This window comes from Vibrio sp. B183 (genome assembly GCF_000740665.1).
In the GTDB taxonomy this organism is placed as follows: Bacteria; Pseudomonadota; Gammaproteobacteria; order Enterobacterales; family Vibrionaceae; genus Vibrio; species Vibrio coralliilyticus.
This window is the reverse complement of sequence record NZ_JPQB01000005.1, coordinates 172,177-402,862: the sequence shown is the minus strand read 5'-3', so window position 1 is coordinate 402,862 and position 230,686 is coordinate 172,177. Positions and strand designations below refer to the sequence as shown.

Here is a 230,686-nt window from a genome sequence, read left to right as displayed (position 1 = left end):
CAAAGCAAATCATTATTTTGAAGGGAACGTACAGTCTTTAGCGTACGAGCAAGACGACGCACAATCTAGTGTAGGGGTAATGGCTCCTGGTGAATATACATTTGGCACGGCTGCGCCAGAGCGTATGACGGTTGTGCAGGGTAGCTTAACCGTTAAACGTGTTGGTGATGAGGATTGGGTAACTTACGCCAAAGGCGAGTCATTTAACGTAGCAGGCGACTCGTCATTCGATCTTAAAGTCACTGCAGCAACTGCTTATCTGTGCGAGTACCTTTAAAGTAAAACCAACAATCTCGTCGCGTATGTCTGTATGGCGGGCGGCGAGTAATAACATGCAAAACAAAACGCAATTCGATTTTAAAAACGCAAATCTCATCTTTAGAGGACGTATATTTCCTCTTTTCATCACATTACCGTCCAAAAATCATTTCCACATGCTTTCAAATCTTGGCAAAGACTTTGCTTGAATAAACTAATGAAAGGGTTTGAGAACAAGGCTATATGATTAAGTAGCTGCTTTATTGTTCGGAAATTCCGAAATATGGCTAAGTAATAAACAAATTTGTCAATTACACCGTTGGCTATACTTAGTTTGTGACGGAACCGATTCGAGAGGAGGTTGATGATGGCTGTAGTACCAAAACACAAAGACCCGCATGCTCGTTACGATCCCAATCAAGAGCTTACTGCAGATCAGTTGCACCGGTTTGGTAAAGTGGCGAATAAAGCGCAAGCTCGACGTGATCAAATTGCACAGCGTAGCTCTTTGTCGACAGCTGCAAGGGCAGCGAGAGAGGCTGCGATGAAACCCATTGTTGTGCCAAAGAAGGATAAACCTAATTCTGCTCGTTACGCTGCTTGGATGCTAGTCGTGATGGCTATCTGTCTATGGCTCATGTTCATGAGCCGTTAAACTTATTTATTGGGGTTACCTTCTCTGTATCAGTGCTCTTGATTGTGTTGGCTGCTCCAGCATGGTCACGTTGGTAATATCGATACTGGTTTTTTCCGTTATGTTTTGCAGCGTACATTGCTTTGTCTGCACAGCGAGTGAGCTCTGGCAGTGAATCTCCATCGGTTGGAAAGATTGCGACACCAGCGCTTACGGTGAGTTTATTAATCCTTTCTGTGCTTTGGTAGCTGTCTTCAAACAAATGACAGATGCGCTCCAGTATATTGTTAAGGTCTTTTATGCTTCGTACATCGTAAAGAAGTAAGACAAACTCATCACCAGCATAACGTGCGATTGAATAGTCGTGTTTCTGTGTCTTCCTGTCTTTAGAGCGAATATTGTTCTTTAGGCGTTTTGAGAAATGTTGTAAAACTCGATCCCCTACATCATGGCCATAGGTATCATTGATGGCCTTAAAGTTATCAATATCGAGAAACACCATTGCGGTGACCGTCTTATTGGCACGTACTTCTTCTAATTTCTCCATTGCCCAGCTCTCAAAGCTCCAACGATTCGCAAGTCCAGTGAGTTGATCGCGATAAGCGAGGTCTTCAATCCCCTCTTTATAGAGCGATTGAATATAGTTGACGACTTTGGAGTAGAAGTAAGATGAGGTATTACACAGTAAGCATAGGGCAAATAAACTGATCAGAAATCTATCTACAGAGAGCTGCAGTGGCACAGAAACTAAATCCGTAAATAGACAGGTGATCATCGTCAAAACATAGAAGCTACTACTGAACAGCAATCCATAGCGGAATTCACAGACAAAAATAACAGCCGCCATAATAGGGTAGAGCCAAAGAAGGCGATCGGAGATATGTTCGCCGAATAGTAGCAACATCATTCCTTGAAAGAGCAAAACACATGAAAGCACCAAGTCTGAAAAGTTGGCTGACTGATTAAGCCTGAGGTACCAAAGATTGGCTGAGAGCACTGCCACACACAGCATATTGAGTGTGCCAAACAGGTAGTTTTGATTGGCAATATGGATAGAGCCGTAATAGGTTAAAATGACGAGCGCAATGACAGAACAGAGGAGCACGACTTTGCATTTGCGAGCAGAGCGCATATCCGCCATTTCTTCTAAATGTTGTCCTACAAAACTCGCCATTTGATTCCTTGCCCGTAAATTCACAATCCGGCAATTAAAGTCTAGAAGAAAAAAAGGAGTCTGAATGAAGGTATTAGAAAAGGAAATTGAATGAGATCAATTAATTATATGAGTCGTATTGCTTATAAGTTGGGGCTAAATTTAAGGCACTAAATTTTGGCGCATAGGTAACTCATTGTATTTGATGGTCAAATATAATAATCGATAATAAATTGGCGTTTTTAACTCTATGATTAGTTTAGAGAAAATGGAGACCCAATGTCATTCTATATAATAAAAAAATCTATAAATGGCAGCTAAGTGCTGAATTCACTACGAAGCCAGTTGCGAAGTATCAGAACGTGTTCATTTTTAAGTTTCTCGGGCTGGCAGGCGAAGTAAAAATCCTGATGAGGGTTGAGGACTGGCTGGCCAACCTCGACGAGAGAGCCATGACTGACATCGTCTCGGATGAACTGTCGATGTGTCACAAAGACACCCAGTTTACGAATGGTCGCTTGAACCGCTTGAATTGAGGCTGAAAAGCTCAAATTATTGGCAAAAGGTGGCATAGAGAGTTGATGGTTTTCACACCATACCTGCCAGTCATATTTTCGTCTGTCGTTAGCAGCAACGATAGCGGGATACTGAGCCAATAAAGATGCTGGTGTGGTCTCGTCATTGACTAACTCAGGGCTAGCGGCCATCACCAATTCATCCCTAGCTAGTAACTCGCAGTAGTAATCAGGCCAATCGTCAGTCTTTCCATGAATGATTGCGACATCAATGCCCTCGTTTTCCATCACAAAGCTACCGATTAGGTTTGAAATGCGTATATCCAGTTGCGGCGCATACTGATTAAATCGATTGACTCGGGGAATCCACCAGTGCATTGCCAGAGAGTGGACCATATTGAGCGTCAGTCTCTGACTCTGTTGTTCGTCAATCAGATTTTGAGTGGCCGCTACAATCTGTTCTATTGCCGGGGCTACTTGTTTGTAGTACCTGCGGCCAGCTGCATTGAGAACCACTTTTCGCCCCGCTCGAATAAACAACGCCTGACCGATTTGCGTTTCGAGTGACTTGATAGCTTGGCTAACAGCAGAGTGGCTGACGCTCAGCTCATTGGCTGCCTCCGTCATACTGCCTGTTTCTGCAGCAGCAATGAAGGAGTAAATAGACTTAAGAGGTGCTAGTTTTTTCATCTGTAAGTTTTTCTTACTTAACCTGTAAATATTACTCGTTTTTTATTTCTGCTTCAGACTTCTAAACTTAGCAGCAAATAGGGAGGAGTTATGCCAAATCAGTTGTACCCAGTTTTATTCATGTTGTCTTCAACATTCAGTTTGTCACTAACCGGACTGTTTTCCAAATTTTTAAGCGAGCATTTTGATGCTAACCTGCTAAGCTTTCTGCGTTTTATCTTGCCTGCGATGGTGCTCCTTTTGATGTTTATTGGCAAAGAAGTAAGATGGCCAGACCGCAATGAACAGGTCCCTCTTTGGGTGAGAGCGCTTTGCATTGGTGCATGTCAGGTGTGCTTTATCTATGCACTACAGCATCTGACTCTCGTTGAGAGTGTTGTACTGTTTGGTACAGGGCCATTATTTATTCCAGTGTTAGAAAAGCTTATATTTTCTGTTCACTTGAGTGTCGTTAATATTGTGGGGCTTGTGACTACGTTTACCGGGGTCGTTTTGTTAGCGGGTGATGTCAGTGGCTTCAATTTCAGACCAGAACTCCTGATTGGCCTTGGAGCTGGGGTGTTTAATGCGGGGTCGCAGTTGAGCCTATACCGCATCAGCAAGAGTAGATTGAATGCGTTTGAAATCAACCTATGGACTTTCCTCTATGCTGCTGTGGTGATTACTCCGCTTTTAGCGCTGAGTTTAGTCAATAATCAAACTATGTATCAGCCTGCTGGAACTAATCCTTGGCTTATAATAGCGGTGCTTGGTGTTCTGGCGTTCCTGATCATCAATACTCAAGTATTTCGCTCAAAAGCCTACAAACTAGCAGAGTCCGGATCTCAGTTAGCACCACTCATTTTCACCAACTTATTGTTTACCGCGCTATGGCAAGTACTGTTCTACAAAGAAAGTTACAGTGTGTACCAAGTGTTAGGCCTTTCGCTAATTATCATTGCTAACGTAGCCTGCGTACTGTTACCAAAGTGGTTGAAGAAAAGTAATTTAAAAGTAGCGTAAGAAATTAAAAAATGGTTCTGAACGTGAGATTGATACGTTCACCTATTGATTGATTGGTTTTGGGTAAGCTGTGCTTCCAGTGGTGTTGCATTTCGCCGGCCATGATGAGCAAGCTACCATGGCTAAGCTCAATATCATGGTTTTTTCCTGTATGTAGGTGTTTGAGAGCAAATCGTCGTGTAGCTCCAAGGCTGAGAGAAGCGATAGTAGGGTTTTGTCCTAACTCGGGCTCATTGTCTTGATGAGCCCCCATCGAATCCTGGCCATCGCGATATAAGTTAAGCAATACTGAATTGAATCTTTGGTTGGCGACGCCTTCGCATCGAGACTTCACGGATTGCAATCTTTCCGTCATTGGCATAGCAGGCATCGTTAAGCCAGAGTAGGAATAGGATTTATCTCCGTACCAAGCTTGCAAACGTGGTTGTAGCACGCTACGTCCAAAAAGCTGTATTCGCTCTTGTGTCCAAGGTGTTTCTATTTTGAGTGAAGTCATCAGTTCGTCGGCTTCATTGGATGGAATAAAGTTGTCTAACCACAATAATCGACCATTCGGTAAGTCGATCCATCTTTGTTCATAAGGTAAGTCTTCAAACAAATCCAAAATTCACTCTCTTATCAATAATTTTATCTTTAACCGATGAAAACTCACTCAAGTTAATGTAGTTTTTATATAAGTGCTAAAACAATAGCCATAATAATAATTATATACCTCTAACGGGTTAGGAATAGAGGCATTACTACTCATCGGTCTAACAAACATGATTTTTTCGATGAGCTTTTGTGGGGGTGGAATGAAGTATCGCTTTGGCAATCGATGGTCAGTGTTCTTGCTGGCTTTTACACTTTTTTCTTTGGCAGTTGGACTTATCGAGTCTATCGATCGCAGTCAAAAGAGTTTTTTGAGAGATAGCTTGTTGGACCGCGCTAAAGAAGAGTTGTCTATTGTTCGTTCAGAGCTAGAGTCAGCTATCGTATACGACATATTCGCCGTTAACGATATATCGGCGTTAGTCGCTTCTAACCCGAGTTTCGAATATTCAGGTTGGGATTTATTGCTTCCAGCATTATGCGCAAAGCGAGCCACGTTACTATCATCGGCTTGGCGCCTGATGATGTCATCAAATACATCTACCCGTTGGAAGGCAATGAGAAAGCACTTGGGCTTGATTATCGAACAGTTCCAAGTCAGTGGCGAACGATAAAGAAAGCCCGTGAGGTTCAGGAGATCTTTATTGCTGGTCCTGTCAATTTGGTTCAGGGGGGAAGGGCGCTTGTTGCTCGCATACCTATATTTACCGATCCGCTATACAACCGTGATTACTGGGGAGTATGTAGTGTTGTAATCTCATTGGAAACCTTGTTTATCGATGCTGGTGCTGAAGAGTTTTCTTTTAAATACAATTTAGCAATGCGTGGAATAGACAGCTCGGGATTGGATGGAGAAGTTTTTTACGGCTCGCAGAGCACTTTTGATAACGCATTTGCCACCGAAACGGTCCACTTTCCATACGGCAGTTGGATAATAGCTGCTTCCACTAAGGATGATTTGCTTCGACACAGTGAGTGGTACCGAGTCCATGCAGTTCGCTTGCTAGGGTATCCAATGGTGCTGGTTCTGCTGATTGCCTTTGTCACCATTTTTCGCCTATATCAAGCTGCAGATCGACGCTCCCTTCACGATGAGCTAACGTCGTTACCTAACCGTCGTTATTTTATGTATACCCTTGAAGGTCATTTTGACGCAGTCTCTCATTCTGGAAAAGGTGAGGCATTTGCGATCCTCAATGTTGATCTTGATAAATTTAAGCAAATCAATGATACCTACGGCCACGCAGCGGGGGACAAGGTATTGATTGCGGTAGCGGAGCGAATTAAAAGCGTACTCAGGGCTTCAGATGTGGTGGCTCGCATTGGTGGGGACGAGTTCTTAATTATGCTGCCAAGGATGTCTTCTATTGAAGATGTTGATGTTCTAAACATTGAGCTACAGAAAGCCATTTGCCATACGCCGGTCATTTTTGAGCAGCACCTCATCAATATTCATGTAAGTGTTGGTTTTGCTTTGTATAGCGCAGACTTTAAAGATGTTGATGACATGCTTAAGCTCGCCGATGTCCGAATGTATGAAGAGAAACGTCGACAGGCTCAGCGTAGCGGATTGTAGTCACGAATCTTTGATTGCGTATCGGCACTTACTCTAATTTCATGCTATAGACAATACTATAAGATGATGATTTAGAGGGATAAGAATGCGAGATCTGACCCAGTGGCTAAGCGATTATGGTGAGAGTCATCAAAATCCAGTTAACCAGAAAATCCACAAAGTAGCAGTGCCGGGGATTTTCTTATCTATTGTCGGCTTAATCTGGTCAATTCCATCGATTTCGTTTTTCGGTTTTACCCTAAACTGGGTTTGGGTTGCGATGCTACCTGTCATGATTTTCTATTTTAAACTGTCGCTGAGCGTGTTTCTAATGATGCTTGGTTTTACATTGGCGTGTATTTCTTTGGTTTGGTCTTTGGAAATTCTTCAGGCGCCCGTGCTCCTTGTTTCGCTGATCTTATTTGCCGTATTGTGGATGTTGCAGTTTATTGGGCATAAAATTGAGGGTAAGAAGCCTTCATTCTTTGAAGATCTTCTTTTTCTTCTTATCGGTCCTGTCTGGGTATTTCGCCAGAAATAGCACACCCTTCTTCAACAAAACGTTTGTCTCTAACAGTTCTTCAACTGTTGGGGGCGTCGTATGTGTTTTAGATCACACTTCTTCTGCTCTTAAGGCTATCTTGCTATTAACAAAATTGAAACTTGTGACTTTTGTCATGGAAAACGTTTTCCTGTTACCGGTAACATTTGTATCAAAGTTACCGGTAACATAAAATAACAATCCGGTCTCATCCCGGGCAGCTAGACTAGGCTGCATTGGAGTACATGAAACAATCTAAGGACACCCCTACTATGAAAGCGATGACAAAACCTTTGCTTGCTGCCACTTTGACAGGACTTTTTGCGACTTCGGCCTTGGCCGCTGACTTCAAACTGAAGATTCAGTCTTCTGACCCATCTGGTGATTTGAACTTTAAAGTTCAACAAAAATGGGCAGAGCGCGTAGAGAAAATGTCGAATGGCCGAATTGACATCGACCTTCTACCAGTAGGGGCAGTGGTGAAACACACTGAAACTTTAGGCGCGATCAAAATGGGTATTCTAGATGGGCAAGTGACAGCAACTGGTTACTTCTCGGGTAAGGATCCTGCTTTTGGCCTAATTGGCAACATGGTCGGTGCATGGTCAGATACGACCCAGCTTCTGCAGTACATGAACTACGGTGGTGGTAATGAACTGATGACTGAGCTTTACGCACCATATGGTGTGAAGTTTGTTGGTGCTTCAACAACGGGCGTTGAATCCTTCATCTCGAAAAAGCCGCTCAACGGTGTCGATGATTTGAAAGGTTTGAAATTACGTGCGCCAGAAGGTTTGGTTCAGCAAGTGTTCGCCGCTGCCGGTGCAACGCCTGTAAACCTACCTGGCTCTGAAGTCTTCACTGGTTTGAGTAAAGGTGTTATTGATGCAGCGGACTATACGGTATTTTCAACCAACCAAAAAGCGGGCATGAATGATATTGCTACGCACCCAGTTCAACCGGGTTTCCACTCATTACCACTGATCGATATTTCTGTATCTCAGAAGAAATGGGACAAGATGCCTGAAGACTTACAAACTATTCTTCAAACTTCAGTCCGTGATTTTTCTTACGACATGACAACTCAATTGAAAATGGCGGATCAGGCTGCAGTGAAAGAAGCGCAAGCGAACCCATCCATCACTATCCATAATTGGTCTGACGAAGAGCGTAAGAAATTCCGTGAAATTGCTAAGTCTCAATGGAAAGTGTTTGCTGAGCGTTCACCAAATGCGAAAAAAGTGTATGACTCAGTGACAGTTTTCCTAGAAGAAAACGGCCTTCTTTAAGCTGAACATGTGTTCTAGCTTCTCTCAGGAGGGCTTAGCCCTCCTTCTTTTTGGAATTGATTGGTATGAATGACAACGTCCCACATCCACCTCAACAGCAGGATGAGCAACCGAGAAACTTTCTCGACAGAGCCATTATAAAAATCAGTAATTTGCTTAGCTGGTTATTCATCTTCACAGTATTTATCTCGTTTTATGAAGTTCTGATGCGTTATGCCTTTAACGCGCCAACGACTTGGGTTCACGAAACGGCGTCCTTCATTGGTGGTTCACTGTTTATTGTTGGAGGTATCTATGCCTTTGCTGCTAATAAGCATGTGCGAGTGGTATTAATTTACGATTCTGTGTCCGAACAGACACGTAAATACCTCAATATTGTTCACCATCTCGTGGGGCTGGCATTTGCTGGCATGCTGGCTTACGCGTCTTTTGCGATGGCGAAAGAGTCTTGGTATGCCCCGTGGGGTGAGCTTCGCCTTGAAACATCGGGTTCTGTACTGAATGCACCTTACCCAGCTTTACTCAAGGGCCTGATTTTTGTCGTCCTTTGTATTCTTGTTATCCAGTTTGTCTTACACCTCATTCAGGAAGTTATGGGGCTAAGGAAGAATAACGATGTTTGATTTATCTTCTATTGGCATCGCATGGGGTAGTGTACTCATGCTGGTGATGATGATTGCCTTGCTGCTCACAGGTATGCAGTTGGCCTTTGTCACAGGCTTTGTCGCCATTTTCTTCACTCTTTGCTGGTTTGGACCAGATGCACTGCCTTTGATCGCGAGCCGGACTTACAGTTTTGCTTCAGGTTATGTGTTCCTTGCTGTGCCTATGTTTGTTCTCATGGCTGCGCTGCTTGATCGATCAGGCATTGCCAGAGACTTGTTTGACGCGATGAAATCTGTCGGCCGTAAAGTACGCGGTGGTGTGGCTGTGCAAACCTTGCTGGTGGCGGTTCTTCTAGCCTCAATGTCAGGCGTGATTGGTGGAGAAACGGTCCTGCTTGGTATTCTTGCTCTGCCGCAGATGCTACGTCTTGGTTATGATCGAAAATTAGCGATTGGTACCACTTGTGCAGGCGGCGCACTGGGCACTATGCTTCCACCAAGTATTGTTCTGATTATCTATGGTATGACGGCGAGTGTATCAATCGGTGATTTGTTCAAGGCTTCTTTCTTACCTGCATTTATTCTTGCTGGCTGCTACATCGCTTACGTATTACTTCGCTGTAAGCTCAATCCTTCATTAGCCCCTATTCCAAGTGATGGTGATGAAGAAGATGAAAGGCAAGTTAGCTACTTCAAGGCTCTGTTTTTCCCGCTGTTGTCTGTAGCGGTTGTCCTTGGGAGCATTTACACTGGTGTCGCCTCTGTAACCGAAGCTTCTGCACTGGGCGTTGTGGGTATTATGATTTCAGCAATCATTCGCGGTGAAATGAGTATCAACATGCTCAAAGAGAGTACGATCGCGACCATGCGCACTTGCGGCATGATCATGTGGATTGGTATTGGTGCGAGCGCATTAGTTGGAATCTACAACTTAATGGGCGGTATCGACTTCGTTGAAGAAGTCATTCTTGGCCTGAGTGGCGGTAGTCCTCTCGCAACATTGTTGATCATGATGGTAGTTCTGCTGGTTCTCGGTATGTTCCTTGACTGGGTTGGCGTTGCACTGCTGACTATGCCGATTTTTGTGCCGATTATTACCAGTTTAGGGTATGACCCAGTTTGGTTTGGTGTGGTGTTCTGCCTCAATATGCAGGTTTCATTCTTATCGCCTCCGTTTGGGCCGGCAGCATTCTATCTTAAGTCCGTCGCACCAAAAGACATCAGTTTAGGGGAAATCTTCAGCTCACTGTTGCCATTTATTGGCCTGCAGATCTTCGTATTAAGCCTAGTGATTATGTTCCCAGATCTCGCTATGTGGTGGAAATAACCGCAAAGCATTTTGAATTAGTAAAGTATTGAAATTGGTATTCACAGCCTTCTGATAATTGGAAGGCTAAGGATAGTATTACCCAATGAAAGTGAAAAAAATATTAGTAATGGGCGTTTCAGGTTGTGGTAAGAGCCTGATTGGTAAAGAGATTGCCGATAAGTTGTCTCTGCCTTTTTATGATGGTGATGATTACCATCCAAAAGCCAATGTGGAGAAAATGGCGCAAGGAATTCCACTGGATGATTGCGACCGCTTAGGCTGGCTAGAAACGCTAAACCGAATTTACGTTGAGAATGATGCTGCGGTGATTGCCTGCTCTGCACTCAAACCAGCGTACAGAGATATTCTTCGTCGTAACAATCAGCAACTGGCTATCGTCTATTTGAAAGGTGACTTCGATACTATATGGTCTCGACACAAGCAACGTGCTAACCATTATTTTAATGGTGAGGCGATGCTCAAAAGTCAGTTTGAAGCCTTAGTTGAACCAAGCGACGATGAAGCTTTATTTATCGATATTGCGTCGGATGTCGATACCGTAGTGGAATCAGCGCTTATTGCGCTGAGGGAGCGAGCGTTATGAGCCAGTCAAACATTGCGATGATTGGCCTTGGTGTGATGGGTAAAAGCCTTGCGTTGAATCTACTTGACCATGGCTTTAATGTCACTGGGTTTGATATTGATGAAGCTAACCGTCAACGGGCTGCTTCGGAAGCGGATCTCGTTTCATGCATTGCCAGCAAAGGTCAATTTGTTGCGGCGTCGAATCTCTCTGAGTTACTGAAGAATTTGGAAAAACCACGTGTGATTGCCTTGTCTGTTCCAGCCGGAGAGGTTGTTGATAAGGTTATTGATGATTTACTCATTGCTGGTATCGATAGCGAAGATATTGTGATTGATACCGGTAACAGCCTTTGGACGGACTCTGAGCGCCGAGAGGCTCACTATCAAGGCAAATTGCGTTTCTTTAGTACTGCGGTTTCTGGCGGTGAAGTCGGGGCTCGAACAGGGCCGGCTCTTATGGCTAGTGGTGAGCCAGCAGCTTGGGAATATGTGCGTCCGATGTGGGAAGCGATTGCCGCCAAAGTGGATGAAAAAGGTCTGCCAGTCGGACAATTTGAACAAGGTGAATCATGTGCAGCATACCTAGGGCCTGCGGGAGCTGGGCACTACGTTAAAATGGTTCACAATGGTATTGAATACGCTGATATGCAGCTTATCTGTGAAGCGTTTCATTTCATGTCCGATGTTCTTGAGATGTCGGCTAGAGAAATCAGTGCAGTATTTTCAAGTTGGAACAAGGGTGGCCTCAATAGTTACTTGATGGAAATCAGCGCAGAGATATTGCAGACAGAAGATCCAGTAACAGGAAAACCGTTTGTTGATGTGGTGCTTGATAAAGCGGGCCAGAAGGGGACTGGTCTGTGGACGGCGGTGAACAGCCTACAAATGGGCGCTCCTGCACCGACCATTGCTCAAGCGGTATTTGCCCGAGCACAAAGTGCACAAAAGCAACTAAGAGTGAATGCGGCAGCAGTTCTGAAAACGCACACCAAACCTGCGGGTGGCTTCGACAAGCAAGCTATGCTCGATGAGCTACAGGACGCATTATACTGCGCCAAACTCGTGGTATACGCTCAGGGTTTTGACCTGCTGAAGACCACTTCTGTTGAAGAAGGCTGGAATCTAGATTTTGGTGATATCGCTAAAATTTGGCGAGCAGGGTGTATCATCCGCGCCATCTTTTTACAGGACATCACCAAGGCTTATCAAGATGAACCTGAGTTGGAACACCTTCTATTCGCTGATGTTTTTATTGAGCAAATAGCGCTGAGATCCTGTGGTTGGCGAAGCAGTGTGTCTAATGCGGCTATTCATGGCGTTCCAGTACCGGCTATCTCTTCTGCCCTGAGTTATTTCGACTCGCTCCGTCGCGGTGTTCTACCAGCGAATTTGCTTCAGGCTCAGCGAGATTACTTTGGAGCGCATACTTATTCCAGAGTGGATAAACCAGAAGATGAGAAGTTTCATTTAACCTGGAGTGAGCCAAACAAAACGCAACTCACGGTGTAAAAACAGAGCGTTCGCTGCAAAGCGAGCGCTTTTTTGTTATCTACACCAATAAATTCGTTTTGTTTTATGAGTAAAATGTTACCAGTAACATTAAGATCAGAAAGATACATCATCAATGGCCAATAAGAAAAAACGCCCTACGTTGCAAGATATTGCAGATAAAGTTGGGGTGACAAAAATGACGGTGAGTCGTTGTCTACGCGACCCTTCGCTTGTCTCTCAAGCAATACAGGAAAAGGTTAATCAGGCGGTGGAAGAGCTGGGATACATTCCCAACCGCGCACCGGACATTCTGTCCAATGCGAAGTCGAATGCTATCGGTGTGCTGGTTCCTTCCTTAACTAACCAGGTTTTTGCTGAAGTGATACGTGGTATTGAATCGGTGACCACACCAGCAGGTTACCAAACGATGATCGCACACTACGGCTACAGTGAAGAGCTTGAAGAAAAGAGCATTGCTTCTCTGCTGTCGTATAACGTCGATGCCATTATCCTCTCAGAGAATGTTCATACCGACAAGGCACGCAAGATGCTGGAAACCGCATCAATCCCTGTGGTGGAAATCATGGATTCATTCTCGCCTCGCATTGAGCAGGCTGTTGGGTTTGACAACAGGCTTGCGGCTCGTGACATGACAAAAGCCATGTTAGCGCAGGGAAGAGAGAACATTGCGTATTTTGCTGCGCGGATGGATGAGCGGACCCGACTAAAGATGGACGGTTATCAGTTGGCACTTCAAGAGCAGGGAAAAGCGCCAGTTACTCTCCAGACGGAGGAAGCTTCGTCGTTTACCTTGGGCGCTAAACTATTAGGTGAGCTTTTACAAAAGCACCCTGAGGTAGACGGTATCTTCTGTACCAATGACGATTTAGCCATTGGTGCTTTGTTTGAATGCCAGAGACGTGGAATAAAGATCCCAGAACAAATGGCGATTGTTGGATTTCATGGTCATGACATCAGTCAGGCAATGACGCCAAAACTAGCGACAGTGATTACGCCACGTGAAGAGATCGGCCAAGTTGCAGCACAGCAATTAATTCAACGCCTTAAAGGTGTTGAAAGCTGGAAAGCGAGTATTGATTTGGGATATCAAATCGAATTAGGAGAAAGCCTATAATTTGCAAAATGCATTTGTTTGATATTTGCATTTTGCAATCAAGTGCAATTTAGAAATGGATTATGCGTATGGTTTTCATGCATCTGATGCAGAAGTGAACAAAAACAATGGTTTTTATTGATAATTAAAGTTGGCACGCTTCATGCTTTAGTAGTAACGACCCTTATTAAGCCGAGGGTCACCTAGCCAACTGACGTTGTTAGTGAACCTTATTTTTGTTCACATTCATATATAGCCAATCACGATTATTGTGATTGGCTTTTTTTCTTTTAGGCCCTTACGACTCACATCAGTACATTTTCCTGACATCCGTTATAGCAGCTTGGTTTTCGAGGGCACACTGCGCCTCTGGAGCAGATCACCCTAGCGTCGGTCTGAATACCCCGCTCAATCCAGTTAATATTAAGAATCTTGGCAATCGTAGTGAACTCTCGTTGGATATGGCGAGGAATTGAAGCACTACCACCGTTATCAACACACAAAGATTTCAGTTCTTCGGCGATACTACGTGAATCACCACCTTGAGCATCGATCGCTGGGTTCAAATCGATGCCCGCGCAGAGAACCCGATTGTTGCCCGCAGGGTCTGTCATATTGACCGATTCACAGCAGTAGATTCTTGGCTCGTCACCAACATTGAGAATAGAGATTTGCGCTGAGCTGCCGTTTTGAGGCTCAGAAAGTCTTCTGAATACCGCCCAGTGCTGACATGGGTCGTTAACCTTGCGCATGTTTCCCCATGGAAGCGGGATGCCATTACCACGATAAACCGCTTTCAGCTTGTTCTGGCCATAGGCATCAAAGTAATGCCAGTGTGGATAAGGTGACACCACCGTCATTCGGCGCATTGCTACAGAAGGGGAAACCCCTGCTTTGAGGTGAACATCAATCTCGTAACCGCTACGGTCGAGCAACTGGCGGAAAGGCACCTTTGGACATAACAGAGCCCCAGCAAAAAAGCTCGATTCAAAATCTCGCCAGGCTTGTAAAATATCCTGAGAGTTTAGATCTGAGGTTGGTGCGGCTTGGTTGTGTTCTTCCCAGCTATTGGCGTGGCCAACAGACAAGACGCTCTTTAATCCCTCTTTACTATGAAGAACACAATGGCCGATGTAGACCGCCAAATCGTACTTCAGGCGAGTCGGGTATTGTTTCAGAATCTCGTTTAAATAGATAAAACCAGGCGGTTCAAAGAAAGAAGTGACAACCTGCTTTGCGCTAACTCCAAGCTCATCGACAATATCTTGTGGTGGACGCGACACCCAGCGGATGGTTAGCCCCATACTACGGGCAATATCCATCAGATCTTCAGCAGACAAATTAAGGCGTTTTAATCCGACTTCTTCTGCAGCTCGTTCTAGATCAGGAAAGTGGTTTTGGTTGCTCTCCTGATGGGCACGGATCAATAAGTGAGCAAACTGGCGGCCGGTAATACCGGTTTGAGAGAGCATTTCTGGAATAGCAATTTGTAAAATCTCGTTAGAGAAGAGGAAGCTTGGCTCAAGTGCCATTCCACTAATGCCACCTCTATTCCCTTTATCAGGTGTGATGTCGGCCTGCTCGGGTTCATCATCCAGAAACCAAGTTGGATCTTTTTGGAAGACTTCGGCGATGACCTCCAGCATATCAATACTAGGAACACGCTTTCCACGCTCAATCATTGATAGATAGGATACAGAAGGGGCGTATTCCGGATTAACTCGTATACAGCGAGCAGACAGATCTTCCATGGTTAGATGGTTGCGTTTACGTAGGTTTCGAATCTTGGTCCCTAAAAAGTGGGACTGACGAATTAGACTTTTTGACAGCATCATTTTGTAAAATTCACATTGTAAAATTTTTGTTGTGAAATTGTAGTCAAAATTTCACTAGTATACAAAGTAAGCAAAGTCACAAATCTGCAATCAGTTAAACGCAAGTTTGAAATATTTGCTCTAGGACAGAAAAGTTGTGAAATATCCGCGAGGGAAACACTATGAATATGCTTACTTTCGATAAAACAGAAATCCAAAAACAAGACAAGCCATTTATCGCTGAAGCAGTCTTCGCGGTAGAAAAGATGAATTCAAATCAAACCACCGAGAAGCAAGTAAAAGCAAAACAATTGCTAGATCGTCTATTCCCACTTGAGAGTGGTTCACATAAAGACGTTACCGCATACGTTATCGACTACCGCCATGTTATGGCGTATTTCAAAGACGGTAGCCACAGTGGTTTGAAGCACTCTAAACATTTTGTCGCTTACACGGGTGAGAAAGAAGACCCTGAATCTATCTTATTTAGAGATGGCACAGGCAGCCATGTTGAACTGACATTTGGTAATCACAAAGGAACAGGCTGTGTAGAGTTGGTTGAAATTGATGATATTCAGCTAGAGACCTGCACCATGTTTCCTCAGGAAAGCAGTGAAATTTCCGCAATGCGTCACTGGATCAGCTTGGTGAAGGGCGATGAAAAGGGTAAACCACGCGCATGTACTGAAGCAAAAGAGTATACGGCGAAGAATGGTGACGACTATGATTTGGAGTGTTGCTACACACTAAGTCGCTAATCTAACTACAATTGATTCTGTCATTAAAAGCTCCACATTATGTGGGGCTTTTATTATATCTGATGTTCTGTAAATTAATGAAATAAAAAGAAAAAATGTGACTGAAGGTCACGTGTCACTAATGATAGAAATGTGTCCGTTTTTAGGGGCATAAAATTATCATTTGTCGCTATCTGATTGTTTTGTTGATCACTTCTTGATCAAATTTTCTCGTATTCAAAATTTAATGAGTAATTCGTGTAGTTTTTTGTTGCCACTGTAAGAATTATAATTTCGTATGTAACTTGCTTGATTGTGCAGCTATCGCTCATGTTATTGGTGCGATTTATCGCAGAGACACTTCCTATTGAGTCGTTGGGGAGAAGGATTTTATACCAATAACAGGAAAGTAAAATGAAACAACGTCAAATGCTTTGGCTGATTGCCGCTGGATTAGGAGTTAGCCTACCAGTTACAGCCGCAGAGATGGTTAAAGTTGAAAACGATGCATTACTACAACAAGCACTAAAAGCTCAGTCAAACAGTGTGGTTCCGATGGAAACGGGCTTCGCTGAAGTGAAACGAGTCGTTTTGCCAAACGGTAAGGTGAAGGTTCGTTATCAGCAGACACATATGGGTCTTCCAGTATTCAACACCTCTGTGGTAGCAACTCAGACGAAAAGCAGCCAGAGTGAAGTTTACGGTGTCATGGCACAAGGAATCAGTGGTGACGTGGCAACAATCACTCCAACTCTGGACGAGAAGCAAGCTATCGCCGCAGCAAAAAGTGCATTTAAGAAGCAATCTGTGGTTGCCTCTGATGCGCCAATGGAGAACTCTAACTCGAAGCTGATGGTATGGCTGGATGACTCACAGACAGCAAAAATTGTTTACTTGGTAGACTTCTTTGTTGCGGCAGAGACACCAGAGCGCCCGTTCTACTTCATTGATGCAAACACAGGCCAAGTGCTCAAGCATTGGGATGGTCTAAACCATGCTGAAGCGACAGGTACAGGCCCTGGTGGTAACCAAAAGACAGGTCAATACAACTTCGGTACGGACTACCCGGGGTTTATTGTCGATAAATCAGGCACAACCTGTACGATGAATAACTCAGCGGTAAAAACGGTGGATTTGAATGGTGGTACTTCAGGGAGTACAGCATTCAGCTATCCGTGTAGTGACGACACCAATCACAACGACCACAAGTATGTGAATGGCGCTTATTCGCCTCTGAACGATGCACACTACTTCGGTAAAGTTGTGTTTGATATGTACCAAGACTGGATGAATACTTCACCATTAACATTCCAGCTAACCATGCGTGTTCACTATGGCAACAACTACGAAAATGCGTTCTGGAACGGTTCATCAATGACATTTGGTGATGGTCAGAACACCTTCTACCCACTGGTTGACATTAACGTGAGTGCGCACGAAGTGAGCCACGGTTTCACCGAGCAAAACTCAGGGTTGGTGTACTCCAACATGTCAGGTGGTATGAACGAAGCCTTCTCAGATATCGCGGGTGAAGCAGCGGAATTCTACATGAAAGGTTCTGTTGACTGGGTTGTTGGTGCCGACATCTTTAAGTCAGAAGGTGGTCTACGTTACTTCGATCTTCCATCAAAAGATGGCCGCTCTATCGACCATGCTTCTCAATACTACGATGGCCTGAACGTTCACTACTCAAGTGGTGTGTACAACCGTGCTTTCTACTTGTTGGCGAACAAAGCGGGTTGGGATGTGCGTAAAGGTTTCGAAATCTTTACATTGGCGAACCAACTTTACTGGACGGCAAACAGCACGTTTGACGCAGGTGCCTGTGGCGTAGCAAAAGCAGCAGCTGATATGGGTTACAACGTATCTGATGTTGAAGATGCATTCACTACAGTAGGCGTAAACGCGTCTTGTGGTACAACGCCTCCACCAACGGGTGATGTACTGGTAAAAGGTACGCCAGTGACTAACCTAGCAGGCGCACGCTCTTCTGAAACGTTCTACACGTTTACTGTCGATTCAGCGTCTAGCGTTGTGGTTTCTATCTCTGGCGGTACAGGGGATGCAGACCTATACGTAAAAGCGGGTAGCAAACCAACAACTGGTAGCTATGACTGCCGCCCTTACCGTTACGGTAACAGCGAACAGTGCAGCCTATCAGCAACACCAGGTACCACTTACCACGTGATGCTGAAAGGTTACTCTAGCTACTCTGGCGTGACACTAAGATTAGATTAATAAAACACAACATCGTAAGTGAAAGGGCTCCATCTGGAGCCCTTTGTTTTTTAGACATCCAATGGTGGCATACCATGTAAGGATGCAAGCTGCGATAGCGAGAGGTTGCTTTTCGCCAGTGAGCTGCGAGACGCTACTGTTGGCTTCACCGCGGCAGGTTTCACCGTGAATTCGTGTCCATCTAATAGGCCTTTACCGTTCTTGAGCTCATTCAGTCGGGCGTTAATGACGCCATCGGTGCTGGAGAAATCAATCTTGTAGCTACCGACGTACTCTTGAACGTATTTAGTAGAGAGGGATTTAAGTTTATCGATGTAAACCACGGCTTTATCATATTCGCCCTGAGATACGGCATCTAACTTAGGCGTTAACAATTGCGCAAACTTCATGGGATGCCCGACAAAGCCACTGCCCATCACGAGCGCGGCCACGATAGGGGTGGTCACCACCGCACTTTGGAACCACTCAGAAAACATCTTATGATCACTGACTAAGCTGCCGTTAGCGGTTCGGTTATGCCATTCTTTCTTTGCTCGTTTTAGCACTTTGTCGAGTAAGCTTCGTTGGACAAAGAAGTCCACAAGTTTAATTACACGCTCTAGAATACTGACGATAAGGCTAATGATAGAACCAATGCCAGCGGCGGTTGCTCCTGCTATTCCAGCGACGCTTAGCGCAACACTCTTGATACCACCCAGCACACCCATCGCAGAATGACGAGCCAACGCTTTGGAAATGATACTCGGATGCCCTCCTAGCAATTCAACACCACGGCCTTTGTAAATTTGCGTGATAAGATCTTTAGATTTTAAAATGGATTTTTTAACGGCAGAGTATAAGCTCGACGCATTTCTGAAGTGACTCCAAACCGGAATTAGAGTCGCTAAATTGCCTGCGTATTTACTTGTGAGCCAAGAGCCCACTTCAGCCAACCATTCTAATCCATGCGCTAAATCACCATAAACATCCCGAACTTTGTTAAGCAGGGTACGAAAGAAATCAGAAAGTAAATCTTTTATGCCGTCTTTCATCGCAGTCGTTACTTCAGCGACTTTTGAAGCGGCTTTAGAAATAGTTTTCGCGGCTTTGCTGTTCTTCAGTTTGGTTGCGGCTTCTGTATTGCTGAGCAAGCCCATAGCAGCGGTTTTGAAGTCGCTAAACGGCTCAGTCCCAACAACAAACGCACTGAAAAAGTGTGCGTTCGAAATTTTTGCAACCTTAGTGATTTCCGTACTCGCAAGCATATACATTGCACCCATTCGAGCATCGGCCATCTGAGCGACCTGTACCCCCCGTGCTGTATCAGAAGTATTGCCAAAGATTTTGTCTTTGATGAGACGCTTAAGTAGTTTGACTTGCATGGAAGCCTCCATTCAAAAATGTAGAGCGTACTAGGGGACTCAGTTATCAATACTGGGATAACAAAGAGGGAGTTCGCGTCACGTACTTTAATCGTACGAATTTAAGGTGATCAGAGAACGATCATCCCTTCATATGCGGGGTTTTTTGTCAGCACTTTGGTGACGCTGTTGTAGTGCCCGAATATCATTTCAGGGTGGATGCTATTAGCGACATTGATTTCGCATTGGTAGGCATCCACTTGATACATATCGTCCAGTTTGCGCTTGGCACTATAGTTGACATCCAAAGCCATTGGGTGGTTAGACAAGTCGATAATGTAAATGTCTTCGGCTCTCCACTCTTCCGCGAAGGTGTAGTTGTAGGTGGTTGATATACCGACACTTCCTGTGTGTCCCCGAGCTTTTCTTCCCGTAAATGTATCCCATTCAATGGCAACATCTCGCTGACGAAAACCTTGATTAAAGAAATACTCCATACCATTCTGAGCGAATCCAGAGTCTGCTCTGTAGACAATCCCTTTGTACAAACAACAGCCTGCCATCTGACTTTTGCATTCGAGTCTTCGAGCAAAATATTTGGTCGTTAAATTTTCCACCACATGTGACTCGACCATAAGTTTGTTTCGGTCTTCGTATTTTTTTCGTTTGAAGAATAGTGGCATGCGATACCTCATACAGTAAATCTAGAGAACATACATAGTTTAAAGCGATGCTTCTTACCAAAAGCCGTATGACTCGAACTTGGCTGGTAAACCTAAAATTGAACATGTGGGTTTGGCTAAAAAGTAACCCACGTAATTTTTCCTGACAAGCCTGTACATGCGTAAGTAATTTCTTACAAGTAAGCAGTGTTGGGCTCAGATAATCAGAAATTCATGGTTTGATGAGCGGCTTTTTTCAATCAAAAGAGTAAGATATAAATATGTCGTTGCTTGAATAATTACGTTGCTATCTCATACCACTTTATGGTTTCACTCTTTTATTTTTTGGTCAGACCAGGAGCGGGTTTGGAGGCATGCGATAAGCGAATGGTATACAGGCTTTGTCAGTGCAGTGGCTATCATCTGCGAGTAGGTATGACGCTATTATATTTACTGATATTTATCAAAGAGCTCAAAATAGCGTTTTGATGTTGTGAAGGCTTCTATTCTTGCCCATAACGCTTGAGCCAGATCTGGATGAGCAGAATAAAAGTCCTTTGAAAAAGCAAGATAGGAATATTGATCACTGAGCGGGAGCTTTTCTTTGATAATGCCAGTAATCGAACTATTGTCGTTAATTATCTTATCAGTAATGGATTCCAGCCCGACCCACCCATTAATTCTTCCTTTGCTCAACAGTTCTAACCCTTTGTAAGCACTGGTCGCTTCCTTAACTGCAATGCCCTGTTTTTCAAGCTTAGCGATGATAGAGTAATTTGTTGTTGCTCCTATCTTACCGTCGGTTTGATAGAGCTTACCGCCTTTACTGTATATGGTTGCGCCTTTTGGCTTATATAAGAAATAACGTTGTCTTTTTAGATATTTAAGTTTATCAACGTCACCATCTTTCATAGGGTATTCTAAAAACTCTGCTCGTGCGGTGCTAAAGCTGGCATGGAAAATAGCATCGACTCTGTTGTGTTTTGCCATTTTTAAAACTCGGCTCCAGGGTGCTCTTTTAAAAACGATATCCACCCCTATTTCACGAGAGACTAATCGCAACGTTTCAACCGTTACGCCTGGTGACTTAGCGTTAACACTACCAGCGGCTCCGACTATATAAGGCGGAAATTCTAAGTCTGAATATCCGATGATGATCTGTTTGCCATAACATTGGGTGGTTATGAAGAGTAGAGCGATGATGTAAGGAATTACCCTCATAAAAACACCATAGATTATGTGTAAAACGCGAATTGCCAAGAATGCTGTCGTCAGCGCACATTCAGGATATTGTTCTTACGAACACCATCAATTACAGCTATGATTTTAGTACTAAAGTGAAGCGATGATTATGAAAAAGATACAAATTCTATTAGTGGTCATACTTTTTATTTCGGTGACTGCTAACGCTGATGATGGCGCCATACGTTATGTCACAGAAGAGTACCCACCTTACAACTACTCTGATAACGGTAAGCTTAAAGGGATGTCCGTGGATGTGCTTGAAGCTATGTATGCAATAGCGGGAACGGACCTTGATGCCTCCCAAATCAAGATATTACCTTGGCAACGTGCGTATAAAACAGCGCAAAAGAAACCCAATTTTGCGCTGTTTTCCACGACTCGAACCATTGGTAGAGAAAATGACTTTCACTGGGTCGGGCCTATCGTCGCAACAAGTATTGTAATCCTGACGTCGTCAAATGATATAGAAGTGAATTCTTTAGCCGACTTATACTCATACAAAATTGGTGTGGTAAGGAAAGATATTGGAGAGGAAAGTTTACTTGAAATGGGTTTTCCTAAAGAAAGCTTATATGTAAGTGATGATGCGAGAAAATTAATTGAGAAGTTAAGTACCGGAGAGCTTAACTTTATTGCTTATGAGGAGAACGTTGCCCGCTGGTGGATCACACAAGCAGGCTATGAGCAGAAAGCGTTTAAATCGGTTTATAAACTTGCGGATGGCCAGCTGTATTTTTCATTCAATAGAAAAATTCAGTTAAGTAAAATTGAAACGCTACAATCTGCTTTGATGGCGTTGAAAGCGAAAGGTAGTGGGAACATGCAAAGCCAGTACCAACAGATATATAACAAGTACTTTTAAACGTTGCCTAAGGATTACTGAATTTAATAATCTTGAGTTGGTAATTCCACACAATGATCACCGCTGAAGATACCAATCGCTCCTGTCCGTTTGACGTTTTAGATGGAGAAAATAGGGGACATTCCATAGTTTTCTCCGGCCATGAATAGAAGGCCAATAGTTATCAGTAGCAAGCCACCAATAAGTTGGACATAAGCACCAGCAAGGTTCCATCCTTCACTCTTACTGCTGTTATTGACCAGATAGCGTTTCACCACATGTTTACCAGTCAATGTCATCATAGCAATCAAAGATGTAGTAAGAGCAGTGCCTGCAGCCATGAGTATGGCACTGACGACACCCATCCAATATAGCCCTGCAACATTGGCAAAAAGCAGCACCATAATTGCACCAGTACAGGGTCGTATGCCAATCGTAGTAATAATTGCTAGATATTCTCGCCAAGTGGACGCCCGATTGATGGCATCGGCTTCAGCTACATGGTTATGACCACAACCGCACGTATCGCTATGTTGGTGTATTGGCGGAGTGATGTTGCTTACAGGGCTTCTCCCAATCGGTGCAAGCTCTCCTGAGGAAGTGGCGTCGAGCGGTGTTACTGAATTCACTCGAATTTTTGGTTTACGTATCGACTTATAAATGTTTTTCAGGGCCTTGTACATGATCAACCCACCGAATAAGGCGACCAGACCAAAGCTGAATGTCACGAAAAGCGAAGCTTGCTGGTTGACTACCCGCATCGAGGCATTAAACCCCCACACTAAGACCGTCACCAAGGTAATGGCGACTATAGCCTGAAGCATGGCGGAAACAACCGTTATCATCAAGCTCGCTTTTACTTTAGTTGGGTGAGTAGCCAAGTATGTGGTCACAATTACTTTTCCATGTCCGGGGCCAAGCGAATGAAGCATGCCATACAAGAAGCTAAAGCCAATCAGGTAGCTACCAGCTATGAGCGTGTTTTCTTTCGCATCGTAGAGTAAGTCTGCAAGCTGACTATTGACCTCTCTTTGCCAGTGCGCCGTTTTTACGACCAGTGTAGGCCATGCGAGCCAGAGCTGATAAAGGCATACAGCTAATATTGCTGTGACTGCAAGGGCGACCAGCCAAGCTTGATAAGGACGTAAAGGCGTGCTTTCTTGACGCGCCGGAGTATTAATCGTCAGCGGTTTCATATTTGTACTCATGATTCATGTTTAGATGGAAGGGATGCTCACACAGTGGATTTTGACGGTCTGGGTAAACAGCTGCCCTAATGCATTATCTGGGTCTGCATCCGCTGGTAATGACATGGCATAGCTCATCTGTTCAGGAGTAGGGTTTGGTTTAATCATCTCTAAATCACACTGTCGATCCAGTTCTGGAGACAAAACCACGTCATTGGGTGATTTCCAGGCCATATCGACATAGTAACTGGGTTCGAAAATAAGTAAGCGTAGAGAATCTCGTGTCACGGGTTGGGGTTTTGAAAGAGGCAGTTCGAAGCTCAGCACGAGTTTTGACCGATTACGGGCTAGAGTCCCTTTCTGAGCGACTTTGTATTTGATAGGCGCTTCGCCATCGTAGAAATAGGTAAAGTAGTGTTCATACAGCATATTCTCTAGCACAGAGGCGGATACCTCTTGCAAAGATGACTGCTCATTTTCAGCGCTCATATCTTTCCCGTCTAACATGTAGGCGGATGTCATCGCGTCAAATGTCCACTCCATCATCAAACTTGTGATCATTCCGTTTTTGCCTTGAATATAGGTCTTCAAATCGATCCAAGAGTGAGGGTGGGCCTGTACTGAGGGAGCAATAATCAATGCGAGAAAAAGCCCGATCTTATTGCACCTACTTTCTTGCATACGATCATGGTGAGCTGAAGAGAAGCTATTTTTAGCACCAGAGATTCGTTTTATAAGGCGTATACATGGCTCGAATAAGCCGTCGATTTTGCTCATTTGTACTGTAATAATAATGATTTTGTTATGTTATAACATATGATTTCTGGTAGGCAAAAAAGTTCAATGTTAGAAATTTGTAGAGCGCTATAATCGAGGACTAAGCATACTCAGATTAGATTAAGAGTTAAGTGATTCATCTGGGAGAGTAGATGGCTTTTTCAGTCGATCAGGTTCGATGTCATTGTTGAGTAGTATTACCAGTAGCCAATCTGATTATCAAAAGTCCTCCTGATATAAAAAAGCCGCCAATCAAAAGATAGGCGGCTTCTCTAGACTGATTTTTGCTTATTGCTGAAGCTTCGATTTTGCTTCTTCGACTTTAGAGAAGTCTAACCCAAGCTCTTCAACAGCTTCTTTAATTAGCGCTGGATTTTGCATTACTTGGCCCATAAGAAGTTGTAGCTTCTCTTGTGGTAGACCAAGTTGGCTGATGGTTGCCATGGCTGCTAGAGGATTCTGTGTCAACGTCTGAAACAGTTCGTTGATTTGCTCGTCGCTGATGTTGTTCTCTTTCAACGTCTCTAGAATTGGGTTCATCAAATTACCTTTTTAACACTAAATGAAATAGAAGCTCAGTCTAACATCAAGCTAATGAAGGTTGTACTGGCACTAACTGACCTGAGTGAATTTTATTTCTTTGAAATGCGGGTTTTCTATCAAGGCTGTCATAGAAACCAAGGTTTCGGTTGGTAGCTGTGTTTCACCCGTTGCTGTGGCGATCACGATGGACTCCCTTCGATGGGCATCATAGTTGGTTGTCATTGCTTTGCCTTCAACAATCTCGCCCGACTCCGTCACCAACCGAACAGGGATATGGTAGAGACAAGCTATTTCGATGTAATCGTATTGGTTACAAGAGATCATGCTCAGTCCTTATAAAAGATGGCAAGCCAGATCGTTTCTTCATCTGGCGTGGTATAGCTGACTCTATGCTTAGTATGGGCTGGTATTTTGATATGGTCACCAGCCCTTAGCTCAACTTCCTCTCCGTCAGGGTACTGGAGTCGAGCATGGCCTGTTAGCACCACGACCCATTCATGTTCGTCTTGATCATACCAAAAATCTGGTTCGGAACTTTGCCCCTTTGAGACGATGCGCTCAAGGCGAAAAGATTGACCGGACAGGAGATCTTCAAAAACTTCTTCTGTTAGATCGTCAGGGATGGATTGTAAAAGGTTCATCGCGTTACACCGTATAATCAAACACCACAATGTCTTCAAGGATTGGCCTGAAGATTTCTTTCAAAACATCATGCTCTGGGTGGGGTAGGTAACGGTCTCGACCTGCTTCGTCAGCAAACGTCATCATAACGCAGTGGGTGTAGTGTTTGTTTTTCCCTTCTGGGCTGTCGTTGAGCCCCCATTCTACGCTATCGACACCTTCAACCTTAGTTGGCATAGATAGAAACGAATTCTTCAGCTTTTCAATCTGCTGTGGTGAAGCATTCGGTTTAAATTGAATAAGTAGAATATGTCTGATCATGATTATTCCTGAATGAGTGTGTTCTGAACGTGTTGCCAGATGGTCATCATTTCTTCACCAAAAAGGTAAAACTGAATATCCAGCTGAGCAAATTGGCTCTCTGTGCATACCGTTAGCGCAATCTCGGCGGCTTCCTGAAATGGATAACCATAAACGCCGCAAGAAATTGCTGGGAAGGCAATGCTTAGGCACTGATGAGTAAGTGCCAGCTTAAGCGATTCACGATAGGCAGATTGCAATATTTGTTCAGGATTAGCAACTTGATGATAAATAGGGCCGACAGTATGAATAACATATTTTGCTCTTAATTTACCTGAGGTGGTTATTCTTGCTTGGCCTGAAGGACAACGCACACCATCAACGGCTTCTACCTGCTGACAGGCTTTCAGGAGCTCTGAACCTGCTGCTCTATGAATTGCACCATCAACGCCTCCGCCACCCAGCATCTTTGGGTTAGCCGCATTGACGATAGCATCTACTTGAGCTCGAGTGATATCTCCGTTGATGAGTGTGATCATGACCATTACTCCAGAATATAGGCGTTGGCGATGTTGCTATAGTCACCTTTAGCGAAGGAGAGGATATTGTCAAAGGCGTGTTGAAAGTAGAGCTCATAACTGCCTTGCTCTACGTAGCCTAAGTGTGGTGTTGCAATCACGTTGGGTAAACTCAATAGAGGTTCGTTGTCTTTTGTCGCGGGCTCATAGTCAAAAACATCCACGGCGGCTTGTTTGGTTGGAGCCGTAGCCAGTGTTTGATAGAGCGCATTTGGCTCAATGAGTTCAGCCCGACTGATGTTAACCAGCAACGAATCCAACTTCATTGCGTCTAAATCTTTCTGACTGATAATGTGGCGTGTTGCATCGTTAAGCCTTAGATGCAGTGAAATTACATCGCATTGTTCAAAAAAGGTTTCTCGACTGTTTGCGGCTTGGTAACCCATCTCTATAGCATTTTGTCTGGAGGATTCACTGCCCCAGACCATCACATGCATTCCAAACACTTCAGCGTATTTAGCGATGCGTTGTCCGATTTTACCAAAGCCCCAAATGCCAAGGGTTTGTCCATTTAGTGTCCGCCCTAATGTAGGCTGTCCAGATTGTTGCCAGTGCCCTTGCTTGAACCGTTCGAGGTAAGCAGGAATATGGCGACTGGCTGCCATAATTAATGACCAACACAACTCAGACGGAGCAATAGGGGAACCAATGCCTTCGGCAACAGCCACCTGATGTTGATCGCAATCCGTTAGGTTAAGGTGATTGCTGATTTTTCCGGTCTGGCTGATGAGTTTAAGGTTTGGCAGGTTTTTAAGCAGATTGGGAGTAATGATGGTGCGTTCTCGAATCAGAACTAATACTTCAAACGGTTGAAGCTGTTCGATCAATTGATTCTCGTTTGAAGGGATGTCAGAGAAAACAGTGACCTCATGGTCATTCAGTTTTTTATAACAGTCTAAGTGACGAACTTGATCTTGATAGTCATCCAATATTGCAATACGCACAGCACAGTCCTTTTAACCAATGAGGTGCATATATTAAAAGAGATGATCGAAGAAATGTAGCGATAGTGTTAAGTCAATATTTGCGCTTTGAGCTCGACCACATTTCCTTCTGGATCATGAATATATATTGAGCGACCAAAGCCTTGAGCACCGTAGCGTTCTGTAAAGGGTTGATAGGTAAGCCCGCATTGGTCGAGATAGTTAAGCAGAGCGTTTTCTTCTAGTGGCGCGATTTGAAGGCAGAAGTGATCGACATTGCGACCATTTTGACTGGGCGTTTTACCACCCAGTTTGCCCAGCGTACTGTCGACGCAAACCAAGTCAATGATGGCGCTACCTGCGCGAAGCTGTGTTAGGCCAAGTTCTGGAAGTTCACGCTCGATAGGGCAGTGGAGAATATCTCGATAGAAGTGAAGCATACCTTTGATGTTACTCGTCCGTAGAACGATGTGATCTAATCCTTTCACTTCGATCATATTGGTGGCTCCCTAAACTCAGAATACTAAATTATACGCTAGCACAAGCATGATGATTCCGATGATTGCTTCGAGTATTTTCCATGAGCGAGCATGGCGGAAAGCTGGAATCAGGCGCTTAGCCCCATATCCAAGGCTGAAAAAGAATACAAATGAGGCACTGACAGCGCCAAGAGCAAACTGCAATTTATTCGGTTCGTATTGGGTAGAGATGGAGCCAAGCAATACGACGGTATCCAGATAGACGTGCGGATTTAGCCAAGTAAAAGCTAGGCACATCAATGCCGTTTTTAAAGCACTTTGTGTTGAATCGCCCGCAGGGTTGAGGGCGTGATTTGCCGTGTAAGCTGAATATAGGCTGCGTAGACCGTACCAGAGCAAAAACAGGCCACCGCCATAACGGGCGACTAGTTCAATCAAAGGAAATTTCGCTACGATTAAACCAAACCCTGCAACACCAGCAGAAATCAGGATGGCGTCTGAAAGCGAGCAAATCAAACAGACCAAAAACACGTGGTGCTGTTTGATTCCTTGCTTAAGGACGAACGCATTCTGCGCCCCGATGGCTAAGATTAATGAAAGGCCGAGCGTAAAACCTGCGAGAAACGTACTCATTATCGAAGTTAGAAGCTAGAGCCTGGCTGAGTCAGAAATTCAATTTCTTCGGCAGTACTTTCTCTTCCTAGAATCTCGTTTCGGTGCGGATAGCGCCCAAACCTATCGATGATGACCTTATGTTTGATCTCGAATTCGTAGTTGTTTTCCATGCCCGGTGCTTTGAATAACTCAACGGCACGCTCATGAATCAATAAAGATTCACTGTGCATAAACGGCATGTAGAGAAAAGACTGCTGTGTTGGTGAAAGCTCGACATCTTTACCTAATGCGATGGCTTCTTGTGCAAGAGCCAGTGCCAATGGGTCCTGTGCAAAAGCTTTGGGCGTATTACGATAGACATTACGTGAAAACTGGTCCAGCACAATGACTTCCGCCAGTCGACCAAGAGCGTTGGTACGCCAGCTATGAAGCTCAGATTGCGCCGCACGTTGCAATAGGTCACCAAAACGTTGCGTGATCGTATTATCTAGCTGTTCGCTACTTACAAACCAGTCTTTAGGTTCTAACTCTTCAAACCAAAAGGAAAGGACTTCTTGCGCAGTGATGGGAGTCATGGTGATATCATCCTTGTGTGTGATGGGTTATCCGTCGAATCTAATATACGAGAGTGACGGAGAAATTTAAATGTTTAATCAGAGAGTTATATTAGGGTCTGCGTAGATTCGATAACTTGTTGGTGAATCAGTTTGGCCAATAGTTCGATGCCTTGATGCCACTCCGGAGTATCTTCAAAGTTAGCGGTACTCAGACGGATACAGTGGCGAAATTGATCCGCGGTTGCAAATACAGTTCCCGGTAGGATGCTGATCTTATGCCTATTGCATTCTTTATAGAGAGCGAAGCTGTCAACCGACTCGGGCAAAGTAAGCCAAACCAAAAAAGATCCTTGCGGCTGAGATAGGTGGTAACTATTACGGAGCTCAGTATAGCGGTTTAACGCGGTTGTAAGCAGTAGGCTGAAACGACGGTTGTTTTGTTGATAGGTACGCTGCATCTTATTGATATGTTGTCGATATTTTCCTGTCGATAGAAATTCGCCTACAGCGGATTGCATCAGGTTCAAGCTGCCCATATTGTCACAAATCAGATACTTTTCGATCTCTGAACGATATTTTCCAGAAAGAATCCAACCGATTCGCAATCTGGAGTCGAGCATCTTTGACAGTGAATTTACGTAGATCACCCGATCTTGGCTATCGAGTGTTTTCAGTGGTAATACGCCACGATCAAATGCCAGTGCACCAAAAACGTCGTCTTCGATAATAGGGATATCTTTAGAAACGTTGAGTAGTTCAATTCGCCTTTCTTCAGGTATCCGTGACCCTGTTGGGTTAGTGAAATTGGGCGTTATGAGAATCACGGCGATAGGCCATTCCTGAATCGCATTTTCGAGCGCTTTAGGGTCCATACCATTGCGGGTACAACTCGAAATCTCGATCACTTTTAGACCAAGTGATTCCATCAAAAGCAGATTTCCAAAGTAACAGGGGGACTCCACGGCGACGATGTCTCCGGGTGTGGTTAGAGCGCGAAGTGCAAGACTGATTGCCTGTTGAGCTCCGTGAGTGATGGCTAGATCATTCGGATTGGCTTTGACACCAAGATCACGGCTGATTTTTGCCAACTGCTTGATGAGCCTATCATTCCCCGGGGGCAGTTGATAATGACTCGGCATGTGACTTTGCATTCTGCTATGACGACCTATTTCCGCATACAGCGATTTGATGGCGGGAGTCTTAATGTTTGGGTGAGCAGAGCCGGTCGGTAGCAACTCTTTCTCCTCTGGATAGCTGAGGATTTCTTTCGACACAGACAGCAGATCGACGGACTGAGGTGGCTGCTGGTGCAACTCCCTTGGCTGTGTCGCTTTAACTCGATAGCCTGATTTGGGTACCGCATAAATGAGCTCTTCGGCTTCCATCTCCTGATAGGCTCTAATGACGGTATTTTTGCTGACGTTCAGGTCGGCAACCAGTTGGCGGATCGATGGCAGTTTGTCTTCAGGTTGATAAATACCATTGTGAATCGCTTGTCGAATGTGGTGCTCTACTTGAACAAACTTATTGTCGGCTAATGAATCTGTACCCATTAAAAATACTCAATCTGTGTCTTTTTGATTTATCTGTCCCTTATTAAAGTAGCGCTAATTGGAGAGAAAAAGCCAGAGGAAATGACATGTTGGTGAGGTTAATCCCGTTTGTATTTGTGGTGCTTTGGGCATCGGGCTTTGTAGGAGCTAGGTTGGGTCTGCAATATGCGGAGCCAGCGACATTACTCACGATTCGCATGCTGGCCAATGTAGGGTTCTTTTTATTGCTGATTGCTTTACTGCGTCGCTCGATACCGCAAGGCAAGTTGTTTTGGCATAGCTGCGTGGTAGGAGTTTTAATTCATGGCTTTTATCTGGGTGGTACCTATATTGCGATTGATTTAGGAATGCCTGCGGGGTTGAGCTCGCTTCTGGTTGGTATTCAGCCGATATTAACCGCTATCTTATTAGTCGCTTTCAGCCGCGAACAATTCAAAGTATCGCAGTGGATAGGCTTAGCTCTGGGGTTTGTAGGTATCAGTTTAGTCTTAATTGGCAAAACTCAATGGCAAGAGGAGACGCATAAGTTTGCCGCCATCGCTCTGTGTGTGCTGTCGCTGATCGGGATCACTTTGGGGACTTTGTATCAAAAACGCTATTGCAAAGGTGCCGATATGGTTGGTAGTGCCATGGTCCAGTATCTCGCGGCAGCTTGCTTATTCCTCCCTTATGCAATGCATTTTGAAACCATGGAAGTCCAATGGACAACAGAGTTCATTCTTACGCTAACTTGGCTCGTTGTTGTGCTGTCCTGCGTTGCGATTCTGCTTCTGCTCTATATGGTGGAAAATGGTGCGTCGTCGAAAGTGGCTTCGGTTTTTTATCTCGTGCCCCCAACGACGGCAATCCAAGCATGGCTCGTATTTGGTGAGTCTTTTGATGGTCTTGGGATGCTAGGGTTTGCGCTGGCAGCGACTGCAGTCTACTTGGTGGTTAAGGCACCAAGCCGGCCGTTCATGAGGAAACGTCGTTCTAAGCTAGTAACCACTAATTCTTAATGGGTATTGGCATTGTCTGTAGGCGCATTATACTTCCCGCATTATTATTGAACCCCAAAACCAGGCGATGAGCAAAAAGCCAGATAGGATGAGCGCAATGCTTTCCATCATTCAACAAGTGAAGCAAGAGCTTCCTTTGTACGCACCAGAAACCTTTGTTTGTGGTTCAAAGGGCAATTGTGTGGGGTGCCCGAAAAAGTTACTGGAGCTGGTGGATTCTGAACTGACCTATTGGGAATCGGCGATGGGGCGAGGTATTACGCCTCAATTCGATGAAATTCGCCGCTTTGGTAAGATGTGCAATGGGGTTCGTAGGGGGTTACAGCGCAACGGCTTGGTATAAATCCGCTATTTTTCTTTAGAACTCCCGTTGTGTGGGCTAACTTTATAAAGTACTCACTAACTGGGAGTTTGTCATGAAGCGAATGTATTCTCTTCTGTCACTACTCATTGCGTTGTCTGTTTCTTTCTCTTCGGTATCTGTGGCCGGATACTCCGATGACCTTCGTGAGCTGTCATTCTTTACTGAGTCTTATCCCCCTGCCAATTATATGGAAGGCGACAAAATTACAGGTTATGCCGTGGAAATCCTCCTCGCCGCAAGTAAGATGGTCGGGGAAGAGATTGATATGTCGCAGGTGACTTTACAACCTTGGGCTCGTTCATATCGAACGGTGTTAACTCATGATAATTCGGTGTTGTTTTCTACGACACGTTCAGAACACAGAGAAACGCTGTTTAATTGGGTTGGCCCTATCGCTGATATAAAAATTGTCGTTTTGGCGCGAAAAGATGCGGACATTACAATTGAAAAGCCAATGGATATGGCCAATTACCGTATCGGGGTAATCAGAGATGATATCGGTGAGCAAACCCTGCTAGCGATGGGTTTGCCAAGGAACTCAATGCAGGAAGCCAATTACGTGACAACGTTGGCGGAGCAGCTAATGAAAAAGCGTATTGACCTTTTGGTTTACGCCCATCGCGCAGCAATTTGGTGGTCTAAGCAAGCTGAGGTCGATCCGAGTTTGTTTGAATCTGTTTATGTTGTGAGGGAAGGCCTGATCTATTACGCTTTTAACGTTGATGTTAAACCTGAAGTACTTGCTAAGCTGCAAAAGGGTGTTGATATGCTCAAGAACACCAAAGGTCAGTCTGGAAAGTCTTTATATCAGGAAATTATGGACAAATACGAGCGATAAAAAGCAGCCAAATGGCTGCTTTTGTATTTAAACTTTGGCCTTTTTAACGAAATAAGGATTATCGAATTTCTTTTGTGGCCCCAGTTCTGAAATAACCAGTCTGTTCCACAAGGCTCGGTCGAACTCACCTTTAGGGATAGAAGGGTACAAAGTCTCTTCTTCTTCACGGGCGTAGCGAAGAAACTCTTTCTTCTTGATTTGGTTGTACTTCCGTGCAACACGATTGTGCTTTGAGATCCACTCCAACTTAAAGTCGTTCAAAGCGGGCTCGGCTTCCTCAAGCGGCAGGCGAGTCAAGTAGATCCGTTTATAAGACACTTTTCGATCAAGCATGGTACGCATTGCAGTCTGTATGTACTTACCATGATTGGTGATCGAGATATCCTCTTTGTCGAATAGCGTTACGCTCCAACCTGATGGAAAGAAGTTAGGCTTACGATATTGCTTATTCCGGGTTTCAATCGCCTGATGAATGACCAGATCAGAGGTGCCATTAAATGTCTGCTGCCATTTGGCTATACGTATCTGTGTCGCAGTCGGTAAGCGATAGATATGAGTAAACTTATCTTGGTCCATATGAATACACAAATTGCTTCTAGTTATGAGAGAGCCTATTTCAAAGGTAAGAAAACAGAGTTAGGCGCTTCGAAATAGGAAATGTGGGATGAGATGCGTGCCCACAACAACGACTATCTTAGTGAATTCTTAAACAGGCTGCCACACTTTATTGGTCAATTTTTGGTAAAGAGCAGTCACGGCTTAAATATGCGTTTTAACATTTATAACTGATATGTATCAGAGTTCGTAGTCATCGACTACGCTTACTGATAAGTAGGGAAGTATAACTCTAAAGGTAAGTATGGCTGGGACGGACTTTGTGTCTCTTCTATGGTTGCTGGTTTGCACTTGTATTGCATTCTTCATGCAAGCTGGCTTTACCCTAATTGAAACAGGTTGTGTTCGCGCGAAGAATTCTGTCAATGTCGCGATGAAGAACATGGCAGATTTTCTAGTGGTTTCTGTCGTCTATGTTTTCGTCGGTTTCCATTTAGCACAGGGTAGCTCGCTTTTCTCATTCGACACTTTCCCTCTAACAAGTGAAGACTTTCCCGTTGTGATGTTTAACCTGATGTTTGTTGCGACCGCCGCGACTATTGTCTCTGGTTGTGTTGCCGAGCGAATGAGTTTTCGCGGTTATATTTATACGTCGGCTTTCATTGGTATACTGACGTACCCAGTGGTGTCCTACTGGACTTGGAACCCCAATTCTTGGCTCTACATACTTGGCTTTCAAGATTTTGCTGGAGGTGCGACGGTTCATGTTGTAGGTGGCATGATTGGTTTAGTCGGTACGATGATCATAGGGCCACGCAAAGACCGATTCATTGGCACACAGCAAGTAAATGAAATCCCCTCCTATAATCACACTCTGGTTACGATCGGCGTGTTTTTAATGGTGTTTGCTTGGCTCGGTTTTAATGGTGGGAGTTTCTACCAATTCGATGCACGTGTTCCTGTCGTTTTGTTTAACACTGTCCTTTGTGGTGCCGTGTCAGGATTTGTCACTCTGATTCTTGTCCATCGGTCCAAACACGTGCCAGTGTTTGTCACGCTCAATAGTGTTTTGGGTGGGTTAGTTATCGTGACAGCGGGCGCCAATATCTTTAATACATTTGAGGTTGCTCTGCTGGGTTTTCTGGCATCCATTACGGTGTACTACGGCGAAAGAATCCTAGTAGCACTTAAGATAGATGACCCTGTTGGTGCCATCCCAGTTCATTTGTTCTGCGGTATTTTAGGCGTTATATACACCGGCTATTCACTCAGCTTGACGCAAAATGGTGAGTTGGTCTGGGACTTGATGGTGCAAGCTGTTGGTATTCTGGTGATCTTGTTTTGGTCTGGCATTAACTCTTATGCATGTTTTCAACTATTGAAGTGTTTTCATCTCGACAGGGTGTCTCCTCAGGATGAAGAGCTTGGTTTGAATGTCACAGAGCATGGTGTCCAGATGAGTTGGCTTGAGACCCTTAGAGTGATTGAAGGCATCAGTCGAGACGGTGATTACTCAAAACGCGTGCCGGTGGAAATCGGTACGGAAGCGGGTGACGTTGCCATTTCTTTCAATCATTTAATGGATAGGCTAGAGGCCAATATCGATGTGTTACACCACGTAGCAAAAGGTAACCTTGATGATGTGGATATTGTTCCGAGTAGTGATAAAGACGTAATGGCGAACTCTCTTCATTCAATGATTGTCAGTTTACGCTCGCTGATTGATGAAGTGGAAGGCGAAATTGAAAATCAAGCCATGCAAATTGAAACCAGTGAGCACTCCATCCAAACACTCATTGAGAAATTTAAACGCACTCAAGATCAACTCATGGAAGCAGAAAAGATGTCTGCACTGACTGGGATGGTTGTGGGGGTGGCGCACGAGTTGAATACGCCGCTGGGCATCTCTGTTACGAGTCTTTCTGTTCTCAGCGAGCAGCTTGATGAAGTGGCGAAGAAGTTTTCGGAACGGACTATTACTACAGATGACCTGAACCGCTTTCTCAACGTCGCTAATGAATGTATTGAAATGATAGTGAACAATATCGAACGCTCGGTTGATTTGGTCAGTAAGCTTAAGCAAGTCAATCAGAAAATGACGACAGAAGAGCCTAAGCTGATTGATCTCAAACCCATGCTGAATGATGCCGTTTTGCATGTTAAAGATACTTTATTGCAGAAATCGATCGAGGTTGAAATCGAATGTGAAGAGACATTGCAAGCGTTCTTACCACCGATCTCGCTCCAGTGTGTGGTAGAAGAGCTTCTCAACAATAGTGCACTGCATGGCTTTGGTGAAGAGCAAGATGAAGAGCAACGCGTGATTATGGTTAATGTGCACCAATCCAGTAACCGTATTGATATTATCGTAGAGGATAATGGTGTCGGCATTGCGCCAGAAAACCAGAAAAAAATCTTTCAGCCGTTTTTTACTACCCTACGTGCAAGAGGTGGTACAGGCCTTGGCCTACATATGGTCTATAACATTTGTACACAGAAACTTGCAGGTGCGATTAATGTTCAGAGCGAAGTGAATAAAGGCACTCGCATCGCGCTTTCTCTCGATACTATGGGAGCCGCTGCGGCTCAATAACTCTACTCCCTGTTTCTCAGTTTGATTCACAACGCTTGTCAAATTACTGCCTCAAAAGCGTAAGCAGCTTGTCATTTTCCCCCGAGACACTGAGTACTGGTGACATTAGAAGCTGGTATGACAATGAGAGTAGCAATTTTTGGTAGTGGTTATGTGGGGTTGGTACAAGCCGCGGTTTTGAGTGATGCTGGGCATAATGTGTGCTGTATCGATGTCGATGAAGAACGTATTGCAAAATTGAGAAATGGTGTTGTCCCAATATACGAACCAGGACTAGAAAAGCTGGTCGCTGAAAACTCCTTTGCGGGTCGGCTCACTTTCACGACCTCCGCAGAGCATGAGCTGAATAGGTCAGACGTCATTTTTATTGCTGTCGGCACTCCTCAGGATCAAGATGGCTCTGCCGATCTCAATTATGTGCTTGCGGTAGCGTCAGAAATTGGTAAGTACATTCACGAAGACAAAGTGGTGGTGAATAAATCCACGGTACCTGTGGGAACCGCTCAAGCCGTAGAGTGTGAGATTAAGCTTCAACTGGCTCGTCGAGGATTGAACTCATTGGACGTGGCGGTATTGTCTAACCCTGAATTCCTCAAAGAGGGTACTGCAGTTACCGACTGTACTCGTCCAGACCGCATCATTGTTGGTGTAGACAAACATCATACGCACTATCAGCAACTTAAAGAGCTGATGCGTGAGCTCTATGCGCCATTCAATCGCAATCATGAAAAGTTGATCTTTATGGATGTAAAATCAGCAGAGTTAACTAAGTATGCCGCGAACAGCATGTTGGCAACTAAGATAAGCTTCATGAATGAAATGGCGAATATTGCGGAGCGCGTTGGAGCGAATATTGAAGATGTTCGTAAAGGTATTGGCAGTGATGAGCGTATTGGTTACCACTTTATCTATCCTGGTTGTGGTTATGGCGGCTCATGTTTTCCTAAAGATATTCAGGCGTTAATTAAGACCTCCGAAAGCTTCGGATACAGTAGTGAAATATTGAAGGCGGTCGAGAACGTCAACTTCTATCAAAAGCACAAGTTGTATGACCTAGTGCAAACACATTTTGGTGGTAGAGAGCAGTTGCGAAATAAGACGTTGGCATTATGGGGGTTAGCTTTTAAGCCTCGAACAGATGATATGCGTGAAGCCCCGAGTCGAGTTTTGATGGAAGCTTTATGGGATGCGGGTGCAACGGTTCAGGCTTTCGACCCAAAAGCAATGGAAGAAGCGCAGCGAATCTATGGCTCACGTTCAGACTTGCGTTTGATGGGGACGAAAGAGGCGACTCTCAGTGGTGCGGACGGGCTTATCATCTGTACAGAGTGGCAGAATTTTAAGGCGCCAGATTTTGATTTTATTAAGCAGGCTCTAAATCAGGCTGTTATCTTTGACGGTCGTAACCTGTACGAGCCGGAGCGTCTTTCTAGCCGAGGTATTCAATATTATTCTATTGGTCGCCGAATCTAGGAAGTGGAAGGGGAAGTTTTCCCCTCCTTTTTCAACTCGCTGGTTAGCCAAGAAATTCTGCCTGTTTCTCGTGTTGAACGACTTTACGCACTACGACTGTATTAGCAATCAAATCGTGCCAGCCTTGCTTCTTACCATTAAAAGCTATCCAGATAAAGCCGAGGCAAAGAGGAATAGCGCTGATGTAATATGCAAGGTAACGGATGACTGATTTAGAAAGCGTCAGCCGATGGCCTGTATCTGCATCTAATACTTCTAGTTTTAAAGCCATCTTTCCGGGTGTTGCTGAGCGGTAGACCCAGAACGCAACGGTGGCTATCAGAGGACAAATCCAGTTTAGGACTAAGTCCCAACCTCCAAGCAGAAAATCATCTGAACTCCAATAGACTTCACCATAAACCCAGTGCATTAAGGGTGTTATTAGGAGTAACAGTAGTACGGTATCGATTAGTGACGCAGCAAAACGGATCCAAAAGCCTGCGTATTCCTTTGATGTATCTTTCATTTTTACCTTCTAGCCAGTAGACCAGCCCATTTATAGATAAGCTTGATTATTTTAATAGTCATAAGTAGTAAGGGGAATGTATCAGAAGGTGAGGAAGAAGTGTTTTGTTTAAGGTGAATCTAACCGAATCATGACGTAAACCTCTCCGTCAAAACACGTTTTACGGACCGTAAAAACCGTCAAAATCGCCAAAGATAATAACGAAAAATCCGGATATATTATTTAAAATCAGATGGTTAAGTTATGATTGCTTGAGTGTGAAGTGTAATCAAAAATTTTGTGAATTTTTCCAATACTGCAAGCTTGTGTCCATAAGCTAAAAAGAGTGCTCGAAGGTGTGAAACTTTGTTGTTTTTGTGGCTAACATAATTTTTGCGAACACGGTCTGTTGGCTGAATAAGCAGTGTGTATGTATCAACCACTCGAGGTTTATTATGAACAAGCGACAAAACAAAAAACTACTCGCTTTATCTATTGCAGTAGGAGCGACATTGTCTCCTATGTCAGCGCTAGCAAGTGCTCAAGCTGGTCAGGAAATGGTGAATCCCACTGGGATGATCTTAGAAGGCTATTGGCACAATTGGTGTAATGTTGGTGGCGGAGATGGGTATAGACAAGGCTCTTCTGCATGTATCCAACTCAATGAGGTACCACGAGATTATAATGTCGTGATGGTTTCCTTCATGAAAGTGTTTGATGAAACAGAAGGACGTATACCAACATTTCGTTTAGACCCTGCTCTGGGGATGTCTGAACAAGATTTTATCAAGCAAATTGGTGAGTTAAATGCTCAGGGCCGCTCGGTGTTAATCTCTATGGGTGGCGCAAATGCGCACATCGCAATGCAATCAGGTGATGAGCAGCCTTTAGCGGAGGAAATTATTCGACTGACCGATCTCTATGGTTTTGACGGGTTGGATATCGATCTTGAGCAATCAGCGATCAGAGAGAAAGACAACGAGCAAGTTATTGTTGATACGCTTAAAATCGTCAAAGAGCATTACAGAAAGTCTGACAAGAATTTCATCATTGCTATGGCACCTGAGTTCCCCAATTTAAGGCACGCCGCAAATCAGTCTTATAAAGCTTACATAGAAAATTTAGAGGGCTATTACGACTGGATCAGCCCACAATTTTATAATCAAGCTGGCGATGGTGTGAATGGTGATTATAGCGGTGAAGCATGCAGTGGCTGGCTAGCTCAAAACAATGACGAGTGTAAGAAAGAGTTCATTTATTGGAGCTCATACAATGTTGCAAATGGTATCGACGGTTACGTGAAGATTCCGCACGATAAGCTTGTATATGGAATTCCCGCTAACAATGATGCAGCTAACAATGGATTCGTAAAAGATCCTCAAGACCTATTTGATGCGTTTGCTCAGCTAGAGGCTGAAGGACTGGGTTTACGCGGTATTATGACTTGGTCAGTCAACTGGGATCTGGGAAGAGATTCAGCGGACAAACCCTATGATCAACAGTTTGTAAACACGTATGGCCCTTTTATTCATGGTGGCGATGTTGACATGCCACCAGTGTTTTCTGGTACTCAAGATACTGAAATCTTTGTCAATACTGAGTTTGATGAAATGGCAGGTGTGACCGCATCGGATGAAGAAGATGGCGATCTAACCAGCAAAATCACTCATGAAGGGGAGGTGGATGAATCCCGAAAAGGGGTTTATACCATTATCTATCGTGTGACGGATAGCGGTAACAATACCACAACTGATTCTCGCCTTGTAACGGTCAAAGATGATGATGGGACGATTGGGTCCAAACCTGAAATTCATGGAGTGGAAGACACAACATCTGTTCTTGGCCAGTTCTTCGATACCATGCTTGGGGTATCTGCGCTAGATAGTGAAGATGGCAACATCACGGCTCAGATAACGATCGAAGGTAATGTTGATACTGCCAATATTGGCGATAACACTTTGACTTATCGTGTGGAAGACAGCGATGGTAATGAGGCGGTTGAGGTGCGCAATGTCCAAGTTATTAACGAGGCACCAGTACTTCATGGTATCAGTGATGTATCAATTACTGTGGGCGATGAATTTGATGCATTGTATGGCGTCACCGCACATGACTCGACAGATGGCGATTTAACCAGCCGAATTCTAGTCGATGGTGAGGTAAACTCAACCGAACCAGGCCGTTATGCTTTGGTCTATTCTGTTTCTGACTTCAACGGAGCAACCACCATTGAAAACAGAAATGTGACAGTGAATGAAGCGTCGGTATGTGTTATTCACGACTACCCAGACTGGCCTAGAAAGGACTGGGAAGGTGGCGAATATAATCACGCAGATAAAGGTGATTTAATGCGCTACGAAGGCGTGGTCTACGAAGCTCAATGGTACACCACAACAGTTCCTGGCAGTGATTCGAGTTGGATTGTGGCTGATGGTGATTGCCAAAGCGAAGGAAACCAAGCGCCAGACGCTATTATCAATGGCCCGGCAAATGCCATTGTGGGTTCTTCTATCACTCTAGATGGTAGTCAGTCTGTGGATCATGATGGTTCTATTTCTAACTATCAGTGGAGCTGGAATGGGGTTGTGCTCAGTGAATCGAGTTCTTCGCTAAATGTGGATTTCACACAGGGGCATTTAGGACAAAGTGTTTTCACTTTGGTCGTCGCGGACAACGAAGGCTTAACGGATTCAGTGGAACATACGGTGAATGTGACGTCTGATGATGGTGGGACTGATCCAGGTGTCTGTGAAGGCATTCCCGCTTACCAAACTTATGATCCTTCAACGGGAGAAGGCATTTACATGACGGGTGATCAGGTTGCGCATAAAGGCGATAAGTATGAAGCGCTAACCGATAACTTGTATAACATAGAGCCGGGTACCGCAGATCATTGGTGGAAGCCTTTGGGGTCTTGCGAGTAGCAAAGTTTCTCGCGACGAAATAAAGGTTCATTTATTTAGCCACTAACAGGCAGGTTGAATTCCTCTTGTTAGTGGCTTTTTCGTTGAGTGACTAAAGAATGCAATGTTTGGCGTAGCTGGTGGCTTCGTTTGCTGTCCATTCGCCTTTCGGTTTATCAGCTAAGTCCTGACACCAAGCTTCGCTACCGACCGTATTCTGAAATACACAGTGTTTGGCAAAGTCGAGCGCTCCCTGAGCATTCCATTCGCTCTTCGGTTTATCCTGCATGTTGTCACACCATTCCTGTGTGCCGATTTCTTCTTGGCATGCGCTCAGTGCTAACGCTGCGGCAAGAACGAAAACTATTCTTTTCATCGTTTCTCTCAGTTTTTTGTTTGCGCCACTATACCCAAATTTACGTCTCAAGTGTGTTATTTACGGCTGAATCAACCGCCTGCTGCGTTAAAAAACACATCAAATTTGGTGAATGATGTCACTGTTTGGGGCTGTCAAAACCATCAATTAAGGATCCGTTTCACACTCTAAAGATGAGTGACTCGCAAAACTGAAGTCAACGATTATGATTTCATCGAAACGTTTCGATGAGTTTTTTGTTAATAGCGAATGCAGTGTGAAATAGAAACTCAACGCAGTTTGAACGTGTAATCGATAGGTCGATGAAATGAAAAAAAGTACCCTGATAAACTCTGAACTTTCTTACCTCGTGGCGACACTAGGCCATACTGATGAAATCACGATATGTGATGCAGGCTTACCAATTCCCGAGCAGGTGCAACGTGTAGATCTTGCGTTGACTCACGGCGTGCCAAGCTTTTTGGAAACAGTGCGAGTGATTCTTTCAGAGTCGCAAATAGAAGGGGTGATCATCGCTGAAGAGTTTGCCTCCGTCAGTCCTGCGCATCATGAAACTCTGATTGCTGAGCTGCGTGCTGAAGAAGCGCAGACAGGAAAATCTATTTCGGTGGTTTATGTACCACATGAAGAATTCAAAACGCGCACTCAGCAAAGCCGTGCCGTAGTAAGAACGGGTGAGTGTACGCCTTACGCCAATGTAATTTTTCAAGCTGGTGTTGTGTTTTAAGCCGTTTGAGACTGAGGACCAATTATGACTCAAGCTATTCTACAACTGAGTGAGATTGAGAAAGCTTTCCCCGGCGTTAAAGCCTTGGATAAAGCGAGCCTGAACGTTTATCCCGGTAAAGTGATGGCTTTGATGGGTGAAAACGGTGCGGGCAAGTCAACGCTGATGAAAGTGTTGACGGGAATCTACAGCAAAGATTCAGGTAGCATTCATTACCAAGGCCAACCAGCAGCGTTCAATGGCCCGCGTGATTCGCAGGAAGCGGGAATCAGCATTATTCACCAAGAGCTAAACCTGATCCCTGAACTCACGATTGCAGAAAATATCTTCCTTGGCCGAGAGTTTACAGGCGCGATGGGTCGAATTCAGTGGGACAAAATGTACGCTGAAGCGGACAAATTGTTAGCAAGACTGAACGTAAAGCACAGTGCTAAACAACTGTTAGGCGAGCTCAGCCTCGGTGAACAGCAGATGGTAGAGATTGCTAAAGCACTGTCGTTTGAGTCGAAAGTCATCATTATGGATGAGCCGACCGATGCACTGACGGATACCGAAACCGAGTCTTTGTTTGCCGTGATTCGAGAATTACGTGAGCAGGGCTGCGGCATTGTTTACATCTCTCACCGTCTGAAAGAGATTTTTGAAATCTGCGATGACATCACAGTGCTTCGTGACGGAAAGTTCATTGGAGAGTGCGCAGTAGCGTCTACCGACGAAGATGGACTGATTGAGATGATGGTTGGCCGTAAGCTGGAAGAGCAATATCCACGTATTGACGTTCAACACGGTGACATCTGTCTTGAAGTGGTTGGGTTGACAGGCTCTGGCGTTCACGACGTCAGCTTTAAACTCCAGCGCGGTGAGATACTCGGTGTCTCGGGTTTGATGGGGGCTGGTCGAACTGAATTGATGAAAGTCATCTATGGTGCTCTGCCTAGTGAGCGTGGCGTAATCAATCTGAATAACAAAACCATCAACCCTGTGAGCCCACAAGATGGTCTTGCAAACGGCATTGCTTACATCTCTGAAGACCGCAAGGGTGACGGCTTAGTCTTGGGCTTGTCAGTAAAAGAGAACATGTCGCTTAGCTCTCTGGATAAATTGACCAAAGGTTGTCGAATTCAGCATAGCGATGAAGTGGTTGCCGTAGAAGACTTTATCAAGCTCTTCAACATCAAGACTCCAACTCGCGATCAGATCATTGGAAACCTATCTGGTGGTAACCAGCAGAAGGTGGCGATAGCGAAAGGCCTGATGACTAAACCTAAAGTACTGATCCTTGACGAACCCACTCGTGGTGTCGATGTCGGTGCAAAGAAAGAAATTTACCAGCTCATCAACAAATTCAAAGCCGATGGCATGAGTATCATTCTGGTCTCTTCAGAAATGCCGGAAGTGTTGGGAATGAGCGACCGTATCATTGTGATGCATGAAGGCCGCATTAGTGGTGAGTTTGATGCCAAAGACGCCGATCAGGAGAAGTTGTTGGCGTGTGCAGTAGGCAAAGAAATAAATGAGGAAGCAGCATGAGTACTAATACCATGAGCAAACCAAACGAAGCGGGCAGCAAGAAGCTGTTCAGCAAAGAGTGGCTGATTGAACAAAAGTCGCTCATTGCACTTATCTTCCTGATTGTTGTTGTATCGTTCCTTAATCCCAACTTTTTTACGGTCGATAACATTCTTAACATTCTGCGTCAGACCTCAGTAAACGCAATTATTGCGGTAGGTATGACCTTGGTTATCTTGACCGCAGGTATTGATCTGAGTGTCGGCTCGGTTCTGGCATTATGTGGTGCTTTTGCTGCCAGTTTAATCGCTTTGGAAGTGCCTGTATTGGTGGCGGTTCCAACGGCCTTGTTTGCCGGTGCTGCACTGGGTGCGATCAGCGGTATCATTATCGCCAAAGGCAAGGTACAAGCATTTATCGCAACACTGGTGACCATGACCTTGTTGCGTGGTGTTACTATGGTTTACACCGATGGCCGTCCAATTTCGACTGGCTTTACCGATACCGCTGATGCTTTCGCATGGTTTGGTACAGGTTACGCTTTGGGCATTCCGGTTCCAGTATGGTTGATGGTCATCGTTTTCGCTGCGGCCTGGTACCTACTTAACCACACGCGCTTTGGCCGCTATGTGTATGCATTAGGTGGTAATGAATCTGCGACACGCCTATCTGGCATCAACGTCGATCGCGTTAAGATTGGTGTCTACGCTATATGTGGCCTGCTGTCGGCACTGGCAGGCATCATTATCACATCTCGTCTTTCTTCTGCTCAGCCAACCGCTGGTGTGGGCTATGAACTGGATGCCATCGCAGCCGTTGTACTCGGTGGTACTAGCTTAATGGGTGGTAAAGGTCGAATCATGGGCACGTTAATCGGTGCACTCATCATCGGCTTCCTAAACAACGCTCTGAACTTGCTCGACGTTTCATCTTACTACCAGATGATTGCTAAAGCCGTGGTTATTCTGCTGGCTGTACTGGTCGACAACAAGAATAAGTAATTCAAAAAAAGGCTTGGAGGAAAGTACTCCGAGCCACCCTACACAAGGACTAAACACAATGAAAAAACTCGCAACTCTTATCTCTGCTGCACTTCTTTCATCCACCGTCTCTATTTCAGCACAGGCGCAAGATACGGTGGCTATCGTACTGTCGACGCTGAACAACCCTTTCTTCGTTACGATGAAAGATGGCGCAGAAGCAAAAGCGAAAGAGCTGGGCTATGACCTGATTGTTCTGGACTCACAAAATGACCCAAGTAAAGAGCTGTCTAACGTTGAAGACCTGACAGTACGTGGCGTAAAGGCGATTCTGATCAACCCAACAGATTCTGATGCTGTTTCAAATGCGATTCGCATGGCAAACCGCTCTGACATTCCTGTACTGACTCTAGACCGAGGTGCAAGCCGTGGTGACGTTGTAAGTCACATCGCTTCAGATAACGTAGTCGGCGGTGAAATGGCGGGTCATTTCATCATGGAAAAAGTGGGTGAAAAAGCGAAAGTTATTCAGCTAGAAGGTATTGCGGGCACGTCGGCTGCACGTGAACGTGGCGAAGGTTTCATGAACGCAGTGAAGGGTAGTGAGATGGAACTACTGGCCAGCCAGCCAGCTGATTTCGACCGCACCAAAGGCCTAAACGTAATGGAAAACTTGCTTGCTGCGAATCCAAATGTACAAGCGGTATTTGCCCAAAATGATGAGATGGCGCTCGGCGCATTGCGTGCTGTACAGGCCTCTGGTAAAGATGTGATGATCGTTGGTTTCGATGGAACCGATGATGGTATCGCTGCAGTTAACCGCGGCAAACTGGCTGCGACAGTGGCACAGCAGCCAGATCTTATCGGTTCATTAGGTATCGAAACTGCAGACAAAGTACTGAAAGGTGAGTCTGTTGAAGAGTACATCCCAGTCCCTCTGAAAGTAATCACTAAGTAATGTGAATTTTGCCCTTCTCCTCATTTTAATCTGTCGTTTCGGGGTGGAGGGCAAATAAGCTTGCGCTTTTGCGAGAGCGCAAACTTATTACTCCCGTTCCAAATTAGTAAGGTTCAATTGAACCGAGGATAACCGTATGAATAAGTTAGTGGTATTAGGTAGTGTTAACGCTGACCATGTTCTCCAAGTGCCTTCTTTTCCTCGCCCAGGCGAGACGTTGCATGGTCGCAACTATCAAGTTATCCCAGGTGGTAAAGGGGCAAACCAAGCCGTTGCGGCAGCCCGATTAAACGCAGACACAGGATTCATCGCCTGCGTTGGTGATGATGCGTTTGGTATCAATATTCGTGAAAACTTCAAAATGGACAACATCAACATTGCTGGCGTCAAAATGCAGCCAAATTGTCCGACCGGAATTGCCATGATTCAGGTAGCTGAAAGCGGTGAGAACAGTATTTGTATCTCCGCAGAGGCGAATGCGAAGTTGACTGAAGACGCGATTGAGGTTGATTTAGAGCGAATTCGTCAGGCCAACTATCTGCTTATGCAGTTGGAAACACCAATGTGTGGTATTGAAAAAGCTGCTCAAGTCGCGAAAGCGTCAAGAACTAACATCATCCTTAATCCAGCGCCAGCGCGTGAGTTATCGGATGAGCTGCTTGCTTGTATTGATGTGATTACCCCAAATGAGACTGAAGCAGAAGTGCTTACTGGTGTGACGGTAACAGATAATGAGTCAGCACAAGAAGCAGCAAATGCGCTTCACCGTAAAGGTATTGAAATCGTGTTGATTACGCTCGGAGCTAAAGGGGTATGGCTAAGTCAGAATGGACGTGGTGAACTAATCCTAGGCTTCAGAGTCGAAGCAACAGACACAACAGCTGCAGGCGATACCTTTAATGGGGCCTTGGTCACTGGTTTATTAGAAGATTTGCCTCTAGAATCTGCGATAAAGTTTGCTCATGCTGCCGCAGCCATTTCCGTAACACGCTTTGGCGCACAGACTTCAATCCCTAGTCGAGATGAAGTTGACGCTTTTCTGGAGCAACATAATTAGTCAATTATAAGGAGATAATTACATGGCTACAATGAAAGATATTGCCCGGCTCGCCGGTGTTTCCACTTCAACTGTCAGCCATGTCATTAATAAATCTCGTTATGTAAGTGAAGAAATTTCTGAGCGGGTGAACAAAGCCGCTCAGGAACTCAACTATACGCCTTCCGCGCTCGCCCGTAGCCTTAAAATTAATCGTACCAAAACCATTGGCATGTTAGTAACGACCTCTACAAACCCATTCTTTGGCGAAGTGGTTAAGGGGGTTGAACGCAGTTGCTATCAACAAGGTTATAACCTCATTCTGTGCAACACCGAAGGTGATAATGAGCGCATGCGTGAGTCAATTAACACCTTGCTGCAAAAACGCGTCGATGGCTTGATTCTCATGTGTTCTTCCTTAGAAGGCGAACGCATTGACGTGTTTGAGAAATACCCTGATATTCCGGTGGTTGTGATGGACTGGGGCCCGATGTTGTTCACCAGTGATAAGATTCAGGACAACTCATTGCGTGGTGGCTATATTGCAGCTAAGCACCTGATTGAATCAGGCCATAAGGACATCGGCTGTATTACTGGTCCGTTAGTGAAGCATCAGGCTCAGATGCGTTATGAAGGTTACAAACGCGCATTAATAGAAGCGGATTTAGAATTCAACCCAAATTGGATTATTGAATCTGACTTTGAATGTGAAGGCGGCTACGACGCTTTTAATAAGATGCACGCGAAAGGACCGCTGCCAAGTTCCATCTTTGTTTGTAACGATATGATGTCAATGGGCGTGATTAATGCTGCCAACGAAAAAGGTATTCGCGTACCTCAAGATTTATCGATCATCGGCTATGACGATATTCAAATCTCTAAATTCATGACTCCGGCACTGACAACAATCCATCAGCCCAAATACCGTTTAGGTAAGGCAGCAGTGGAAGCGTTGTTGAAAAAACTGGACGGTGGAGAGACGGAACCGCAAGTTGTCCAACTCGAGCCGACTTTAATCGAACGTAAAACGGTTCGTGCGCTCTCCTAGAACTATCGCAAGCCTTTAAGTTTCCACAGCTTTTTTAGTGCGAATTTTTAAATTAATTTTTGTGGACTAGAACTGCATATTGAGTGCCATTTACACTTTTTTTATAAGTTTGTGCTAAACCTTAAGTTAGAGAAATAGTAATAGGGGTTAGACAAGAAATGGAATTGTTTGCAGACCATCGACAGTCACAGCAACCTGCGACCAGTGAACAAGACTCAGCAGAGCGGTTGGCTTCCCCATGGAAAGTATTGTTGATTGATGACGATGAGCAAATGCATCAAGTCACTAAGCTGGCCCTTTCTGATTTTGAGTTTGAAGGTAGACATCTGGAACTGATATCCGCTTTTTCCGCAACGGAAGCTAAAGGTATTTTTCAGAATTCAGATGACATCGCTCTCGCGCTTGTTGATGTGGTTATGGAAACAGAGCACGCGGGTCTGGAGCTGGTTAAGTACGTCCGTGAAGAGCTTGGTAACAGCTTAGTCCGTCTCGTTCTGCGAACAGGGCAGGCGGGTCAGGCTCCAGAAGATACCGTCATTCGTGAATATGAAATTGATGACTACAAAGAAAAAACTGAATTAACTACGCAAAAACTCAAAACCTTACTTTATTCTATGCTTCGTTCCTATCGCGACCTTTGCCTGATTGAGCAACAAAAGAAGGGACTTAGTAAAGTGATTGAAGCTTCGGCGTATGTTCAAAACACCACCACTCTTCAGACCTATGCTACCTCCGTGCTAGAGCAATTGACCTCGCTGCTTAAGCTGGATCAGTCCGCTCTATACTGCATTGTTCAACCTCGACCAAATGGCGAAGAGTCGCGAGCCTTAACGCTTGCTGCGACTGGTGATTTTGTTGATTTCTATAGTGAGTGTGCTTTTGAAAAGCTTCCGGTAGAAGTGTCTGAGCGTTGTAAGCGTGTATTTGAAGCACAAAAGTCAGAGAAGTTTGGTGATGCCTACGTGTTGTATACGCATGATGAACAAGGCGTAGACTGTATTTTATATGTGAATGTTAAGCGTGAGCTTACAGAATTGGACATGCAGTTGCTTGAGATTTACATGCAGAACATAGGTTTAACCTTTGAAAATCTCAGCCTAATGTTGGATATTCGCGAAACTTCTAAAGAGTTGGTTTACACCCTTGCTAATGCAGTGGAAGCGCGGAGTAAAGAAACAGGTGCTCATGTTCAACGAGTCTCTTTATTCTGTGAAAAACTGGCTCTACTGTATGGTTTAAGTGAATCAGATGCATCTGTCATCAAGCACGCTTCACCATTACATGATGTAGGTAAGGTCGCGGTACCTGATTCGATCCTTCACAAACCCGGTAAGCTCAATGCGGAAGAGTGGGAGATCATGAAGAGACACGTTGATTATGGCGTGGATATTCTCAGCAAATCTAAGCGTCGCTTGATTACTGTTGCTAAGGAAATTGCCGGTTATCACCATGAAAAGTGGGACGGGACAGGCTATCCGAATGGTTTATCTGGCCTAGATATACCCGTAACGGGTCGTATTACCGCTTTAGCCGATGTGTTTGATGCACTAGGGGCAAAACGCAGCTACAAAGAGCCTTGGAGTGATGAAGACATTATGTTAGAGCTGGTTGCCCAAAAAGGTAAGCATTTCGAACCTGAATTGGTTGAGCTGCTCATCTTACATTGGGATGAGTTTATTGAAATTCGCAATTCCCTACCAGATTAATTTTCTAACGTTAGTGTTCATCTTCCATAGGTAAATTTTCTGGAAGTGTGAGTTTAAAATACACCCCTTCACCTGGTTGAGAGTTGAATTCCAGCTCTCCTTGGAGCTTTTGCTTCACTAGGTTAAACACCAAGTTAAGCCCCAATCCAGAGCCACCCAACCCGCGTTTACTAGTGTAGAAAGGTTCAAAAATCTTCTGATGCAATGAGGCGTCCACGCCACTGCCGTTATCGCGGTACTCAACGATTATTGATTCATCTACTTGGTAGAATGAGATAGTGATCTCCGCTTGAGGTTGGTTATCAAAGGCGTGGTTGATACTGTTCATAACGAGGTTAGAGATAATTTGAGTTAGCACACCTGGTAAGCTGTTCATCAAAATAGTCCGGTCACCCGCTAATCTAGGTTCAACGGGGATCTTACGAGTTTCAGGATGCAAGCTAGCTAACAGTGCCTCCAATACTTGCATAACGTTGAATTGAGAACGAGCTTCGGATACCTGATCGACGGCGGTTTGTTTGAAATCCTTCACCAATTTTGCTGCACGGCTGAGGTTATGTTCGAGCATTTGGCTGCTGTCAGACATGCGTTTCATCAGTGTCTCAAATTGTGTACTGGTTAGAGTCTGAGCTGCGAAGGCTGAGTTGAGTTCGCTGGTTACATCTCTTATTACTGAAGTTGCGGTTACGGCGATACCTAATGGTGTGTTAACTTCATGAGCAACACCTGCCACCAAACCGCCTAAGGCCGCGAGTTTTTCTGACTCAACCAACTTGTCCTGAGTTTCTTGCAGTTGTTCCATACTTTGCTTTAGGTCGAGTGTTCTTGAAGCGACCATGCGTTCCAGATTTTGGTTCAGTTCTTCAAGCTCAATTTGTGTCAGCTTCAGTTCAGTAATATTGATGGCCGTGCCTCTAAAGCCTAAAAACTGGCTATTTTCATAACGCGCTTTAGCTTGGAACAAAAGATGTAGGGTGATGCTGTTGATGGTTACACTTTCTTCGACTTGCGTGAAATCATTCCGCCTAGCAATTGCCTGATGTAGGCCTGTCGAGTCATGCAAATCTTCTATGTCAGAAAAGCTGAGGCCATTAACCGCAGTTAGGCCAAGCGTTTCTTTCATTGGTTCAGAGCAATAAATAAGCTGACCAAGATCATTGGTTTCCCACAACCAATCCGACGACACATGCGTGAAGTCTGCCAAGCGTTCTTGCTCGCTTTTAATACTGTTGTAGAGCAGAGTAATGTTGTTACTGATCTTATTAGCGCCTTCTCCCAGCCAGTCCAGTTCGTCATTTTTTTCTGTGATCCAACGAGTATGCTCCAAAACCAATGGGGGACTCGGATGACGCGGATTAAATGCTCTCAAATACTGCGCGATCTGGAAGACACGACGGTTAACACTAGCGTGAAAAATAAACAGCATCACTGAACAAACGAGTAGCGTTTTAAAAGCATTGAGAAGAAGTGTGGAAATAAACTGTTGAATCAGATAGTCATAGATTTCCTGTGCGTTTGATTCGACATAAATTGAACCAATATCTTCAGTATGACCATCTTCAGGATCGCGATAGGTAAGTAAATAAGTAGCTTTGACGACATTGCCTTTAACTTCTTTTCCTGAGTTGAAGGTGTAATTTCCAGAATGGACTTCGAGGTAGTCAATTTTAGGAAGGTTGACTAATCCATCGAGTCTTTCCTGAAGGACGACTAAATCGAAAGACCAAAGGGAAGAAGCCAACAAGCTGGCATGGACGTCGCGTATCTCAATGTGTCTTTGGTCGACATCACTAAACTCTTTTTCATAGTCCCAAGATAGCTGCAACAAAGTGGTAAGCAGTGTTACTACACTACTCAATGTCACCATGAGTAGGATGATGCGGCGACCAATTCGGCTATACAAAGGGTTATTTATGCTTTCTTCTACTTTTTTGCTGCGGCTCATAGGACTCTAAAGTCGTGTTTTTACTTGAGTATAGCCTGCACTGATTAACTTTTATAACGACCTATTCATACCAAAGATAGTTTTCAATCCTAAACTAAAGTATGAAATGTAATTTTAAGGGGGTTCTATGAGAGTACTGACGTTTTTGTTGCTACTGCATTGCAGTTTGGCCCAAGCGGAAAAAGTGCTACTTATAGAGAGCTATCATGCTGAGTATCCTTGGGATGCGAGCTACGTGAAAGGGATTGAGGAAGTATTGACCAGCACAGCGCAGCTACATCGATTTCAAATGGACACCAAACGTCTCCCTAAAGAGCAATTTGAATCAAAAGCTGATGAAGCTCTGTCGTACTATTACAGTTTGCAGCCTGACGTTGTGGTCTTAGGTGACGATAACGCGTTGAATTACATGTTACCTAGACTATATAAAGAGCCTATTTCTATTGTGTTTTTAGGGGTTAACTCCAACCCTCGTTACCTTCTGTACCAATATCGAGGCGAAGCCAAGATTACTGGCGTGTTAGAGCTCCCGCTTTATATTAAAAGTCTTGGTGATCTTAGTTTCATCCATCCAGAGCGATATTTTAAAGTCCGCGTGATGTTTGACTCAGGGGTGACTTCTAAAATTGCGGCTAAGCACATTCAACGGCAGTACGAGATGATCAAAGATAATCTCGGTATAGAAACGGAAATTTTATTATTGTCGACTCGGAGTGAATGGGAAGCGGCAATTATGGGTGCTGAAGCTGATGGTGTGGCCTTCATTATCATTGGTTTATACCATACCTTGATTGACGAAGGGGGTGAGAGTGTGCCTTCTGATCTGGTGTTGCAGTGGACTAATGAGCATTCAACGATTCCATTATTTTCTTTCTGGGATTTTTCAGTCGGCGCTGGGAAAACAAGCGGTGGAGTTGTCTTATTCGGAGAAAGCCAAGGTAAACAGGCGGGCACTCTGATCAACCGGATATTAGATGGTGAAAGAGCCGATCAAATTCCGATCACTATTGGTGAGCAGGGTCGAGCTATTTATTCGACAACAGAGATGCATCGCTGGGGATTAAAGCCTCCCTCTCATTGGCTACCTATTGATTAACACAGGATAACAAAAAGCCCCACGAGCTTGCGCTGGTGGGGCTTCTAGAATGCTAGCTAATTAAGCTTCGCTGCGACGGTCACGGCCATGACCGCGCTCGCCACGGTAGTTACCACGGTGATCGCCACCACGGTTACGATCGAAGCGACGTTCGCCATCACGACGACCACCTTCGCGTCCACCACGACCGCCTTCACGGTTACCACGGTAGCCGCCTTCGCGATTGCCGTCACGGTTACCACGGTAACCACCGTCACGACGACCACCGCCATCACGACCGCCGCCACGACGTGGTTCACGGAAATCGTTGAAGTCACATACTACGGCATCTACTTGTTTCTGACGGATGCGTAGTTTGCGTAGTTTGCTAGCCGTTTCAGAAGACATTGCTTTTGGTAGCTGAACGTAAGTCTCGCCTTGTGCTAGTTTAATCGCACCGATTGAACCTTTAACTAGGCCAAGCTCGTTTGCCAATGCACCAACGATATCTTTAACCTGAACGCCTTGCTCACGACCAACCTGAAGCTGGTAAGTATCCCAGTCTTGGTTGTTGAAGTTGCGGTCACGACCACGACCATCACGGCCACCTTCGCGACGCTCTTTACGGCGTTGCTTGTCACGCTCAATAGCTTCAATCATTGGGTCTTCGCCAATGTAGAATAGAGGGCGTTTGCCTTGCTGGCGCTTCAGTAGGATTGCTGCAAGCGTTGCTGCGTCAATCTCTAGTGTGTCTTGTAACTTCTCTACAAGCTCACCGAATTTCTCAAGAGATTTGTGTTCTTTCTCTTGCTCTAGCTCAGCACCAAGTTTAACTAGACGAGCTTCTGCGACCTTGTCACGTAGTGGAAGTTGAATCTCTTCCATTGAAGACTTAGTCACGCGCTCGATAGTGCGAAGCATACGAATTTGGTTAGTGCGAACTAGAAGGATCGCTTTACCTTTACGTCCAGCACGACCTGTACGGCCGATACGGTGGATGTAAGACTCAACATCGAATGGGATGTCGTAGTTAAATACGTGTGTGATACGTGGAACGTCAAGGCCACGTGCTACAACGTCAGTCGCAACTAGGATGTCGATAACACCTTGTTTGATGTGATCAACAGTACGCTCACGTAGAGACTGAGGAATGTCACCGTGTAGTGCAGACGCTTTGAAGCCGCGAGCACATAGCCAATCAGCAAGACGCTCAGTATCTTGACGAGTACGTACGAATACGATTGATGCGTCAGTCTCTTCTGTTTCTAGAAGACGAGACATTGCTTCGTCTTTCTCTACACCTTTAACAACCCAGAACTGCTGCTCTACTTTGTCTACAGTGTGGTTTTTACCTGCAACGTCGATAGTGATAGGATCACGTAGGAAGCGCTCAACAATGTTTTTCAGCATTGGAGGCATAGTTGCAGAGAAAAGTACACGTTGTGCTGATTCAGGAGCGTGCTCCATGATCTCAGTTACGTCGTCGACGAAGCCCATGTTTAGCATCTCATCCGCTTCATCAAGAACGAATGTGTGTACTTCGTCTAGGTGCAGACGTTCACGGTTGATAAGGTCTTGAACACGACCTGGTGTGCCAACAACAATGTGAGCACCGTTCTTAAGTGCACGCATTTGGTCAACGATTGATGCACCACCGTAGATTTCAAGCACTTTAAGGCCAGAAATGTTTTGACCAAGGTTCTTTATTTCAGCAGCAACCTGAATCGCTAGCTCACGAGTTGGCGCTAGAACGATGGCTTGTGGTTTACGCTGAGAAAGCTCAAGCTTGTTCAGAAGTGGTAGAGAGAAAGCTGCCGTTTTACCGGTACCAGTTTGAGCTTTACCTAGTGCGTCAGTACCTTCCATCAGGTGTGGGATAGCCGCTGCCTGAATTGGAGTTGGTGAAACGAAACCCATTCCGTCAAGTGCAGAAAGGATAGAGTCGTTAAGCGCTAAGTCGCTAAACTGAATTACAGAATCTGTCATTGGGATCCTACTAAATTAATGTCAACAAAAGGTCCCACGAGCTCTACCAATTCCATTACCAATCCAGTTCTTTGCTGAATCCGTTCAGATGCGGATAAGTCGTAAATCGCATCAAGCCGCTAGGGACATATCTAAGGGGGCGGAATTATTCCCTAAATGCACAAAAAAAGCCAGAAAAAATTGAAATACATCACATATTTTTCTCACTATTGATTAAAGCGAGTATTCAATGACCAAAAATAGTGAATATTTGAATCTATTAGCGCGCAAAATAGTCGTTATTAACTTTCGAAACGGATAGGTAAATCAATGGATAGGAGAAGCTTTAATAAACTTTGCGGTTTGCTCGGCATTAGCGCTGCATTCCCGTTAAATGCAGCGCTCAAGTTACAACTGAAAAACAAAAGGGTAGGTATCATTGGGGCTGGTGCTGCTGGAATGTGTACTGGTTATCTGCTCAAGGCACTTGGTGTTGAATATACCTTATTCGAAGCTTCATCAAGAATTGGGGGACGAATCAAAGAAGAAAACACATTCGCTGACTTTCCCTTATCATTGGGTGCAGAATGGCTGCATGTCGCGCCAAGTGAACTCGATCGTATCGCTCAAAAGCCAGTTAATGTTCGGCTTAGCCCATATCCAAAAACGGCCAAAATTGCTTATTTTGAAGATGGAAACCTCTATGAGGGCGAAATCGGAGACTATCAGGATGCAAGATTTACCAACAGCAGTTGGCTTGGCTTCTTTGAGCAGTATCTGTTACCAGAAATTAAATCTAATCTACTCTTCGACACTGAGATTACTCAAGTAAACTATGCTGACGCGGGCGTAGTGCTGACCGATAGCCGACAGAAGCATCACAACTTTGATGTTGTTATCGTCACTGTTCCACTGCCAATCCTTCGCAATGAACGCCTTCGCTTTCTCCCCCCACTTCCAGATTACAAGCGAGATGCGATCAATCAAGCTGCGTTCTGGGGAGGAATTAAGGTGTTTATTGAATTTAAGAACCACTTCTATCCGACGTTTTTAACCTTTCCCGATAGCGAGACTGATGAAGGCCAGTATCTTTATTACGATGCTGCTTATGGCCATAAGAGCTCTAAGCACGTGATGGGCTTTTTTGCCGTTGGAGAGCAGGCACGTCGCTATCAAAGTCTCAATGACGTTGATCTGATCAATCAAATCCTTTCCGAATTGACCCCTGTTTATGGTGAGCAAGTTCGCAATGGTTATGTGAAGCACACAGTTCAAAATTGGAATGAGGAACCTTTTGTGATGGGGGCGTACCTCGCCGACAGCGCATCGTATCGCTGGCCGTCAAAATTGTTTAAACCTGTGAAGGATAAAGTGTTCTTTTCCGGTGAAGCCTACCACACCGATGTAGAGGATTGGGGCGGGGTACACAATGCTGCGCGGGCAGCGCGAAATGTGGTGGAGATGCTCACTCACCATAAGTTTAATTAACGGCGTTTTCTATAGCGATATCTCAAAGCGTTGTGATTGCGGTTTTAGTATGAACAATCGATGATAAAACGCTTCTGCAATATACATTCAGCACATTACCTAGTACCATGTGGCGCAATAGATTGACTCCCAAAAATGGGCTCGTCACTACCTCGTGACGAAAGCTTATTGACTTGGGGACAACATAGCGCCGCATGCGTTTGGCATTCGGAATAAAGAACGAATTAGTTAGAAGTTAAAATGTTCCAAGATAACCCTCTACTGGCTCAACTTAAGCAGCAAATCCAGGAAACCCTTCCGAAGAAGGAAGGCACGATCAAAGCGACTGAAAAAGGCTTTGGTTTCTTAGAAGTCGACAGCAAGACCAGCTTCTTTATTCCGCCGCCATACATGAAAAAATGCATGCATGGTGACAAAGTAAAAGCCATCATTCGCACGGAAAAAGAGCGCGAAGTGGCGGAGCCAGAAGAGCTGTTGGAACAAGGCGTTACTCGCTTTATCGGCCGCGTTAAATTGTTTAAAGGCAAACTGAATGTTGCGCCTGATTACCCACAGCTTAAAAAACTCTCTTTGAAAGCTAGGGTCAAAAAAGGCCTGAAAAGTGACGACTTTAAAGAAGGTGACTGGGTTGTTGCGCATTTAATTCGCCACCCACTGAAAGGCGATAACGGCTTTTTTGTCGAAATTTCAGAGAAGATCACTGATGCGGACGACAAAATCGCACCTTGGTGGGTAACGTTAGCGCAAAATGATTTACCAAACAGTGAACCTGCAGGTATCGACAACTGGGAAATCAAAGATGACTCGGAATTAGAACGCGTCGACATGACGCATGTGCCGTTTGTGACTATCGATGGTGAATCAACCAAAGATATGGACGATGCACTGTACGCGAAGAAGACTGAATCTGGCGATTTTGAGCTGACAATTGCGATTGCCGATCCAACGGCTTATATCACGCCGGACAGTGATATGGACAAGGTCGCCCGAGAGCGTGGCTTTACCATTTATCTACCGGGTCGTAACATCCCGATGCTACCGCGTGATTTGGCTGATGAACTCTGTTCTCTTATCGAGAACGAAGAACGTCCGGCACTTTGCTGTACTGTAACAATCAGCAAAGATGGTGTTATTGGCGATGACGTTAAGTTCTTCGCTGCGAACATCAAATCTCACGCACGCCTGGCTTATGACCATGTATCTGATTGGCTTGAAACAGGTCAATCTGAAGCGTGGCAGCCTACGGAAGAGATTGCTGAAATTGTTCGTGACTTGTACGAATTTTCTAAAGCTCGCGCTGAGTGGCGTGAAACACACGCAGTAGTGTTCCCAGATCGCCCTGACTACCGGTTTGAGTTAAGTGAAGACAACGATGTCGTGGCTATCCATGCTGACATGCGTCGCTCGGCGAATCGCTTGGTTGAAGAGTCTATGATTACGGCAAACATCTGTGCAGGTAAAGCGCTGAAGGCAAGCTTTGATTCAGGTGTATTTAATACTCACGCAGGTTTCAAACCAGAAAAGATCGCTGACGTGATTGAGCTGGTTAACCCTGAAGGTGAGTTGCCGTTTACTGCTGAAAGTGTGGTGACTCTGGAAGGATTTGCGGAACTTCGTCGCTGGTTGGCAAAACAAGAGACAAGTTACCTCGATAACCGTATCCGTAAATACCAAGCTTACAGCGAAATTGGTAACCAACCTTTGTCTCACTATGCAATGGGCTTAGAGCTGTACGCAACATGGACCTCTCCAATTCGTAAGTACGGTGACATGATTAACCACCGTATGCTGAAAGCACACATTCTAGGTAAAGCGCCTGTACAAACAGCGGATGAAAGTGTTGGCGAAGAACTCGCACTGCATCGTAAACACCATAAGATTGCAGAGCGCAATGTTGGTGATTGGTTGTATGCCCGCACGTTAGCTGAAGAACCGGCAAAAGAGACGGTATTTAATGGCGAAATCTTTGACGTGTCTCGCGCAGGCATTCGCGTTCGCCTGATTGAAAATGGTGCCGCGGCGTTTGTTCCAGGCTCTTTGATTCTGGCAAACAAAGAACGTCTAGAATGTAATGGTGAAGCGGGTACTGTATCTATCGATAAGGAAGTTATCTATCGTTTGGGTGATGTGGTTGAATTGGTATTGAATGATGTAAACCAAGAAACACGCAGTATTGTCGCGAAGCCAACTCAAGTCTTTGAAGACGTAAAGGCACCTGAAGCGGCAGAAACACCAGCGGAATAATTCGATTCTTGATAAACAAAAGGGCGCTCAAAGCGCCCTTTTTTGATCGTGATTTTATGATTAAATTAGACTAAGTATAGATTAGTCTTCCCAGAATACTGATTTAGGATCTTTGTCCACTTCACGCATAATGGCTGTAAGATCATGGCTTTGTGCTAGATAAGGGTAGGGCAACCAATTCTCTTCTTTCAATTCGTCAGCCATAAATAGCAGCCATGTACTGTGTTCATCGTTCCATTGCACTTTAGCCACAGGCAACATGTAGTCACAATGGGCTGAATCCAGCAAAAAGTGCTGTTTAATGAACACGACTCCGTTATCCGTCACTTCATAACTCGCTTTACCTAACTCGGCAGGCAAGCTTTTATTACGCTGTTCACAAATGACTTGTGCGCGGCTCTCTACTTGTTTTTGCAGCAAACTGACCAGTCCCATACCGGCTCCATTATTTCCGCTAACCTATTCATAGTATGTACAAGAATATGAAGAGTCTGCATAGGTTTTCACAAAAATGTCATCTAATCGAAATATGATAGCGCCAGTTAACTTATCCGCATCAGATTGGAGATTATTATGATTCGTGTTGCGCTGGCGGCAATATTGTCCTCTTCCTTACTCACTTTTCCTGCGCTAGCGAGTGAAGTCAATGTGTCTGGTTCAACGTCCGTGGCACGCGTAATGGACGTTTTGGCAGAAGATTTCAACACCACTCACCCTGATACTTATATTGCCGTTCAGGGCATCGGTTCTTCAGCTGGTATCACTTTGCTTAAAAAGGGCGTGGCTGACATCGGGATGAGTTCAAGATACCTGACGGAGAGCGAGCAGGATGAAACTCTCACAGTAACTCCATTGGCGTTTGATGGTTTGGCGGTTGTCGTGAACAAGTCGAATCCGGTTCAGAACGTGAGCCGTGAGCAGCTGTTTGATATCTATAAAGGCAAAATCACAAACTGGAAAGAGATAGGTGGTGCCGATCAGAAAATTGCCGTGGTAACGCGTGAAGCGTCTTCAGGCTCGCGTTACAGCTTCGAGAGCCTGCTTGGATTAACTAAGATCGTCAACGGTCGTCAGGTCTCTGATATCAACCCAGACAACTTAGTGGTCAATAGCAACAGCATGGTGAAGACCATTGTGAACCACAATAAGCAGGCAATTGGATTCATATCGACTGGTTCTGTCGACAGCTCAATCAAGGCGATTCAATTTGAAGGTGTTGAAGCGAGCAGCCAGACGATTGCTAACCGCAAGTATGAGCTTTCACGTCCGTTTCTTGTGTTATACAAAAAAGCAAACTTAGGTAAAGATGCTCAGTCTTTTATCCAGTACCTGAAAGGTAAAGAAGCCAAAGCTCTGATCAGCGAGTATGGCTACACACCAATCAGTAAATGATGGAAACAAAAAAGGAGAGCTTCGGCTCTCCTTTTTTAAACGGTCAGTCTTTAAAAGTGCAACTGAATCACGGATACCACCACGGCACCAGGGCGACGAACCCCTTCGATTTCTACTTTAATTTCGCGCTCTATTTCTAAGCCTTTGCGAATTGGCGTTATTTTCGATAGTCGGCTTACTGCACGAACTCGGCTATCGGCTTTAACTGGGTACGGAAAACGAACCTGATTAAGACCAATATTCACCACCATTTTTGCCGTTGGGAATAACGAGTGGTCCGGATCGACACTGTCAGTTAATTTTGGCAGCATTGCTAGTGTCAAAAAACCATGCGCGATGGTCGTTTTGAATGGAGATTCGCTTTCAGCACGCTCAGGATCGGTGTGGATCCACTGCATATCTTCCGTTACCTGACCAAACTGGTTAATGCGCTCCTGAGACATGTCGAGCCAGTCACCTGTATGAATAACTTCACCAAGTTTGTCTTGCAGTTCGTCAAACAGTTTTTGTGCTTCTGGCTTCAACTCAATAGGCTTTGGCTCAGCTTTAGGTGACACGGCAGGTGCCTGCACTTCATCGTTGACTGCTGGACGTTGCAGATCTCTGAGGCGAGTAAACAGGTGGCGGTTGTTTGTCTTGTGTAAAAACTCACCCCAATATTCACGTACAGCAGGAGAAACCCATTGCATGAGCTCTGAGTGCTGCTTATCACCACGATGTTTAAATAGGTCTGCGACTTTCATATAAACCTCAGAAATCTTATATTGATAAAGGTCAACCCGTTAATTTTGAAATACTTCACAATTATGTGCAATGACTTTCGGGCGTACATGTGTTATCTCAAAGCGCTATTTCTTATATAAATCAAAGGTTTTCTAATAAAACATTATTTTATTAGAAAATGCAGTTTAGAGTATTTACGCAGTAAACTTGCCTTCTTTTTGTCGTCTTTGTCCAAAAAACCAGATGGTTAGTTTGTCGTCACTTAAACAGATAACTGCAAATTAATCCTTTACAAAACTCATGCCAATACCTAGTATACGTCCCGCAACGGAGAGATGGCTGAGTGGTTGAAAGCACCGGTCTTGAAAACCGGCATACGTTAATAGCGTATCTAGGGTTCAAATCCCTATCTCTCCGCCACTTTCGATAAAAAACCGCTGTTTATACAGCGGTTTTTTCGTATCTGGTCTATTAGTCTGAACTTAGCTCATCTGAATTTATCGGGTGAGACTAGCTCTTTGTCCTTCTGCTTTTCTAAGCCTCTTTCTTTAGACTCTTTTGCCGCGCGGCAACACTTGCGTCAAAGCTGGCAACTCGATCTGTGAATGCCGCTGACATGCTTTTAGGAATAGAAGTCGCTAACGGTAGATTGGCTTTCATCGGGTCAACGGCTCGGTTTCTCACCAGTACTTCAAAGTGAAGGTGTGGCCCCGTTAAACGACCTGTTGCTCCGGACAGGGCGATCTTCTGTCCTCTCTTCACGTGTTGCCCTTTTTTAACCAGAAAACGGCTGAGATGTAGGTAACGGGTTTTGTATACGCTGTTATGCTCGATAACCAGATATTTGCCTGCATAAGGGTGGTTTCGTACAGCAATCACTTTTCCATCTCCCGTTGAGTAGATTGGAGTGCCGACCGGCGTTGCGAAATCGGTGCCGTTATGAGGTGAAATTCTGCCTGTGACCGGGTGCCTCCTTTTAGGGTTAAAAGGCGAAGTGATACGGCGATAGGCTTTGGTTATCGGGTATCGATCAAAGGCTTGTTCTAAGCTATTACCTTCTCTGTCATAAAAGCGTCCATCGTCAGCGAGAAAAGCGGCTATTTCGTGACTTCGCATCGACAAGGAAATTCCCTCAATTTCGGCATTCCCTGTTTTATGATCATCGAGGTACTGTTCCTTAACTAGAATGTTGAACGAATCACCCGCGCGCAGATCACGAGCAAAATTTACCTTGTCCCTTAACACTCGTGTGATGTTTGCGATTTGCGTTGTGCTTAATCCTAGGCGATGCGCCGCCACAGAGAAGCTTCCATTGACCTCACCAGAGTAGAGCTTTGAACGCCAGCTACCGGGCTGTTCATCAAAACGATAGCTAAATTGCCCACTGTCGTCTTTTTCGTAAATTGCTTGCTCTACCAAACTCTCATGGAAGATCAGTGCGTTGAGTTTGCGTGTTTCATTATCAATAACGAACTCTAAATGATCGCCGGGTTTGATCGTATCCAGCTTAAGTGAAACCAGATCGGCTTCTAGAATGTGTTGTAGCGTCTGATAAGGCAGATGCCAAGCTGAGAAAATTGAACTTAATGTGTCACCTACTTTCACGATGTAGTGGACTTTCATCGGTTGAAACTTTGGAGTCACCGCATCGGGAAGAGATTGGTAGGGGACTATGGGGATTTTAACTTCAGGTGAGGGTGTTTCTTTGGTTGTTTCAACTTGAATGAATGCAGCGATGGAAAAACAAGTGACAGCGATGAGTGCTAGTAGAGAGCGTTTTGAAAGCATAGCAGGTGTTATCTATGAAATTATCGAAATGTTATAACATAACAGTCTGGGTGTGTGTAGTGTTGTTGTGTCAATGTCAGTGAGCCGTATTGATTAAGGTGACGGCCTAAGTTGGGCAGTATTACAGAAATTGCTTACGAAATGCTGAAGGCGTTATGCCTTTCATGGTTTTAAACTGGCGATTGAAGTTAGAAAGATTCTGAAAACCTGTCAGTTCGGCAATTAGCGCGATTGGTTTTGCAGAACTTGCGAGCAACTCACACGCTTTGCCTATTCGATACTGCTTCAAATGTTCGGAAAAACTCACCCCAAAATGCTTTTCATACATGCGATACAAAGAGCTCTCACTCATATGAAGAAGTTGGCAAAGATCGGAAACCTTAATAGGGCGGGCGTAGTGCTCCTCTATATAGAACCTAGCTTGCTGAATTCTTTGATAGGACTCTTTATCATCTTCAAAGCGGTGTAAATGGTAGGGAGTCGATGATAAGGTTTGCCGAGTTTGATCTTCCACTAGGAGCAAAACAATCTCCATGACTCTGACGGCCTGTATTGGCAGGGATTGTTGCTCTAAGTCTTGAGTAATGACGTGGACTCTCTGGGCGGTTTCCTTACTAAACCTGACTCCGTAGGCGGCTTCTGCCAATATGCGTTTAAAGTGATGGGCTTCTGGAATCAGCTCTTGCAGTTTCTCTAGCCATTGGTGTTTAAACCAGATGACAACGGTGTGATGAGTGCCTTGTTCCTCTCGTGACAAACGACCACTTAGCATGTGCGGCAACCCCGGCCCGTACAGCAGCAGTGTGTTGTGGTCGATCTTACCTACGGCATCGCCCGCAAAGTAATTACCTTCAAAGGCGTCGTGCGGATCTAGGTAGAGCACCAGTTCATATTCAGAATGGTAGTGCCAGGCACAGGCATACTCTTGCTTGATAACATCGCAACAATAGTGTTTGACCAACCAGTTAAAGCTAGGGTGATTGCTGATGTTTTCTATAAACGGTTTCAATTCGAAGTTCTCCCCTGACACCTTATTAGGCTAATGAAACTGCGCGAAAACTGTCAATGAAAATACATCTATTGGTGGAAAAGTATCAGATGTAGGTCGAATACTATTAATTTAGCCGTACGATACTATTTAAACTTAAGCGGTTTTCTAAAGTGAATTTCTATCTCCAGATAGTATAAAGAGCAGAATATGCATAAAGACAGAACCGCGATACTTTTTATAATCACAGCCTTCATTTCTGGGCTTTGTGGTGCCTTTTTTTACCCGCTTTCGAGCCTGTTTATAGTGGAAGCTTTAGGGGCTTCTCCAATGATGCTGTCTGCTTACATGGTGACAGCGGTTGTTAGCTCAGTGATTGTCTCGCAGGTCATAGCCCGCTACTCCGATCAGGGTTGGCAAAGAAAGCGAATACTGATTGTGTCGTTGAGCTGCTATTTGGTGACCGTGGTGAGCTTTATCTTTATTCGCGAATTTTGGTTAGCGATAGTGGTTGTGACGCTGTTTGGCAGTGTCAGTGGTGCTTCTTTTGGTCAATTGTTTGCGCTAGGCAGAGAGTATGGCGACAGTCGGTTTGAAGATAGCACCAGCTTTTTGTCGATAATGCGGGCAGGGATTGCGATTGCTTGGGTATTTGGCCCTCCGGTGGCGTTTATCCTTAAAGCACAGTTTGGTTTCAATGCTTCTTTTGCTGCGTCTGCCTTTATTGTCTGTACAGCGATTGTCGTTATTGCATGCTACCTGCCAGATAGTGTTGTAAAGCCTGATATCGAAGAAAAAGATAAAGTGACAGCTCCTAGTTCAATAAACTTTCTGATTGTGTTGTATGCCTTTGTTGTGGTGTTCGCCTTTGCGGCAAACAACTTATACATCGTCAGTATGCCGCTCTATTTGTCTCAGGAGTTAAAAGTGGAAGCAAACTGGCTTGGAGTGCTGTTTGGAGTGGCAGCGTTGTGCGAGATCCCAGTCATGTTCTACGCCGGAAAGCTGGCTGCTAGGTTCGGTACCGTACGTGTTATGTCGGTCGGTTTGGTGAGTGGTTGTTTGTTCTTTATGACCATGTTGATGGCAACAGACAAAGCCATGCTGATTGCTGCCCAGATCTTCAATGGCATTTTCATTGGCAGTTGTGCAACGTTGGGAATGGTTGCGCTACAGGACATGATGCGTGACAGGTTGGGAACTGCATCAACGCTGTTTTCAAATTTACTCAACGTTAGTATGTTAGCCGCCAGTTTAGCCGTTGGCATTGTTGGAGAGCTACTCAGTTACTACAGTGCTTTTTATGTCTGCTTGTTCGCGATAGTGCTAGCGTATCTATTGCTATCTCTATTCGCTTACAAGTTAAACAAAAAGCAACGCCAAGCACCGTGTCCAGCGACGGCTTAATCAACCAATGAAAAGGAGCGCTTGATGCGCTCCTTACTTTTATGCTGCTGGGTAAACCATGGGGAAATCCAGTGATGGATGTTTGTCTACCAAAGACTTATAGCCGTAGACGGATTCAATCATTTCGGATGTCAGAGCTTCCCAAGGTGTTGCGTCACACACCAGCCCTCCGTCGTGCAGTACCACAAGGCGATCAGAATATTGAGCAGCCAAATTGAGGTCATGCAAGACCACGACTACGGCGGTGTTCTGCTCGTCTGCGAGTTGGCGAGCAATCTTCAGCGTATTGTGTTGATGGGCTAGATCCAGTGCAGATGTCGGCTCATCGAGCATCAAAATTTTCTCGTCGCCTGAGTGAGATAATTGCACTAATACGCGTGCGAGGTGCAGGCGTTGCTTTTCACCACCGGATAGAGAAGGGTAGAGGCGCTCGGCAAGGTGCCCAACATCCGTCATCTCCATGTATTGTTTTGCTAGCGTTTGAGTCTCTTTGTTAGGCAGGTTAAGTGGAATGGCGCCTAGCTCAACCACCTCATGCGCCAGAAACGGGAAGCTCAAGGTGCTGTGTTGAGGCAGCATTCCAAGATGTTTGGCTAGTGTGCCTGCTTGCCACTCTTCTCGATGCTTACCAAAATACTGAATGTTATTGTTGGATGGGATTTCACCACAGAGCAATTTGAGCAACGTACTCTTTCCTGCTCCATTGGGGCCAAGTAACGCAGTCACTTCTCCTGCTTTAATCTTGATATCCACATCATCCAAAACTTTGCGTTTTCCAAAACGCATTGAGATACCTTCACCGGACAGTACAACTTTTCCCATTACAAGATCTTCCCTTTTTGTTTGAACAGCAGATAGATAAAGAATGGCGCGCCAATGATAGCGGTGACGATACCTACAGGGAGTTCAGCGGGCGCAAAAGCAACACGAGAGAACATATCAGCGAAGGTGAGGAGCAATGCGCCCATCAACGCAGAAATTGGTAGTAGGGTACGGTGGTCAGGGCCAGAAAGCATCCGACCTAAATGCGGAATAACCAAACCAATGAAACCGATCATGCCAGATACGCTTACTGTCACGCCGACACCAATGGCAGTAAGCAGTATGAGTTGGCGTTTGAGCTTCTGTACGGGGATACCAAGGTGGTTGGCCTCTGCCTCACCCAGCAATAAGGCGTTGAGAGGCATAGCTTTGCGCATAAAAATAACCATCAGTATCAATAGAGTGACGGCACAAAGCACAATGCTGGTCCAGTTAGCGCCAGCCAGAGAGCCCATTTGCCACAGCGATAAATCCCGAAGCATCTGATCATTGGCGACAAAACTCATAAAGCCGATACCAGCGCCAGACAAAGCACTGATCGCCACGCCTGCTAGGAGCATGATAGTCACTGACGTTCCCATTTTGCTGGTCCCGAGCTTATACACCATGATGGTTGTCAGAGCACCACCAAAGAAAGCGAAAAGAGGTACGGCGGCAAAGTTCATTAATTGAGGATAATCAATACTGAATCTTGCAAACATCACGATCGCGAAAGCGGCCCCCAAAGAAGCACCGGCAGAGACACCAATGATGCCCGGCTCTGCGAGTGGGTTACGAAACAGCCCTTGCATCACTGTGCCGCAAATCGCCAATATGGCACCTACCAACATGCAAAGCACGGTTCTAGGGAAACGAATCTCGTGAATGACCATATTGATGTGAGGCGCGAGATCGTTAGAGCGAATAATCAGACTGTATACGCTGTCCATAAAACTGATGTTCATTGGACCAACAGTCACAGAGGTTAGCGCTGTCAGCGCCAGTATGGAGCCGAACAGCGTTAGAATTGCGGATAGAGGAATACGACGTAACAACATAAATACGGGCGTTTATTCTACGGTAGTCAGGATCTGGCTTAGGCGCTCAGCTTCAGAAAGACTCTTCAAACCAAGGCCGCCGACAAGTGCATGGCCGTCAACAGTAATAATGTTCTTTGATTGACCAGCAGGTGTGGCCGCCAATAGTGGCATTTTAGCCAGAATGGCATCAGCTCCTCCCATCTTCTCGTAGCTACGGCCACTAACCAAGATGACATCAGGTTGCATCTCTACCATGGCTTCAGTAGACAGTGGCTTGTATGAATCCAGCTTACTTGCCGCTGGGTTAATGCCTCCCGCCAGCTCGATGATTGCATTTGGTGTTGTGCTTGCTCCCGCTACATTGGCCGGGCGTCCTTCATGAATCAGCAGAAACAGGACTTTTTTGGCTTCTTTGGTTTGAGCTTTGTTTTTCTCAAGGCTCGAAATCTGTTGGTTTACTTCCGCTTTGAGCGCTTCAGCGTTCTTCTGGCTATCGGTTAGCGCCGCGATTTCATCAATGCGTTCCAGCAAGCCTTCAGGAGTTGGTAGGGTATTGACGATATCGACTTCAACACCAGCGGTTTTTAGCTGGCTAAGGCTCGTTTCTGGCCCCATTTCATCGGAACCAATCAATCGTGTTGGGTTGAGTGCCATCAAGCCTTCAGAGGACAAACGGCGATGGTAACCAATCTTTGGAAGCTCTAGATCTTGTGGTAGTTCGCTAGTGACATCAACGGCAACCAGCTGGTTTTGCTGCTCTAAGGCGAGGATTAGTTCTGTTACAGCGCTACCCGCGCTGATGATACGTTCATTCGCCATTGCTGTTGCAGCAACCGCAGAAAGGGAAAGGGCGGCAATTCCTTTGATCAATGTTTTCTTAAGCATAATAGACTCTATTGTTTTAATTCTTCCGTAAGTAGTTGTGTCGCCTGGATACTGTTTTCTTGTAAGAAGGCGAGTAGCTTGACGAGGTATTGCACGTCAGCGGTTTTCTCTGCACCAATCACTATCGGATGATTGTTTGATTTATGCTCTTCCAGCAGAGCAAGTTTGAAGTTTTCCCAATCAATGTATTCTTTGCCATTGATTGCCCAGTAGGGCTCATTTTCGAGAATATTGACGGTAATAGACTTAGTATCCACTTCCGCGACCGCTTGTGAGTCAGTCGTTGGAAGATCGACTTCCAGTGAATCGAGCTTGACGGCTGCGGTGAGCATCAGGAACACCATGACGATAAAAATAATATCCAGTAGAGGAGTGAGATCAGGAGTTAGACCGAAGTTACTCTTCTCTTGTGATACTTTAATCATGATGACGCCTCGGTCACTGGTATTGGGGTTTTCGCTGATACCTGAGGTGAAACGTGTTGGAGACTGATGCCCTCCAACCACAAGTTAACGTAGTTGAGAGTGTGTTCTAGTTTCGCCATGACTTTATCCGCCCACAGGCCAAGCAACTGAGCGCCCGCAATGGCAGGTAGGGCGATCAGCAGGCCAGCAGCGGTTGTGCGCATTGCTAAACCAAGACCGTCAGCGAGATCGTTGGGTGTAATACTGCCCGTTGATGCGGCAACGCCTTTGAACATTTCTATAAGGCCAAGTACCGTCCCCAGCAGGCCAATCAATGGGCTGATCACACCGATGAGAGTCAGCAAACGAAGACCGGAATTGAGTTGATGACGCTTTTCCTGAAGCCACATACCCGCGGCATCTTCACGCAAAACTTTGGAAAACGAATGGTGGGCTAACAGCATCGCTACGCCTTTATATAGCAGTGGGCGGCGTGGAGAGAGTTTCTCTGCTAGGGTTTCTAGTTGCTGCTTGTCGGAAGGGGAAATTTGGTTGAGCTCATTGCGGATAGCGCGCTTACCCACGCCCAAACTGATCATGACTTGAAACAAACGTTCGGTGATGATCATAACGGTTAATGCTGAACAAATGATCAGTGGCCATGTCATCAGGCCAAGCTGTTCTTGTAATTGATGTAGTTGTTCCATTGTTAATCCAATTTAAAGCGAACGGGTAATCTGACGCGGTGGGCCATTTTTTGTCCGTTAACGATGTGCGGGGAAAATTTCCACTTTTTGATGGCTTTCAGAGCAGAGTTATCCAAGATGGTTGCTCCGGAAGAAGAAATTAAGATTTGTCTGACCTGATCACCGTTTTCATCCAGCCAGACTTCATACATAGCTACGCCTTCAAGCTTTCTTTTCTGTGCAAGTCTTGGATAGACAGGTCGAGTCGGTTTAGATAAGAAGCTAGGTCTGTTTACCAGGACTGGTTCTTGGCTAACGCCTTGGTTTACCTCAGCAGGTTGAGGTTTCGTTTGTTCGACAACCTCTTTTTTCTTTTCTGGCTTTTCTACAGTTTTTTTAGCAACAGGCTGTTCTTGTGGCTTCTTCTGCGTTGTTTTCTTAACGGGTTTGTCAGTCTTTTTCTCAACCACCTTTTTCTGTTGTTTAGGTGCCTCTTTCTTTACTACCGGCTTCTCTTTCACCACCGGCTTTTTCACTGGCGGTTCGACTTTCGCCGGCTCAACTGGTTTAGGAGGCTCAGGTGCTTCTACGGGTTGTTCAGCGACAGGCTCCGGTTCTGCTGGTGGTTGTGGAGTGGGTACGGCTTTGAAATTGATAGAGACCGTGGAAGATTGCGCACCAGCAGGCATCGCATGAAGCTTTGGTTCATCAGCGACAAAGAGAATTGCGGTATGAAGAGCAAGGGAAACGCCTCCTGCTATCGCATATCTTTTTAGGTTCACTACCAGCCTCGCGAATGAATCATTTTTTACAACATGGAATGAGATTATTACTTACAATCGAAATAAGATCAATTATCAATTGCATTATCATTTGCGCCATTTTATGATCGTTGGCAGTTTTGAAAGATTTAGCGCGAGCCCTTGTGGAATAAGCGTTAAGAGATGTTATGTGATGTTAAATATTGATAAATTTGATGAATCGATTTTGGGAGAGGATACGCCTGATCCGTTGCGATTTGCGTTCCCCAAAAAGCATTCTGCTCATGCGGGCGGTATGGCATCTCCCATCATGCCTGAGCAAAAAGTGCCACTTCTCAACACCTTGTATGAACAACAAGGTCAACGTAACAAAAAGCGTTGCCTATACATTCATATTCCTTTCTGCCGGGTCCGATGTACTTTCTGCAATTTCTTCCAAAATGCTGCGAGCCGAAAACTGGTCGATGACTACCTCGAAGCTCTGATTAATGAAATCAAACTGAAGAGCGCTTTGCCTTGGACACAGACCGGTGTTTTCCATGCGGTTTATATTGGTGGTGGAACACCGACCGATCTTTCGGCCGAGCAGGTGGAACGTCTGGGTAAAGCCATTCGTCATCATTTCCCGCTGTCTACAGATTGTGAGATCACCTTAGAAGGGCGAATCAATCGATTCAGCGAAGAAATGTTTGAAAGAGCTCTGGAAGGCGGCTTTAACCGTTTCTCCTTTGGTATCCAGAGTTTCGATACCAAAGTCCGCCGTAGTGCAAAACGTCTGGACGATCGTGAAGTTGTACTGGAGCGTGTCGCGCAGTTCGCTGCCACCGAAGAAGCGCCAATCATTCTTGACCTTCTATACGGTCTTCCGTATCAGACGCTAGATGTATTCGAGCAGGACTTGAATGATTTCATGTCGACAGGCGCTCACGGGTTAGATCTCTATCAGCTTGTAGTCGGTGGAACCGCGCCGATGCTGAATTTGGTTGAAAAAGGCAAGATGCCACCACCAGCAACGACACCAGATAAAGCAGCAATGTATGAACTTGGCGTCGCTTTTATGGACAAACATTATATGCGCCAGCTAAGTGTTAATCACTGGGCAAGAGACAATCGAGAGCGCAGCCAGTACAACAGCCTAGCCAAAACATACGCTGAAGTATTACCTATCGGCTGTGGCGCTGGTGGCAACATTGGTGGTTACGGAATGATGAACCACCGTACATTAGAAACTTACATGAACGCGATGAAGTCTGGTGATTCAGTCGTCGCGATGATGACCAAGCAACATGCTCTGGAACCTTTGTTTGCTGCCATTAAATCTGGTTTCGACAAAGGTGTCGTTAGGCGTCATCAACTACCTTTATTAGCAGGCAAAGATACGTTTGAGTTCTTTATGCCACTGTTTGAAGTATGGCAGAACAAAGGCTTAGCCCGTATTGAAGGGGATTATCTAGCATTGACTTTAGCTGGCAGCTTCTGGGCAGTCAGTCTGGCGCAAGCTTGCATTCAAGCATTGCAAAAAACACATTCTGAAGTAACCGTGTCACACAAAGTGGCACTCTAAGTGGAATTATTATGGAAGCACTAAAACAACAAGTCGCTCAACTGATAGAGCAAGAACCGACACTTCTACCTGCTGCAATTGCAGAGCGTTTAGAGGTGTCTGAATTCGAAGCGGTAGCGGCTCTACCAGAAGAGATGATTGCTTTGGCTCCGGGAGAGCAGGCTCAGTCTGTCTTGGAAAACCTGGTCGGTTTTGGCCCAGTGACAACCATTGTTCATTCGTTCGGTTCAATCTTTGAAGTGAAGGCTCCATTCCCGAAAGGCAAAGTTGCTAGAGGCTACTACAACCTGATGGGTAAAGAAGGCGAGCTTCATGGTCACCTTAAGTTAGACAACGTGAAAAATATCGCGTTAGTTAGCAAACCGTTCATGGGACGTGAGAGTCACTACTTTGGCTTCTTCTGTGAACAAGGGAATAACATTTTTAAAATCTATCTAGGACGCAACGAAAAGCGTGAGCTGATCGCTGAACAGGTAGAAACATTCAAGCAGTGGCAGCAAGAGCTACGCAAATAAATAGGAGCACCGGCATGACAGGTTATGCCGGAAGCCAACATTATTAGAAATAAAAAGTATTGAAAAGTCAGGAGTTAAAAATGGATCCACAAGTAAAACAAGAGCGTCTTCAAGGTCGTCTTGGTCCGGAAATCAAAGAGTTTCGCCAAGAGCGCCGCACGCTTCAGCTAGCCACCGTTGATGCTGATGGTCAACCGAACGTGAGCTACGCGCCATTTGTTCAAAACCAGGAAGGTTATTTTATTCTAATCTCAGAAATTGCGCGCCACGCTCGCAACCTTCAGGTTAACCCAAATGTTTCTATCATGATGATCGAAGACGAAGATACGTCAAAGCAGCTGTTTGCGCGCAAACGTCTGACATTTGATGCGGTAGCAAATGTCGTTGACCGTGAGTCTGAGCAGTGGCAACAAATTGTGGGCCAGATGAAAGAACGCTTCGGTGAAATCATTGATGGTCTGAGCCAACTACAAGACTTTGTTCTTTTCAACCTGAAAGCGGAGAAAGGTCTGTTTGTAAAAGGTTTTGGTCAGGCTTATCAGGTATCAGGTGATGATTTGGTTGATTTTGTCCACCTTGAAGAAGGTCATAAGCAGGTAGAAAACGCTTAAGCTGTCCAATTAAGTCGAAAACTGTCTGATAAGGGAGCTATACTGGCTCCCTTTGTTGTATCTGAAAGGGAAAAGCGTGAAACCTGTAAGCAAGGATCATGGGGAAATTTGTTATCCCTTTATTTATGAAGACAGCCCAGTGTGTGACTTTGAGATTGCGGCGGATGAGCTGTGTACAAGGATTGGTCTGGTCTTGACGATGGAGCTGGATGACTATAGCCGAGATGTGCTGCAACGAGTCCAGCCTTATGTTTATCACTTGAATGGTTCGGTGCGAGGAAAACTGGCCATTTTTGAGGATAACCTGCAGGAGCTTTATCATGATTATAATACACTGCGTGAAAAGCTAGACGGAGGTTTTAAAGGCTTTGTATTGCCCGGAGGGCATTCTATTTCAGCAGAGTTGCATTTGTGCAGGACACAAGCGAAGAAAGTTGTGCGTGCTCTTGTGGCGATCGAACATGCGGGTAAAAAATCGCCTGATCCTATTTTGTTTCGATATGCTAATTTGCTAGCGAATGTCATGTATACGTTGGCTTCTTATATCAACCGCATGCAACAAGTCGTTGAAACGGAATTCGTTAGCAAAAGTTATCCAATGCCAAAATAGTATGGGGTAACGGAAATGAAAACGCCCGGCATTGAGCCGGGCGTTGTTTTAATCGGTTGATGATTATGCTTCGAAATCAACACCTGCTTCTTTGTACAGGCGGCGACAAGCTTTACCATCACTGTGGAACAAGTGACAACGGTGTGCTGGAATGCCTACCATCAGTTTGTCTCCAGCTTCTACCGCTAGCGTATCTGGTTGGCGATAGATCATATCTGCGTCAGCTGCATCAATGTGCATGTACACCTGAGTTTCGTTACCCAACTTCTCTACGATGTTGACTTCACCTTCAATGGCAGCATCACCTTGATCAGCTGGAAGCAAGTGTTCTGGGCGCACACCCAGTGACATACGCTCGCCACGTGTTACCGTGCGGCCATCAACCGGAATCCAGAAAGTGGTACCGTTAGCCAGTTGAACCATGACTCGATCGTCTTCTACAGCTTCAATGAAGACACTCATGAAGTTCATTTTAGGTGAGCCGATGAAACCAGCCACAAAGCGGTTTTGAGGGTAATGGTATAGCTCAAGTGGTTTACCAACCTGAGCAACATAGCCTGCGTCCAATACCACGATCTTATCAGCCATAGTCATAGCTTCTACCTGATCGTGAGTTACATAAATCATGGTACAACCTAGTTTGCGCTGAAGCTTAGTAATCTCAGAACGCATCTGAACACGTAAAGCTGCATCTAGGTTTGATAGTGGTTCATCAAGAAGGAAAACATTAGGTTGAGAAACCAGAGTACGACCAATCGCTACACGCTGACGCTGACCACCTGAAAGGGCTTTTGGTTGACGATCTAGCAGGTGACTAAGTTGAAGAATTTCCGCTGCGTGTTCAACGCGCTTGTCGATTTCACCTTTGTCGGCTTTCGCCAGCTTGAGGCCAAACGACATGTTGTCGTATAAGTTCAGGTGTGGGTATAACGCATAAGACTGGAATACCATACCTACGCCGCGCTGAGAAGGTTCAACTTCATTCATGCGCTCTTCACCAATGTAAAGATCACCCGAAGTAATGTCTTCTAGACCAGCAATACAACGTAGCAGAGTTGATTTACCACAGCCTGATGGACCGACGAAGACAACAAACTCGCCTTCTTGAATGTCCAGATCAACGTTCTTTGAGATTAAAACGTCGCCATAAGCTTTACATACATTTTTTAACGTGACACTCGCCATCTAGCTCGCCCTCGATCAATATTTTTATTTTACTGCCCATCATTATATGAATTATCGCGCGAGCAGTAAGTGTAGGAATTCGGTAAGGTGAATTGAAGTGTAAGAAAATAAGGGTGATGGATTCAATCGCATCACCCGTCAAAGCCAAAATAAAGTTCGCTTCCCCCGTATGAAAGTAACTGTCTCCCCCGTTGAATCCAAACTGGTAATGACACCAGAATCACTACGAACATCTACTTCATAACAGCGAACCCCACGGCATTGCAAACCAGCTTTAGTTTGATTGCAAAGCAATCATAAACACACTGGAAAGGGTTCTTACCATCCACTCTTGGATGACTGTAGTTTGGCTTTCTTGGACTGTTACTGCATCCTCCTGATGATTTTTTTTAAAGGGGTAGTAGGCGGGGAGTAGGGAGAGGAGGGCTGATCGCACGGAGTTAGATCGAGTTCAAAGAAATCTGGGGTTTGATAGTGAAATCGATCACGTTAAGCGTCATTTTTGTGATTCTGGTCGCCTTCGCCGAAGGATGACGATCACGAAAATAGGCCATAATACCGAGGGCGTAGGGAGTAGGAGGATGAGCTAATTGACAGTTTAGCTAAAAATGTATGTCGAAATACGGTGAAACCTCTGAACGGTGGAACCCTACAACACAAATATAAAAAGGATATGATCATGAAAAACGCCCTAAGCACAGTGGCACTAGGTACCCTAGTTGCTCTTGGCTCATTTGGTGCAAATGCTGCTATCGAAGAAGGTCAATTAACTATCTGGATCAACGGCGATAAAGGTTACAACGGACTTGCTGAAGTAGGAAAACAGTTTGAAGAAGAAACGGGGATCAAAGTAACAGTTGCTCACCCAGACGCACTTCAAGACAAGTTCCCTCAAACTGCAGCGACCGGTGATGGTCCTGATATTGTGTTCTGGGCTCACGACCGTTTTGGTGGTTACGCTGAAGCAGGTCTTCTAAGTGAAATTAAGCCGTCTAAAGAAGTGAAAGAAGGCATCGTAGACTTCGCGTGGGATGCGGTTAAATACAACGGCAAAATCATCGGTTACCCAGTTGCGGTTGAATCTCTGTCTCTTATCTACAACAAAGACCTAGTGCCAAACCCACCTAAGAGCTGGGAAGAAGTTGAAGCACTCGACACTAAGCTGAAGAAAGAAGGCAAGTCTGCCATCATGTGGAACCTGAAAGAACCGTACTTCACATGGCCACTAATGGCGGCTGACGGTGGCTACGCGTTCAAATACGGCGCTGAAGGTTACGACATCAAAGACGCGGGTATTGCGAACGATGGCGTGAAAGACGCAATGAACTTTGTAAAAGGTCTGGTAGACAAAGGCGTGATCTCTTCTGATATGGATTACTCAGTTTCTGAGTCTGCGTTTAACCAGGGCAACACAGCGATGACCATCAACGGCCCATGGGCTTGGGGTAACATCGAGAAATCTGGTATCAACTACGGTGTAACGACGCTACCTAAGTTTAACGGTCAGTCTTCTAAGCCATTCGTTGGTGTACTAACGGCGGGTATCAGCACAGCTTCTCCAAACAAAGATCTAGCGGTTGAGTTCATCGAGAACTACCTACTGACTAACGACGGTCTACGTAAAGTTAACAATGACAAGCCACTAGGTGCGGTAGCGCTTAACTCTTTCCAACGTGAGCTAGATGCAGACAAGCGTATTGCAGCGACAATGGACAACGCGATGAATGGCGAAATCATGCCAAACATCCCACAAATGAACGCGTTCTGGGGTAGTGCTAAGAACGCTATCATCAACATCGTTGATGGTCGTCAGTCTGTAGATGCAGCACTGGCTGACGCAGAAAAACAAATGACAAAATAATTGTCGACCTTTTTAAGGAGGGGGTAACCCCTCCTTCATTTCTTTGTTTTATTATCGCTAGCAGGTTCTTTTATGCAGTCAGTTCAAGGTACAGATGCTATGACATCACCAACAACGAGCTTGCCTTCAAGTAAAAATGTATTCATAAAGTGGGCGCTTCTTGGCTCAGTCGGTATTCTTAATGGCTACGCGACGATTCTAATGTATTCACGTGGTGAGATTGCGTTTGCACTTCTTACCCTTATCGTAACCGCACTTGCCCTTTATATCTTTGGTAGTAAAAAGACTTACGCACATCGCTACATTTACCCGGGTATCGCAGGCATGATTTTATTCATTCTGTTCCCGCTGGCGTACACCGTTGGTCTTGCCTTCACTAACTACAGTGCGAAAAACCAGCTTTCTTTTGAACGTGCTCAGTCTGTTTTGCTTGATCGTACTTATCAAAGTGGTGATAGCTACCCGTTCTCTCTTATCAAGACAGAGAATGGCCACCGTATTTCTGTGAGAAAAGGTGATCAGCTATTCGCGACAGAAGAATTCAATCTCTCTACGTTATCAGGTGATATGTCGTTGTCTCCTGTCGAGCAAGTTGAAGGTGAAAAAGAGAAAATTAAAGCCATCATCAAGAACAAATCTGTTCTTGGCGCTGTAGACCTGCACTTGCCGTCAGGTGAAGACATTCGTATGAGCGGTTTGCGCAAGTTTGCGGCAGTTGTCCCACTTTACACTTTGCAAGCGGATGGGGAGACGCTCTACAACAATGAAACGCAAGAGAACCTACGCCCTAATAATGAAGTCGGCTTTTACCAACCAGTTGATGAAAATGGTCAATTTGTGGGCTCAACCGTCTCACCAGGTTTCATTGTAACGATTGGTACTGATAACTTTGAGCGTGTCTGGAAAGATGACGGCATCAAAGAACCCTTCATTAGTATTTTCATCTGGACGATTGTGTTTTCGGCAGTCAGTGTTGCTCTGACGGTTCTGATTGGTTTGGTTCTGGCGAGTGTTGTTCAGTGGGAAGAGCTGAAAGGGCGTGCGATTTATCGCGTACTGTTGATTCTGCCTTATGCTGTTCCGGCATTTATCTCGATTCTTATCTTCAAAGGTTTGTTCAACCAGAGCTTTGGTGAAGTGAACATGGTCTTGGAGGCGATGTTTGGCATCAGCCCAACGTGGTTCTCTGACCCGTTCTTGGCGAAACTGATGATCATCATCGTGAACACTTGGTTAGGCTTCCCTTACATGATGATTCTGTGTATGGGCCTACTTAAAGCGATTCCAGAAGATTTGTATGAAGCATCGGCGATTGACGGAGCGAACTTTATCGACAACTTCCGTCGCATCACGCTACCACTTATGATCAAACCACTGACGCCACTACTAATTGCGAGCTTTGCGTTTAACTTCAACAACTTTGTATTGATTCAGCTTCTGACTCAAGGTGGTCCGAACATGATTGGTACGTCGGAGCCTGCGGGCTACACCGACCTATTGGTTAACTACACATACCGCATCGCATTTGAAGGTGCTGGTGGTCAGGACTTTGGTCTGGCAAGTGCAATCGCTACGCTTATCTTCTTGTTGGTTGGTGCGCTAGCGCTATTGAACCTTCGTGTAACAAAAGTAGCTCAGGACTAAGGAGAGACACAATGGCAATGGTACAAGGCAAGTCATTAAAATACCGTGTTTGGGCTACTCACATCGCAATGTGGGCGTTCCTAGCACTGATTATCTTCCCGCTGTTGATGATCATCGCGATTTCTTTCCGTGAGGGTAACTTCGCAACGGGGAGCATTATTCCAGAAAACCCATCTCTAGAGCACTGGAAGCTGGCATTAGGCTTTTCCGTAACTAATGCGGATGGTTCAGTTACTCCACCGCCATTCCCTGTTCTAACATGGTTGTGGAACTCGGTAAAAGTCGCTGGGATTAGCTCGATTCTTATCGTGACACTTTCTACAACCTCGGCATACGCGTTTGCTCGTATGAGGTTCAAAGGTAAGAACACCATCCTTAAGGCGATGATGATCTTTCAGATGTTCCCAGCTGTACTAGCATTGGTGGCGATTTATGCTCTATTTGACAAGCTAGGCCAGTATATTCCATTCCTAGGTCTGAATACTCATGGCGGTTTGATCTTCTCTTACCTCGGCGGTATCGCGCTTCATGTGTGGACGATTAAGGGATACTTCGAGACGATTGATAATTCGCTAGAAGAAGCGGCAGCATTGGATGGAGCAACACCTTGGCAGGCGTTCCGATTGGTTCTACTTCCTCTGTCGGTGCCAATTCTTGCAGTAGTGTTTATCTTGTCATTCATTATGGTGGTCGGTGAAGTTCCGGTGGCATCTTTGCTACTTTCTGATGTAAACTCATATACATTAGCGGTTGGTATGCAGCAGTATCTTTACCCTCAAAACTATCTATGGGGTGATTTCGCGGCAGCAGCAGTATTATCTGCACTACCAATTACCATCGTATTCTTACTTGCGCAGCGCTGGTTGGTCGGAGGATTAACCGCCGGTGGTGTGAAAGGCTAATAAGAACGATAAGGGCGACCGTGAGGTCGCCCATTTTGTTTCTCGACTTAACACTTTTGGTTTGGCCGCCGATCAGTTAAGAAGAGGGCAAAACTGGCGTTACGCATAGCTGGCTGTTAGCTTAGATTCCTTACTATTTCACTACTAACAGTTTTTGTAACCAAAACCCGAGTTTACTCGGGTTTTTTTATACCTGTGGTATATCCGTTTTGCTCAAGCAGTATATTGATGAAATAACCAATAGATAGAGTGGCTTATACCGATTGCGAGAGGATAATCATAACTGAATGTAACCACCGAAGGAGCTTACATACTTTTGCGGGAAGTGGTGAAAAGGAGTTTAGAACTCTCGGTTGGAGGGAGCGCATCCTAAATATTGCAGTAGCACGTAAATACTTTCTTGAGAAAGCGCAACTCGACGGAACAGGTCAGCAAAGGTATCGTCACCACCAAAGCAGGTTTGAATATAGTGGTTGATTTCCGAATCGGCGTAGCCTTCAACATACATAGTGCGTACCCATTGGTATTCAACAGCCTTTGGGTTGGCTAAGGTGGTTTCGCTAAGTGTTGTATGGCTAAGGTTCACGCCAGTTCCTTCATTCTACTTAATCGATTGCGGATTTAATCAAACCAAGATGAAGGAAAAATGACAGATGTGTTGCGATGATATTAATCTGACATAAAAAAGCGAAAAAGAGGCCTTTAGGCCTCTTTTTTTGATAGGAATGTTATTTCAGGTACTTTACATGCGCTTCCATTTCTTCACCGATTTGTTTACGCATGTTCATTAAACGAATAGCTGAATCTCTTAATTCAATATCGTCTTTGGTTTCTGGAATCCACTCAGGGACAGGTGAAGGTTTGCCTTCTCCGTCTACCGCGACCATGATGACAATACAATGCGTTGTCAGGCGATTTTTCAGCTCTTTTGGATCACTGGCTTGGACGTCAATAGCAATATGCATTGAGGTTTTGCCTGTATAAATGACTTTGGCGCTGACTTCAACTAAATTACCGACGTGTATTGGAGCAACAAAGCGGATACCACCTGCATATGCCGTAATACAGTACTTACCACTCCACGCCGCTGCGTTGGCGTAGGCTGCCAAATCGATCCATTTCATGACGGCGCCGCCATGAACTTTACCACCAAAGTTGACATCTCCGGGTTCAGCTAGAAATCTTAGTGTTATATCGCGTTGACCATTACTCATCTGTCAATCCTTTGTTTTTATGTGTTTGTTAAACTTATTAACAAACACTTCAATAAACTGCAATCAATAATTCCAGCTTAGTCGAAAAAACGCAGGAGCCCCAGAAATGGAGTGGTGCTCATCATGCCCTGATAATTCAGGGCATGATGAAGAGTGGTTAGATTCGAGATGACATGACGGAATCCATGATCTGCATGCTTTCGTCAAAGTAAGGGTTGTACGTCAGGCGAGCATGAATCTTACCGGGTTCGGTGTAACCCCAAGCGGAATACCAGACTTGTTCACCTTGAGCGCATTTTGCTGCGTCGGTTTCTTCCTGACCGTTGGAGCAAATTATATTCGTTCCATTGATGCCGTAATTGGGGTTATTTGGCGAAAAGAGCAGCCCCATATGAGAACCGTTAGAAATTCGCTGTTCAGGCAGATTCATTGAGAATCGGGTTGAACGTGGCTCCGTGAGATCGTACTCCCCTTGCCAGACAATACGACTGTTTGGGTTCTTCATTTTTTGCGTAAAGGTATCAATTGAGAACTGAGTGTTGATGACACTGTCCGCTTCGCTCATCAGCATAAACACGGGCTTGTCGTAATTGGCTGTCGCGAGTTTATCTCTTACTTGTGCTGACGTTTGGTAGTAAACAGCTGCCGCACTCATTGGCAATGAATTGTAGCGCAGTGGATTGTCTTCTGGATCCTGATCGGCCCATGTAATGAAGTAGCTCGCGAGCTCGGCAAATTTGACTGTCGTTGACCCTGGCTGAAAGGCGGGAGAAAACAATAATACGCCATTGATGTCTTCATCAGACAATGCTTCAGAAGTGATAAGGTTCGCGCCCGTAGAGTAACCGCCAACCCAAATAGAATCGGTGTCTTGCTTAAGAAGGCCAATATGATGATGAACGACGCCTTGCCAGTCTTCTAAACTGGGTAGCAGCAGGTCGCCAGCTTTACTGCCATGACCGGGCAGCAAGACCGTTCTCACCAAGTAACCTTGTTCAGCTAGATGTGTGGCGATATCTGTAAAAGAGTATGGAGAGTCGCCCAAACCGTGTACCAGAAGCACACCTTGTCCGTTTGGCTCTGAAGGCACATACTCTCGTGGTAAAACTTGTGCTAGCTCTTGCTGATGATTTCCCGTTAGAAACAAGCGATTTCCCGTCAGCCAAGTTTTGGTGTCAGCGATGTATTCCTGAAAGCTACTCTGTTCATATTCAGGTAAAGTGTCAGCTTTGTCGTAAGCTGGATCCTTCGAAGGCGTGCTACAGCCCACAAGACCTGCGGTGACGGCTGCAGCAAAGTAAAATGCCAGCGCGGTTTTTTTTCGCATAATGTATTCCAGCTTTTCCTTTTTACTTTGACACTTCTTCATACTCTCCCTCCAACACAGATCCTTTCGATGGCTGGTTGTTAAATGCTGATGCGTTTTTCTTAATCGCTTTTTCGATCTTCTTACCTGTAATCAGAGCCGCGATAGTTAAGGGAATAGCTAGGATCAGGCCAAAAATGATGGTAAAGAATCCAATAAACAGCGCTAATGCGCTCGAAATCACTCTATTCATAATTTACACCTCTCTTTTATCCTCAATATTAAACAAATCGAAATGAATGAAAGATGAATAAATTCGTCAGCAACAAAAAAGCCGCTTTCATCAAGAAAACGGCAAGTACGGGGGTATATCTTTATAATAGTGTTGTGGAGTTTTGCCCCTGAATCTTTCAGGGGCGATATTCGATTACTTACTTGGGTAAGTCTTGTAACGTACACCCATCATTTGTTCCATACAGTGAACAACCTGACAGCTGTAGCCAAACTCGTTGTCATACCAGATGTACAATACACAGCGGCTGTCTTGAGCGATTGTTGCTGCGCCATCTACTACGCCCGCGTGGCGAGAACCAACAAGGTCACTGGAAACGATTTCTGTCGAGTCTGTGTAGTCAATTTGCGCAGACAGTTTAGAAGTTAGCGCCATCTCACGAAGATATTCGTTCAGCTCTTCTTTATCGGTGCCTTTTTCTAGGTTCAGGTTAGCGACCGCCATTGAAACATTAGGAGTAGGGACACGAATAGCATTGCCAGTCAGCTTACCAGCAAGTTCTGGTAGAGCCTTAGCGACTGCCTTCGCTGCACCTGTTTCGGTCAGAACCATATTGAGTGATGCACTTCGGCCACGACGCTCGCCTGAATGGAAGTTGTCAATCAGGTTCTGGTCGTTAGTGAAAGAGTGAACTGTTTCAATGTGGCCTGATAGTACACCATACTTGTCGTTGATGGCTTTTAGTACTGGCGTGATAGCGTTAGTGGTACAGCTTGCTGCAGAGATAATGGTATCTTCAGCTTGGATAACTTCTTCGTTAACGCCGAACACAACGTTCTTTATATCGCCTTTACCTGGTGCGGTAAGTAGCACTTTTTCAGCGCCGTTACAGGCTACGTGTTGGCCTAGGCCCTCAGCGTCGCGCCAAACACCTGTGTTGTCGACAACCAAAGCGTTGTTGATGCCGTACGTGGTGTAGTCAATTTCTTCAGGCTTGTTAGCGTAAATGAACTGAATGTAGTTACCATTTGCAATGATTGCTTTACGCTCTTCATCGACAATGATGCTGCCGTTGAACTGGCCATGAACTGAATCACGACGAAGTAGGCTAGCACGCTTTTCAAGATCGCCTTTCTTGCCGCCACGAACAACAATCGCACGTAAACGTAGCGGATAGCCAGGGCCACTTTTTTCAACCAATAGGCGAGTAAGGAGACGGCCGATACGGCCAAAGCCATATAGAACAACATCACGAGGCTCAGTAACGGTTTCTCCGTTCATCGCGCCCATTAGAGAAGAATGCAGGAAATCTTTGACACCGTGCTCATCATCGCGACCTTGCCAGAATTGATGAGCCAGTTGGCCTACATCAATACGACATGGTGACAGTTCCATTTCTGATAGTGCTTTAATCAGAGGAAGCGTTTGATCTGCAGATAGTGGAGTTCCTGTATAGCGACGAGCAAGACGGTGCGTCTTAATAATATCGATGGTCGCTGCATTCACCAGAGTTTTACCGAACAGTAGAACTTCGACGCCTTTTTCGCGATAAAGTTGACCTAGTAGGGGAGAGATAGTTTCCGCAATCGTTTGGCTCGTTTGCCAGTCAAGGAGGTGTTTCTCTGGACTCATTGTTTGTTTGGACCTTTCACGTTTTGGGGACTGACTCTACTTCACTGTGTAGGGGGAGTGAGCAGAGATAAAAAGTGTTTTCATTATGTAATTTTTATGCGGCAGGATTGTAATGCCTAACATCTTATTCTGCTAGAAAAAATAATTGCAGAGTAATTGGCTGGTTTTGTTACGATTTAGTCATGGTTTATTGTCGATATGACCTATTGACTTTTACAGAGCGTGTTACTTATTTTTCGATAAAAAATACTCAACACACAAAAAGTATGCAAAGTTTATTGTAAAAACTGAATGTATGTTGATCTGTAGCACGTAAACTACTTAAAAGGTAAACGACAAACCTACAGACACTAAGTCGACTTTAGAAGCAAACGATTCACTTGTGTTTTGTGGCAAGGTGAACTGGCCGCTGATCACGTTTTTCCGACCTTGTATTTGTTGCCACTCAAATGAGGCGTTGAATTGAGGTGTAAAATCGTATCTGACCCCGAGTAAGTAGCTATTACTCTCCTTGGTTCTTCTTGATTGCCCATATTGTATGTAAGGCGTAAACATACCTATTCGATAGTCTATGCCCGCATACCAGTTAGCGCGTATATCTTCAGAAAGCACTGCCTCTGTCTGGAGGTGCCAATCACCAATCGTATGGCTTGCCCCAAAGCTGACTAAGTGGAGGTTAAAGCATACGTCTGGTTGGTTAGCAAAAATCTGTCGTGCTTCAACATCGGTGTAAGAGACATGGAGCTGGCTGTCTTCTATGTAGATATCTGCACTGAAGCCATACGCATTTTTCACGTCTAAGGTGAAAGAGCGTCCATAAAGTTCGTAATTCTCCTCGTTATCCAGAGCGTAGAAGGGAGTAAGGCTGAGTTGAAATTGCTCAAACAACTCGAAGTTAAACTCCGCAGATGCACCTTCAAAATGGGTGATACCTAGATTGCCTCCATAGACATCCACGGGCAATCGTAACCATGGATAGGCGCTGGAGACGTAGTAGTACTCAGACATAATAAACATCGGTGACCTCAATCGTCCGACTTTATAGCGGTGCCCTGAGTCTGAATACTCGATAAAGGCTCTCTCTAGAATTGGGGATGAGAAAGTGTCCTGAGGTCGCTTGAGCACTTGTAATACTGAGCGCAGCTCATTACTAATCTGCCAATCCAACTGCAGACCGAAAGTGGTATCACAATCGAAACACCAGTCATCGGCTATATCGCGGGCATAGAACACAGGCGTATTATTATCGCTTTTGGCAGCAGCAACGGTACCAAAGCCGCTTAGATTCAGCTCGTTAGCCAGTTGAGTTTGAGCGGTAACAGGGCAGCTAGCCAGTGCGATTATTAAAAATGATTTTTGTCGTAGCTCCATAATCCTAGCCTTTATTACAGAGTGTAAAGAGGACATTAGCTTGTTCTGGAATCATATCGACTGGAACATAGGCTATGCCATTGGGATGCTCGCTCAGCCATAAGGTAATATTTTTCATTGAAGTGTGAGCGATTTCGTTGGGGGCTGGTGTTTTGCCTGAAAAGCTTTGGCGTGCCCAAATAGCGTTCATCTGGGCTGGGCTTTTATTCAATAACGAGTAGTAAAAATCTTGGCGTTGTGTGGAGTTTTTAGGGAGATCCATCAGCCTAATAGGTTGACCGCCAATACTTGAAGTACGGCCTCGATAGAGCATTTTAACTTGATTAGAGCGCAATACGTTTATCTCTGGGTTCAGGGTGACGATGGCAAAATTACATGCCAGAGACTGAAAACAGAAAAGTAGTAATGTTAATGCTGTCAAATGCTTAAGCAAATATATCCCTTGTCGCTCGAAAAAATCACCTTAATTTTACTCTTGTTAATAAGAAGCGAATTTAATATGAACTAATATTATAGGTCTAGTGGTTCAAAAAATGATTCGAAGGAACGAGTCTCAATGCTCCTCACTAATATATCAATAAAAAGTCGGTTGTTGATTTTATGCCTTATTCCTACATTAGTTATTATTTTGTTCACCGCCAATACGGTAGTGCATATTCAGGACAGGCTTCACAGCTACGCGGTTATCAATGAAAAAAATCAGACACTAAGGCATTTGTCTGCCTTTTCTCGTTACGTCTACGAAGCGCTTGCACTCCGCATTGAAGGGCAAAGCGCAGCCATTGCGCTTGGGATGGCGCAGCAATCGTTGAATTCAATAACGAGCGTGACGCACGCTGAAGAACACGTTAGTGGCAGTATGACCCAGTCGAATCACACTTTGAGCTACATTGAGGAACTCAACGAACTCCTACCTGAGCTCGCCACAGTGAGCTCTCACGGAAGCTTAGAGCTAGGTCGGCTGATTTACGCGGTTTTGTATGATCTGTACAGTGACGTTCAATCCATTGAAAGCCATAGCACCGAGCTAAAAGTGCATAAACTCGATCTTGTATTGAGTGACCTCAGCTGGCTGTACTTTTGGATGGAGCAAGAGGCATGGTTGGCCCAGGAAATAAAAGGTATTCGCCTTTCTTATGCGGAGTATGCCACCGAGTATTTCAAGATCAGCGAAAGGCAGCAATTTTACCTCGATAAGTTCATCAATTTAGGGGCAGATTCTGACCAGATAAACACGCTACTTAACATTTTCGCGAGTCGCGATTTCCAGCGTGGTAGTTATTACAAACAGCACATGTTGCTCAATGAGGGGAGCCGTGGACGCCTTGGGGATTTTGCACTTGCGATCGAGCAACGTAATGCCCTGGTAGAAAAACAACTTGGCCTGTTTTCATCAAAATTGCACGAAGAACTGCAAAGCAGTATTCAGCGCAGTGAAAACACGCTTTTCGTCATCGCTATTGGCGGTTTCATTGTGTTCTCCGTGATGTTTTTTTGGGGAACGAGTACGCTTTATCGTATTAATTCCAAGCTGGCAAAAATTCTCTCTGTAATGGGCAGCATGCGTAATAGCCGCAGTACTGAATTAGTGTCTGTGGATGGCAAGGATGAGTTCTCTAAGTTTGCTCGTAGCATCAATTATCTCATTCAGGCTCAGAAAGACCATGAACGGGATCTAGTCGTCGCCAAGGAAAATGCAGAGGCTGCCAACCAAGCAAAAAGCGTATTTTTGGCTAACATGTCTCATGAGATCAGAACTCCGCTCAATGGCATTATCGGGATGACCGAGATCCTATCGGATAGTCGTCTTAATTCCTCGCAAAAAGATATTCTCAGTGACATTGATGTTTCTTCTCACGCGCTATTAGTACTTATCAATGACATTCTTGACCTGTCGAAAATCGAATCTGGCAACCTGACTTTATCTCCCAGTCATGCGGATGTTCGTGAAGCGGTTTTTGAAGCGATGAACATGGTCAGTACTAAAGCTCTTAAACAGCAAGTTGAACTCAGAGCAACGTTGTCTCCAGATATTCCGGATAGTTTGTACATTGACGAATTTCGTTTTAAACAGATCTTGATGAACCTGCTTAGTAACGCAGTGAAGTTTACCCAAGATGGTTCTGTATCTGTGGTAGTCAAGCTCATGAATGAAGGTGAGAAGGCCTATTTGCACTGCAGTGTGGTGGACACTGGGGTGGGAATAAATGAAGAGAAATTGGAAGAGATCTTTGAGCCATTTACCCAAGAAGATGGCAGCATTACTCGCCGTTATGGAGGCACTGGCTTGGGGTTAGCGATTTGTCGTCAAATTGCTGAATTAATGGGAGGCAGTATTACAGCAAGCTCCACGCCTGGTCTAGGTAGCCGCTTTAGCTTCGTCATACCTGCGCAATCTGTTGTTGAAACGAGTAAGGACAAAGCAAAGGGAAAAGCTTTGTTTATTGTAAATGACAGCAAATATGAGTCGTTGATAAAGAGTGAAGCGGAGCGCTTTGGTTTAGCAGTGACAGCTGCTGAGAGCACTAATGAAGTGACGATGCTTGATGAACAGTTTGATTTGATTTTCTATTGTTACCATCCACATCACAGCTCGCGCCGCGATTTAGCGTCTCTTAGAGCTCGTTTTAATTTCTCAGAGATCATCGGTTTGCAGCATCACTTATATATGTTGCCGGATGCAGAAGCGCTTGTATCATCTAATCTGACTTTGCCCTTCTTGGGAAGCCGATTTGAAGCAGCCATCATCAAGGCTCTCAATTCTATCCAGATCAATACCAGTTACTCTGATAATGAACGCCCCCGGCCTTACCCAATAAATGAAAGCCGTTGTGTACTCATCGTTGAAGATAACTTGATGAACCAAAAGATTGCCAGCTTCTTTCTCAGCAAAGTCGGAATGAATTACCAGATTGCCAGTAACGGCGCAGAAGCGGTGAATATGTTTCAGTCGGGGCAATTGTATACGGCAATCCTGATGGACTGCATGATGCCAGTTATGGATGGGTTGACGGCAACGCGTAGCATCAGAAAATGGGAAACAGAACAAGGACTGGGCAGAACGCCTATTATCGCTTTAACAGCGAGCGTCCTGCCTGAAGAGATTGATAGTTGCTTTGAAGCGGGTATGGACGCCTACTTACCTAAACCGTACAAGTCCCAGCAACTGTTTGATACGTTTGAACGTTTACACGTTGTCTTGTAAATCTTCTAGCGGTAGCCAGTTTACCTTAACGCCTGCTTGAAGGAACATATCTTGGCTGATTTTAATTTTCTCCCCCCAACGAGACAGGAAATCTTCGGTCTGCTCAGGACAGTGCACTGCGGAAATACCTGTCTGGATAATTTTGGCTGCGCAGTTAGGGCAAGGGAAATGTGTGACCCAAATTTCACATCCGTCTAAATCACGCTTAGCAAAAAGAATAGCGTTTTCTTCTGCATGAAGTGTCTTGAGATACTTCATCTCTCTCTCATCGGTCATCGCACTATCGGAGATTCCATGTGGGTAGCCGTTGAACCCAACTGAAACGATACGGTTTTGCTTCGTGATGACAGCACCAACCTGAGTCGAAGGGTCCTTACTCCAAGAGCCCACAAGGACAGCCATCTGATAAAAGCGTTGTGCCCATTTAGAAATCATTCAGTCATTCCTCTAGGAAAGAAAACCCTGCTTAGGGAGATAAACAAACGTAATGTGATAGAGATCAGGTAATAATATCCTAATTTCGGCTGAGTTAGTCCAGTAAAATTCAGTACCTTAGCGATTTCAGAAAATGATAGCGCGCTACAAATGTGATTTAAATCTCAATTTTTTGCTGACAAGGTGTTCCGATATAGGAGTAAACGACCATGACTCTTGTGCGAGATCTCTTACAAATACGTAAGTTTAATGATGGTAAAATGCTAGGAAACAGTCATTTGTTGATCTTAAGATATTGATATTATTTGATTATTTTAGTTTTCCACATTCGGGCCGATATCATATTAGACGAAATCGACCATTGTGAAAAAGCGCTACTGACTTAATCTTAAGTTGTCAGCAGGAAGCAGACACGGAACAGGAAAGACCCAAGGATAGGTCATCTTCAGGACGAAGATTCGATTATTCAGGACGAATGGTCGGCATGGAAAGCAAAGGACATTGGCTGGACGCTAGTAACTAGGATGGTTACATCAAGGAAAGTTAATGGACGCTTAAAGGAATAAGGCAATTTCTATCAGGACGATAGATTCAGGACACCGCTTAAGGATAAAGCGATGAGAGTTAGCGAGGATAGCTAACGGGCTGGATTGCCGAGGACACCGCTAGGAAGGCGATGATAAGGAAAGTGCTGAAGGAATCAGCGTACTATCAAGGAATAGATGCAGGGAGCACCTATTAGTAGCCGGATTGCTGCGAGTAAGAATAAGCCCCACTAGGCGAAAGCTTAGTGGGGTTTTCTTTTACGAATTGTTACAAATAGCGCTATTGTGAATTACCTTGGCGAGTGGTCTACTGACGATCCCTAAGCAATAAAGGTAATAAACTTAAATGGACGACCCCTTTAGTCGACTAAACACACTTCTGGCTTCTTCATCCGAGGAGGCAACCCTATGTTAGAACTTTTCATGCAACCCGAAACTTGGGTTATCTTCGCAACACTTTTCGCACTGGAAATAGTACTTGGTGTCGATAATGTTGTGTTTATATCTGTGCTTTGCGAACGCCTACCCGCTCATCAGAGAAAACTAGCCCGTAACTTGGGTATTTCGTTGGCTGTTATTGCTCGAATTGTCCTAGTCTTCTCGATTTCATGGGTAATGTCGCTCACACAGCCTGTATTGGAAATCATGTCATCGAGCTTTACTGGGCGTGACTTGATAATGATCGCAGGTGGCGCCTTTTTATTGCTGAAAAGTCTCAAGGAGCTTTGGGCCTGGCTAGCGCACCAAGAAGCGGGACATTCAACTCATGTACGAACTGGGCTGGCTGTGGTTTTGCTACAGATAGTGGCTGTGGACGCCGTTTTCTCGATGGATTCTGTGATTACTGCGGTTGGATTGACGAGTGAAGTGCCCATTATGGTTGCTGCCATTCTCTCTTCAGCGGCGGTGATGGTTCTAACCGCGGAAAAGATTAATAACCTAGTGAGCCGTTGCCCTGGATTTAAAACCTTAGCCCTGCTGTTTTTAGTGCTACTTGGTGGATTGTTGATGGCAGAAGGTTTCGCTATCCACATCAACAAAGGGTACGTCTATTTTGCGATGGCATTTGGCTTAGTTCTTGAACTGTGTCATATCCGAATAAAGAAAAAGAATGCTATCCAAATAAATCGAATTCGACCATTTAAGTTGAAAGTCGGCACAACAACGTCGTAAATGAAAAAGGGAAGCTCAAGCTTCCCTTTTTGATTCTAACTAGCGTTATCGCTGAAACGTGATGGTTTCTTCACTATCAAGGTGAATAGAGGTTACCGCTGGTTGAGTTTGCGCGATCACCTTACCATGGCGTACCGAGTAACGAACGGGCACTTGGCGTCTGACTGCATCAAATCCATTTTCGGCAGGCAGGATAAGCAAACTGCCGGGCTTACCTTCTTCTAACCCATACTTGTCTTGGATATTCAGTGTACGTGCTGAATTTGTGCTGATGAGATCCAATGAATTGTTGATTTGGTCGTAGCCCATCACCTGACAAACATGTAAGCCCATATGGAGCACTTGAAGCATGTTCGCTGTCCCTAGGGGATACCATGGGTCAAATACATCATCATGACCAAAACACACATTGATGTTGGCTTTGAGCATCTCTTTGACTCTAGTGACACCACGGCGTTTCGGATATTCATCGAAGCGACCCTGCAAGTGGATGTTGACCAGTGGGTTGGCAACAAAGTTAATACCCGACATTCTCAACAAGCGGAACAGTCGCGACGCATAAGCGCCGTTGTAGGACCCCATCGCTGTAGTGTGACTGGCCGTAACCTTATCTCCCATCTCATACTTATGGGCAAGAGCGGCTAAGGTCTCGACAAAGCGCGATTGCTCGTCGTCAATTTCATCACAGTGAACATCGATCAAACGGTCATACTTTCTTGCCAGCTCGAAGACATAGTGGAGAGACTCAACGCCGTATTCACGAGTGAACTCAAAATGAGGAATTGCTCCGATCACATCGGCGCCGATCTTCACTGCTTCTTCAAGAAGTTCTTTGCCATTTGGGTAGGAGAGAATACCTTCCTGAGGGAAAGCGACGATTTGAATGTCTACCCACTCTTTCATCTCTTCGCGCACTTCAACCATCGCCTTCAAAGCGACAAGCGTTGGGTCCGATACGTCAACGTGAGTGCGAACATGTTGAACACCGTTGGCAATTTGCCATTTAAGAGTCTGCTTTGCACGAGCTTTAACGTCTTCAACAGACAGCATTTCTTTGCGCTCAGCCCAGCGTTCAATGCCTTCGAAAAGCGTACCGGAAATATTCCAGCTTGGTTCTCCGGCCGTTTGAGTTGTATCTAAGTGAATATGTGGCTCACAAAATGGCGCAACGGCGAGTCCACCTTCTGCATCTAAAATGTCACCAGAGTGGTTAACAGCAATGTCGTTATCTAGGATCTGTTGAAATTGACCATTTTCAATCAGGATCTGTTTCAATCCTTCTTGATTTTGTAGTTTTGCATTTTTGATCAATAACTTAGTCATTATGCGTCCTTACGCGGATTGCGCGTTGAGTGTTTTCTTGTTTAAAAGTGGGTTGAGTACGACGTAACACAACGCGCCTCCCAGTACGGCATTGATTGGTACAACTCCAGGGATAAACTTACCTGCTGCAACACCTACTGCCACTGCTACAATACCAGCCCAATTCACGTCTTTGAATTCTGTCGTAGCGAAATTCTGGTAGCGTTTTCTATTCATCAAGAAATCCGCGATGATGACGCCACCAATCGGCGGAATGGCAGTCGATAGGAATGTTAGCCAGCCAACAAAGTTGTTATACAGCCACAATGCGAAGATGGTGCCCACGATACCGTTGATAATAGACATCATAGTACTTGAGCGTCCGGTGATGTTAGAAAAGCCTAACCCTGAAGCGTATAAAGCATTTTCATTGGTAGTCCAGATATTGAGCCCAAGTACGATGATCGCAGGTAACAGCAGGCCTTGAGCAATCATGACATCCGAAATATCTGCCATACCCGTCGCTGCTGCCCCTGCGGCGCCGAAGATAAACATGAGTGAGTTACCGATAAAGAAGGCGATCATAGTGACCAACACGGCGCCAGCTGGTTTTTTACCAAAGCGAACAAAATCTGCGGTGAGTGTACCTGCGCTGACAAATGAGCCTACGACCATTGCTAGTGCGACAGAGAAATCCATGGGTGTTTCTGGCTGAATAAGCTTGAGTTGTTCAAATCCACCCACGCTATCGACGGCCATGGATACTGAATAGCTGCCTAGTATCGCAATAGCAGGAACAGCAATCGCTGAAAGCACCATCAGCGCTTTAATGCCAAAGTAAACCGTCGCTGTCATTAGAAGGCCGGACACAATGATCAATGTATTGGTATCAATGCCTGTCGCTTTTTGAACGGGTATGGCGAACATCGCGACACCTACACCAAACCAACCGACCTGTGTGCCACCAAGTAAAGCAGAAGGAAGCCATGAGCCTTTAGTTCCAAATGAGTATCGAGCGAGAAGGTGAGTGGAGAGGCCAGTAGAAGACCCAATGTAGCCGAGGAAAGAAGTGTAAATACCGAGGATGAGGTTGCCAATGAGGACTGCGAGAATAAAGTCATTAAATGAAAGACCAGTACCGAGAGAGCCTCCCGTCCACATGCTTGCAGAGAAAAAGGTCAGGCCTAACATCACCATAGTGAGTGAAACGACGCCTTTTCTGGCCGTTGTTGGAACGGGTCCCAGACTGTAGTTGTTATCTTCGGACATCTATCACCTCCACAAATAGATAGAACAAACTTAAGTGAGTAAATTCTAGATAAACGGCCGCTATTATGGTGATAAATATCACGTGGTCAATCTAAATCCATAAGGGTTAACGTTTGCTTGGCTTTGTATTGTAATTAAATTTATATAAAACAAAAGGATAGTTTTAATGTGAATTTAATAAAAAAAATATTAAAGATGATGTAATCGGTTTCTAAATGATATTTTTAGAGGGAATTCTACTAAATTTGTACAAGTTTGTTGTGAATGCATGTCTGTAAGAATGGCTTCATACGTTAGCTTCACCCAGTTTGTGTTCCAAACGTTTGTTGACGTGATTTTGAGTAATTTTGGTGTGGATGTATCGAATAATGTCTGATTTTGAGGTTTTGGAAATGAAGAAAGCCTATAGTGGTTATTTATTACATTAAATCGTAAGAAATTTAATAGACAAGACAACGATAAAAGAGAAAGCGTGCAATTATTGAGCGTGTCAGTGCCATGTGATGATCATTGAACTGACACATCAATGTAGCAATCAAAGTTGATGATAAGTTCGTTGGCAACAGATAGAAAAAAAGCCAATCTCAATAAGTAAGATTGGCTCAAATAAGTGTGAACAAATTCGGTTCACTAACAACGTCAGTTGGCTAGGTGACCCTCGGCTTAAGAAGGGTCACTCTAGTAAATGCAGTATATGTGCCAACTTTTATAGCGCTTAATTGCCCACTATTTCACCACTAAATGCCGTTTTGGAAGCAAACGGTTGCAATATGAAATTGCATTTTGCAAATAACCTCAACATTGCTAATGATATATCACACAATTTAAGTGTGTAATCAAACCTTATTGGTATCGGCCCTTGTTTAGATTTTTTCTCGTAACGCTTGTCATTCTTATCATTGAGAATGACGCGCTGTTTTATCTAATCCCAAAAACAGGATAGTCATACACTCTCGTATTGAGCGAGCAGGGCTCATTTCGCAAAGGTAGAATTTGTAAAATAGAATGAAAGTAAGAGTTTTGATGCATATCCAATGATAAGCTTAAAAGTGATAACAAAATCTAATGATTGGTGTAACGCTGGATGCAAATAAAAAGCTCGGGTTAACCGAGCTTTTTACAGGGGAGTGTTAAATAGAGTAGAAGTAGTAAAGCTGAGACTTCATACGAATGATGATACCTCTGATGACATCAAGAAATGCCATAAAACCAACGGGCTTTTCGCCACTAACCCAAGCTAGCCCGACAGAACCGACGGGAATGTCACAGCCCTCGGTTTCTTCTATTTTCAAACGGACGAAGTGATGCTTGTTTTGTAAGTTCTTGCCCGTTGTCGCACGCACTGAGTCATCCAGACCAAGCAAATTGCTTTGTGACTCGCCAGTAGCTTCAACTATCCCCTCAACTTGAGCAGAAAAGATCTTACCTGGGTAGACTGAAGAAGAAAACTCAGCACTGTGTCCTGGTTTAACATTGCGAATCGCCTGATGATTGACTCGCATTAGCACGTATTTCTCATCTGTGTACATTTGCAGCCTAGGTAACATTGAGACACGCTGCCCCTCGCGCAAGATGAAGTTGGTAACAAAGCCATCAGCAGGTGCATGAACTTTGGTGCTGTCCAGCTCCCACTTTGCTTTTGCGAGTTTCTCTTGTGACTTTTTCCAATCAGCATGTTTAGATTTTACCGCTAATTCCGATTTCGCGATCGCGAGTTTGGCTTTTTCAGTGTCGACCTGTTTCGTTTTCAGCTTTGATTCTATGGTAGTGACGTTGTGTCGCGCCTTAGTGACGGCTGTTTCCTGCTTATCAATATCGCTCGCAGTGATGGTGTTGTTCACTACACGGTTTTGCTCTGTGTAACGTTTTAACATTTTGTTTTGCAAACTGTAATCAGCTTTGGCAGCAGCAAGTTGGCTTTCTGTCGTCTCTAAATCCTGAACCATTGACTCGTACGTTGCTTGTGAGATTGAAATATCCTCAAATGCAACTTCAAGCTCCACCATCGCCGACTCTTCTTCTACTTTTGCCTGGTTATAGGTGATTTGGTATTGAGTCGGGTCGATCTCGTAAATCAGTTGGCCTTTCTTTACCTTTTGGTTGGGTTCAATGTAAATCTTGTCGACTTTACCTGTTACGTTAGGCGAATCGGGGCGTAACTGGATATGGGGGGATTGCACCACCGAACCGCCAGAAAGATCCATTGGCGTATAGTTGATCAAACCCACCCAAACAAACATCAGCCAAGAAACGCCACCTAAATAGGCGAATGATTTAGTCGCGGTATTCCAGGGCATACCCACCAGCCTTAGCAGGTAAATAAAAAGTGCCCAGATAGCTAAACCTTCTAACATTAAGCCTCCTCCTATTTATCTTTCGTGTTGGGGGCATGACGCCAAGTGTCGCGTAGGTTCACAATGGCTTTGTCCATATCGACGAAAGCGACAATGACTGCTACAACCCAAACCCAGTGCCAGATGAAACCAATCCATGTCAACGCCGTTATCAGTCCTATTTGATGATGATCTTTGCTATGGGCTTTGTTGATTGGTAGTTCGTGAAACTTCCAGAATCCAAACAGAGCTGCACCGACAGTCGCAATCAAGACAATAGTTGCGACGACATGTAATGCAGTGTCTGCACCGGTTCCCACGAACGGGACACTTAATAAACTCATTCAAGGCTCCTTTATTAATAAGGATCTGTATTGTGTTTCGGATTTGAAAATTAGCTTAGTATGTGACAGATTGATTCATATTAAATGTATAATTGATGTGATCTGTATATGGATAAAGTACGCTTTATGCGTGTGTTGGGAATTCGACATATTCATCAGGAAGCGAGGTCGCGCTACCAAATTGACGATGACGAACTAGTGATTCCGGAATCCGCGTTTCGCAATCCGATGACGCTGGTCCCAATGGTTGAAGTGAATCGCTGGTTTGAAAAATTAGAGGGCATTACAGGAAACCCCGATGTGATTCTCGATATCAACCGTGATGTTGATGTTGGACAGATAGGTGTCATTTCTCACTGGCTTCTTTCTGGCAGCGATTTCGCATCGACCATTCGACGAGTGAATTATGGGTTTAGCAGTCTGCAAAGCGGAGCGTTTTTGTCTGCTTCCCTGAGTGGTTCACTGATCAAGTGGGCGTATCGGAACCCAATGATCGAACCTGAATGTAAAGTACATGACAGTGTTCGTATGGCGATGGCACTCACCAAGATCTTACGTACTTATCTTGGTCAGGATTTTTCTCCACTCAGAGTACAACTGTCCGGTTTTCGCAAGAATACAGCTAAATATGAAGCATATTTTGGCTGTGAGGTGGAATGGAGTCACTCGTCCACGGAGATATGGTTTCATTCGGAGCTGCGTTTAGCTACCAAACAGCAAGCGAGGCTGCAGAAAGGGCGATTGGCGATGAATTTTGCTGACTTGGACGAGCTGCTTAATATGCCTGACCCAGAAGACGAAGTGAAAGTGATTTATGAAATTCTAAACTACAGCCGCCATTATGGGTTGCCAACGGTAGAAAATGTTTCTAGCTTACTCGGGCTCTCAGTGCAGCAATTTCAACGTCGGTTGCGTAATTTAGGAATGAACTTCACCACTGTGAGTGGTTATGTTCTGAGTAACATTGCGGTAGAAATGATGCGTCATGGTATCAAGATTGATGATATTGCTCAGCGCCTTGGTTATCAGAATATCGCTAGCTTTAATCGCATGTTTAAAAAACATCGGGGTTTGACGCCAAACCAGTACGTGCAGCGTTACTACCTTTAGGCGCAGAGAACAAAAAAGCGCCGCAATGGCGCTTTTCAATCCGCTTACTCTTCAGGGCGCCAACCGAGCGCACTAGCAATCGCGCCGACCACTAAAGTGTCTCGTTCATCATCGTTCAGTGAGTCAAGCATCTGGATGGTGAGTGCGCCATTAGTTTGCACTGCAGCGACTTCTTGTGTTCCACGCTCAAAGCTGTAGCCAAGTGGTGTGTCGACTGGCACAAGTAGGCCTTCACCAGTATGAATAGTTTTCACATTAAAGTGGGTGGTGCCAATTCTTACCAGGCCTTTCTCTGTTTTGTCGAAGCCGATATCCAGTACCCCTGCGTCTGGCTCAATTTTGTACTCACCAACGCTTTTCTCATCTGAGCTGATAGTGCAGATATAAGGATCATTGCCACCGAACTCTACGCCCATGTAGTTGTACGAGACACCGCCACCTGTGCAGGTCAGCACCCATGTTTTTCCATCACTGTTACGAGTGACTTCTGCGGCCATTTCTCCATCTTTAAAAGACAGTTTGTTGAACCACGTTGATGAAGAGGCGCTGCGAGAGTACTTACCTTTATACATACCAGCGATATCAAAAGTGCCTTCTCGACCGAGCTTCCATAAATTATTGTCGGTCTTTATGTTGAGCTCTGGCTGAGCTTTGACAGCGGCCGATTTATCCATGATAGCGGTGCTACCACAAGCGGTAAGGGCAAGCGCCATAGCGCTAACGAGTAGGTGTTTGTTCATATCTATTTACTTCTTATTGACGAAAAACCAGCTATTGAGGAAGTTGTTCAGTGGCGCAAACGCTCTATGCGTCCAGTTAAGAGGGTTATCTGTTGCGTTTGAATCTTGGCTAGCCACATCCCCGGTTGCTGTAAATGAAGGTTTCAGCTCACCGGGATAGGTGCCTAGGCTTGGGTCAACTTTGTATTCATACATCGAACCCAATAGAGCGCCTGGGTTGAGATCCTTGCTGACCGTGTGGATCGGGTCTTCGTCCCCTTTGTCATCTGGGGCAGGGCATGTATTGGCGGCGAGCTGACCGTTTCCGTAGTTACATGGGTCGTATTCAAGCTTAGTCGCGCCAGTTTGCAATGACAGAAGGCGCTGGAACTCTTGATATGCACTGGCGACTTCGGCGCCTTGTGTGGTTAACGCGTCTTCATCGACATAGTAGTCGTAAAGCTGCAGCATCTTTTGGTAAGAGGTGTTTTTTAGTGTTTCGTCACCACCGCCGTTATTGGTGTAAACAAGCTCAATACCGTCAATACCAGAGGAGGTGTTGACCTGTTGAGCCAAATTAAGGACGAAGGTTTCATAATCAGCACTGCCCGTTGGCTCTTTTTCTATGACACCAATGACCAAGGTTTTTTGAGCGAATTGTTTTTGCACATCACTGTGTGCCCAGTTAGTCAGGTTGTTAATTTGGGTTTGTACCCGAGCACGCTGCGTTTCAGAGACATTTGGCCCAATGCTCAGTACATAAACGCCTTTATCGAACTGGCAAGCATTCGCGCCAGTCTGAACACTACAGTTGGTTGCTGAGCTGTAGACATTAACGGCATTGGTCGTTGTTGATGTTGGATTCGTATCATCACTGTTACAGCCAGATAGTAAAGCGACGGTGAACGTCGAGAGAAGAAGAGAGCGGCTAGGATTCATTTCATTATTTACTTATTGAATGATAACTTTGGTGAATAATAAAGAGAGTAACTAGATTGTCGAACAGGCCCACTGTGATTTGTAAGAGCATAAACACTCAGCTCAGAAAAATGTGCCTTCAGAACACAGCATGTCCACGATACGAAAACTAGAATGGGACTATTGACGGCATTTAATCGAGTGGATAAAGCGGATATTGTAATTGATTGTAAGTAGACTCTTACAAAATCCAGTGTGGCAGGGAGCGCAATCTCAATTTCCTCGCTTGAGCAAGTAACCGTCTAATATATAATTTGCGTCAATTTATAAATGGTTGCGAAAGTAGATTGTGAATTACAGAGTGCTTCTTGTTGAAGACGATAAGGAAATCGCGAGACTGACTCAAATGTATCTCGAGGCCGAAGGATATGGTGTTGAGGTGGTGTACTCAGGTGATAAAGCGGTAGATGCGGTGACGCGCTGCCAGCCTGACGTTGTGCTATTGGATCTCATGTTACCGGGGGAAGACGGTGCGACAGTTCTTAAAAAGCTACGAACCTTCTATCAGGGTGTTGTGATTGTACAAACAGCAGTTCAAGAGGAGCTGAGTGAAGTCAGTTTACTAAAATTGGGCGCCGATGATTATCTGACTAAACCAATTCGTGGTCATATCTTGGTTGCTCGTCTTGAAGCTCATTTACGTCGTTATGTGGCAGCGGGGCAGGAGCCATCGACGCACAACTATGAAGCTTATGGGTTTAAGTTATGCCCTTTACGTAAAGTGGCTTTTTATCGCAGCAAAAACATTGACTTAACTCAGGCGGAGTTCGACATTCTTCTTTTGCTGGTTCAATCTCCCGACAAAGCGGTATCAAGAGATCTCTGTTGCCAATCATCTCGTGGGATAGAATACACCTTCAATGATCGCTCCATTGATATGCGTATTTCGGGCTTACGACGAAAATTAGCCCGAGCGGATGTGAACAACGCTCAGATAAAAACCATTCGCAATCAGGGCTATATGCTCACAGCAGCATAATCGGATATGGTTCGTTCCACTTTTACCAAAGCATACATTAGTCTGGCAACAGGGCTTGCAATCACTGTTGTTGCATTTCTCACTTTGGGTTCTGACTTTATGCGAAAAACTGAAGTCGAGATATTCCTCAATGATGGGCAGTTTTTCGTTAATCAATACATCGAACAACGTGGTCAGCCAAACTCCCTTTATAGAGAGTTGACCAACACGGGGAAGCAGCAGTTTTACATCTTTAATCTATCATTGGTTAACGTAAAGCCAGATACGCTGCCATGCTCAGATTGTCGCGAGCTGTACCGATTGAAGTCGATTCCCGTTTATCTAGTCGAAGATAACTTGTATGCGGCGGTGTTTCCGTTACCAAACTCGGCGAAAAGCCTCATGTTCAGTGAGAATCGAGATTTTTTCGAACCTCAATTTGAATGGTACGAAGACTCCGAAGTAATGTTTGTCATTGGCCTAGTTGCCTGGATATTTGTCAGCTTAGGCGTATTTGTTTATGTCCCTATTCGCCATCTACACAACCAAATTAATCAGCTTAACCGTGCGTCTCGTCGCTTTGGACGCGGTGAGTTTAGTGCACGTATTGACAGTGACAACTTCCGACTTCCCCTCAAAGAACTGGCGGAAAGCTTCAACTACATGGCAGATGACATTGAAGGCCATGTAAAGCAGAGTCAGATCTACACGCAGGCTATTCCTCATGAAATCAGAACGCCGCTCAGTCGAATTCAGTTAGCCAGCGATATGGCTAGGCGCAATGCTGTTGAGGAGCAAGAACCGTTTTTTGATGATATTGACCGATATGTTGACGATATCTCCGCGCTGACTGCCAGCGTGGTACAAATTTCCCGGGTAGGAGGTTTGACGGAAAGCGAATTGCTCGATACACAAAACCTTCTCCCTGAGCACTGGCTTAAACAGCGTATTGACAGGCAAGAGCATTATAACAAACAAATCAGCTTTCACGCCTCTTTGACTGAGCCTGCCCAAGCTTTGGATGTATTAGAAACCTTAGCTAATCTGGTGATTGATAATCTGCTTCAAAACGCATTCCGCTATGCAGATGCTGCGGTCGCGATCACTTTAATCGGTTTTGATAACACATTAGTGATTGATATCGAAGATGACGGGGCTGGTATCCCAAAAGATAAATACGATGAGATCTTTCTGGCATTCTCCAGACTGGATGAAAGCCGCCATAGCGACGGCTTTGGGTTAGGGCTGACCATCGCTTCAGAAGCAGCCAAACGACTCAACTGGCGTATTTCTTTAGGCGAAAGCGAACTGGGTGGGGCTCGTTTTACGGTTTTGATCGAGTGCTAGTTCACTACTTTGTGCCAGCGTTCACCATATGCACTGCTGTAATCGGGCTCTTCCAGATGTGTAGATGCTTCTACTGGCTCAAGTGGACCAACTATCGTCCGATAGGGTAAGACGCCAGCCCACACGGGAAGATCCAAATCGGATTCATCATCGTTGACTCCAAAACGACTGATTTTGACCGATGCTTCGCTTAAAGGCATCTTCAGCACCATGGTCGCGGCGAGTTCTCTGTCACTACTTAATCTGACCTGCTCCGTTCTTCCGGGGGCAATTTGCTCAATAAAATGATTGAGTAGACGATCTTTTTCCTGCTTCTCTTCAACTACTTCAAATTGGCCAAACACGACTGCTGAGCGATAGTGTGCGCTGTGGTGAAAAGCCGATCTCGCTAGAATCCAGCCATCGAATAGTGTGAATGTCAGGCAGGTCTGGTGGCCTTGTTTTAATGAGCGCAGCAATCGGCTGTTGTTCGCACCATGTATATACACATGTTCATCAACACGCCATGCCAATATAGGAATCACAATAGGGCCGTTAGCGTCATTAATCGCGATATGGGCGATTAATGACTCATCAATAATTTGTTCAAGATGTTTGTCCTCGAACACGGCTTTGTGTGCGCCTTTTTTTATTTGGGTCCTTTCTGTGTTTGATAGCATTGCGTTTCTCCATTAGCTTGTAATTTATGGTTCCAATCTAATGTTTAACTGGTATGTTATTGAGAGCCAGTTTTAACAAAGTTATAGGTCCAGTTAATGGCATTGATTGATATCGGAGATCTGACTCTCTCAGGTGGGGCGAGCACCTTACAACAGCAGTTATTTCATGCGATTCGAGCAAAAATAGTGAAAAGCTTGTGGCCATTGCAGGGTAAGTTGCCTTCGACGCGCAAGCTCGCCAGTGAACTCAATGTAAGTCGTAATACAGTGACGGCTGCTTATGAGCAGCTGTTGGCGGAAGGCTACATAGAAAGTAAGCAAGGTTCGGGGTTCTACGTTGTGGTGGAGCTACCGGACAAATATGTGCCAGCGACTGTGATTCAGGGGACGTCTTCGGTCGAGTCCAACTGCTTTGATATTAATTCGTCATTTGCACCTGGCGTTCCAGATCTTTCACAGTTTCCACTTGGTAAATGGCAGCGATTGCTGCAAAGGCATGTTCTACGCCCAGTGTTACTCGGAAATCAAAATATTCAGGGCAGTGAAGCGCTTAGAGCGGCACTGTCTGATTACTTGTCTTCCAGCCGCTCCGTTCACTGTTCAGCGCAAAGAATCATTGTGACTTCTGGTGCTCAACAGGCTTTGACCATTGCGATGACAGCGACTTTGGAGCAAGGTGACAAAGTTCTGATGGAGCAGCCCGGGTATGCCCAAATGACCAAGGTGCTTGAACTCAACCAATATCAGCTGGAACCTTTGACGGTGCATCAAGAAACAGGTTTTGAGTTGAGTGATGTCCTGAAAAGTACGGCACGAGCGCTATACATCACCCCGAGTAACCAATATCCGATGGGAACGACCATCAACACTGAAAATCGCCTGAAGTTGATCGAATGGGCGGCGAGTAATCAAGGGTGGATTATCGAAGATGATTATGACAGTGAGTTTCAGTTTGCACACCGGCCTTATACCAGCTTACAGGGATTAGCGGGCCAAATGGGGTTAGATGAGCACGTGATCTACATTGGTTCACTGAGTAAGGTGATGTTTAACGGCTTAAGACTAGGTTATATGGTGGTGCCGGATAATTTAATTCAGCGCTGTCTTGAAATCAAAGATGCCATGAGCGGTGATTCCCCGTCACATACTCAGGAAGCGTTAGCGGACTTTATTGCTGAAGGCCATTTACTGCGTCATATACGAAAAATGCGCCGACTGTACAAACAAAAGCATGAAGTTGTCAGTCAAGCAATAGAGCAAGCATTCGGTGGACAGGTTACGATCATCAGCCAAGCGGCGGGTTTGCATGTTACGCTCAAATGGAACGGTGGAATAGATGAGCAAGAGTGGGTGGCAAGGGCTGCGAAGCAAGGGATAGTGCTTCGGCCACTAAGCTATTATGAACATAACAAGGAGAGTCATCGAGAGTGGCAAGCGGTCGTACTCGGTTTTGGTAATACGCCATTGCAAGAGCTCGAACCCGGGATACAAGCACTTGCCCGATTATTTGAATCGTGATTGTATTGAACAAAATGTCATCAATTGAGGGAAGAATATGTGCCGTTGGTTAGCCTATCAGGGAGAGTCAATTTACTTAGACGAATTGGTGTATGAACCTGAGCATTCTCTGGTGCATCAAAGCCTCGATGCAAGAAAAGCCGTAACAAGGGTGAACGCCGACGGCTTTGGATTGGGCTGGTATACTGAGCGAGACACTCCAGGGCAGTTCCACGAAGTTTTACCAGCTTGGGGAGATGAAAACCTACGTTCTCTGACACATCACATTCGTTCTCATCGGTTTATGGCGCATGTTCGCTCATCTACGGGTACACAGGTCTCTCGCTCTAATTGCCATCCGTTTATCATCGACAACTGGATGTTTCTGCATAATGGTCAGATTGGTGAATTCGAGCGCGTTAAGTATGAGCTACAAAGCCAGTTACCTGAATCATTGTTCCTTAAACGCATGGGTACGACCGACAGCGAGCTGATTTTTCTTTTGATGCTACACAATGGCCTGTGTGAACAGCCTGTCGAAGCGATTCGTAAAACCATTATTGATATTAGCCAGATGTTGAAATCGAAAGGCATTGAAGAGCCATTAAAAGCGTCTATTTGTATTTCAGATGGAGCGCAGTTTTGGGCGGTCCGTTATAGCTCTGATGATGATGCGCCAACCGTATTCATAAGACAAGAGGGCGCTAACATCGCTTTAGCATCAGAGCCGCTGGAGAAAAGCTCAGGCTGGAAGGCGGTGCTTCCTCAAAGCATTCTGGAAATTAAAGGTGACGCCGTCACCTTATATGCTATTTAGCCTGACTTTGATCCAGCGTTTGTCGCTTTCCCCATGGTAGGGACAATAAAACAAAGACAGCAACGGCGTATAGCATTGACCAACCTAAGCAGACAAACACGCCTGTGCAGATAAGTAGTGACACGCCTGCAAGCCATTTGCTGATACCGGTAAGTAGCTTGTAGGCAGATAACATCGCCAATAAATACACTAGAACGAAAATACCATTCGCCAGCTTAAGGAAGAACTCTAAGTCCAGCCCTGAAATTTCGCCCACTAGGCATGACAATACTAAAACCACACCAACCGCCAACGTAGCGTTTGCTGGGACGCCGCGAATTGAGACTCTGGCTAGCGCGCTTTTAGGTTTGTATTCGCGCGCCTGCGCCCAAACCATCCTTGATAAACTTTGTGTATATAGATTCACGCTGGCAAAGCAGGCGGCAAAACCGAGAGCGCTGATAAGCAACTTAAATTGTTCACCGAATAGCATCTCTGACAGCCAAGGGATAGAAGCACTGTCGAACTCGCTACTCCCATAAGCTCCATATTTGAGTATGACGACAGAGCATGCCCAATAGGCTGCACCCGCCACAAAACAACCGATGATGATCGCAATTGGGAAATCCCGTTGTGGATTCTTAAACTCTTCCCCCATGTGGGCGAATGCTTCAATTCCGACAAAGCACCAAAACATAACGGCCAATGCAGCCCCAATACTCCAAGTTGATTCGGAGGAGAATGCTGGCATTGTCAGATCTTGCGCGCCAATATCACCTTTCCACCAGAATGCAGCGACCAGAGCGAAGATACTGAGCGCAATAAGCGTCTGAAGGCGTCCCGATGATTTTGTGCCTGCCAGATTAACAGCGATTAACAAAAATACCGTTAGCAGTTGGGCGAAAATAGAGGAGTTTAGCGCTTCAGGCAGTAATTGCTGTAAAAAGCCAGCGGCTAGCGCCACTGCGGCAGGGACACCGACTGGAATGACACTGACAAACAACCAAGCAACGCTTTTTTCAAGGCGTTTATCAAATGCCTGGCGAACGAAGTGCGCCGTGCCACCTGCATTCGGATAGCGCTTTCCCAGTTGAGCAAAGGTCAGCGCAATCGGACATATCGCAATAAATAGAATTAGCCATGCCCAAAGTGAGAGTGAACCTGCAATACCAGCGGCAATGGCTGGTACCATGAAAAGGCCAGTTCCCAGCAAGGTCGTTGAGAGTTGCCCAACACCTGAGAGTAATGTGATTTCTTGTTTTAGCTGACTCATGGTTTCCTTTCCTGATATTTTTTTTGATAGCTTACTCAAACATATGAAAAAACACAGCAAGCAATGTGTCGTAGTTATATGTCACTTTGGCGGAAGTCAGGTGAGTGAATAGACAATTTGTACTCTTTCGCCCAACGGTTTTTTGTGTCACATTACCTGAAATCAACAGGATAAGTTGAGGTATGACAGGAAGTAATATGGATAAGTTCGACAATCAAATTCTCGATATTTTAAGACGCCACGCCAGAGCTTCGGTCAGTGATATTGCTCGACAGGTCAATTTGTCACGCTCAGCCGTGACGGCAAGAATTCAGAAGCTGGAACAGGAAAAAGTCATTCTTGGCTACCACGCGAATATCGCCCAAGACGAACCGGAACTTATACAGGCGTACATGGCGTTAAAGTTCGACATGTCAGCCTCCTCTCATTATTGCGAGTCCTATGCAGAGACAATCTATAAGATTGATGGTGTGAAATGGTGCCATGCGATTACTGGGGAGACCGACATGATGTTGTTCGTCGAAGTGCCTACCATGGCAAGGCTGAATGAGATTCGTGATGAACTACAGACAATCTCTGAACTGCGCCATCTGATGACTCACACTGTACTTACCGAGTTTTTTAATACACGCCATGTCTCTTAATCATATCAACCTCAACTTGTTGCGTTCTTTGCAGGTGTTGCTCGAAGAGTGCCATGTGAGCAGAGCCGCAGATAGACTCAACATTACTCAATCAGCCGTGAGTCGTCAGCTCGCTCAGCTTCGAGATTTGTGTGGTGATCCTTTATTGGTGCGCGAAGGCAATGCTTTGGTGCCGACACCAAGGGCATTGGCCATGCAGGAAAAGCTCAATCTTTTGTTAGGAGAGTTTGAACAACTACTGCACGACAAACCTTTTGATCCGCAAACATGGAAGCAAGAGTTTGTCCTCTCTTCCAGTGACTATGTCGCTCAATACATAGTGCCCGATGTGGTTGCCGTTATGGTAGAGCAATCGCCGAACGTCAATCTCGCCTATCGCTTATGGCAGCCAGAATATCTTCAACAATTTGGTGAAACCGGTATTCACTTAGCCTCGACCATGCAGCCAGAAAAGCCCGCTAATGTGACCAGTGTGAAAATTGGTGAGGACAAATCAGTCTGTCTGATGCGTAAATCTCACCCGTTGTCGGCCAAGCAGACGCTGACAGAAGAAGAGCTGGTAGGTTACCCACATTTGAAGGTTACTGGGGGAGGAGATAAGGATTCAAGTACAGATATTGTTCTCAAATCTCTTGGGTATGAAAGGCGAATTGCATTAAAAGTCCCGTTCTTTTCCGCTGCAGTCAATGCGTTGGTTTCCAGTGATTATCTGATGGTGGTACCTGAGCACATCGCTTTGAACTTGTCGACGAATCATAACCTTGAATATCGTCCTCTGCCATTTGAGACAGAAGCACATCAGTATTGGCTGATGTGGCACCCCAAATACGATCAGGACAAAGCACATCAATGGATGCGTGAGATGGTTCTGCACGCGATGCGCACGTCAAGTTATTCTGTAGATATGATTTGAAATCATAGCCGATATAATAAACTTTGATTTCAAATCATTAATTCGCTGCGATAGTTTAACGACATGGATTCAGCCTCAGGAAAAAACAATGACACTCACAATCTGGCTATCACTTTTTACGGTTTGTATTTTAGGGGCGATGTCGCCCGGCCCGAGTCTCGCTATGGTCGCAAAACATAGCCTAGCAGGGGGGCGAAAAAATGGCTTGGCAGCAGCATGGGCGCACGCATTGGGCATTGGTATTTATGCCTTCATTACCCTGATCGGCCTTGCCGTTGTCCTGCAACAGTCACCACTGCTTTTCAAAGCGATAAGTTACTCGGGCGCAGCATATCTGGCGTACCTTGGTTACAATGCGTTGCGCTCAAAAGGTGGTGTGGCAGCGAAGCTGGAGTCTGGTGAGCACACATCGGCTTGGCAGTCTGCAAAAGAAGGATTTCTTATCTCCATTCTTAGCCCTAAGATTGCGCTGTTCTTTATCGCTCTGTTCAGCCAGTTTGTTGCAGTGGGGGACAGTCTAACGGCTAAAGCGCTAATTGTTCTCACCCCGCTAGTGGTCGACGGTTTGTGGTATACCTTGATTACTTTCTTGCTATCGAGCCCACGCCTTTTAGACAAAATTCGCTCAAAAGCACAACTGATTGATCGCCTGTCTGGCGCCGTGCTGATATTTTTAGCGGTACGAATTGTGATGACAGTGTAAGATAGCCAACACGAACAAAAATAAATAACAAAGGAGCCATCGGCTCCTTTTGTCATGATTGGAGACGGAATGATGATTAGACTTGCTGTTATCGGGACGAACTGGATCACCGATCAGTTCATTGAAGCTGCGTTGAAGACAGAGCAATATCTTTTGGCTGGCGTGTATTCTCGCTCTATCGAGAAAGCGAAAGAGTTTGCTGAGAAATACGCATCACCCGCTCTTTTTGATGATTTTGATAAGCTGGCGACTTCGAAGTCGATTGACGTGGTTTACATTGCCAGTCCCAATTCACTACACGCACCACAAGCATTGAAATTACTTGAAGCAGGTAAGCATGTTATCTGCGAAAAGCCACTGGCTGCGAATGATAAGTTAGCACAACAAATGTATCAGACTGCGTTAGCGAATGATGTGGTTCTTTTTGAGGCGTTCATGTCGCCCCACACACCAAACTTCAAACTACTGAAAGAACAAAGTAAGAACATCGGTAAGATTCGCAAAGCACTGATCACTTATTGCCAGTACTCGTCACGCTACCCTAAGTACTTAGCTGGTGAAAATCCAAATACCTTTAATCCTGCTTTTGCAAACGGTTCGATCATGGACATTGGCTACTACTGTGTTGGCTCGGCAGTTGAGTTGTTTGGTGAACCTCTCACTGTGAAAGCACAGGCTCAGATGCTGGATAGTGGAGTGGATGGCAGCGGGAGCGTTATCTTGGGTTACGATGGCTTTGAAGTGGTGCTGCAACATTCCAAGACCAGTGACTCTTATTTACCGAGTGAAATTCAAGGTGAAGAAGGGGCGTTGCTTATGGAGATGATTTCAACGGGCAAAAAGCTGACTAAGGTTGCTAGAGGTGGTGTAGGCGTCGATTTGAGTGTTAAACAAGATCCGAATCCTATGTATTACGAAGCACTGGCTTTTGCTAAGCAATTTGAAACGAAAAAAATTGACGAAGAGTGTATGAAGCGCTCGCTGATTGTGGCTAAATTGCTGACAGAGATTCGCAAGCAAACGGGTGTAACATTCCCGACAGACGTATAAGAGAGAAAGATATGCAAGCCGAAGTTAAATGGATCGAAGATTTTAAGTTTCTAGGTCACTCTCAATCTGGTCATTCAGTCGTAATGGATGGCAATGGCGGTGCAACAGCACCAAGCCCAATGGACATTGTTGATCTATTTGTGCAGTAGTCTAAAATACTGAAAACACAGACACTTAGTGAGGTTTTCAGTGAAGCCAACAATCATTACATATTTAAGATACTCATCGAAACAACAAGCAGATGGTTTGTCAGAGTTTCGCCAAAGCGAGATTAACCGAAAGTTCGTTGAGAAGTTCTGCAAAGAATATGATGTAGATCTAAATGAAGTCATTTCTCTAAAAGACTTAGGCGTTAGTGCATACCGTGGTTTAAACCTTACTCTTGGTTCTTTCAGTCAAACGATTAAAAAATTCAAATCGGGTGAAATTAAGAAAAAGTTTAATGAAGATGGTGAGATTAATACCTATCTTATCGTTGAAAGCTTAGACCGCATCACCCGAACAGGACCTTTCAAAAGTACCCAAATCTTCACTGAATTGCTCGAATACACAAACATTGTGGTTTTGGCTGATGGCGAAAAGAAAATCTATTCAAAGAAAAGCATAGATTCCACACATGGGATGATGGATCTCTTCATGGCTCTAATAAGCTTGCAACGGTCTCACTCTGAATCTGTGATGAAAGAGTACCGTTCACGTAAATCTTGGGAAAAGAAACGTGAAGACTTGCTTGATTATTTCACCGTACCAGAAGAAGAGAGAGAAGGTTTAGAGCGTCCTAAAAATGCTACTGCTATGTGTCCATTTTGGTTAACGGCTAAGAAAGATGGTCGAGGTTATGAGTTCATTCCCGAAAATAAAAAGGTCATGGATTTCCTCATAGAAAAGCTTTTAGATGGAAATGGAATGACCAGATCAGTGCGGTTACTTAATGATGAGATCGATAAAGGCACACTAAAACCGAAGCTAAAAAAGGCGAATCGCAAAACTAAGCATTTTCGTGCTGCTGCGTATAGCGGATTATTTAACTCTGAGGTATCAACAGTAAAAGGGGATTACCTTTTAACTGAATCGTATTACCCGACCGAAGACGACATAGAACAAGGCAAATACCCTGAAAAACACCTTGGTAAGCGTGTACGTAAAGAAATAGCGGTATTAAAGAATTATTATCCAGCTTTGATGACTGAGAGCCAAGCTGCATACATACGTCAGTTGATGGGTGAAAGGCGTTCACAAGGAACTAAGCCTAACAAAGCAATAAAAAACATTGCACAAGGGATATTAAGATGCCCTCATTGCAATAGTACATATATAAAGGCGAAAGACAGAAAGAATGTGTATCTACGTTGCAACTTAGCAAGAGAAGGGCTGTGCAAAGCAAAAGTCATTAAACACGGCGTATTTGAGCATAACTTACTTCAATTCTGTAAAGGCTTGAACATAAGTAAAATTATTTCTAATCAAACAAATGATGATGAAATTACGAGTTCATTAACTGAATGGGAACAAAAAAAGGTTAAATTTCAAGTAGAAAAGTTTAAACTCGAAAACGAAATTGAACAATTAGTAGCCAATATCAGCAGTATTAAAATTCCATCTTTGCTTGAAAGAGTCCAAGAAAACTACCTTTCAAGAGAAAATGAACTGAAAAAAGTAGTTCAGGAAATCGATCTGATAGAAACAACAATCTTGAAGTTGCAACAACAAATATCAATGTTTGATAGTGATAGCTCATTACAAGAATTAGTTGATCTGACTTTGAAAGAGAATGCTGATGATGAAATTCGTCAACGTTTTAATATTGAATTAAAGAAAGTCGTTAAATCTATGACAGTTGTTTATAAAGGTGAACAAGGCAATCCATTTGATAAGCATCTAATCTCTATTCAGTTTTTAGATGGGGTTCATAGATTAATTCCAGTTGATGAGAAACTTACTGATAGCATCTACAACATTTTACCGTACCAAGATGCTGTTGAAGTAGATTATGTAGACTTTACAAAAAACACAATTCTTCCAGAAGATTATTATGAAGGATTGAACTCTGGCAAGTACCCACACTTGCAGGAAATGCCTAAATATTATCAAGAAAATCCAGCGAAATATCTAAAAATAAAAAGGCAAATCGAACAGTCAGATAAAATCTTTATTTGATAATTACAAGGCACTTTCCGAAGTGCCTTTTTTTATCTCTGTTATCCTTCAAAATTCACAACTCTACAAAAAATCTCACTCATCAAAACCCCGAAACAAAAGCATTCTTTCTACCTCTATGATTTTTCTTACTCAATGTATATTGAAAAAAGCATAAAAAATGATACATAAATCATATATGCAAAAGGAAAAATTAGAATGAAAAAACAAAGAAAAGAGTTGCTTTCTAAAATAGAAAGTGAACAAAAAATCATTAATGATCACATTCTTCAAAATCAAAAATTGAAAGAAGAAGTTGATCAAATTGAAGAGAAAGAGAGAGTTTCAAGTTTAGAAGCTGACAAGATTCATAACTATTATCACTACTATTTTTTAATCAAGTCTAAAATCAATGAAGTGAATGATTTAGAGCGATTGTTTAGAGATTTGAGTATTAAAAATATAGTATCCAAAACAAAAAAACTAATACGTGATAAAGAATCTGAGCTTGAAGATTTAATGAATAGAAAAGTTGAAGTAGATAATCTGTTAGAGTCGTTAAGCAAAGAATTAGAGAGTGAAGTTGAAGCTAAAACTTATGACTGTGAGACTGCTTTTTGTTATGCAAATTTTGACAATGAACAAGAGTATTTGAAAAGAGAAATTGAACGTGTTGAAAAGCAAATCGAAACATTGAAAAGAAACAAACCAAGCAAGTTAAAAATGGCATTAGTGATACTTTGTGTAGTTGTTATTAGTGCAGAGTTATTTTTATAAACAATTAATTTAAAAGAGAGGAATAGAAAAATGAGTATGAAAAGTATTTTAATATATTTAATGGCAGTATCAATATCTGTCTATACAGTAGCAAGTAAGCAAGCTGTGGAATGGTTAGCAATGCAAGAACCAATTTTAGCTGTTGCGTTAATGATTCTGATGTTCTTATACATCTTAACGAGTGTATTTATGACGCTTCAAGCTGTTGAAATGAATAGAATGGGTAAAGAGTATTATAATGCTGTTTGTGCAAACGCTTTGATGTTATCGACTGGACTTATTACCTTTGTTAATTCTGATGTTATAACAACTGCGATTTATAAACCATTCACGTTAGTTTACTGCTTCTTTGGACTTGCAGCAGCGAAATTCTTACTGAGTGAAGTTGAGAAGAGAAAAAAGACAGATTAAGATTCGTTGAACAAAAGAGATGTTGAGAAACATCTTTTTTTTATGTCTAAAATCCCACGAATAACCCTCACAATCCCCACATCAACCAATTCATCAATTTTATTTAATCCAGCAAACACGCTCTTTTGAGCGTGAAGAATCACAATAATATAATTATTATTGTCCAATCTTTGATTTTTCTCTTCATTACGTTGTTTCTAATGTTTGTTGTAAACTTATGCGTATCTTTCTGCGTAGAACAAACGCCAGCTTGAATCTTGTTGAGTAAATACAAAGCTTAAAAAATAAGATTCAATCTCACGTTCATAGAGAATAGCATTAAAATATTTTTTCATTTTGCTCTTGCAATTTTATTTTTATATGTTTTATTGAATACATAAACAAGGAAAGTTTAAATGAAAGATATAAATAATAAGGAAATTAAATTTAATCAGGAAGATTTAAAATATATCAATGAAAAGAAGCATATGACGCTTGACGATTTAATTGATGGGATTCAATTTGAGAGTCAAGAAATTAAGTTAAAGTCGAAGTTGCCGAAAGCAAGGAATAGCTTGAAACCAAGACAATAACTTTTAAACAAGAAATATTGAAAAACTCCGTTTTGATATTTCCAAAGAAAGAAGCTTAATTGCTTCTTTTTTTGTATCTGGATTTGCAAAATCTCATTTTTTTGATATCACATATAGTATAAACAAGGAGAAATATTTATATGATTAATAGTAAAGTTTTTAACAAGAATTACGAAATTTTCATTGATGTTATAGATTACGATTTAGACTTTGAAGAAATTCATTTCATTGTAGATGAAGAGACATTTATTTTAAGTCTTACAACTTTAAATGGTTATGAGTTGATGACAAATGAGTATTTAGTTATTGAACATGACAATGACTATGAACTAATCGATCAAGAAGATTTAAAGCAGCTTCACGAGAATATCAAAGCAACAAGTTTTTGTAGAAAGGTCAAGAAAATCGCTGTTGATGAGATAGTTAAAATCGATTCTGAAAAGGCTGGCGCTGATTTACACGATAAAGAGCTTTATGAGACTGAAATGATATTAGACGATTTACAATAGCACTTTTGCAAAAATTGAAAATGTGCTTAACAACTGAAAAACAAGGAATTTTTAAATGAATAGAGAAGAATACACAAAAACCAAAATCCAAGAGACAGAGGAATCTTTAAAGCAAAGACCTTCTCACCTTAACGCATTGATAGCAAAAATGGGACAAGAAGCTTTTTGGAGTTCAGAAGATTATGTTGATGAACTTATGAATCAATGTTCAAAATACGATATCAGACCTGAGATATTTTTAGACCAAGAGCAAAATTACTTGGAAATGCCAGCAGATGCAAATGAGCTTCTTGAAGATCGAGTTGTGGAGTTTCAAGACGCTGAACAAAAGGCTTTTATCGCTGAAAATGACCAAGAGGTTTTAGATCAAGATAAGACACTGATGAAATTCAACCCTTCAAAAGTCAACGACTTTAAAGCTGATGAAGAAGCTGCGAATAATGAACAAAATGATCTGGTAATTGGTAATAGTGATGAAGAGCAATTTGTTGATTATTCAAGTGTTAATGACGTAAACCCACTGAAAAAAGCTGAACCAGAAAATCAATCTGATAGTGAAATTCAGCAGCAAATCAAAAAGTATGATGAGTGGGAAAAAGAGTATCGTGAAAAGCTTAAAGAATCGTTGTCATTTGAAAAGCAAGGTATGTTCAAAGAGCGTGTTTATGACGCTGATTCAAACACTTTTGCTACATACACAAAAGCTATTGGTGGTGGTTATAAGAATGCCAGTGCTGGTGCAGACGCTTCTGTTAAACAGATTAAATCGATGTTTGCCAATGTAAAACCACCTGTACTGAGCAATGCGCCAAAAGATCCAGAGACTTTGAAAAATGTGGTGGACGCTTGGAAAGAGTTAAAAGCTGATGGTTATGATATGTCAAAAATCTCTTGTGGCTTTGGTGTGCCAAAAGCATATAAAGACGCTCTAAAAGAACTTCAAAAGCAAGATCTGACTGTTAATCAAGAATTAGACTTAGATAACACTCTGCAAATCGGCAAGCCGATTGATGTTCCTGTTGAGGCTATCGAACCAGAGTCTAAACAGACTGAAAAAAATGTCGTTGAAGAGCCAAAAGATGAACCAACAAACGAAACTGAATCACCAGAATCTCAACCAGAAGAGCCAGCGCAAAGCGATGTGAAAGAAGAGAATGAGGTTGTATCGCAAGAAATGAGTGATTTTGCTGATGAGCTAAACGAAAAAGCTTCGATTCCTGTTCAAGAATCGTCTAATGCTTATCAAGAGCAGCCTGAATTTGATGATAGTTTTGATTTTACAAGCGAACCATTGAATGAAGATTCTGAGGTTCAACAAGAACAAACATTCGAGAATCAAGAGACTGATTTTGATGCTATGCCAGTGCAAGAGAATGCACCAACACAAGCTTATAGTGATGAAGGTGAACTTGCATACTACGAAAGGCTAAACGCTGAAAAAGCATTAGAACAAGTTCAAGAAGTTAATCAAAAAATGGATCACGATACTGAACTAACGAAAGAACTACAAAGTGAAGTTAAAGAAGGACTTAAAGAAAATCAAAAAAATGATTCTCAACAAGAACGTAAAAAACGAAATAGACAGCGTATGTAAATGAAGAAGAACAGGTTTATAACCTGTTCTTTTTTACACTGGCACTCTCTTCAAAACTTTACTCATACAAGCTTTGATAAGCATTACTTCTGAAATATAGTAAAGCTGGTGCAAGTTAAAATCATCTTCAACATCTCGAAATTGATTCAACTGAATTAAATTTTCAACAATCGAATCTAAACGCATTTTACAGCTTCCAGCTTCCATCACTGACACTTCTTCAAAATGACGTTGTAGTTGCTCTTCTAAGACAAGATAAGCGGCTTTGTAAGCTTGTGAGCACTCTTCTTTATCGTCAATAGTTAGAGCGTTTGCAAGCGCAACGACTGAACGTGGTTTTAAGCCAAAGCTTCTAAATTCGTTCATCAGTTCATCTTTAAGTTCGTCATGTTCTAAGAAAAAAGTTAAACACTCGTGAATCTCTTCAAAAAATACTCTTTTTATGATTACTGAACGGCTGTGTTTTTTCTGTAAAGCGATCCAAATTTCTTCAACAGTCATTTCTTCACTTTTTGTTAAATCGATACCAACCTTTTCTTCAAACATTCTGACCATTCTCATATAAAAACGGTTTCTTTTTTCAAGAGCTTCTTGTGTTTCTTTCGATTCAGAATCAACAGAGTATGCTTGTAAGTATTCTTTGTTTAATAAAGAAAAATCAGCAGTAATTCTTAGCAAGCTTTGATATTTGATGCCTGATGCTATGCAGATAAATTGATTAAGCCTGTCATTCTCTTCTTTCGTAGATGGTTGTTTGATATGTATGTACTGAACTAATTCAGATAATTGTTGTTTATTCATATATAGATACCTCGTTATAGTTTTTGTTATTGCTATAATATCTATACCATTTTTAATATATCTTTCAATCTCACAAAGTGATTATGCTTTTTATGCTATACATTTTTTCAGTGAAAAAGGAAAAAGTTTAAAAGCAAAAGACCTTGTTTAAAGTGTTATTTGTCGATTGAAAAACAATTTAATAAATCTCTATTGATTAAAAAAATATTTGTTGTAAATAAATATTATAGAAACAATAAATTAAAATGGAGAAATTAAATGAGAAAGAATATTTTAACGTTATCATTACTATCTGTGATTTCACTGAATGCTAATGCTGCTTACGTTGCATTAATTGCACCTATTGCAAACTATGAAGTTGGTGAAATTGGGGGTAATAATCCAGTGAATCCACCTAATCCAGTTCCTAACCCTGAGCCGTGTATAAGCTATGCAGATTTGAAGCAAATGATCACTGACGAGGTAGATTATTCGGGCGTTAACACAAGCTGTTTAACGTCTATGGGATATCTATTTACAGGCTTACCAGTGAAGTTTGATATTAGTAATTGGGACGTATCAAATGTCGAAGATTTTCAAGGTATGTTTAATATGGCTTGGGATATGAGTTCAGTAGACCTTTCAAAATGGAATGTATCGAAAGGCAAAGATTTTTCAATGATGTTCTCATCAGCAGTCGATTTTAACTCTGATATAAGCAATTGGGATACGTCAAGTGCAACATTGATGATGGCGATGTTTAGCGGCACAAACACATTTAACTCTGACATAAGTAATTGGAATACATCAAAAGTAACTGACTTCTCTTATATGTTTGAAAATACTCAGGTTTTTAATCAAGACATAAGCAATTGGGATACATCAAACGTTCTGAATTTTGAAGCTATGTTTGCAAACAGCGATGCTATGAATGCTGATTTAAAAGCGTGGGACGTGTCAAAAGCAACAAACTTTTCACAGTTTAATGAAGGTTCAGTGTTGGATTTTGAAAACACTCCTCTTTTCAAAACACACTGTTTAACTAAATCAGAATTGCAGTCAATGATATCTTCTAACGCTGTTTTACTATCTTACGCTGATACAAGTTGTATTACTGATTTTTCTTCATTGTTCGCAAGCAAAACACTTTCAAAAAACATCAGTAGATGGGACACATCAAACGGTACATCTTTTAGAGCGATGTTTGAAAATGCGACTTTCGGTAAGAATATTGGTGATATCAGTTCTTGGAATGTATCAAAAGGAAAAGACTTTGGTTATATGTTTTTTGGTTCAAATTTCAATCAAGACATAGATAATTGGAACACTTCAAGCGCAACTTCTATGCAAGGTATGTTTCAAAATAACACTGATTTTGACCAAGATTTGAATAGTTGGAATGTTGCAAATGTAAGTGATTTTAAAGCAATGTTTTCTGGCACAAATTTCAACAGCAATATCAGCGATTGGAATACGTCAAGCGCAACTTCTTTTGAGAATATGTTTGCGAATGCAGTAGTGTTTGACAGTTATATCGGCGATTGGGACGTATCGAAAGTACAAACTTTTAAATCAATGTTTAATGGTGCAAAAGCGTTTAATCAAGATATTAGTAGTTGGGATACTGCAAGTGCTACAAATTTTTCAAATATGTTTATATACACTGACAAATTTAATCAAGATTTAGCATTTTGGGACACATCAAATGGTACGCACTATACTAATATGTTTTCGACAACAAAAGCATTTAATCAAAATATTAGTAATTGGGATACTACGAATGCAATTTATTGGACTTCATTCTATAACCAATCAGTCTTAGATGTGTCAAACGTACCACCTAAATTTAGATAAAAATAAGGAGTCATTATGATAGCTATTTTAGTTATGATAATGATTTTCTTGTCATTTTTTATAGTGGTTAGCTACAACTTAATGTCAGTCAATCACAATCTTGTCGTAGCTTCTGATGTTGAAGCTATGGATCAAGAATTAAAAATAATCAAAAAGAAAATCATTAAATCAGCAATCCCTATTTTAAGTTCAAATCAATTTGCATTGCCTTTTGGACAATCATTATCGAATGAGCATAGGCTACCCGAAAACGTTGGTATCCCACTGATTAATAATAAAGGTCATTACTATCAATACTGCCCGTATGGTGTAGATGATGGTAGCTCAATGACTTCAAAAGTGTATCAAAATGATGGTTCGTTCTATGAAGTAGAAACAACAGAAATTAATGGTGTTGAGTATGCAGTCAAAAGTGATTCACCACCTACAAATCTTGGTGCTCCAAGTATTGCAGCGTTTGTAATTTCAAAGTTTGAAAATGCAACGGTGAGCTGTTCAGACATTAAGTATGACAGTGATTTAAATGCGTTTTACTTAACAACAGCAAAAGTTATGGCAATTACTGCTGATGAAATTCAAGCGCATAATGAGCTTGATTTATCAGATACCTCTTTGAGTCTGAATCTTGATAATGATAGTGCTTCAACAATCCTATCAGTCATAGAGAATGACACTTCAAACAGAAGTTATGTTTTGACTTTAAATGAAGACGTATTTCTTAGTAAAGACTATCTAATCAACAGAGATTCAAGAACTGACATTAGTGTGAATTTGAATGGCTATTCTCTTTCAAATCAAACACTTGATTTTGATAATGTTGATTTAGATATTTACTCTCACTCGTTGAAACTTAACCCAAGTGCTACACACATCGAGGCAAACAACAGCGATATTCGCTTTAAAAAAGTATCGTTTGGTGGACTAAAAGCAAGTAATTCAGAAATCTATGCAGAAGATACGTTTACTAACGTGCATTTTGCTAATCACATAAACCTTCTAAATAGTCGCTTAACGCTATCTGAGAAGCTTCAATTCAACGTCAGTAATAGCTTTACCGCACTGTTTAACTTGATCGGCTCTGAGCTGCTTGTAAACGCTGACATTAAGGAAAAAACAGCAACAAACAAAGGTGATTCGATTTTCAAAATCGATACTGGTTCAGAAGTGCATTTGCATCAAGCCAGCCTAACGATTTATAACGCTATGGCTTCGGGTTCAAACATTGTTGATGTTAAAGGGAAATTCACAACTTCAAGCAGTGGTAATACTTTTACGATGAGTAATACGGCTAACGTCCAACATATTATCAATGTTGATGGTGGAGAACTGCACTTAGATTCATTCAAGAGCAATTCTACAAAGCATAAGGGTTTTACGATTAATCAAGAGTTAAAGAACGGACAAGTAAACGGCTCTGTGTTGGTTAGATCCACGGCTGGTATAGAAGCTGGCGAAAGTGGCTGTATAAGATTAGTTAAAGACAAAATTCAAGGTTCTGACATCGTTCAAGAACACGAAATAGAAAGTTGTTAAAGGAGGTATAAAATGGATTTTAAAGCAACAGTAAGATTGATAAGAGCTTCATATCAAGATTCAGAAATTATGAGGCTATCAAAGGAGTTCAAAGCAATCGCATTGATTACAGCATTTTCGATACCAATGATGATTACGATTGTTTACGAATTGAACAGATTAGGAGAATCATTCTGGGTTTATGAAAAATCACCAATTGATAAATCACATTTACTCACGCTTGAAGAGTTTAAAGAGAAAAGTAGAAGTAAGTAAACAATAAAAGAGCACAAATTTTGTGCTTTTTTTGTGTCTGATAGGATTAAAATAAAAAATAAGAATTTATTTTGATGATGTAAAAATGTGATGTAAATCACATTGCAAAACATTGGTTTTAACCTGTTTTCGGCTGTTTTTATGCTTGGGTCAGCATAATAGTATTAAAATCTTTAGGAAACTCAAGGGTTTAAAAAAATTTGGATTTTTATTTTAACTCACAATTAAAATAAAATGTCAAGCTTTATTTATTGACTTTTCAAAAATTCCCAGGCATTATTTCAATCGTAAATTCGGAACAGAACAAAAATAAATGGAAAACTTTTAACAACAATTTTTATAGATAGTCATTGGTATAGATTACTAAAAAACACGTATAAAGTATTAACCCAACACTAAGGATTTTGTTCTTTCCCTGCATTCAAACAGGAGAAAGAAAATGCAAAATAAAAAACTTGAAATCGCTCTACAAGACATTACTGATTCACTAAATGAAGAAATCAGAGAGCTGAATCATCTTTACTACTCAATGAGTGCTGATGATCTAATGTCGAACTACAATCCCTTCGTGAACGGCTCAAAAGTCGTTAGAAACGCTGTTTCACAAGCTTTAACACTTTCCAGCAAAGATCAGTTAATTGATTTTGTTCTTGGTATGTTGAATAAGGCTTATGCTGAACAGAACGTTTATCAAAAAATCCTCTTTAATGGTTTTAACTCAACAGTAAACAGCTATTCGCTGACAGAGCACTGTTATGGTCAGCTTGTAGTTGAGATGTGTTCAAATCGTAAAGCTTGTAGACCTGATCCGTTGTTATACACAACATTAGCTGTGATTGTGAATCACTATGCTGATTACTTCCAAGATCGACACTCGCAACTGATAGAAGAAGCAAAGCTTGTTTGCTTAATGAAGATGTTTTTGTCTATTCAAGCTAAAAAAGCTGAGTTGCAGTTAGCAAGCTAAAAACCACTTAAAACAACGTCCCTTTTATGTATGTCTGAAACACTGGCAGGGGCAAGCTACATCTAAAAATTATTGAAGAGGAAAAATAGTATGAGTTTAAAAGTAAAAAAAGTACCTGAGTTTCGAGAAGCAATCTATTGGTTTGAAGAGCTTAACTGTCTTACGACTGAACAGAGAATCGTTGTGAATAGCTTCATTCAGTTATTCGACTATGAAAAAGTCATATCAAAGCAAGATATCAAAGAACTTTACGATGTTGTAAGTGTGGTATATCACCATAGCGACATTGACTTCAAACAGTCTATGTTAGGTGTTTTTATCAGATCAAGTTTACTGAATATTCTCGAAGATTCACTTGATGTTGAACTAACAGGAATTGCTAAAAGAACAAGAAGAAAATCATCTGAAAAAGATGAGATTAATGAGTGGGTTGAGTCTATGCAAAATGACTTTGAAACAATATCAAACAACAAAGATGATAAATGATATGAAAATCAGATTAACAGACAAAAATGACAATATTGAGATTGTCGATTATGAAGAGTTTAAAGAGTCCCAACAACTTTTTTATAACTATGTTGTTGAGTTAGTGATATCGAGTGTAGAACTACAAGATGTTGATTATGACTTTGAATTTGAATCATATTCAGAAGAAATTATGTCGGCATATGATTATGGCGATGAAGATTTTGAAGTTGAAGAGTATGTGAGTTCAATTTATGAAAATTACATTGAAGACATTCAGCGTTTAATCAACAAATACACTGACATTGAAATAATCAGATAAAAATAAATAAAGGAGAAATGATATGAATACACAAATCGAACAATACAACCAAATCTTTAACGAAAATCGAGAATTAGAATCTCTAATGAACCTGATAATCGAACAAGACAAGCTTAAATACTATCTAAAAAAAGCGTCAACTGGTAAGTATTGCTGGACACATACAGAAATTGACAATGGTTTTTATTTTGTCAAAAAGAATCAAGCTAAAAGCTTCTGCAAGCAACATAACGCTAAACAGATTGATACTGACATATTTTTACTTATTGGAATTGTCGAACTATCGGCAATGTCTGATTCAGAAGTATCAAGCAAGATTATCAAATCGATCAGAAATCAAAATTTACGACATATAGCTGATTGTGTAAAAAGTGAAATATGGCTTTCAAAGCAGATAGAACAAATGAAATCAAATGGTGTAGATATTGTTTATCTGTAATGCACAACTTAACCGAAAGTGGTTAAGTTTGAGAGTTATCAAGCATAGCTTTTAAACATAACCACTTAAAAAGGATATTCTATGAGAAAAGTATTAAAAATTATAGATGAAGAAGCACACCAACACGACATTAAGCCACAACGAATGTTTGAAGTTTTCGTAGAAATGCAATATGTGTTCGTCAATTCGTGGGTCGTTGAGTCTAAATATTCTGAGTATTCAGAGTCAGTATCAAAGATCACCACTGCTTATCTAAATGAGTTAAAAAAGCACCCATATCGTGATGTATTGGGTGAGGTGATGGGTAAAATCTACGCTCTTAAAAACAGCAGTAAATCTAAGTATTGCCAGCACTTAACGCCAACTTCAATAGCAGATTCAGTCGCTCAAATGCTATGTGTTGAAAAAGGTGAATATTTTGTTGGTGATATAGCTTCTGGAACTGGTGCAACAACTCTCGCTTTGCAAAAAGAACTATCAAACCAATGCAATGATAAACACATAAAAATCTTGATGAATGACTTAGATTCTTACGTTAGTAAAGTTGCAGTTATACAACAAGAATACACTCAAATTTTTCACAACAAATTCTCTACTTTCTATCTGAATTATAACCACGATGTGATTAAAGAATGGAATGATTTTGCGACACAAGGCATAACCGATAAAACGAAAATTATAGGTTGTACTGAGCGTAGTTTGATCACTAATGATGTTGTAAAACGTGCATTGTCTTCCCCTGAGCACATTAGAGGAAAGTTGTTTATGAACTCTTTTCAATCCGTTCGAGCATTAAATCACTACCTTTCGACAGGTGAAGTTTAAAGCATCTAAAAAATCAGATAAGTAAAAAAGTATTACTTTTTTATGATTGATTTAATCCCTTCAAATAAGGGTTTTGAAAAATAAATTAAAAAAAGTGCTACCAAATTATTGACAAAGTGAAAATGTATGGAATAACAAATAATAAGAAAACAATTAATTTAACGTGAGGTAATGAATATGAAAATTATAGAGGTAGAAGAAATACACAAAAGAATGAATACAAATGGCTACACATCATTTGAGGTTATTGAATTTCGAGTTGACTATACAATCGAAGCACATTCAGACTATGAATATATAGTTGTTGAGTTAAATGAGAATAATGAATTAGTTTCTAACATAGATGATAATTCAATGTTTTCAATTGATCAGAAAGAAGTGATTTTAAAAGCGGTGATGGATCTTCACGGACAACCACTACAAAGATACACTCTATTACCATTCTCTAAACTAAATCAAAAACAAAAAAACATAGTAAATAAAGTTTATGAAATGCTACAAGACAATGATGTTTATCCTTCTGGAAGTTTTGAAACTGCTAACAAGTTCTACGCTGATAATTCACACTTAATCAGTTGTAGAGCACCATCAAGAGCTTTTCCATATTCTGAATTGAATGCTTGTCGAACTAAAAAATACGTTGCAAAAGTATTGCAGTATTACAACTGCAAATCAGTAAAGACTTTACTTAAACACATCTAATAAGAAAGGGAATGCGTTCCCTTTTTTTCCATAAAAACTATAACAATGAGGAATTTTCAAAATGACTAAACAAGTAAAAACTAAACATTCAGTAAGCGTTAATAAAAATCTACTTAACAATGCGTCTGTGCTGTTTCAAGCGAAAAATCAGAATGATGTGAAGCTATCACAAGCGATTGATATTATGTCTCAATCACTTCTGTTAGTTGCAAGTGAAGCTTTACCAAATGACTATACAGAAGAGCTTAAAGAGCAGTTCTACACTGCATACAATGGCTATTGCATTAATCATAAAATAGCAAAAGATGGTCTACTTCAAACGCTGAATGGTATGTCTACCGTGTTTTATGAAGCTGTTAAGTATGAGTCAAGTCATTCAATCAATGACGTTGAAGAAGCTATGAACGTGATCACCGCTTGGAGCAATGTTCAAAAATTAGCTGTGCTGTATGATGTGCTGATGTTCTGGACACCGCTTTCATCAAGCGATAAGCAACAAATGTTTATGAACTAAGAGATAGCTTCGGCTATCTTTTTTTTGCACTAAAAAACACTGTAACGAGTGCTTTTTGTTTATGGTCTTCTATTCCTTCTGCGAGCTGGCTTCTCAACCTCTTCAACAGTGGCTTCAATGGCTTCTGGCTGCTTTTCTTTGACAACTTCAAGTCTTAGCTTGTCTTCTGCTTCAAAACGCTCTCGTAGCTCTTGACGAAGCTCTGGGGTGTTGTATTTTTCATAAGCTTGATAGACAACTGGGTAAACCTTATCTGCTTCTTTCGCCATTTTTTGAAGCTGTGTTAGATCATCATTCGATAAGTATTTTAAAAGTCCTGCGTGTTTGTTGATGTTGTCGTAGCCAAGCTTTTTCATAATCATCGTTGCTGATAGCTCTGTTAGAATCTCTTCTTTAATAGCTAAACCATCAACACGCTTACTATCAAGCTTGCGCTTGTCTATTGACTGAGTAGTGTGAACGAACTCGTGAAGCATTGTTGAACAGTAGTGAATATCACTCATATACTTGCTTCTTTCTGCCATATAGACAGTAGAACGGCTTCTATCTTCGGCAGTGATACAATGCGCTGTGTTTAAATCCTTCTCAACAAAGTCGATTTGCTCATATTCAGTAGTCATTGCAATTTTGACAATTTCAGCGTCAATACGAGCTTCAAGGTTTACACGTTCTGGTGTCATTTTCTGATTTTTTAGTTCATCATATCGTGCAAATTCGGGGATCGAATCTCTTATTCTTTGAGGTAGAATGTCGATATAATCTTCAACAGCGTAATAACTCCACTTTCTGACTTTTGTTCTGTAATTAGTCAGTATCTTATCCGTTTCAGCTTTCGTTTTACCGCTTTCTTCAAGCTCTTTTTCTCTGTTAGTCAAACGTCTACCATCAAGCACTTTTTTCTGTTCAGTATCCCAAGCTGTTCTGATTAGCGAATCAACGGCCGCTTTCGCTGTTTGACCTTTCATAGCCAAATCAGGGTTAAAATGAGCTGGCGCATTCTCTAATCTAAGTTCGTCTTTACACGATTCAAACAAACTGCACATATCGTTGAAGGTGGCGAAAATCGGCACATTTACTTCAATTTTACCTTCGTGCATATCGTATTCTAAAACTGAAAAAGCATAAACGTGAAAGTCATCAATTACGTGTTCACCTTTTTCAATTGTTAATCTTCGAGGTGGGATTTTCAGTTCCGTGCTGTGTATATAACTTTCCCAATCAGGCTTTTCAGTAGCTTCTGAGCCAATGAATTTAGCTAATCTTTCATCAATCAATGTTGATACGTCAGAAATCCTTTGTTGAGCTTCTTCTTTTGTATAAGTGCGCTTACCGCCTTTATTTCTGTATGTTCTTCTTGCCATAATAATTGTTTCTCCATTTTTTAATGACTGATACTTTTGTCATATCATAAAAATGAAAAAATTGAATAGAACGTAAAGAGGTAAGGATTCTTTGTTGTTTAAGTAAAAGAAAAATGATTTGATAATCTTGAAAAATAGACGTAAAAAAACTGACCAAAAATTATAGTCAGTTTAGTATTTTAATACTCTTTAAAGTCTTCTTGTTTGAAATAAAGATATTCAGCTTCTTCAAAATACATTTCTTCATTAACAATTCTAAGATAAACATCAAAACCGTTTGATAAGTAATCACTTAGATTGTCTGTGTATCCTTCCAAAGCTTCAAAATCAAATTCATCGCTATCGCCTTCAAAAGCTGTTTCACCGTCTGAAACTCCGTTGAATCGATAAACGTGATAGCCACAATCAAGAGTAAACGTGCAATCCGTAATCACACTCTCATCAAATCGTAGAATGGAGATTCCTTCTTTATAGTGTTCTTTATACTTACTATAAAAACGATCTCTGAAATCTTGATAGCTGTATTCATCTTTGAAATCTTCATAGACTTTTTTAAACAATGTTTCTGACGATTCAACGAATTTGTATCTTTCTATTTTCAACTCATATTCTTCACTCATTTTTCACCTCACTTGTATATTTAAATCTTCTTTAATTTTCCAGATAATTGCGTGGCACTCTTCAAGAGTAATTACTTTTGGATTATTCATATAGCAGCTTTCTAAAACATCTACTAAGTATCGCCACGCATCAAAATCAGGGTTTTCTTTTAAGCTGTTAATCACAACTTTGCGACTCTTTTCTAATCGCTTGATTAGCTGTTCTTTTGTTTTTGTGTTGTATTCTTTCTCGTAAATCATTTTAAATCTCCTTGTCTATTAATAGATATACCGCAAAATGGTTTTTATTCAATTTTTCGTAAAATTATGCACTTTTTCAATTTTTGAAAAAATGACAGTGGCTATATTAAATAAGGGCTTTTTTGGACTTTGGAAGATTAAAAGTTGCTGTTTTTGATTTGACTTTTCTTAAAAATATGGATTAATAAAGTTATGACAAGATAACAACTTGTCATATAAAAACAAAACAATTTAAAAAAAGGAACACAATTATGTTTAAAGAAATTTATAGAGTAATAACAGACAGAAAAGCAAAGACTGAAACTTTAAAAGATACTATGTATTACTATGCGAGTATCGTTAATCAACCAGCATTTAAAAACACATTCGTCACTTTCGTTAATGATGAGAATAAAGCTCTTGCTCTTGAAGAAATTAAAGCTGCGTTAATCTCTCAAAGAGAATATGCACTAATGAAAAGAGAAGCAGATCAAAGGCATATTAACCTAATCAGACAGGGTTATTCTCCAAAAGAGATAGAAACGCACGTTAACACGCTTGAAATGAACGTTAAAAAAGTAATCGCTATGCGTGGAAATGACACTGTTTATTTTGGTCTAACTGCTAATGGTGAGCTGATAGTAAAGCCTAACAGACACTCAAAAGAAGGTGTTTTAGCTACGGTTGAGAACATCAAACTAACAACATTAAAAATCAAAACGATGTAAATAATAATGATAAATAAACAGAATAAAATGACATAAGAAAAGCCAGCTAAACACTGGCTTTTTTTGGCTCTGTAAGTTTTTCTTTTTATGCTTTTAATTGACTTAATTTTTTATTGTTATATTCGTATTAGTATAAACAAGGAGAATAAATATGAGAAAGAAAATCAATAATAACTACAAGTTTCCAAAATCAATTGAAGAAGCAGAAAAGCAGGTTTTAAAGTATAAAATCAAAGAGCTAAAATGTATTGAATCTAAGTTCAAGAAAGTAAAAGTTAATCAGATTCAGTTATGTAATTTTATAGAGGGCAAACAGCCACATCTTAGTAAAATGATAAATTATTCAAGAAATGACATATCTAAATTTTCTTTTGGAAATGTATTGAGATATAAGATCTCTGTTTATCATTATAAGAGTCATACTCTTACTGATAGCCAAAATGCAATTGACAAGTATAAAATCACTCTGGGAAATCGTATTGTAGATAAGATTAGAAGTTTAAATGTATCTCAACAATACATAGCGACTAACTTTAAAACCACTCAATCACGAATTGGTTGTCTTTGCACTTCAAAAACCTTTGATTCTTTTTCTCTAACAATGTTAATGAAGTACGCAATTGCATTAGATGTTAAGCACAAAGATTATCCCAAAAAATAAAGAAAAATAAGCAATGTTGTAAAATATTGCTTATTCTTTTTTTAGTATAACTATTGTCTATTTTTTCTTTAATGATACAACAATAAGTATCTAAGGAGAAAAAAGGAATGAAACAATTAATACTAATATTTTTAAGCATAATAATGCTATCAGGTTGTCAAGAACCAACTGATGAAGCTTGTGTTGATTTAGATGGAGGAATGAAAAAGATAGAGAAAATGTCGTTTACTGAACATTTCTCAATCTGCAAATCAAAAGATAAAACTATCAGTCTTGTCGATACTTTTCACGGTACTAACGATAACCCTTTGAACAAGTATTTTGAAGAGAACCAGCATATAGACGCTGATCAAGCAGCTTCAAAAAATGCACTTCAATCAAAGCTAAATGACACAACGAAATTCAGTCATAAGTTGTATAAGAGATTTGCTGTGTTTCTGACGGTTTTTTCAACATTGGCGGTATTGTCGATTCTGACTGTTGCTATTAGACGATTAGCTAATGACAAAGACCAACAGAAGTTTAGTCTTAAAAAGTCTGCGTTTTGCTTAACCATAGCGACTACGATTGCTGGTCTGCACTATGCTTCACCACAATTTCAAATCAAGCAAAATCAATATGCGGTTAGTTATGCGAATGGCTTATCAAAGTATCTTATGAGCTTTTTAATCGATGAGGCTCAAAGTCAGCACAACTATCAAGTCAAAAACTCACGCATTCAAGCAGAGTTAGAGCTTGTCGCTCTTTTTGATACAAACACTTGTCTATCAAACAATAGAAAGTATGAAATCGGTGCTCGTGATCTTGCTTCTCGTGAATTTGAGAATCAGAAAGCTGCTATCTCTTACTATAACAAGAAAAACGATGCTTACTTTCCACTGTTAGAAGACAAGAAACATCGAGGTTTCAAGCTTTACTATCACGATAGAGCGTCCTTCCCGACTATGACTATGGTGAATGCTGATGGGTGTAGCTCTCTTGTTTACAGTCAGAATGAATATTCTCACGAGTTGGGTGAGTTAATGCGTGAAGTGAAGTTCTCTGAAACGGTGTTTAAAGCTGTTGGAGCTAAGGACTATAAAGCTGGTTGGGAGTCGCTAAATGGTGCTTTTGATTCTATCTACAAAACAAAAAGTGAACGAACTAAGAACAGAAAATCTCAACTTCTTATCGCTTACAGAAACGAGTATCAAAAAGGCTTGGTTGTTGGGTATGTTCAGTTTAATGACAATGGAAAACCAGTAGCATTTGAGCGTAGCAGTCTTGATCATTGGCTTGCACTTGCAGATAAACACTATGAATTTTCAAACAAGAAAATGTGTGCGCTTAACAGCCAGATAGTAGAAAAAGCAAAGAATGATTTTGAAGAGTATTTACAGACAAATGTGATGTTTGATTATCACTGCTTATCTTTCAACAAGGGCGATTCAGTTCAGTTAGTGTCTGAAAAGGTGTATCAGGTTGATGGTAGTGATCGTGAAGTTATGTTGAATGACATTGATTACTATGAAAGCCAAGCCAAAGAGATTTTTAACGGTGCTGTTGATGAACTGGCAAATCAATATGATGTTGTAAATGAAGCGTTCTATGAGCAAATCCACGAGATTTACGATGTTGAAGAGAGACTTGTTGAACTTTATAACGAAGGGTTTAAGAGCTTCAACAAGTTCTGGAAGGTGTTAAAAACGGGCAATGGTGAATATCAGCACTTGTTTAGTAGTTCTGCACCATTAAGCATTTTCGACACATCAAAATCATTGCCTTATTACCAGACAAAATCTGATCTGGAAAGTGAGCCAAATTATGATCTTTATACTGTTGATAGGATGGCTCGTATGTATCCATTCAGTGATCTAAACAAAGCTGTGGAGCTTGTTTCTAAGTCTGATAATTTTGGTAGTGTCTTATTAAAAGACAAGTATCAGGTTGATTCTGTTGATGTTGAGCAAAGCGGTTCAGCGTTAGAATCTGCTGAATCGAACATTCTTGATGAAATTCAGGGTTTGAACAACGAAATGATGAAGCTTTATTGTGTAAAAGACTCTACAACCACTTCACAAGAACTTTTAGACTGTCAGATTAACGCAAGCAAAGGACAAGGCAATCAGACTTATCACGATGTTCAAGAAGTGCTTCTTATCAATGGTGGTAAAGCTTTTCTTGGCGGGCTTGGCGCAAAAGTTTCTTCAAGCTTAACTTCTGCTATTGCAAAAGCGATGCTTGATCAGAATACTGGCAAGAAAAAAATCAAAACGGGTAAGAAAAATAAAGCTGCTGTGCTTAAAAATATCACTGCTAAAACGTTAGATGCGACAAGTACAGTTGCAAATTTCTTAGGGTTTTTGACGATGATCGCTGGTTTTGTCTTTTTCTTATACGGCTTATTAATGCAACTGCCTGAGTTGTTTGCTCAATCAGTGAATCACATAACGCAATTGTCGATAGTGTTTGAGTTAAAACTATACCCGTTCTTGATAGCGTATGTAGTAGCGCAAATGTATTTCTTGTCTACTGATTCTACTCATCACGTTAAGGCTCTGGGTAAAATTGCATTGATTGTAGCTTCTCCGTATATGTTAGCGACAACGGGGTTTTTAGCTCTCTCCACGTTGCTTTATATTAGTAATTTAGTAATTAACTTTTTACCAGTTGTATTTGACTTTTTATCGTTGGATTTTACTGCAACATCGGGACACGACAGCTTCTTAGAACAGTTCATAGGACTATTTTTAGACAATATGATAGGGCTGATTTTGTTAGGTGGGACTATCTATTATCTTATAAATATTGGTAGCCACATGATGCGATTAACAGACTCACTTGATAATGTATCGTTGAAAAAGACTACGGCTGATGATGCGTATGAGCAAAATAAACGAACGTTCGATTTAGCGGTTGTTGCTGGCACATCTCACTTTAACAGATTCAGTAAATCACTGAATGAAAAACTTAGAAAATAACTACTGATTATTTTTCACTAAAAAGATCTCTTCGGAGGTCTTTTTTTTGCCCTTTTTAAAGTGATTTTAAAAATCATAACTTGTTGAAAACTTTTCTTTTTTCTAAATCGTGTTATACAGTTTATGAGATAAAAAGGAAATTTTACATGAAACAATTAAAAACAAAAAATAAAAGGAGTTTAAAGCTAAAAATCAGCTACTTAATCATCTTTGTTATGATTCTGTTTGTGGGTTTTTCTAACGCAAATGGCAACTTCGTAGACGATTCAACAAAGCACATTTTTAACCTATTCACTGAATTAAAGGGTGGTGAACCCTCTGGCACAACGTTCTTGCCAACTAATGCTCAAAATAGTTATGGAATGAACATAACTTTTGCTCAATACCTTGCAATTGCGATTATACCGTTATTCTTAGGCACTTTCTTGATTAAAGGGTTGTTAGCTTACGCTTTCGATGACAGAGATAAAATCGGTGATGGGTTTCAGCTCGTTAGTCTGCTTATCGTGTTAGTTTTAATCACCCCGAAATTTGGGATTTATGTTGCTGGTAAGAACGGGGCGCCAGGTTATCAAAAACCGATTGTTGTTTTTGTGGGTGAGCAAATCGCACTAAAATTCTTCTATTTTGTTGATTCGATTGGCGAACAGGATTTTGATAAACCCGTTGATATACCAGATTTTAAACTTGCCGATCCAGTCGCTTTTTATGATGACTACTACGCTATCACCAACCTGATGTTAAAAGCTGATTTTGATAAAGAAGCAGAAAAAATTACTGTCGTAAAAGAGCAAGGTTTTTACAGAGTAAACGCTATGATTGGTGGTGAAATTGTTAGCTTGTCGCTTCAATCAAATGCGATTTTAAACAACCAAGTTTCTGAGATTGGTATTGATTTAGAAGCGAAAGAAGAAGCTTACGCTGTGGCATATTTCACTGATTTGTTTGAACACGCTGCGAAAGTGAAAAAAGCTCTTGAAAATGTTTCTGTGGGGAGACATAGACAATCAACAGCGTCTATCTTTGACACGATTTTGAGTGATGTTGAAGTGGCTTATAGCAGGGATTATATGACTTACTGTGATTCAATCTATAAAGACTTGCCTGACGCTATGGACACTATCACTTTCAACAATTTCTTAGATGTGGCCGCTTTATGTGGGTCCAAGAACTTCATAGCGAAGCATTATCAAAATCCATTCTACGACTATGAACAGCAAGTGTTTGAAAATACTGTCTTAAACAAGGGTTTTGCTATGTACTTTGGCACTGAAATTGAAAATTACTCGTATAGTGTCGATCAGATTATCGATAAAGCAAAATCAACGTGTGAAGGTGGTTATTACGCTTGCGCCCAAGCTGCTAACTTCGCTGCTCATAAGGATTTTGTAAGGAATATAAAAGCTGGTGCGGTATCGCCATTAGCTCGAACTATCGGTGATAACTTTGACGCAAGTGATAAAACATTCAAGCTAATCACTACAAGGGGTTATGACTCTTCTTCTGCTAAAACCAGAAGCTTTAAAGATCTGAATCTTGGTAAGTCTTCGATTGGAGAGTTTGAATTTGAGACAGCTTCAACGAATTATTCTGAGCATATCAACGTAATGATCAGCAATCTGGTATCTCTTACTAAGGTTGATATAGACACTGATTTTGAGAAGGTTGTAAGCAGCTATGTAGCTGATGATATATCTACACCATTTAAGCGTTTAGCGACTTGCGCTATTCATTCATCACAAGTGAAGAATGGGTTTCGCTGCACTTCAATAACGTCTGAGCTGTTGAAAGCAGGAAGTGGATTTATGCAAGGTGGTTCAAAGCTTGTCTTACTGAGTGAAACAACTAATTTGAGCCATAGCAAAGCTAAAAAAGACAGTCTGGAAGTAGGTAAAAATAGTAGGTTCACTAAGTCTATGAACACGGCTAAGGTTCTTAGTGCTGGCTCAATAATGTATCTAACAGATAAGCCATTTTTAAACACACCTTACCAGTTTGACGGCACTGTTGAAGCTTTGATTAGTTCAAAAATCATTATTAGCCTGATGATCAGTGATCCGCAACTGAATAGTGATTTAAACAACATCATATCTGACATTGGCTGGAAAATGATTTGGTTCGGTATTGCGTTGTTTGTAATTGTTTTAGCAATCCCATTTATCTTAATCACACGCTTACTTGCTACTGTCGTGAAAATCATAACGATGATTCAAATTTCATCATTGACAATTGTGATAGCTGCAATCAATGAATATGGTTCAGTGAGAAGTCTTTTTATCGCATTTTTTAAGCAGTTGTCATTATTAGTTATCTACACAATAGCAATGCTTATGAGTTTCGATTTCTTAGACATTCTAATAATGAGCTTGATAGATGACTTGATGTATAACTATTCTTTTGATTTTGTGTCAATCGAAAACTTTTTCTTAAACATTTTTCAATTTTTGATGTATGCAATCTTTTCTTTATTCGTTGTTGTTAAGTTTTCAAAACAGAATCAAATTGAAATAGAAAAAGCAGTGAATGCGCTATAAGGGGTTGTTATGTATCGAGAATTAAACGACTCACAACAAGCAACTCTAAGTTTTTTTTATCATCTTTTCTTAGAGAAGTTTGATAGTCCAAAACATTATAATACTTATGATGGTTTTATTATGGAGTTAAAACAGTCTGATTCTTTTCAGACTGCTCTATCACAAGCATTAACGGCTTGTGCTAATGATCTGACGGTGTTCATTGATGAGACTTGCAACAGAGAAATGGGCGAAGAAATTCACTCACGATTGATGCAGTTGCAAAAGCCTGTAATTTTAACTCTTTACAAAGAAAGTCTTATCAGAAGGTCATACAAGCTTTGTTTTATCAATGCAATTTATGAACAGCGTGATTTGACTAAAATTGAGTTAAATGATGTGAAGCAACTCTTGATTAGGATTAACGAAAAAGAACACGTATTTGAGTTGTTCGAGCTTTGTGTAAGGATTGTTGAAGAGCTTGTAGAGTTCAAACATAAAGTAAAGAGAAGGAAATTAAAAGGAAAAAAACCAAAGTGAAAACTTTGGTTTTTTGTTTAATGATGTTGTTGTGAAAGTTGTAGGTCCTGATAAAATAATACTATAAATTAAACGATTGGGATTGTGAGAATGAAAGTATCAAAAACAACGATTAACACCAATCAAAATCACCAGATTTAAGACGTTGAGAGAACTCAACGTTTTTAACTACTACTCTATGTAAGTCTCTTAAATATCTGATATTTTTATCATAAATACTCAAATCAGGTATGATCTGCAATTGCCTGTATTGCTTTGTTTTTATCACTGACAATAGCTGTCGGTGATGTGCAAAATGTTCTTCAAAATCTGCGATTGTAAAGCCACGCTCTTTAATCTCTGCGTTAAAACAAAATTCATACTCTTCGTTTTTCAAGTTCTTGAAAATTGTATATGTCAATTTTATTTGTTTTTTTCTTAATTCTTCACTCATAAAAAATCCCCACTCTATAACTATTTAATACCATAAAAAGCACGTTCTACAAGCTGGCTGCTTGAACTTATTCAATAAAATGTTATGTCTATAATTGTATAACATTTAAAAATAAGGAATATAAATATGATAAGGACAGTACAAGAATTTTTAGAGTTTGTAGAAAATGACTCTGGTTTAACTAATGTGAAAGGTGTAGAGCTTGTTGATGATGGTGATGTAGTGATTATTAAAAAATTACCACCAGTTTTTTTAAACTATGAGAAAAGTGAGATTGAAAAGTATAAAAACACTTTCAAAATATTTTTAAAGCAACATCTTGGGAAAGAGGTTATCTTTGAAGAAGAAAAGCAATTCAACACAAATGATTTTCCATTAAGTGAAATAGATGTATCTTTTGAAGAACCTATTGACGATTTTGATTCAGACGACACACCAAGCTTTGGTGTGAGTAAACCTGATAAAGAAGATGAAGTTGATCCACTGACTATCATCACCTTTAATCCAGCAGATACAGAAACTAAGAAGCGCATAACGCCATATAAAATCATCTTGAAAGTTGATGAAGTGTTGTTTAATGCGCTTTATCGCTCTGGGATTATCTCTAACACGGACTTAGTAAAAGTGAGAGATATGCTTAAACCAGTCTATGACCAGCGTTTAGTCTTATCACACTCTAAACGAGATGGTTTGATTGATACTGTGCATTTGACGTTTAAAAATACGCTTGTCGAGACTGATACTGTTGAGCTTGAAGAAGAAGCTTTGCTGTTTATCATCTTGTTCATAAACAAGCTATATGGAAAAGCTTATAGAAGCTCTTATATGCCTGTCTTTGAACATTTCAATGACCTTTTAGCGAATGGTTTAACGCTATCTTCTGGAAGTCGCATAGAGCCTTTAAGCAATGAATTTGCGTTGCAAAAGTTCATATCAAGTAGAAACCTAAACAGGATTCAAAACAAAGACGCTTTTACATTCATTAATCAGTGCATAATCACTCATCTACCACCGCTTCAAAGCGTTATCTTTAATCTCGAAGATGTGTTGATGCAGAAAGCTGATAAGAATAAGAAGCTGATAATGAAGGCGATCAATGATGGTTTTCTTGATTATAACGATGACATTAAGTTTTATCTGAATGTTGTAGATTTGAACAAGCTGGCGGTACTGTATTCTGCGTTTATAACTAAATACTATGTTCAAGCTATCTATTACGGTATTGATGAGCATTTCAAACTAAACAAGGCAAAATAGCACTTTTGCAAAAATTGAAAATGTGCATAAACTAAATAAAAACAACGCTTTAATGCGTTGTTTCTGTTTACATAGACAATGACGGTGATTGTCTGTTGTTTGGTTTGCGCTTCGGCTGTTGTGGAGTTTCTGGCTCTACGATAAAGGCTGATACAGGCTTTCTATCGATAGTGATATTCTCAATACCTTTACTTCTTAGTTTAGATACAGATTGCTCTAAAAACTCTTCGATGCGCTTTTTAGAAGCAGTGTCTAAATGCTTGCTGTCGAGTAAGTAAACCAAGTGCGTATCAGTGAAATTGAATTTGGTTTGGTTAGGCTTGTTAGCTGCCTTATCAATCGCTTGATCAGCACGATCTAACATCTGTTCTAATCGCTCATTCAACATCTGCTGAGTCTTCGAGTCAAAACCTTCAACCTCTATCTTATTCCTGATATTCGGGTCTTTGTTCAGTGCCACTTCCACGAACAACCATCTATGAAAATCATCGATCTGACCTGACTCTGGTTTGTAGCTAAGAGTCTTAATGTCTGGGTCATTTCTTAGAAGCTCTTTATCGATTAGCAAAGCGTCAAGTGCTGATTCTCTTGGTCTGAAAGCGTTATACTCAACAATGTCAGTAGAATCATTCTTCTTGAATATCTGAATGGTCGGCTCTGACGTATTCTTATTAAGCACTATCAGTTTATTGTTCAGCGATACTATCTCACGGTTTCTACGCTCTAACTCTTTCTCTATACCAGTAAGAAGAAACGCTTCTTTGTCTGTGCCTATCAAGATTCGATCTGTGATAGAGCTGGCGTTGAGATGAGCAACGTTGTACCTCATAAACCTGTTGTTAGGGAAAGCACTCATCACGTAGTTGCTTTGAAGCTCTAAAATTGACTCTTCATCAAGCTCAAAAGCTTCTGCGATTGCCTTTCCTTGCAAATCTTCATCTGCAAAGATACTCGATTTGTATTTAATGGCTTTAAAGTCAAAATTGCCTTTCTGATTCTCGATCACCTTGTGATACGTCAAATGCTTTTGCTTGCTTATATTGACGATAATCCCCACTGACAAACAGTTGTTGAAGAACTCGAAGAAATGTTGTTGTTTAAGCTTGGTTAGCTCTTCTGATTGAGTTTCACCAATCACAAGATTCTGATTTAACTTGTTCATTGCCCTGTCATACTTATCTCTGATAACTCGCTCAACTGCGTCTATTCTGAAATTTTTGTCTTTCGGCAAGGTCTTTTGAAGCGTCTGTTTGGTGATCAGGTTCTTAGAGTATTTCTTCAAGATTTTACGAGTGTTGTGAGTAAAGCTGTCATTGACGAAACTAATACCAGATTGCTGATCTGTGATGGTAAAAATCTGCTCTGCGTCTTTGTGCTTTGATGTAAAGTGCTTAGATTCAGTTTTATTCTTAACTTCACGCTTATCTATAAGCAAACCACGCTTTAAAAGCTCTTGTTGTAGCTTCTCGAAGGTCATACCGCTTTGAGAAAGTAGTTCATCAAGTTGAGTAGAAACAAAGGCTTTACGGTCTTCATAGTAGCTTTCAGCTTGATCACCAAGTCTCGGTTTTAGCTTCTCAACTTCATCAGCTTTAAGATCGTTAGCTTCTTTTTTGTGTAGACCTTGTGCAACGCCTTGAAGTAAGTATTTGCTGTATTTCTTTTCTAATTTTATTGAAACAGCACGATAAGCCTCAACGTAGTTGCGAGGGTTCAAAAACAGTCCAGTAGTAGGATCAAATGGAAAGTCGATATAGTGTATGTGCGCTCCGCTTTTCCAGTCTGGTGAAACGTGAATATTCATCAGCAATTGCACATCACTGATCTTCGTTTTTGTTCTGTGCTTCTTGGTTTTGTTGGTCTGTTCAGCTTTACAGTAATTAGCAAATTCTTTTGAAAACTCTTTTGCATAAAGCGTTAAAAAGTCTGCTACGCAATATCTTGCGTAATCCTCTGCGTTGTCTATACCGTGTTTAACTTTAAACTCATCATCAATTGAATCATACTTGCTGTAAGCGTCTTCTCTAATCAAAGCTAATTCAGAATCATCTAAACGATGGTGTCCAAATCGAACAGGAATTTCTGGAATCCTTTTGGTGATAGTCTGTTTAGTGTGCTCGTCAATTGTAGTTATTTTACGATTTGATAAAGCTTTTACATTCCCATTTTCATCAATGTTCTTCCATTTTTTTGATGATTTATAGTTTTTGTGGACGTTAGCCATAACTGATTTTATGTATTGTTCACACTTCTCATCAAACGCCTGATTTGGTGCGTTTTTAGCTCTTAACTTAAACCAGCTTTTGATATCAACATCACTATCAATGTTAGAAACATCAAGTGATCTTTCTAAACTAAAACCTTTTCCTTTCTTTTGTTTGTTCCAATATTTGAAGTGCGTTGTAAGCGCATTTAATTCAAACTTCTCTAATCTATATACTTTTGAAATCATTGTTTTATCTCCTTTTCTTTATGTCATAACACGTATAAGAAATCTTACAATGCACAAAAGAAAATTATTCTTTTTTCAATATGATTAAGCATTTTTTCAAAAATCTGAAAAAGTGCTATCACCTTGAAATAAACCTTATTTTAATATGGTCACTGTCATTTTTTCAAAAATTGAAAAAGTGCTATTGACAAAAGAAAGGGTCCTGGTAATTTAAATTATAAGAAACAATTTTAAGGAAAAATAAATATGTATAATCCGTGGAAACAAAAGTTCATCAAAACTTTTGAAAGAAAAGAGTTTAGTAAAACAATCGTTGTTAAGGTTCACACTGATAAAGGTGGTCTTGGTAAGTCAACAATCGCTACTCAAATCGCACAAGCGTTTTCTTTAAGAGATAAAGAAACCACTATCGTTATCGTTACTGCTGACGTAAACGAATGTTTGTTGAAGTATCTAAATGAGGAGTTTTGCAATAAACAACTTGGTAGAAAGTTAAACTTAAAGCTTATCGCTATTGAAAATGCAGATAAGAAATCAAAGAACCAAATCAACCAAGAGATTAAATCTAAACTTTTAGCTGATGAACGTTTAGAAAACTTTCTTGAAAAGAATGATGAATCTCTAACAGAAGAAGAGTTAGAAAATACTTTCTTTTTAGAAGACAAAGGTGAAATCAAGCCTGTCGATATGATTATCTATGATATCGCTGGCGGTATCGATCAGATCGAAACTGATGAAGTTAAACAGGATTCTATTGACCATTTTATTACAGTTGCTAACGCAAACAGTGCAAAATCAAAACAACGTGCTTTTGTATCAATCTTAAAAACTATCAAAGCAGAAGATGAAGCGTTAAAGGTTGCTATTGAAGAATCTGGTGATGATTACGCTGATTATAGTGCTGACGAAATCGCTGAAATCAAAGCAGAACAAGGGATTACATACAAATACGCTTACATTCATAAAGATAGCAGAGGCTATCAAACTGACTGGCAGAATACTCAAAAAGAACTGCGTGAAGTAGAAAAAGAATACAACGTTAAGATTCAACTAATCTACGTTCCAAAAATGAATTTTGAAGTGTTTGAAGAAGCTGGTCTTAGCTACTTTATCACTCGTGAATCAGCAGTTAAAAAAGGCTTTCGCTTTGGCACTATGAAACTGATGGAAGAGCGTAAAGATATGACTATCGCTGTAAAACAACTACTTAAAAATATTGCATAAGAAAAGGAGATTAGAACAATGGCATTTAAGATTAAAAGTAAAAAAAATAAAGTAGAAGTGCAACAACAACAAGAAGTTGTTGCTACTGAAAAAGATTCAATCTCTTTTGATAAAATCGTAGAGAAAAGCCAAAACACAAAATCAGCTTATACGTTCATTAGATTAAGTGAAGATCTTGTCAAAGAAATCTATGAAAGTGATTCTTTTGATAGTGATATTGCTAAATCAATATCTGACATAATCACAACAGCACATAACAGCGATAAGAAGTTTGTTGTTGATAACAACAGAAAGCAATCAAAAGGTAAATTGGTTAATGTGAAACTTAACGATGATTTTTTCAAAATGTTCAATGATAAAAAGAGAGAGCAGCTTTTCACTATTAGTCTGAACAATTACGTTAATCAGTTAATTGAGTGGCAGTTTAACGGCAATCCAGAAGTTGAAGAAGTATCAGAAGCTCTTACTTATGAGGATCAATTAAACAGAGTGGCGCAACACGCTACAAGCCTGATTTTAGCAACAAAAGGATTAAAAAAATCAGAGTTAGTGAAGATGTTAGAAATGCCAGTTGCAACAATTTCACGTTTAAAAACATTCAAGCTTAATGCTACTTCAAGATACATCGACAAGCTAAATTCAGCATTTGATGATTTAACAATTGATGTAGCAAAGAATAGAGTGGTATTAGTAAATGATGGTGAAGAAAGTATCTATAACTTTAATAAGTTTTTGAACTACAAACCATCGCATAATGCATAAAAAGATTGACTTTTCAAGTAAAAATCTGTATAATTTTAAAACAAAGGTAAAATAAATAATTTATTAAGAGAGGTAAGATATGTTATCAATAGTAGGTGGAATATTCCGTTTTTCTGGTGTAGCTGTTGGAATGGTTTACAACGCTTTTCGTGATGTAATGTGTCAAAGCGCATTAAACTTCTATGGTGGTTTAATTTTATTAGCTATCATTGGTTTTAACATTTACGATTATGTAAATAGCTTTTTAGCTGGATTTTAAAGAAGCACTACGTTTTGTAGTGTTTTCTTATACATAAATTTTAATCAGACAACCCAAATCTAAACCATTCTTTTCTACGCTTTTATCAAAGCGATTTTCTGACGTTCATTATTCTTAAATGACCAATCTATCACATACAACCAAACTTTCTAAAACATCATAATCACTTACCAACTTTGAAATTCTTATAGATTCCGTTTTATCACGTAAGACAAAACCAGAATCATTCTTGTAGATACAAAGCTCATCGACATTCAAAAGCCCTTCATACATTGCTTGCACTTCAATTTCAGACATAAAGCAATGCTTATCAAAGTCTATTGCTCTAACAGCGTCTTGCTTGTTTAAATCAAAGTTAATCAATACATTTAAAGCCTTACCTAAATCACCAGTTCGATTGTAAAACTCAACAATCTCATCAGCCAAAATCGGGTGAACCTCATACAGAAAATGAGTAAATTGCTCTGCGTCTAACGGTTCTAAAACTTGGTGCGCTAAACGGTCTACTTCCCTTGCTATGGTTTGAGGTGGGTAAAAGACATTATCTTGTTTTAAGATGCTGACATACTCATTGATAAGCGTGTCTTTCTTGTCTTTATATTCGAGTGGTTTGAACAGTCTACGATAGACTAAATCTGCTAACCGACCTGTTATCGGTAAGCTGTCGCAAATCGTGATTTGATCAAGATGTTCAATGATTCGAGAGAACTGAGAATCAGTGTTTGTGAAGCTTGTTAGAGCTGCAAAGTCAACGTGAATAAAACCGCAAACTATCTGACTGTATTCAGTTTTTAAGGCAAGAAAACGAGTAAAAAGACTGCCACGATTTCGCATAGCAGTTTCAATAATTTCATAGAGTGAATTGTTGTCGTTTTCCATTGCTCTAACTCTTGAACGTTAAAGCATAACAATAGTTAAAATAAAAACTTTAGTCAAATCAGAAAGATAGGCTTACCAACCATTTTTTGACAGCCAAATTTCATCAACATTAACATAAGTAAGATTAACTATTTCGATAGTATTTTTATGTAGATGTTCCAGCAACTTAGTTCTTGCGTGAACGCATTTTGCAGTATCACTACCATTCTTTTTTACATACTCATTTACTTGCGTTAAAGCCGTATTGATTTTGTCTGTGAAAACCTTCATTTCATCAATCAAATTGTTATTTTTATCATCAGATACAAGCTCTTGAATCTTGATTGAAGATAGAAGCTCAATGACTATTTCATAACGTGTTAATGAGTCTTGCTGTGTCGCTGTTTCGTTCTTCAAAAATGCTGATACATCAAAGCTGTTTAAGGCGTAAAGCTCTGACAATTTAGATAGGATTAAGATAGTGTCTTCATCGACCAATTCAGCATTGGTTTTATTCTTTGCAAGGTGATTTGATAGTTGCGTAAACCTCTCACTCATTTGTGAGTTATGAAGTGCTTTTTCATCACTTATTTTTATTTGCTCTATACGCTCGTTTAGCTGCTTCACTGACTTAATAGATGTTGTGGCTGTCTTTGATGGTTTAAGACGTTTAAGAGCGTCTACATCAACGATGATTTGAGTGTAATACTCATCATCTTCTGAGATAGGTTTAGCTTTGAATTTTGGCTTTGAAAAATCGTCAATGATAGAGAAACAAGTCTCTAAAAAATAAAACAACATCTCTGTAAAACTACCGTCATTGTATAAGGCTAAATACTCTGTTTTGAAGTCGATGTTTTCAAGAAAAGTTTTGGCTTGGTCTAAGCTCAATCCCTCATAAGACTTGTTAATCATCTGGGGTAGAACAGCACCAGCTTGAAGCTGCTTTACGTGTGCTGTGATTTGTTGTTTATTTGGTTGAAAGGTCTTTGCAAATCCTTTCTGTTTTTCTTCATTTTCTGTTGCTGAAAGTTTAGTTAATGGCTTGTGATTTATAAGTGAATCAAACAGCTCAACTTTACTCAAAATCTTCTTTGAATCGTGAGCAAATTCACCTCTCAATTTTAAAATTAGACTCTCCATTTCTGTGTTTGATTTATATGACCAATTCATTGTTTTACTCTCCATTTTTTAAAGCGAGTTGTTAGCTCGCTTATGCTTGTTCCTTCTGTTGTTTTTTAGTTGTGGTTTTCTTTTTGTTTTGCTGTGAAATGAACTGCTTTAAGTTAAGTTTTGCAAGCGACTCAAACAGGTTGATTGCTGATTCACTTGATAACTCTTCCAGCTCAATTTTCTGAGTTAAAAGCGTTAGAGCTTCTTGCTTCAAAGACTTCAATTTATTGTCTGTGTTTGATGTATCTGCCAAGCGTTGAGCTTTGGTTTTTGCTCTGTTCAAAAACTCTAAAACTTGCTCTCTGTTCTCGAAGTGCTTGATTGATTTTGCTGCTCTATATTCTTTCAAAACACTCTTATTAAAATCAGATTTGTCATTGATGATTAGCTCTATGACATAGACCTGTGAAGCTGTGTTTTTTGGGTCGGACATAGCGGTTAGGTTTGCTTGAAGTATCGTTTTAAGCTGCTCAACTTCACTCAGAAACTTAGAAGAATCTTTTGATTTTTCTAATGATGATTTTAGAGCTTTACACTCTCTTGAATGTTTGTTGATTGATTCATTTAGTAGTTGCTTTGGCGACTTCTCTTTTTTCATTTCAGTGTTGTTGTTTGTAATGATTTTTTGTTGTTCATTATTGTGCATTGTATGAGTCCTCTCTTTAATAATTTATGCTCTCATTTATATTTATTATCATCTTAAAAAGATTCGTCAAACAACTCTCTCAACGACTGGCAAGGAGTATATTTAGCTTCCAGTAAATATTTCGGTTTTCTTTATCATTACCAGAATTGGTAATGTAATGAATACCTTTCGTCTTGCTAAAAGATAATAATCCCTTTACTAAGGTATTTCGTTTTTTCATTACAAAGTTCATTACCTGCGTTGGTAATGAGATTTTGAAATTGATCTAAAAGTCGTTTTTTGAGTAAAAAAGTATCTGATAATTTTTTCAAAAACTTACAGAAAAGTATAAAAATATTTTGACGTTTTACTGAGTTCTCATTAACTCAATTTTGTTCGATAAAACTGAAAGTAGAATTAAATTATAAAGTAGTTAAAAGAATAACTCTGTGTTGATCTTGTCGTGGCAACTTCAAGCAAAGCTTTTGTTGCTTTTTCTGTAAAAGAATTATGCAAATAATAATATTGACTTTCTTTGTTTTTATGGATTACTGAAATCATAAAAGGAGAGAATTTATATGGAGAAACAATTATTAAAAATTAAACAAATGTTGTTGATAGCTTTTGCAATGACACTATCAATAAATGTTTATGCAAGTGATGAAACAAACTGTCTATCACCGCAAGCATTCGCAAAGCAAATGGGTAATGTAGATGGTGGAAAGTTTTTGAAGCCGTGTTCTGAACAACTTATCGGTTATGACCATAGATTTATAAGTTGGAGTAAGACAATACTAACGCAAAGTGATATTGAAGAACAAAGAGAGTTTTTAACGAGAAAAAGTTTGAAAGTTGATGAGGTTAAACCACATCTGTCAGAGCAACTTTTTTTATGGGGTTTTACTGCTGTTGAAGTTTGGGGTGTTGTAGTTTTTCTTTTAGCTGCATTTGGTTTTTCAGTAATAGGAGTTGTGAATAAAGATAAGAAAAATAACACCGCTTTTACATCAGCTATGGTGTCTATTTGTTTTGCATTGGTTTTACTAACTGCTGCCTCATCTTCAAGCATAAGAGTTAGAGCAGTTTATTACCCTACGGCAATCGTCAATGACTTCTTAATCAGTCAACACAACGTTGAGTATTTAAACAATCTAAACGATGACTTTCTAAGTACATTAACAAGTGAAACAGCTACGTCTACTAACAAGAAATTGAGCAAAGCATTTCACCAACAAATGCTTGAAAGAAAAGTGTTTGAAAATTGGGTCTACGACAACGAGTTTGGTTCACGTAATAAGTATCACAATAATGCTTGGACAAAATTTGGAAAAATCAAACCAACTGGACAGCAAGCCTTGGACATTTCTTCTGAATGTTTATCAACACATCAGGCGGTGATGGACTACAACACTGAGATAAACCTAACGGGTGTTTTTGAATTAGATGTTGCAACTCAATTACCAGAAGCTATAACGATTAGAAGTGGTGGTGCAACGGCTAACTATGAGTGTGAGACAAAGTATTTTGGAAGGAAGCTTGATTCACTTTCAATACGTGCTGATTTTGCAAACATACTGACAAGATTTTTTGAGCAAAAATTTCAGTCTGATATGAGTGAAAGCACAAGCTTAACCACTGACTTCAAATCAACTTTTAACGCAAGCTTAGGTGAAGCACAAAAGATATTTGAGAAAGTGTCTGAGAACGGTTCAAACGCTAACTTACAAGCAGAAGGTTTACTAATGCAATCCTATGCTGCTGTTAAGTCTTCAAATGAATCAAGAACGAACATAAAACAGACTGCACAATATGAAAAAGTGGTGAAGCAATTTGAAGGTTTACTTGGTGACGAAATCCTATTCAAGAATGCTGACTTCTCTGTTGCCGAAGCTCTTACTTCTATGAGAAATGCAGGAGAAGCATTTAAGTTCAGTTTCTTAGGTGGCTACTGTCACGGTGAAGATGAAATAACTGGTGAATGTTTATCAGGCTTTCAAGCTATTGAAGATTGGGTTGGTGATACCGCTACATTGTTTTTAAATGAACAAGCTGCATTGAAAACCTCTGACCACGAATTTGCTCTAATGCTTGAACACGCTGTCGAGTTCAATGACTTTGATTTGAGCAAACCAAATTCAACATACTTATCTTTGACTAACGCATTTCATCTTGACGATTTTGAGTTAAAAAATATAGCTGGCAAACACTCTGTATTAACTGCAAAAGCTGATGGATCAAAAGCAGAAGAATTAAGGCTTGATGTTATAGATCGAGAGCTGGCGTTTGAGACTCTTCTAAATGCGATTGATGACGCTGTATATAGAAAAGCAGCTCAAAATCATTCAGAGTTTGTTGAAGAACTTGTTGGTGAGATTTTAAACGACATAAGACCAACAATTCATTCAGTATTGCACTTCGATCAGAAGATGATTGACGTTAACAAAGAGATGAGTCAGATACTAAATGCTTATCAAGACATTTACTCTATTGAACAAAGGACTTGGGACGTATCGAAACCGCAAACATACTTCCCTTACGATTTAAGAATCTTTGATGTTGATGAAGATAAAATTGAGTTATTCAATACAGTTAACAGTTTGAGGTTTTATGATGCTTCTTACTTGCTTGACGAAATTCCAGTAGCAGAGAGAACACAAACGACAAGTGATGAAGCAACGCTTGATGATCTAATAGGTGCTATCGGTATCAGTGAGAAGCTAAAAGAATCATTGATGTTTGGTCAGTGTCCTATGAGAACAGCAGACAACCGTTGTAATATGAACTTGATACAGCAAGTGAACCAGAACAAAGATCCAGCAACGACTTGGACTGTCATATTTGGTGCTCTTGGTCTGGGGCTTGAAGCTTTTCAAACTATCAAAAGTGGTGCTTCGAGTGTTCTTAGTGTCGGTAAAGGTAGCGGAATCTTAGGTGATGCAATAGCATTGTTGGGTGGTGCGCTGAATGCTGGCTTAGACACTATGATTGACACGCTGCAAGGTCCAATCGGTTTTGCTTTTGCTGTAATGCTTATCATAACTATTGCTTTATATGCGATTGGCTATATTGGTTTACTGCTTGGTATCAAATATCTGATTTACCCGATCAAAGAAGTATCCGTCAGACTCATAATGTTGGTATGGACATTCGTTGTAGAAGTGATTAGCAACATTTTTAAATTAGGAGCTGGCGAAAATGCAGGTTTTGATAAAACAATAACAGCGTTAAAAGACTTGTTCTTTGTGTTTGCATTTTTCCCGATTGAGATTGTTTACATCACTACAATCTTAACCAGTAGTTCAATTGGTGGAGCGATTCACGAGTTAGTTTTTGCAACTGCAAGTGATGATCTGATGAGTCAAGCGTTTCACGGATTCTTGTTCGTTTGTATCTTAATCGGTGTTGTTGTTTATGCAGTGTCTTCGATAGACCATATCAGGAATACAGGTCGAACAGCGTTAAATCTTAGAAGCACACCAGACGATAATGACTTGAATTTCGCTACTGCTTACTTAGGCGCACAATCATTCAGCAACGTGAAAAATGGTTTAGGTAGTTTCTCAAAAAGTATCACGGAAAGATACAAACCAAAACCAGAATCAAAAAAAGGTTCTGGTAAAGACAAAGAGAAAGATAAATCAAAGAATACAGAAAAAACTATTGAAAAATAATTTTAAAAGCAATCTCAATGAGGTTGCTTTTTTTGCTGTTATAAAAGCTTTTACTACATAGCAGAATCTTATCTACTCTCATTTTATTGAATTATGCTTTTTTTATGATAATCGTATCTATAAGAAACAATTATAAAAAGGCTTAAAAATGAAAAGAATAATATTAATTATAATGTTGCTATTTGCTAATCAAATGAGCTTTGCAACAAACAGTAAAATTGATGATTGTCCTACCTTGTCAGGGTATGGAAGCACGATGATGAATCAATTTGAAGAAGTCAGTAAATGTATTGATCAGCAAAGACAAAACAATAATGCAGATAAGACTAAAAACGCTTATGAGAATTTGACTGATACAACTATAAAAGAGATTGATCCTTTGTGGGGCTACGCCTCAAAATTATCAGTCATAATGATTATCTTCACCTTCTTCATATCAATATTAAAATACTTTGGAAGAATTGAATTAAAGACAAAAGCTGATATGACTCTGAATGTAGCAACAGGGATTTTTCTTGGGATTTTAGCTGTGTCGCCTCATCGAGTCGGGTTGTTGAACACCTTTATGATTGATCAGATTCAAAACCCTGCACTTGAAGCGTTTACAGTAGTTAATAAGATTCAGCAACTATCGAGTAGTGATACAAGAGAAGTGCTTGATTACAACATCATACCGATCAATGAAAAGGCTCAAATTGTCAGCTACTCCATCTTAGAGAATGAGCTTTGTGCTTCTGAGTATGAACAAAAAGATATGATTCTGATCGACTTTGACGATAAATATTCCTGGGCTAACGATGATTTGGCTGAGTGTCTTGAAGAGCAGAAAAAAATCGGTGCTAAGGTGGGTTTTATGGAGGCTGGCGGTCGATCACCTTTGAATTATGCTGTGAAGATGTGTAGTCAAAAGGTTCGTGGTGAGATTTACGATTGTGGTTCTGTTAGGAACTACTCAAACAGCTCAATCAACAAAACCATTGATGAATTTGCAGTTAAATACATCGAGTTAGCAAAGCAGTATCAAGGCATTGTATGTAATCAAGAATCTCAAACAGCAAAAAGCTATGAACAAGCCAAACATCTATGTAGAGAATGGGATGGTGAGAGCTTCATTTTAAAGAGTTCTAAACTTGATGTAGCGAAAGCTAATGAATCAGTGATTTTGCTTACAGCAGGACTTACAGAAGCTTTAAAAGAGTCAATCGGGTATGAAATCAGTAAGGAGTTAAAGACTGATATAGATACTTTTAGCTTTTACAGTCAAATCAAGGGGCTGTTGAGCGCACCATTTGACGAAACTGAGGTCATAGAAGCTACAAGCAAGGCTTTATCAGGCATTGAAGTTCGTGAACCTTTCATAGTGAATCAGGCGTTTGGTAATAGAACTGAGAGAGAGCAAGAGACTGTATCAAGTCGAATTGAATCAGTTGAAGATTTTTACGCTTATATCATTAAAGAAGTAGATTCAGTCTATGCAAGTGATGAAATAAACAGTGTCATAACTAACGAGTTTATGGACGCTATACGAGATCCAAAGCGTTTTATCGGCACTTATGAAAAGAAAGGTTTTACTGTTGATGAAATTCCTCTGAAAAGTGTTCAAGAAAATGTTATCCCACTTGCCACAATCAGCTTAGGTTTGAACTTTACTGGTAAGGCGTTAATTAACTCAAAGAATGCCTCTTTGAAGGTTGCTGGTAAGAAAGCGCAAAAGCTTGGTTCATTGGTTCAAAACGTGTTGATTTTAAGCTTCTGTGTGTCGCTTGTACTCTTTGCTTATATTATTGGGAACGTCTTTCAAAAAACCTTTTTAGTGTTGATTGATGTAGTGTTTAAACTTGCGACTAATCTTGTCGGAAAGAAGAGTTTTATAGCAGTCATTTTAGCTATTGCAGAAGCGTTTTTGAGTGTGTCGAGATTCGTTTTTGGTGTGTTTCTATCGATCTTAGCCTCAACATTTTTAAGCTCGTTGTTGTTTGTCTTGATGAATGAAGCTAATTTGCTTGTTGTAAGTACCGATTCAGTATCATTAGATATTATATCACCGATAATTTTTTGGACTGTTTATGTTTGTTCGACAATGATTATCTTCCTTTTCTGTTTTAGAAATGTGTTTGAAGTTTTGGAACAACAAACAACATTTAATGGTTCAATCTTTAAAGCTGAATCGAAAGGCTTAGAGCAAAACACAAGGAAAGTTGCTGGCATAGCAAATGTTATAAAATGATTTTTTAAAAGAAAGTGCGTAAAACACTTTCTTTTTTTGTCTGTAATTTGATTATTATTCTTTAATTGATATAACAATAGTTATACAACAAGGAGAATAATTATGATTAAAAAAATACTAACACTATCAACACTTTTAGTTTCAACATCAAGTTTTGCAATGACTTGTGAACAGATTGAATTTAACAAAGAAAAATATGGTTTTTCTGAGTTAAACGGTTTGAAGCTTGAAGCTAACGATAAGCTTGATCGTAGCGTTATAGAGAATATCACTTTTGCCATTGGTGCAAACTCAACAGTATCTTTAAACAGTGCAAAAGCATTTACTATGTATAACTATCAAGAAGATGGTGCTGTAATGAGCTTTGAGACTGAGATTAAAAAAGATGGTGTTGGAAGGTATAAAAACAAGCTAAATGCGTTTAAGTTCGTTATCGAGAGAGTAAGACCATACACGTATGATATAACTGTTTTTAAACCACGTTATGAAGGTGGATTTAGAGAAAAAACGGTGGTGTGGGACACTCCATCAACCAAATTCGTGCAGGGTGAAGATATAGCTACTGCGGTAAGGTATGAAGCAACAGACGATTCTATTGAATACCGTAATAATTTTAAGTGTGTGAGTGAGTAAGACGTTGACTGATTTTTGCAAAGCTGCTTTATCTATGCACTTTTGCAAAAATTGGAAATGTGCATAAACCTAATAAAAAGAGAGAGTTAAATACTCTCTTTTCTTATTTCTTGCATTTTAATATTTAAACTACTGAAAAGCATATCGAAAAACCACAAGTGGTTTTTAAGTCTGATGAAAAGAATCGACAAGACAATCAGTTGTTAATCATAAACACCCTGCCAATATTTCCATTACAGAAAAGTCGCAAAGCGACAAACAACTTTCTTTTAAAAATCGTAAACTTGTTAAAGTTTACTTATTATATTAAATATAGATAAAAATAATTATCTTATATAGCGATCACGACTTGCCTCAACAAAAACGATCACGCCTTGCCTTTTTTTGGGTTTTGTAGAATTTGGAAATTAGTATTTTAATATTGTTTTTAATGAATGGAATTAAAGAAAAGAAAAATAATTGTGTATTTATTGGATTTTTTAGCGATTTATTGAATTAAATTGCTGATCTGATATTGACTAAAAATGAAGAAATGGTACAACTTTTATTAAGACGAAAAAAAAGCACCTCGGAGAAGGCACTCATTTAAACTATCTAAGTCTGGTAAACTTATAGATATTGTAAAATTAAATAATGATTTGTCAATAGGAACTCCGAAAATAATTGTAAATTATTTTAATGCTAACTTTTATTAGTCTTAAAAACAATTATTAACGGAGTATTTTTATGTCAATCAACAATTCTTATCAAAGCAAGTTCAAAACAAACTTTTTCTCTATTTCAAGAGATCACTTACTAAACAAAGAAGTTAAAGAAAGATTCATTAACTCTTCATTGTCTGAATCACAAGTAAAGTTCAGAAACTACCTATTTTCACGCACTCAAATGCAGTTTAATAAACAAAGCACGTTCTTTGTATCTTTAAACACGAGAAAATCAGTGAACTGTGATTACCCGTTCACTAACGATAGTGCGATTAGAGAGCTTGTTAGCTCTTGGAATGATGAGTATTTCACTCTGTCTTACGCTTTTGATAATGCTACTGAACGCCAAGCGTTGAAAGTTAAGGTAAATGCTGTTTATTTTAGTGATTTTGCTAACGCTAACCTACGTGTAAACCTGACTGAACTAAACACAAAATCAATGCCTGTGTTTGCAAGAGAATTAAAGCACAAGTTTATAAGTGGTGATAAAGAGAATTTCGTTTATCTGAACGATTTTGCTAATGAAGCTGGCAAGTTCTCAACAACAACAATCGAATGCAAAAAGGTTAGACACCAGACATTCAAAGCAGCTTGCAAGAAAGCTTTAAAAGCTTGTTCTACCGTTGATTCAAGCACTATCAGATGGTGTAAAAACACTTTCAGATTCTTTTATGAGCTTACAGAAGCGACTATGTTAGACAAAGTGCAAAGAGCAGGAAAAAGAGCTGTTAAAACGGCTGTTGATGTTCTTGATTCTCTTGCAGGAAAAGCAGCTAAATTAGCTGGTAAAGCGTCTACAAAAGCGATTAAAGATAAGTTAAGCAAAGCATTCACTTCAACAAAACCGAAGAACTATGCTTCAAATGCACAATCAAAAGTAAAAAATGATGTTGTTAAATCTCAAACAGCAAGCGAAGCTGTGTCTGATAAAGATGATTTTGATTCTTTCATAGAAAACTTTTCATTCTAAACTTGAAATGATTCTACTGTTGATTTACTTTGTTTATATCAACAATTTTGGAGTTTTGCATTATGAAAATGGCTGAGAAGGTTCAAGCTGTAAACGAAATTTTTCTTTCTACAACTAACCAAGAGAAGTTTTTAGAAACTTATGGTTTTGAAGCTTTGAAAAAGGTACAAGCTAAACTAAATTCTCTTATCGAAAATCAAGAAGAGCATTACAAAAAACTTGCGGAAGAAGAAGCTGAGAGACTAAGAAAAGCGGAAGAAGAAGCAAAAGCTAAACTTGAAGCTCAAATTGAGGCTCTTAAACCATTTGCAGCACTTCAACTACCAGAGTCTAAACAAGGTGATGAATCTGCGGTTCGAGCAAAAGCAGAAGAGCTACTTTCTGCAATGTCGAAACCTCAACCTGTTGAAGAATCTGCTACTAAAACAGTTAAGGAAAAAACGTCAAAACCTGTTTATAAGTTTTACACTGTTGGTGGCACTGTTGAACGTACTAAATCAAATCCAGATCAAGCCTTTAAAGCTGCATTAACAGCAACGGGTCTATCATCAAAAGAACAATGGCAACTTCTTCACGAAGATTCTATTGAAGCATTTATCGATGATGAGTCTCCAAAACCACAAGTAAGTAAAAAGCTTATTCAGTCTTACAGAGACTTTTTTGCTGCTCGAAATGTCGAAGAATTACTTGCTAAACTAAAATAATATTTAGTTAAAATCCTATTCTTTAAGCCACTTTCATAGTGGCTTTTTATGGTTTCTGTTATGAAAAAAATATTAGCTTTATCATTAGCACTTACATCATCATCAGTTTTTGCTATCCCCTTTAATCTTAACTATGGTGATAATATTAATGAACTTGACTCATCAAAGTGGGGAAAACCAAAAAATATTACTTCTCAATCACTAACAAGTGCAAGAAATGGTTATGTGCATACATACTGTGATCTCGATACTATCAGAGTTAGCTATGTAGACAGTCCTCAAACTTTTAGTCCTTCATATTTTAGTGACGACTTTCGAGATAATCTTTCGCTACCAGACTATAAGCAACTCGAAAACCGTTCATCAGAAATGATGAAATTTATTATTGATGAAAGATACCCACCTTACATTAATAAAGATAAGAACCAAATTGCAAAGTCTGTTGTTCAGTCAAAAGAGTATCAAGACTATGCTGATTTTTCAAAAGAGGTAGAAGAGACTCACCCAAGAATTAAAGTTCATTTGTATGATTTTGGGGATAACAAGCGTTGCATAACTACTTCTGGAAGTAAGATTATTCAAGTTTCAATTACTGAAAGTGGCTATCGTAGTTCGTTTGATAAAATCTATAATGACGTAAAATCTAAGTATAAGGTAAAGTCTAAAACTGTTTACAAGGCTTACCCTGCAAGAGATTACGATAAGGAAAGGCTTTTCTATTATGAGGAACTGAAACTTGAATCACCTATTGAAAATGAAGTAATTACGGCTACTAAAATCCTTCGAAATTACAAGCCTTCCTTTTTTGATAAGATTGAAGAGAAGGAGTTAGATTCCCAATCAATTGTCTATACTAATATTAAGATGTATAACGATTTCATCGCAAGTCGTGAAGAAGTATCAAAGCATTTTAATGAGACTATTGGTAAAAACCTTCAAGATAAAATTAAAAGTTATCTGAAAAAACTCGACAAAAAATCTAACGAAGATTTAGATACCTTTTAACCTAATCCCTTTGTTTAAGCCACTTTTCATCGTGGCTTTTTTTATATCCGTAATCGTATATTGAAGTATTCTTTTTTTGTGATAACTGTGTAGTTATAGACATAAAAAAGGAGAAACAATTATGATAAGGCAATCTATTTTAATCACTTCACTACTAATCAGTAGCAATGCGTTTGCTGATAAGTATAACTTCACAACCTCTGACTATTTTTCAGCAGAGAAGATCACTACCACGACAACTCAAAAACTACTGCAAAAGCGTGGCATTTGGTACTTAGAGCAAAAAGTAAAGACTAAGGATCATTCTGGTCGTAAAACCAGAACAAAGACGTTTTATCAATGCTTGAATGGTTTTCCTTACGATCCGTATAAAGTGAATTCTTGGCAAACCACTGATAAGAACCTTACTGGCTGCCCTGACAAGATCGGGAAGTGATATGAGTAGTTTTAAGCGTATAGCAAAGACTATGCTTGCAGCCTCTCTAATCACTGTATGTAGTGGCTCGTTTGCTACTGAGTATGACAGAACTTTTTACACTTACAGCGATGAAGCTAATACAGTTAAAGTTGCGAAAGTGGTTCAGACACTTCATCAATCAAATGGAATTTGGTATTTAAAACAGCACTTTTCGTATGTGAATGGCGGTGGACCTGATTTTTACGGTTATAAGTGTTTCAATGGCTACCCCTATAATCCATTGATAAATAAATCACAAAGTTGGTTAGGAACAGACTCAAAGTTGAGTCGTTGTGAAAGATCAAAGCAAGAGTTAATGAAAAACGGAAGCTGAAAGGCTTCTGTTTTTGTTTATAGACTGAGCGTTTGAATTTGATGCTCTTGATCGATTCAGTGTCTTAAATCATACTAACTGTATATCTATACAGTAGTGTTGTTTTATGAAAGTTATCCCAATTCCAGCGAGTGCGGGTATCACTGGCTTTGAAAGCCCTGCGGCTGAATATAACCAACTTGATTTGTCCCTTGATGAGCTTCTTGTCGAGCGTCCTTCATCAACTTTTCTTGGCTTTGCTAATGGCGATAGTATGACTGATCTTGGAATCTTCGATGGTGATTTGCTTATCGTTGACCGCTTTCCAGTTGCTAAACATAACGATGTGATAGTTGCTAACTTGAATGGCGAGTTTATCTGCAAAGTCTTAGATATGACTAACCGCCAGCTTCTTTCTGCCAATTCTAAATACAGTTCTGTAAGGATTACTGAAGATGACCAATTTACTATCGAGGGTGTTGTTGTTGGTTCAATTCGTATGTTTAGAAAAAGCTATTTGTTGAGTGCTTAAATGTTTGCATTAGTTGACGCTAACAGCTTTTATTGTAGTGCTGAACAGGTTTTTAGACCTGATCTACGTGGTAAACCTATTGTTGTTTTATCAAACAATGATGGTTGTATAGTAGCAGCTAATAGACAAGCAAAAGAACTTGGGATTCCTAAGTTTTCACCATACTTCAAAGTCAAAGCTGAATGTGAGTTAAAAGGCGTTATCGCATTCTCTTCAAACTACGAACTGTATAGCGATTTAAGCTCAAAAATGATGAATGTGATTGGTCGTTTTGCTCCTGAGCAATTTGTTTATTCTATTGACGAATCATTCCTATCGTTTGAAAAAACATCATCAGCAATACCGTGTTTGGTTAAACACGGTCAGACACTTAGAAAAGCTGTTTGGAAAGAGTGTCGTTTACCTGTGTGCGTTGGTTTTGGCACTACTTTAACGCTTGCGAAATTAGCGAATCACCTTGCTAAGAAAAATCGTGAGTTAAACGGTGTTTGCTTACTTCAAGATAAATACACGATAGAACAGCACTTAAAAGCTGTTGATGTTGGAGATGTTTGGGGGATCGGCAGACGTTTATCAAAGCGTATGCAATTTATGGGTATAAATACAGCTTATGACTTAATGAAACGTCCTGCTGCGCTTCTACGCAAAGATTTTAACGTGGAGGTTGAGCGAACTTGTAGAGAGCTTAACGGTGAAATTTGCAAGAAGTGGGATTTTGTAAAAGCCGATAAACAGCAAATCTTTTCTACTCGATCTGTGGGTGAAAGAATCACTGATATTGATGGTTTACGACAAGCGTTAGTTAAACACGCTGGTATTGCTTCTCGGAAGGCACGAGAGCAACGATCACTTACAAGAATAATGATGTGTTTTGCTTCCTCTTCTCCATTCGATGATAACCCTGCAAGCTTCAAAATCACTCATCGCTTTGCTTATCCTACTTCTGATATTACCCAACTATCAAAAGTCGCTGGCGATGCTGTAAATCAGCTTTTTAGAGATGGTGTGCGTTATTACAAGATAGGCGTAGGTCTACTTGATTTGTCAGACGGTAGACACGAACAGTTTGACCTTCTGAATGAACAACCAAGCAATGACAAGTTAAACAATGTCTTTGATTCTCTGAATAAAAAATATGGTACAGATTCAGTTTTTATAGCTGGACAAGGTATCAATCAAAAGTGGTCTATGAAAAGACAACTACTCTCTAAACAATACACAACCAAATGGTCTGACTTACCTAAAATTTCTTGTCGATAGCACTTTTGCAAAACTTGCAAATGTGCTTAATCTTTCAATTTTTCCTTTCGATTTTCATATAAAATCAACATTTCTCAAAATTTTTTTTATTGAAATAATCTCTTAAAATGCGCCTTTCTTCATTTTGGTTAAAAAAACTTTTGCAACTGCTCTTGAACTTTTATTTTTTAATGATAAAACATATATAGAAACAAAAAAACAATTAATTAAATAAAAGGAATATAACAATGAAAGAAATTAAAATCATTAAAAAAAATAGAGCGAATTTTAGAATAAGTTTTGATAGAACTGAGGCTGATTTAGTTATTGATGAGAACACTCAAAACTTTGAAGCTGGTGAAGTAGTTAAAGGTTATCTTGTAGAAGTAAAACAAAATAGCTTCAAAGGTAGAAAACCAAAGTTTAGAAAATACACCTTTTCAAATGAAGAGCCAGAAGTTGAAATTGAAGGTTATGCAAAACTTAACCTTGAAACTTGGCAATTTGAGCTTCATATCAAACCGAATATGAAAGCACCTTGTAAAGATAGAAAGATGAACTGGAATCCAGAAAATCTATGTTGGCAAACACCAGATAGACACATTTTATCAAAAGCGTTTCGTGATTTGAGTGTAAGATTTGAGGTTAGGTATGACGATGACTACACTGAAAATTTAAAAGAGTTTAATAGAATAGAAGAAGAAGCAAATAAGAGAAGTTCTGAGGCTGAGAAAACCAGAATTGAAGATCTTGAAGTTCATTTAACTGAAAAAGAACTAACAGAAGTTCTTATCGAAGTAGAAATGAAAAAATCTTTATTGAATGGTAAATGGTGGAAGTCAAACTACGACCAATACAAAAAATATGAAGTATTTAATGGTGGGCGATTTGGCACTCACGACAAAGTAACAAAAGATGGTTATATCAAGCAATTTCAAAGCTTAGAATACATTACAAGAGTATGCCACGCATACAACTGTAAATCAGTAAAAGACCTACTAAGTAAAGTGTAAAAAAAGAGAAGCGAAAAGCTTCTTTTTTATTTTCAAATCAATCATTAAGCACATTTCCAATTTTTGCAAAAGTGCTATACCTTCAATTACTTCCTTCAATTTTTCCACTAAATCAACATTTTTAAAAATTATTTTCGTCTAAATAATCCCTTTAGATGCCCCTTTCTTTATTTTGTTGAAAAAAACTTTTGCAATTGCTCTTGAACTTTTATTTTTTAATGATAAAACATTTATATAAGCAATAACATTTAAACAAAATAAATAAGGAAATTAAAAATGAATAAACAAAATCATAAAAATTTAACACTTGGTATTAATGAAGTTTTAGTAAAGATTCCAGTAGAACTAAAAGATTTATTTTTAACATACTTTTTTGATGCACAAGAATCAACAGTTGCAGGTTTTAACTATACACTACCAGTTAACTATCTGAATAGATTAAATCAATTTTTGAATGAAGTTGATGGTATTATAAATCATCTTGAAGAAGAAAAGACAAAGTTGTTGACTAACGATGAGTTAAAAAATATCAGGACAATCTCAACTACGCTTATTCACGAAATTGCACACGCTAAACTAAGTGTAAAAAAAGAAGTATGATGAAAAAGAAGCGAAAAGCTTCTTTTTTTGTTTCTAAATCACTATTAAGCACTTTTTCAAAACTTGCAAATGTGCTTAACCTTTCAATATTTCCTTTCGATTTTCATATTAAATCAACATTTTTAAAAATTATTTTCATTGAAATAATCCCTTAAAATGCGCCTTTCTTTATTTTGTCAAAAAAAACTTTTGCAATTGCTCTTGAACTTTTATTTTTTAATGATAAAACATAAATAGAAACAAAAAACAATTAATTAAAATAAGGATAAATAATGAAACATATACTTTTAAATATTCAACAAACTATCGAATACATTACAAGTAAAGAAATCGAGTTTAAGTCATTCGTTCACGAACATCATGTAGAAAATCTAATTGAGGCAATGATTAAAGAAAAATTCACACCGTCATCAGTGGTTAAAGACAATGCTGTAAAAGGTGGTTCGTTAGAGTTATTAAATGAACTATTCATTAATGAAGATTCAAACAGTAGATTTTGCGTTGATTTAAAACTACTTGCTGACAATAAGTATCCAATTGTCAATAAACGACTGAAAAGCGACAACTTAATCACTCTTCGAGATTTGGTTATCGGTGTGGGATTTGCTCAAATATCAGATTTTTACAGTGAAAACTATGCAAGAGAATTTCAAGGCGAGCTTATGACTAACATAACCAAACTAACAAATAAATTAAGATATTATCAAGTTCATTTTGTAGTGGAGTAATTGAATGAAAAATATAACAAGGAAAATGATTCAAGCTGTTGAGTTCGTAGAACCGCATTCCACGCTTATCAAAGTTAAAGATAGCGAGCTTAGATACGTGTCTAAGCTTCTGATTGACCATAGCTTAGTTATTCGTGTTCAAGATGATAGAAATGTCTACATTGCAAAAAATCACTATCAACTAATCTATGCTGCAATTGCTGATATGCAAGAGTTTCAAGAGTTGGTCAAAAATGACATATCTAACCAGATCAGAAGTGAAGTTGTTGAATGGAAGAAAGGCAAGAGAATCAAGTTTGATACTCGTTTAGCTGATACCAAGCTGATGAAGTTCTCAAAGATTCTGCGTAAACAGAAAGGAACTTTACAGAAGAGATACATCAAAATTGATGGAGAACTTAAAGAATCAGTGTTGATAGATAGAAGGCTTGCTGAACATCTACAAGATAAATTCGAGTTATAAAAGAGAAGCGCAATGCTTCTCTTTTTTATTGTAAATCAATAGTTAAGCATTTTTCCAACTTTTACAAAAGTGCATAAACCTCAAATCTCTATGCTTTTCTTGCTATACATTTTTCAAGCTGAAACAATGTTTTTGTATTTATTTTTTCTATTAGATAAAAGAGATTTTTGATACTGGTTGTTTGAGTGAATTGAATATCTTTTTTTCTATGTTTAAATGTTAAAGAAACATAACGTTTCTAAAAATAAATGGAGAGAATAAAATGGAAGAAAGAGTAACAGTTGCTATGATTGATAACGCTTTATCAAAAGTCAGTGATGATAAAACAAATGAAGTTTTTAATGATATGTTTGATCGAACAAAAATTGACGGTGAGATCATTGAAGTTCATGTAGGTAATGAATGCCACGACAATTCTGCAAACTACATAAATGAATACGAATTTTATGTGGCTGTGGCTTATGAAAACGATGAGTTTCGATATTTTTTAATTGATGAAGATTATAATCTTTTATCTAAATCATCAGTAAATATAGATGATTTGCAATCTGAAATTGAAGAACGATACTATAATAAATTTGGTCAAGATGGATACTTTAATATCTATGAAGCTAAAATCAACGACTCGCTTGAACTTGATATGTTAAAGGTTCAGTTTGGCGATAAACTACCAAAAAATCACTTTGTTGTGTGTCATAGCAGAAAAGAATACTTTGATGAAGGTGAGAAAGAAGCTTGTTTTCTTGATTCCAAATGTGAATACTTTTGGACTAAATTCAACGATAGTGACACGTTGGCTTGCAAGTTGTATAGATATGAATATGAATCTGAATATAAAACATTCAAATATCAGTTAAAAGATACTGACGTATCACTTGAAAAGCTACTAAGAACAGATGTTAAAAAAATAGATTCAGTTTTAGATCTAAAACAAGAACAAAAATTCGAACTAAAAAATGATGTTGATGAAGATGAAAAGCCAAAACGTAGAAGCCGTAATCGACTGAGATAAACAAAGAAGAGAAGTGTGTAGCTTCTCTTTTTTATGCCAAATCGACAGTTAAGCATTTTTCCAATTTTTGCAAAAGTGCATAAATCAGAAACATCACTCCAATTCTTTTTTTTCCAGAAAAGCAGTAGCCTCGCTGCTGCAAACGTAGCTCTAAATATTTTTATAGAAATTCTATTGACTTTTATTTTACTTATGTATTAATAGATAATAAAGAAAGCTTGTGTTTTTTTTCGTCTAAATCAATTCCATAAGCTCTCCTTTTTTTAAGTTGATTGTTTCCGCCACTCATTTGAGTGGCTTTTTTATTTCTTCTGTTATGCTTTTTTTGCTATACATTTTTCACCATTAACAAAACTTTTTTCATCAACTTTTGACTTTAAGTAAAGTATTCTCGAACTTGCAAAACCTTTCATCAATTGAATGATTTTTATTCTGTGGTTCAATATTTATATGAACAAGGAATTTAAATTATGAAAGGAAAAATATTATTTATAACAACAATTTTTGGTTTTAGTTTTGGTGCTGAAACTACTGGCTACAACTTACTTGTAGCAAATGCTTACTCAATGGTGACTTGGTTAGCCGTATTGCTTGGTTTGATATGTATGTTTTTAGGTTTAAAAAAGCTTAAAGATTATGGTGATAATCAGAATCAAAAAAAGGTAGGTTTTACACCATTAATTCTATTGTTTATAGGGTCAGCTTTGATGAGTTATTCACAAATGATTTCTACAATCAGTGTTTCATTTCTTGGTGAAGAATCTGGTTTTTGCTTCGGTCTTGAAGACGCTGTTGATAGCGCAACTGAGTATAGTTCAAACTGCTGGGACGGTAGCGGTGCGGATTTAATATCACCAGAACTTAAAGAAAAGTTAGATTCAGAGGAACAAAAAGCGGTTGGAAAATGGATAGATTCAGCAGTTATGACATTGCAATTTTTAGGTGTTGTCTGGTTTATATCAACGATGATGTATATAAAAAGAAATGAAGAAGCTGGTAATGACAGCGACAAACCGAACTATTTTTATGTTGCTGGTAGTTTGCTTGGTTGTTGTGCGCTCACGAATGCAGTACCAGTCTACGAGATTCTTATAGCAACTTTCGATAGTTTAACTATGTAGTGAAAGCGAGTGATATCATCACTCGTTTTCTGTTTTGGCACTTACTCTTCAATAGTAATAAATTACTATAAAAATCAGTATTGAGTCTGAATGTTGATGATTGTTTTTAGTCTGTATCAGATATCATTTCTCGACAAAAAATGATAAAATTCAGCCAATTTTTTATGAATCGAGCTGAATAATAATGACTAACAATAATTTTTCTTCAACAGCAGCGTTCTTGTGGTCGGTGGCTGACCTTCTACGTGGCGATTTTCGTCAATCTCAATACGGACGAATCATCTTACCTTTTACTCTACTAAGACGCTTGGAGTGTGTTTTAGAAGAGTCAAAAGAACAGGTTCTTGCAAAGTATGAATCTGTTAAGGCTATGCCGTTTGAAGCACAAGACAAAGTTCTGACTCATACTGCGAAATTCAGCTTCTACAACACTTCAAAGATGGATCTGAATACGCTTGGTGAAACTAACGTATCAGGCAACCTTGAAAACTACATTCAATCTTTCAGTCCTAATGCTCGTGAAATTTTTGAGCACTTCGACTTCTTCAATACCATCGATAAGCTGGAAGAAGCAAACCTATTATACAAAGTCGCTAAACGCTTCGCTAAAACAGATCTTCACCCTAATACCATCAGCAATCACGGTATGGGTTTAGTGTTTGAAGAGTTGATCAGACGCTTTGCAGAATCTTCTAATGATTCGGCTGGTGAGCACTTCACACCAAGGGATTTAGTTCGTTTAACAACATCACTGGTATTTTGCCACGATGATGATGTTCTTACTCAATCAGGCTTAGTTCGTTCTATTTACGATCCTACGGCTGGTACTGGTGGCTTCCTATCTTCTGGTATGGAGTATGTTCACGAATTGAATGAACGTGCTGCGCTATCAGCATTCGGTCAAGAGCTAAACCCTGAATCATACGCAATCTGTAAAGCAGATATGCTAATTAAAGGTCAAAAGGTTGATAACATTAAGCTTGGTAATACCTTGTCTAATGACCAATTAAGAACAGACAAGTTTGATTACATGCTGTCTAACCCTCCTTTCGGTGTTGATTGGAAGAAGATTCAGAAAAGCATCGTAGATGAGCATAACGACAAAGGCTTTGAGGGGCGTTTTGGTGCTGGTCTTCCAAGAGTATCAGACGGCTCTTTACTGTTCCTAATGCACTTAATCAGCAAAATGCGACCTATATCGGTTGAAGATAAAGCCAATGGTAGTGCTTCACGAATCGGTATTATCTTGAATGGTTCACCACTCTTTACAGGCGGTGCTGGCTCTGGTGAAAGTGAAATTAGACGCTACATTCTTGAAAATGACTTGCTTGAAGCAATCGTAGCTCTACCAACAGATATGTTCTACAACACTGGAATTGCAACTTATGTTTGGATCTTGTCGAACAACAAAGACGCTAAACGCAAAGGTAAAGTACAGCTCATCAATGCTTCAAAAGAACGTCCTAAAAATGGCGGTCGTGGTCGTAGCGGTGGCACTGAATCAACAGACCAAGTTGAAGATGTATTCTATGACGCTATGCGTAAATCTTTGGGAAGTAAGCGTAGAGAGCTAACCGAAGATGGTATTAACACAATCGTTAAAACATACGGTGAATTTGCCGAAAGTAGTTTCAGTAAAATCTTTGATTATTCAGATTTTGGCTACCGTAGAATCACGGTTGAACGTCCTCTTAAACTGGCTATATACCCACAAGATCAAGAGCGTATTGACGCACTACAAGCTGATAAAGCTTGGTTGAAATTGAGCGAAGATCTACAAGTAGCGATTATCAGCGCATTAGGTAAGTTTGAAGAAGAGAAAATCTTATCTCGTGATGCGTTCTTGAAGCAGTTTGTCGCTAACCTCGATGGTGTAAAACTAAGTGCAGTACAGCAAAAACTTGTAGTGAAGCATTTAGGCGAACACGATGATGAAGCTGAAACTTGTATCGTTAAATCAGGTAAAGATAAAGGTAAGCCAGAAGCGAATCCAGATCTGCGTGATAATGAGAACGTACCGTTAAAAGAAACGGTTGAAGAATACTTTGCCCGTGAAGTTCTTCCGCACGTTCCTGATGCGTGGATTGATGAAAGCAAGACTGATGAACTTGATGGTCAAGTTGGTATTGTTGGGTATGAAATTCCGTTCAACCGTCATTTCTATGTTTACGAACCACCAAGAGCGTTAGAAGCGATTGATGCTGATCTTGATGCGGTATCGGCTGAGATTATGCAACTGCTTCAAGAGGTGCATTCATAATGACAGGTCGCTATAAAGCTTATTCTGAGTATAAAGAGTCTGGTGTTAAGTTTGCTCCTAAGATTCCATCACATTGGACTGTTAGTAAAGTTAATTATATCTCTACATTTGGTCGAGGTTTAAGCATAACAAAAGCAAATCTTGAAGATGAAGGGATTCCATGCGTTAGCTATGGAGAGGTTCATTCTAAATATGGTTTTGAAGTTGATCCAAATAAACACTCTCTGAAATGCGTAAATCCTGCATATCTTGAAACATCGGCTTTTGCGTTGCTCTCAAAAGGTGATTTTGTTTTTGCTGATACATCAGAAGATATAGAAGGTTCAGGTAATTTTACTCAGCTCGTTAGTGATGAAACTCTTTTTGCTGGTTATCACACGGTTGTAGTTCGACCTGACATAAGCAACTACTATCGTTTCATTGCATATCTGTTTGATTCAAGTGAGTTTAGAACACAAATCAGAGATGCTGTAAAAGGAGTAAAAGTATTTAGTGTTACACAAGCGATACTGAAAAACGCTAATGTGTGGCTACCAGAATATGAAGAGCAACAAAGGATTGCCAACTTCCTCGATCACGAAACCGCCAAGATCGACACCTTAATCATGAAACAAGAAAGGCTGATTGAGCTTCTGAAAGAGAAACGTCAAGCGGTCATTTCTCACGCTGTAACCAAAGGTTTGAATCCAGATGCACCTATGAAGGATTCTGGTGTGGAATGGTTGGGGGAAGTGCCTGAGCACTGGGTTGTTACATCAATTAAAAGAGAATTAAAGAGTTTAGATAGTCGCAGAATTCCACTAAGTGCAGATGAACGTGGAAAAAGAACAGGTGAATATCGTTATTATGGCGCATCTGGTGTTATTGATTTTATTGATGATTATATCTTCGATGAATCAACAGTTTTAGTCGGTGAAGATGGTGCGAACTTGTTGAACAGAAACACACCATTAGCTTTCTCTGCTCACGGTCAGTATTGGGTCAATAATCACGCTCATATTTTAAGTCCACTCGATGGATTGGCTGACTATTGGGCTGAGGTAATCGAAATTATCGATGTCACACCAATTGTTAGTGGTTCAGCACAACCTAAATTAACAGCAGAAGCTTTAAATAACCTAAAAATCGCTTTCCCAACGTCATTTGAAGAAAGGCAAGCGATTGAAAAATTTATTTGTATTCAGAAATCAAAGTATGATCAATTGATGGAAAAAGCCAAGAATCAGGTAGGACTATTAAAAGAGCGTAAGACCGCCCTTATCTCAGCAGCCGTAACTGGCAAGATCGATGTGAGGTAACTACGGATGAGTAATCAAACTTATAGTAGTTTTAGTAAAGGTTCTGAATGGAGACGCTGGGATTTACATCTTCATACGTCTTCATCTTATGATGCTTATAAAGGCCATGATGCAGATGAAAAACTTATTGAGTCTCTAAGGAACAATTCTATTAGTGCAGTAGCGATTACTGATCACTTTTTGATAGATGCAGACAAAATTCAAACATTGAGAGCGTTAGCACCTGAGATAACGTTTTTCCCTGGTGTTGAGCTTAGAACTGACAAAGGCGCAGCCAACGTCCATGTAATACTAATTTTTTCAGAAACAGCAGACCTAAAAAAATTAGAAGAACGATTTAACGTTGTAATGCTCGATGATAAAGCCAAGTCATCTGATGATGATAGGACTATCATTTGGGACTTTAATGATATCGTTGAGTTTGCCAAAAAAAATGACGGGTTAATCAGTGTTCACGCTGGAAAGAAATCTAACGGTATTGATAAAGAAATCACAAATGCTTTACCTCACAACATGGCAATAAAGCAAGATTATGCCGAGAATGTTGATATTTTTGAGATCGGTCAAGTGGGTGATATCGAGACATATAGAAAATATGTTTTTCCTCAAATCGGTATCAAGCCATTAGTTATTTGTAGTGATAATCACGTTCCCAAAGATTACAGGGTTAAAGAGTTTTTATGGATTAAAGGCGCTCCAACTTTTGAAGGCTTAAAACAAGTGATTTATGAGCCAGAAGAACGAATTAGGATTCAACAAAATAAACCAGATTCTAAGCCTCAATATCAAGTGATTGATTCTCTTGAAATGGGAGGCAGCAATCTATGGTCAGGAAAAATTCATTTTAACGAAAACCTTAATGTAATCATTGGTGGTCGCTCTACGGGCAAATCTTCCCTGTTATCGACTATTGCGATGAAATTAGATAACCAGAATGTCGAAAGCTCTAAGAACTATAAGTTTATTAAAGAGGGGTTATCTTCCGTCACGATTAATTGGATGGATGGTGAACAAGGCGCAGGTAGAGAAATTGAATTTTACCCTCAAAGTTATATGAACACGCTTGCTTTTGATGATGTGAAACGTAATGACCTAATTGAAGGAATTGTCAGTAAGAAAGATCAGGAAGGGGAACTCACAAAATACGAAGAATTTCTCTCTGTTCAAGAGACGACTCAAACAAAGTTAGTGTCAGATCTCTTTACTCTAAATACTGACATTAAAACCAAAAAAGCAAAGATTTTAGAACTTGGTGATAAAGTCGGTATTGAGCATGAAATCCAACTCTTAACGGAACAGCTTGAACAACACAATAGCCAACTCACTGATGATGTAAAAGAGCAATATGAAGAGGTTTCTAAACAGCATTCAGAGCTAAAAGAGAAAAATCGTAAGATACAACCTCATATAGCAGAGGTCATACGAGCAAAATCGCTGAAATTATTTAATGAATTAGATTTGACTGACAAACTTTCACATCCTGTTTTTGGGGATGACCTACTGATAAAGCTGAATGAAATGCAAGAAGCATTTACCAAAGAATGGCAAGATGCGGTTGAAGAGCACGAAGCTATCTTAATGGATGAACTTAGTAAAATCATCAAAGAAAAAGAAGCTGTTGAAGAGTCAGAGGTTTATAAAAAATCCCAAGAATATCTTCAAAATAACTCAGCACTGAAAGAGATAAAAGAGAAGGTCGAGCAGGAAAAAGATAAGCTAACTAAGATTCAAGGTCAAGAAAAAGGATTAGAAACGCTCGAAAAATCACTTGAAACTACGATAGAAGCTCTATGTAAATCTCATCTTGCATACAAAGAACATGCTATATCACTATCCCAGAAACTTCGCTTTGACCAAAGTGACTTAGATGTAACAGTGCAATGCTGTTTTGATAATGAAAAAATGGAAGAGATTCTGTCTGAACAACTGAATAAAACTAAGAGTAAAGATGTTATCTCAACATTTTGCGAATACTACAATGCAGAGCCAGAAAAAACGGTACGTGATTTGGTCCAGAGTGCATTAAATGACCAACTGCACTTTAAAGGTATTCACACTAACAGAACCCTGTTGAATCAAGTTCTTTGTTCTAATCCATATAGAAAAGATTATGAGCTAACATATCAAAATGATAGTTTTGATAGTATGTCACAAGGTAAGCAAGCTTTTGTTATTCTTAAACTATTATTGGAATTTAATGACAAGACTTGCCCTGTATTGATAGACCAACCAGAAGATAGTCTTGATAACAGAGCAATTTATAATGAATTGGTTGAATATCTGAAACAAAAGAAAAAAGAACGTCAGATCATCTTGGTGACTCATAACCCTAATGTTGTTGTTAGTGCAGATGCTGAACAAGTCATTGTTGCAAATCAACATGATCCCAAAGCAAAAAATAACTTAGGGAGAAAGTTTGAGTATGTTGCTGGTGGTATAGAACACTCAATGCCAAAAGATCCTAATGTTGATGAGATTCTTTACTCTCAGGGCATTAGAGAGCATATCTGTGAAATCTTAGAGGGTGGTGAAGATGCCTTTAAGAAACGTGAACAGAAATACCAGTTAAGCAACTAATTTTGGTTAGGTAAGGTCAGTTATGAGCCAAGAAAAAACAACAAGAGAGCTTCAATTTCAAAACGATATTCTTGACCAAATGCAGTCAAACGGCTGGCTGTTGGGTCAATCGAATAAATACAATCGTGAATTAGCTCTTTACCCAGAAGATGTTGAGACATTCATCAAGCAGTCTCAACCTGAGCAATGGGAAAAACTATCTCAGCAATATCCAAGCACTGAGAGGAACCCTGATGGGACAAAAAATGCCTTGTTAAAAGCTCTTGAAAGGCATTTAAAAGATAAAGATTACGGAACGTTGTGGGTTCTTAGAAATCAAGTGAAAGATCGTGGTGCAAAACTGAACTTTTGTGCTTTTAAACCCGATCACGACTTAAACCCAGAAGCGAATCACCAATATCAGCAAAACATCTTACGTGTTGTTCCTGAGCTGATTTACTCCCCAAACGGTTATGATGGTCGTATCGACCTAACGCTGTTTGTTAATGGTATTCCTGTTGCTACTTGTGAACTTAAATCTGAGTTTAAGCAATCTATTGAGAATGCAAAAATTCAGTATATGAAGGACAGACAGCCGAAAGATCCAACGACAAAGAAAGCTGAACCATTATTAACCTTTAAACGTGGTGCATTGGTTCACTTTGCTGTTAGTCAATACAACGTTGCAATGACCACTGAATTGAAAGGTAAAAGCACTTTCTTCTTACCATTCGATCAAGGTACGTCTGATGGTGGTGCTGGTAATGATGTGGTTGATGAAGATAGCTATGCGACTTCATACCTCTGGAATGAGATTTTCCAGAAAGATAATCTATTGAATATCTTAGCTCGATACATTCACCTTGAACAAAAAGATGTTGAAGATGTAGATGGAGCAATATCGAAAAAAGAAACGATGATATTCCCTCGTTATCACCAATGGTCAGTAGTATCAAAGCTACTAACTGCGGTTGATATTGAAGGTACGGGTCATAAATACTTAGTCCAGCATAGTGCTGGCTCTGGCAAGTCAAATTCAATCGCTTGGTTATCGCACCAACTTGCCTCTAAGCATTACGTTACAGCGCACCCTGATCTGGGTAAAAAAGAAGGGGCTAAGGTTTTTGACTCTGTAATTGTCGTAACCGATAGAACGGTGTTAGACAGTCAGCTTCAAGATACGATTTATCAGTTCGATCATCACGAAGGTATGATTGCTCGAATCAACCGTGAAGAAGCAACAGGCTCTAAATCAAGCCAATTAGCAGCAGAGCTAAAAGCAAGTACCTCTATCATCATCGTAACGATTCAGACGTTCCCACACGTTTTAGAAGCGATTCGTGAAGATTCAACTCTTGCTGGTCGTAGCTATGCAATTGTGGCTGATGAAGCTCACTCAGGACAAGCTACAACTAACGCTCGTAAGATGCGTGAAGTGTTAATGGCAGAAGAGATCGAAGACGATAAAGAGTTAGATAGTGAAGATATGCTTGCTCTGTCGTTAGAAGCTCGTAAAGGTTCTAATAAACTAAGCTACTTTGCTTTTACTGCTACTCCAAAAGCAAAAACGTTAGAGATTTTTGGTCGTTGCCCTGATCCAGAAGAACAGATGAGCGACACAAATAAACCAGAAGCATTCCACGTTTATTCAATGCGCCAAGCGATTGAAGAAGGCTTTATCTTAGACGTTCTTCAAAACTATACGAGTTATAAAGTCGCTTATCAATTGGCTCACGAAAACCCAACCAATGATGAAGTTGATAGTAAAAAAGCTGCGTCAAAACTGGCTAAGTGGGTAAGGCTGCACCCTTATAACATTGCTCAAAAAGTAGAAATTATCATTGAGCATTTCAATAGTAAGGTTAAGCACCTACTGAACGGTGATGCAAAAGCGATGGTCGTTACTTCAAGTCGTTTAGAAGCTGTTCGATACAAAATAGCTTTTGAGAAGTATGTTGCAGAGAAAGGCTATAACAACGTTAATGCTATGGTGGCGTTTTCTGGTGAAGTGAATGATCCAGATATTGCAGATAGTTCATACACTGAAAACAACATGAACCCTAATCTACGTGGTCGTGATATGCGTAAAGCATTTGATACCTCTGATTATCAGGTCATGTTGGTTGCGAATAAATTCCAAACGGGTTTTGACCAACCGAAATTGTGTGCAATGTATGTCGATAAGCCATTAAAAGGCGTTGAGTGTATCCAGACTCTATCTCGATTAAACCGCACTTGTAAGGGTAAGAATCAAACGTTTGTCTTGGACTTTGTTAATGAACCAGAAGATATTTTGGAAGAGTTTAAGGTTTACTATCAAACGGCTGAATTAGCTGGTGTAACCGATCCAAACATCGTGTATGACTTGATGAATAAGCTAAACAAGGTCGGTATCTATCAATGGTTTGAAGTTGAAGCGTTTGTTGAAGCATACAACAGTAAAAAAACTAACCAAGCCAAATTAGCGAACCTATGTAAAGCACCAGTTAAGCGATTTGAAGAGCGATACAAAGAAGCGACAGCCGTTTTAGAATCGGCTAAGGCTGATCTATCAAAAGCTAAGATTGAAGGCAATGACAAGGCAATCAAATACGCTCAAAACACGGTAAAACACGCCAAAGAAGAGAGAGATATTCTTGAAGTATTCAAGAAGGATCTAACTTCATTTACTCGCTTCTATGAGTTTGTATCTCAAATCGTGAACTTCGGTGATTTTGATTTAGAGAAGTTGTCTCTATTTGCTAAACACCTTGCACCACTTCTGAGATTAGAAAGTATCGAAGATGATATTGACCTTTCTGATGTAGTTATGACGCATTACCGTTTACATGAGCAGCGTGAAGCGGATTTGAAGTTAGGTTATAAAGTGGGTGAAGAATCTCAACCACAACTACCACCATCAAAAGAAGGCTCTGGTGCAACTCCAAAAGATCCAAAGACTGAGTTTCTCAATGAGATAATCGAGCGAATGAATGACTTGTTTATCGAAGATGGGTTGTCTGAGAACGATATGCTGAACTATGCGAATACAATCGCAGGGAAAGTCTCTGAGAATGGTGTAGTGATGGATCAACTGAGAAGCAATACCAAAGAACAAGCGATGTTAGGACAGTTCCCTGAATCGATTACAGAAGCCGTTATCGATAGTATGGGTGTGCATGAGCAAATGGCAATGAAAGTCCTGTCTAATGACGCTGTGGCTAAGAACTTTGCTGGTCTTATGTTCGATATGTTGATGAAAGGCTTAGGTAAAGATAACCATCAAGGAATGTAGATAGAATGAAGCCACTTGATTGAGTGGCTTTTTAATATATTTTTAGGTAAGAGATTAAATGTTAGAGAAAAAAGCTATTTCATTTGCAATCCACCAACAGAGTTTTCAGATTCTACATCACAACGATCACATCAAAAGCTTGATAGAAAAAGGGGCTGATTACGCTAACAAAAATGGTTATCGTCATAGCAACCTCTCTGCTATCGAAGATATGACAAAGCAATATGAATCGCTGTTAGATAACGGCAAGGAGACCGTGGATAGTAGAGAATTTTCAATGGATAGACCAACGCCCATTGAAGCGTTTAATGACATTCTTGATAGACTTAGTGAAATCAACGCCACAAAAGATAGCCTATTGATTATTGATAGTTATCCAGTTGAAGATAAAGGCTTATTGACTGTGCTCATTAAGTTGAAAAAACACTTCAATTTTTACACACCAATCGATGATACTTTACACACGGATACGACAAGTTATGAAACTCTAAAAGAGAGTTTAAAACTTACCTCAAAGCGTGAGTATGAAAATAGACGTTGCTAACCAATTAGCACTTCACTCGTTAGCTGTAAAATGAAACAATACTCACGTTCTTGGTTAAAACCTTGTTTGCTGGTTAAGTAAACCCCTGACTGTGGGTATTCAGTTGAGTGATGATAAGGACGTTGGTTCAAGGACTTTTAGAACCGTTTTTTGTTTGCAGGATTCATAAGGACTGACACTCGTAGCGACACCTATTAACGACTAAAAGGATTATCTTTATGAGTCAGGTGTCTTACAAAATCCCTCTATTTATGACTTTAAACGGTGAGAAGATTTGTTATCTCATCGACTATCATAGATATGTGGAATTGCGTGAAATGGGTAAAAACGATAGTGAAATTTTGGCTGATTTTCCAGCCAATAAGGAAGCAGCGTGATACCTTTTGACAGCCAAGGACATTGAAAGCCACTCGAATGAGTGGCTTTTTTCATATCTGTGATATAAAGATATGATTGTTTGAGTTAAATAAATTAATTATGGGGTTTGGTAGAATGAAAGCAGAAGTCAAGTGGGTCGATGATTTAAAATTTGTTGGTAAAACCGATAAAAATCAAGAGATTACAATGGCGAGTGGTGACAGCACTTATTTCTCACCAATGGAAATGGTGCTGATGGCGGCAGGCGGTTGTAGCTCCGTTGACGTGGTTGATGGGCTTAAAGAAGCTTCGCAGAAGGTGACTAGCTGCACAGCGAAACTGACAACAGAGCGCCGTGAAACAGCTCCTCGTATTTTCACTAAAGTAAATATCCATTTTGAAGTGTCGGGTGACAATCTGGATACAGACGTTGTCGCAAAAGTAACAGCAGACTCTCTGGAAAAGTACTGTTCAGTGTGTCTGATGCTAGGTGCTGGCGTAGAAATGACCCACAGTTGGGAAATTGTCTAACCTGTTCTATTTAGATGGAAAGCCGGGTTTACAGCCCGGCTTTTTTGTAAATTAAGGAAATGTTCACGGGTTAGGTTTTCTCTTTTTCCAATCTTCTATTCGCGCTATTTTACCTTTCCTATTCAAGCAGTTAATTGGGAAACGTTATGACAGAGTTTGAAAAAATGGTCGCAGGTCAGTTGTTTAACGGGGCTGATGGCAGCGTTAATCGCATTCGTGAGCAAGCAACACGCCTTTTGCAGGAGCTAAATCACAATACCAGTGATATTCAGCGTGTTGACACCTGTCGCCAGCTGCTGAAACGTTTTGGCGAAGCGAGCATGATTCTCTCTCCTTTTCTTTGTGAGTTTGGAAAAACGATATCGATTGGCGATAGCACCTTCATCAATATGAATGTGACCATGTTGGATGGGGCTGAGATTACGATTGGCAACCATGTACTTATCGGCCCAAACACTCAGTTCTACACAGCGGGTCATTCTTTGGACTATCGAAGCCGAAGAGGTTGGGAAACCACCTGTTTGCCTATTACTGTGGAAGATGATGTTTGGATCGGTGGCAACGTGTTAATTAATCAAGGTGTGACTATTGGTGCGCGCAGTGTCATCGCCGCTAATTCAGTGGTAACACGAGACGTACCACCCGACAGCTTGTATGGTGGAACTCCGGCAAAATTGATAAGACATTTGACAGAGAATGACAGTTAGCGCTAGGTTAAGCTCCTTTGCTGTTAATCTGAGAGAATAGAGTGAGTCAACATAAATTTACTTTGTGCGGTGTGTTAGCCATCCTGCTTTGGAGTAGTGTGATGGGGTTAGCGCGAACGGTCACTGAGTTTTTAGGGCCCATTGGTGGCGCTGCATCAATCTATACCGTCGCTTCTCTGTTTTTGGTGATGGTAATGGGCCTGCCAAAAATCAGAAGCTATTCTCTGACCTATGTATTGATTGGTGGTGGGCTGTTTGTCGCATATGAAATATGTTTGGCACTTGCACTGGCTATGGCGAACTCTCGCCAACAAGCCGTAGAAATGCTGGTGATTAACTACCTATGGCCAGCGCTGACCGTTTTACTGGCTGTGACGTTCAGTCCGAAGAAAACCAATATTTTCGTTTACCCCGCAATCGCACTGGCGTTTTTTGGTGTGGCTTGGAGTATCACGGGCGATCAGGGGCTTTCGTTCACCCAAATTGCAGCCAACGTGGCGACTAACCCTGTAACCTACGCTATGGCATTTGTAGGTGCGTTTCTATGGGCAATCTACTGCAATCTGACTAAGCGTATTTCTAAAGGGCAAAATCCGATTACGTTGTTCTTTATCATGACGGCCGTGACCTTATGGATTAAATATGCGATCAGTAACGAAACAGGGATGAGCGTTAACCTTGAATCCGGTGGTTTATTGCTGATTACAGGTATTGCAATGGGCAGTGGCTACGCGCTTTGGAACTACGCAATTATCGGCGGTAACATGGTGCTTTTGGCGACGCTATCTTACTTTACACCTGTTCTTGCGACCGTTATTTCGTCTGTGATTCTTGGTTTGGTTCTTACGGATACCTTCTTGCAAGGCGTCGCTCTAGTGACAATCGGTTCACTGCTATGCTGGTGGGTCACAAGAGAGAAGAACGCGGAATCGGCTGAACCAGAGGTATGTAAGGATTAAGTATTACCAGCGGATCTCAATGGGTGTTCCTGTTTTCACGAGAGTGAGCAATTCATCCATTTCTTCGTTGGTAATGGCTATGCAGCCATTGGTCCAGTCAAAACTTTGTACGAATTTGGCTGGCCGCTTTTCCCCGTTTCTTAATCCATGAATCTTAATATCACCACCCGGATCGACGCGAAGTTTTTCGGCATAAGCAATGTCTCGTGGGTTAGGGTAGCTAATGTGGATTGAGCGATAGAACTCTGATTTATCAATCACGAAGTCAAGATAGTAACGACCTTCAGGCGTTCGATGATCTCCTTCCTGAGTTTTATGCCCTCTAGGGTGTTTACCTAGCGCGATGCGAAACTCTTTCACCACTTGACCATTGTCAATCAGATACATGCGACGTTTGGACTTGTCGACTTTAACTAAGTCGACCATTGCGGATGAAGCGCAGGTAAAAAGTAGCGCCCCCAATGTCACTATCGTCCTTAATGCAGTACCATTCATTGTCTTACTATTCTTCCAAAAAACAGAAAGGTAGCCGTGAAGCTACCTTTCGAGTTTACGTGATGTCATCAAGGAGAAATCGAGAAAATATCACGCTCCGCAAATCCCAAGTCTTTAAACGCTTCTATCGCTTCATTCCGACTATGCGCATCAACTTCAAACGAAGTCATTTGGGATCCATCAAAATATAGGATCACATAATGAGTACTGGGATCTGGCTTTTCGATTGCCGACATCATTCCTCCAGCTATTCATCGATACAATGAACTTGGACCTGAACAATGCCTCTACCAGTGCCTTCGCGGTATTAAAGCTTCGCTAATGTTTCCTCAGGCTTCCCTTTTGCTCGAGGCATTTTGTCCACCTTTTTAATTAGTTTAAGCAGTTTTGAAGCATTCCAGCCAGCTTCTTGCTGAGAAAAGCGTGATTTTTGCATTTCATCCAATTCGTTTTGGATATCGGCAAGAAGCGCTTTATCGCTAATCTGGGCCTCCTGCAGCCATTCAGAAGCGCAATGTTGTACTTTAAAGTGATCTTGCTCTTCAAGTGCCGAAATCAAGCGACCACTTGTATCGAGTGGTGCGATTGGCTTCTGCTGGGTTTCCACGCTAGTGTTTCGTTTTCTGAATAGTAAAACGGTTGTGATAACCCAAAGCAGGGCAAACAGCGCAGTGAGATAAGGCCAAAAACCGGGATCTTTGACAGTGACCGTTTTTACTTCGGCTGGCGCTGAATACTGAGACGCTGGCACTGGAATATTTAGGCTCTCTCCCGGGCTGACAGCTAACGCTATACCATCTAGATGAGCGGTTTTCTGCTGTTTGTTCTGGCTATCCCACCAATTGAGATTGATCTCTGAAAGTTGAACATCACCAGTTTGCTGAGGAATAAGCACCTGCTTCAATGTCATGCGCGTGAAACCATTCTCTAGCTGCGTGAACTGAGGCTTTTCTTCGTAGACACGAATGCCTTGAGGATAGCTGATCTTCAGATTCGGGAAACGGTCAGAAGAGAGCCCTTCTATGTCCAAGGTGACTTCTCGTGTAATCGAATCACCCACTTTAGCTTGATGTGTGGTTGATGAAGGAATCGGTTCCCCATTCGCCGCAACCCATGTTTGGGTTAGCTTAAGCTCCGATGTCGGCAGCCATACGCCACTGTAGCCAGCGGGTTTATCTTCAACTTTGATAGCAAAGATTTTTGCTGGCGTATCAACTGAGATAAGTTTGGTGGTCCCTGTTCGGTCATTGCCATAAACAACAGAACCTTTGAATGCGGCACCTTGTAGTGTGTATTCGCCGGGCTGATTTGCTGTCACGCGATAGGCTTGGTCGAGTACAGTGACTTCCACACCGCCGAGAACACTTTGATACTGCTTTGGCTCACCGATTTGAGCTAAGGTCAATCCGTCGACTTGAGGAGGGATGACATTAGGGCTTTGCAGGCGTCTTGGATCTGCTTTAATGATCAGGCGAGTACGTAATGAGGCACTTTCATTTGGGTAAAGCGTCGTCTTATCCAGTGAACTGCGTAGCTCAACTAAGTCGGATACTTTAGGCTCATCGGTGTCCATAGTAACCTGAATAGCAATCGGCTTTGAGCTCGCCCCGTTGACTGTAAAAGCGGGAATATTGGCAACGCCAAGTGTTTGAGCGGCCAGTGTTAGATTCCACTCACTGCGTGTACTGCGGTCACCATTGACTATGTTGATCGAAGAGCCAAAACTAGGTCGTCCAACATAAAAATCTTTTTCCAGTCCGCTGAAATCAATATCATCGGAAGAGACTTTTTCGTCGACTACAACGCGAAGTTGGAACACTTCGTTCTTGACGACTTTATTCTTGCTGACGGTCGCCCAGACATTTGCCGCCATAGCGGCAGGGCTTGCAAAGGCTAAAGCCAGCACCACTAAGCTAATCAGTTTCATTATTTGTCGATTCATAGTTACCACTTCTTACCTGTATTCTGCGGTGGTTGTTTTTGCTGAGCTTGCAACATCATTTGAGCTCTGAGTAAACGGCTAGGGTCGCGCGCGCTTTCGACCTGTTCTAGTTTTCGAAGTGCAGGGTCAATTTGCTCTAAATTTTGCTCCTGCTCAGCTGCGCTTTGCGGTTGAGTCGCGCTTTCATCTTGCGGATCTGGCTCTTGTTCCGACTTTGAAGCACCTTGCTGTTGCTTGTTCTGCTCTTGTTGTTGCTGAGGAGTTTCGGAACTTGATGCCTGCTGCTTTTGCTGTTCGCTTGTCTCTTCTTGGTTTTGCTGAGGTTTTTGAGATTGCTGCTGCTTAGATTGCTTGTCAGAGGGTTTCTCATTTGAAGGTGAATCTTGCCCAGATTGAGAGGAATTCTCTTGATCTGAAGAGGAGTCATCGCCAGACTTTTGTTGCTGTTGCTGTTGCTGTTGCTGTTGCTGTTGCTGTTGCTGTTGCTGTTGCTGTTGCTGTTGCTGTTGCTGTTGCTGTTGCTGTTGCTGCTGTCTGACAATCTCTAGGTTTTTCTTTGCATCTTCGTTGCTCGGATCTTGTTTGAGCACATCCTCATAAAGGCTAATAGCTTGATCAAACTCTCGGTTTTGAGCGTAGGCGTTAGCGAGGTTGTATTTTCCGTTTAGCGTTTGTGAATCTTTAAGTGCATTGATGGCAGCAGGGAAGTTGCCCGCCTGATACTGCGCTATACCTTGCCACTCTTTGTTCTCGAACAGATCCGCCGCTTCTTGATACTGCTCGGCATCGTAGAGCTGTTTGGCTTGTTGATTACTGTTAAGCCAAGCTGAAGCCATCGCTGGTTTAGGTGACAGTAGTGGGTAAGCCAAGATGATCATCGAAAACAAAAAACCACGACGGAACATAAGAAGCGCCGGGATGATAAGCAAAGGTACTAACCAGATACCACTGTTGACCCGATCACTGATTTGTTGGGCTTGGTTTAGCTTGCCCGTGCTTTCAATGCTACTTGTGCGATTGGCTATGGCGTCTATGTCGCTGTTATTGAGCTGAATAGGTGTAAAGAAACCACTAAGGGATTTGGATACGCTATTCATGTTACTGAAGTTGGATTTCGCCACCACGGTTTGCCCAGCATCGGTTTTGAGCAGAGTGCCATCACTGAGTCGTATCGGGGCTCCTGAGCGGGTACCTACACCCAGAATGAACAGTCGCCAGTGTGTACCCTCAAGAAGATCTTGAATTCCCTGGGTTTCCGCATCATCCAAATCGTCACTGAAGAGTATGATATCACCACGGGACAAGCCGGCGTTTTTCATCATATCAATAGCTAGCCGGACGGCTTTTACTGCGTCAGCACCGGGGTAGGGCATCAATTCGGGGCTGAGGTTGGGGATCAGGTTTTGAATAGTGCGAGTATCTGAGGTCATCGGACTAACGGTGTACGCATCGCCAGCGTAAGCGACGAGACCCGTGGTACCTTCACTCCATTTTTTGAGTAGATCACTGGCCTTGTATTTAGTCTGAGTTAGCCGGTTAGGTTTGATATCGGTGGCATACATAGACATTGACATGTCCATGATTAGCACACGAGCACTGTCGTTGCTGAAACTAGGCCTTTCAGAGCTGGTAAAGCTTGGCCCAGAGAGAGCAATTGTGGCGATTAAACCGAAGATGGCGACTGCACTAGTGACAGCATTGCGTGCCGATTTGTGTTGTATACCCATTGCTTTGGCAAGATGGGGGGCAATTAACGTCTGGTTACGGCTGCGTTTTGAGAGCCAAAAAACTAACCCACATAGTGGAAGGAGTACCAGCAGCCACTCTGGATAGAGGAAGCGAAAATCAGACATGGTTCCTCCTGATGATAATAAGTGCGAAGAAGCCCGCCAGTGTTATTGCAAGTGGAAACCGGAACCACTCTTGTTGTGGTCGCCAGGTTTGTGTGGCTTGGCTAACAGGTTCTAGGTTATTGATGGTGTCATAGATAGTCGCCAGTTCTTTGCTGTCACGGGCACGGAAATATTGCCCACCTGTCAGCTTGGCGATTTCCATCAGAGATTTTTCGTCTAGGTCTTGAGCTGTATTGACTTTACGTGTCATGAAAAACTCTTTGACCATCATCTCTCCGGCTCCGACGCCAACAGTGTATATCGTGGCATTGTACTTCTTGGCAATTTTGGCCGCTTCGATTGGGTCAAGTACGCCCGCAGTGTTACTGCCATCGCTGAGTAGTATCATCACACGTTGCGGTGCATCGCTATCGACGAACGTTTTGGTCGCTAGCCCTATGCCTTCGCCAATCGCGGTTTTGGTCCCAATAAGGCGTAATACGGTTTGATTGAGCTGCTCGGCAACGGTATGTCTATCAAGCGTTAATGGTGTTTGCAGATAAGCGTGATCGGCAAACAGCACTAGGCCCAATCGGTCTCCCTGACGTTTGGAAATAAAGTCAGATAAGACCTGTTTGACTGCGCTTAAACGGTCGATGTAGTCACCGTTAAATTGCATGTCTTCTTTACTCATCGAGTAAGACAGATCAACAACCAGCATCATGTCTCTATGCTTCGGTTGTGTCGTGACAGGGTCGCCATACCAAACAGGTCTTGCAACCGCGGTAACCAGACAAACCCAAACCAGACCTGCCAGAACTTTAGCCAATAAGTTCCTCGGCGCACTGCCTGCCGCTGAGTCGGGCAGGTAGGGCATATAAACGGGAGATGACTGTTTAACTGGCGGCAGCAAAAAATAAATCAGTATGGGGAGTGGTAGCAGCAGAAATGCCCACCACCATACGAATTCGATGTTAGCCAACTTTGGCTCTCCTTCTTTTCGGCGGAAGCGCTTCATCGACCCATTGGGAGCAATGGGTAATCAGTTCGGACGCGTTTCCTACGGGCTCTTTCGAATACAAAGCCTCTTGCCAGAGTTCATAGTTCTCAAGGAACACGGGTGATTTCACCTGAGTATCAAGAAAGGCATACCACTCTTTGCCCGTTAACTGCGCTACTTCTTCTCTTGGGTAGTAACACAGCGCGGCCTGACGTAATAATTCAATGGCTTCAGCAGGTTTGTCACCTGCCTGAATAAGCTTCAGCGCGGTTTTCTTTGGTGCCATGCGCTTTTTATTCCAGCGATAGGTCAGCCAAATTATCAATGTGCCAAAGACAATCGCTCCTGCGGTCGCCCACCATCCCCATGCCAGTGGAAACCACGAGGGCACCTCGGGTAAATGCATTGGATTAAGTGGTAGTAGTGAATCCTTGTTATTGGTGCTCATTGATTACGTCCAGATAATTGTTGTAGTAATGATTCTTGGGTAGAGAGACGGGTAAAACTCAAGCCATGGTTAATAGATAAGTCTTTCAGATCTTGCTGCTTTTGCTCAAAAACAGACTTAATCTGATCGCGTGCTTTTCGTGAAGAAAAGTCCATCCACAACGTTTGACGTTTGTCGGAAACTTGCTCGACGCCACGATAACTGGTGATACCCGCTTCTAAAGGGTCGGAAATATGAACCAATCGTACGCGGTTGTGGGCACGTAGCCGAGTGAGTAATGGCTGGTTTGAGTCTGAGAAACGCAGGAAGTCACTGATGATGACCACTTCACTCCCCTTAGGGCATAGGCGGTTCAGTGCCTGTAAGCCATGGCCCATATCTGAGGAGTGGGGCGTAGTCGATTGATTCAGTTTGTCCTGATGAAGCTTCACCAGATGCTGAATTAACGCGAGCGGCCCTTGATTACGACTGGTCGGCTTTAGCTCAGTCAGTTGGTCGCCAGTATCAATCATTGCGCCTATACGATCTCGCTGAGCAACAGACAACCACGCAATCAGGCTTGCCATATGAGATGCCAAGACCGATTTGAACATCAGCTGAGAACCAAACATCATGCTGGCACTGAAATCCACATACACAATGATGGGCTTCTCTCGTTCTTCTGTGAAAAGCTTGGTATGAGGTTTACCGGTTCGAGCGGTTACGCGCCAATCAATGCTCCGCACATCGTCACCAGGTTGATACTGGCGGACTTCGGCAAAGTCCATACCACGGCCTAGTTGCTTACTCTGATGTTGCCCCAGCATTTGAGACCACAAACTCTTTGCAGGAGGTAACCACTTTATCGCTTGCTGCTTGTAGTAAAGCAGTTCGTCAAGACACAAGTTTACGCCATCAGAGTATGGGGATAATTGTTTATCCATCTGTAACCCTTATGCGCTGCCCACCAGAGACAGAAGGCGGTTAACCACCTGATTGGCACTAATGCCTTCGGCTTGAGCCTGATAGCTGAGCAGAATACGGTGTCTGAGAACAGGAAAAGCCATTGCCTGCACATCCTCTGGTGATACATAGTCACGACCAGAGAGCCAAGCGTGAGCACGAGCACAGCGATCTAACGCGATGGTTGCGCGAGGACTGACTCCCATTTCTATCCAGTTACTCAGTGTTTCGTCATATTGCGTTGGTTGGCGTGTCGCCATAACAAGGCGAATAATATAGTTCTCAACCCCTTCCGCCATGTGGATGTTCAATACTTCCTGACGAGCAGAGAAGATATCTTGTTGAGAGAGGACAGGCGGAGCGACTTTTTCCTCGCCTTTTGCTTCACCGCGATTCAGGCGCAGTATTTCCAGTTCACTTTCTGCATTCGGATAATCCACATTGAGATGCAGTAAAAAGCGATCCAATTGCGCTTCGGGAAGAGGGTAAGTGCCTTCTTGCTCAATTGGGTTTTGCGTCGCCATTACCAGAAACAGCTCTGGCAGTGGGTATGTTTGACGACCAGCGGTGATTTGTTTTTCTGCCATGGCTTCGAGCATGGCAGCTTGAACTTTCGCTGGTGCGCGGTTGATTTCGTCAGCCAAAATCAGAGAGTTAAAAATTGGCCCTGCTTGGAATGTAAATTCGCCCGTTTCCGGACGGAAAATATCAGTGCCAGTTAAATCGGCAGGAAGTAGATCTGGAGTAAATTGGATCCGGTGAAAGTCGCCTTCAATGCAGTCAGCCAATGACTTAACAGCGCGTGTTTTCGCTAATCCAGGAGGGCCTTCAACCAGAATGTGGCCATCGGCTAATAGAGCGACTAAAAGTTGTTTAACAAGTTCAGTCTGACCAATAACTTGGCCTTCCAAGTATTGTTGTAGGGTATGAAATGACTGAGAGTTCATCGATGTCTGTCTCCTCGCTTTTTCACTTAGTGGATTTTGAAGTGAAAAAGTTCATCCATTGACTAATGTTGCGTATTGGATGGTTAATAACTATCCAACTTAGCAGTGCAACATAAGTTCTATTATTTCAGTTGCTTACAATATGGGGATTTTAACCCTTCATGCAAGTGTTCAATATCGAAAAATTGGTTTGCAAATTAGTGCGAAATTGATGACTTATTCAGTAAAGGAATGTATTTTTTGTCCGATATAAAAAAAGTGCGTCACAATTTAATTTGGCTTGCTCTCCTCCTAAGCTAAAAATTAACTGTGATTTCAACTTTCATACAATCATAAAGCGCTATAAGGCAACTCGAATGATGAAACTAAACGCGATCAGTATTAAGCAAAAGGTTGTTGCGGGTATTACTTTTGCTGTTCTTGCTTCAACAATTATTGTCGGAGTGATGGCACAGCGTCAGGCACGTGAGGTCCTCGAACATAGATTAGTAGATATCGAACTACCATCTATGCTGGACCAGATTAAAGGACAAATCGATTACGATGTGACTCAGCTACTGCGCGCCGCCGAGCAGATAGCAAACAATGAATTTATCAAACAAGCGGTCAGTACGACCAACATCGACCCTCAAGTGGAAGCGATGCTGGTTAAAGAGCTCAATAACGTTCGCAATCAATACAATTTGAATGATGCCTCTGTTGCGAACCGTGAAACAGCCTACTACTGGAACCAGAATGGCTTCTTACGTCAGTTGAACCAACAGCAAGACGGATGGTTCTTTGGTTTCACGCAGTCTGGGCAACCTACCATGGTGAGCATGTTTCAGGAATCGACTGGTGAAGTGAAAATGTTCGCTAACTTCCAGTTTGTAAACGGATTCAGCATGTCCGGCTTGTCTAAATCAATGGACGATATGGTTAGATTGCTCAACGGCTTCCAAATCGAAGACACGGGTTTTGTATTCCTGACGGATGCACAAGGACAGGTACAAATTCATCGCCAGAAGGACAAAGCCAGTTCGACCTTATCTCAATTGTATGGAAGCGAAGCTTCTATGCTTTTGAATAAATCTGGCTTCAACCTGATTGAAGCGAGCTACGAAGGCGAGCAAGTTTTCGTTTCGAGCCTATATATTCCTTCAATGGACTGGTTTGTTATCGGTGTAGCACCGGTAAATGAAGTGTTCGCTGACCTTAACTATGTTGCCAAACAGATGACTGTTACTACGATAGTGGTTGCTGCTCTGTTCATCTTCATGGGTTTATTCTTAGCGAACAGCATTACACGCCCAATCAAGTCTATTGCAGCGCGCTTTACCGATCTTGGTCGTGGGGACGGTGACCTTTCACAGCGTATTGAAGTTCAGAGCAGCGATGAAATTGGTCAGTTATCTGAAGGGTTTAACGGCTTTATCGAGAAAATACATGAGTCGATGAAAGAAGTCGCATCAACCAGCGGTGCGCTACAAACCGCCTCTGAAAGTGTTTCCCATAAAGCCAACACGACTCACGATAACAGCCAGATTCAGCGCGACCAAACCATTCAGGTAGTTACGGCGATTAATGAAATGGGCGCAACGATTAGTGAGATTGCATCGAATGCGGCAACCGCTGCAGAAACCGCGAATCAAGCGTCAGATAATACTCAGGTCGGTCAGAATGTTGTTAACAAGGCCAAAGACGCGATCAGTCGTTTGGCTATGGACATAGAGAATACTGGTCAAGTGGTTGAGCAACTGGCATCGACAACACAAGAAATCGGCTCGATTCTTGACGTAATCCGTGATATCTCCGAGCAAACCAACTTGCTGGCATTGAACGCAGCAATCGAAGCAGCGCGAGCGGGTGAGCAAGGGCGTGGTTTCGCTGTGGTTGCGGATGAAGTGCGAAATCTAGCAAGCCGAACCGCAGATTCGACAGAAGAGATCCAGAAGATGATCAACCAACTTCAAAGCGACGCCAAAGATGCGGTAACGGCCATGGAAGCAGGCAAATCTGTCACGCATGAAGGTGTGTCGTCATCGGATGAAGCAGTAGAAGTGCTGGTGAATATTTCTGAGCGAATCCATGATATTTCTGATCGCAACACTCAGGTGGCAACGGCCACGGAAGAGCAATCAACGGTTGTGCATACTATCAACCAAAACATCGAAGAGATTAACGCCATCAACGAAGTAACAACTAGTACGGCGGAAGAACTGGCAGCTGCTAGCTCTGATCTGAAAGAGTTGTCAGAACGTCTTGATCGTATGGTAGGTAGCTTTAAGCTATAAAACCATCCGTGAACTAGAATAACTGGGGCTAAGTGGGTAAACTTAGCCCCAGTTTTTATATTATTAGGTAAGTAATATCATGAGTGATTTTGAAAAAGAGCTAGAGCAAATGTCTCAGGAGATGAGTGACGAGCCTGAGGTAGCGCTTCCATCACTTGAAGAGCAAAAAGCTATCGCGGCAGAGCTGAAAAAACTTGAAGAAGCCGGCGAGCTAACGCCAGAAATCCTGGAACAGTACTTCGGCAAGTTTTACTCGAAAACCGATAAGCCAGTGCACTAGAAACTAAGTATTCAATAAAAGCCGCATTAAGCGGCTTTTTTGTATTCGATGGGCTTGCTAGTTACAACAGGTACTCATTGGCTTTTCGGTAACCTATTTTCACTTTCCAAACTCCAATGATTCCTGATTTTCATAAATTAGCTCGCTCAAGAAATCAGCGACCACTCTTATCCGTCTTGAGTGTGCTAAATCTGAGTGAATCGCGAGCCAGATAGGTTGATTACAACCCACCTCATTTTCAATGCAGATGAGACCTTGTTGTTTAGCGATGAAGTGAGGAAGAATTGAGAGCCCAAGGCCAGCATGAACGGCACTGAACTGCGCGGACAAACTGGACGTAGCAAGCTTGCAAGTTCTGCCACGTAGTGTTTTTTGAATCCATTGTGCAGCAGGAAGGTGTTGCTGAGTTTCCGTCCAGCCAATGAAGTCATCATTAACATAGGGATTTGTCTGCTTTGAACGAGGTCTTCTGTTTAAATAACTTTCAGAGCCGTAAAGCCCAAAACCTAAATCTCCTAAACGACGGATAGTTACATTTCCTCTCTCTGGCCTAATCATACGTATAGCCATATCAGCATCTCTTCGATGCAAGTTGACGGTTGAAACACTGGTTTCCACTTCTACATTGAGCCCATCATGCTTGCTGAGTAGATTTGGTAAGGCCGGAATGATCAAATGATCAGCCAGTCCTTGTGCGGTTGCTAAACGAACGTGGCCTGAAACCCCATCATCCGTACCTTGTGCCGCAGAGCCAAACGCATATCCGGCTTGTTCCAGAGCTTCTGCTTGAGGAATTAGTGACAGCCCTTCATCGGTAAGTTTGTATCCTAGTTGGTCACGCACGAACAACCGCAGTTCAAGCGCATTTTCTAAGCGTTCGAGCCGACGAGTCGCTGTCGCAATGCCAATTCTTAGTGTTTTGGATGCGCCACTTAGTGTTCCTGCTCTCGCTATGGCCAAGAAGACTCGTGCATCATCCCAGTTGAGTCTACTGTGTTTGTTATTTCCGAATTCGGAAAACTGATTGTGTTTTTTGGCCATATGAACCTCCTTTTTAGGAGAGCATACTGTGAACAACACAACAAACCAAGGAAATTTAGATGATGGAAAAACGTATCTTGGGAAATGGCTTAGAAGTATCTGCGATCGGCCTAGGTTGCATGGGAATGAGTGAATTCTATGGGCCCAGAAATGATCAAGAATCAATAGAGGTATTGAATAAAGCTGTTGATCTAGGGTGTACGCTTTTGGACACAGCAGATACTTATGGTGACCATCATAACGAGGAACTGATTGGTCGATTCTTAAGGACTCGTCGCAGTAACGTAAAAGTGGCAACCAAGTGTGGCATTGTACGTGAGCCGGGAGAATACAAACGACGTATTGATAACAGCCCGGATTACATAAGAAAGGCCTGTGAAGGCTCACTGCGTCGGCTCGGCGTTGAGTGTATTGATCTCTATTACATTCACCGCTTAGATCCTAATGCATCTATTGAAACTACAATGGAGACGCTTAGTGATCTAGTTTCTGCTGGGAAAATCGCACATATTGGGCTCTCTGAAGTGAGCGCAAACACGCTGAGGCGAGCACATGCAATACATCCAGTAACGGCGGTTCAGACGGAATATTCACTTTGGACTCGAGATGTGGAAGCTGAAATTTTGCCCACTTGTCGTGAACTCGGTATTGGATTCGTGCCATATTCGCCGTTAGGACGCGGATTTCTGACTGGGAATATTCAGTCAGAAAAGGACTTCGCCCAGAGCGATGCTCGCAAAGCACTTCCACGCTTCACGTCTGAAAATTTAAAGGCTAATCAACCGCTATCCGACGCGGTAAAACAGTTGGCAGTTGAGAAAGAATGTACTTCAGCCCAAATAGCTTTAGCTTGGTTGCTTGCCCAAGGTAAAAACATAGTACCGATTCCGGGTACGAAGCGACTTAAATACTTGGAGGATAACCTTGGAGCGGTGAATATTGAGTTAACGGCTCAGGACCATAAAATGCTGGAACGAGCCATCAACAATTTTAAACCTGTGGGTGATCGTTATACTTCTGAGGGTATGAAAGGAGTTAATGCCTAGCGCTACTCTTAATGCTATCAGCCACGTTTTTAATCGGTTAGGTGTTTAAAGTAAATCGACATTTAGGAAAAGAGGAGCAGCCATAAAATTGTTTGCCTGAATTCTTGCCTTTCCTTGCAGTCCGGAGTACTAATTCTGACTGGCATTTAGGACACAGGACGCTATTTTCGTCGTGTTTTGATGGTTCGGATGACGACCGGTCAATGAAGTAGCGTCCATCTTCTACCATGTTCACTAGTTCATCGCCGCATATTAACCAAAAGCGTTTGTCTGCGGCAAATCGGATTGCTTCAGAAGTGAAGTGGCCGGAGGTTACGATGATCATCTGTTTGCCCTGATTAGCCAGCATAACACCGTACATTTCTCTCAGTACCTGAACGCCAACCTTTCTACTTTTCCAATGTTTACACTGTACTAAGCTCACGTCTCCATTTTTGGTAAGCCATATATCGACTCCATCGTCGGGTGCCGAAGAGAGTGCTTGTTTTACGTGATAACCCTGGTGTTTAAAAAACTCTCCTATGTAACTCTCGAACTCAATCCAGCTCAAGTCATTTAATGCAGCAGTGGATCGTTGAGATTTAAGTTGTGCAGTGGTTCGGCTGTACCTCTGCTTTCTGTTACGTTGAGCAATCAATGAGATTGGAGCGGGTATCAGAAACAAAAAGCCAAACAAAGGCGCTAGATTTGGCAAGTTGGGTCCAATTGCATTCAGAATAAAGTTATCTGTGGATGCAAAGATTCTTGGTAAGACGCTGGCAAGTCCAAAATAGGTGATAAGAGACATTGTGACGCTGACCCACCAAGGTGCACTACACAAGTGAATCAGAATGCTGTCATTTCTTTTAGCCATAAGTTTATTAATGATTGTTGAAGCTTAAGAACATATTCAACCACATGCACTATTGTGTGTCTGGCTATAGCACGCACAAAAGCGCGATACATTGTTTTTCACACATTACTTTGAAGCTTGTATTGGATTGATTTATGTCTTTTGGTCGACATCTAAAGCGATGGTAATAATTAATATCCCTGTTAAAAATAATGATATTACTGTGGTGTCATTATGTAGTATTTATTTCTAAATTATTCGATTATAAGAAATTAATTTCTCTATTTAAGACTATTTCTAGATTTAAAGGCAAAAAATTTCTCTGGTGAACTCCGTATACTGTGCTACATCATTAATGCTCTACAAGCTGATGATTTACAACAATTATTAAATGAGTAGTAGTCACCATGAATTCGAAGTCTCTAACTTTTCTACTTTTTGTTTCTGTTTGCTTGATATGGGGAACCACTTGGTTCGCTATGGAAGTGGCGTTGCACTCTATTCCGCCGATTTTTGCTACCGCGTTACGCTTTCTATTTGCTGCTCCACTTTTAGCTGTACTGGCTAAAGTGTTTGGTCAACCATTACTGTTTCCGAAAGGGAAGGGGCAGTGGGTGATCATTGTAGCGCTGATGTACTTTGCGATTCCTTTCACTTTGATGATCTATGGTGAGCAATATATCTCCTCCGGTTTGGCTTCCATCATCTTTGCTAACATGCCCGTTGCTGTGATGTTGATGTCTGGTTTGTTCCTTGGGCTGCGACTTGCAAAGCATCAGGTGTTTGGGCTTATCGCGGCGGTGATCAGCTTGTGTTTAATACTGGGTAATGAAATGCAGATGGGTGGCTCCGACTACCTGATTGGTACGGCATCTCTAGGATTGGCTGTTGCGATTCATGCGGTTATGTACGTGCTTGTTCAAAAACATTGTAAGGACATCCAAGTACTCACCTACAATGCATTGCCGTGTTTGGTGGCTTCCGTCTTATTGTTCGCCGTGTCTTCTATGGGTGAGCATGTTGATGTGCAATCCTTTACTTGGGATTCGATCTCTGCAGTTGTTTATTTAGGTTTGATAGCTAGCGTTGGCGGGATTGTCGCTTACTTTAAGCTTGGCCAGGTATCTACACCATTTCAGGCGTCAATCTGCTTTCTGATATTTCCTGTAGTTGCACTGTTTATTTCTGCATATATCAATGGTGAGATGTTGTCTCACCAATCACTGGCTCTGATGCTGCCCTTGCTGTGTGGCATTTTGTTGACGAAAGCACCTAAAACTTGGTTTAAAGTGCGCTTTGCTCGCAAAGAACGTCATCCAAACCTTTAGTCAACATAAGGTTTGGTTCCCCAATCGATAGAGATGCACGGCATTGGCCGTGTGTCTTTTCAAATCTGAAGCCCCACCTGAGTTGTCTACATAAGCGCTTAACAAGCATTAAACCAAGGCCAAAACCTGACTTGTCCGGATAGTGCTCGTAATAATCAGAGTACTCTTTGTTGATGATCTGAATGCTTCCTTGTTGCTGGATAATCGTAATTACACCTTCATGGGTGTGCTGTACGGCATTACGCAATAGATTGGCAGCTATCATCTGAATGGCTGCGTAAGGAAGGTTAGCTTTATAGCTATCGGTATGGATTTGAATTTCAATGTTTTTGGCTTGGGTTAAATAACTTAGGTTTTCTATTTCAGAATGCAGTACTGACGAGAGGGCAACAAATTGAGTGGTTAGCTGAGAATGCTCCGCTTTGTTGAGCCAAAGTAACGTGTCGCAGAGTTCAGCCATGCAGAGGCTCGCGTCCTTTATACGTTGCTTCGCATTGTGGCTCTTTTCTTCCCACTGTTTTTCGACTTTATCCATCAATTCTACACTGCTTCGAATAACCGCAATCGGTGTGCGCAACTCATGGCTGGCGTAACGCAAAAACTCCTGCTCACGTTTGAGCGAGGCTTCGGTTTTACGCAAGCTATCAAGAATAATCTGAGCAAGTGTATTTAACTCTTCATATTGGAAGTTTGGTGGTGCACTACTTATGTTGGCGGAATCCAGTTGTCTAGCCCACTGATAAAGGTGTTGAATGGGTTTAGTGGCTGAGTACATAAACATGAACAGCATCATTAGAAAGAAACTTAATGCGAAAGCACCGAAAAGAATGGCCTGAATTTCGGGTGTCTCAAACCAATTTTGCGGAGGAGCATTTGGTGGTTCTTTGAAATGATGAGCCACGTAATGCACTTTACCATCAGGTTTCGTAATCAACATCACATACACGGATTCGGTTGGTCTTGATAACGGACTAGCTCGATCTGATTTATGGTGGATCTGGTTTGGGGAGAGCAGGTCACGATCGAAGTGGCGGCGAATTTCTATGGGTAACTGATGCCACTTTGAGGTTTTTATGAAACGCGGGCTTTGCTCAACGCTTTCCGACTCACTTTTGTGGGCAACCTCAAGCAGAGCGCCTTTTATCATGTTGTCGTGACTATTAAAAAAGTGCAGCAACCATAGCGTAGACATTAGTGTCACGAGAATGAGCGCAGTGGCAAATAGCATGGCGATCATAGAGTGCTTTAAGCTCGATATTTTAAATCTCATTGACTCTCACTATCTGTATCCTGCAACTTAAATCCTTGTTTGTTTACTGATACAACGCAGACGCTGCTACTGTGTTGAGATAATGCTTTGCGCAGATAGTGGATGTGGACTTTGAGAGAGTTACTGTTAGGTGCTCGGTCTTCCCAGATTGCTAGGTTAAGAGATTGACGTGTGATTGAGTGCGGATAAGCACGAATCAAGTGTTCTAGGATAATTAGGCTGGTGGGAAGAAGCTTGATTGGTTGGTTGTCGATATACGCTTGATTTTCTTGGGTGCAGAATACGATATTGCCCGCTTTGAATCGGATCAGTTGACCACTTTTTCTGGTGGCTAGTGCTTTGGTTCTGGCGACCAATTCTGCCATAGCAAAGGGCTTGGCGAGGTAATCATCAGTACCCACCTTGAAACCTGTCAGTTTGTCTTCGAGTTGGCTTCGGGCGGTCAACATAATGATCGGAACTGCTACTCCTTGAGTGCGAAGTCGTTCACATACGCTAAAGCCATCGAGTCGAGGAAGATTGACGTCTAGGATGATGACCTGATACTGATTTTTTTCGATCAGGTTGAGTGCTGTTTCGCCATTATTGGCGTAATCGCATGTGATGTTTTCGAGCTCTAGAAAATCAATGATATTACCCGCCAAGCGTGAATCATCTTCAACTAGTATTGTGTTGATCATAAGTTTCCAAATTGAGATTAGTAGAATGAGTGAAAGCCAAGCCATTAAATGGCTTGGCTGTAATTAACGTTACTGCCTACAAAGCAATGCTTTATTGTTGTGTGGATATATCAAGTTGCAGCGATGTGCCCTGATTGAGTCCATCTCCAGCCGCAAGAATGAAGTACCAGCCGGGTATGGGTGAATCTATTCTCAGGTATTCGTTATTGTCTGCGCTGCGAGATGAAAACTCGAATTGGCTTGTACTTGGCCAATAAGGACCGACATATAAGTCGGTATTACCTGAACCGTGTCTTGTTCTGACTTCCAGAGTGCTATTGGGCTCTGTAACCTTGATGAAATAGTAATTGTCACCTTGTGCAGTGCAGACTGGAGTACCGCTTTGTAATTCTCCAAGTGAAACAGGAGAAGAGGTCACACATTCATCTGAGATTGCTTTTGGATGTTCACCTGGCTCTTTATCGGCGCGGCGTGTACCCAAAGCGATAGAAACCCCTTGATACCCCTGCTGTGAGATGGCGCTGACGTAGTGACGGCCCTGATTAAGTGTGATGATAAGAACTTGTTCTGTACCTTCACCAATCGACTCCGCTAACGCATTCTGTTTGGAGGCCCAACTTGTAGGGTGGTAATAGAGCTTGAGATCGCCTTGACCATCTCGGCTGCTCAGATAGACAGTAGTGTTATCTTGTTGAATATCAAAGTAAAAGTGTTCCATTGAGCCAGCAATGCATTCACCTTGATCTCTTGTCAGCTTCCCACCAGACTGAAGGGTTTCACCTTCGGAACACTTGGATGGCAGGTAAAGAGGAACCCCTTGATAGTTAATCGCTGCCAGTTGAAGTCCATCAGGATCGGATTCTTCTGGTTGAGGTATCCAAGCTTGCAAGCACTCCGCGCTTTTCACACAGGGATCGGTAAGTGCTTTCATAAAATTAACCAGATCGGTCTTCGATTGATCTGACAGGTTTAGCTTTTGCAAGACGGGTGCGCCATCTGCTATCTCATCGTCAATGATCTTCGCGGCTTTATCCGTGTTCTCTCTAGCGTCAGGAAACAAGTTGTTGCAATGTTCGATGTCTTTAAACTGAGGTTGTTCGCACCAGCCTAGCTCGTCAATATATTGGTCAAGTATTTGGTGATAATCGTCATAATGATCAATGACTTGTTCTAGGGTGTCGTAGTTCCCTGCGTGCCCAAATGGACCAGTGACTTCAATGTTTAACAGGGTGCCTGAGCGAAAGCTGTAGATATCGGCTTCACTTTCGTTTCGATGGGCTCGACCTAAGTCATTTGTTTCCATACCTGGCTCTCCGGTTCCGGGGCCGATTTGCGGGAAGGCTAGGCGGTGATAGTTTGAGTCTTTGGTTTGACTGAAAGTGTCTGTGTTGTGGCAGCCAATGCACTGTGTAGGCAAAAAGTCGGGCTCATTCCCTCCATCAGATGGGGGAGGTGGCATGTACAAATACAGGTAGGCTCCACGCTTCTGTGATGTCGTAAGTGCAGACGAGTCACCTTTCACGTACTGGTTCCAAGCATTGTCGGTAAAGTTCATCGACTCTTGGTACGCAGAGAGTGCTCGAGTAATGTTGGCAAAGGTTACAAGCTCCTGAGGTGACTTATCGTCTCCGTAAACAGAAGCGAATTTCTCCAGCCACTGGTTTCTAAATAATTCGCCTTTGGCGTCGCCATAATCGCCAATTCTTGCCGCTAGATGCGCTCTCACTGCCTCATTAGATGCATCTTGCATGAAATCAAAACCGCGCATTTCAGATGCAGTAACCGGTGGAAAGCGAGCTTGAGCGGATAAAAGGGTATCTCCAGAATTTGGGTCAGCTTCACCAAATGCAACATCGGGAGTACTGATCCCTTTTGATGGATCAAGCCAGTCAACAAACTCGACACGAGCATCACGGAACAAACTGCGTTTGTATAAACCAGCGTTGAAGATCGTTGGCGTGTTGCGTGCTACGTAGAATTCACCGGTGGTTGTTTTCCGACCAGGGCCGAGCACATCTTCATTTTCAGCCAGTGTTCCTACTGCGAGTGATAATCCATCGCCCCCACCAAGGTAAGGGTGATGACAACTTGCGCAAGCAACGTCTTTGTTACCACTTAGTGCTTTGGAGAAAAATAAGAGTTTTCCTAATTTCACTTCTTTTGAATCTACACAGGGTATTTCAAAGCCTTTGTTTGGCTCGCCTGTGAGGCTGTGTTGCTCAATCAGTTTACGAAGTTCAGTATCCAGATCATCAGGGATTGGAATGGCCATCGCATGGGATGCCAGCCCCAAAGTTAGGGCCAGTAGACAAGCATGTTTTCTCATTGTTCGCTTCCATGTGTGCAGTATTGGCCGGATGTTAGGAAAGAGAGGGTTAAAAACGGGTTAAAATGGCTGGAACCGAACGTCTTTTTGCTATGTGACTTTATTAAATGGGATGCATATCAAGGTTAAGGTGTGCTGAATCCCGCTGGGAGTAGGAAAGTTTGTGGTGTTTGGTGCTCGAAATCTTAATGAGTAAAAGGTATAACGTGGTTCTTGTATCTAGTTGTCTTATGAGCCGTTCTAGCGGCTATTCTCATGTTTAAGGAAGTACCTATGTTCATTGTTTATCGCCTTTTCAAACTGGCGGTTATTTGTGCCGTATTTTTCACCATTTATGATTTGATCGAAATGGGCAAGGTGACCTGGCCTATGCGCTTCTTTGGTTTTTAAACTATTCACAATAATGATTGTCTGTAATCATGTATCAGTCATAGTACGGAAACGTAGCTGCGCGGAGTTGAAACATTGAACGACAAAACAACGATCGTCATTATTGAGGATGAACCTGCCATTGCAGACAATTTAATTCATGTTCTCGAAATGGATGGCTATCAGCCGGCGTGGTTTTCAACGGCAGGTGAAGGGCTGACGTTCATTAAACAGAGTGAGCCCGCGCTGCTGGTACTTGATGTCGGCTTACCCGATGGCAATGGATTCGAACTCTGCAAAACCATTCGTGAGTTTTCTGATGTACCCATCATTTTCCTGACGGCGAGAAATGACGAAATCGATCGCGTTGTGGGCTTGGAAATTGGCGCCGATGACTATGTCACTAAGCCTTTTAGTCCAAGGGAAATGTTGGCGCGAATCAAACTGCGCATCAAATCACGCCCGACGACAACCCAATCTCCGAATGAACAAGAGATTGATGGTGGCCTAAAGGCAGATAACTTTGATTACAGCGTTGATGGCCAGCCACTGGGTTTGACCGCTGTCGAATTTAAGATCCTAAGCAAACTCATTGCCGTATCCAGCTGTGTTTTGAGTCGTGAGCAGTTGATGCTCGCCGCTGACATGACACCGCATGCATCTTACGAGCGTAATATCGACTCCCACATTAAAGCGATACGCAGCAAGCTGAAGCCTTTCTCGATGGCTGATCGTATATGCACCAAGCGTGGCTTCGGTTACTACTTCGATAAAGCGGGTGAGTAACGATGCAATGGCCTAAAATCCCACTCGGATTAAGACTGTTTTTTCTGTATTTCGTTCTTGTCGGTATGACGGCCTACACCGTGAGTACCACTGTGATTCAGGAGCTTAAACCGACGGTTCGTCAAACGACTGAAGAAACGCTAGTGGACATGGCCAATCTCTTGGCTGTGCTTGCAGAAGAAGACGTGGCGAATGGTCAGATTTCAGAAAGTCGATTCTCTAAACTGCTTACTGCGTATGGCTTAAGAGAACCAGAAGCACGTATCTGGGAAATCGGCAAAAAGGCGATCAATCATCGTATTTACATCACAGACAAAGATGGGATTGTGATTGCAGACTCATGGCAACAAGATGTCGGAGAAGATTATTCGAGATGGAATGATGTTTATCTGACGCTGCGCGGCCAATATGGTGCGCGAAGCACTGCTGAAGACCCAGATGATCCTCTATCAACGGTGATGCATGTCGCGGCTCCCATCTATCACAAAGGCGAAATCATTGGCAGCGTGACAGTGGCAAAGTTCAACCGATCGGTTCAGCCATTTATTGACCTCTCAAAGCGAAACGTTTTGTTCTGGATGATTTGGATGAGTGGCCTAGTGCTACTGGCCGGTGCTTTATTTGCTTGGCGCATTCACTCAGCACTGAATAAGTTGGAAAACTACGCAGTGAAAATGGGTCAGGGTGAGAAGGTCACTAAGCCAACATTTCGCGTGTTTTATGAATACGGCACCTTGAGTGATGCGCTAGAAAACATGCGTAATCAACTCGATGGCAAGCAGTATGTCGAAGAGTATGTGCAAACCTTAACCCATGAACTCAAGAGCCCGCTTTCTGCCATTAAGGGAGCCAGCGAAATATTGCAGATGCCTTTATCTGGCGAAAAAGTGGCACGATTTGCGACTAACATAGAGCGTGAAAGCGATCGGATGCAGTCTTTGATCGACAAGCTATTGGAGCTAGCCCGACTGGAGAAGCAACCACATTTAGATAAGCAGGAATCAATCAACATCAAGGTTATGCTCGACGAGATCGTATCGGCTTCAGATGCGCGGCTCAATGCCAAAGGAGTGGCATGTGAAGCGTCAATTAGCTCTGACTTTGAGCCTGTCGGTGATAGCTTTATGTTCCAACAGGCGCTGTTTAATCTCATGGACAATGCGCTTGATTTTGTTGAGTGCAACGGTTTGATTCTTTGGCAGTACTCACAGTCAGGTGAACAAGTCGCTTTGTCGATATTTAACGCAGGCCCACCGATTCCCGATTACGCAATGCCTCGACTCACAGAACGGTTTTACTCGCTTGCACGTCAAAATGGCGTGAAAAGCACTGGGCTAGGGCTAAATTTTGTGGAGCAGGTCGTCAAGCTACACAAAGGCTCATTGCTTATCGAGAACGTAGAACAAGGCGTCAAAGTCACCTTGAGCTTTCCTTCTCCATAAAAACTCCATAAACGCTCCATCTTTTCTCCAACTTGCTGTTTTACAGTTAAAACATCAGTTAAGGAGAAGAAAAATGAAGAAAATCCTCAATAATCAACTCGGCATGAAGTTTGGCTTTGTGCTGTTTTTGTTTGTCTTGCTACAAATTCCAGTATCTATGGTCAGTGGCCTTGTTTCTGAGCGTTCATATCGCCAACAAGAAGTTAGAGATGAGATTGCACGCAGCAGCAGTGGTGAACAGCGCATTATTGGCCCGTTTATCGCGATTGATTTCACGGAAACTGTTCGTCGTGAAGACAGAACTTACAACGTTGAGCGTCAAGCTTACATTTTGCCAAACACTTTTGATATGTCTGCTCATCTGGAAAGTTTCGAGAAATATCGTGGTATCTACAAAGCTCGCTTGTACAAAGCGCAAAGTGCGCTCAAAGGATCCTTTGATCTGTCAGCATTGCACGAGTTTGAGCGATATAAGATCGAACAAATTAAAATGGTGGTTGGCGTAAAAGACAGCCGTGGACTAGTGAAATTGGATCAAATGAAGCTGGGAGGCGAGGCGTTTGACGTTGTGCCGGGAACCAGTATCAAGCAACTGGCTCAAGGGTTTCATACTCAGCTAAATGTAGCGCATTTAGACCTTTCTAAGCCCCTCGATTTTGATCTTAACTTCTTATTGCAGGGGATGGGAAAGCTTCAGGTAACACCTATCGGGAAAACCACAACCGTGGAATTGTCTTCAGAGTGGCCGCATCCGAGCTTCATCGGTGATTACCTGCCGATAGAATCAACCGTGTCTGAATCTGGGTTCAACGCTCAATGGGCGAGTAATAACTTTTCATCCAATATCACGCAGCTGTTTAAAAACTGCATGGAAGATGAGTCGTCCTGTTATGAGTTGGAACAGCGTCAAATGGGTGTTGACCTGATTGATCCGGTTGATCATTATCTCAAATCGCATCGTGCTATTAACTACTCGCTTTTAGTTATTACGCTCGTGTTCGCCAGCTTCTTTTTGCTCGAGTTATTTCAGGCTCGCCCCGTTCACCCCGTTCAATACGGTTTTGTGGGTCTCGCTCTGGCGCTGTTCTATCTATTGCTGATTTCACTCAGTGAACATACCGGTTTTAATTGGGCTTATGTTATCTCTGTGTTGGCTTCTACCTGCCTACTGAGTGTCTATGTAGGCGGTATGTTGGACAATACCAAGCACGGTACAGTATTTGGTGTGAGTTTATTGTGTCTATACGGACTACTCTTCGGGCTACTTCAGGCTGAAAGCTACGCACTCCTGATGGGGACGTTATTGTGCTTCGTGATTCTCAGTTTCGTGATGGTGATAACCAGAAACGTAGATTGGTATGAACGCAGTAAAAAAGCCGTAGAGAGAGCGAGCGACGAACAAACGGGTAGTACAGATGCGTAACACGAAGTCGCATGAAATTAGTCAGAGCCGTAATTGCGGCTCTTCTTCCCGCATTAATGTCCGTTTTTCGAAATATCACGCTCTGGTGAGTTTGATGATGTTTGTCGTGCTGATTTTTATTGCTGGTTATGTTCGGGACAGTTTCATCAGGCCGACGTTTGGAGATGTCCTGGTTGTGGTGTGGCTCTACTACACCATAGCGTTAGTGATTCGAATTGATCCTAAGGTTTTAGCAATGCTGGTGGTCGGGATTGCAACTTTGGTTGAGCTTAGTCAGTACTCTCAGTTGGCACAATGGTTGGGGGTTGACCCTACTTCTCCGCTTTACGTTGTTCTGGGAGCGACTTTTGACTGGAAGGACTTGTTTGCGTATGGCGTGGGAGGTGTTCTTTGTGTGATTTTGGAGAGCGGATTGTTCTACAGGGATGGCGCTCTATCATCTGACGTGAAACGAGGGAAAGTTGATGAATCATCTTAAACCTCGCCGGATCGTCAAAAAGCGAGTCCGGCGCAGTTTGCTTGAGAAAGTGTTTATATGGTCTCGTAAGCAAGGGCATCGTGAGCGAGTAGTCGCTAATCGAGCTATTTAGTTTGTGCCTGATAAATCTCAAGCGGCAACCCGTCTGGATCTTGGAAAAAAGTAAAGGCTTTTCCGGTGAATTCATCAATGCGCACAGGCTCCACCTCAATCCCTTTGCTTTCGAGATAGCTTTTGACGTCTTCAACACTATCGACTTCAAAGGCGAGATGGCGAAGGCCTTGTGCTTCTGGGAAGCTAGGTCTTTCTGGAGCGCCGGGAAAGCTGAACAGTTCAATTTGCGAGCCATCAGGAAGCTCTAAATCGAGCTTGTAAGAACTTCTCGCCTCTCGGTAGTTTTCGGCTAGGATTTTCAACCCCAACACTTGAGTATAAAAGCGCTTAGATACTGGGTAATCAGAGCAAATAATCGCAACGTGATGAATTTTATTAAACATAGGGTTCTCGTTATTTGCTGGCGAGTTTATCGCCTAATACTTGACTGATGTAATCAATAAAGACACGTAGGCGAGCGGGCATGTATTTGGTTTGCGGGTACTGCATAGCGACTGCGCCATGGTAGTTACTTTTGATCGTCCAATCTGAAAGAACGGGTACAACTTGTTTCTTTTCTATGGCTTCTGCGATGACAAAATCATGGAAGATGCCAATACCGAGCGCATTTTTCACACCAGTGAGGCGCATTTGTGAGTGGTTAACCGCATAGCGACCTGAGACCGTCATCGAATGGAATTCGTCGTCTTTAAAGAAGTCCCAGACATTATCTCGCTCAGTTTCGGCCAAATACAAGCAGTCATGATGCTGTAGATCAGTCGGGTGGGATGGCATACCACGTTTATCTATGTATTCAGGGCTGGCACAAAGGACAAGGTTCGTTTTTCCGATTTCCTTAAGTACCAAGTTTTCATCGGGTTTATCGGTGAGTTTGAACGCAACATCGATCCCGTCTCTGAGTAGATCGATCTCGCCATCAGCGACACGTAGCTTCAACTGAATATCCGGATACTGCTGTAAAAACGGCACAACAAAAGGCTGTAAAACGGAGTTGAGGAAAGCTTCTGGTGCTGCAATGGTAAGAGAGCCTGTCGCTTGTTTGTGATCGGTTGTTGATAGCTCCCAAGCTTGCTGGGCGGCGTTTACCATCACAATCGCCTGATCATAAACTTGCTGCCCAGTGGGCGTGATAACGAGTTTTCGTGTCGTGCGCTCAAACAGCTTTACGGACAGGGCTGACTCAAGCCGAGTGATCAATTTACTCAGTGCGGAAGGGGTCACATCGAGCTTTTTTGCGGCAGCAGTAAAGCTACCCTCATCAACGATCAAAATGAAGGATGCAAGATCTGGGAGCAAAGCGATAAGTTTTGAATTAACCAAATTGAAACCGTGATATGTCTTTAAATTGAGAATTAAATCGGTTGTTAATGAATTGTTGAATCGATAAGGTGGCGAAATGTTAAACAGCAAGAGGTACTCAAAATGCAAGAACCAGGCTTTCTTCTTGACTTGGGCTCAATGATGCAAGATATCTTGCTGGCCGCGTTCGCTGTCGTATTGCTCACCATAGTCACCTTAGTGTTAGAAAAGTAACACGCGCATTCTTTTATGTCACCAAAACAGGCGGATAGGTTAGATGAACTAGCGCCTGTTTTGTGTTTCTGCGATGTCTCCAATGCATTTCCAGTATAAACTACACTAAAAATAAATTTCGGTAAGTTGGCGATGAATAAAGAAAATTTCAGCGAGCGTTTGAAGGAGCTACGAGAAGAGCGACAACTCTCTCAAGAAGAACTAGCAGATGTGCTTTCCAACTCACATCGCGCCTTTTCTGGTGTCAATCAGGTGATGGTCAGTCAGTGGGAAAGGGGAAAAACCAAGCCGAGCTTCGTCCGTCGCGTCGGTTTAGCGAGTTTCTTTCAAGTTGAGTACGATTTTTCCGTTGAAGAAATGTCTCAGGTAAAGTCGGCAACGAAACTGATGAATCGCCCCTTCAATTCAGACGTTGCCTATGACTACGAGATTACTCAGGTTGACACGTATAACTTTTCCTCTTTACCGGAAAAAGAACTGGCGTTGATACGCTCCATGCACACAAAACTTTATGGTTTTGATTTTCTTGATACGACTCAGCGATTTGGGTTTTCTCGGGAAGGTATCGTCGTGATTTGTTTTCGAAGTGAAGGGTTGTTGGTTGGGCACTTTGCTTACACGACAGAGGCCAATATGTTCCTCAGCTTGGGCGCTTCTAGCATTATTATTCGCCGGCAAATCTTCGATTATTTATCAAAGAACTTAGAAGATACGTTTGTCAGTTTCCCGACCATCGACCCTGCAATGAGCCAGTTTTTGTATGACTTGTACTTTGAGCCTTGCTGCCATCAGCACGGTTTTATCTTTTATCGTGCTGACATTAAGAAAGTCATTGAGAATCCTTTCTCTCAAACGATACAAAACAGACACGATGTCTACTTTAAGTACATTCGTTACCATGACCTGAAGCAAAAGAAGAAAAGTGTTGAGTTCCTTATAGGTTGATCTTAATTAATTCATACTCTGATCTTAGTCTCATCAGATCCGATGTAAGACCTAGCGATTCGTAGCTCTCTTTGAGAAAAGCAATACTCGACTCAATATGGGAAATGATCTCTTTGGTTCTTTTTACTTTCCGTCGTTTCACTATGTCGGAGAGCTGAGATATGAATCCTTCATGATACCGAGTATTTAAAGGCGATGAGTGGGTCATTGACACCAATACCGAGAGATCGTCATCTCGATTGGTATCGTAATACAATTCCCTTTTGTCACTCATTTGAACTAATTGGCCAAGAATCTTGGAGGTTAAAATGGCCAGATAATCTTTCTCTATGAAACTCATCCTTTGCTGATAAAGCTTTTGGAGCTTCGAATATAAGCCTAATTGATAACAAGCAAGAGCCAAAAGTATCAGCACTAGATTATCTTTTGCGTACAGCGCCTTATCAAAAAAGGCATCAATCCGTTGACCAGTCAGAAATAAGCTCTTCCTATCGTAGTGTTTGAGAATATATATAAATAAAAAATAGAGCTGATGTTGCGATTCTTTGCTTGGCGCTATTTTGTTTAGATCGTTGACTTCCAAGACTTTGTTTTTATTTTCAAAAGTACTACTTAGAGAGACGAGTCCCTGTAGGAATACAAGCAGACGCTTATCTAACAACGGGTTGGTTTTGTTACTGCGTATTAAATGACCAAGTGAATCTAAAGTTGCATCGTAGTCTAGTGCTAGCAGGTGTACGAGAGCGGCTTTAACGGACTTCTCATGGTCGTCATTCACTTTAGAGTAATGTGATAGCAGATACTGGTAATCGTCACCTTCAAGCTGACTTTCATTTAATACCCAATGGACTCTGGGGTGGTCTTTGAGCGTCGTTGTGGTGTAAAGAATATCACTGATTTTTTGACTATCGTTTTGCAGGCTATAAAGCTCAATTAAGAGGACTGAAGGCCACTCCTGTTGAGCTCCAATAAATGGTTGGCAAAGCTCAACAGCTTCTTCAAAGCGGTCCAATTTAATGAGTGATAGGCAACGAAGACGAAGCATGTCGTTAGCGACTTTCGGGGGCAAGCATTCGTCCTGTGTTAGTTCCAGCACATCATGATAACGCTTTTGAAAGTAGGCATTTTTAAGCGGTTTTAGCCGCAATGCTTTCTCCGTAATCTGCCCAAACTTAGACAGAAACTGATTGTGGTTGAAGGGCTTAGCAATGAATCCGTCAGGCAAAAATGCATCGATTTGACGAACTGTATCAATGTCTGTCGCGTTGTCAGTAATGATCAATGCGGTCAAGTGAGCGCGAACCTGCTCTTTCTCAAGGTATCGAAAGAATTCACGGCCTTGAGGTTGGCTCTTAAAATTGAAAGAACAAATAATGACGTCAAAGTATGAACCTGAATCTTTGCTCTCTCTTAGGTATTTCGCTGCAAGTTTGGTGTCGGAGGCATGAGTAATGTTTTTGTCATCGACCTTTAGTTGCATCAACATCTTTTTGATGCTTTGCGCAAATAGAGTGCTTTCATCAACCACTAAAACTCGAAACTGAGCAATAACATTTTGGTGCGGCAATGGCACCGGATTGGAAGCTCGAATGATCATGCAGCAATCTGCCTTAGTTCGTGGATTCGTACGGGTTTTGAGAAATGAAAGCCCTGATAGGTATCAAACCCCAGATTGCGAATGTAAGTTCGAGTGTCTGAATCTTCCACACCCTCAGCCACAGAGGTGATGCCAAATTCACGGCAGAATTGAAGAATGTTTTTGATGAGTGCAGCACTGCGCATCTCATTATTGTTGATAATGGAACGATCAAACTTTATCTCATCGATGTTCAGGCTGAGCACTTTGTTGAAGTTTGAATAGCCAGCGCCAAAATCGTCGATAGAGATTTTAATCCCCATTTGTTGAAAGGCGTCGATTTGCGGAGCAACTGACTCATCTAACTCTTCACTTTCACTCAGTTCAAAAGTCAGGCGTGAGGCTGGGAATGAAAATTCCCAAAGCAGTTCTCGGACGCGTTCGATGTTTTCTGGGTTAACGAGCACCTGATGGCTGATATTGATCGCTAAACCAATGTTCGCACCAATGCCTTTCACGTCTTTAAGAGATTGTTCCAAGACGATGAAAAATATCGCTTCTTCATAACCAAGCTCAAAGGCTCTCTCAATGAAGCGCGAAGGCAGATAGATGCCTTGGCCCGGAATGTCTAGCCTGAACAGTGCTTCCACGCCTTGAATCTTTTCGAAGCTCGGTTCCACTTTTGGTTGATAAACGCATGTATGCCAACCGTTCGAAAAAGCGTCACGGATTAGCTGATCAGATAAGGTCATGTGCAATGCTCGTTAGTTAAAAGTTAAGGGCGGGCATTGTGAGGGCTTGTGATTTAAGGCTCCATATCGTTTTCAGGTAGAAATTTTCTATTTGATATGAAGCGCGAAATTTCATCACACAAAACATGGATTGTGATTGCTATCATAAAAATTCTTTATTTGTGCCTGAAATTCACTAATGTTTTTCCATCTGGTGGGATAATGAAAATAGCGTGCTTGAATTACACTTAGGGCAACTTTTGACGCCTTCGAATTTGAAAACGAAGGTGATGAATAAGCAATGTGCTTAACATAATAACTAGGAAGGAATTTGAAATGTCTTCTGCATTCTACGAACAGATCAAACAACAGATTGAAGAAGTAAAGGCTGAAGGTCTTTACAAGTCAGAGCGTGTCATCACTTCTCAACAGCAAGCGGCTGTAAAAATCTCTACAGGCGAAGAAGTGCTTAACTTCTGTGCTAACAACTACCTTGGCCTAGCTAACCACCCTGAGCTGATTGAAGCGGGTAAAGCTGGCATGGACAAGCACGGCTTTGGTATGGCGTCTGTTCGTTTCATTTGTGGTACTCAAGATATCCACAAAGAGCTGGAGCAAAAGCTTTCTACGTTCCTTGGTAAAGAAGACACAATCCTATACACCTCTTGTTTTGACGCTAACGCTGGTTTGTTCGAAACGATTCTGGGCAAAGAAGACGCGATCATCTCTGATGCGCTTAACCACGCTTCAATCATCGATGGTGTTCGTCTGTGTAAAGCGATGCGCTTCCGTTACTCAAACAACAACATGGAAGAGCTTGAGCAGCAGCTAATCGCGGCTAAAGAAGCGGGCGCTCGTAACATCCTTATCGTTACAGACGGTGTATTCTCAATGGACGGCGTAGTCGCTAACCTGCCAGCTATCTGTGACCTTGCTGATAAGTACGGCGCACTGACTATGGTCGATGACTCTCACGCGGTGGGTTTCATGGGTAAAACAGGCGCAGGTACTCACGAGTACCACGATGTGGTTGACCGTATCGACATCATCACAGGCACGCTAGGTAAAGCCATGGGCGGCGCATCAGGCGGCTATACTTCAGGTAAAGCAGAAGTGATTGACTGGCTACGTCAGCGTTCTCGTCCATATCTGTTCTCAAACTCGGTAGCACCAGCCATCGTTAATGCTTCTATCCGAGTTCTTGATCTTTTAGAGCAAAGTGGTGACCTACGTGACCGTCTATGGGAAAACGCAGCACATTTCCGCACTCGTATGGAAGCCGCTGGTTTCACTATGGGTGGTGCTGACCACGCGATCATTCCAATCATGCTTGGCGATGCGAAAGTTGCGGCTGAGTTCGCAGAGCGCGCCCTAGAAAAAGGTATTTACGTTATTGGCTTCTCTTTCCCAGTAGTACCAAAAGGCCAAGCACGTATTCGTACACAAATGTCTGCGGCACACTCGCGTGAGCAACTTGATCGCGCCATCGATGCCTTCATCGAAGTGGGTCGTGACATGGAGATCATTAAGTAATGAAAATTAAAGCGCTATCTAAGCTAAAGCCTGAAGAAGGCATCTGGATGACTGAGGTTGAAAAACCGAAAGTTGGCCATAACGATATTCTGATCAAAATTAAGAAAACCGCGATTTGTGGTACAGACGTTCATATCTACAACTGGGATGAGTGGTCTCAGAACACGATTTCTGTTCCTATGGTCGTTGGTCATGAATACGTGGGTGAAGTGGTTGCTATTGGTCAGGAAGTTCGCGGATTCGAAATCGGTGACCGTGTCTCTGGCGAAGGCCACATCACTTGTGGTCACTGTCGTAACTGTCGCGGCGGCCGCACTCACCTATGTCGTAATACTATTGGTGTGGGTGTAAACCGTGAAGGTGCATTCGCTGAATACCTAGTGATTCCAGCATTCAATGCATTCAAAATTCCTGAAGGCATCTCAGACGATCTAGCATCAATCTTTGACCCGTTCGGCAATGCTGTACATACGGCACTGTCTTTCGACCTTGTGGGTGAAGACGTACTGATCACAGGTGCTGGCCCAATCGGTATCATGGCGGCGGCAGTTGCTAAGCACGTAGGTGCTCGTCACGTTGTGATTACAGACGTGAACGAATATCGTCTTGAACTTGCACGTAAAATGGGTGTGACGCGCGCAGTCAACGTTGCGGAAGAAAAGCTTGAAGACGTAATGGAAGAGCTGGGCATGACGGAAGGTTTTGATGTGGGCCTTGAAATGTCAGGTGTTCAGGCGGCATTTAGCACCATGCTGAAGACAATGAACCACGGCGGCCGAATTGCACTACTAGGTATTCCGCCATCAGACATGGGTATCGACTGGAACCAAGTGATCTTCAAAGGTCTGGTGATTAAAGGTATCTACGGCCGCGAGATGTTCGAAACTTGGTACAAGATGGCATCATTGATTCAATCGGGCTTAGATTTGACGCCAATCATCACTCACCATTTCAAGATTGACGATTTCCAAAAAGGCTTTGACGCAATGCGTAGCGGCCAATCAGGTAAAGTGATTCTTGACTGGGAATAATGGAATCTAGATTACTGAATAGTAAAAGGCGACAGGTTAACCTGTCGCCTTTTTTGTTAATTGAGCCACCTACTACTTCTTAGCCAATGTTCAATTTATATCAGTGAACTGTCTGGTTATATAATGAACATATAGCGGCAAGGTTTTAAATTAAATAAATGATAATAAAAACAATAGTAATCACTAATAATTATTTAAATCAATAATATCTAAGAATATTATATTGAATGTCTCAATTAAAATTATTGATTTAAATAATAAAACAACCCTGACTTATATAATAATTAATTTATAAATATAATCGCACGCACTATTCATTGATAAGAAAAATATCTCAAATGCAATTCAAACTTATCGTGCTTGCGTGCGCGTTACTTAGCAGCGCCTCTTCGTTTGCTACAGAAAGTATCACCTGTGAATCGAACGCCCCGGGAACCGTGTTGATTGAAGAAGAAGAGTTGTTTGTGGTCGTGAATGACCAACTTATCCGCAACTCTGATTACTGGCAAAACTTCCTTGCTGGCAATATCCAACTCTGTACTAGCCATGTCACGGATATGAGCCATTTATTTGCTAAAGACGAGTTCTTTAACCAAGACATCAGCCGATGGGATACGCGCCGCGTCATCAATATGGACGGCATGTTTTTTGGTGCTAAGCGCTTTGACCAAGATTTAACCGTTTGGGATGTTAGTCAAGTCAAACGACATACGGACTTTTCTAAAAACAGCGGTCTGTCTGAAAACGACCTTCCACAGTTTCCTCAATAACGTCTATTCAATTCTAGGAAAATACAATGAAACGTACACTTACGTCACTTTTCGTCGGCGCGTTAGCGCTCGCTGGCAACTCCGCTTTTGCCGCTGATATCTCAGTAAAATGCCCAGACCAAGCTGTCAACTCTGTGATACTTGAGAACGGGCAGGTTTATGTTGTGGTCGACAACACACTTATCAGAGACAAGACCATGTTGGACTATCTTGAGCGTGGCCAGATCCGCTTTTGTACCACGCAAGTTACAGATATGAATACGGTTTTTTATAATCGAAAATCCTTTAACGCCGATATCAGTGATTGGGATACTTCAAGCGTAGTAAATATGAGAGGCACGTTCCTATGGGCCGAAGAGTTTAACCAAGATATTGGCCATTGGGATGTGTCAAATGTAACAAACATGTCAGCCATGTTTAGTTATGCTAAAAATTTCAACCAAAATATTGGCGATTGGAATACTTCGAGCGTTACAGACATGGAGGACCTGTTTCGATTTGCCTTAGTATTTAATCAAGATATTAGCTATTGGGATGTGTCCAATGTAACAGACATGACAGCCATGTTTTATAAGGCGGAGGAATTTAATCAAAATATTGGCTATTGGGATGTATCAAATGTAACAGACATGCCACAGGTGTTTGCTTTCGCAAAGTCTTTCAACCAAAATATCGGCTATTGGGATGTATCAAATGTAACAAGTATGTTGAGCATGTTTACTTGTGCCTATGAATTTAACCAAGATATTGGCCGTTGGGATATGTCTAACGTACGTAACATGGCATCCATGTTTCATACAGCAAAAGCTTTTGATCATGATATTTCTCAGTGGGATACCTCCCAAGTAACGAATATGTCCGGGATGTTTTCAAAGGCATTCACGTTTAACCAAAGTATAGCTGATTGGAACACATCAAATGTAACAAATATGTCCGATATGTTTCGCGAAGCAAACGGCTTTAATCAGGATATTGGCAATTGGGATACGTCTAAAGTGACCGATATGTCCCATATGTTTCGCGGTGCATACGACTTTAATCAGGATATTGGCAATTGGGATACGTCCAAAGTGACCGATATGCAATGGATGTTTAACAAAGCATACGACTTTAATCAGGATATTGGCAATTGGGATACGTCCAAAGTAACCAGTATGAGATGGATGTTTCGCGAAGCATATGACTTTAACCAGGACATTAGTCACTGGGATACATCAAGCGTGAAAAACATGGAACTCATGTTTGGTTCGGCAAAGGCATTTTCACAAGACCTGACTAATTGGAATGTGAGCAGTGTGACGGAGCACGCTGTGTTTGCTAAGGGCAGTGCCTTAACTCAAGAGCAACTGCCTTACTTCGTTGATTGATCTCTGATCTCTAGTGTTGCTCAAAAACCAGTGTTGGTGATACAACACTGGTTTTTTGTTTTAGGGCAAGATCAAACTGGCAATGTTAGAAAGACAAAGGCAGCTTCCAGTGAAATTGATAAAACCATAATTTTCACTTCTTTTGTATCCGGTTCCAAAATTCGCAGGTAATCAAAGTTTTCCTACTACTCATGGATTTGTTCATGGACTTATGATGGTGGCCGATCAGTTGGTGACGATAATAAGGAAATAACATGAAAAAAACATTTATTGCCGCAAGTTTGATGATTGCGATGGCGGGTACGGTTCAGGCCGCTGAATGGGGATACAAAGGTGATAAGGGACCTGAACATTGGGGAGACGTTGCAAAAGAGTGTGCGACTGGCAAAAACCAAAGCCCGATTGATATCAAGGATGTGGTTGATGCGGAGCTGATGCCACTGAACATTGAGTATCAGGGCATGGTTACTGGACTCACTAATAATGGACACACACTTCAAGCGGTTGTTGAGGGGAATAACGCCGTGACAGTAGATGGAGTTGAGTTTAATCTGGCGCAGTTCCACTTCCATACTCCTTCAGAAAACCACATTCGTGGTCAAAACTTTCCATTGGAAGCGCACTTTGTAAATGCGGATAAAGATGGCAACCTAGCGGTCGTCGCTGTGATGTATAACGCAGCACCAGGGGAAAATAACCAGATCACACAGTTGACAGCAACCATGCCTGAGCCAGGTGAAACGGTAAGGCTACAAACGCCTTTTGCTGTAAAAGATATGCTGCCTGCAACGGGGGAGTACTACCGCTTCAATGGTTCTCTGACGACGCCACCTTGCTCTGAAGGCGTACGCTGGTTTGTTCTTAAATCCGCTCAAACATTGACGACGGAACAGGCAAAACAAATGCAGATGGTGATGGGTAACAACAACCGACCAATTCAGAAACAGAACGCTCGTGTCGTTCTAACCAACGATTAAATAACAAGGCCGGGGTATCCCGGCCTTTTCAGATGTTGTGGAACAACACTTCCAATCTCAACGTGGCTTTTGCTTCTCCTTCACGCTGAGTATCTTCTTCTCGATTCCAGTTGTACTCTGGTATCACTTCATAGAATAACCACGGCCGCCAGAAGCTTTGGCGATAAGTGATAGAAACATGGGTATTTGGGATGTAATGAAAGGGGCGATTGGTTCCGGTCGTGCTAATTTGATAACTCAGTGCCTGATGGTCTGAAATGTGCTGGTATAAGGTAAACCCAGTGCCCAATTCCCAACCTTTGATATCGTCTTCATAGCTTGCGAATGAACTCCAACGAAACAAAAAATCTGGACTAATGGAATAGTCTAAATCGACTTCTGTAGATTCACCTGTGACACGCTTTCTCTGATAAATCTTTTGTGTCGCTCTGAAGACCATGTCTTCGCTCATTGGATAGGTGTAGCTAAAGCGACCTTCTATGCCTGGCTTAGCAGTAAGTTTAACGTTAAAACTGCTTCTGGCATTACTCAGCCAGTCATATCTCATCGCAAGCGTGCTTTCCGCATCACTGGAGTTTTGTGGAAAGAGATCGCGCAGATCATCTTCATCATCGGATTCAAAAACTACCTTGAGACGCTTTGTGACTTTAGGCAGGTGAAAGCGCGCTTTGAAACGTGTTTTGAACTCATAACCCTTTGCTTCAACATAGGCAAAGTCATTAGTCCAGCGAACGATACTACCCGCGTTAGCGTCTTCATCGGTACGGTCATCGACAAAGAAATTATCAAACCAAACAGCGGGTTCACAAAGACGGGCATTCACATAGCTGAATGCTGAGTCGAGTATGCCTGCGCTGTCTGGTTTACTGTGGCAGGACGAGTAATCAATTTCATCTTCGGCATATGCACTCAATGAAATGGTGCAAGCAAGTAGAAGGCAATAGCGCAATTAGGCTTAATTAATAGGTTAGTTAGCGTAACTTTGAGTATGTCTTGAATCAATAAATCTTGCCAATGAATCAGACTCAAAAATGAAAAATGCCAGACAACTCTGGCATTTAACTTCATCAATGATGAGCGTATTAGCTACTCTGGCTAATTTTCGCGTACTGGCGGAGTAAATCCGTTAAGGTTGTGACCCATTCTAGCGCATTAGTTGGTGCCTGTTTAAGGAGCACTTCTACATGTTGGCAATGGACCTCAAGTGGTATTGCCTGTTCGAGGTGAAAGGAAACTGAATAGAAATGCCAAAGGAGTAAGCGTTGCATGCGCAGCGTGTTTTGCTGTTGATTGTCTGATTCGCTGAAAAGGGCTGGCAGTTCACTCAGTGCGATAGCGCTCATCCTCAACATAGCATCAAACTGGGCTTCTTGCAGTTTGTCTTCGGATTCAGTCTCGTCTGCATCGAACGTAAACAGTTCAGTCATTGATTCTTCTGCGATCAGTCGATGGATCATTCGTAGACTCAGTTCTTCCAGCTCTTCTCTAGGGATACTTTGTAGGGAGGAGAGGGTGTAATCGCGTTGCATAGTGATCTCTGGCATCTGTTTAAGGGCGGGTTATTTTATACCGCTAATGGCATAAATCTAGCTCAAAATAGCGCAGATCTTGTTGTGTGCTTCTGCGATGCGTCTTTTCAACAGGCGGATAAACAAAACAGCCCCACCAAATGGTGGGGCAATATGTAGTTGTGTTTGCGTTGTTAGCTGCTGACGTTGTTAGAGAATCTGTCTTTGTCACTAGTACGTTAGTTGACACTTTTATAAACCTAGATGCCAAATGGTAAGTTGCCAAACTTTTTGAGTAATTGAATTCGATTACATGTTTGAAAATGTGATCTTGGTTCATGGTTTTATAGCAATGAAGTGCATATGTTGGGTTTCTGTACTCAATTTTCGTCTTCTCAATTTAGCCAGTTTCAGAAGAACCTGTTCATAGAGTGAACGTTTGAACGTTTGCGTTAAAATATGTGATGAATATCTCACTCTGTACGCTATACTCTCCGCCCGGTTAAGAGCACTCGCTCTGCCAATACAAGCCGTCACATGGAATGGTGAATGACCCCACGGACCGGACCAGCTATTTTCCAATGCTTGTAGAGGTTATCTTTAATGAATGTCCTATTCGGATTAATCGGTGTTGTGGCACTGTTATTGTGTGCTGTGTTGCTGTCAGAAAGTCGCAAAGCGATCAACTGGAAAACAGTATCTCGCGCGTTGTTACTTCAGGTTGGTTTTGCAGCCTTAGTGTTGTATTTCCCTTGGGGACAAACCGCACTAACCAGTTTAAGTAATGGTGTTTCCAGCCTGTTAGGCTTTGCTGATGAAGGCATTGGATTCTTGTTTGGTGATTTAGCCAATACAGGGTTTATCTTTGCGGTTCGTGTACTTCCTATCATCATTTTCTTTAGTGCGCTTATTTCTGCACTTTATTACCTTGGCATTATGCAAAAGGTTATCGAGTTTATCGGTGGTGGTATTCAAAAGTTCCTAGGAACCAGTAAAGCTGAGTCTCTGGTTGCCACAGGTAATATCTTCCTATCTCAAGGTGAGTCTCCACTTCTTGTTCGACCTTTCCTTTCGCGCATGACTCGCTCTGAACTGTTCGCTGTGATGGCTGGTGGTATGGCTTCTGTAGCCGGTAGTGTACTGGGTGGTTATGCTGGTTTGGGTGTTGAGCTGAAGTACTTGATTGCCGCGAGCTTCATGGCCGCACCAGGCAGCTTGATGATGGCTAAGATCATTGTGCCTGAGCGTGAAACGCCAATCGATCAGTCTGATATTGAAATGGATAAAGCACAGGACAGCAATGTAATTGACGCTCTGGCAAGCGGCGCGATGAACGGCATGAAGGTCGCCGTTGCCGTCGGTACAATGTTGATTGCATTCGTGAGTGTTATCGCCATGGTCAACACGGGTCTGGAGAGTTTGGGTGAAGTAGCAGGCTTTAGCGGAATTACTCTGCAAACTCTGTTCGGCTATCTATTTTCTCCTCTGGCATGGGTGATTGGTGTACCGGCAAATGAAATGCTGATGGCGGGTTCTTACATTGGCCAGAAAATTGTGATGAATGAGTTTGTTGCTTTCATCGACTTTGTTGAGCACAAAGCGCTGCTTTCTGAACACACTCAAGTGATCGTTACATTTGCACTGTGTGGCTTTGCTAACATCGGTTCAATCGCCATTCAGCTTGGCTCTATCGGTGTGATTGCGCCAGAACGTCGCTCTGAAGTCGCCAATCTCGGTATCAAAGCGGTGCTTGCAGGTACGCTGGCGAACCTTATGAGTGCTTGTTTAGCGGGTATTTTCATCCTGCTCTAATGCTTGTTTAAGTTCCAAACTAAAAGCCCGAATAGGAAACTATTCGGGCTTTTTTGTCGTAGTAAACAAAAAACGCTTAAGGATGCATTATGAACAAAGCAACATCGTCAACTTCAATTATGTTTAGATTGGGTTACTTAGGGCTATTGCCGTTCGCGTTGAGCCTAATTTGTATCGTCACTGGTGCGAGTCTTTTCGGGCTCACAGGCGAAGAAATGTTCATCTCATACAGTGTGGTGATCTTGAGTTTCTTATCAGGGGTGCTCTGGGGTAATGGTATCGATCATTCCGTAGACAAAATCAGTCGCAATGCGCTTTTACTCAGTAACTTGTTTGCTGTTATGACATGGGGCGTCTTGTTGCTTTCACGCCAGAATATCGCTTTGGCGCTTATATTGTTGGCAATTGGCTATTTTCTGGTTTGGTTTTCAGAGCGAGCGGTCAGAATCGCGGAGAAAGAGCGCAAACCAGCAGGCTACAAGATTCTTAGAGCAAGGCTTACTACCAGTGTTGTTATTATGCACTGCATTGCTCTCATCGCTTAAAAACTGATTTACAGCAAAACCTCTTTGTTTGGAAGGCGTAGGATAAACGCCAGTATTTTAAAAATCATAATACAAAGAGATACCGCTATGAATGAACTGGTTCAACGTTTTCTGCGCTACGTGACCTTTAACACGCAGTCCAACCCTTCCAACCCCACATGCCCAAGTAGTGAAGGGCAGTTCACTTTTGCCCAATTCCTAAAACAAGAACTGCTGGAACTGGGTTTGAGTGAGGTGTCACTTGATGATAACGGCTATTTGATGGCGAAGCTGCCAAGCAATGTTGACTACGATGTCCCGGCTATTGGCTTTGTGGCTCATATGGACACAGCACCCGATGCGTCAGGAAAAAATGTCAAACCTCAGATTGTTGAGGACTATCAGGGAGGCGATATTGCATTAGGTAAAGGGGACGAAGTACTGTCCCCAGTTCAGTACCCTGATCTATGTAGACTTCTTGGCCACAACCTGATCACGACGGATGGAACGACACTTCTCGGTGCGGATAACAAAGCCGGTATCGCGGAAATCATTTCCGCCATTGCTGAGTTGAAAGCAAATCCAGACATTCCACATGGCGATATTTGTATCGGATTTACTCCGGATGAAGAAATTGGTCGCGGTGCAGATCTGTTTGATGTGGAGAAATTTGGTGCGAAATGGGCCTACACCATTGATGGCGGCCCTGTTGGCGAACTGGAATATGAGAACTTTAATGCAACCAGTGCTGATGTGATCTGCCATGGTGTGAATGTTCATCCTGGAACGGCTAAAAACAAAATGGTGAATGCCATGAACATCGCTGCCCAGTTTCAAATGATGATGCCTGCTGATGAAACACCGGAGGCGACGGAAGGCTATCAGGGTTTCTATCATTTGAAGTCTGCAGAAATGGCTGTAGCACGTTGTGAGCTAGGTTATATCATTCGAGATTTTGAGCGTGATGGGCTAGAGCAACGCAAGGCCTTCATGCAGAGCAAAGTGGACGAACTTAATAAAGCATTAACTAAAGGGCGTGTGGATCTGAAACTGTCAGACAGCTATTTCAATATGAAAGAAATGGTTGAGCCTCATCCACATATTATTGAGCTGGCAAAACAGGCGATGATTGCCTGCGATGTTGAGCCTAAAATTAAGCCAATCCGCGGTGGTACGGATGGAGCAAGATTGTCATTTATGGGCTTGCCTTGTCCGAATATCTTCACAGGAGGCTATAATTTTCATGGTATTCATGAGTTTATTAGCATTGAAGGTATGGAGCAGGCTGTGAAGGTTATTGTGACCTTGTCTGAGAAAACGGCACTTCACTACAGATAAAATTTCGATATGTCCCTGTTATCTCATTGATTATCGTGTACATTTACTATGTATGCTTGATAAACAGAGGTTTCGGGGATGAAAAGGATTTTTTTACTGTTTACACATCTTGTTTGTGGTGCAATCGGCTTTGCTGTGGGGATCTATGCATTGCCTATTCTTATCCAACCGGATTCTCCCTCAATGAGCTCTGTTGAGAGTGTGACCAATAACGCGGTTTACACTGCAACGTTCCAGCGTGACCGAAAAGACAGTGACTTCCTCCATTGGGGGGAGGGCTCTGTCTCTATTAGCAATGACCAGATTGCTTTTGTCGGTGAATTGGCACCAGGGCCTGATTATAAACTTTACCTATCGCCTCAGTTTATTGAAACTGAAGTCGATTTTAACCAGCAAAAACATACCATGGTAAAAGTAGGTGAGGTTAAAACGTTTGATCGATTCGCCCTCAATTTGCCAACAGACGTTGATTTGGGTGAATACAACACCGTGATTGTCTGGTGTGAAACGTTTGGTGAGTTTATTACATCTGCTCGATTCAAGTAGCATATGAACGCTATCTAGTTTGCATTAATAGAAATGTAAACTAGATCCTTCTCAATAAGTATGGGAAGTTATTCTCGTTCAAAACGAATTTCTTCAGAGGGGCGTTGGCCCCTTTTCTTTGTCATAACAACAGGAGCCGAGAATGGAGAAAGTACAAGCTGTAATCGATTTTCTTCTGACTCATAAGTTTATTTTTACGGCGTTGATTATCGTTCTGATAGCGATAATTCGCCGAATTGTTTTATCTAAAATTCGTGGTGATGTTGCTTTTGTATCAGAAGAACAGCGTAACTGGATGTCGCGTACTAAGAACGGTGCATTCGCTATTACCGTTCTGTTACTTTTCATTCTGTGGAAATCTGAGATCAATGAGTTTGCCCTGTCAGTGACAGCCATTGCTGTCGCCATTGTTGTGGCGTCGAAAGAGATCATCCTCTGTTTCACTGGCTCTATCCAAAGAGCGAGCTCACGTTCGTTTCGAATTGGTGACTGGATTGAAGTCGGCAAATTGTGCGGTGAGGTGATTGAGCACAATATGATGGCAACCGTGATTCAGGAAATTGACCTTCATCACGGCCAATACCACTACACAGGAAAAACAGCGACGTTGCCAAACAGTATGTTTTTTACCTATCCGGTGAAAAACCTTAACTTTATGAAGCGCTACGTCTATCACAACTTCTCGATTGTCGTGAGCGAATTTGTCAATTTATACCCTTTGGTTCCTGTGATGATCGAAAAGATTGAAGGGCATTGTCACTACTTTAGTGATGTCGCAACTCGGTACAATGCAATGATCGAGAAGCACGCAGGCGTCGATTTACCTGGTGCAGAGCCTCACATCCACATTACCAGCGGTTCGACAGGTGAACAGGTCGTTCACTTTATGATTTTCTGTCCTACTGATAAGGCGACACACCTTGAGCAGGAAATCAGGAAAGACTTTATGGAGCTATACGAAGATAGGTTCCAGTCTGAGAAAGAAGAAACGAAAGAGAGCTGAGGCTCTCTTTTTTGTGCCTTTGAAAGGGGTTGTGTGAATTCGACAGTTTGAGCCTCTACCGCTAGCTTTAAACTGAGAGGATGATGATGACAACAGATGTAGAAAAGGTGCCCGTTCCGTGTGTGAGAAACTGCTGTTTGGATGGTGAGGATGTTTGTTTAGGGTGCTTCCGTACCCTTAATGAGATTCTCGAATGGCGATCTTACACTGATGAGGAAAAACAAGCGGTATTGGTACGTTGTGAACGACGTAGAAAAAAAAGAGGGCAATAGTGCCCGCCATGTTTGGCGGGCGAGAAACGCTATGCGTGTTGAGCTCTTAGCTTGTATTTTTGTTTCATTTTTAGGGCGACGTTAACCAAAGCGATAAGCACAGGCACTTCAATCAGTGGGCCAATTACTCCCGCGAACGCTTGGTCGGAATTAAGGCCAAATACTGCAATCGATACTGCAATCGCCAGCTCAAAGTTGTTGCCTGTAGCGGTGAAGGCAATCGAGGCATTTTTATCATATTCTATGCCTATCTTCTTACCAATAAAGAAACTGACAAAGAACATCAGGACAAAATAGATTGCCAGTGGAATGGCGACACGCACCACATCCATTGGTAGCTCTAGAATCATCTCCCCCTTTAAGCTGAACATCAGCACAATCGTCGCGAGTAGGGCAATCAGAGTGATAGGTGAAATTCGCGGAATAAACACTTCTTTGTACCATTGTTCGCCTTTAGCCGCGACTAACCATTTACGGCTGAGGTAACCTGCTAGAAATGGAATGCCAAGGTAAATCATCACGCTTTCTGCAATATCCAGCATTGAGATGTCGACTTCGAATCCCTGATAGCCGAATACTGGAGGCAGTACAGAGATAAACAGCCAAGCCATGAAGCTATAGGTCACGATCTGGAAAGCGCTGTTCAGTGCAACCAGAGCGGCACCATATTCTTTGTTACCACCACCGATATCATTCCAGACTAAAACCATGGCAATACAACGCGCTAAACCAATCAAAATGATGCCAACCATATAGCCTGGGTGATCACCAAGAAATGTCAGTGCCAGAATGAACATCAGAATAGGGCCAACAATCCAATTCATAACCAATGAGAGTGTGATGGCTTTCTTATCCTGACGAACTTTACCCAATAGACTGTAATTCACCTTCGCTAAAGGTGGATACATCATAAGTATCAAGCCAATGGCCAAAGGAATATTGGTACTGCCAACAGACATGGCTTCATTCCAATCTGCAACCTGAGGAAATAGAGCTCCTATGGCGACCCCAACGGCCATGGCAACAAATATCCACACGGTAAGGTAGCGGTCAAGGAAACTCATGTTGTTTGCGGCGTTGTTTACTGCAGTTTCAGTTTTCATTGTTTGTCTCTCTTTCGTTTATCGTCGAAAGGCGATTGATGAAGGTGTAAAAATCCGAGTAGTAGCGTTACATACTCAGATGTCAGTTCAGTTAAAGACGGTATTAAAAGTTTGGTTAAATTCGGAAATTGCTTCCCGGTTAACCTTGTAACAAACCTTAGGTGGGTTGGGTTCCGCGATGATGAACTCAGCCTGCTTTAGGATACGTAAGTGTTCAGACACTGTTGATTGAGCTAGACCTAACTGGGACACCAAATCACTGTTCAGACAGCCGCCAAGGTTATCCAATGTCACCAAAATCTTAAGGATTCTGACTCGGGCTGGATGTGAAAGCGCTTTTGCCTTTAAAGCAAAGGCCGTTTCTAATGCGATTTCAGCGTCTGTCGTCGAGAACGCCTGCTGGTTTGCGAGGCTACATTGGTTTGTCATAAGATGTCTATTTATAGTTAATCGTCGAATTACGATTAACTATACGCCTGCGATTTTATCGGCGCAACTAAAAAGTACAAATAGAAGAAAATGTGCATGGTTTTATATAAAACATAGCTTTGAAGTATAGTTTTATTAGGTTTAATAGAAATAAGTAGCCTGAGTATGCGAATTTTTCCGCTCTTCATTGCCGTTGTAATTTCTGGCTGTGCCTCTTTTCCTCATGACCCACCGATTGAGGGGGACAGTGGTTGGATTGAAGGGACATTGGATAACGGGTTGAAATACCACGTCTATCCCGTTTCTGGCGCTCCTGTTTCTGTCCGATTATTCGTGCGAGTTGGATCATTACAAGAAACGGAACAGCAGCGAGGCTATGCACACTTTCTTGAACATATGGCGTTTAATGGCAGCCGTCATTTCTCTTCAAATGAAATGGTCAGCCTTTTTGAACAAGCGGGGCTTACTTTTGGTGCAGATATCAATGCCTATACGGCCTACTATGAGACAGTCTATCAACTCGATCTTCCCGACAATACACAGTTGAACAATGCGCTGTTATGGATGCGAGATATTGGCGATGGCTTAACAATCGCCTCAGCAGAAGTTGAAAAAGAGAAAGGCGTCATACAGGGCGAAATACGCCGAACACGACCAGAGCACAAAAGCCTGGCCGATAAATATTATGATTATTTGCTAGAAGGAACTGCTCTAGAAAATTTGGACCCGGTTGGTGATGCATTATCGGTTCAAAACGCGACACCGGAGTCTATTTCTGCCTTTTATCAAAAGTGGTATCACCCAGAAAATGCTGAGTTGATCATCACAGGGAATATCGACACGACAACGATTGAAGCTCTGATCGAATCGCAATTTTCCTCTTGGAAAGGCCGCGACGGTATGAGTAAAACCCGCATCGACTATGTACCCATCGAATTGAGTGATTTAGCCGATGAAATTGGAGAGTATGAAGCGCCAAGCATCACTTTTATGACTCAGCGAGGCAAAACTGCGATTACAACGCAAGGCGAGCTGATGGAAAGCTGGTTGGATGAAGTCGCATTGCATCTGATTAATCAGCGCATGGAGCGTACATACAGTGATGCAGCGATTCCACTGCATGACCTGTATATATCAAATTACTACATTAACTACCGTCGCTATGGACTCTTGTCGGCTTCATTTCCTGCTGCTGAGCGTGATGATGCGCAAGGGCTATTTCTTGGCACACTAGCATCAATGCGAGATTACGGCGTCACTCAGGAGGAAGTGGATGTTTCACTTGCCTACTATCAGCAGTTGCTCAACGATGTGGACTACCACTGGCGACACAAAGAAGCGCTGGATTTTGCTGAATCTAAGGTAATGAGTTTGTCTTTGCAGCAACCGATACAATCGCGTGAAGATTATCGACAAAACTTAGAACGTTTTTTGAATCTAGCGACGCTCGAAATGGTTAACGAACAGTTGCGTGATTTGCTTGCAGCGAAGTATTCGGTTGTTATCGGTGTTGAACAAGGTGATTCTATTGCCGCGTGGCAGGCGAAGATACCTGAAATCCGAGCGCAATATGCGAAACCGGGCACGCAACCGATGATATTGTCGGTGGCAGAAAGCGAGCTGGCGGAGCCCAGTCATAGTGGTGCGATTTTATCACAGGAAACCAATGACTTGGGGTTTGAGGTCTGGACTCTGTCAAATGGCATTGAAGTCTGGTTTCAGCAAGATCCGAATGCTGGTGACTGGGTAAACGTCGTTTATGGTAGTCAGGGGGGAAAAGCGGCCCTTGACCCTTCACTTTACCCTGCCGTTGAACTCACTATACCTGTCATTAGCCGCAGCGGGCTAGGGGAGTTCTCTGGACCTCAATTGGACACCTTCTTGCAGCGCAACAGCATTGAGGTTTACCCATTTATTAGCTTCAGCCATCACGGTGTGGAAGTGGGTGTACCCAAAAACAAACTGCAGCAAGGCTTCAAAGTGTTGTTTAACTTAGCCAGTGATGTGAATGTCGAACCTCGCCACCTTAAAACGGTAAAACAAGAGTATCAACAAGAACTCAAGACCTACCTTTCAACGCCATTAGGTCAATGGAATCAGGCCATTAATCACAACAGTTATTTGCCGTCGAGCCGACACTATATGTCGTCTGCTTCTGGGTATCAGTCTGTCTCTGAAGCCCAAATTCGCTCCGTACACGAAGAACTGTTCGGTCAGTTTCGCGGTAATAAAGTCGTGATCATAGCAGACTTGGAGCCTAATGAACTCAATGACGTTTTGCGCCAATATCTAGCTTCCATCAATCTTGAAACGGCTCTGCCGATAGACTTCGAGGTTGACTACAATAAGAACGCTCAACATGCGATTGATCTTGATATTTACAATGAACAGAACAGTTTCTACCTGATTCGGCTTACTAACCCTTCTGCCTCTCAATCAAGTGTTCGCACAGCCTACATTGACGATATGATTCAACGAATATTGTCGAAGCGTCTAACGGCGTATGTTCGTGAAGAGCTAGGGTTGGACTATGCGCCAGAAGCGTACTCTGCTCAACAAGATCAGGAGCCAGTTACCGATTGGTTTGTTGAAGCGCAAGTAGCCCCACAGGACATTGATCGCATCGAGCAGGCTATCGATAAAGTATTAAATGACTTGCTGACGGATGTTAAGCAGTCAGATGTTGACGCAGCTGCTCGTCAGCTAGCCGTGGCTCTTCAAGCGTTGGAAAATCAACCAGTAGACCGCACCTGGTTTTATGCTCGTTACTTGGTGCATGGCTATGGTGTGGAGTCGTTACTAGATGTAGATGCAATGACGAGTACCATCACGCTTGATGATGTTCAGAAACGAATAGGTGAGTCGTTTGGCCATAAGGTCATAAGAAGCAAGTACACTCTGACACCGAAGCATTAAGAGAGATAAATATCCTAGAAGCCTGAGCAATCAGGCTTCTTCCGCTTGGCTTTCTTCTAGGTGAACTTGTATCGGGTGATCGTCAATGATTGAACTGAGTTCTCTTAACCTTTTCACTAAGCGGTTATCGAGAAGAGTCCCTGCTTTTAACAGACAACCTCCATTATTCGCGAATATATCACCGACCAGAGTCATACCTGCTTGTAGCTCATACAAGTTTTGCAGAGTGGTGATTTGACTGGCGTCTGGGATCGGTTTCGCCAGTGTGTCTGTTTCATTGCCACTGTTCAGTTCAGTATCGACGTCATTGTATAAGTGTTGCTGATACAACTCAGTGTGACCAGTGACGGCTTGCTCTATTTGCTCGCGAGCGTCTTTCACAGTGATTGGCTTAGGCAAAAAGGCGTCAATCTCAAAGCGCATACAAGTAGAAATAGTTTCTGTATCTGATAGGGCGGTAACCGCGATGACACTTGTTTCGGGTACTGCTTTGGTTTGCCCCATGCGGACGGACTTGATCAGCTCCAGACCATTAATGTGAGGCATATTGATGTCTGTAATAATTAAATCAACATGATTATGTTCAATCTTCTCTATCGCGCTTCGACCATCTGGTGCACTCAGGATGTTCTCATAGCCACTTTTGAACAGCATGCCTATAAGCGCTTTGCGAGACAAGTTGTTGTCTTCTACAACCAGAATCGTAAATTTGCTAGGTTCGAATGTTGCCATAAAGCTCTCCTTCATAACGAGATTAAGCTGAGAATAGTGTTGTCTAACAATAGAATAGCAAATATCGAACCAATTATTTATTTCGGATGGTACTTGAGTTATTTTTGTTTTAAATCAATGTTTTATTGTCTTTTTGTAAAGCGCTTTCGTTACTAGAGAGTTATCATTTTTCTCTCAGAGTCGGAAATATTTGCGAGTTCTCATTTTGATTCTCAATTTTAGAAAACAAGCTTAAACAGCCATTTGGGTCTTATCTTCTCGCACGACAATACTATTTGTATCGACAATCTTACTCAGTTCAAACAAACGTAAAATGAGCTTTTTGTTGAGTATTGTTCCTGCTCTTAGTAAGCAGCCTCCAGAAACCGCATTGATATCGTAGACCAGTGTCATTCCTTCTTTGAGTTCAGAAAGTTGTGACAACTCATGAACTCGACTATCAATGGAGCGAATACGTTTGGTTGTATCGGGCTCGTTTGGCTGAGGCGCTAAATTAATACTTGTACTGACATCACTATAAAAGTGCTGTTGGTACAAACATTTTGGTTCGGTGATCGCGCTCTGGATTTTTTCTTTGGCGGATTTGATATTAATAGGCTTCACGAGAAATGCATCGACTTCTAATGTCATGCAAGCGGAAATCGTCGCAGTATCTGATAGCGTTGTTACCGCGATTATCCTAGTGTCACAGGCGATTTGGGCTTCATTTGTTCGAATGGCTTTAATGAGCTCTAGCCCGTTGATGTTAGGCATGTTGATGTCGGTGATGATCAAGTCTATCTTGTTTTCAGCGCATTTTGTCATGGCCTCCATACCATCTTTCGCGCAAAGCAAATTTTCGTAACCACCTCTCACTAGCATTCCGACGAGTGCTTGGCGAGAGAACTTGTGATCTTCTACGACTAAAATCGTAAAATTGGTCGGGTCATAGTTACTCATATATTACTTCCGTGTCTTCGATAATTGAGTGCTCAACTAGGTAACTCTGTAAGCGTTTCAGTTCTACCTTAGCGCTGCTTAGTGTGTCAGACAGTTCTGGCCAGTTTTTCAGGTGTGCCGTGTTTTGCAGCACTTCAAATTTGTCCGCGAGCTCTTCTGCTCCCGCAGAACGAGCGGCACCTTTGGCTGCGTGGGCGATCTGTTGGAGATCACCATCGCTCTTATCGGTGAGCGCAATCTCCGCTTTTTCAATGTCTTCGTTAACAGACTCCCAATACCCTTCAAGCAAAGGTGCCACGATAGACAGTTCTCTGGTGCCCAAAATCTGCTCTAGAGTAGACATGCAGATTGGATCATGTGGAGGTTTTGCTGTCGGCACTTCAACGTCTTCAGGTTCTAAAGATGGTTCTTCAGACGGTTTTTCTTCTAAGGGGATAGGGGAGAGCTGCATCCATTTCTCGATCGATTTATCAAGAGTTTTGAGTTCGACTGGCTTGGTTAAATAGTCGTCCATCCCTGAAGCAATGCATTGCTCAGAGGCTTCAACCATTGCATTGGCGGTAATTGCTACGATTGGTGTATGGCCTAAGGTTTTGTCTCTCCTTTCGGATTCTCTGATTTGTTTTGCAAGTTCATACCCATCCATTACTGGCATGTGGCAGTCGGTTAGGACCAAATCAAACGAACCATTTCTCCATTTGTGTAATGCCTCCTGACCATGAACTGCCATTTCACATTGGTAGCCTAAGTGATTTAACTGCCTCTGTATTACATCACGGTTGGTGGGTTGATCATCGACAACTAAGATTAGCCCAGTTTTGTTTTCACGAATGTCTTGATTTGGTTCATTTACGATAGGCTTTATGTTCCTCTCACAACTAATGAGTTCTCGCATGACGCCTATCGCAGTGGTGAGTTCACTGGGTTTGAAAGGGCTGCATGGCATGACGTAATAGTTAGATTTTGTTAGGCCAGACTCAATGCTAGGGTCGCGAGAGAGAAAAATGAATTTTTGCTCTTCAAGTAGTGCTGAGTTGAACTGGGAGAGTGGCTTTTCCTCATAATAGTGATATAAGTCAGGGCCAACGATAATCAGGTCGATGGTTGCGCCAGCTTTCTTCGCGTAATCAAGTACCGCAATAGCTCTTTGCATATTAGCTACACAGTTGGTTTTGCAGCGGAAGTTAGCTAAGTTGATATCGCAGAAAGTGGCTATGTTCTGATCATTGGTGACGAATAAAATTCTAGAACCGTTCACATAGTTGGGGGTTGGATCTTGAGGTGGCTCTTCCACCTCAATGAAAGGAAGTTCAACGGAGAAGCGGCTTCCAACACCAAAGCGACTATCAACATGGATATCACCTCCCATCATTTCTAGCAGAGAGCGGGTTATGGATAGACCTAAACCTGTCCCGCCATAAAGTCTGGTTGTACTGGTATCCGCTTGACTGAATGCTTTGAACAGCTTTTCGATCTGCTCTTCTGTCATACCGATACCATTATCCTCAATGATAATCTCGACGTAGGGAGCAATGTCGTGCTGGTTTAATGTGGCTGAGACCCACACCTTGCCTTTCATCTCATCGGTGCTGTCTGTGAACTTGACAGCATTGCCAACAAGGTTCAACAACACTTGGCTGAGCCTGACACTGTCACTCATTATGACTTTCGGCAGGCTAGCATCGTAAGTTAAATAGAGCTCTATACCTTTGTTGTTTGCTTGTAAACAGAGAACATCCAAGGTTCTTTCTATAAGCTTTTGCAGTTCAACAGGAACACTTTCCAGTGACATTTGGCCGGCTTCGATTTTCGAAAAGTCTAAGATGTCGTTGATAATGTGCAGTAGAGTTAGAGCAGAATCTTTGATGGTTGTGACCATACTTTTCTGTTCACCATTGAGCTCTGATTCACTAAGGAGGCTTAGCATACCGACTACGCCGTTCATCGGTGTTCTTATCTCATGACTCATGTTGGCCAAAAACATGGATTTTGCTTCACTGGCCGCTAAGGCGATTTCACTTTCATGTCTTAGATTTGCCTGTGCATTTTTCTCTTTTGTTACGTCAATATTGATGCCGCCCATACCAATAGGGGTGGTTCCATCTTGATCAAATAAAACGTTTGCCGCGGCCTTTATCCAACGTATCTCCTTGTCGGGTAGTTGTATTCTGAATTCAGAGTTGAACTGAGTGAGGTTTTCTCTGGCTTTGTTGAGGGCTTCTTCAGCAGTAAATATATCTTCTTCCAATACTCTCTCTTGCCACATGGTGTAGTTGTTCTTGCAGTTGTCTGGGTCAACGCCATATATCTCGTACATGCGGTCATCCCAAGAGAGCTCATTGGTTGTAAAATCCCAACTCCATATACCGATGCCACCAGCTTGTGTAGCCAGATTTAAACTTCTGACGACTTCTTCTAGCTCACTCTGGCTTCTTCTCAGTTCGTTCTGAGCCATTTGTTCTTTGCTGATGTCTCGCAAAGTTAGGACAATATACTTTTGCGTTTTCATCGTTATGTATCGGACGGAACCTAGTAGGCTTAGCACATCGCTGGTTCGACTGACTTTAATCACTTCGTCCAGCGGTACTTCTTGATACATTTCAACACTTGAGAGCTTGTCTTCAATGTTGTTCTCTGTGAACTCGTAGAGGAGTGACGTCAGTTCTAATCCAAGTAAGTCAGACTTGCTGTGCTCGAAAAGGGAAAGTGCCGAGTCATTAACGTCGAGAACTTTCAACTCAGCATTGAGAAGCAGCATATTATCGACTGCCTGTTCAAACATAACCCCCATTTGTACTTCTTGTTCATTAATTCGCTGGTTCTGATTGGATACTAACTGCTGAAGTTTTTGGTTGGATGTTTTCAGTTCTTGACGAACCTGCTTCATTTGGCTGATGTCGGCCTGATTGAGAATTAGGTAATGGTTGCCACCTCCTTGTTTCCTCATTGCTTCTAAGTTGATACGCAGCCAGCCTTTCTTTGTTTCTTGATTGACACAAATTTCAGTGGTGTGAGACGTCGCCTCGTGAACGGCACTATGAAGCTCAGCAATATGATCATCATTCAGGTAGTGCGAATAGAACTCAATGATATTGCGACCAATAACTTGGTTGGACGGAAGGCCGTAGTATTTGAGAAAGGCTGGGTTGGCGTAGAAAATAGCGTTGGAGCCGACTTGTCCATCGAAGATCACCATACCGTCAGACAGTAAATCTAACACACTTGTTTTTATACTGTCGTCTTGCTGAGGGGCTGTTTTCTTTGATTGTTTGTCTGCCAGTAGTGCTGTAAATGGGTTCTTCATAGGCGCCAACCTTGATGTATCTCGTGGTACTACCTCTCCATCTTGGCGTGGAGATGTTCAATATGAAATCATATACATAATAATAGAACTAACTGGCGCTTTTTGTAGGGTTATAAATAAAAACGCCCTCTAAAGAGGGCGTTTAAGGTATATAAACAATAGCTTGATTAGCTGGCAATATTCAAATTAAGCCTTAAATCGAGTGGTAGCTTAGCCAGTTTATTTTTCAAAATACGGCGAGTTCGTTCGAGATCGGCCACAGCCACCTGTTTTTCTGTGGAGTGGACATCTAGGTTAACTCTAAGTTCACGGCCTACCTTAGTAACGGCGGTGAGCTCGATGTGCTGCTTAACTTCTTTATCTAGCGCTAACACTTCTTGATCAACGACATCGCAAATTTCATCACTTGGCGACATCATTAATAACTCTCTAATGGCTTCTTTCAGCATGTCGAAGGGTACTTTTACAAAGTAAAACGACATAAGAATCATCATCATAGGGTCGGCATAGACGGAGTACTCTGCTAGGGGGGATAGAGCGACACCCCATGCGACAATAAAGCCCAATGTGACCGCTACGCTGAGCAGGGTATCCATCTGCCATTGTTTGGCTTCCGCCTCGATCAGGCCGGAGGAAAAGCGCTTTGACTTACGAGCAATGTGCCACCATGCATAGCCACAACCTAATACATTGATCACACCAAACAAAGTTGCGATTGAAGCATCAACCTCACGTCCTCCGTTGAAAACGGCGATAAGTGCAGAGTAGAGTGAGTAACTGACGACTGCGAGGATGACACTGCCTTTAATGGCAATGACCACTGGTTCAAGTACGGCCTTACCAAACGGGAAGTGGCTTCGAGAAGGGCTCTGAATGTATTTAGAAGCGGCGAGCGACAATAAAGTTAGCAGCAGACTGACAGATGAATAAACACCATCAAATACAATAACCAGTGAACCAACAAGCATCCCGAGTACTAATCCACCACCTGCAAAGCCTGAAGCTAAAAGGGCTGAGAAAATCAGTATTCGTTTTTCATTTATGCTTGTCCTGTCACACATAGAGTATTCTCTTCGCTATACATACTCTTATTCTTCTCGCACTGAACGTATTTGACAAACTTGATCTGTGCTAAAAATAGACGGAAATAGACGCGTTACATACCTTGTTCTTTAAATTCAATGAGATAGTGTTAAATTTCGGTGCCATTAAAATTGACACTGACTGTCGTATTGTAAAGCTGGAAGGAGTATAGTGCCACCGTAGCCGTAGAAAACGATGGCGAAACAGTTAGAAATCAAACAAGTATTCGTTAAGCTTATCCGCCAGCCACGACATGCCTGGGTGCTCTGCCATGCCAGCTGCAGTGAACATACAATAGTCTTCCTGTGTTAAGCCGTAAGTATGCTTGATGACGGCAAGTTCTTGTTTACGTAAATGATGGCGGATCAGCGGTTCAGGCAATACGCCCCAAGCGTCTTCTGTGAGAATAGTACTTAGCATGTAATCAAAGCTGGAGAAACCGATATGGCGCAGGGAGAACGGCTGTAGTTCAGGGTTGTCTTTTTCGTTGAGATAGACCATAACCGCTTGCATCGCATTACGTAATTCATCATCCGAAACACGTCGAAGCTGGCTGAGACGATGATCAGCCTTACATACCGACATGAGGCGGATTTTGCCTAAAGGGTGATAACTAATATGTGGGTCATCGATGCGTTCATAATCGACGCCAAAAGCAAAGTCGACTTGTTGAGTGGCAACTAGGTTTGCCAGGTCCCCACTAGACGCAAGCACGATATTAAACGAAGTAGCAGGAAACTTATTATTGAGCCGGTGTGAAAGGTCTTGCCACATGTCATCTGGCAGCGAATCATCGCGAGCTATCCAGACTTCTGCGTTGAATTCACCGGAAACTTGAGCACAGGTCTGACGAATGCGTGAAACAGTGACTAACATATTCTGGCAGTCTTTATAGATGGCTTTACCCGCTTCAGAGAGAGAGACATGGTTGCCTGTTCGGACAAACAGTTCGATATTTAGGTCTTTTTCCAGGGCTTTAATCGACATGCTTAACTTTGTGCGGTTACATTCGAGTTGTCTGGCGGCTTCAGATACTGACCCAGTGTCAGCAATGGTACAGAAGGCTTCAATCTGCGATAGGTTCATCTGGGGTATTCGCGTATTTGGTGCTTATATAAGCTAATGTTATAAGAATACACTACGCTTGTCTGTTTTCTGGCGCCAAAAGCTATGAATTTCATGTAGTTTTGATACTCTTGTTTGACGCCAAATGAATGAGGTAACAGGGAGATCATGATGGCTACTAATTGGGATGATTACGCAGCAGAGTGGGAAAACGAGCCTTCAGCAGTATTGTATGCACAGAAAGCGTTTGACTCTCTACAAGAAATTGTCGGTGTCCAAGGGAAGCGCATTCTCGATTTTGGTTGTGGTACAGGACTACTTAGCCAGAAGCTTTCTCCTTTCGCGAAAGATATCGTAGCATTAGATAGCTCAGAGGCTATGATCGAGCAATTAGATAAGAAAGAGCTCGACAATGTAGAGCCAGTCGTTGATCTTCTGTCACGGGGCTTAGTAGCAATGCACCCCGCATTCCGGAATCAATTTGACTTGGTGGTTGCATCGTCAGTATGTAGCTTTCTGCCCAACTATTCTGATGTCGTTGATATTGTCTATAGCCTGCTCAATAAAGGAAATCACTTTGTACATTGGGACTGGCTATCGGAGAAAGACGAAGAGGGTGGAATGACACCGACCCATGTATTGCAAGTACTCAGCAGTGTTGGGTTTGATGAAGTTGAAGTGACGACACCATTCAGTATCGATTCGCCTCAAGGGAAATTGACCGTATTGATGGCAGTGGCCAAGAAGTAATACTGGTTTAGCAGATTTGGAAAGCCCGAACTTAATCGTTCGGGCTTTTTATTTTAGGAAACCGTTTGTGTTGCATATTGAGCGATTTCGTCAAGAACCTGAGGGTTCGCGATAGCGCCTTTATTCTGTACATCTTTACCATGCAACACTTGTTTTACGGCCAGCTCAACGAGCTTACCAGACTTGGTTTTCGGGACTTCACTGATGGCGTAAACTTCTGCAGGTACATGCCTTGGGGAGCATTGGGTTTTCAGTTGCAGCTTGATGGTTGAAATCAATTCATCACTCAGCGTCTTATCGCTATCGAGTTGAACAAAAAGTACGACTTTTTCATCCCCATCAAGCACACGGCCAACTGCAATGGAATCTTTAATCTCAGAGAGTTGATTTACTTGCTGATAAATCTCTGCAGTTCCGATTCTTACTCCGCCAGGGTTGAGTGTGGCATCGCTCCGCCCATAGAAAACCATGCCGCCGTTGTCGGTCATTTCTACGTCGTCGCCATGATGCCAGGTGTTGTCAAACTTGTCCCAATAGGCGTTGTGATAACGCTCGCCATCATCGTGCCAAAAACCGACTGGTTGATTCGGAAAGCTATTTAAACAGACCAATTCGCCCCGTTGATTAACAACGGATTGTCCTTTCTCGTCAAAAACGCGTACATCCAACCCAAGGCCGGGTGCCTGGCACTCGCCACGATAGACAGGAGAGAGCGGGTTACCAATCACAAAGCAGCCACAGATATCTGTGCCGCCCGAGATAGAAGCCAGATGCAGATCTGCCTTGATGCGGCTGTAGACATAATCAAATTGCTGAGGGTACAGAACTGAACCAGTGGAGCAGAGGGTCTTAAGATTATCCAGATTGTAGTAATGACTCGGATTAAATTCGGCTTTTTGTAGAGCTTCAAGGTATTTGGCTGATGTCCCGAACAAACTGACTTGAGCTTCTTCCGCTAGCTCCCAAAGCACGCTTGGCATTGGATACATCGGACTGCCGTCGAAAATAACCAGTGTTGCACCGCTGGCAAGGGTTGAGACGTGCCAGTTCCACATCATCCAGCCGCAGGTGGTGTAGTAAAACACGCGATCACGTGGTTGGATATCGCAGTGGAGTTGATGTTCTTTTAAATGGTTAAGTGTGGTGCCACCAACCGAGTGTACGATGCACTTCGGCTTGCCTGTTGTTCCTGACGAGTAAAGAACGAACAGCGGATCGTTGAAACCGATTCGCTGATATCGGAGGCCGCGAGGGATGTAACTAGCGAGAATGGATTCCCAGTCTGAAAATTGTTCATTGCCAAATGGGCTCTCTTGACCAATTTGCAGATAATCAATATGGCATGTGTTCTGGATGCTGGATATCGATTGCACAATCTGATTGTTTTTTTCATCCATTTTGAACGTTTTGCCATTGAAACTATAACCGTTACAGCAGAACAAAATCTTAGGCTGAACCTGACCAAAGCGCTCCTTCACGCTCTCAACACCAAAGTCTGGTGACGTCGATGTCCATATCGCACCTAAGCTGGTCGTCGCCAGCATCGCGACTACTGTCTCGGGCATGTGTGGAAGATAGCCAGCGACGACATCGCCTTTTTCGACACCATTTTGTTTTAGCCATTGCTGTAGTATGGAGACTTGATCGCACAGCTGTTGCCAGGTGAGCTTACGGCTCTGGCCTCTCTCGTTTTTGAACCAGATAGCGATACCTTCTGGCTCCTGAAACGCATAAGAGAGCAAGTTTTCAGCGTAATTGAGTTGAGATTGAGGAAACCATATTGTGTCGCGGCTAGATGAAAATTGCCCCCAACGTGCGACACCTTCGCCGTGAATGCAGTCGCCTTTAAAGCCGATAACATCACAAAATTGCCAGATTTCCAGCCAGAAATGCTTTTTGTTTTCTACAGACCATTGATGCAAATCGCTGTAGCTCTCAATGGCCTCACCCTGCATGTTGATATGCTGAATAAACTGGTACAGATTAGATGACGCCATTCTTTCTTCGCTGGGATCCCAAAGAGGGGACAGCTCAACTGACTCTTGAGTGGACATGACTTCCTCGTCTTACACACTTTTCCTTAACTATGGCTAAGTTTTGTTGCAAATACAGCCAAAGTCAAACAATCAGAGAATAAACATATCGCTGATAAATAAGCAAAAAACAGTCAAATGTAAAAAATATGTTACAGATGTTTGGCCGAGGATGTCTGTAGGTGAATTGTCACCAATTTCGTGAGGCGATAGGCTTAATGTAAAGGAGTTGTTAAAAGGAAAAGTGATGACTCAATACGTATCTAAACCCATTAATAAACAAGGATTTGTCGACTGGAGTAGCGAGGAAGATCAGATCTGGCACGATTTGGTTTCTCGTCAGTTAGACTTAGTGAATGAACGTGCCTGTAAGGAATATTTGCGCGGTTTGGAGTTGCTTGATTTACCAATAGATCGAGTTCCACAACTGCCTGAAATCAATAAAGTTTTGTTAAATGAAACGGGCTGGCAAGTTGAGCCTGTCCCAGCGTTAATCAATTTTGACCGTTTCTTTGCCCTATTAGCGGATAAAAAATTCCCGGTAGCGACCTTTTTGCGTTCTCGTGAGGAGTTTGATTATCTGCAAGAGCCGGACTTTTTCCACGAAATTTTTGGCCATTGTGCCATGTTAACCAATCCTGAGTTTGCCGAGTTTACTCATACTTATGGTCAGCTCGGACAAAAGGCCAGCAGTAAAGAACGCGTTTATCTCGCAAGACTTTATTGGTTCACGGTTGAGTTTGGCTTGGTTAAAGAAGGCTCTGAAAGCAAAATTTACGGTGGTGGTATCTTGTCTTCTCCTGGCGAAACACTGTATGCATTGGACGATGAACGTCCATTGAGAGAAGGATTCGATATCCTGACGGTGCTACGTACCCCTTATCGCATCGATATAATGCAGCCCGCCTATTTTATTCTCAAAGATATCAAGCAGCTGTACAAACTGAGCAAGACAGACTTAATGTTTCATGTACACCAAGCGATGAAAGAGGGGTTGTTGCCTCCATTGTTTGAACCTAAGGAAATAACACATGCTTAATGAACTACGTTGTGAAGCTTGCAGCAGTGACGCTGTAGCACTAAATAAAGAAGAACAAAGACTCCTGCTTACTGAGCTTAACGACTGGCAGCTTATAGAACGTGATGGTATTCCTCAGTTGGAAAAAGAATACAGGTTTAAAAACTTTAAACTCGCGTGGGCGTTCGCTGACAAAATCGCTGAGTTGGCCGAGGATGAGTTCCACCATCCATCCATTTTATTGGAGTGGGGGAAAGTGACCGTAACGTGGTGGAGCCATTCTATAAAAGGCTTGCACCGCAATGATTTCATTTGTGCCGCTAAATGTGACAAATTGACGGATTAATTCTGAATAGGCCTGAAGCTCTCCCTCCCTATTGGGGTTTCAGGCCGCTTTTGTTGTAATGAAAATGTGTCATAGATTCTCACTATGGTTATCCTACTCAATAAAGCCTCTCCACACAGAGTAATCTTTGCTCAACTTATAATTAATATTAAGTAAGAGCTGAGTTTATTTTAATAAATTACATCGTCAATGTTGGTTCATAATACTGTCATATTTGCTTTTGATGCCAATTCTAACTATCCATTTGGCTAGTTTTTGTATGATTGTGCTGATTTTTGTTTTATTTTTGGAGACCTTATTTTGTTAATGTTTGTAATTTAAAGTTCTGATTTAAAATGTAAAAGTAAATTTTTGAATTTAACGAATATTTGTTTGACAGGTTTTTGTTCTGAAATATATTCTGTCGCCGTTGCGAATAAATGGTATTTAATACGGCTGGTCGCAATCAATAGAATGCTAAATAACAAACAACTAATTCTCAGGATGAAATGATGAAAAAACTACTTGTAGCAGCGTGTCTTGTAGCCACTTTTTCTGGTCAGGCTTTGGCGAGCGAAGAGCCAAGCCTAAGTGATAAACTAGCGCCTAAAGTTGAACAGCTAGCAAAATCTACGTTGAGTTGGGAGGGCACGGAACTGCCAGCGTATGGCAAGGGAACACCTGAAATTACTGTCCTGAAGATTACTATCCCAGCTAAAGCACAGCTTCCATTGCATGAGCACCCAGCAATCAACGCTGGTGTTTTAACCAAAGGCCAATTGACGGTTATTACTCAAGACAAGGTTGCCGGCAAGAAAGTACTGAAAATGAAAGCGGGTGATTCACTTATTGAAGTCGTGAATACCTGTCACTACGGCCGCAACGAGGGTGATGAGCCAGCTGAAATCATCGTATTTTATGCAGGTACTAAAGATCAGGTTGTGACCACGCCTAGTAAGCGATGTGTGTGATAAGTAAGGCTGCTTTTAAAGCAGCCTTTCTTTTTGTGTTAATTCTCGGGAAAATCTAAGGCGGCCTTTTTTAATATATAATTGTTCTAAGCGAGCGCTTGTCATCAAATGTGATAGAGATCTATTCTAATTACGCAAGGTGATGGGGTTCCACCTACTTAACCGCCACTCTGGCTGATGACTCCTACAGAATACGAAAACAAGTGATTCGTCGATAGACAGTCTGCTTATACGCAGGTCGTCGGTTCTGTAGCAGTTAAATACACAGCCAAATCTCGCTTGTTTTCCGAAATAAAGGAAAACGCCATGCAATACTCTTCTGAAATTCAATCCATGTGCCCGATTCAACGCGGGGAATTACATCCATCAGCTCCTATTCCCGTGGAAGGCAAGATGATTCGTCCGAAAGAAGTCATCGCTATCTCAGGCCTGAGTCATGGGGTTGGTACTTGCGCCCCGCAACAAGGGGCCGCAAAGCTAACGCTCAATGTGAAGCAAGGGATTATTGAAGAAGCGTTAATCGAAACTATTGGCTGCTCAGGCATGACGCATTCTGTTTCTATGGCAGCGGAAATTCTCACAGGCAAAACCATTCTGGAAGCACTGAATACTGACTTGGTGTGCGATGCCATTAACGTTGCAATGCGAGAAATTTTTCTTCAGTTTGTCTATGGACGGACACAGTCGGCTTTGTCTGAAGGCGGATTAGAAGTCGGGGCGGCACTTGAAGACTTAGGCAAATCACAGCGGAGCCAAGTAGGTACTAGTTACTCAACGATTGCTAAGGGGGTTCGCTATATGGAACTGGCTGAGGGTTATGTTACTAAACTTGCCCTAGATGAAGGAAATGAGGTTATTGGGTACCAGTATCTGAACTTGGGCAAGATGATGGCAGACATTGATCAGGGAGTGGATGCGCAAGAAGCCATGATAATGGCGACGGGCAGTTATGGCCGATTTGAAGAGGCCTGTAAAGTCATCAACCCACGTACCGCTTAATAGGAGCTTGCCGTTATGAATGTTTCAATGACTCAATTACTTCAAGAGATGAACTTATCTTCCATCGAGCAAGCTCACGACTACTGCATGAGTTTTGGTATTGACCCTAAAAAAATCGTATTGGAGACTCAGCCCATAGCCTTCGATAATGCTTGTGACGCTTATACGTTGGGTTCCGCACTCGCTATTAGTCGAAAAGCTCAGACAGCGGTAGACGCAGCAAATATCATAGGAGAGGGTTTGCAGGCATATTGCAAACCAGGCAGTGTTGCGGCGCAGCGAGAAGTTGGGCTTGGGCATGGAGCGTTAGCTGCTCGCTTGCTCAGTGAAGAAACCCAGTGCTTTGCATTTTTGGCAGGGCATGAATCATTTGCCGCTGCAGAAGGGGCGATTAAAATTGCGCTCAATGCCAATAAATCTCGACAAACACCGCTGAAAGTTATCCTGAATGGCCTAGGTAAAGATGCAGCTTATCTTATTTCTCGTATCAACGGTTTTACCTATGTTCGAACAGAGTTTGATTACCAAACCAATCAACTGATCGAAGTTGAGCGTAAGCGTTTTTCTGAAGGCGCACGAGGCGATATCTTGTGCTACGGTGCCGACGAGGTACGTGAAGGTGTTGCCATCATGCATCGAGAATCGGTAGATGTCAGTATCACCGGCAATTCAACCAACCCGACACGCTTCCAGCATCCCGTCGCTGGTATCTATAAATCGGAATGCAATGCACTGGGTCGCCACTACTTTTCAGTCGCCTCGGGTGGTGGTACAGGTCGAACTCTTCACCCAGACAACGTTGCAGCAGGTCCTGCTTCGTATGGTATGACGGATACAATGGGAAGAATGCACGCAGATGCCCAGTTTGCTGGTAGTTCCTCCGTGCCTGCTCACGTTGCGATGATGGGTTTTATCGGAATGGGCAACAACCCTATGGTGGGAGCAACCGTTGCATTAGCTGTGGCAGTGGAACACCAACTTCATCGGTAGGTTGAGATCATGGTTGATCTGTTCTGAGGCTTTAGTGTTGATGCTGAGCTTACTTGTGTATATCCCAAGAGGCGTTTAACTATGATGAATGTTCGTATTGGTTACGCCAGTCCGTGAGTTGTTCATAGGGCATAGGTTTAGCAAATAGAAAACCTTGTTGTTGATGTACATTTCTCGAAAGTAAATACGCCGATTGCTCAGCAGTTTCTACTCCTTCCGCAAACTGGTGAGGTGATGTTTGTTGAACGGTGTCTAAGTCTTTGACGCGTTTGATACCTGAAAAAAAATTGTGGTGAAAGGATTGAAGTCGGCAGTGGTGGTTAACCGGTAATCAGAAAACAGGTGTGATTTTCCTTAAAAGTGGTGTTCAGAAAACTTCATAATGTTAAGGAGTTATCATTGTTACTTTAAGTAAGGTATTGATATTAAATTGAATTGTTTCTTATTGGCTTATTGTTGAGGTTTAATGTTAATTAATCATTTGTAATCTGGTTGAAGTTTGTGGAATCTCGTCGCCCTTGTCACGTTTAAAGTGACAGCTTAATTGATAGGAAATAGGGGCGATGAGCGTTGGATGTATTAATCATCAGTGAATATCCGCTGATATGTACAACAATACGAAATACGATAGTATCGATTTGCGAAGATCCAAAGATTCTGGCGTGCTCCCACCCTCAAGCCTCTAAACTTTATAGACGCCATCAAGTAAAACATTTTTGGAGCCAAGGCGCGCCAGACTTAATCTTGTTGGATACTGATAGCAAACTTAGTTCAGAACGTGATATCGAAGTACTTTGTTCTCAACTTTATACGGGTTCTTTGTTCGAAAAGGGTGGCCGACTGGTACTGCTGGGTAACGACAGAAAACTAGGAGAGGTTTTTGGTTTAGAGTGTTTGGATAAGCCTTTCTCTATCAATCAGCTTAGGGAATTTGTGAAGCCTCAACTTAAATATGTCCGTGAAGCTGACTTGCGTAAATTGGCGAGCTGATCACCCAACGTATTTCATGGTTTGAGTGCTTTGATAGCCTCGATTTCTCTTTGATAAGTTTTGATCATCACACCGAGTTTCTTTTGGAGGCTTTCGGTCTCTTTTTTCATAGTAAGATTTACGTTCATATAGTGCTGACTGGAGGAGCTGTTTATCTTGAGTTCAGCTTGGTTGCAGTGTGTGTAAATGTTTTTCCATTTGTCGTAAGCTCGATCTATGATTGAAGACTGTTGGTGAATGGCAACACTCTCTTCTTGAAGGCGCGCTACAGCGATGGTGGCAGCCTTTGACTGGCTCAGGATTCTCTTTTGGTGTAGCTCGTTTTTGGAGTCCCACAAAGCAGACAGCTCCTCTGTGCTAAATTCTTGATACAGAAATGCTTGTTGTTTATGGAAAGCTAGGAATTGATTGAATTTGCTGGCTTTTTTGTTGTACCAGGACTCTACTTGCTTTTGAAAGTTGAGGGCTTGATTCCACGTATCTTCACGACAATGCTCACTTACACCTTTAATTGGTAAAGTGATCAGCATAAATGCCGCTACAGTGAGATATAGCCCGTGCCATTTCATATTAGCTATATTGTTCATGACAGATGGCTTAAGTATAGATAAGACACTAACACGATATGAAAAAGATACTCATGGTTGTTCTTCTGCTGCTCGGCATTGCGTGTGCGGGTGGTGGTTATTACATCTTCTACTTAAAGCCGCAACAAGATG

The 230,686-nt window shown here is 42.1% G+C and carries 216 protein-coding genes, 1 tRNA gene, 1 pseudogene and 1 riboswitch (2 of these 219 running past the window's edge); of the genes and pseudogenes, 131 read left to right on the top strand and 87 right to left on the bottom strand.

Annotated features, from left to right (window positions below; genetic code table 11):
• Both ppnP and IX95_RS07515 read left to right on the top strand, forming a co-directional pair.
• Positions 1-277 carry the 3' portion of a pyrimidine/purine nucleoside phosphorylase gene (gene ppnP / locus IX95_RS07520; RefSeq protein ID WP_038158351.1) on the top strand. The gene continues 5 nt to the left of window position 1, outside the view, so only the last 277 of its 282 coding nucleotides appear in the window; its start codon lies off the left edge, out of view; its stop codon occupies positions 275-277.
• A 348-nt stretch (positions 278-625) separates the two neighbouring features.
• Positions 626-913: a hypothetical protein gene (locus IX95_RS07515; protein ID WP_019274230.1), complete on the top strand. Its 288-nt coding sequence runs from the start codon at positions 626-628 to the stop codon at positions 911-913.
• On the opposite strand, the gene IX95_RS07510 is transcribed toward IX95_RS07515, so the two are convergent.
• Both IX95_RS07510 and IX95_RS07505 read right to left on the bottom strand, forming a co-directional pair.
• Positions 900-2,066 carry a GGDEF domain-containing protein gene (locus IX95_RS07510; RefSeq protein WP_038158350.1) on the bottom strand — a complete coding sequence of 389 codons (1,167 nt, stop codon included), beginning with the start codon at positions 2,064-2,066 and terminating at the stop codon, positions 900-902. The two genes, IX95_RS07515 and IX95_RS07510, sit on opposite strands and share 14 nt — an antisense overlap.
• Before the next feature lie 296 nt (positions 2,067-2,362).
• Complete coding sequence (locus IX95_RS07505) at positions 2,363-3,250, bottom strand: LysR substrate-binding domain-containing protein (protein ID WP_038158347.1); 888 nt, start codon at positions 3,248-3,250, stop codon at positions 2,363-2,365.
• 90 nt (positions 3,251-3,340) lie between these two features.
• On the opposite strand from IX95_RS07505, the gene IX95_RS07500 reads away from it, so the two are divergent.
• Complete coding sequence (locus IX95_RS07500) at positions 3,341-4,252, top strand: DMT family transporter (protein ID WP_038158345.1); 912 nt, start codon at positions 3,341-3,343, stop codon at positions 4,250-4,252.
• A 4-nt stretch (positions 4,253-4,256) separates the two neighbouring features.
• Here IX95_RS07500 and IX95_RS07495 read toward each other — a convergent pair whose 3' ends face one another.
• Positions 4,257-4,856: an alpha-ketoglutarate-dependent dioxygenase AlkB family protein gene (locus tag IX95_RS07495; RefSeq protein WP_051912493.1), complete on the bottom strand. Its 600-nt coding sequence runs from the start codon at positions 4,854-4,856 to the stop codon at positions 4,257-4,259.
• A gap of 190 nt (positions 4,857-5,046) precedes the next feature.
• On the opposite strand from IX95_RS07495, the pseudogene IX95_RS07490 reads away from it, so the two are divergent.
• The 8 genes and pseudogenes from IX95_RS07490 (at position 5,047) to gntR (ending at position 13,353) form a co-directional block, all read left to right on the top strand.
• Positions 5,047-6,419 (top strand): annotated as a pseudogene (locus tag IX95_RS07490) (diguanylate cyclase).
• Between the two features lie 85 nt (positions 6,420-6,504).
• Positions 6,505-6,939 (top strand): Mpo1 family 2-hydroxy fatty acid dioxygenase, encoded by a 435-nt coding sequence (locus IX95_RS07485; protein WP_038158343.1) that lies wholly within the window; start codon positions 6,505-6,507, stop codon positions 6,937-6,939.
• Between the two features lie 272 nt (positions 6,940-7,211).
• On the top strand, positions 7,212-8,228 hold the full coding sequence (locus tag IX95_RS07480; protein WP_038158341.1) for a TRAP transporter substrate-binding protein: 1,017 nt from the start codon (positions 7,212-7,214) through the stop codon (positions 8,226-8,228).
• A 65-nt stretch (positions 8,229-8,293) separates the two neighbouring features.
• Positions 8,294-8,851 carry a TRAP transporter small permease subunit gene (locus tag IX95_RS07475; protein ID WP_019274236.1) on the top strand — a complete coding sequence of 186 codons (558 nt, stop codon included), beginning with the start codon at positions 8,294-8,296 and terminating at the stop codon, positions 8,849-8,851.
• The gene (locus tag IX95_RS07470) at positions 8,844-10,160 is read left to right on the top strand and encodes a TRAP transporter large permease (RefSeq protein WP_038158338.1); all 1,317 of its coding nucleotides are present in this window, start codon (positions 8,844-8,846) and stop codon (positions 10,158-10,160) included. Before IX95_RS07475 ends, IX95_RS07470 begins: the two co-directional genes overlap by 8 nt.
• Positions 10,161-10,245: 85 nt before the next feature.
• Positions 10,246-10,746 carry a gluconokinase gene (locus IX95_RS07465; RefSeq protein WP_038158337.1) on the top strand — a complete coding sequence of 167 codons (501 nt, stop codon included), beginning with the start codon at positions 10,246-10,248 and terminating at the stop codon, positions 10,744-10,746.
• Complete coding sequence (gndA, locus tag IX95_RS07460) at positions 10,743-12,236, top strand: NADP-dependent phosphogluconate dehydrogenase (RefSeq protein ID WP_038158335.1); 1,494 nt, start codon at positions 10,743-10,745, stop codon at positions 12,234-12,236. Before IX95_RS07465 ends, gndA begins: the two co-directional genes overlap by 4 nt.
• A 115-nt stretch (positions 12,237-12,351) precedes the next feature.
• Positions 12,352-13,353: a gluconate operon transcriptional repressor GntR gene (gene gntR, locus IX95_RS07455; protein WP_019274240.1), complete on the top strand. Its 1,002-nt coding sequence runs from the start codon at positions 12,352-12,354 to the stop codon at positions 13,351-13,353.
• 284 nt (positions 13,354-13,637) lie between these two features.
• On the opposite strand, the gene IX95_RS07450 is transcribed toward gntR, so the two are convergent.
• Positions 13,638-15,167, bottom strand: coding sequence for a DUF3612 domain-containing protein (locus IX95_RS07450; RefSeq protein ID WP_038158333.1), 1,530 nt, complete (start codon positions 15,165-15,167; stop codon positions 13,638-13,640).
• A 161-nt stretch (positions 15,168-15,328) separates the two neighbouring features.
• On the opposite strand from IX95_RS07450, the gene IX95_RS07445 reads away from it, so the two are divergent.
• Together IX95_RS07445 and IX95_RS07440 are read left to right on the top strand one after the other, a co-directional pair.
• Positions 15,329-15,904 carry a malate synthase gene (locus tag IX95_RS07445; RefSeq protein ID WP_006960573.1) on the top strand — a complete coding sequence of 192 codons (576 nt, stop codon included), beginning with the start codon at positions 15,329-15,331 and terminating at the stop codon, positions 15,902-15,904.
• A gap of 393 nt (positions 15,905-16,297) precedes the next feature.
• Complete coding sequence (locus tag IX95_RS07440) at positions 16,298-18,121, top strand: M4 family metallopeptidase (protein ID WP_038158331.1); 1,824 nt, start codon at positions 16,298-16,300, stop codon at positions 18,119-18,121.
• A 50-nt stretch (positions 18,122-18,171) separates the two neighbouring features.
• Here IX95_RS07440 and IX95_RS07435 read toward each other — a convergent pair whose 3' ends face one another.
• The 3 genes from IX95_RS07435 to IX95_RS07425 all read right to left on the bottom strand — a co-directional run bounded on the left by IX95_RS07435 (position 18,172) and on the right by IX95_RS07425 (position 21,344).
• Positions 18,172-19,482, bottom strand: a complete 1,311-nt coding sequence (locus IX95_RS07435) for a hypothetical protein (RefSeq protein WP_038158327.1) — start codon at positions 19,480-19,482, stop codon at positions 18,172-18,174.
• A gap of 110 nt (positions 19,483-19,592) precedes the next feature.
• A complete protein-coding gene (locus IX95_RS07430) occupies positions 19,593-20,144 on the bottom strand; it encodes a hypothetical protein (RefSeq protein ID WP_038158325.1) in 552 nt (183 codons plus the stop codon).
• Between the two features lie 429 nt (positions 20,145-20,573).
• Entirely contained in the window at positions 20,574-21,344 is a 771-nt protein-coding gene (locus IX95_RS07425) for a substrate-binding periplasmic protein (RefSeq protein ID WP_038158323.1), read from the bottom strand.
• 130 nt (positions 21,345-21,474) lie between these two features.
• Here IX95_RS07425 and IX95_RS07420 point away from each other — a divergent pair, with 130 nt between their 5' ends.
• Positions 21,475-22,230 (top strand): substrate-binding periplasmic protein, encoded by a 756-nt coding sequence (locus tag IX95_RS07420; protein ID WP_038158521.1) that lies wholly within the window; start codon positions 21,475-21,477, stop codon positions 22,228-22,230.
• A gap of 98 nt (positions 22,231-22,328) precedes the next feature.
• Here the strand turns inward: IX95_RS07420 and IX95_RS07415 are convergent, their stop codons facing one another.
• The 12 genes from IX95_RS07415 to IX95_RS07360 all read right to left on the bottom strand — a co-directional run bounded on the left by IX95_RS07415 (position 22,329) and on the right by IX95_RS07360 (position 30,342).
• Complete coding sequence (locus tag IX95_RS07415) at positions 22,329-23,405, bottom strand: nickel/cobalt transporter (RefSeq protein ID WP_235202596.1); 1,077 nt, start codon at positions 23,403-23,405, stop codon at positions 22,329-22,331.
• Between the two features lie 21 nt (positions 23,406-23,426).
• On the bottom strand, positions 23,427-24,173 hold the full coding sequence (locus IX95_RS07410; protein WP_081885411.1) for a DUF1007 family protein: 747 nt from the start codon (positions 24,171-24,173) through the stop codon (positions 23,427-23,429).
• A 288-nt stretch (positions 24,174-24,461) separates the two neighbouring features.
• Positions 24,462-24,713 carry a DUF2999 family protein gene (locus tag IX95_RS07405; RefSeq protein WP_006960580.1) on the bottom strand — a complete coding sequence of 84 codons (252 nt, stop codon included), beginning with the start codon at positions 24,711-24,713 and terminating at the stop codon, positions 24,462-24,464.
• Between the two features lie 72 nt (positions 24,714-24,785).
• Complete coding sequence (locus IX95_RS07400; RefSeq protein ID WP_038158321.1) at positions 24,786-25,040, bottom strand: Rho-binding antiterminator; 255 nt, start codon at positions 25,038-25,040, stop codon at positions 24,786-24,788.
• A gap of 2 nt (positions 25,041-25,042) precedes the next feature.
• Positions 25,043-25,357 (bottom strand): cupin domain-containing protein, encoded by a 315-nt coding sequence (locus IX95_RS07395; protein WP_038158319.1) that lies wholly within the window; start codon positions 25,355-25,357, stop codon positions 25,043-25,045.
• 4 nt (positions 25,358-25,361) lie between these two features.
• Positions 25,362-25,658: a Dabb family protein gene (locus IX95_RS07390; protein WP_038158317.1), complete on the bottom strand. Its 297-nt coding sequence runs from the start codon at positions 25,656-25,658 to the stop codon at positions 25,362-25,364.
• Positions 25,659-25,660: 2 nt separating this feature from the next.
• Entirely contained in the window at positions 25,661-26,182 is a 522-nt protein-coding gene (locus IX95_RS07385) for an O-acetyl-ADP-ribose deacetylase (RefSeq protein WP_038158314.1), read from the bottom strand.
• On the bottom strand, positions 26,182-27,159 hold the full coding sequence (locus IX95_RS07380; RefSeq protein ID WP_038158312.1) for a D-2-hydroxyacid dehydrogenase family protein: 978 nt from the start codon (positions 27,157-27,159) through the stop codon (positions 26,182-26,184). Before IX95_RS07380 ends, IX95_RS07385 begins: the two co-directional genes overlap by 1 nt.
• 68 nt (positions 27,160-27,227) lie before the next feature.
• Entirely contained in the window at positions 27,228-27,635 is a 408-nt protein-coding gene (locus IX95_RS07375; RefSeq protein ID WP_038158310.1) for a VOC family protein, read from the bottom strand.
• Positions 27,636-27,653: 18 nt separating this feature from the next.
• Positions 27,654-28,250, bottom strand: coding sequence for a LysE/ArgO family amino acid transporter (locus IX95_RS07370; protein WP_038158308.1), 597 nt, complete (start codon positions 28,248-28,250; stop codon positions 27,654-27,656).
• Between the two features lie 8 nt (positions 28,251-28,258).
• Positions 28,259-28,807, bottom strand: a complete 549-nt coding sequence (locus IX95_RS07365) for a DUF924 family protein (RefSeq protein WP_038158306.1) — start codon at positions 28,805-28,807, stop codon at positions 28,259-28,261.
• 86 nt (positions 28,808-28,893) lie between these two features.
• Complete coding sequence (locus IX95_RS07360) at positions 28,894-30,342, bottom strand: aminotransferase-like domain-containing protein (protein ID WP_038158304.1); 1,449 nt, start codon at positions 30,340-30,342, stop codon at positions 28,894-28,896.
• Positions 30,343-30,428: 86 nt separating this feature from the next.
• On the opposite strand from IX95_RS07360, the gene IX95_RS07355 reads away from it, so the two are divergent.
• The 3 genes from IX95_RS07355 (at position 30,429) to IX95_RS07345 (ending at position 32,542) form a co-directional block, all read left to right on the top strand.
• Positions 30,429-31,340 carry a DMT family transporter gene (locus IX95_RS07355; protein ID WP_038158303.1) on the top strand — a complete coding sequence of 304 codons (912 nt, stop codon included), beginning with the start codon at positions 30,429-30,431 and terminating at the stop codon, positions 31,338-31,340.
• Between the two features lie 67 nt (positions 31,341-31,407).
• On the top strand, positions 31,408-31,683 hold the full coding sequence (locus IX95_RS07350; RefSeq protein WP_171354513.1) for a hypothetical protein: 276 nt from the start codon (positions 31,408-31,410) through the stop codon (positions 31,681-31,683).
• 73 nt (positions 31,684-31,756) lie between these two features.
• Positions 31,757-32,542, top strand: a complete 786-nt coding sequence (locus IX95_RS07345; protein WP_019276199.1) for a substrate-binding periplasmic protein — start codon at positions 31,757-31,759, stop codon at positions 32,540-32,542.
• A 27-nt stretch (positions 32,543-32,569) separates the two neighbouring features.
• Here the strand turns inward: IX95_RS07345 and IX95_RS07340 are convergent, their stop codons facing one another.
• Positions 32,570-33,118, bottom strand: a complete 549-nt coding sequence (locus IX95_RS07340; RefSeq protein WP_038158301.1) for an MSHA operon transcriptional regulator — start codon at positions 33,116-33,118, stop codon at positions 32,570-32,572.
• A 283-nt stretch (positions 33,119-33,401) separates the two neighbouring features.
• Here IX95_RS07340 and IX95_RS07335 point away from each other — a divergent pair, with 283 nt between their 5' ends.
• Positions 33,402-35,690, top strand: a complete 2,289-nt coding sequence (locus IX95_RS07335; protein ID WP_038158300.1) for an ATP-binding protein — start codon at positions 33,402-33,404, stop codon at positions 35,688-35,690.
• Between the two features lie 123 nt (positions 35,691-35,813).
• Entirely contained in the window at positions 35,814-37,163 is a 1,350-nt protein-coding gene (locus tag IX95_RS07330) for a UDP-glucose dehydrogenase family protein (RefSeq protein WP_038158516.1), read from the top strand.
• A gap of 43 nt (positions 37,164-37,206) precedes the next feature.
• Here IX95_RS07330 and IX95_RS07325 read toward each other — a convergent pair whose 3' ends face one another.
• Positions 37,207-37,668: an RDD family protein gene (locus IX95_RS07325; RefSeq protein ID WP_038158299.1), complete on the bottom strand. Its 462-nt coding sequence runs from the start codon at positions 37,666-37,668 to the stop codon at positions 37,207-37,209.
• Positions 37,669-38,102: 434 nt separating this feature from the next.
• On the opposite strand from IX95_RS07325, the gene IX95_RS07320 reads away from it, so the two are divergent.
• The gene (locus IX95_RS07320) at positions 38,103-40,571 is read left to right on the top strand and encodes an immunoglobulin-like domain-containing protein (RefSeq protein ID WP_038158298.1); all 2,469 of its coding nucleotides are present in this window, start codon (positions 38,103-38,105) and stop codon (positions 40,569-40,571) included.
• A 91-nt stretch (positions 40,572-40,662) separates the two neighbouring features.
• Here IX95_RS07320 and IX95_RS07315 read toward each other — a convergent pair whose 3' ends face one another.
• On the bottom strand, positions 40,663-40,926 hold the full coding sequence (locus IX95_RS07315) for a DUF3012 domain-containing protein (protein ID WP_006960600.1): 264 nt from the start codon (positions 40,924-40,926) through the stop codon (positions 40,663-40,665).
• A gap of 307 nt (positions 40,927-41,233) precedes the next feature.
• Between IX95_RS07315 and rbsD the strand changes: the two genes are divergently transcribed.
• From rbsD to IX95_RS07280, 7 genes are all read left to right on the top strand, one after another.
• On the top strand, positions 41,234-41,653 hold the full coding sequence (gene rbsD / locus IX95_RS07310) for a D-ribose pyranase (protein WP_006960601.1): 420 nt from the start codon (positions 41,234-41,236) through the stop codon (positions 41,651-41,653).
• A gap of 24 nt (positions 41,654-41,677) precedes the next feature.
• Complete coding sequence (gene rbsA, locus IX95_RS07305; protein WP_038158297.1) at positions 41,678-43,183, top strand: ribose ABC transporter ATP-binding protein RbsA; 1,506 nt, start codon at positions 41,678-41,680, stop codon at positions 43,181-43,183.
• Positions 43,180-44,163 (top strand): ribose ABC transporter permease, encoded by a 984-nt coding sequence (rbsC, locus tag IX95_RS07300; RefSeq protein ID WP_038158296.1) that lies wholly within the window; start codon positions 43,180-43,182, stop codon positions 44,161-44,163. Before rbsA ends, rbsC begins: the two co-directional genes overlap by 4 nt.
• 58 nt (positions 44,164-44,221) lie before the next feature.
• Positions 44,222-45,100 (top strand): ribose ABC transporter substrate-binding protein RbsB, encoded by an 879-nt coding sequence (gene rbsB / locus IX95_RS07295; RefSeq protein WP_006960604.1) that lies wholly within the window; start codon positions 44,222-44,224, stop codon positions 45,098-45,100.
• Positions 45,101-45,236: 136 nt separating this feature from the next.
• Entirely contained in the window at positions 45,237-46,157 is a 921-nt protein-coding gene (rbsK, locus tag IX95_RS07290; protein ID WP_038158295.1) for a ribokinase, read from the top strand.
• A gap of 22 nt (positions 46,158-46,179) precedes the next feature.
• The gene (locus IX95_RS07285; protein WP_006960606.1) at positions 46,180-47,184 is read left to right on the top strand and encodes a substrate-binding domain-containing protein; all 1,005 of its coding nucleotides are present in this window, start codon (positions 46,180-46,182) and stop codon (positions 47,182-47,184) included.
• A 158-nt stretch (positions 47,185-47,342) separates the two neighbouring features.
• Positions 47,343-48,890 carry a DUF3369 domain-containing protein gene (locus IX95_RS07280; RefSeq protein ID WP_006960607.1) on the top strand — a complete coding sequence of 516 codons (1,548 nt, stop codon included), beginning with the start codon at positions 47,343-47,345 and terminating at the stop codon, positions 48,888-48,890.
• A 10-nt stretch (positions 48,891-48,900) separates the two neighbouring features.
• Here the strand turns inward: IX95_RS07280 and IX95_RS07275 are convergent, their stop codons facing one another.
• Positions 48,901-50,835, bottom strand: a complete 1,935-nt coding sequence (locus IX95_RS07275; RefSeq protein WP_038158294.1) for a sensor histidine kinase — start codon at positions 50,833-50,835, stop codon at positions 48,901-48,903.
• A gap of 127 nt (positions 50,836-50,962) precedes the next feature.
• On the opposite strand from IX95_RS07275, the gene IX95_RS07270 reads away from it, so the two are divergent.
• Entirely contained in the window at positions 50,963-51,931 is a 969-nt protein-coding gene (locus IX95_RS07270; RefSeq protein ID WP_038158293.1) for an ABC transporter substrate-binding protein, read from the top strand.
• Between the two features lie 60 nt (positions 51,932-51,991).
• Here IX95_RS07270 and IX95_RS07265 read toward each other — a convergent pair whose 3' ends face one another.
• Positions 51,992-53,896: a DEAD/DEAH box helicase gene (locus IX95_RS07265; protein WP_038158292.1), complete on the bottom strand. Its 1,905-nt coding sequence runs from the start codon at positions 53,894-53,896 to the stop codon at positions 51,992-51,994.
• Between the two features lie 309 nt (positions 53,897-54,205).
• Here IX95_RS07265 and IX95_RS07260 point away from each other — a divergent pair, with 309 nt between their 5' ends.
• A complete protein-coding gene (locus IX95_RS07260; RefSeq protein ID WP_038158291.1) occupies positions 54,206-55,363 on the top strand; it encodes a flavin monoamine oxidase family protein in 1,158 nt (385 codons plus the stop codon).
• 240 nt (positions 55,364-55,603) lie between these two features.
• Entirely contained in the window at positions 55,604-57,607 is a 2,004-nt protein-coding gene (gene rnb, locus IX95_RS07255; protein WP_038158290.1) for an exoribonuclease II, read from the top strand.
• Between the two features lie 81 nt (positions 57,608-57,688).
• Here the strand turns inward: rnb and IX95_RS07250 are convergent, their stop codons facing one another.
• Positions 57,689-58,042 (bottom strand): DUF3024 domain-containing protein, encoded by a 354-nt coding sequence (locus IX95_RS07250; protein ID WP_019277729.1) that lies wholly within the window; start codon positions 58,040-58,042, stop codon positions 57,689-57,691.
• A 138-nt stretch (positions 58,043-58,180) separates the two neighbouring features.
• Here IX95_RS07250 and IX95_RS07245 point away from each other — a divergent pair, with 138 nt between their 5' ends.
• Complete coding sequence (locus IX95_RS07245; RefSeq protein ID WP_006960614.1) at positions 58,181-58,999, top strand: phosphate ABC transporter substrate-binding protein; 819 nt, start codon at positions 58,181-58,183, stop codon at positions 58,997-58,999.
• Between the two features lie 50 nt (positions 59,000-59,049).
• Here the strand turns inward: IX95_RS07245 and IX95_RS07240 are convergent, their stop codons facing one another.
• Positions 59,050-59,742 (bottom strand): MaoC family dehydratase, encoded by a 693-nt coding sequence (locus tag IX95_RS07240; RefSeq protein ID WP_038158289.1) that lies wholly within the window; start codon positions 59,740-59,742, stop codon positions 59,050-59,052.
• A 309-nt stretch (positions 59,743-60,051) separates the two neighbouring features.
• On the opposite strand from IX95_RS07240, the gene IX95_RS07235 reads away from it, so the two are divergent.
• Positions 60,052-60,142 (top strand) — tRNA-Ser (locus tag IX95_RS07235).
• Positions 60,143-60,256: 114 nt separating this feature from the next.
• On the opposite strand, the gene IX95_RS07230 is transcribed toward IX95_RS07235, so the two are convergent.
• On the bottom strand, positions 60,257-61,510 hold the full coding sequence (locus IX95_RS07230; RefSeq protein ID WP_038158288.1) for a peptidoglycan DD-metalloendopeptidase family protein: 1,254 nt from the start codon (positions 61,508-61,510) through the stop codon (positions 60,257-60,259).
• A gap of 121 nt (positions 61,511-61,631) precedes the next feature.
• Positions 61,632-62,519, bottom strand: coding sequence for a helix-turn-helix domain-containing protein (locus tag IX95_RS07225; RefSeq protein WP_038158287.1), 888 nt, complete (start codon positions 62,517-62,519; stop codon positions 61,632-61,634).
• Positions 62,520-62,708: 189 nt separating this feature from the next.
• On the opposite strand from IX95_RS07225, the gene IX95_RS07220 reads away from it, so the two are divergent.
• Positions 62,709-63,905 (top strand): sugar efflux transporter, encoded by a 1,197-nt coding sequence (locus IX95_RS07220; RefSeq protein ID WP_038158285.1) that lies wholly within the window; start codon positions 62,709-62,711, stop codon positions 63,903-63,905.
• A gap of 39 nt (positions 63,906-63,944) precedes the next feature.
• Here the strand turns inward: IX95_RS07220 and IX95_RS07215 are convergent, their stop codons facing one another.
• From IX95_RS07215 to IX95_RS07190, 6 genes are read right to left on the bottom strand one after another with little or no spacing between them, the layout of a single operon-like run.
• Positions 63,945-64,727: a heme ABC transporter ATP-binding protein gene (locus tag IX95_RS07215; protein WP_038158284.1), complete on the bottom strand. Its 783-nt coding sequence runs from the start codon at positions 64,725-64,727 to the stop codon at positions 63,945-63,947.
• Positions 64,727-65,764 (bottom strand): FecCD family ABC transporter permease, encoded by a 1,038-nt coding sequence (locus tag IX95_RS07210; protein WP_038158282.1) that lies wholly within the window; start codon positions 65,762-65,764, stop codon positions 64,727-64,729. Before IX95_RS07210 ends, IX95_RS07215 begins: the two co-directional genes overlap by 1 nt.
• 12 nt (positions 65,765-65,776) lie before the next feature.
• On the bottom strand, positions 65,777-66,631 hold the full coding sequence (locus tag IX95_RS07205) for a heme/hemin ABC transporter substrate-binding protein (protein ID WP_038158280.1): 855 nt from the start codon (positions 66,629-66,631) through the stop codon (positions 65,777-65,779).
• A gap of 8 nt (positions 66,632-66,639) precedes the next feature.
• On the bottom strand, positions 66,640-67,056 hold the full coding sequence (locus IX95_RS07200; RefSeq protein WP_038158278.1) for an ExbD/TolR family protein: 417 nt from the start codon (positions 67,054-67,056) through the stop codon (positions 66,640-66,642).
• The gene (locus tag IX95_RS07195) at positions 67,053-67,742 is read right to left on the bottom strand and encodes a MotA/TolQ/ExbB proton channel family protein (RefSeq protein WP_038158276.1); all 690 of its coding nucleotides are present in this window, start codon (positions 67,740-67,742) and stop codon (positions 67,053-67,055) included. The genes IX95_RS07200 and IX95_RS07195 overlap by 4 nt, the downstream gene beginning before the upstream one ends.
• A 2-nt stretch (positions 67,743-67,744) precedes the next feature.
• Complete coding sequence (locus IX95_RS07190; protein WP_038158274.1) at positions 67,745-68,503, bottom strand: energy transducer TonB; 759 nt, start codon at positions 68,501-68,503, stop codon at positions 67,745-67,747.
• 172 nt (positions 68,504-68,675) lie between these two features.
• On the opposite strand from IX95_RS07190, the gene hutW reads away from it, so the two are divergent.
• The 4 genes from hutW to IX95_RS07170 all read left to right on the top strand — a co-directional run bounded on the left by hutW (position 68,676) and on the right by IX95_RS07170 (position 71,782).
• Positions 68,676-70,046: a heme anaerobic degradation radical SAM methyltransferase ChuW/HutW gene (hutW, locus tag IX95_RS07185; protein WP_038158272.1), complete on the top strand. Its 1,371-nt coding sequence runs from the start codon at positions 68,676-68,678 to the stop codon at positions 70,044-70,046.
• Positions 70,047-70,057: 11 nt separating this feature from the next.
• On the top strand, positions 70,058-70,561 hold the full coding sequence (gene hutX, locus IX95_RS07180; RefSeq protein WP_019277742.1) for a heme utilization cystosolic carrier protein HutX: 504 nt from the start codon (positions 70,058-70,060) through the stop codon (positions 70,559-70,561).
• A gap of 80 nt (positions 70,562-70,641) precedes the next feature.
• Entirely contained in the window at positions 70,642-71,172 is a 531-nt protein-coding gene (gene hutZ / locus IX95_RS07175; RefSeq protein ID WP_038158270.1) for a heme utilization protein HutZ, read from the top strand.
• 76 nt (positions 71,173-71,248) lie between these two features.
• Positions 71,249-71,782 carry an ATP--cob(I)alamin adenosyltransferase gene (locus IX95_RS07170; protein ID WP_038158269.1) on the top strand — a complete coding sequence of 178 codons (534 nt, stop codon included), beginning with the start codon at positions 71,249-71,251 and terminating at the stop codon, positions 71,780-71,782.
• Between the two features lie 63 nt (positions 71,783-71,845).
• On the opposite strand, the gene malK is transcribed toward IX95_RS07170, so the two are convergent.
• A complete protein-coding gene (malK, locus tag IX95_RS07165) occupies positions 71,846-72,967 on the bottom strand; it encodes a maltose/maltodextrin ABC transporter ATP-binding protein MalK (protein ID WP_006960640.1) in 1,122 nt (373 codons plus the stop codon).
• Between the two features lie 679 nt (positions 72,968-73,646).
• Between malK and malE the strand changes: the two genes are divergently transcribed.
• From malE to malG, 3 genes are all read left to right on the top strand, one after another.
• The gene (gene malE, locus IX95_RS07160; RefSeq protein WP_006960642.1) at positions 73,647-74,828 is read left to right on the top strand and encodes a maltose/maltodextrin ABC transporter substrate-binding protein MalE; all 1,182 of its coding nucleotides are present in this window, start codon (positions 73,647-73,649) and stop codon (positions 74,826-74,828) included.
• A 72-nt stretch (positions 74,829-74,900) separates the two neighbouring features.
• On the top strand, positions 74,901-76,472 hold the full coding sequence (gene malF, locus IX95_RS07155) for a maltose ABC transporter permease MalF (protein WP_038158267.1): 1,572 nt from the start codon (positions 74,901-74,903) through the stop codon (positions 76,470-76,472).
• Between the two features lie 11 nt (positions 76,473-76,483).
• On the top strand, positions 76,484-77,374 hold the full coding sequence (gene malG, locus IX95_RS07150; RefSeq protein ID WP_006960645.1) for a maltose ABC transporter permease MalG: 891 nt from the start codon (positions 76,484-76,486) through the stop codon (positions 77,372-77,374).
• 340 nt (positions 77,375-77,714) lie between these two features.
• Here the strand turns inward: malG and IX95_RS07145 are convergent, their stop codons facing one another.
• The 7 genes from IX95_RS07145 to IX95_RS07115 all read right to left on the bottom strand — a co-directional run bounded on the left by IX95_RS07145 (position 77,715) and on the right by IX95_RS07115 (position 83,562).
• Positions 77,715-77,960, bottom strand: a complete 246-nt coding sequence (locus tag IX95_RS07145; RefSeq protein WP_006960648.1) for a hypothetical protein — start codon at positions 77,958-77,960, stop codon at positions 77,715-77,717.
• A 142-nt stretch (positions 77,961-78,102) separates the two neighbouring features.
• On the bottom strand, positions 78,103-78,588 hold the full coding sequence (locus IX95_RS07140; protein ID WP_006960649.1) for an acyl-CoA thioesterase: 486 nt from the start codon (positions 78,586-78,588) through the stop codon (positions 78,103-78,105).
• A gap of 157 nt (positions 78,589-78,745) precedes the next feature.
• The gene (locus tag IX95_RS07135; RefSeq protein WP_038158515.1) at positions 78,746-79,915 is read right to left on the bottom strand and encodes an alpha/beta hydrolase; all 1,170 of its coding nucleotides are present in this window, start codon (positions 79,913-79,915) and stop codon (positions 78,746-78,748) included.
• Positions 79,916-79,937: 22 nt separating this feature from the next.
• Complete coding sequence (locus tag IX95_RS07130; protein WP_019277747.1) at positions 79,938-80,147, bottom strand: hypothetical protein; 210 nt, start codon at positions 80,145-80,147, stop codon at positions 79,938-79,940.
• Between the two features lie 174 nt (positions 80,148-80,321).
• Positions 80,322-81,758 (bottom strand): glyceraldehyde-3-phosphate dehydrogenase, encoded by a 1,437-nt coding sequence (locus IX95_RS07125; protein ID WP_038158263.1) that lies wholly within the window; start codon positions 81,756-81,758, stop codon positions 80,322-80,324.
• Between the two features lie 321 nt (positions 81,759-82,079).
• Complete coding sequence (locus IX95_RS07120; RefSeq protein WP_235202594.1) at positions 82,080-83,129, bottom strand: porin; 1,050 nt, start codon at positions 83,127-83,129, stop codon at positions 82,080-82,082.
• Positions 83,130-83,133: 4 nt separating this feature from the next.
• Positions 83,134-83,562 (bottom strand): hypothetical protein, encoded by a 429-nt coding sequence (locus tag IX95_RS07115; RefSeq protein WP_021455408.1) that lies wholly within the window; start codon positions 83,560-83,562, stop codon positions 83,134-83,136.
• 123 nt (positions 83,563-83,685) lie between these two features.
• Here IX95_RS07115 and IX95_RS07110 point away from each other — a divergent pair, with 123 nt between their 5' ends.
• Positions 83,686-86,334: an ATP-binding protein gene (locus IX95_RS07110; RefSeq protein WP_038158258.1), complete on the top strand. Its 2,649-nt coding sequence runs from the start codon at positions 83,686-83,688 to the stop codon at positions 86,332-86,334.
• Here the strand turns inward: IX95_RS07110 and IX95_RS07105 are convergent.
• On the bottom strand, positions 86,317-86,769 hold the full coding sequence (locus IX95_RS07105; RefSeq protein WP_006960656.1) for a dCMP deaminase family protein: 453 nt from the start codon (positions 86,767-86,769) through the stop codon (positions 86,317-86,319). The two genes, IX95_RS07110 and IX95_RS07105, sit on opposite strands and share 18 nt — an antisense overlap.
• Positions 86,770-87,722: 953 nt before the next feature.
• Between IX95_RS07105 and IX95_RS07100 the strand changes: the two genes are divergently transcribed.
• Entirely contained in the window at positions 87,723-88,487 is a 765-nt protein-coding gene (locus IX95_RS07100) for a TerC family protein (protein WP_038158256.1), read from the top strand.
• A gap of 45 nt (positions 88,488-88,532) precedes the next feature.
• Here the strand turns inward: IX95_RS07100 and IX95_RS07095 are convergent, their stop codons facing one another.
• From IX95_RS07095 to IX95_RS07080, 4 genes are all read right to left on the bottom strand, one after another.
• A complete protein-coding gene (locus tag IX95_RS07095; protein ID WP_038158254.1) occupies positions 88,533-89,810 on the bottom strand; it encodes a cytosine deaminase in 1,278 nt (425 codons plus the stop codon).
• Positions 89,811-89,819: 9 nt separating this feature from the next.
• Complete coding sequence (gene codB, locus IX95_RS07090; protein WP_038158253.1) at positions 89,820-91,058, bottom strand: cytosine permease; 1,239 nt, start codon at positions 91,056-91,058, stop codon at positions 89,820-89,822.
• A gap of 1,130 nt (positions 91,059-92,188) precedes the next feature.
• Positions 92,189-93,412 (bottom strand): HlyD family secretion protein, encoded by a 1,224-nt coding sequence (locus IX95_RS07085; protein WP_038158251.1) that lies wholly within the window; start codon positions 93,410-93,412, stop codon positions 92,189-92,191.
• 11 nt (positions 93,413-93,423) lie between these two features.
• Positions 93,424-93,735, bottom strand: coding sequence for a hypothetical protein (locus tag IX95_RS07080; RefSeq protein WP_038158249.1), 312 nt, complete (start codon positions 93,733-93,735; stop codon positions 93,424-93,426).
• A gap of 108 nt (positions 93,736-93,843) precedes the next feature.
• Between IX95_RS07080 and IX95_RS07075 the strand changes: the two genes are divergently transcribed.
• The gene (locus IX95_RS07075; protein WP_235202593.1) at positions 93,844-94,845 is read left to right on the top strand and encodes an AraC family transcriptional regulator; all 1,002 of its coding nucleotides are present in this window, start codon (positions 93,844-93,846) and stop codon (positions 94,843-94,845) included.
• A 44-nt stretch (positions 94,846-94,889) separates the two neighbouring features.
• Here the strand turns inward: IX95_RS07075 and IX95_RS07070 are convergent, their stop codons facing one another.
• Both IX95_RS07070 and IX95_RS07065 read right to left on the bottom strand, forming a co-directional pair.
• Positions 94,890-95,585, bottom strand: coding sequence for a hypothetical protein (locus tag IX95_RS07070; RefSeq protein WP_019275631.1), 696 nt, complete (start codon positions 95,583-95,585; stop codon positions 94,890-94,892).
• A 6-nt stretch (positions 95,586-95,591) separates the two neighbouring features.
• A complete protein-coding gene (locus tag IX95_RS07065; RefSeq protein ID WP_038158245.1) occupies positions 95,592-96,503 on the bottom strand; it encodes a hypothetical protein in 912 nt (303 codons plus the stop codon).
• A 325-nt stretch (positions 96,504-96,828) separates the two neighbouring features.
• On the opposite strand from IX95_RS07065, the gene IX95_RS07060 reads away from it, so the two are divergent.
• A complete protein-coding gene (locus IX95_RS07060; RefSeq protein WP_327196122.1) occupies positions 96,829-97,521 on the top strand; it encodes a response regulator transcription factor in 693 nt (230 codons plus the stop codon).
• Between the two features lie 6 nt (positions 97,522-97,527).
• Positions 97,528-98,847: an ATP-binding protein gene (locus IX95_RS07055; RefSeq protein WP_038158240.1), complete on the top strand. Its 1,320-nt coding sequence runs from the start codon at positions 97,528-97,530 to the stop codon at positions 98,845-98,847.
• On the opposite strand, the gene IX95_RS07050 is transcribed toward IX95_RS07055, so the two are convergent.
• Positions 98,844-99,506, bottom strand: coding sequence for a pyridoxamine 5'-phosphate oxidase family protein (locus IX95_RS07050; RefSeq protein ID WP_038158238.1), 663 nt, complete (start codon positions 99,504-99,506; stop codon positions 98,844-98,846). The genes IX95_RS07055 and IX95_RS07050 overlap by 4 nt on opposite strands.
• Positions 99,507-99,602: 96 nt before the next feature.
• Here IX95_RS07050 and pdxR point away from each other — a divergent pair, with 96 nt between their 5' ends.
• Together pdxR and IX95_RS07040 are read left to right on the top strand one after the other, a co-directional pair.
• On the top strand, positions 99,603-101,024 hold the full coding sequence (gene pdxR, locus IX95_RS07045; protein ID WP_038158236.1) for a MocR-like pyridoxine biosynthesis transcription factor PdxR: 1,422 nt from the start codon (positions 99,603-99,605) through the stop codon (positions 101,022-101,024).
• Positions 101,025-101,061: 37 nt separating this feature from the next.
• Entirely contained in the window at positions 101,062-101,820 is a 759-nt protein-coding gene (locus tag IX95_RS07040) for a class II glutamine amidotransferase (RefSeq protein ID WP_038158234.1), read from the top strand.
• Here the strand turns inward: IX95_RS07040 and yjeH are convergent.
• Complete coding sequence (yjeH, locus tag IX95_RS07035; protein WP_038158232.1) at positions 101,813-103,072, bottom strand: L-methionine/branched-chain amino acid transporter; 1,260 nt, start codon at positions 103,070-103,072, stop codon at positions 101,813-101,815. The two genes, IX95_RS07040 and yjeH, sit on opposite strands and share 8 nt — an antisense overlap.
• Before the next feature lie 197 nt (positions 103,073-103,269).
• On the opposite strand from yjeH, the gene IX95_RS07030 reads away from it, so the two are divergent.
• From IX95_RS07030 to IX95_RS06990, 11 genes are all read left to right on the top strand, one after another.
• Positions 103,270-103,716 carry an Lrp/AsnC family transcriptional regulator gene (locus IX95_RS07030; RefSeq protein WP_038158230.1) on the top strand — a complete coding sequence of 149 codons (447 nt, stop codon included), beginning with the start codon at positions 103,270-103,272 and terminating at the stop codon, positions 103,714-103,716.
• The gene (locus tag IX95_RS07025) at positions 103,706-104,629 is read left to right on the top strand and encodes a LysR family transcriptional regulator (protein ID WP_038158228.1); all 924 of its coding nucleotides are present in this window, start codon (positions 103,706-103,708) and stop codon (positions 104,627-104,629) included. The genes IX95_RS07030 and IX95_RS07025 overlap by 11 nt, the downstream gene beginning before the upstream one ends.
• An 88-nt stretch (positions 104,630-104,717) precedes the next feature.
• Positions 104,718-105,332 (top strand): LysE family translocator, encoded by a 615-nt coding sequence (locus tag IX95_RS07020; protein ID WP_038158226.1) that lies wholly within the window; start codon positions 104,718-104,720, stop codon positions 105,330-105,332.
• Between the two features lie 72 nt (positions 105,333-105,404).
• On the top strand, positions 105,405-106,382 hold the full coding sequence (locus tag IX95_RS07015) for a Gfo/Idh/MocA family protein (protein ID WP_038158513.1): 978 nt from the start codon (positions 105,405-105,407) through the stop codon (positions 106,380-106,382).
• An 11-nt stretch (positions 106,383-106,393) separates the two neighbouring features.
• Positions 106,394-106,531 carry an osmotically inducible protein OsmC gene (locus tag IX95_RS25820; protein ID WP_081885408.1) on the top strand — a complete coding sequence of 46 codons (138 nt, stop codon included), beginning with the start codon at positions 106,394-106,396 and terminating at the stop codon, positions 106,529-106,531.
• A 40-nt stretch (positions 106,532-106,571) separates the two neighbouring features.
• The gene (locus tag IX95_RS07010; protein WP_038158225.1) at positions 106,572-108,539 is read left to right on the top strand and encodes a recombinase family protein; all 1,968 of its coding nucleotides are present in this window, start codon (positions 106,572-106,574) and stop codon (positions 108,537-108,539) included.
• Positions 108,540-108,737: 198 nt separating this feature from the next.
• Positions 108,738-109,295, top strand: a complete 558-nt coding sequence (locus tag IX95_RS07005; RefSeq protein ID WP_038158223.1) for a hypothetical protein — start codon at positions 108,738-108,740, stop codon at positions 109,293-109,295.
• Positions 109,296-109,325: 30 nt separating this feature from the next.
• Positions 109,326-109,706 (top strand): hypothetical protein, encoded by a 381-nt coding sequence (locus tag IX95_RS07000; protein WP_038158220.1) that lies wholly within the window; start codon positions 109,326-109,328, stop codon positions 109,704-109,706.
• A gap of 395 nt (positions 109,707-110,101) precedes the next feature.
• Positions 110,102-110,278 (top strand): hypothetical protein, encoded by a 177-nt coding sequence (locus IX95_RS26505; RefSeq protein ID WP_160174996.1) that lies wholly within the window; start codon positions 110,102-110,104, stop codon positions 110,276-110,278.
• A gap of 140 nt (positions 110,279-110,418) precedes the next feature.
• Positions 110,419-110,787, top strand: a complete 369-nt coding sequence (locus IX95_RS06995) for a hypothetical protein (protein WP_038158218.1) — start codon at positions 110,419-110,421, stop codon at positions 110,785-110,787.
• 55 nt (positions 110,788-110,842) lie between these two features.
• On the top strand, positions 110,843-112,381 hold the full coding sequence (locus IX95_RS06990) for a hypothetical protein (RefSeq protein WP_038158215.1): 1,539 nt from the start codon (positions 110,843-110,845) through the stop codon (positions 112,379-112,381).
• 33 nt (positions 112,382-112,414) lie between these two features.
• Here the strand turns inward: IX95_RS06990 and IX95_RS06985 are convergent, their stop codons facing one another.
• On the bottom strand, positions 112,415-113,182 hold the full coding sequence (locus IX95_RS06985) for a hypothetical protein (RefSeq protein ID WP_038158213.1): 768 nt from the start codon (positions 113,180-113,182) through the stop codon (positions 112,415-112,417).
• 258 nt (positions 113,183-113,440) lie between these two features.
• Between IX95_RS06985 and IX95_RS06980 the strand changes: the two genes are divergently transcribed.
• From IX95_RS06980 to IX95_RS06935, 10 genes are all read left to right on the top strand, one after another.
• Positions 113,441-115,015: a BspA family leucine-rich repeat surface protein gene (locus tag IX95_RS06980; RefSeq protein ID WP_038158210.1), complete on the top strand. Its 1,575-nt coding sequence runs from the start codon at positions 113,441-113,443 to the stop codon at positions 115,013-115,015.
• A gap of 15 nt (positions 115,016-115,030) precedes the next feature.
• Positions 115,031-116,548, top strand: coding sequence for a hypothetical protein (locus IX95_RS06975; protein WP_038158208.1), 1,518 nt, complete (start codon positions 115,031-115,033; stop codon positions 116,546-116,548).
• 12 nt (positions 116,549-116,560) lie between these two features.
• The gene (locus IX95_RS06970; protein WP_038158205.1) at positions 116,561-116,803 is read left to right on the top strand and encodes a hypothetical protein; all 243 of its coding nucleotides are present in this window, start codon (positions 116,561-116,563) and stop codon (positions 116,801-116,803) included.
• Positions 116,804-117,242: 439 nt separating this feature from the next.
• Positions 117,243-117,770, top strand: a complete 528-nt coding sequence (locus tag IX95_RS06965) for a hypothetical protein (RefSeq protein WP_038158201.1) — start codon at positions 117,243-117,245, stop codon at positions 117,768-117,770.
• 90 nt (positions 117,771-117,860) lie between these two features.
• Positions 117,861-118,256 carry a hypothetical protein gene (locus IX95_RS06960; RefSeq protein ID WP_038158199.1) on the top strand — a complete coding sequence of 132 codons (396 nt, stop codon included), beginning with the start codon at positions 117,861-117,863 and terminating at the stop codon, positions 118,254-118,256.
• 1 nt (position 118,257) lies between these two features.
• Positions 118,258-118,557 (top strand): hypothetical protein, encoded by a 300-nt coding sequence (locus IX95_RS06955; RefSeq protein ID WP_038158197.1) that lies wholly within the window; start codon positions 118,258-118,260, stop codon positions 118,555-118,557.
• A 22-nt stretch (positions 118,558-118,579) separates the two neighbouring features.
• A complete protein-coding gene (locus IX95_RS06950; protein WP_038158194.1) occupies positions 118,580-118,996 on the top strand; it encodes a hypothetical protein in 417 nt (138 codons plus the stop codon).
• Positions 118,997-119,077: 81 nt separating this feature from the next.
• Positions 119,078-119,821 (top strand): hypothetical protein, encoded by a 744-nt coding sequence (locus IX95_RS06945; RefSeq protein WP_038158191.1) that lies wholly within the window; start codon positions 119,078-119,080, stop codon positions 119,819-119,821.
• 177 nt (positions 119,822-119,998) lie between these two features.
• Entirely contained in the window at positions 119,999-120,523 is a 525-nt protein-coding gene (locus tag IX95_RS06940; protein ID WP_038158189.1) for a hypothetical protein, read from the top strand.
• A 61-nt stretch (positions 120,524-120,584) separates the two neighbouring features.
• Positions 120,585-121,037, top strand: a complete 453-nt coding sequence (locus IX95_RS06935; RefSeq protein ID WP_038158187.1) for a hypothetical protein — start codon at positions 120,585-120,587, stop codon at positions 121,035-121,037.
• Between the two features lie 59 nt (positions 121,038-121,096).
• Here IX95_RS06935 and IX95_RS06930 read toward each other — a convergent pair whose 3' ends face one another.
• The 3 genes from IX95_RS06930 to IX95_RS06920 all read right to left on the bottom strand — a co-directional run bounded on the left by IX95_RS06930 (position 121,097) and on the right by IX95_RS06920 (position 123,258).
• Positions 121,097-122,398: a zincin-like metallopeptidase domain-containing protein gene (locus IX95_RS06930; protein WP_038158185.1), complete on the bottom strand. Its 1,302-nt coding sequence runs from the start codon at positions 122,396-122,398 to the stop codon at positions 121,097-121,099.
• A gap of 179 nt (positions 122,399-122,577) precedes the next feature.
• Complete coding sequence (locus IX95_RS06925) at positions 122,578-123,018, bottom strand: hypothetical protein (RefSeq protein ID WP_038158182.1); 441 nt, start codon at positions 123,016-123,018, stop codon at positions 122,578-122,580.
• Positions 123,019-123,021: 3 nt separating this feature from the next.
• Positions 123,022-123,258 (bottom strand): hypothetical protein, encoded by a 237-nt coding sequence (locus IX95_RS06920; protein ID WP_038158179.1) that lies wholly within the window; start codon positions 123,256-123,258, stop codon positions 123,022-123,024.
• A 251-nt stretch (positions 123,259-123,509) separates the two neighbouring features.
• Here IX95_RS06920 and IX95_RS06915 point away from each other — a divergent pair, with 251 nt between their 5' ends.
• From IX95_RS06915 to IX95_RS06895, 5 genes are all read left to right on the top strand, one after another.
• Positions 123,510-123,965, top strand: a complete 456-nt coding sequence (locus tag IX95_RS06915; protein ID WP_038158177.1) for a hypothetical protein — start codon at positions 123,510-123,512, stop codon at positions 123,963-123,965.
• 151 nt (positions 123,966-124,116) lie between these two features.
• Positions 124,117-124,626: a hypothetical protein gene (locus IX95_RS06910; protein ID WP_038158175.1), complete on the top strand. Its 510-nt coding sequence runs from the start codon at positions 124,117-124,119 to the stop codon at positions 124,624-124,626.
• Between the two features lie 107 nt (positions 124,627-124,733).
• Positions 124,734-127,586: a hypothetical protein gene (locus tag IX95_RS06905; RefSeq protein WP_152562015.1), complete on the top strand. Its 2,853-nt coding sequence runs from the start codon at positions 124,734-124,736 to the stop codon at positions 127,584-127,586.
• 146 nt (positions 127,587-127,732) lie between these two features.
• Positions 127,733-130,120, top strand: coding sequence for a hypothetical protein (locus IX95_RS06900; protein ID WP_038158171.1), 2,388 nt, complete (start codon positions 127,733-127,735; stop codon positions 130,118-130,120).
• A gap of 9 nt (positions 130,121-130,129) precedes the next feature.
• Positions 130,130-130,639 carry a hypothetical protein gene (locus IX95_RS06895; protein WP_038158170.1) on the top strand — a complete coding sequence of 170 codons (510 nt, stop codon included), beginning with the start codon at positions 130,130-130,132 and terminating at the stop codon, positions 130,637-130,639.
• Between the two features lie 112 nt (positions 130,640-130,751).
• Here the strand turns inward: IX95_RS06895 and IX95_RS06890 are convergent, their stop codons facing one another.
• The gene (locus IX95_RS06890) at positions 130,752-131,072 is read right to left on the bottom strand and encodes a hypothetical protein (RefSeq protein ID WP_038158168.1); all 321 of its coding nucleotides are present in this window, start codon (positions 131,070-131,072) and stop codon (positions 130,752-130,754) included.
• Between the two features lie 126 nt (positions 131,073-131,198).
• Here IX95_RS06890 and IX95_RS06885 point away from each other — a divergent pair, with 126 nt between their 5' ends.
• Positions 131,199-132,329, top strand: a complete 1,131-nt coding sequence (locus IX95_RS06885; protein ID WP_038158166.1) for a hypothetical protein — start codon at positions 131,199-131,201, stop codon at positions 132,327-132,329.
• A 67-nt stretch (positions 132,330-132,396) separates the two neighbouring features.
• Here the strand turns inward: IX95_RS06885 and IX95_RS06880 are convergent, their stop codons facing one another.
• Positions 132,397-134,781 (bottom strand): hypothetical protein, encoded by a 2,385-nt coding sequence (locus tag IX95_RS06880; RefSeq protein ID WP_038158163.1) that lies wholly within the window; start codon positions 134,779-134,781, stop codon positions 132,397-132,399.
• 246 nt (positions 134,782-135,027) lie between these two features.
• Between IX95_RS06880 and IX95_RS06875 the strand changes: the two genes are divergently transcribed.
• From IX95_RS06875 to IX95_RS06865, 3 genes are all read left to right on the top strand, one after another.
• Positions 135,028-136,005: an ArsA-related P-loop ATPase gene (locus IX95_RS06875; protein ID WP_038158160.1), complete on the top strand. Its 978-nt coding sequence runs from the start codon at positions 135,028-135,030 to the stop codon at positions 136,003-136,005.
• A gap of 18 nt (positions 136,006-136,023) precedes the next feature.
• Positions 136,024-136,767: a hypothetical protein gene (locus IX95_RS06870; protein WP_038158158.1), complete on the top strand. Its 744-nt coding sequence runs from the start codon at positions 136,024-136,026 to the stop codon at positions 136,765-136,767.
• 79 nt (positions 136,768-136,846) lie between these two features.
• Positions 136,847-137,026 (top strand): hypothetical protein, encoded by a 180-nt coding sequence (locus tag IX95_RS06865; RefSeq protein ID WP_038158155.1) that lies wholly within the window; start codon positions 136,847-136,849, stop codon positions 137,024-137,026.
• Between the two features lie 114 nt (positions 137,027-137,140).
• On the opposite strand, the gene IX95_RS06860 is transcribed toward IX95_RS06865, so the two are convergent.
• The 3 genes from IX95_RS06860 to IX95_RS06850 all read right to left on the bottom strand — a co-directional run bounded on the left by IX95_RS06860 (position 137,141) and on the right by IX95_RS06850 (position 139,703).
• On the bottom strand, positions 137,141-137,905 hold the full coding sequence (locus tag IX95_RS06860) for a hypothetical protein (RefSeq protein WP_038158153.1): 765 nt from the start codon (positions 137,903-137,905) through the stop codon (positions 137,141-137,143).
• Positions 137,906-137,977: 72 nt separating this feature from the next.
• Positions 137,978-139,057: a hypothetical protein gene (locus IX95_RS06855; RefSeq protein ID WP_038158151.1), complete on the bottom strand. Its 1,080-nt coding sequence runs from the start codon at positions 139,055-139,057 to the stop codon at positions 137,978-137,980.
• Between the two features lie 40 nt (positions 139,058-139,097).
• A complete protein-coding gene (locus tag IX95_RS06850) occupies positions 139,098-139,703 on the bottom strand; it encodes a hypothetical protein (protein WP_038158149.1) in 606 nt (201 codons plus the stop codon).
• A gap of 557 nt (positions 139,704-140,260) precedes the next feature.
• Between IX95_RS06850 and IX95_RS06845 the strand changes: the two genes are divergently transcribed.
• The 25 genes from IX95_RS06845 to yddG all read left to right on the top strand — a co-directional run bounded on the left by IX95_RS06845 (position 140,261) and on the right by yddG (position 169,560).
• The gene (locus IX95_RS06845; protein WP_038158147.1) at positions 140,261-143,353 is read left to right on the top strand and encodes a hypothetical protein; all 3,093 of its coding nucleotides are present in this window, start codon (positions 140,261-140,263) and stop codon (positions 143,351-143,353) included.
• Between the two features lie 148 nt (positions 143,354-143,501).
• Positions 143,502-145,580: a hypothetical protein gene (locus IX95_RS06840; protein ID WP_152562014.1), complete on the top strand. Its 2,079-nt coding sequence runs from the start codon at positions 143,502-143,504 to the stop codon at positions 145,578-145,580.
• 102 nt (positions 145,581-145,682) lie between these two features.
• Entirely contained in the window at positions 145,683-146,213 is a 531-nt protein-coding gene (locus IX95_RS06835; RefSeq protein ID WP_038158144.1) for a hypothetical protein, read from the top strand.
• Positions 146,214-146,939: 726 nt separating this feature from the next.
• Positions 146,940-147,887: a hypothetical protein gene (locus IX95_RS06830; RefSeq protein ID WP_038158142.1), complete on the top strand. Its 948-nt coding sequence runs from the start codon at positions 146,940-146,942 to the stop codon at positions 147,885-147,887.
• Positions 147,888-147,949: 62 nt separating this feature from the next.
• The gene (locus IX95_RS06825; RefSeq protein WP_038158139.1) at positions 147,950-148,591 is read left to right on the top strand and encodes a hypothetical protein; all 642 of its coding nucleotides are present in this window, start codon (positions 147,950-147,952) and stop codon (positions 148,589-148,591) included.
• Between the two features lie 60 nt (positions 148,592-148,651).
• Entirely contained in the window at positions 148,652-149,596 is a 945-nt protein-coding gene (locus tag IX95_RS06820; RefSeq protein ID WP_152562013.1) for a hypothetical protein, read from the top strand.
• Between the two features lie 121 nt (positions 149,597-149,717).
• Positions 149,718-150,032, top strand: a complete 315-nt coding sequence (locus IX95_RS06815) for a hypothetical protein (protein ID WP_038158134.1) — start codon at positions 149,718-149,720, stop codon at positions 150,030-150,032.
• Between the two features lies 1 nt (position 150,033).
• Positions 150,034-150,387, top strand: coding sequence for a hypothetical protein (locus IX95_RS06810; RefSeq protein WP_038158132.1), 354 nt, complete (start codon positions 150,034-150,036; stop codon positions 150,385-150,387).
• A gap of 106 nt (positions 150,388-150,493) precedes the next feature.
• The gene (locus IX95_RS06805; RefSeq protein ID WP_038158130.1) at positions 150,494-150,898 is read left to right on the top strand and encodes a LexA family protein; all 405 of its coding nucleotides are present in this window, start codon (positions 150,494-150,496) and stop codon (positions 150,896-150,898) included.
• The gene (locus IX95_RS06800) at positions 150,899-152,158 is read left to right on the top strand and encodes a Y-family DNA polymerase (RefSeq protein WP_038158129.1); all 1,260 of its coding nucleotides are present in this window, start codon (positions 150,899-150,901) and stop codon (positions 152,156-152,158) included.
• Positions 152,159-152,385: 227 nt separating this feature from the next.
• Positions 152,386-153,150 carry a hypothetical protein gene (locus tag IX95_RS06795; RefSeq protein WP_038158127.1) on the top strand — a complete coding sequence of 255 codons (765 nt, stop codon included), beginning with the start codon at positions 152,386-152,388 and terminating at the stop codon, positions 153,148-153,150.
• A 276-nt stretch (positions 153,151-153,426) separates the two neighbouring features.
• Complete coding sequence (locus IX95_RS06790) at positions 153,427-153,750, top strand: hypothetical protein (protein ID WP_038158124.1); 324 nt, start codon at positions 153,427-153,429, stop codon at positions 153,748-153,750.
• A gap of 272 nt (positions 153,751-154,022) precedes the next feature.
• Complete coding sequence (locus IX95_RS06785; RefSeq protein WP_038158121.1) at positions 154,023-154,478, top strand: hypothetical protein; 456 nt, start codon at positions 154,023-154,025, stop codon at positions 154,476-154,478.
• A gap of 4 nt (positions 154,479-154,482) precedes the next feature.
• Complete coding sequence (locus IX95_RS06780; RefSeq protein WP_152562012.1) at positions 154,483-154,941, top strand: hypothetical protein; 459 nt, start codon at positions 154,483-154,485, stop codon at positions 154,939-154,941.
• A 262-nt stretch (positions 154,942-155,203) separates the two neighbouring features.
• A complete protein-coding gene (locus IX95_RS06775; protein ID WP_038158118.1) occupies positions 155,204-155,953 on the top strand; it encodes a hypothetical protein in 750 nt (249 codons plus the stop codon).
• Between the two features lie 470 nt (positions 155,954-156,423).
• The gene (locus tag IX95_RS06770) at positions 156,424-157,074 is read left to right on the top strand and encodes a hypothetical protein (protein WP_038158115.1); all 651 of its coding nucleotides are present in this window, start codon (positions 156,424-156,426) and stop codon (positions 157,072-157,074) included.
• A gap of 184 nt (positions 157,075-157,258) precedes the next feature.
• Positions 157,259-159,334 carry a type I restriction-modification system subunit M gene (locus IX95_RS06765; protein WP_038158113.1) on the top strand — a complete coding sequence of 692 codons (2,076 nt, stop codon included), beginning with the start codon at positions 157,259-157,261 and terminating at the stop codon, positions 159,332-159,334.
• Complete coding sequence (locus tag IX95_RS06760) at positions 159,334-160,632, top strand: restriction endonuclease subunit S (protein WP_038158110.1); 1,299 nt, start codon at positions 159,334-159,336, stop codon at positions 160,630-160,632. Before IX95_RS06765 ends, IX95_RS06760 begins: the two co-directional genes overlap by 1 nt.
• Before the next feature lie 6 nt (positions 160,633-160,638).
• Positions 160,639-163,209 carry a TrlF family AAA-like ATPase gene (locus tag IX95_RS06755; RefSeq protein ID WP_038158107.1) on the top strand — a complete coding sequence of 857 codons (2,571 nt, stop codon included), beginning with the start codon at positions 160,639-160,641 and terminating at the stop codon, positions 163,207-163,209.
• A gap of 22 nt (positions 163,210-163,231) precedes the next feature.
• Entirely contained in the window at positions 163,232-166,462 is a 3,231-nt protein-coding gene (locus tag IX95_RS06750) for a type I restriction endonuclease subunit R (RefSeq protein WP_038158106.1), read from the top strand.
• 58 nt (positions 166,463-166,520) lie between these two features.
• Positions 166,521-167,006, top strand: coding sequence for a hypothetical protein (locus IX95_RS06745; protein ID WP_038158104.1), 486 nt, complete (start codon positions 166,521-166,523; stop codon positions 167,004-167,006).
• Between the two features lie 218 nt (positions 167,007-167,224).
• Complete coding sequence (locus IX95_RS26500; protein ID WP_160174995.1) at positions 167,225-167,383, top strand: hypothetical protein; 159 nt, start codon at positions 167,225-167,227, stop codon at positions 167,381-167,383.
• A 115-nt stretch (positions 167,384-167,498) separates the two neighbouring features.
• The gene (locus IX95_RS06740; protein WP_038158511.1) at positions 167,499-167,894 is read left to right on the top strand and encodes an OsmC family protein; all 396 of its coding nucleotides are present in this window, start codon (positions 167,499-167,501) and stop codon (positions 167,892-167,894) included.
• A 146-nt stretch (positions 167,895-168,040) separates the two neighbouring features.
• Positions 168,041-168,601 carry a sugar O-acetyltransferase gene (locus IX95_RS06735; protein WP_038158102.1) on the top strand — a complete coding sequence of 187 codons (561 nt, stop codon included), beginning with the start codon at positions 168,041-168,043 and terminating at the stop codon, positions 168,599-168,601.
• A 41-nt stretch (positions 168,602-168,642) separates the two neighbouring features.
• Positions 168,643-169,560, top strand: coding sequence for an aromatic amino acid DMT transporter YddG (gene yddG / locus IX95_RS06730; RefSeq protein ID WP_081885406.1), 918 nt, complete (start codon positions 168,643-168,645; stop codon positions 169,558-169,560).
• 3 nt (positions 169,561-169,563) lie between these two features.
• Here yddG and IX95_RS06725 read toward each other — a convergent pair whose 3' ends face one another.
• From IX95_RS06725 to IX95_RS06695, 7 genes are all read right to left on the bottom strand, one after another.
• A complete protein-coding gene (locus IX95_RS06725; RefSeq protein WP_051912489.1) occupies positions 169,564-170,055 on the bottom strand; it encodes a L,D-transpeptidase family protein in 492 nt (163 codons plus the stop codon).
• A 307-nt stretch (positions 170,056-170,362) separates the two neighbouring features.
• Positions 170,363-171,982 (bottom strand): BatD family protein, encoded by a 1,620-nt coding sequence (locus IX95_RS06720; RefSeq protein ID WP_038158509.1) that lies wholly within the window; start codon positions 171,980-171,982, stop codon positions 170,363-170,365.
• Between the two features lie 17 nt (positions 171,983-171,999).
• The gene (locus tag IX95_RS06715) at positions 172,000-173,850 is read right to left on the bottom strand and encodes a VWA domain-containing protein (RefSeq protein ID WP_038158094.1); all 1,851 of its coding nucleotides are present in this window, start codon (positions 173,848-173,850) and stop codon (positions 172,000-172,002) included.
• Entirely contained in the window at positions 173,843-174,811 is a 969-nt protein-coding gene (locus IX95_RS06710) for a vWA domain-containing protein (RefSeq protein WP_038158091.1), read from the bottom strand. The genes IX95_RS06715 and IX95_RS06710 overlap by 8 nt, the downstream gene beginning before the upstream one ends.
• The gene (locus IX95_RS06705) at positions 174,804-175,277 is read right to left on the bottom strand and encodes a DUF4381 domain-containing protein (protein WP_021458215.1); all 474 of its coding nucleotides are present in this window, start codon (positions 175,275-175,277) and stop codon (positions 174,804-174,806) included. The genes IX95_RS06710 and IX95_RS06705 overlap by 8 nt, the downstream gene beginning before the upstream one ends.
• Complete coding sequence (locus IX95_RS06700) at positions 175,274-176,200, bottom strand: DUF58 domain-containing protein (RefSeq protein ID WP_038158088.1); 927 nt, start codon at positions 176,198-176,200, stop codon at positions 175,274-175,276. The genes IX95_RS06705 and IX95_RS06700 overlap by 4 nt, the downstream gene beginning before the upstream one ends.
• A 9-nt stretch (positions 176,201-176,209) precedes the next feature.
• Positions 176,210-177,166, bottom strand: a complete 957-nt coding sequence (locus tag IX95_RS06695) for an AAA family ATPase (RefSeq protein ID WP_021458217.1) — start codon at positions 177,164-177,166, stop codon at positions 176,210-176,212.
• 356 nt (positions 177,167-177,522) lie between these two features.
• On the opposite strand from IX95_RS06695, the gene IX95_RS06690 reads away from it, so the two are divergent.
• Both IX95_RS06690 and IX95_RS06685 read left to right on the top strand, forming a co-directional pair.
• Positions 177,523-179,439, top strand: a complete 1,917-nt coding sequence (locus IX95_RS06690) for a methyl-accepting chemotaxis protein (protein ID WP_038158087.1) — start codon at positions 177,523-177,525, stop codon at positions 179,437-179,439.
• A gap of 79 nt (positions 179,440-179,518) precedes the next feature.
• Complete coding sequence (locus IX95_RS06685) at positions 179,519-179,719, top strand: chromosome segregation ATPase (RefSeq protein WP_006960686.1); 201 nt, start codon at positions 179,519-179,521, stop codon at positions 179,717-179,719.
• A gap of 99 nt (positions 179,720-179,818) precedes the next feature.
• Here IX95_RS06685 and IX95_RS06680 read toward each other — a convergent pair whose 3' ends face one another.
• Complete coding sequence (locus IX95_RS06680) at positions 179,819-180,760, bottom strand: LysR family transcriptional regulator (protein WP_038158086.1); 942 nt, start codon at positions 180,758-180,760, stop codon at positions 179,819-179,821.
• A gap of 59 nt (positions 180,761-180,819) precedes the next feature.
• On the opposite strand from IX95_RS06680, the gene IX95_RS06675 reads away from it, so the two are divergent.
• A complete protein-coding gene (locus tag IX95_RS06675) occupies positions 180,820-181,806 on the top strand; it encodes an aldo/keto reductase (RefSeq protein WP_038158085.1) in 987 nt (328 codons plus the stop codon).
• A 37-nt stretch (positions 181,807-181,843) separates the two neighbouring features.
• On the opposite strand, the gene IX95_RS06670 is transcribed toward IX95_RS06675, so the two are convergent.
• Complete coding sequence (locus tag IX95_RS06670; protein WP_029236081.1) at positions 181,844-182,659, bottom strand: restriction endonuclease; 816 nt, start codon at positions 182,657-182,659, stop codon at positions 181,844-181,846.
• Positions 182,660-183,045: 386 nt separating this feature from the next.
• On the opposite strand from IX95_RS06670, the gene IX95_RS06665 reads away from it, so the two are divergent.
• Complete coding sequence (locus IX95_RS06665) at positions 183,046-183,966, top strand: DMT family transporter (protein ID WP_038158083.1); 921 nt, start codon at positions 183,046-183,048, stop codon at positions 183,964-183,966.
• Here the strand turns inward: IX95_RS06665 and IX95_RS06660 are convergent.
• From IX95_RS06660 to IX95_RS06650, 3 genes are all read right to left on the bottom strand, one after another.
• Complete coding sequence (locus tag IX95_RS06660) at positions 183,923-185,236, bottom strand: sensor histidine kinase (RefSeq protein WP_038158080.1); 1,314 nt, start codon at positions 185,234-185,236, stop codon at positions 183,923-183,925. The two genes, IX95_RS06665 and IX95_RS06660, sit on opposite strands and share 44 nt — an antisense overlap.
• Positions 185,233-185,916, bottom strand: a complete 684-nt coding sequence (locus tag IX95_RS06655; protein ID WP_038158079.1) for a response regulator transcription factor — start codon at positions 185,914-185,916, stop codon at positions 185,233-185,235. The genes IX95_RS06660 and IX95_RS06655 overlap by 4 nt, the downstream gene beginning before the upstream one ends.
• Positions 185,917-186,007: 91 nt before the next feature.
• Positions 186,008-188,242, bottom strand: coding sequence for a cytochrome c peroxidase (locus tag IX95_RS06650; RefSeq protein WP_038158078.1), 2,235 nt, complete (start codon positions 188,240-188,242; stop codon positions 186,008-186,010).
• Positions 188,243-188,707: 465 nt separating this feature from the next.
• On the opposite strand from IX95_RS06650, the gene IX95_RS06640 reads away from it, so the two are divergent.
• From IX95_RS06640 to IX95_RS06625, 4 genes are all read left to right on the top strand, one after another.
• Positions 188,708-189,397, top strand: coding sequence for a response regulator (locus IX95_RS06640; protein ID WP_019274380.1), 690 nt, complete (start codon positions 188,708-188,710; stop codon positions 189,395-189,397).
• Between the two features lie 2 nt (positions 189,398-189,399).
• Positions 189,400-190,839: a two-component system sensor histidine kinase CreC gene (gene creC, locus IX95_RS06635; RefSeq protein ID WP_038158072.1), complete on the top strand. Its 1,440-nt coding sequence runs from the start codon at positions 189,400-189,402 to the stop codon at positions 190,837-190,839.
• 73 nt (positions 190,840-190,912) lie between these two features.
• The gene (gene creD, locus IX95_RS06630) at positions 190,913-192,262 is read left to right on the top strand and encodes a cell envelope integrity protein CreD (protein ID WP_038158071.1); all 1,350 of its coding nucleotides are present in this window, start codon (positions 190,913-190,915) and stop codon (positions 192,260-192,262) included.
• Positions 192,255-192,740: a ribosomal maturation YjgA family protein gene (locus tag IX95_RS06625; protein WP_235202592.1), complete on the top strand. Its 486-nt coding sequence runs from the start codon at positions 192,255-192,257 to the stop codon at positions 192,738-192,740. Before creD ends, IX95_RS06625 begins: the two co-directional genes overlap by 8 nt.
• Before the next feature lie 104 nt (positions 192,741-192,844).
• Here IX95_RS06625 and gloA2 read toward each other — a convergent pair whose 3' ends face one another.
• Entirely contained in the window at positions 192,845-193,237 is a 393-nt protein-coding gene (gene gloA2, locus IX95_RS06620) for an SMU1112c/YaeR family gloxylase I-like metalloprotein (RefSeq protein ID WP_038158070.1), read from the bottom strand.
• Between the two features lie 10 nt (positions 193,238-193,247).
• A complete protein-coding gene (locus tag IX95_RS06615) occupies positions 193,248-194,174 on the bottom strand; it encodes a LysR family transcriptional regulator (protein ID WP_038158507.1) in 927 nt (308 codons plus the stop codon).
• Between the two features lie 345 nt (positions 194,175-194,519).
• On the opposite strand from IX95_RS06615, the gene IX95_RS06610 reads away from it, so the two are divergent.
• The gene (locus IX95_RS06610; RefSeq protein WP_038158069.1) at positions 194,520-195,332 is read left to right on the top strand and encodes a helix-turn-helix domain-containing protein; all 813 of its coding nucleotides are present in this window, start codon (positions 194,520-194,522) and stop codon (positions 195,330-195,332) included.
• On the opposite strand, the gene IX95_RS06605 is transcribed toward IX95_RS06610, so the two are convergent.
• Both IX95_RS06605 and IX95_RS06600 read right to left on the bottom strand, forming a co-directional pair.
• On the bottom strand, positions 195,322-196,929 hold the full coding sequence (locus tag IX95_RS06605; RefSeq protein WP_038158067.1) for a response regulator: 1,608 nt from the start codon (positions 196,927-196,929) through the stop codon (positions 195,322-195,324). The two genes, IX95_RS06610 and IX95_RS06605, sit on opposite strands and share 11 nt — an antisense overlap.
• Entirely contained in the window at positions 196,926-197,660 is a 735-nt protein-coding gene (locus tag IX95_RS06600; RefSeq protein WP_038158064.1) for an EAL domain-containing protein, read from the bottom strand. Before IX95_RS06600 ends, IX95_RS06605 begins: the two co-directional genes overlap by 4 nt.
• 315 nt (positions 197,661-197,975) lie before the next feature.
• Between IX95_RS06600 and IX95_RS06595 the strand changes: the two genes are divergently transcribed.
• The 5 genes from IX95_RS06595 to IX95_RS06575 all read left to right on the top strand — a co-directional run bounded on the left by IX95_RS06595 (position 197,976) and on the right by IX95_RS06575 (position 203,317).
• A complete protein-coding gene (locus tag IX95_RS06595; protein ID WP_006960704.1) occupies positions 197,976-199,172 on the top strand; it encodes a glycine C-acetyltransferase in 1,197 nt (398 codons plus the stop codon).
• A complete protein-coding gene (gene tdh / locus IX95_RS06590) occupies positions 199,172-200,203 on the top strand; it encodes an L-threonine 3-dehydrogenase (protein ID WP_038158060.1) in 1,032 nt (343 codons plus the stop codon). Before IX95_RS06595 ends, tdh begins: the two co-directional genes overlap by 1 nt.
• 338 nt (positions 200,204-200,541) lie before the next feature.
• Complete coding sequence (locus tag IX95_RS06585; RefSeq protein ID WP_038158058.1) at positions 200,542-200,973, top strand: BspA family leucine-rich repeat surface protein; 432 nt, start codon at positions 200,542-200,544, stop codon at positions 200,971-200,973.
• A gap of 26 nt (positions 200,974-200,999) precedes the next feature.
• Positions 201,000-202,340 carry a BspA family leucine-rich repeat surface protein gene (locus IX95_RS06580; RefSeq protein WP_038158057.1) on the top strand — a complete coding sequence of 447 codons (1,341 nt, stop codon included), beginning with the start codon at positions 201,000-201,002 and terminating at the stop codon, positions 202,338-202,340.
• A 254-nt stretch (positions 202,341-202,594) separates the two neighbouring features.
• Complete coding sequence (locus tag IX95_RS06575) at positions 202,595-203,317, top strand: carbonic anhydrase (RefSeq protein ID WP_006960710.1); 723 nt, start codon at positions 202,595-202,597, stop codon at positions 203,315-203,317.
• A 28-nt stretch (positions 203,318-203,345) separates the two neighbouring features.
• Here IX95_RS06575 and IX95_RS06570 read toward each other — a convergent pair whose 3' ends face one another.
• The gene (locus tag IX95_RS06570) at positions 203,346-204,230 is read right to left on the bottom strand and encodes a hypothetical protein (protein ID WP_235202591.1); all 885 of its coding nucleotides are present in this window, start codon (positions 204,228-204,230) and stop codon (positions 203,346-203,348) included.
• Positions 204,231-204,399: 169 nt separating this feature from the next.
• Positions 204,400-204,846, bottom strand: a complete 447-nt coding sequence (locus IX95_RS06565; RefSeq protein ID WP_019274394.1) for a hypothetical protein — start codon at positions 204,844-204,846, stop codon at positions 204,400-204,402.
• A gap of 582 nt (positions 204,847-205,428) precedes the next feature.
• Here IX95_RS06565 and IX95_RS06560 point away from each other — a divergent pair.
• The 6 genes from IX95_RS06560 to IX95_RS25815 all read left to right on the top strand — a co-directional run bounded on the left by IX95_RS06560 (position 205,429) and on the right by IX95_RS25815 (position 210,320).
• The gene (locus IX95_RS06560) at positions 205,429-206,637 is read left to right on the top strand and encodes a NupC/NupG family nucleoside CNT transporter (protein WP_006960713.1); all 1,209 of its coding nucleotides are present in this window, start codon (positions 205,429-205,431) and stop codon (positions 206,635-206,637) included.
• An 89-nt stretch (positions 206,638-206,726) separates the two neighbouring features.
• Positions 206,727-207,182 carry a DUF3429 domain-containing protein gene (locus IX95_RS06555; RefSeq protein ID WP_006960714.1) on the top strand — a complete coding sequence of 152 codons (456 nt, stop codon included), beginning with the start codon at positions 206,727-206,729 and terminating at the stop codon, positions 207,180-207,182.
• 87 nt (positions 207,183-207,269) lie between these two features.
• Positions 207,270-208,499 (top strand): peptidase T, encoded by a 1,230-nt coding sequence (gene pepT, locus IX95_RS06550; RefSeq protein ID WP_038158054.1) that lies wholly within the window; start codon positions 207,270-207,272, stop codon positions 208,497-208,499.
• 78 nt (positions 208,500-208,577) lie between these two features.
• On the top strand, positions 208,578-209,045 hold the full coding sequence (locus IX95_RS06545) for a DM13 domain-containing protein (RefSeq protein ID WP_038158051.1): 468 nt from the start codon (positions 208,578-208,580) through the stop codon (positions 209,043-209,045).
• Between the two features lie 142 nt (positions 209,046-209,187).
• Positions 209,188-210,048, top strand: a complete 861-nt coding sequence (locus tag IX95_RS06540; protein WP_006960717.1) for a mechanosensitive ion channel family protein — start codon at positions 209,188-209,190, stop codon at positions 210,046-210,048.
• An 80-nt stretch (positions 210,049-210,128) separates the two neighbouring features.
• On the top strand, positions 210,129-210,320 hold the full coding sequence (locus tag IX95_RS25815) for a DUF1289 domain-containing protein (protein ID WP_327196117.1): 192 nt from the start codon (positions 210,129-210,131) through the stop codon (positions 210,318-210,320).
• A 29-nt stretch (positions 210,321-210,349) separates the two neighbouring features.
• On the opposite strand, the gene arsB is transcribed toward IX95_RS25815, so the two are convergent.
• On the bottom strand, positions 210,350-211,423 hold the full coding sequence (arsB, locus tag IX95_RS06535; protein WP_038158048.1) for an ACR3 family arsenite efflux transporter: 1,074 nt from the start codon (positions 211,421-211,423) through the stop codon (positions 210,350-210,352).
• An 87-nt stretch (positions 211,424-211,510) separates the two neighbouring features.
• Positions 211,511-211,852 carry an ArsR/SmtB family transcription factor gene (locus IX95_RS06530; protein WP_021457661.1) on the bottom strand — a complete coding sequence of 114 codons (342 nt, stop codon included), beginning with the start codon at positions 211,850-211,852 and terminating at the stop codon, positions 211,511-211,513.
• A gap of 165 nt (positions 211,853-212,017) precedes the next feature.
• On the opposite strand from IX95_RS06530, the gene IX95_RS06525 reads away from it, so the two are divergent.
• On the top strand, positions 212,018-214,768 hold the full coding sequence (locus IX95_RS06525) for a M16 family metallopeptidase (protein ID WP_038158045.1): 2,751 nt from the start codon (positions 212,018-212,020) through the stop codon (positions 214,766-214,768).
• Positions 214,769-214,798: 30 nt separating this feature from the next.
• Here the strand turns inward: IX95_RS06525 and IX95_RS06520 are convergent, their stop codons facing one another.
• The 5 genes from IX95_RS06520 to IX95_RS06500 all read right to left on the bottom strand — a co-directional run bounded on the left by IX95_RS06520 (position 214,799) and on the right by IX95_RS06500 (position 221,912).
• Positions 214,799-215,500 carry a response regulator gene (locus IX95_RS06520; RefSeq protein ID WP_038158040.1) on the bottom strand — a complete coding sequence of 234 codons (702 nt, stop codon included), beginning with the start codon at positions 215,498-215,500 and terminating at the stop codon, positions 214,799-214,801.
• A 231-nt stretch (positions 215,501-215,731) separates the two neighbouring features.
• Positions 215,732-216,439, bottom strand: a complete 708-nt coding sequence (locus IX95_RS06515; protein WP_006960723.1) for a response regulator — start codon at positions 216,437-216,439, stop codon at positions 215,732-215,734.
• Positions 216,432-219,743 (bottom strand): ATP-binding protein, encoded by a 3,312-nt coding sequence (locus IX95_RS06510; protein ID WP_038158037.1) that lies wholly within the window; start codon positions 219,741-219,743, stop codon positions 216,432-216,434. Before IX95_RS06510 ends, IX95_RS06515 begins: the two co-directional genes overlap by 8 nt.
• 167 nt (positions 219,744-219,910) lie before the next feature.
• Positions 219,911-220,804, bottom strand: coding sequence for a cation diffusion facilitator family transporter (locus IX95_RS06505; RefSeq protein WP_038158035.1), 894 nt, complete (start codon positions 220,802-220,804; stop codon positions 219,911-219,913).
• A gap of 229 nt (positions 220,805-221,033) precedes the next feature.
• Complete coding sequence (locus IX95_RS06500) at positions 221,034-221,912, bottom strand: LysR family transcriptional regulator (RefSeq protein WP_006960726.1); 879 nt, start codon at positions 221,910-221,912, stop codon at positions 221,034-221,036.
• Between the two features lie 150 nt (positions 221,913-222,062).
• On the opposite strand from IX95_RS06500, the gene IX95_RS06495 reads away from it, so the two are divergent.
• Positions 222,063-222,641 carry a class I SAM-dependent DNA methyltransferase gene (locus IX95_RS06495; protein WP_019276393.1) on the top strand — a complete coding sequence of 193 codons (579 nt, stop codon included), beginning with the start codon at positions 222,063-222,065 and terminating at the stop codon, positions 222,639-222,641.
• A gap of 53 nt (positions 222,642-222,694) precedes the next feature.
• Here IX95_RS06495 and IX95_RS06490 read toward each other — a convergent pair whose 3' ends face one another.
• Positions 222,695-224,695: an acetoacetate--CoA ligase gene (locus IX95_RS06490; RefSeq protein WP_038158031.1), complete on the bottom strand. Its 2,001-nt coding sequence runs from the start codon at positions 224,693-224,695 to the stop codon at positions 222,695-222,697.
• 226 nt (positions 224,696-224,921) lie between these two features.
• Here IX95_RS06490 and phhA point away from each other — a divergent pair, with 226 nt between their 5' ends.
• The 6 genes from phhA (at position 224,922) to IX95_RS26230 (ending at position 229,967) form a co-directional block, all read left to right on the top strand.
• Complete coding sequence (gene phhA, locus IX95_RS06485; protein ID WP_038158030.1) at positions 224,922-225,713, top strand: phenylalanine 4-monooxygenase; 792 nt, start codon at positions 224,922-224,924, stop codon at positions 225,711-225,713.
• Positions 225,706-226,038, top strand: a complete 333-nt coding sequence (locus IX95_RS06480; RefSeq protein ID WP_006960730.1) for a 4a-hydroxytetrahydrobiopterin dehydratase — start codon at positions 225,706-225,708, stop codon at positions 226,036-226,038. Before phhA ends, IX95_RS06480 begins: the two co-directional genes overlap by 8 nt.
• Before the next feature lie 491 nt (positions 226,039-226,529).
• Positions 226,530-226,988 carry a cupin domain-containing protein gene (locus IX95_RS06475; RefSeq protein WP_038158029.1) on the top strand — a complete coding sequence of 153 codons (459 nt, stop codon included), beginning with the start codon at positions 226,530-226,532 and terminating at the stop codon, positions 226,986-226,988.
• 129 nt (positions 226,989-227,117) lie between these two features.
• A riboswitch (Fluoride riboswitch) is annotated at positions 227,118-227,182 on the top strand.
• A gap of 112 nt (positions 227,183-227,294) precedes the next feature.
• Positions 227,295-227,987 carry an iron-sulfur cluster assembly scaffold protein gene (locus IX95_RS06470; RefSeq protein WP_038158022.1) on the top strand — a complete coding sequence of 231 codons (693 nt, stop codon included), beginning with the start codon at positions 227,295-227,297 and terminating at the stop codon, positions 227,985-227,987.
• A 15-nt stretch (positions 227,988-228,002) separates the two neighbouring features.
• On the top strand, positions 228,003-228,977 hold the full coding sequence (locus IX95_RS06465; RefSeq protein ID WP_038158020.1) for a GGGtGRT protein: 975 nt from the start codon (positions 228,003-228,005) through the stop codon (positions 228,975-228,977).
• Between the two features lie 570 nt (positions 228,978-229,547).
• Entirely contained in the window at positions 229,548-229,967 is a 420-nt protein-coding gene (locus IX95_RS26230; protein ID WP_152562010.1) for a hypothetical protein, read from the top strand.
• Positions 229,968-229,981: 14 nt separating this feature from the next.
• Here IX95_RS26230 and IX95_RS06455 read toward each other — a convergent pair whose 3' ends face one another.
• Entirely contained in the window at positions 229,982-230,554 is a 573-nt protein-coding gene (locus IX95_RS06455) for a hypothetical protein (RefSeq protein WP_235202590.1), read from the bottom strand.
• 38 nt (positions 230,555-230,592) lie between these two features.
• Here IX95_RS06455 and IX95_RS06450 point away from each other — a divergent pair, with 38 nt between their 5' ends.
• Positions 230,593-230,686: the 5' portion of a hypothetical protein gene (locus IX95_RS06450; RefSeq protein WP_029236180.1), read on the top strand. It continues 575 nt past the right edge of the window; the window shows 94 of its 669 coding nt (coding positions 1-94); it begins with the start codon at positions 230,593-230,595; the stop codon falls past the right edge of the window.

Bases quoted from the DNA above. Each gene is read 5' to 3' on its own strand.
- IX95_RS07055 (WP_038158240.1), top strand. From the start codon at position 97,528: ATGGTTCGTTCCACTTTTACCAAAGCATACATTAGTCTGGCAACAGGG.
- IX95_RS06950 (WP_038158194.1), top strand. From the start codon at position 118,580: ATGAATACACAAATCGAACAATACAACCAAATCTTTAACGAAAATCGA.
- IX95_RS06685 (WP_006960686.1), top strand. From the start codon at position 179,519: ATGAGTGATTTTGAAAAAGAGCTAGAGCAAATGTCTCAGGAGATGAGT.
- IX95_RS06690 (WP_038158087.1), top strand. From the start codon at position 177,523: ATGATGAAACTAAACGCGATCAGTATTAAGCAAAAGGTTGTTGCGGGT.
- IX95_RS06955 (WP_038158197.1), top strand. From the start codon at position 118,258: ATGAAAATCAGATTAACAGACAAAAATGACAATATTGAGATTGTCGAT.
- IX95_RS06785 (WP_038158121.1), top strand. From the start codon at position 154,023: ATGAAACATATACTTTTAAATATTCAACAAACTATCGAATACATTACA.
- IX95_RS07385 (WP_038158314.1), bottom strand. From the start codon at position 26,182: ATGGTCATGATCACACTCATCAACGGAGATATCACTCGAGCTCAAGTA.
- IX95_RS07140 (WP_006960649.1), bottom strand. From the start codon at position 78,588: ATGAGTAATGGTCAACGCGATATAACACTAAGATTTCTAGCTGAACCC.
- IX95_RS06540 (WP_006960717.1), top strand. From the start codon at position 209,188: ATGGAGAAAGTACAAGCTGTAATCGATTTTCTTCTGACTCATAAGTTT.
- IX95_RS06875 (WP_038158160.1), top strand. From the start codon at position 135,028: ATGTATAATCCGTGGAAACAAAAGTTCATCAAAACTTTTGAAAGAAAA.
- IX95_RS06760 (WP_038158110.1), top strand. From the start codon at position 159,334: ATGACAGGTCGCTATAAAGCTTATTCTGAGTATAAAGAGTCTGGTGTT.
- IX95_RS07480 (WP_038158341.1), top strand. From the start codon at position 7,212: ATGAAAGCGATGACAAAACCTTTGCTTGCTGCCACTTTGACAGGACTT.
- IX95_RS07370 (WP_038158308.1), bottom strand. From the start codon at position 28,250: ATGAGTACGTTTCTCGCAGGTTTTACGCTCGGCCTTTCATTAATCTTA.
- rbsB (WP_006960604.1), top strand. From the start codon at position 44,222: ATGAAAAAACTCGCAACTCTTATCTCTGCTGCACTTCTTTCATCCACC.
- IX95_RS07100 (WP_038158256.1), top strand. From the start codon at position 87,723: ATGTTAGAACTTTTCATGCAACCCGAAACTTGGGTTATCTTCGCAACA.
- IX95_RS06735 (WP_038158102.1), top strand. From the start codon at position 168,041: ATGACAGAGTTTGAAAAAATGGTCGCAGGTCAGTTGTTTAACGGGGCT.
- IX95_RS06830 (WP_038158142.1), top strand. From the start codon at position 146,940: ATGTCAATCAACAATTCTTATCAAAGCAAGTTCAAAACAAACTTTTTC.
- IX95_RS07265 (WP_038158292.1), bottom strand. From the start codon at position 53,896: ATGACAGATTCTGTAATTCAGTTTAGCGACTTAGCGCTTAACGACTCT.
- hutX (WP_019277742.1), top strand. From the start codon at position 70,058: ATGGAAGCACTAAAACAACAAGTCGCTCAACTGATAGAGCAAGAACCG.
- IX95_RS07410 (WP_081885411.1), bottom strand. From the start codon at position 24,173: ATGAGCAAAATCGACGGCTTATTCGAGCCATGTATACGCCTTATAAAA.
- IX95_RS07065 (WP_038158245.1), bottom strand. From the start codon at position 96,503: ATGAATCCTAGCCGCTCTCTTCTTCTCTCGACGTTCACCGTCGCTTTA.
- IX95_RS07510 (WP_038158350.1), bottom strand. From the start codon at position 2,066: ATGGCGAGTTTTGTAGGACAACATTTAGAAGAAATGGCGGATATGCGC.
- IX95_RS06935 (WP_038158187.1), top strand. From the start codon at position 120,585: ATGACTAAACAAGTAAAAACTAAACATTCAGTAAGCGTTAATAAAAAT.
- IX95_RS07205 (WP_038158280.1), bottom strand. From the start codon at position 66,631: ATGCTTAAGAAAACATTGATCAAAGGAATTGCCGCCCTTTCCCTTTCT.
- IX95_RS06930 (WP_038158185.1), bottom strand. From the start codon at position 122,398: ATGGCAAGAAGAACATACAGAAATAAAGGCGGTAAGCGCACTTATACA.
- rbsK (WP_038158295.1), top strand. From the start codon at position 45,237: ATGAATAAGTTAGTGGTATTAGGTAGTGTTAACGCTGACCATGTTCTC.
- IX95_RS06840 (WP_152562014.1), top strand. From the start codon at position 143,502: ATGAAAAGAATAATATTAATTATAATGTTGCTATTTGCTAATCAAATG.
- IX95_RS07470 (WP_038158338.1), top strand. From the start codon at position 8,844: ATGTTTGATTTATCTTCTATTGGCATCGCATGGGGTAGTGTACTCATG.
- gntR (WP_019274240.1), top strand. From the start codon at position 12,352: ATGGCCAATAAGAAAAAACGCCCTACGTTGCAAGATATTGCAGATAAA.
- IX95_RS06680 (WP_038158086.1), bottom strand. From the start codon at position 180,760: ATGGCCAAAAAACACAATCAGTTTTCCGAATTCGGAAATAACAAACAC.
- IX95_RS07230 (WP_038158288.1), bottom strand. From the start codon at position 61,510: ATGCTTTCAAAACGCTCTCTACTAGCACTCATCGCTGTCACTTGTTTT.
- IX95_RS07375 (WP_038158310.1), bottom strand. From the start codon at position 27,635: ATGATCGAAGTGAAAGGATTAGATCACATCGTTCTACGGACGAGTAAC.
- malK (WP_006960640.1), bottom strand. From the start codon at position 72,967: ATGGCGAGTGTCACGTTAAAAAATGTATGTAAAGCTTATGGCGACGTT.
- IX95_RS06705 (WP_021458215.1), bottom strand. From the start codon at position 175,277: ATGAGCACCAATAACAAGGATTCACTACTACCACTTAATCCAATGCAT.
- IX95_RS07515 (WP_019274230.1), top strand. From the start codon at position 626: ATGGCTGTAGTACCAAAACACAAAGACCCGCATGCTCGTTACGATCCC.
- IX95_RS06900 (WP_038158171.1), top strand. From the start codon at position 127,733: ATGAAACAATTAAAAACAAAAAATAAAAGGAGTTTAAAGCTAAAAATC.
- IX95_RS06860 (WP_038158153.1), bottom strand. From the start codon at position 137,905: ATGGAAAACGACAACAATTCACTCTATGAAATTATTGAAACTGCTATG.
- pdxR (WP_038158236.1), top strand. From the start codon at position 99,603: ATGGCATTGATTGATATCGGAGATCTGACTCTCTCAGGTGGGGCGAGC.
- IX95_RS06525 (WP_038158045.1), top strand. From the start codon at position 212,018: ATGCGAATTTTTCCGCTCTTCATTGCCGTTGTAATTTCTGGCTGTGCC.
- IX95_RS07195 (WP_038158276.1), bottom strand. From the start codon at position 67,742: ATGGAACAACTACATCAATTACAAGAACAGCTTGGCCTGATGACATGG.
- IX95_RS06655 (WP_038158079.1), bottom strand. From the start codon at position 185,916: ATGATCAACACAATACTAGTTGAAGATGATTCACGCTTGGCGGGTAAT.
- yjeH (WP_038158232.1), bottom strand. From the start codon at position 103,072: ATGAGTCAGCTAAAACAAGAAATCACATTACTCTCAGGTGTTGGGCAA.
- IX95_RS07440 (WP_038158331.1), top strand. From the start codon at position 16,298: ATGAAACAACGTCAAATGCTTTGGCTGATTGCCGCTGGATTAGGAGTT.
- IX95_RS06575 (WP_006960710.1), top strand. From the start codon at position 202,595: ATGAAAAAAACATTTATTGCCGCAAGTTTGATGATTGCGATGGCGGGT.
- IX95_RS07110 (WP_038158258.1), top strand. From the start codon at position 83,686: ATGCTCCTCACTAATATATCAATAAAAAGTCGGTTGTTGATTTTATGC.
- IX95_RS07070 (WP_019275631.1), bottom strand. From the start codon at position 95,585: ATGAACAAACACCTACTCGTTAGCGCTATGGCGCTTGCCCTTACCGCT.
- IX95_RS06795 (WP_038158127.1), top strand. From the start codon at position 152,386: ATGAAAGAAATTAAAATCATTAAAAAAAATAGAGCGAATTTTAGAATA.
- IX95_RS07360 (WP_038158304.1), bottom strand. From the start codon at position 30,342: ATGGGTACAGATTCATTAGCCGACAATAAGTTTGTTCAAGTAGAGCAC.
- IX95_RS06995 (WP_038158218.1), top strand. From the start codon at position 110,419: ATGATTAATAGTAAAGTTTTTAACAAGAATTACGAAATTTTCATTGAT.
- IX95_RS07330 (WP_038158516.1), top strand. From the start codon at position 35,814: ATGAGAGTAGCAATTTTTGGTAGTGGTTATGTGGGGTTGGTACAAGCC.
- IX95_RS07260 (WP_038158291.1), top strand. From the start codon at position 54,206: ATGGATAGGAGAAGCTTTAATAAACTTTGCGGTTTGCTCGGCATTAGC.
- IX95_RS07105 (WP_006960656.1), bottom strand. From the start codon at position 86,769: ATGATTTCTAAATGGGCACAACGCTTTTATCAGATGGCTGTCCTTGTG.
- malE (WP_006960642.1), top strand. From the start codon at position 73,647: ATGAAAAACGCCCTAAGCACAGTGGCACTAGGTACCCTAGTTGCTCTT.
- IX95_RS06820 (WP_152562013.1), top strand. From the start codon at position 148,652: ATGAAAAAAATATTAGCTTTATCATTAGCACTTACATCATCATCAGTT.
- IX95_RS07475 (WP_019274236.1), top strand. From the start codon at position 8,294: ATGAATGACAACGTCCCACATCCACCTCAACAGCAGGATGAGCAACCG.
- IX95_RS07315 (WP_006960600.1), bottom strand. From the start codon at position 40,926: ATGAAAAGAATAGTTTTCGTTCTTGCCGCAGCGTTAGCACTGAGCGCA.
- IX95_RS06925 (WP_038158182.1), bottom strand. From the start codon at position 123,018: ATGAGTGAAGAATATGAGTTGAAAATAGAAAGATACAAATTCGTTGAA.
- IX95_RS07320 (WP_038158298.1), top strand. From the start codon at position 38,103: ATGAACAAGCGACAAAACAAAAAACTACTCGCTTTATCTATTGCAGTA.
- IX95_RS06745 (WP_038158104.1), top strand. From the start codon at position 166,521: ATGTTAGAGAAAAAAGCTATTTCATTTGCAATCCACCAACAGAGTTTT.
- IX95_RS06765 (WP_038158113.1), top strand. From the start codon at position 157,259: ATGACTAACAATAATTTTTCTTCAACAGCAGCGTTCTTGTGGTCGGTG.
- IX95_RS07280 (WP_006960607.1), top strand. From the start codon at position 47,343: ATGGAATTGTTTGCAGACCATCGACAGTCACAGCAACCTGCGACCAGT.
- IX95_RS07430 (WP_038158325.1), bottom strand. From the start codon at position 20,144: ATGCCACTATTCTTCAAACGAAAAAAATACGAAGACCGAAACAAACTT.
- IX95_RS25815 (WP_327196117.1), top strand. From the start codon at position 210,129: ATGATGATGACAACAGATGTAGAAAAGGTGCCCGTTCCGTGTGTGAGA.
- tdh (WP_038158060.1), top strand. From the start codon at position 199,172: ATGAAAATTAAAGCGCTATCTAAGCTAAAGCCTGAAGAAGGCATCTGG.
- IX95_RS06725 (WP_051912489.1), bottom strand. From the start codon at position 170,055: ATGAATGGTACTGCATTAAGGACGATAGTGACATTGGGGGCGCTACTT.
- gloA2 (WP_038158070.1), bottom strand. From the start codon at position 193,237: ATGTTTAATAAAATTCATCACGTTGCGATTATTTGCTCTGATTACCCA.
- IX95_RS06880 (WP_038158163.1), bottom strand. From the start codon at position 134,781: ATGATTTCAAAAGTATATAGATTAGAGAAGTTTGAATTAAATGCGCTT.
- IX95_RS07415 (WP_235202596.1), bottom strand. From the start codon at position 23,405: ATGAAACCGCTGACGATTAATACTCCGGCGCGTCAAGAAAGCACGCCT.
- IX95_RS06780 (WP_152562012.1), top strand. From the start codon at position 154,483: ATGAAAAATATAACAAGGAAAATGATTCAAGCTGTTGAGTTCGTAGAA.
- IX95_RS07350 (WP_171354513.1), top strand. From the start codon at position 31,408: ATGAGCAAAAAGCCAGATAGGATGAGCGCAATGCTTTCCATCATTCAA.
- IX95_RS06565 (WP_019274394.1), bottom strand. From the start codon at position 204,846: ATGCAACGCGATTACACCCTCTCCTCCCTACAAAGTATCCCTAGAGAA.
- IX95_RS07080 (WP_038158249.1), bottom strand. From the start codon at position 93,735: ATGAGTTTATTAAGTGTCCCGTTCGTGGGAACCGGTGCAGACACTGCA.
- IX95_RS06835 (WP_038158144.1), top strand. From the start codon at position 145,683: ATGATTAAAAAAATACTAACACTATCAACACTTTTAGTTTCAACATCA.
- IX95_RS06770 (WP_038158115.1), top strand. From the start codon at position 156,424: ATGAAAGGAAAAATATTATTTATAACAACAATTTTTGGTTTTAGTTTT.
- IX95_RS06975 (WP_038158208.1), top strand. From the start codon at position 115,031: ATGATAGCTATTTTAGTTATGATAATGATTTTCTTGTCATTTTTTATA.
- gndA (WP_038158335.1), top strand. From the start codon at position 10,743: ATGAGCCAGTCAAACATTGCGATGATTGGCCTTGGTGTGATGGGTAAA.
- IX95_RS06665 (WP_038158083.1), top strand. From the start codon at position 183,046: ATGAATTCGAAGTCTCTAACTTTTCTACTTTTTGTTTCTGTTTGCTTG.
- IX95_RS06545 (WP_038158051.1), top strand. From the start codon at position 208,578: ATGAAAAGGATTTTTTTACTGTTTACACATCTTGTTTGTGGTGCAATC.
- IX95_RS07215 (WP_038158284.1), bottom strand. From the start codon at position 64,727: ATGGGAAAAGTTGTACTGTCCGGTGAAGGTATCTCAATGCGTTTTGGA.
- rbsD (WP_006960601.1), top strand. From the start codon at position 41,234: ATGAAAAAAAGTACCCTGATAAACTCTGAACTTTCTTACCTCGTGGCG.
- IX95_RS06800 (WP_038158129.1), top strand. From the start codon at position 150,899: ATGTTTGCATTAGTTGACGCTAACAGCTTTTATTGTAGTGCTGAACAG.
- IX95_RS06520 (WP_038158040.1), bottom strand. From the start codon at position 215,500: ATGGCAACATTCGAACCTAGCAAATTTACGATTCTGGTTGTAGAAGAC.
- IX95_RS06585 (WP_038158058.1), top strand. From the start codon at position 200,542: ATGCAATTCAAACTTATCGTGCTTGCGTGCGCGTTACTTAGCAGCGCC.
- IX95_RS07135 (WP_038158515.1), bottom strand. From the start codon at position 79,915: ATGCGAAAAAAAACCGCGCTGGCATTTTACTTTGCTGCAGCCGTCACC.
- IX95_RS06920 (WP_038158179.1), bottom strand. From the start codon at position 123,258: ATGATTTACGAGAAAGAATACAACACAAAAACAAAAGAACAGCTAATC.
- IX95_RS07210 (WP_038158282.1), bottom strand. From the start codon at position 65,764: ATGTTGTTACGTCGTATTCCTCTATCCGCAATTCTAACGCTGTTCGGC.
- IX95_RS07365 (WP_038158306.1), bottom strand. From the start codon at position 28,807: ATGACTCCCATCACTGCGCAAGAAGTCCTTTCCTTTTGGTTTGAAGAG.
- IX95_RS06980 (WP_038158210.1), top strand. From the start codon at position 113,441: ATGAGAAAGAATATTTTAACGTTATCATTACTATCTGTGATTTCACTG.
- IX95_RS07220 (WP_038158285.1), top strand. From the start codon at position 62,709: ATGCATAAAGACAGAACCGCGATACTTTTTATAATCACAGCCTTCATT.
- IX95_RS06960 (WP_038158199.1), top strand. From the start codon at position 117,861: ATGAGTTTAAAAGTAAAAAAAGTACCTGAGTTTCGAGAAGCAATCTAT.
- IX95_RS07000 (WP_038158220.1), top strand. From the start codon at position 109,326: ATGAGTATGAAAAGTATTTTAATATATTTAATGGCAGTATCAATATCT.
- IX95_RS06605 (WP_038158067.1), bottom strand. From the start codon at position 196,929: ATGATCATTCGAGCTTCCAATCCGGTGCCATTGCCGCACCAAAATGTT.
- IX95_RS07015 (WP_038158513.1), top strand. From the start codon at position 105,405: ATGATTAGACTTGCTGTTATCGGGACGAACTGGATCACCGATCAGTTC.
- IX95_RS06555 (WP_006960714.1), top strand. From the start codon at position 206,727: ATGAACAAAGCAACATCGTCAACTTCAATTATGTTTAGATTGGGTTAC.
- IX95_RS06855 (WP_038158151.1), bottom strand. From the start codon at position 139,057: ATGAATTGGTCATATAAATCAAACACAGAAATGGAGAGTCTAATTTTA.
- IX95_RS06715 (WP_038158094.1), bottom strand. From the start codon at position 173,850: ATGTCTGATTTTCGCTTCCTCTATCCAGAGTGGCTGCTGGTACTCCTT.
- IX95_RS06740 (WP_038158511.1), top strand. From the start codon at position 167,499: ATGAAAGCAGAAGTCAAGTGGGTCGATGATTTAAAATTTGTTGGTAAA.
- IX95_RS06915 (WP_038158177.1), top strand. From the start codon at position 123,510: ATGTTTAAAGAAATTTATAGAGTAATAACAGACAGAAAAGCAAAGACT.
- IX95_RS07405 (WP_006960580.1), bottom strand. From the start codon at position 24,713: ATGAACCCAATTCTAGAGACGTTGAAAGAGAACAACATCAGCGACGAG.
- IX95_RS06465 (WP_038158020.1), top strand. From the start codon at position 228,003: ATGAATGTTTCAATGACTCAATTACTTCAAGAGATGAACTTATCTTCC.
- IX95_RS06475 (WP_038158029.1), top strand. From the start codon at position 226,530: ATGAAAAAACTACTTGTAGCAGCGTGTCTTGTAGCCACTTTTTCTGGT.
- creD (WP_038158071.1), top strand. From the start codon at position 190,913: ATGAAGAAAATCCTCAATAATCAACTCGGCATGAAGTTTGGCTTTGTG.
- IX95_RS06845 (WP_038158147.1), top strand. From the start codon at position 140,261: ATGGAGAAACAATTATTAAAAATTAAACAAATGTTGTTGATAGCTTTT.
- IX95_RS07025 (WP_038158228.1), top strand. From the start codon at position 103,706: ATGTCTCTTAATCATATCAACCTCAACTTGTTGCGTTCTTTGCAGGTG.
- IX95_RS06470 (WP_038158022.1), top strand. From the start codon at position 227,295: ATGCAATACTCTTCTGAAATTCAATCCATGTGCCCGATTCAACGCGGG.
- IX95_RS26505 (WP_160174996.1), top strand. From the start codon at position 110,102: ATGAAAGATATAAATAATAAGGAAATTAAATTTAATCAGGAAGATTTA.
- IX95_RS06560 (WP_006960713.1), top strand. From the start codon at position 205,429: ATGAATGTCCTATTCGGATTAATCGGTGTTGTGGCACTGTTATTGTGT.
- IX95_RS06600 (WP_038158064.1), bottom strand. From the start codon at position 197,660: ATGACCTTATCTGATCAGCTAATCCGTGACGCTTTTTCGAACGGTTGG.
- IX95_RS07435 (WP_038158327.1), bottom strand. From the start codon at position 19,482: ATGCAAGTCAAACTACTTAAGCGTCTCATCAAAGACAAAATCTTTGGC.
- IX95_RS07390 (WP_038158317.1), bottom strand. From the start codon at position 25,658: ATGATCAGACATATTCTACTTATTCAATTTAAACCGAATGCTTCACCA.
- IX95_RS07450 (WP_038158333.1), bottom strand. From the start codon at position 15,167: ATGATGCTGTCAAAAAGTCTAATTCGTCAGTCCCACTTTTTAGGGACC.
- hutW (WP_038158272.1), top strand. From the start codon at position 68,676: ATGTTAAATATTGATAAATTTGATGAATCGATTTTGGGAGAGGATACG.
- rbsA (WP_038158297.1), top strand. From the start codon at position 41,678: ATGACTCAAGCTATTCTACAACTGAGTGAGATTGAGAAAGCTTTCCCC.
- IX95_RS06805 (WP_038158130.1), top strand. From the start codon at position 150,494: ATGAAAGTTATCCCAATTCCAGCGAGTGCGGGTATCACTGGCTTTGAA.
- IX95_RS06790 (WP_038158124.1), top strand. From the start codon at position 153,427: ATGAATAAACAAAATCATAAAAATTTAACACTTGGTATTAATGAAGTT.
- IX95_RS07425 (WP_038158323.1), bottom strand. From the start codon at position 21,344: ATGAGGGTAATTCCTTACATCATCGCTCTACTCTTCATAACCACCCAA.
- IX95_RS07465 (WP_038158337.1), top strand. From the start codon at position 10,246: ATGAAAGTGAAAAAAATATTAGTAATGGGCGTTTCAGGTTGTGGTAAG.
- IX95_RS06890 (WP_038158168.1), bottom strand. From the start codon at position 131,072: ATGAGTGAAGAATTAAGAAAAAAACAAATAAAATTGACATATACAATT.
- IX95_RS06905 (WP_152562015.1), top strand. From the start codon at position 124,734: ATGAAACAATTAATACTAATATTTTTAAGCATAATAATGCTATCAGGT.
- IX95_RS07075 (WP_235202593.1), top strand. From the start codon at position 93,844: ATGGATAAAGTACGCTTTATGCGTGTGTTGGGAATTCGACATATTCAT.
- IX95_RS06660 (WP_038158080.1), bottom strand. From the start codon at position 185,236: ATGAGATTTAAAATATCGAGCTTAAAGCACTCTATGATCGCCATGCTA.
- IX95_RS25820 (WP_081885408.1), top strand. From the start codon at position 106,394: ATGCAAGCCGAAGTTAAATGGATCGAAGATTTTAAGTTTCTAGGTCAC.
- IX95_RS06675 (WP_038158085.1), top strand. From the start codon at position 180,820: ATGATGGAAAAACGTATCTTGGGAAATGGCTTAGAAGTATCTGCGATC.
- IX95_RS06850 (WP_038158149.1), bottom strand. From the start codon at position 139,703: ATGCACAATAATGAACAACAAAAAATCATTACAAACAACAACACTGAA.
- IX95_RS07505 (WP_038158347.1), bottom strand. From the start codon at position 3,250: ATGAAAAAACTAGCACCTCTTAAGTCTATTTACTCCTTCATTGCTGCT.
- IX95_RS07445 (WP_006960573.1), top strand. From the start codon at position 15,329: ATGAATATGCTTACTTTCGATAAAACAGAAATCCAAAAACAAGACAAG.
- IX95_RS07400 (WP_038158321.1), bottom strand. From the start codon at position 25,040: ATGATCTCTTGTAACCAATACGATTACATCGAAATAGCTTGTCTCTAC.
- IX95_RS06670 (WP_029236081.1), bottom strand. From the start codon at position 182,659: ATGGCTAAAAGAAATGACAGCATTCTGATTCACTTGTGTAGTGCACCT.
- IX95_RS06910 (WP_038158175.1), top strand. From the start codon at position 124,117: ATGAGAAAGAAAATCAATAATAACTACAAGTTTCCAAAATCAATTGAA.
- IX95_RS07335 (WP_038158300.1), top strand. From the start codon at position 33,402: ATGGCTGGGACGGACTTTGTGTCTCTTCTATGGTTGCTGGTTTGCACT.
- IX95_RS06455 (WP_235202590.1), bottom strand. From the start codon at position 230,554: ATGAACAATATAGCTAATATGAAATGGCACGGGCTATATCTCACTGTA.
- malF (WP_038158267.1), top strand. From the start codon at position 74,901: ATGCAGTCAGTTCAAGGTACAGATGCTATGACATCACCAACAACGAGC.
- IX95_RS06865 (WP_038158155.1), top strand. From the start codon at position 136,847: ATGTTATCAATAGTAGGTGGAATATTCCGTTTTTCTGGTGTAGCTGTT.
- IX95_RS07130 (WP_019277747.1), bottom strand. From the start codon at position 80,147: ATGAATAGAGTGATTTCGAGCGCATTAGCGCTGTTTATTGGATTCTTT.
- IX95_RS07395 (WP_038158319.1), bottom strand. From the start codon at position 25,357: ATGAACCTTTTACAATCCATCCCTGACGATCTAACAGAAGAAGTTTTT.
- IX95_RS07250 (WP_019277729.1), bottom strand. From the start codon at position 58,042: ATGGGACTGGTCAGTTTGCTGCAAAAACAAGTAGAGAGCCGCGCACAA.
- IX95_RS07240 (WP_038158289.1), bottom strand. From the start codon at position 59,742: ATGAAAGTCGCAGACCTATTTAAACATCGTGGTGATAAGCAGCACTCA.
- IX95_RS26500 (WP_160174995.1), top strand. From the start codon at position 167,225: ATGAGTCAGGTGTCTTACAAAATCCCTCTATTTATGACTTTAAACGGT.
- IX95_RS06870 (WP_038158158.1), top strand. From the start codon at position 136,024: ATGGCATTTAAGATTAAAAGTAAAAAAAATAAAGTAGAAGTGCAACAA.
- IX95_RS06610 (WP_038158069.1), top strand. From the start codon at position 194,520: ATGAATAAAGAAAATTTCAGCGAGCGTTTGAAGGAGCTACGAGAAGAG.
- IX95_RS07275 (WP_038158294.1), bottom strand. From the start codon at position 50,835: ATGAGCCGCAGCAAAAAAGTAGAAGAAAGCATAAATAACCCTTTGTAT.
- IX95_RS06990 (WP_038158215.1), top strand. From the start codon at position 110,843: ATGAATAGAGAAGAATACACAAAAACCAAAATCCAAGAGACAGAGGAA.
- IX95_RS06815 (WP_038158134.1), top strand. From the start codon at position 149,718: ATGATAAGGCAATCTATTTTAATCACTTCACTACTAATCAGTAGCAAT.
- IX95_RS07120 (WP_235202594.1), bottom strand. From the start codon at position 83,129: ATGGAGCTACGACAAAAATCATTTTTAATAATCGCACTGGCTAGCTGC.
- IX95_RS06750 (WP_038158106.1), top strand. From the start codon at position 163,232: ATGAGCCAAGAAAAAACAACAAGAGAGCTTCAATTTCAAAACGATATT.
- IX95_RS06775 (WP_038158118.1), top strand. From the start codon at position 155,204: ATGGAAGAAAGAGTAACAGTTGCTATGATTGATAACGCTTTATCAAAA.
- codB (WP_038158253.1), bottom strand. From the start codon at position 91,058: ATGTCCGAAGATAACAACTACAGTCTGGGACCCGTTCCAACAACGGCC.
- IX95_RS07085 (WP_038158251.1), bottom strand. From the start codon at position 93,412: ATGTTAGAAGGTTTAGCTATCTGGGCACTTTTTATTTACCTGCTAAGG.
- IX95_RS07355 (WP_038158303.1), top strand. From the start codon at position 30,429: ATGTTGGTGAGGTTAATCCCGTTTGTATTTGTGGTGCTTTGGGCATCG.
- IX95_RS06945 (WP_038158191.1), top strand. From the start codon at position 119,078: ATGAGAAAAGTATTAAAAATTATAGATGAAGAAGCACACCAACACGAC.
- IX95_RS07340 (WP_038158301.1), bottom strand. From the start codon at position 33,118: ATGGACCAAGATAAGTTTACTCATATCTATCGCTTACCGACTGCGACA.
- IX95_RS06885 (WP_038158166.1), top strand. From the start codon at position 131,199: ATGATAAGGACAGTACAAGAATTTTTAGAGTTTGTAGAAAATGACTCT.
- IX95_RS07095 (WP_038158254.1), bottom strand. From the start codon at position 89,810: ATGACTAAGTTATTGATCAAAAATGCAAAACTACAAAATCAAGAAGGA.
- malG (WP_006960645.1), top strand. From the start codon at position 76,484: ATGGCAATGGTACAAGGCAAGTCATTAAAATACCGTGTTTGGGCTACT.
- IX95_RS06510 (WP_038158037.1), bottom strand. From the start codon at position 219,743: ATGAAGAACCCATTTACAGCACTACTGGCAGACAAACAATCAAAGAAA.
- IX95_RS06965 (WP_038158201.1), top strand. From the start codon at position 117,243: ATGCAAAATAAAAAACTTGAAATCGCTCTACAAGACATTACTGATTCA.
- IX95_RS07005 (WP_038158223.1), top strand. From the start codon at position 108,738: ATGAAAAAACAAAGAAAAGAGTTGCTTTCTAAAATAGAAAGTGAACAA.
- arsB (WP_038158048.1), bottom strand. From the start codon at position 211,423: ATGAAAACTGAAACTGCAGTAAACAACGCCGCAAACAACATGAGTTTC.
- IX95_RS06895 (WP_038158170.1), top strand. From the start codon at position 130,130: ATGTATCGAGAATTAAACGACTCACAACAAGCAACTCTAAGTTTTTTT.
- IX95_RS07200 (WP_038158278.1), bottom strand. From the start codon at position 67,056: ATGATTAAAGTATCACAAGAGAAGAGTAACTTCGGTCTAACTCCTGAT.
- IX95_RS06695 (WP_021458217.1), bottom strand. From the start codon at position 177,166: ATGAACTCTCAGTCATTTCATACCCTACAACAATACTTGGAAGGCCAA.
- IX95_RS06515 (WP_006960723.1), bottom strand. From the start codon at position 216,439: ATGAGTAACTATGACCCGACCAATTTTACGATTTTAGTCGTAGAAGAT.
- IX95_RS07485 (WP_038158343.1), top strand. From the start codon at position 6,505: ATGCGAGATCTGACCCAGTGGCTAAGCGATTATGGTGAGAGTCATCAA.
- rbsC (WP_038158296.1), top strand. From the start codon at position 43,180: ATGAGTACTAATACCATGAGCAAACCAAACGAAGCGGGCAGCAAGAAG.
- IX95_RS07245 (WP_006960614.1), top strand. From the start codon at position 58,181: ATGATTCGTGTTGCGCTGGCGGCAATATTGTCCTCTTCCTTACTCACT.
- IX95_RS06490 (WP_038158031.1), bottom strand. From the start codon at position 224,695: ATGTCCACTCAAGAGTCAGTTGAGCTGTCCCCTCTTTGGGATCCCAGC.
- IX95_RS06700 (WP_038158088.1), bottom strand. From the start codon at position 176,200: ATGGATAAACAATTATCCCCATACTCTGATGGCGTAAACTTGTGTCTT.
- creC (WP_038158072.1), top strand. From the start codon at position 189,400: ATGCAATGGCCTAAAATCCCACTCGGATTAAGACTGTTTTTTCTGTAT.
- IX95_RS06595 (WP_006960704.1), top strand. From the start codon at position 197,976: ATGTCTTCTGCATTCTACGAACAGATCAAACAACAGATTGAAGAAGTA.
- IX95_RS07125 (WP_038158263.1), bottom strand. From the start codon at position 81,758: ATGAGTCCAGAGAAACACCTCCTTGACTGGCAAACGAGCCAAACGATT.
- IX95_RS07345 (WP_019276199.1), top strand. From the start codon at position 31,757: ATGAAGCGAATGTATTCTCTTCTGTCACTACTCATTGCGTTGTCTGTT.
- IX95_RS06500 (WP_006960726.1), bottom strand. From the start codon at position 221,912: ATGAACCTATCGCAGATTGAAGCCTTCTGTACCATTGCTGACACTGGG.
- IX95_RS06625 (WP_235202592.1), top strand. From the start codon at position 192,255: ATGCGTAACACGAAGTCGCATGAAATTAGTCAGAGCCGTAATTGCGGC.
- IX95_RS07285 (WP_006960606.1), top strand. From the start codon at position 46,180: ATGGCTACAATGAAAGATATTGCCCGGCTCGCCGGTGTTTCCACTTCA.
- IX95_RS07270 (WP_038158293.1), top strand. From the start codon at position 50,963: ATGAGAGTACTGACGTTTTTGTTGCTACTGCATTGCAGTTTGGCCCAA.
- IX95_RS06480 (WP_006960730.1), top strand. From the start codon at position 225,706: ATGCTTAATGAACTACGTTGTGAAGCTTGCAGCAGTGACGCTGTAGCA.
- IX95_RS06650 (WP_038158078.1), bottom strand. From the start codon at position 188,242: ATGAGAAAACATGCTTGTCTACTGGCCCTAACTTTGGGGCTGGCATCC.
- hutZ (WP_038158270.1), top strand. From the start codon at position 70,642: ATGGATCCACAAGTAAAACAAGAGCGTCTTCAAGGTCGTCTTGGTCCG.
- IX95_RS06970 (WP_038158205.1), top strand. From the start codon at position 116,561: ATGGATTTTAAAGCAACAGTAAGATTGATAAGAGCTTCATATCAAGAT.
- IX95_RS06940 (WP_038158189.1), top strand. From the start codon at position 119,999: ATGAAAATTATAGAGGTAGAAGAAATACACAAAAGAATGAATACAAAT.
- IX95_RS07020 (WP_038158226.1), top strand. From the start codon at position 104,718: ATGACACTCACAATCTGGCTATCACTTTTTACGGTTTGTATTTTAGGG.
- IX95_RS07040 (WP_038158234.1), top strand. From the start codon at position 101,062: ATGTGCCGTTGGTTAGCCTATCAGGGAGAGTCAATTTACTTAGACGAA.
- IX95_RS06810 (WP_038158132.1), top strand. From the start codon at position 150,034: ATGAGTAGTTTTAAGCGTATAGCAAAGACTATGCTTGCAGCCTCTCTA.
- IX95_RS06985 (WP_038158213.1), bottom strand. From the start codon at position 113,182: ATGAATAAACAACAATTATCTGAATTAGTTCAGTACATACATATCAAA.
- IX95_RS06495 (WP_019276393.1), top strand. From the start codon at position 222,063: ATGGCTACTAATTGGGATGATTACGCAGCAGAGTGGGAAAACGAGCCT.
- IX95_RS06825 (WP_038158139.1), top strand. From the start codon at position 147,950: ATGAAAATGGCTGAGAAGGTTCAAGCTGTAAACGAAATTTTTCTTTCT.
- phhA (WP_038158030.1), top strand. From the start codon at position 224,922: ATGACTCAATACGTATCTAAACCCATTAATAAACAAGGATTTGTCGAC.
- IX95_RS07030 (WP_038158230.1), top strand. From the start codon at position 103,270: ATGGATAAGTTCGACAATCAAATTCTCGATATTTTAAGACGCCACGCC.
- IX95_RS07050 (WP_038158238.1), bottom strand. From the start codon at position 99,506: ATGCTATCAAACACAGAAAGGACCCAAATAAAAAAAGGCGCACACAAA.
- IX95_RS06755 (WP_038158107.1), top strand. From the start codon at position 160,639: ATGAGTAATCAAACTTATAGTAGTTTTAGTAAAGGTTCTGAATGGAGA.
- IX95_RS07420 (WP_038158521.1), top strand. From the start codon at position 21,475: ATGAAAAAGATACAAATTCTATTAGTGGTCATACTTTTTATTTCGGTG.
- IX95_RS06720 (WP_038158509.1), bottom strand. From the start codon at position 171,982: ATGAAACTGATTAGCTTAGTGGTGCTGGCTTTAGCCTTTGCAAGCCCT.
- IX95_RS06530 (WP_021457661.1), bottom strand. From the start codon at position 211,852: ATGACAAACCAATGTAGCCTCGCAAACCAGCAGGCGTTCTCGACGACA.
- IX95_RS06505 (WP_038158035.1), bottom strand. From the start codon at position 220,804: ATGTGTGACAGGACAAGCATAAATGAAAAACGAATACTGATTTTCTCA.
- IX95_RS07325 (WP_038158299.1), bottom strand. From the start codon at position 37,668: ATGAAAGATACATCAAAGGAATACGCAGGCTTTTGGATCCGTTTTGCT.
- IX95_RS06580 (WP_038158057.1), top strand. From the start codon at position 201,000: ATGAAACGTACACTTACGTCACTTTTCGTCGGCGCGTTAGCGCTCGCT.
- rnb (WP_038158290.1), top strand. From the start codon at position 55,604: ATGTTCCAAGATAACCCTCTACTGGCTCAACTTAAGCAGCAAATCCAG.
- pepT (WP_038158054.1), top strand. From the start codon at position 207,270: ATGAATGAACTGGTTCAACGTTTTCTGCGCTACGTGACCTTTAACACG.
- IX95_RS07500 (WP_038158345.1), top strand. From the start codon at position 3,341: ATGCCAAATCAGTTGTACCCAGTTTTATTCATGTTGTCTTCAACATTC.